A 186701-nucleotide genomic window follows, 5' to 3' on the forward strand; every position below is an offset into this window, starting at 1 on the left:
AATAGTCCCATGTGGATCACTCCGTTGCCCCCGCCGCTCACCGCTTTGGGGGAAGGTTCACATGGCTCAGTTCTCAGTGAAAATTATGCGCCCAACCGGCTCAGTTCTGGGTGAAAATCAACACCTCGGCTTTCCGGATGGGCTCGCATGTGCCGATGTGCTGGTGTCCTCGATGCGGTTCCTGCGCGATCCGGATGGTGAGCACGCGCATGGCGTCGTCGTGGTCGAGGTGCTGGCGGTGGAGGGGGCGGCATGAAGGCCGGGCGGCTCACCGAGGTGATCGAGATCCAGCGCGCCACCAGCACGGTGAACGACGCGGGCACGCCGGAACAGACCTGGGCCGCGCTCGCCACGCTCCGCGCCGAGCGGCTCGATCCGAGCACGGCCGAGACGATCGAGGGCTACGGCGCTGGCGATACCGCGACCGTCGCCCTACGCGCCCGGTTCCTCGACGGCGTGACCAATGCCGACCGGGTGATCTGGAAAGGCGCGCCATGGAACATCACGCGCGTGGCCCCGATCGGCCGGCGCAAGGGCATCGAGCTTTATTGCGAGAGGATCGAACCATGAGAGGCGTGAAGCCGCATATCGAGATCGACCGGGGCGCGTTGCAGGAAACGCCGCCGCCCGACTGGCTTTCTGACGATGCGAAAGCGGAATGGCACCGCACCTTTCCGATCCTCTCCAAGCGCAAGATCCTGACCGAGGCCGACCTCGGCAGCTTTGAGAATTACTGCATGGCGATGGGCCTCGCCCGCGAGATGGAGCGCGAGATCCAGCGGCTCGGCGCGGTGCAGAAGGTCTACAAGATCGACAAGGATGGCAATTCGCTTCTGGTCAGCGTCCGGAAGAACCCGGCGGTATCGGTCCAGTCCGACGCGATGACGCGGGCGCGCCTCCTCGCCGCAGAGCTTGGCGCCACGCCAGTGAGCCGCTCGCGGCCGAGCGTCGAGGATAGCGAGGGCGATGATGATCTCTATGGCTGGGGCGCCCGCCAATGATGCGCCCTTCCTGGATCGACGAGCCGGAGGAAATCCCCGATCCGCTAGGCCGGGGCGAACTCGCGGTGACATGGCTGCGGCAGCTGAAGCACCCGAAGAGCCGCCTTCCCGGACGCGCCTTTCAGCTCGACCCGTGGCAGGAAAACGTGATCCGGCGGATCTATGGCCCGCGCAATCCGGACGGCACCCGGGTTGTGCGGCGCGTGGTGCTGCTGCTGCCGCGCGGCAACCGCAAGACCTCGCTTTGTGCCGCGATCACGCTGCTGCACCTGATGGGGCCGGAATGCGAGCCCGGCGGCCTGACCATCTCGGCCGCCTCGGCCCATGAACAGGCGATGGAACTGTTCAACGAGGCGGCTCTGATCGTCCAGAATGACAAGCGCCTTGAGAAGCATCTGAGCATCCGGGAATATGTCTCGCGGATCAGCTGCCCGAAGGCGCAGACGCGCTACATCGCAATTGCCTCTGACGGCAAGGTGCAACACGGCAAAACGCCGAGCGTGGTCATTGCCGACGAGCTTCACGCATGGGAGGGGCGCCCCGGCCTGAAGCAATGGGAGGCGCTCGATTCCGCGCTGGTGAAGGTGCCCGGCACGCTGATGATCGTTGCCAGCACCTCGGGCCGCGGCCAGGAGAACCTTGCCTGGAAGACGGTGGAATACGCCATCAAGGTTCAGAAGGGCGATATCGACGATCCTGCCACGCTTCCGGTGATCTTCATGGCCGAGCCGCAGGACGATTGGCAGGACGAGGACCTCTGGTTCGCGGTGAACCCGGGCCTGCCGCATGGCTATCCCGACCTCGATGCCTATCGCGACAAGGCCCGCAAGGCCGAGCATTCGCCGATGGATCGCGACAGCTTCCTTCAGTTTAACCTGAACCGTTGGCTCGACCAGTCCACGGCGCCGTTCGTCGAGATGCACGTTTACGATCAGGGCGCGCATGAGGTCGATCTTGATGACCTCGAAGCCGAGCAGGCGCCGTGCTGGCTCGGGGTGGACCTCTCGAAGAACGAGGACCTCACCGTTGTCGTGGCCGCATGGCGCGACGGCAACGGCTATCAGGTCTGGGCATGGTTCTTTTGTCCCGAGGACAACCTCCGGGCACGCGGTGAGCGCCATGGCGTCGATTACGTCGAATGGGCGAAACAGGGCCTGATCATTCCGACGCCCGGCAACACGGTCGATCTGCGCGCGGTCGAGGAGCATATTCGCGAGCTCTGCGCCCGGTTCAACGTGCGCGAGATCGCCTTCGATCCGACCTATGGCCGCTCGATGATGGCCGCGCTTTGCGAGGATGGCCTGCCTGCGATCGAGTTCCGGCAGGGCTGGGTCACGATGGCGCCCGCGGTGAAGGAGACAGAACGCGCGATCCTGTCGCGGGGCCTTCGCCATGGCGGTCACCCGATCCTGCGGTGGTGCTTCTCGAACGTCCAGGTGGAGACCGACAAGGCCGGGAACCGCATGTTCCATAAGGGCAAGAGCGGCAACAAGATCGACGGCGCGGTTGCGGCCGTCATGGCGGTGGCGCGGGCTGCCGCCGATGAGGGTGGGCTTTCGACCGCGGCCGAATGGTTCACTGACGAAATGTGGCTCGCATAGGGGGCAAGGATGAGCACTGCGGCGGATGAACGCCTGATCGTGATGCTGGAGGCGCGGATCTCGGAATTCGAGAAGCGTATGGCGCAGGCCGAAAAGCGCGGCACCAGGACGTATCAGGGCCTGCGGCGGGACTCGCGCTCCGCCACACGGCAGATGGAGGCCGATATGACCCGATCGGCGTCGAGCCTGAACAAGACCCTGTCCGGGATCACCGGCAAGATCGGCAGCTTTGGCGCGGCCTTCGCTGGCGGGCTGGTGGCCGGGATCGGCATCGAGGCCGTGCGCAGCAGCGTGGAAGCGGTGCAGCGCCTCGCGAAAGAGGTGGCGGAGGTTGGCAACCAGGCGCGGCGGGCCGGTGTCTCCGCGAAGGAGTTCCAGGAATGGGCGTGGGTCGCGCAGCAGAACCGCATCGAGATTGACGCCTTCACGGATGGCCTGAAGGAGATGAACCTGCGGGCAGACGAGTTCGCAGTGACCGGAAAGGGCTCGGCCGCCGAGGCCTTCCAGCGGCTGGGCTACAGCGCGGAGGAAGTGGGCAAGAAGCTGAAGGACCCTTCGGCGCTGATGCTGGAAATCTTCCAGCGCATGGAACAGCTCGACAAGGCCGCGCAGATCCGGATCGCGGATGAGCTCTTTGGCGGCACGGCGGGCGAACGGTTCGTCGAGCTCCTCGATCAGGGCGCGCAGAAGATCGCGGAGACCAAGCGCCAGGGTTCGGAGCTTGGCGTCGTCATGTCCGATGAGCTGATCGCCAAAGCCGAGATGCTGAACACGCAGTTCAACACGATCGCGACCACGGTCGGCGTTGCCCTGAAATCCGCGATCATCAGCGCGGCCGCGAGCCTGTCCGATTTCCTCGATGGTTTCCGCGAATTCCAGAACCAGCGCACCACAACGTTGCAGGACCGGCAGTCCGACATCATGCGCAACCGGGTCGAACTGAACGACCGGCTCAATACCGTGGTGCTGGATCGCGACAAGCAGAAGATCCGCGACAAGATCGCCGCGCTCAACAAGGAGGAGGATGAGATTATCGCCATCCTCTCGCAGCGCAACAGCGAGAGCACCTGGAAGCCAGACACATCGGGCTGGACGCCGCCCACGCCCACCGGAGCCGTTGTGACAGGCTCCTCGGGGAACGGCAACAAGTCCGGGAAATCGTCTTCGGTGAAATCGGCCGGCGACATGATTGCGGAGATCGCGCAGGAGACCGCAGCGCTCGACGCACAGACGCAGGCGTTCAATGATGCCGCTCTCGCTGGAAACCTCTATGGTGACGCGGCCGATTATGCCGCGATCAAGGCCAAGCTCCTCACCGCCATGCAGCAGGAGGGGATCCGGGTCACTCCGGAACTGGCGGCGCGCATTGAGGACGTAGCGCGCGCCTATGCGGCCTCCGCCGACGCCGCCGAGCAATCCCGGCAGAAGCTCGATGCCATGCAACAGGCTTCCGAGCGAGGCCGGGACGCAATCGGAGGAATATTCGGGGCGATGCTCGAAGGCGCCGATGCAACCAAGATGGCCATCGCGAACCTTCTTCTCGAAATCGCCAAGGTTCAGTTCACCAAGGGGATGATGGGGCTCATGGACGCCGGGGGCGGCGGGGGTATCGGAGCGGTGATCGGTAGTTTGCTTGGCTTCGCTGGCGGCGGTTATACCGGGGATGGCGGAAAATATCAGCCCGCAGGCGTGGTTCACCGGGGCGAGTTCGTATTCTCGAAGGAGGCCACGCGCCGGATCGGGGCCGGGAACCTCGAAGCCATGCATCGGCGCGCCAAGGGCTATGCCTCCGGTGGGCTTGTCGGCGGTGGCGGGGCTTCATCCAGTGCGGGGGGCGGATCGAGCCAAAGCCTCGGCATTGAAATGTCGTCTTCCCAGCTGATCCTGACCGACGATGGCAAGATCATGGCCACGGTCGATGCGCGGATCGTCGAATCCGGTCAGGCGCTCGCGGCCTCGATCCCGAGCCGGATCCAGCAATACAACCAGAACCCGAGGAGGCGCTGATGAGGGCGCTCGAGGATCAGCTCTGCGGCGTGCTGCGCGACCAGCTGCAGGGCAAGACCAGACGGCCCCCGGAGGCTGGCTCGTTGCTGTGGACGGCATTTCTGGACCTGTCGGAGCGGCGCGTGATCGGCATGGCTGGGCCACAACCGATCCAGTTTTCCGAGATCGAGGCCTATGCGAAGCTGATGTGCCTGCCGCTGGCGCCTCGGCATGTCCAGATCATTCTGGCGCTGGATGCCGTATGGCTCGATCGGGCCAACACGCGCAACAAAAACCCGGAGGGCGTCAAGACCCTTCCCCATGTGTCGGAACATCCAATCAGCGCAGCGTTGCTGGACATGGCATTCGGATGAACGGGGCGATGGCAAAAGCACGCCGAAAAGAAGAGCGGCGGAAGAGAGATGCGCGCCGTGGAAGGCTTGGGCCGGGCCGATATGATGCCTTGGTCGCGGAGCTGGTGCGCTGCGTGAAGCTGGCATTTGAGGCTGGCGCAACAGGCTCCCTGTTCGGGATGGAGGGGCCTTTGCGCCATGAGATCCGATCTGATCTCTGTTTGCAGGCATGGGGTTGGGCGGCGGCTGATCTGCTGGTGCGTGATCTGTTGAGCGATGTCTTCAATAAGGTTGGGGCCGAACGCCCCGCATGGAATGAAGGGCAGCCAGAATGGGTAATCGAATCCGGAACCCTGATCGAACGGACACGATGCGTAAACTGCTCCAGGCCTCTTCTCGATGGGAGAAAGAAGTTCTGCAGCGATCTCTGCGCGAACACGCACCACGCACGAGTGACATATCGGAAGGAAATGACAGAGGAGCGAATTCTCGCGACCGTGAGCCGCTGGATCTAAATCCGCGCTGCGAACAATGCGGGGATCTGCTTCCAAAAGGGTCAAGGTCGAGCCGGGTATACTGTAGCGACCAGTGTCAGCGCGACTCCGTTGGGAAACTCGTGCGCGCAGCCCGATCCGGCCGCCCCTGCACATGGTGTGGCGATCCAATCCCAGACGACCGTACGGCCAAGGCCAAATACTGCTGTAAACATTGCCAGGAGCAGGCATCTTATCAGCGTCGCGGACAGAATGATATCCGCGAGTGTCGCCAGTGCGGAAGCAGGTTCGTGCCGAAGAACAAGGGGCAGGCCTTTTGTTCTCGTCGTTGCTCCGACTTGGCGATCACGACACTGGAGCTCAAGACGTGCTATGGATGCGGGATCGAGTTTCGGCCGAAGAGCGCTGGCACGCGCTACTGTTGCCGCCGTTGCGCGACAAGGGATTTCTGGGCGCGAGGGATATTGCGCAGAAACCTGACCGCAGCACGCTTTGACGCGAGGTGGGGGTGATGGGTGTCCTCAATTTTGAGGAGACCCTTCCTCCAGCGCCAACAGCGCTTCGTCGCGCGCAGCTTGTTACCCCAGACGTTACCCCTAAGCAAAACCCCGCCTTTTTGACGGGGCTTTATGCTCTGTAACTAATTGTTTTTGTTGGTCGGGGCGGCGAGATTCGAACTCACGACCTACTGTACCCAAAACAGTCGCGCTACCAGGCTGCGCTACGCCCCGACTCGCCCCTTCCTACAGGCCACAGCCCGCCATTGGAAGGGCTCATTGACAGGGCCGGGCCGCCCGCGCGAGAGGGACTGCCGGATGCGACAGGACCGCACCGGGAGCGATGCCGAGCCGCTGCGCGAGGCCGCCGTTTATCTCCAGGACGAATTGCGCCGGCGCGCCGGAAGGAATCGGGGTCTCGTCGAGCGGCCTCGCCTTCGGATGCACCGAAATCACCCGCCCCGTTCCATCAAGGAACAGCATATCGAGCGGGATCAGCGTGTCATGCATCCAGAACGCGACCGGACGCTCCGATGGATAGACGAACAGCATACCCGCAGATTTCGCCAGCGCGTCGCGGTTCATCAGGCCCTGCGCGCGCTCGGCCTCGTCATCGGCAACCTCGACATGGAAGCTCGCCAAGGCCTTGCCCTCGGCAGAACTGATCAGCGCCAGATCGGGATGACAGGCAACCGGCGCGGCGGCAAGACCCCGCCCCAGCACCAGAAACACCAGAAGGCAGAGCGCCCGCGCCATGATCAGCGCTGGACCGCCACCTTGCGCACGGAAAGATCGGGGCCGCGGCCCGGCTCGCGCAGCGGCGGCACCACGCGCACGGCTTCGCGCGAGATCCCGGCATCCCAAGGCATCACCGCGACCGCCATCCGGCCCCGCTTACCTTCGATGATACGCAGAGAGACGGCCTCGCCCGAGGTCAGATCGGCCAGGCCAGAGCGGCGCAGAACCTCGACATGGACGAACACATCCTCCGCCTTGCCGAAGATATTGGCGAAGCCAAAGCCCTTGGCCTTGTCGAACCACTTCACGCGGGCAGGTTCGATCGGGAGCGTTTCGATCATCTCGAGCGGGGTGTTGCCCAGATCTTCGAGCTCGACCGAACGGTCTCCCTCGACCGGTGGCATCACCGCGAGCACCTCGACCGCCTGGCTGCCACGGGGCGTCGCCTGGACCAGCACCGTGATCCCGGCATTATCCGCGATGGAGCCCTGGCCGAAATTGCGCAGGACGTTGGCATGCAGAAGGATGTCCGACCCACCGGCCTCATCGACGATAAAGCCGAAACCCCGCGCAGGATCGAACCATTTGACCCGTCCTGTCACGGTACGTACGCCGGTTTTCGTATCGTTCATCTTATTCCGCCCAACTTGTCCCCAAGCGACACCAACCACCCTCGGACAAGTGTCACATGACTGAAGAAAGATTCAAGCGAAAAAGTAAGGAAATCCGGACCCCGATCGTTCGCGAAGCGTGAAATTATCACCCGAACAGCGCAAACAATTAAGGATTGAGCCGCGCAATGCGCCAATCAGACGCAAAATCGGACCGTTCCCATCGAAACCGGTCGTGCAGGCGAAAAGCGCCATCTGCCCAGAATTCGATCTCCAGCGGCGTGATCCGGTAGCCGCCCCAGAATGGCGGGCGGTTCGGCGCATGGCCATGGCGCGCCGTCACCCGCGCCACCTCGGCCATCAGCGCGCCGCGCGATTCCAGCGGCTGGCTCTGCCGCGAGGCCCAGGCGCCCAGCCGCGACTGCAGCGCCCGCGAGGAATAATAGGCATCGGCCTGCGCCCCCTCCTCCCGCGTCACCAGCCCGCGCACCCGGATCTGCCGGCGCAGGCTCTTCCAGTGCAGCACGAAGGCGGCCTTGCCGGCGGCCTCGATCTCCTGCGCCTTGCGCGAGCCGTAGTTCGTATAGAAGACGAAGGCTCCGCCCGACGGCATGTCGCGCCCCTCGATCTCCTTCAGCAGCACCATCCGCACATTGGGCAGGCCGGCCGGATCCACCGTCGCGAGGGCAATGGCGTTCGGATCGTTGGGCTCGCTCGCCTCCGCCTCGCGCAGCCAGGCCTGCGCGATCGCGAAAGGATCGTCGCCCTCGAAGATGCCGCCCCGGTCCGCCATGTCATTCTCCATTGCCGCGTTTAGCGCTGTCATGCAGCCTTGATGCCTTTGATTGTTTCGCCTAATGCTGGCGCACTTACCAGAGGGAAGCGGGGGTAACCTGACATGTCGAACACGCTTATGGCGGGCAAACGCGGGCTGATCATGGGCCTTGCCAATGACAAGTCCATCGCCTGGGGCATCGCCAAGGCCTGTGCCGATGCGGGCGCCGAGCTGGCCTTCTCCTACCAGGGCGAAGCGCTGAAAAAGCGCGTCGAGCCGCTGGCGGCGCAGATCGGCGCGGACCTTCTGGTGGAATGCGACGTGGCGAACCAGGACAGCCTCGATGCGCTGTTCGCCACGCTGAAGGACAAATGGGGCACGATCGATTTCGTCGTCCATGCGATCGGCTTCTCCGACAAGAACGAGCTGCGCGGCCGCTACATCGACACCTCGCCCGAGAACTTCAAGATGACGATGGACATCTCGGTGTTCTCCTTCACCGCCGTGGCCCGGCGCGCGGCAGACCTGATGCCGAATGGCGGCGCGCTGCTGACGCTGACCTATTACGGCGCAGAGCAGGTGATGCCGCATTACAACGTAATGGGCATCGCCAAGGCCGCGCTGGAATGCTCGGTGAAATACATCGCCGAAGATCTGGGCAAGGACGGCATCCGCTGCAATGCGATCTCGGCCGGCCCGATCAAGACGCTGGCCGCCTCCGGCATCGGCGATTTCCGCTACATCATGAAGTGGAACGAGCTGAACTCGCCCCTGCGCCGCAACGTGACGCAGGAGGAGGTCGGCAAGGCCGCGCTCTATCTGCTCTCGGATCTGGGCTCCGGCACCACGGGCGAAACGCTGCATGTGGATGCGGGCTATCATGTCGTCGGCATGAAGGCGGTGGATGCGCCCGATATCGACGTGGTCACGGGGCGCAAGGACTGAGATGACGATCGGGGCGCTGCTCGCCATCTATTTCGTCCAGCTCGCCGCGGCGATATCGCCCGGCCCGGCGATCCTGATGGCGGCGCGCATCGGCCTGCGCGAGGGCTTCGCGCGGGGGGCATGGCTCTCGGTGGGCATCGGCCTCGGCGCGTGCTTCTGGGCGGCGGCGGCGCTGTTTGGCCTGTCGGTTCTGTTCAAGGTGGCCCCTGCCCTTCTCACCGGGCTGAAATTCGCAGGCGCCGCCTATCTCATGTGGATCGCGGTGCAGATCTGGCGCCACGCCCCGGAGCCGCTGGCCGAAGGCGCCGCGGTGACGGCGCGCTCGGATCTCGGGCTGCTCTGGCTCGGGCTGTCGACCCAGCTTGCCAATCCGAAGCCCGCGGTGTTCTTCGGCACCGTCTTCCTGACCTTCCTGCCGCCCGATGCGCCGTTCTGGGCCTATCCGGCGCTGCTGCTGATGGTCTTTGTCAATGATACCGGCTGTGCGATGCTGGTGGCGCGGATCTTCTCTCTGGAGCGCACCCGGCGCGCCTATATGGGCCTGAAGACCGTATTCGAACGCGCATTCGGGGGGCTTCTGGCCCTCCTCGGTCTGAAACTCGCACTCACCTGAGGCACCCGATGATCGACAAGCTTCCGCATGAGAAAGGCTTTCACGTCAGCTGGGACCAGCTGCACCGCGATGCGCGCGCGCTGTCGTGGCGGCTCGATGGCCGCGGGCCGGACAACGGCGCTTGGCGCGCAATCGTGGGCATCACCCGCGGCGGCCTGGTGCCGGCGGCAATCGTCGCGCGCGAGCTGAACATCCGCGTGATCGACACGATTTCGGTCAAGGGCTACAACCACCAGACCCAGCATCCGCCACAGGTGATCAAGGCGCCGCAGGCCGATCTGATGGGCGATGGCGAAGGCATCCTCGTCGTGGACGATCTGGTCGATTCCGGCCGCACGCTGGAGCTGGTGCGCACGCTCTATCCCAAGGCGCATTTCGCCACCGTCTATGCCAAGCCCAAGGGCCGTGAGCAGGTCGATACCTTCATCACCGAAGTGAGCCAGGACACCTGGATCTTCTTCCCCTGGGATATGGCCTTGCAATATGTCCAGCCCTTCCGCGGCACCGATTGAGATGACCCTGCACCCGTTGAACCCCGCCCTCGCCCGCACCTTCGTCCCTCCGGTGATGGAGGCGCGGCGCTGGCTCGATGGCATCACCTTCCCGCCCGAACGCCCGCTGATCAACGTGAGCCAGGCAGCCCCGGTGGACCCGCCGCCCGAGGGGCTGCGCCGGGCCGTGGCCGAAGCCGCGCTCAACGATCCGGCGGCGCATCTCTATGGGCCGGTGCTGGGCATGGGCGCGCTGCGCGACGAACTGGCCGCGCAGCTCGCCGGGCTCTATGGCGGCGAGATTTCGGGCGCGCAGGTCGCGATCACACAGGGCTGCAACCAGGCCTTCTGCGCCACGCTGGCCACGCTCGCGGGCCCGGGCGACGAGGTGATCGTGCCGACGCCCTGGTACTTCAACCACAAGATGTGGCTCGACATGGCTTCGGTAAAGGCAGTGCCGCTGCCCGCCGGGCCCGGCCTGATCCCGGAGCCCGAGCGCGCTGCCGGCCTGATCACCGAGCGGACTCGGGCCATCGTGCTGATCTCGCCCAACAATCCGGGCGGGGCGGAATACCCGGCCGAGGTGGTGCGCGCGTTCTACACGCTTTGCCGCGACCGTGGCATCGCCCTGATCGTCGATGAGACCTACCGCGATTTCGACGGCCGCGACGGCGCCGCCCATGACCTGTTCCAGGAGCCGGACTGGGACCGCACCTTCATCCACCTCTACAGCTTCTCGAAGGCCTACCGGCTGACAGGGCACCGCGTGGGCGCCCTCGTCACCTCGCGCGCGCGGATCGCCGAGGTGGAGAAGTTCCTCGATACCGTGGCAATCTGCCCGAACCAGCTCGGCCAGATCGGTGCGCTCTGGGGCATGCAGAACCTCGCGCAATGGGTCGCCGGGGAGCGGGCCGAGATCCTCGCGCGCCGCGCCGCGATGGTCGCGGGGCTCAAGCGCCTTGAAGGCTGGACCACGCTCGGCTGCGGCGCCTATTTCGCCTATGTCGCGCATCCTTCGGCCGAGCCCGCCCCGGTATTCGCCCGGCGGCTGGTGCGCGAGGCAGGCGTGCTTTTGCTGCCCGGCACGATGTTCATGCCCGACGAAGATGTCTCGGGCCAGCGCCAGTGCCGCATCGCCTTCGCCAATGTCGATACCGCGGGCATCGCGGAATTGATGGCGCGGCTCGCTCAGCTGACGCCCTGAGCCTTGCGGCCCCGCAGCCAAAGCCATAAACAGCCGCAAAAGGCCTGAACTCGGGAGGATCCTGCATGTCGACCAAATTCCGCACCCACGGCAAGGGTGTCGTCGTCTGGATCCTGCTGGCGGTGATGGTGCTGGGCCTCGGCGGCTTCGGCGTCTCCAGCTTCGGCTCCGGCAAGCAGGTGGTGGGCTCGGTCGGCGATACCGTTATCTCGCTGAATGACTATGCCCGCGCGCTGCGTCAGGAAATGAACGCCGTGCAGCAGCAGCTGCGCCGCCCAGTGAGCATGGCCGATGCCAAGACCTTCGGCATCGACATGCAGGTCCAGAGCCGCCTCTTCACCGAAGCCGCGCTGACCGCGGAGGCGAACCGCCTCGGCCTCTCCATCGGGGATGCCGAAGTGGCGCGCCAGATCACCCAGGCCCCCGCCTTCCAGGGCGCGAACGGCAAGTTCGACCGCGAGACCTACCGGATGGTGCTGCGCCAGCAGGGCTTCACCGAGGGCGATTTCGAGAACCGGGTGCGCGATGATCTCTCGCGCTCCGTGCTGCAGGGGCTGGTGACCAGCGGCGTGCAGGCCCCGGCCGCCCAGACCAATGCCTATACCGCCTATGTGACCGAGAGCCGCCCGCTGTCCTGGGCGGAGATCGAGCCCGCGGATCTGGCGGCCCAGCCCGCACAGCCGACGGCGGAGCAGCTCAAGGCCTGGTACGAGGCCCATACGCAAGATTACATGCAGCCCGAGGCGCGGCAGATCAGCTATGTCTGGCTCACCCCCGACATGCTGAAGGACGAAGCCACCCCCGATGACGCCACGCTGCGCGCGATGTACGATCAGCGCATCGACGAGTTCAAGCAGCCCGAGCGGCGGATGGTGGACAAGCTGGTGTTCCCGAGCGACGCCGAGGCGGAGGCCGCGAAGGCGCGGCTGGAGGCCGGGCAGATCAGCTTCGAGGACCTGGCGCGCGAGCGTGGGCTCGACATCAAGGACATCGACCTCGGCGAGGTCTCGCGCGAGGATCTGGGCGCTGCGGCGGATGCGGTCTTTGGTCTCTCCGAGCCGGGCGTGGTGGGCCCGATCGCCACCGACCTGGGCCCCGCGCTGTTCAAGATGAACGGGATCATGACCGCCGAGGAAACCAGCTTCGAGGATGCCAAGACCGACCTCGCCGCCGAAGGCACCATGGACCGGGCGCGGCGGATGATCTCCGACATGTCGGCCGATCTCGAGGACCGCCTCGCCTCTGGCGCGACGCTGGAGGAAATGGCCAAGGAAACCCGGATGCAGCTCGGGCATATCGCAGTCTCGGGCGACAGCGCCGATGGCATTGCCGCCTATGAGAGCTTCCGCGATGCCGCGAAAGCCGCAACCGCGGAGGATTTCCCCGCGCTCGGCAACCTCGATGACGGCGGCGTCTTCGCGCTGCGGCTCGACGGGATCACCCCGGCGGCGCCGATCCCCTTCGAGCAGCTGCAGGAGCGCCTTGCCACGGACTGGACCGCGGCGGAGCTCGCCCGGCTGAAGCGCGCCCGCGCCGAGGAGATCGTGGCGGCAGTTTCCGCAGGCGCCGTGCTGGCCGATCAGGGCGTTCTGGTGAGCAATGCGGGCGCCGTGGAGCGCAATGGCTTCATCGAGGGCGTGCCGCCCGACCTGATCAAGACCGCCTTCGCCACTGCGCCCGGCAAGCCCGCCGTGCTGGATCAGGGCGGGCGCGTGTTCGTGCTGATCCCGGGCCAGCCGATTGCGGCCGATCCGAAGGACCCGGAGGTGGTGCAGCTGCACAATCAGCTCAGCCAGCGGCTGGCGCAATCGCTGGCGCAGGATCTGCTCACACATTTCGCCGCCGCCGCCGAAGGCGAGCTGGGCCTGAGCGTGAACAGCGCCGCGATCAACGCCGTCCAGGCGCAGATGCAGTAAGGAGACCGGGAATGGTTGCTCTATCGCCCTCCTTCGAGGAGTTCGAACGCGCCTGGGGCCGGGGTGAAAACCAGCTCGTCTATGCGCGGCTGGCGGCGGATCTGGATACGCCGGTCTCGCTGATGCTGAAGCTCGCGGATGCGCAGAAGAACAGCTTCATGCTGGAATCGGTCACCGGCGGCGAAGTCCGCGGGCGCTATTCGATTATCGGCATGAAGCCCGACGTGATCTGGGAATGCCGCGGCGAGCGCGCCCGGATCAACCGGCTGGCGCGGTTCGAGGAGCGGTTCGAGGACCTGCCCGGCCATCCGTTCGAAAGCCTGCGTGCGCTGATCGCCGAGAGCCGGATCGAGATGCCGGAGGGCCTCCCGGCCGCGGCCGCGGGCCTGTTCGGCTATATCGGCTATGACATGATCCGGCTGGTGGAGCGCCTGCCGGATGTGAACCCGGATCCGATCGGCGTGCCCGATGCGGTGCTGCTGCGGCCTTCGGTGGTGGCGGTGCTCGATGGGGTGAAGGGCGATGTGATCCTCTGCGCGCCCGCCTTCCACGGCACCGGCCTTTCCGCGCGGGCGGCCTATGCCCAGGCGGCGGAGCGGGTGATGGACGCGCTGCGCGACCTCGACCGCACCCCGGCCGACAGCCGCGAGATGGGCGAGGCCGCGCAGGTCGGCCCGCTGCGCTCGAATTTCACCGCCGAGAGCTACAAGGCCGCGGTGGAGAAGGCCAAGGAATACATCCGCGCGGGCGACATCTTTCAGGTGGTCCCAGCGCAGCGCTGGTCGGCGGATTTCCCGCTGCCGCCCTTCGCGCTCTATCGCAGCCTGCGGCGCACGAACCCCTCGCCGTTCATGTTCTTCCTGAATTTCGGCGGGTTTCAGATCGTGGGCGCCTCGCCCGAGATCCTGGTGCGGCTGCGCGAGGGTGAGGTGACGATCCGCCCGATCGCCGGCACCCGCCCCCGCGGCGCGACCCCCGCCGAGGACAAGGCGCTGGAAGAGGACCTGCTGGCCGACAAGAAGGAGCTGGCGGAGCATCTGATGCTGCTCGACCTCGGGCGCAACGATGTGGGCCGGGTGGCGAAAATCGGCTCGGTGCATCCGACCGAGAAGTTCACCATCGAGCGCTACTCCCACGTCATGCATATCGTGTCGAACGTGGTGGGGGAGCTGGCCGAGGGGCAGGATGCGCTCTCGGCGCTGCTGGCGGGGCTGCCCGCGGGCACCGTCTCCGGCGCGCCGAAGGTGCGTGCGATGGAAATCATCGACGAGCTGGAGCCCGAGAAGCGCGGCATCTATGGCGGCGGCGTCGGCTATTTCGCGGCCAATGGCGACATGGACATGTGCATCGCGCTGCGTACCGCCGTGGTGAAGGACCAGACTCTCTATATCCAGGCCGGGGGCGGCGTTGTCTATGACAGCGACCCGGAGGCCGAATTCCAGGAAACCGTGAACAAATCCAAGGCCCTGCGCAAGGCGGCCGAAGATGCGGGCCTGTTCGTGCGCCACGGCAACGGCTGAGCCCCGGGGCTCAGTCGCGCAGCTGGCTCGAGACCGGGGCGGGCGCCGCCTTCGCCCCCTCCTCCGCCCATTCGCGCAGCCCCATCACCGAGGCGGGCCAGGCGTGCAGCATCACCACAGCGCCTTCATTACGGTCGGCCTCTGCCGCGGCGCGGTCGAGCGCGCGGCCGATCTCGGCCTCCGAGCCCCGCCCCGCATCCAGCACCTTCCAGACCGAGGCCTCGGGCAGGCCATCGGCGCGGGCGATCTGCGCCGCGGCATTGGTGCCGGTGCCCGCCTGGGTCACCAGCGCCAGCCCCTCACGCGCCAGCGCCGGGACCATCGCCTGCGCCAGCAGGCGGTTGTTCTGGAAGGCCGGTTGCGGCGGCTCTACTACCGCGACCGCTTCGGGCACGGCGCGGCGCCAGGCTTCCAGCGCCACTTCGGCATCCTGCGCGGTCGCCCCGGTGGGCAGGCCCACGGCCAGGATCGCAACCTCCAGCCCCGCCGCATGATATTCGGCCGCCGCATCGGCGGCATCGGGTTGGGTCGGGTCGATCGCCACCGTCAGCGGCAGGCCGAGCGCCTTGATCGCCGCGCGGTCGAGCCCGCCTGCGGCAGTGCCCACATCGATCAGCACGATCGACAGATGCGGCCCGGCGGGGGCCGCAGCAGGTGCGGGCTCGATCTGCGGCAGCGGCTCCGATCCGATCGCGGGCAGCCGGTTCACCACCGTTCCGGGTGCGCCCTGCCCCGTCGCGAAGATGCGCGGGCCGGGGCCTGAAGGCGCATTGGGCATCAGCACGATCTCGCGGCCCGCGGGGCTCAGGCCCGGGCTCAGCGCCTCGCCGGGCGGCGGCACCGGCACCGGCGCCTCGGCGGCAGGCCCATCCACCGGCGCCTCCGGCGCGGCTTCGGGCACCGGCGGCACGAGCGGCGCCTGCGGCGCTTCGGGCCGGGCGGCCGGTGCGGGGGCAGCCGCGACCAGCGGCATGGTGACTGCGGGTTCCGAGGGCGCCACGGGGGCGGCCGTGGCCACCGGCGCGGCCTCGGCCTGCGGGGCGGCGGGCGCTCTGTCTCCCGCACCGCGGGCGAATTCGGAGGCGGCGGGCACGGAGACGGCATCGGGCGCCGAGCGCGCCGGAGCCTCTGGCGCGGCAGGCTGGCGCGCGTCGGGCGCCTGCGTCACGAGGGGCTTCGTTTCCGGCGCGGGCGCCGCGGCGTGGGCGGCCTCCGGCGTGGGCGCCACAACAGGTTTGGCGGCCGGCGGTTTGGCCACGGGCGCGGGCGCCACAACCACTGCGGGAGGCGCCGGGGGCACGGGCGCTGGCGCCTCGGCCGGGCGCTGAGGCAGGTTCGCGGCCGGCCCCGTGGGCAGCGGCGCGAGCACCGACAGCGCCCCCAGCCCCAGCACCGCGACCAGCCCGCCGGTGCCGAGCCCGGCCATCAAACCTCGAACCATGTGCTCGCCCTCTCAATTCATCGCGACACCGTTTCCGCGGGGCTGAATCCGCCCTCCGGGCCTTGACCCCGGCGCGCCGCTCTGACCATCTATAGCCCGACGTTTGGCCCGGTTCATCCCCCGAAATCGGCGCCTGAAAGGAAAGCCCATGCTGCTGCTCATCGACAACTACGACAGCTTCACCTACAACCTCGTGCACTATTTCGGCGAGCTGGGCGCCGATGTGCGGGTCTGGCGCAACGATGCGCTGGATGTGCAGGAAGCGATGGGGATGGGCGCGGAGGCGATCGTGCTCTCGCCGGGGCCCTGCGATCCGGCGCAGGCGGGGATCTGCCTGCCGCTGACGCTGGCTGCGGCGGAGGCGGGCGTACCACTTCTGGGTGTGTGCCTCGGCCATCAGACCATCGGCGAAGCCTTCGGCGGTAAGGTCGTGCGCGCGGGCGAGACGGTGCATGGCAAGATGGGCTCCATCCATCACGCGGGCCAGGGCCTGTTTCGCGGCCTGCCCTCGCCGTTCCAGGCGACCCGCTACCATTCGCTGATCGTGGAGCGCGAGAGCCTGCCCGACTGCCTGGAGGTGACGGCCTGGCTCGACAGCGGCATGATCATGGGCCTGCGCCACAAGGAGCGGCTGATCGAGGGCGTGCAGTTCCACCCGGAATCCATCGCCTCCGAGCATGGCCACCAGATGCTGCGCAACTTCCTGACCGAAGCCAAGGTGAAGGTGACCGCATGAGCGCGCTCAAACCCCTGATCGGCATCGCCGCCGAGCGGCCGCTGACCCGCGCCGAAGCCGAGGCCGCCTTTGCCACCTTCTTCGAGGGCAGCGCCACCCCCGCGCAGATGGGCGGCTTCCTGATGGCGCTGCGCACCCGCGGCGAGACGGTGGACGAGATCGCAGCCGCGGCCGCGGTGATGCGCGCCAAGATGAACCGCGCCCGCGCGCCCGAGGGCGCGATCGACATCGTCGGCACCGGCGGCGATGGCAAGGGCACGCTGAACATCTCCACCGCGGCGGCCTTCGTCGTGGCGGGCGCGGGCGTGCCGGTGGCCAAGCATGGCAACCGCAACCTGTCCTCGAAATCGGGCGCGGCGGATGCGCTGAGCATGCTCGGGCTCGATGTGATGAAGGGCGTCGAGGCCGCGGAGCGCGCGCTCAGCGAGGCGGGCATCGGCTTTCTGATGGCGCCGGTCCATCACCCCGCGATGCGCCATATCGGCCCGACGCGGGTCGAGCTCGGCACCCGCACGATCTTCAACCTGCTCGGGCCGCTGACCAATCCGGCCGGGGTGAAGCGGCAACTGACCGGCGCCTTTTCGCGGCAGTGGCTGCGGCCGATGGCGGAGGTGCTGGGTCAGCTCGGCTCCGAAGCCGCCTGGCTCGTGCATGGCTCCGACGGCACCGATGAGCTCGCGATCGGCGGGGTGAGCTGGGTCGCGGCGCTGGAAGGCGGGCAGATCCGCGAATTCGAGGTCCATCCGGAGGATGCGGGCCTGCCGGTGCACGGGTTCGAGGAGATCCTGGGCGGCGAGCCTGCGGAGAACGCGCGCGCCCTCACCGCGCTGCTGGAGGGCGCGACCGGGGGCTACCGCGACGCGGTGCTGCTGAATTCGGCCGCGGCGCTGGTGGTGGCGGGCAAGGTCCCGGGGCTGAAGGATGGGGCCAGGATGGCAGCGGAGAGCATCGATTCCGGCGCGGCAAAGGCGAAACTCGAAGCCCTGAAGCGGGTAGCGGCATGAACATTCTGGACAAGATCAAGGCCTACAAGCTCGAGGAAATCGCGGCCGCAAAAGCCGCGCGGCCGCTCTCCGGCATCGAGGCCGAGGCCCGCGCGCAGGACCCTGCCCGCGGCTTCGCCCGCGCGCTCGCCGCGAAGGCCCAGGCGGGCTACGGGCTGATTGCCGAAATCAAGAAGGCCTCGCCCTCCAAGGGCCTGATCCGCGCCGATTTCGACCCGCCCTCGCTCGCGCGCGCCTATGAGCAAGGCGGCGCCGCCTGCCTCTCTGTGCTCACGGATACGCCGTCGTTCCAGGGCGCGCCCGAATTCCTCCGCGCGGCGCGGGCGGCCTGCGCGCTGCCGGCTTTGCGCAAGGATTTCCTCTACGATACCTATCAGGTCGCGGAAGCACGCGCCTGGGGGGCGGATTGCATCCTGATCATCATGGCCTCCATCGAGGACAGCCTCGCGGCCGAGCTGGAGGATGCGGCCTTCGGCTGGGGCATGGATGTGCTGATCGAGGTCCATGATGCGGCCGAGCTCGACCGGGCGCTGCGGCTGAAATCCCCGCTCGTGGGCGTGAACAACCGCAACCTCAAGACCTTCGACGTGACGCTGGACACCACCCGCCAGCTGGCGCCGACGATCCTGGCCGAAGGCCGCGATCTCGTCTGCGAGAGCGGCATTTTCACCCCCGCCGATCTGGCCGAGATGGCGCAGGTGGGGGCGCGGCGGTTCCTGATCGGCGAGAGCCTGATGCGGCAGGCGGACGTCGCCGCCGCGACCGAGGCGCTGCTGGCATGAGCCTGACGCATTTCGACGCCGCCGGGCAGGCGCATATGGTGGATGTCTCGGACAAGGCCGTGACGGCGCGCGTTGCCGTCGCCGAAGGTGCGGTGGTGATGGCCGCCGAAACGCTCGCCCATGTGCAGGCGGGCACGGCGAAGAAGGGCGACGTGCTGGGCATTGCCCGCATCGCCGGGATCATGGCCGCGAAGAAAACGTCTGAGCTGATCCCGCTGTGCCATCCGCTGCCGATCACGAAGGTGTCGCTCGAGCTGGAGCCCGATCCGGCGCTGCCGGGCGTGCGGATCACCGCGACGGTTAAGACTACCGGCCAGACCGGAGTGGAGATGGAGGCACTGACCGCCGTCAGCGCCGCCGCGCTCACGGTTTATGACATGCTGAAGGCCGTCGAGAAGTCCATGCGGATCGAAGGGATCCGCGTGGTGCTGAAGGATGGCGGAAAATCCGGGAGATACGAGGCATGACCCCCGTCGCCGAGGCGTTGGAGCAGGTTCTGGCGCTGGTGGCGCCGCTCGCGGCGGAGCGGGTGCCGCTGCGCCGGGCGCTTGGCCGGGTGCTGGCGGAGCCGGTGGTGGCACAGCTGACGCAGCCGCCGTTCGACGCCTCGTCGATGGACGGCTACTGGATTTCCGCTGCGGATCACCGCCCCGGCGCGGTGCTGCGGGTGGAGGGCGAGGCTGCTGCGGGCCGGGGCTGGGCCGGGGCGGTGGCGCCGGGCCAGGCGGTGCGGATCTTCACCGGCGCCCCCTGCCCCGCTCCGGGCGGCGTGGTGCTGCTGCAGGAGAACGTGCTGCGCGCGGGCGACACGATCACCCTGCCCGAGACCCTCTCCGACAATGACAACATCCGCCCGCGCGGGCAGGATTTCGGCGAAGGCGCGCCGTTCCGGCCCAACCGGGCGCTGACGGCGCGGGACATCGGCCTGATCGCGGCGATGAATGTGGCGGAAGTGGCCGTGCACCGCAGGCCCGTGGTGGCGGTGATGGCCACGGGCGACGAGCTGGTACAGCCCGGCGAGACGCCCGGCCCCGACCAGATCATCTGCTCGAACAGCCTGATGCTCGCGGCGATGATCGAGGCGGCCGGCGCGGAGGTGCGGCTGTTGCCGATCGCGCGCGACACGGCGGAGAGCCTGCGCTTCACTTTCAGCCTCGCGGAGGGCGCGGACCTCCTCGTTTCCTCGGGCGGCGCCTCGGTTGGCGATCACGACATCGTCGGCGAGATCGCGGCCGAGCTCGGCTTCGAGCGCAGCTTCTGGCGTATCGCGATGCGGCCGGGCAAGCCGCTCATGGCCGGGCGCATGGGCGCTGCGGTGATGCTGGGCCTGCCGGGCAATCCGGTCTCGGCGGCGGTATGCGCGAAGCTGTTCCTGCTGCCGATGCTGGCGCGCATGCAGGGGCTGGACGGGCGGCCGGTGCCGCAGCAGGCCGTTCTGGCCAAGGATGTGGGCCCCGCGGGCCCGCGGGCGCATTACATGCGCGCGATGCTGATCCCGGGAACGCCGCCCAAAATCATCCCGGCGGCGAGCCAGGATTCGGCGCGGCTGGGGGTTCTGGCCGAAGCCGATGCGCTGTTGATCCGGCCGCTGGGCGACGGGCCGCGCCAGGCGGGCGAGTTCGCCGAGTATCTGCCGCTCTAGCCCGCCAGCAGATCCCGGGCCGCGGCACGCGCGGCCTCGGTCACCTCGGCACCCGAAATCATCCGGGCGATCTCGTCGATCCGCGCCTCGGGCGCGAGTGCCACCACGCGCGAGGTGGTCATACCTTCGGCCACGGATTTCTGCACCCGGAAATGATGCCCGCCGCGAGCCGCGACCTGCGGCGAATGCGTGACCACCAGCACCTGCGCAAGCTCGGCCAGTTGCGCGAGGCGGCGGCCGACGGCATCGGCGGTGGCCCCGCCGACACCACGGTCGATCTCGTCGAAAATCAGTGTGAGCGCATCGGCACCACGCGCCAGAACCACCTTCAGCGCTAGCAGGAAGCGCGACAGCTCGCCCCCGGAGGCGATCTTGTCGAGCGGCCCGGCCGGGGCGCCCGGGTTGGTGGCCACGGTGAAGGCCACGGTATCGATGCCTTCGGGGCCGGGCTCTCCCGGCGCCACCTGGGTCACGAAGACCGCGCGTTCGAGCTTCAGCGGCGCAAGCTCCGCGGCCATCGCCGCATCGAGCAGGCCCGCCGCCCGGCGCCGCGCTTCGCCAAGCTGCTCCGCCGCGCCGCGGTAGCTGCGCTCCGCGGCGACCAGCTCCGCCTCCAGCGCCGAAATACCCTCTTCCCCAGCATCGAGCGCATGCAGCCTCTCGCGCAGGGCGGCCGCCAGGCCGGCCAGCTCATCGGGCGCCACGCCATGCTTGCGCGCCAGCGCGCGCAGCGCGAACAGCCGCTCCTCGGTCTGCTCCAGCTGGCGCGGATCGAACGAGAGCGCATCGAGCGCGGTTTCCACCCCGGAGGCCGCCTCGCCGAGCTCGATGAGCGCCCGGTCCAGCGCCGCCAGCGGCGCCTCCAACCGGCCATCGGCTCGGTCCGCCGCGCCCTGAAGCCAGCGATCCGCATCGCGCATCGCGCCCTCTGCCCCCTCCGGCCCGAGCGCCTGAAGCGCGCGCGCCACATCGGAGCGGATCCGTTCGGCCGCCTGCATCGCGCGGCGGCGGGCATCGAGCTCCGCTTCCTCACCCGCCACCGGCGCCAGATCATTCAGCTCGGCCACGGAATGGCGCAGGAAATCCTCCTCGCCCTTCACGGCGGCCAGCTGCGCGCGCGCCGCCTCCAGCTGCCGCGCGAGCCCCGCCCGCCGCGCCCAGGCCGCCCGCACCGGGGCCAGATCGTGGCCCGCGAAGGCATCGAGCAGCGCCCGGTGCCCGCGCGCATTCAGCAACCCGCCATCGTCGTGCTGGCCATGCAGCTCCACCAGCGTCGCCGAGACCGCGCGCAGCACCTCGCCCGAGGCGCGGCGATCGTTGATCCAGGCGGTCTTGCGCCCATCGAGCGCATTGACCCGGCGCAGGATCAGCTCCTCGCCGGATGGGATCCCGGCCTCTGCCAGGACCGCGCGCGCCGGATGCCCCTCGGGCAGCTCGAAAACCGCCGTCACCTCGCCCTGCTCGGCGCCCTTGCGCACCAGCTCCGCGCGCCCGCGCCAGCCCAGCACGAAGCCCAGGCAATCCAGCATGATCGATTTGCCCGCGCCGGTCTCCCCCGTGAGCACATTCAGCCCTGGCCGGAACGTCAGTTCCAGCCGGTCGATCAGCAGCATGTCGCGGATGTCGAGCGTGCGCAGCATGGCGCCGTCAGAGCCAGTCGCCCTTGACCACCTGACCGTAGACCTCGCTCAGCCAGCTTCCCTTCTTCGCCTCCGGGCTCAGGCCCTGCTTCTTCAGCTGGGCATAAGCGTCCTCGTAGAAGGGCGACGAGCGGAAGTTGTGGCCGAGAATCGCGCCGGCGGTCTGCGCCTCGTTGGTCAGGCCGAGCGCGAGATAGGCCTCCACCAGGCGCAGCAGCGCTTCCGGGGTCTGGGTGGTGGTCTGATACTGCTCGACGACCACGCGGAAGCGGTTGATCGCGGCGGTATAATGGCCCTGCTTCAGGTAGTAGCGGCCGATTTCCATTTCCTTCGCCGCCAGGTGGTCGAAGGCCAGATCGAATTTCAGCATCGACGAGCGCGCATAATCGCTGTCGGGATATTGCTCGATGACCTCGCGCAGCGCCTGCAGCGCCTGGAAGGTCAGCCCCTGATCCCGGCCGACTTCGTCGATCTGGTCGTAATAGGACAGTGCCAGCAGGTATTTCGCATAGGCCGCATCCTCGTCCCCCGGATAGGTATCGAGGAACCTTTGCGCCGAGCCGCGCGCGTCTTCGTATTTCTTCGCCTTGTGCTGCGAATAGGCTTCCATGATCAGCGCGCGCTTGGCCCATTCCGAATAGGGATAGAGCCGCTCAACTTCGCTGAAATAGCGCAGCGCATCATCGGGGCGGCGCGGATTGCCGACCTCGAGCTCGTATTCGCCGCGCTTGTAGATCTCTTCGGCGGTGAAATTCTCCAGCGGCGGTTCCTTGGACTTGCTGCCACCGCAGGCCGCCAGCAGGGAGACAAGCACAAGACTGCCGACCCGGAATGTCGCCGCTCTGCCCAGTGCCATGCCCTTCGCCTCTTCTCGAATTCCGCGCGTGACCGGCGGAGCCTGATCACGCTGCCAAGGCCACCTGTCCCGGCGGCTGCTTCGCACCTCTAGCACAGAAAAATCCGGGGCGCAAAACGCCTTTCGCGTCCCCGGAAGGGGGCTGCGCTCACCGTGCCGCGATCGGGATCCGGCGGGCGACACCCGCGCCCGGCAGGCTGTGCGCCTGCGACGGGGTGCAGTCTTCCCAAGCCCAGGCGGTCGGGTCTGCGAACAGAGCGCGCAGCAGCCGGTTCGTCATGGAGTGGCCCGAGCGCACACCGACATAGCGCCCGAGGATTGGGCCGCCGGCGAGCGCGAGGTCGCCCATCGCGTCGAGCATCTTGTGCCGCACGGCTTCGTCGGCATGGCGCAGACCACCCGGGCTGAGCACCTTGTCGCCATCGACGACGACCGCATTTTCATAGGTCCCGCCGAGGGCGAGGCCATGCGCCTGCATGTAGTCCACATCCGCCTGACGGCAGAAGGTACGGCTGTCCATCAGCTCGCGCACGAAGGCGCCATTCGACATGGTCAGGTGCTTCTCCTGCTTGCCGATCGCCGCATCCGCGAAGTCGATGGCGAAATTGATTTCCAGAGCGGCTGCCGGCTCCAGACGGGCAACCGCCTCGCCGTCGCGCACTTCGACCGGCTTCAGCACGCGCACGGCACGCAGAACCGCATGCTGCGAGCGGGTGCCCACGCGGCGCATGGCGCGCACGAAGGGCGCCGAGGAGCCATCGAGAATCGGCACTTCGGGGCCGTCGATCTCGATCAGGGCGTTGTTGATGCCGAGGCCGGCCAGCGCGGCCATGATATGTTCGATGGTCGAAACCGACACGCCCGCCGCGTTCTCGATCAGCGTGCAGAGCTTCGAGGGGGTCACCTTGTCCCACCGCGCGACGACGAGCGGGTCGCGGTCGGAAATGTCGGTGCGGCAGAAAACGATGCCGTGATCTGCGGAGGCCGGGTGAACAACCATACGCACCGGGGCGCCCGAATGGAGGCCCACGCCGTCGAAGGTCACCTTGGATCCGAGAGTCGTCTGCACGGTTCGCTCCTGTTTCAACCACGCCCCCGTGATGTCCGGGGCTCGCAGGATCAGTTAGGCGCGCGCGCTGCGGTTAACAATTCACTCTTTGCAACAGGTTGAAACATTCGTGACACACCGCGGCAAAACCCCGCCAGCGCCGCCGCAACATGCTGATTTACATAAGAAAAAGGCCGCGACGAGCGCGGCCTTCGAAAATTCAGATGTGAACTGATCAGTTTGCCTGACGGCGCAGGAAGGCCGGGATTTCGATGCGATCCTGGTCCTGTTCGGGTTCGTCGTCATAGGCCTGCGGCTGCGGAATCGCGGCCTGGCGGGTCGGCATCGGAGCGTGCTCTTGACCGTGGCCTGTCATCCGGTTGATCAGCGAGTTGATCCCGAAGCGCGGCTTTTCGGCCATCGGCTGCGGCGCCGGGCGTTGCGCGGGCTGCATCGGCGGGCGCTGATAGCCAGCCGGAGCGGCCGGTTGCTTGTTGACCGCGGCCTGCAGGCGGGCGACGGCCTCGGGCGACGGCGTGCCGGGCTGGCGCGGGCGCGGCGCCACGAATTCCGACACATCATCCTCCACATGAAGCTCGCGGGCGACGGCCGGGCGCGGCTGGTAGGCCGGCGGCGGCAGCTCGTCGGCCACGTCTTCCACATGGTGGCGCTGCGGCGCCGGGGCCGGAGCGGTGTCGAACAGGGTCCGGTCGGGCTGCTGCGCGGCGACGGGCTGCGCAGCCACCGTCGCCGGAGCGGGCTCCTGCAGCGGCGCGGCCTTCGGCGCTTCGGCCTTCAGCGGCTCGGCCATGCTGCGGCGCGGAACCGGCACTTCGGCCGTCGCGGCCACGGCGTCGATCCCGGTCGCGACGACCGAAACCCGCATCGCGCCTTCCATATCCGGATCCAGCGTCGAGCCGACGATGATATTGGCTTCCGGGTCCACTTCCTCGCGGATGCGGTTCGCAGCCTCGTCCAGCTCGAACAGGGTCAGGTCGTAGCCGCCGGTGATGTTGATCAGCACGCCCTTCGCGCCCTTGAGCGAGATCTCGTCCAGCAGCGGGTTGGCAATCGCCTTTTCGGCTGCCTGAACGGCGCGGTCGTCGCCGGAGGCTTCGCCGGTGCCCATCATCGCCTTGCCCATCTCGTCCATCACCGAGCGCACGTCGGCGAAATCGAGGTTGATCAGGCCCGGGCGCACCATCAGGTCGGAAATGCCCTTCACGCCCTGATAGAGCACGTTGTCGGCCATGGCGAAGGCTTCGGTGAAGGTGGTGCGCTCGTTCGCCAGACGGAACAGGTTCTGGTTCGGGATGATGATGAGCGTATCGACGACCTTCTGCAGCGCCTCAATGCCGGCTTCGGCCTGGCGCATGCGCTTGGTGCCCTCGAACTGGAACGGCTTCGTCACCACGCCGACGGTGAGCACACCGAGCTCCCGCGCCGCCTGCGCGATGATCGGCGCCGCACCGGTGCCGGTGCCGCCGCCCATGCCGGCGGTGATGAAGCACATATGCGCGCCCGCCAGATGATCCACGATCTCCTCGATCGTTTCCTCGGCGGCGGCGGCGCCCACGGCAGGGCGGGCGCCCGCGCCGAGGCCCTCGGTCACCTTCAGGCCCATCTGGATACGGGCCTTGGCGCGCGATTGCTGCAGCGCCTGAGCATCCGTGTTGGCGACGACGAATTCAACGCCATCCAGCTGCTGCTCGATCATGTTGTTGACGGCGTTGCCACCCGCGCCGCCCACACCGAAAACGGTGATCCGCGGCTTGAGCTCTTCGTGTTCGGAAGCCGAGAAGGTCAAGGTCATGAGTTTCCGCCTGTTTTGTTCTTAACGGCCCTGTCCCGGCCGAATGTCCCCGAAATTACACCGACTCTAGCCGCGAATCCCGAAAACGTCACCCAAAAAACACAGCGTTAACACAAAATATGGGTCACGCCGCCAAAGAGTCAGCGGCATTTCGCGCATGCGACAGGATCTGGTGGAAAGCCGCGCAAAGGTCCCCGGCTCTAGCGGGCCGGGACAGGCGCACGGGCCCCGCCGCTACCAGTTCTCGCGGAACCAGCGCAGCGCCCGGCGGAACGGGCGGCCGTTCAGCCGCTCGGCCGGGATCTCGAAATCCCACATCTCGTCTTGCGGGCTGGCGGCAAACAGCGCGAGCCCGACGGCCGAGGAAAACCCCGCTCCGGTCGCCGCCTGCGGCAGGCCCTGCACCCGGAGCGGGCGCCCGAGGCGCACGTTCTGGCCGAGGATCCGGGCTGCGAGCCCATCGAGCCCCGGGATCTGGCTCGCCCCCCCGGTGAGCACGATCTGCTGGCTCGGCAGATGGTCGAAGCCCGCGGCATCCAGGATCGCCCGGACCTCTTCGAGGATCTCCTCTACCCGCGGGCGCATGATGCCGATCAGCTCGGCGCGGCTGACCCGGCGGCGGTCTTTCTCCCAGTCGCCGGAATTGCCGCTGAGCTCGATCATCTCGCGGTCGTCCATCCCGGTGGCCACGACGCCGCCATGGAAGGTCTTGATCCGCTCGGCCATCGTCACCGGGATCTGCAGGCCCACGGCGATATCGTGGGTGACGTTTTCGCCCCCCATCCGCACCGCATCGGCGAAAATCATGTGCTTTTTCATGAAGATCGACACGCCGGTCGCGCCGCCGCCCATGTCGATACAGGCCGAGCCCAGTTCCTGCTCGTCCTCAACCAGCGAGCTGAGCCCCGAGACATAGGCCGAGGAGGCGATGCCCGCGAGATCGAGATCGCAGCGCCGGATGCAATAGATCAGGTTCTGGATCGCCGAGGCCTCGACCGTCAGCAGATGCATGTCCACCGCCAGATTGCGCCCGACATGCCCGCGCGGATCGGAAAGGCCCGAGCGGCTGTCGAGCGCGAAGTTGACCGGATGGGCATGCAGCACCTCGCGGGTCAGCCCGATATCGGGCATCTCGGACGACGCCAGCACGCGCGCCACATCCTGCTCGCCCACCTGCGCCGCCGCGACCTCTACCTGCCCCGCAAGGCCATAGCTGCGCGGCCCGGCGCCTGCGAGGCAGGCGATGATATGGTCCACGCGCGTATTGGCCATTTTCTGCGCCGCCTGCACCACGGTGCGGATCGCGCGCTCGGTCTGCGCCATGGCGTCGATCTCGCCGAAGCGGACCCCGCGCGATTGCGTGGTCGCGGCGCCAATGACGCGGAAGGTGGATTGCCCGGCCAGCGGCCCGACCCCGTCATGCTCCTGCGACGGATCGGCCCCGTCGAAGCGCAGCACCAGGCAGGCGATCTTCGAGGTCCCGATATCGAGCAGCGCCACGACACCGCGCTGCATCGCAGCCTTGCGCATCGCCCGCATCGCCCGCTGGGTCTGATAGAGGTCGGTCATGGGGTGGCCTTCGCGTTGGTCTTTTTCGGGGCGGGGATCTGTCCGGTGATCACCTGGAACTGTTCGAGCGCATAGCCGCTGAGGCGCACCGTCGGGCGGTCTGCCTCGCGCAGGTCGATCCGGGTGAAATCGCGGCTGAGCAGGTCGTCGGAGGCATCGAGCGCCAGCACGCGCTCCACCGCGCGCACCGGGTTCTTCTCGGGCAGCATCACCATCCGGTCGCCCTCGAGCGCAATATCCCAGCGGCGCTCGCCCATCCGCACGAGGCCACGCATCTTCGGCAGGAGCGGCTTCGCGGCGGCCAGGATCTCCAGCGCCTCGGGCACGGCAGCATCGGCGCCCTCCCCCGCGATCAGCGGCAGGTCCGGGCGCGCATCGCGCCGTGTGAGCGACGCGGTGCGGTGGCCGCTCTCGTCGAGCATCTCGATGCCATTCGGCGTGCGCCACAGGATCACCGGGTCGCGCTCCGTCACCCGGACTTCCAGCGCGTCGCTGCGCACCACCAGCGCCACATCCTTCACCGCATCCAGCCGCTTGATCGCGTCGTGATAGGCGCTGAGGTCGATCGCGAAGCGCGAGGCCGGCAGCTCCACCGGCAGCATCGCGCGCACCGCATCCTGCACCTCGGGGCTGGCGCCGTCGATCTTCATCTCGGCCACGCGGAATTCCGGCCGGTTCTGGATCTGCAGCTTCATGTCGTCGACCCATTGCATCAGGTCGGCGCGGCGCCCCTCGTCGCCGAGCCACAGCCCGACGCCCAGCGTCACCACGAAAATCGGCGCGCCGATCCGGGTCAGCGCGCGGATCGTCGGCGTGAGCCACATCCGCTCCAGCCGGAACGCCAGCCGCGAGGGCGCCCAGTCCCGGTGCGGCGGGCGCGGCGCCTTCGGGCGCATGTACCGCGGCTCGGCCTTCAGCGGTCGCATGAGGCGTCCTCCAGGATCCGGCGGCACAGCTCCGGGAAGGCGATCCCCTCTTTCGCGGCCTGTTCGGGCGCGAGCGAGGTGGGCGTCATCCCGGGCTGGGTATTCGTCTCCAGCAGCACGAGCCCGGCGGCGCCGCGGCTGTCGTCCCAGCGGAAATCGCTGCGGCTGAGCCCGCGGCAGCCGAGCGCGCGGTGCGCCCGGAGCGCATAGTCGCGCACCGCCTCGGCCACATCCTCGGGGATATGCGCCGGGCAGATATGCTTCGCCCCGCCGACGGCTGCGTATTTCGCGGTGTAATCGTACCAGCCATCGGTGAGCAGCTCGGTCACGCAGAAGGCGCGGTCGTCCATCACCGCGCAGGTGAGCTCGCGCCCGGGCACATAGGTCTCGACCATCACCGTCGCCGGCATCTGCTCGGGCAGATGCGGCGGGCCGTTCGCGCCCTCGGTCACGATATGCACGTTGACCGAGGAACCCTCGTTGTTCGATTTGACCACATAGGGCACCGGCAGCACATGGCGCGCCATGACCTCGGCCTTGTCGGCCAGAACGCTCTCCACCACCGGCAGCCCGGCGGCGCGGAAGGCATCCTTCGCGCGGGTCTTGTCCATCGCCAGCGCCGAAGCCAGTACGCCCGAATGGGTATAGGGAATGCGCAGCCATTCCAGCAGGCCCTGCACGCAGCCATCCTCGCCCCAGCGGCCATGCAGCGCATTGAACACGCGCGCAGGCTTCAGCTCCGCAAGGCGCTGCGCCAGATCGGGGCCCGCATCGACCTCGACCACCTCGAATCCCGCCACCCGCAGCGCCTCGGCGCATTCACGCCCCGACGACAGAGACACATCCCGCTCCGAGGATGCGCCGCCCATCAATACCGCCACCAGGTGGGATGCCCTGCTCGACATTCCCGCCACGTCCGCCTCTCCCGGGGTTTATCCCCGTGGAATCTTTGGTTGTTGCTGCGCCGCCGCGATCAATATTCGCCCACGCGCATGATTTCCCACTGTAGCGAAATTCCCTGGGTCTGCAAAACCTTTTTGCGGACCTCCTCGCCAAGGCCCTCCAGATCAGCGGCCGTCGCGCCGCCGGTGTTGATCAGGAAGTTCGAATGCATTTCGCTCATCTGCGCGCCGCCGCGGCGGGCCCCGCGCATGCCCGCGTCGTCGATCACCTTCCAGGCTTTCAGGTCGTGCACATCATCGGCGCGCCCGGTGGAGGAGAACCCGGCCGGGTTGCGGAAGGTGGAGCCCGCGGAGCGCTCCTTCGTCGGCTGTGAAGCATCGCGGCGGGCGATCTGCTCCTCCATCCGCTGGGCCAGTGCCGCAGGATCCCCGGCCTCCGCGCGGAACTGCGCCGAGACGATCACCGCCCCCTCCGGCAGGGTGCTGGAACGGTAGGCAAGCGCCAGCTCCGCAGGCCCGAGCTCCGCCACCGCGCCCGAGCGCAGCACCACCCGCGCCGCGATCAGGTGATCGGCCACATAGCTGCCGTAGCAGCCTGCGTTCATGCGCACCGCGCCGCCGACAGAGCCCGGAATGGTGCGCAGGAAGGTCAGGTCGCGCCCGGCCTCGGCCGCGCGCCGCGCCACATGCGCATCGAGCGCCGCCGCCCCAGCCGCGACCGTATCGCCCTCGACCGAAATCGTGTTGAAGCCGCGCCCGAGCCGGATCACCACCGCATGAATGCCGCCATCGCGCACGATCAGGTTGGAGCCCACCCCCATCGGGAACACCGCCACATCGCCTGGCAGCGCGGCGAGGAAGGCGCGCAGGTCGTCTTCGTCCTGCGGCTGGAAGAACCAGTCCGCCGGGCCGCCGACCCGCAGCCAGGTAAGCTCTGCGAGCGGACGATGGGGCACCAGGGTGCCACGCGGGGTATAGGCCAGATGTTCCATGCCGCCCGCATTAGCCGCGCGCCCGCGCGCGGGCAAGCCCTAGGCCCGCAGCCCTGCAAGATCCCGCACGGTCACGCAGCCGGGCACCTGCGCCGGGAGATCCGCATCCGCAGCGAGGCAGGACAGGCAATCGCCCGCCCGCGGGCAGGCGCAGCAGCGCGCGACCATCGCACCGAAATGCGCCCGGCTCAGCCGCCCCTCATACATGGCTTCGTTGACATTGACGCCCATCCGGCGCGCCACGCCGCGCACGACCCAGAAATGCAGGCCCGCATCGCCGACCATACCCATCACACGCCCTCCGCCTCAGCCTCCTGACGCAGCCGCGCCAGCAGCTCGCGGTTCGCGCAATAAGCGGGCGGCGGCGCGCCCGCATCCCCCGCTTCTTCCGGGGGCTGATGCGCGCCGAGCCAGGCAAGGCAGGCCTCGGGCTCGGCGCAGCCGGTGCAGCGGACGACGGCCTCGCGCCAGTCCTCGCCCGAAAGCGCGCCCTCATGGATGGCCGTGGTGAGGTCGAGGCCCTGAACCTCGGCCATGCGGTTCATCATCGCGGCATGGCGATGGATGGTCCTGTGTCCGAACATCTGCTGTCCTTTCCGGTCCGATGGCGCAAGCCTGCGCCCGCGCGCCATCCGCCGCCATGATCCATGTCAAACGGATCACAGGCGCCCCGCGCGCAGCTCCGCCACCGTCTGGCGCACCAGCTCCATGCGGGCGCCATTGGCCGGGTGGGTGCCGAGGAACCTGTCGCCCGGGTCGGAGAGCCGGGCGAAGAATTCCGCCCCCCGCAGCGGATCATAGCCCGCATCCCAGGCGATGATCGTGCCGAGCCGGTCCGCGGCCAGCTCGTAGTTCTTGGAATAGGCGCGCCCGCCCACATCGGCGCCCATGCTCTGGGCCTGGGTGATCGCGGCCGGGTCGGCGCCGCTCGCCGCCGCCAGAACGCCCATGATCATCGCCCCCGCCGCGGCATCCTGGGTTTTGGATTCCAGATGCCCGAGGATATGGTGCGCGGCCTCGTGGCCCATCACGAAGGCCAGCTCGTCGCGGTTGCGCGCCTCCGCGATCAGCGGAAGGTTGAAGGCGATCACCGGGTTGCCGGAATTGTCCACCGTCTGGAAGGCGTTCGGCGCCGAGGCCGGGCGGTCATCCACCACGATGCGGTAATTGCAGTTCTGCTGGCCATGGGTGCGCTCGGCGCATTCCTGCGCGATCCGCGGCCGCATGGTCTCGGCCACGGAAACGAAATTCGACGCAGCCTCGCGCGGGCTCAGCCGCCCCGACATCGCCTCGGCCTGCACCACGGGGGCGCCCGGGCGCGAGACCTGCGGCTGCGGCGCCTCGCAGGCGGCCAGCGCCGCGGCCGCGGCCAGAGCCAGACAAAGGCGGAAGATCGAAAGCGGCATTGCCCGGGAACCTCGTGACACGACAGGAGAAATATCTACAGCCGCCGGGCGGCGGCGCAATGGGCAGGCGCACCCGCGCGAAGATTTTACCGCCCCCGCCGCGGCGGCCTGCCGCAGATTGTGCTTCACTCCGCTCCGGCCCCGCGCTAGCATCGCCCTATGTTCACCATCGAGCACGAATTCGACGCCACCGTGATCACCCTCGTCGACGAGGGGGACGATCCGCGCGACTACCTGCAGGAAGACATCACGATCCAGTCCTTCGAGGATTGCGTGGTGGTGGAGCAGGTCGACGACCAGACCGATACCGTCAGCCGGATCATCTTCTCGCATGCGCAGCTGCGCGAGCTGGCGGCGGCGCTGAACCTGCCCGAAGGCGTGTACCGCCTGCGGCAGACCCAGAAAGACAAATCCTAATCCAGGCGGAACAGCTTGTCGCGCGCGGTGTGCCCGCGCAGGAGGGTGAGGCGGCTTTTCGCCACGCCCAGGGCCTTGGCCAGCAGCTTCGTCACCTCGGCATTGGCCTTGCCGTCCTCCGGCGCCACCGTCACATAGGCGCGCAGCCCCCCCTCCCCCGGCACCAGCGCATTGCGCGAGGCCTTGGGCGTCACCCGCAGGGCGATTTCGGCCCCCGGAACGGCCAGATGCGTCAGATCGGTCATCGCGCCATCTAATCCGCATCCGCGCGCGGTTGCAATTGCAGCGACAGGCGCCGATATCTGCCCGGACCAGACTTCACGGAGACCCGCATGGACATCCTGCCCGCCGCCACCCGCAATGACGACGCGCTGCGCTTCCTGCTGACCCGCCGCTCGCGCCCGCCCAAGACGCTGGCGGCCCCCGCGCCCGGCCGCACGGAGCTGCGCGAGCTGCTGAGCGCCGCAGTGCGGGTGCCCGATCATGGCAAGCTGGAGCCCTGGCGGCTGGTGGTGCTGGAGCGCCCCGCGCTGGAGCGGCTGGCCCGGGCCGCGCAGGCCCATGCCGAAGCCACCGGGATGGACCCGGCCATGGCGCAGAAGGGGGTGGGCCAGTTCGCCCAGAGCCCGCTCTGCGTCGCAGTCATCGCCGTGCCGCGCCCGACCGACAAGGTGCCGCAGATCGAACAGGTGCTCTCGGCGGGCTGCGTCTGCCTCAGCCTCGTGAACGCCGCGCTGGCCACCGGCTGGGGCGCGGGCTGGCTCACCGGCTGGGTCGCGCATGACCCGGAATTCGCCCGCGCGGCCTTCGGCCTGCAGCCGGGCGAATGGGTGGCCGGGCTCGTGCATATCGGCACCGAAACCGCCCCGCCCCCCGAACGCCCGCGCCCGGATGTGGATGCGCTCACCACCTGGGTGGCGGCATGATCTTCACCTCCATCGCGCGCGGCTGGCACGACCTGATGCGCCCTGGCGCGCTGAAAATCCTGCTCAAGGGGATCGGGCTCGCGCTCGGGATGCTGATCGCGGCCGGGATCGGCCTCGGCGGGCTCGTCAATCTGCTGATGCCCGATACGGTGAGCCTGCCCTGGATCGGGCAGGTGAACTGGGTCCATGCGGCAGCGGGCTGGACGGCGGTCGGGCTGTTCCTCTTCGCCTCGGTCTTCCTGATGGTGCCGGTGGCCTCGGTGTTCACCGGGTTCTTCCTCGAGGATGTGGCCGAGCTGGTCGAGCGCACGCATTACCCCACCCTGCCGGAGGTGCGGCCGCTGGGCCTCATCGAGGGGCTGGGCGATACGCTGCGGTTCTTCGGCGTAGTGGTGGCGGCGAATATCGTCGCGCTGCTGGTCTATCCCTTCGTCATCCCCTTCGCGCCGATGCTGTTTCTGGCGCTGAACGGCTACCTGCTCGGGCGGGAATATTTCCAGATGGCCGCGCAGCGCCGCATGGGGCGCGATGCCGCGCGCGACCTCTACCGGCGCAATGCCCCTGTGGTGTGGATGACCGGCGCGATCATGGCCCTGCCGCTGGCGATTCCGGTGCTGAACCTGGTGGTGCCGGTGGTGGGGGCCGCAGCCTTCACCCACCTGTTCCACCGCCTCGCGCGGCGCTAACGCGCCAGCCGGCCAAAGAAATCCAGATCCTGGATCGACACGGCGCCCGACAGGATCACCGCCGCGATCGCGGCCCAGAGCGGTACCGCGACCAGCGTGGTGATCCAGGCCTTGCGGCCGAGCCGCGGGTCGTCCGGCGCCGAGGCGGGCGTCCCCGGGACGACCGATCCCGCCTCCTCCTGGCTGCGGAAGCGGATGGGCAGCACCACGAAGAACACCATGAACCAGATCACGGCGAACAGCACGATGCCGCCCGTGAGGTTCATCAGACCTGCTCCAGCTCGATCAGGCAGCCGTTGAAATCCTTCGGATGCAGGAACAGCACCGGCTTGCCATGCGCGCCGATCTTCGGCTCGCCGGTGCCGAGCACGCGCGCGCCCTCGGCCTTCAGCTTGTCGCGCGCGGCGAGGATATCATCGACCTCGAAGCACATGTGATGGATCCCGCCCGATGGGTTCTTGTCCAGAAAACCCTGGATCGGGCTGTTCTCGCCCAGCGGATACAGCAGCTCGACCTTGGTGTTCGGCAGCTCGATGAACACCACCGTGACGCCATGGTCCGGCTCGTCCTGCGGCGGGTTCACCTTCGCGCCGAGGGTATTGCGGTATTGCGCCGATGCCGCCTCCAGATCTGGCACGGCAATGGCGACATGGTTCAAACGTCCGATCATGGTGGGCCTCCCAATCATTCAGCCTTCGGAATAGGCGCCGGACCGGTTTCATGCAAGCGCGGCAAGGCGGCTTAACCCCGTGTTAGCCAAATTTGCGGTTAATCGAATCGAACGCAATTCCTCTGCCAAGGATATTTCCCATGACCGAAGATCTGAGCCGCTACCTGTCGACCCGCCCCGCCCCGTCCGACCGTCCGCTGCTGGGCCTCACCGTCCTGGTGGTGGAGGACAGCCGCTTCGCCTCGGAGGCGCTGCGGCTGATGGCGCTGCGCTCCGGGGCGCGCCTGCGCCGGGCGGATTGCCTGCGCGCCGCCTACCGGCACCTGCAGACCTACCGCCCCGGCGTCGTGATCGTGGATATGGGCCTGCCGGATGGCTCCGGCGCAGATCTGATTCGCCACATCCGCCAGCTGAACCCCGCGCCCACGGTCATCGGCCTCTCGGGGGACCCGGTCCGCGCGCAAGAGGCGCTGGAGGCCGGGGCGGATGCGTTCCTGGCAAAGCCGCTCGAAAGCCTGGCCCTGTTCCAGCAGACGGTGATCGGCGCCCTGCCCGCCGATGCCCGGCCGCGCGCCCCCCGCGCCCTGCCAAACGACACCATCGCCCCGGATCCGCTCGCGCTGCGCGATGATCTGAGCGAAGTGGTGCGGATGCTGGCCGAGCGGCCGGATGCGACGGCGGTCGGCTATGTCGGGCAGTTCCTGTCGGGCCTCGCCTGCTCCGCGCGCGACGAAGCGCTGGAGCGTGCCGCCTGCGAGCTGACGGCAGGCCTGCCGAGCCCCGCTGCGGTCTCTCGCGCGCAGGGCCTGGTGCAGGCGCGTCTGGCGGCAGGTCAGGTGTTCTGAGCCTGCCGGGTCAGGCGTCTGTCAGCGCCGGATCGGAGGCCACCCTTACGAGGCGGGTCAGGTCCGCCAGCCGCTCCTGCTGCTGCCCTCCGGCATCGAAATTCGCCGGGTCCAGCCAGGCGCCATAGGCCGCCTCCAGCCCGGGCCATTCCTTGTCCGTGGCCGCGAACCAGGCCGTGTCGCGGTTGCGCCCCTTGACGATGGTCGCCTGCCGGAAGATGCCCTCATAGCTCAGGCCGAGCCGCTGCGCCGCACGCCGCGACGGCATGTTCAGCGCGTCGCATTTCCACTCGAACCGGCGGTACCCCGCCCCGAAGGCCCAGGCAATCATCAGGATCATCGCCTCCGTCGCCACGCGCGAGCGCTGCAGCCGCGGCGACAGGCAGATATGGCCAAGCTCGATGCAGCCGACCGCCGGGGTGATCCGCAGATAGGACATCACGCCGCCGGGCTGGCCGGTCTCGCGGTCGATCACGGCGTAGTAATAGGGATCTTCCGAGGCCGAAGCATCCTTCGCCCAACGCAGATAGCCGACCTCCGAGGGAAACGGCCCATAGGGCAGGTAATCCCAGATCGCGTCGTCTTCCAGATTGGCGCGAAACAGCTGATGGGCGTGGCGCTCCTCCAGATGTTCGAGCCGCGCATAGCGCCCCTCGAGCAGATCCGCATCCGGGGCTGGCGGCGCAACCCAATCCGGAACCGGCGCGCCAAACATCTTCTGCTTCATGGAGTCCCCTTGCCTCAAGCTTTCGTGAACGCACGCTAGCCTGCACCTCGCCCACAGGCAATCACCCGCAGGCACGCACCGGCCTTCAAAGGGAATGCGGCTTGGGGCGGCTCCGGTTCCCCGCCCCGCGGATTTTTCCGCACGGTCCCCCCGGCCGAACCGAAAGGGCGGGGTGAACCGCCCCGCGCCTTTCGCAAATCATGGTGATCAGGCCTGAAGCGGGCGGACGCTGATCTCGCCCTCACCGCGGGATTTCATCGCGGCCACGGCAGCGATGCTGGCCGCCGCGGTGGTGAAATACGGGATGTGGTCATAGAGCGCCACCGCCCGGATCTCGCGGCTGTCGGCGATCGATTGCGTGCCATCGGTGGTGTTCATCACCAGCGCCACATCGCCGTTCTTCAGCCGGTCGACGATGTTCGGGCGGCCCTCATACACCTTGTTGACCGCCTCGGCCTGGATGCCCTGCGCCTTCAGCCAGTTCGCGGTGCCGCGCGTCGCGATGAGCGTGAAGCCCATCTCCAGCAGATCGCGCGCCGCCGCCGCCAGCTCGTCGGACTTGTCGGCATCCTTGATCGAGAGGAACACCCGGCCGCCATCGGGCAGCTTCGTGCCAGCGCCCAGCTGCGCCTTCAGGAAGGCGCGCGGGAAGTTGCGGTCCCAGCCCATGACCTCGCCGGTCGAACGCATTTCCGGCCCGAGCAGCGTATCGACCCCGGCGAACCGCGCGAAGGGCAGCACTGCCTCCTTCACCGAATACCAGGGCGTGTTCGGGTCGGCCAGCGTCAGCGGATCGGCGAAGGGCAGCGGGTCTTCGGGGCCGACCCCCTCCGGATAGGCGGCACGATGCGGGAAATTCGCCATCGGCTCGCCCGCCATCAGCCGCGCCGCAATGGAAGCGATCGCGCTGTCGGTGGCCTTGGCCACGAAGGGCACCGTGCGCGAGGCGCGCGGGTTCACTTCCAGCACATAGATCACGCCGTCCTTGATCGCGAACTGCACGTTCATCAGGCCGACGACCTGCAGCCCGCGCGCGAGCTTCACCGTCTGCGCCTTCAGCTCCGCCACCATTTCCGCGGAGAGCGAATACGGCGGCAGCGAGCAGGCCGAGTCGCCCGAATGCACCCCGGCTTCCTCGATATGCTGCATGATCCCCGCGACATGGACCGTCTCGCCATCCGAGAGCGCATCCACATCGACCTCGATCGCGCCCGAGAGATAGCTGTCGAGCAGCACCGGGCTGTCGCCCGAGACGTTCACGGCGGTGGCGATATAGCGCTTCAGCTGATCCAGATCGCGCACGATTTCCATCGCCCGGCCGCCCAGCACATAGGACGGGCGGATCACCAGCGGATAGCCGATGCGGCCGGCGATCTCGAACGCCCCGGCCTCGGAATGCGCGATGCCGTTCACCGGCTGCTTCAGGCCGAGATCGTTCAGCAGATGCTGGAACCGCTCGCGGTCTTCGGCGAGGTCGATCGCATCGGGCGTGGTGCCCAGAATCGGGATCCCCTCTGCCTCCAGCGCATTCGCCAATTTCAGCGGCGTCTGGCCGCCGAACTGCACGATCACGCCATGCAGCGTGCCGTTCTCCTGCTCCACCCGCAGGATCTCCAGCACCGATTCCAGCGTCAGCGGCTCGAAATAGAGCCGGTCCGAGGTGTCGTAATCGGTCGAGACCGTCTCCGGGTTGCAGTTGACCATGATGGTCTCGTAGCCCGCCTTCGTCAGCGCGAAACAGGCGTGGCAGCAGCAGTAATCGAATTCGATCCCCTGCCCGATCCGGTTCGGACCGCCGCCCAGGATCACCACCTTCTTGCGGTCGCTGGGCCGGGCCTCGCATTCCACGTCGCCCATCGCCGGGGCTTCGTAGGTCGAATACATGTAGGGCGTCTGCGCCTCGAATTCGGCGGCGCAGGTGTCGATGCGCTTGAACACCGCCTTCACGCCGAGGTTGCGCCGCGCGCGGCGCACCTGCGCCTCGTCCCGCCCGGTGAGCTTCGCCAGACGCTGGTCGGTGAAGCCCATCATCTTCAGCCGGCGCAGGCCTTCCTCGGTGAAGGGCAGCCCGTTCTTGCGGATCTCGGCCTCGGCATCGATGATTTCGCGGAACCGCGCCAGGAACCAGGGGTCGAAAGAGGTCGCGGCCTGGATCTCGTCATCGCTCAGCCCGAGACGCATCGCCTGAGTGATGATCCGGATCCGGTCCGGCGTCTGCTGCGACAGCGCCTTGATCACCGCGGCCTTGTCCGGCGCGCCGGGGATCTCGATCTCGTCGAAGCCCGACAGCCCGGTCTCCAGCGAGGCCAGCGCCTTCTGCACCGATTCATGGAAGGTCCGGCCGATGGCCATGGCCTCGCCCACGGATTTCATCGCGGTGGTCAGCTCGGGCTTCGAGCCCGGGAATTTCTCGAAGGCAAACCGCGGGATCTTCGTCACCACATAGTCGATCGTCGGCTCGAAGGAGGCCGGCGTGACCTTGGTGATATCGTTGTCGAGCTCGTCGAGCGTATAGCCCACGGCGAGCTTCGCCGCGATCTTGGCGATCGGGAAGCCCGTCGCCTTGGAGGCGAGCGCAGAGGAGCGGCTCACGCGCGGGTTCATCTCGATCACCACCATGCGCCCGTCGGCCGGGTTGATCGCCCATTGCACGTTCGATCCACCCGTTTCCACCCCGATCTCGCGCAGGACGGCGATCGAGCCGTTGCGCATGATCTGGTATTCCTTGTCGGTGAGCGTCAGCGCCGGGGCCACGGTGATCGAATCGCCCGTATGCACGCCCATCGGATCGACGTTCTCGATCGAGCAGACGATGATCGCATTGTCCGCCTTGTCGCGGACGACCTCCATCTCGTATTCCTTCCAGCCGAGCAGGCTTTCGTCCACGAGGATCTGCGCCACCGGCGAGGCATCGAGCCCCGAATGGCAGATCTTGATGAAATCGTCGCGGTTATAGGCGACGCCGCCGCCGGTGCCGCCGAGCGTGAACGCGGGGCGGATGATCGCCGGCAGGCCGATATGCTCGAGCTCCGACAGCGCAAACTGCACGCCCGCGTTGATGTCGAACTTGCCGTTGGGCAGCTTCGGCGCGGTGACGATGGTCGCCTTCGGGTTTTCGATGCCGAGCCGGTCCATCGCCTCGCGGAACAGCTTGCGGTCCTCGGCCATCTCGATGGCCGCGCGCTTCGCCCCGATCATCTCGACGCCGAACTTGTCCAGCACCCCCATGTCCGCGAGCGCGAGCGCGGTATTCAGCCCGGTCTGCCCGCCCATCGTCGGCAAAAGCGCGTCGGGGCGCTCCTTCTCGATGATCTTGGCCACGACCTCGGGGGTGATCGGCTCGATATAGGTCGCATCGGCCATTTCCGGGTCGGTCATGATCGTCGCCGGGTTGGAGTTGACCAGAATCACCCGGTAGCCTTCTTCGCGCAGGGCCTTGCAGGCCTGGGCGCCGGAATAGTCGAATTCGCAGGCCTGGCCGATCACAATGGGCCCTGCGCCGATGATGAGGATGGACTTGATGTCTGTTCTCTTCGGCATGGCGGACCCCTTGTATGGCAGCAGGACGCGCGCCGCCTGCCAGGCGCCGCGCAAATTGATGGGGGTTATAGTCAGGTCGCGCCACAGCGCAAGGGCGAAACCGCCCCTATTCGGCCGCCATGCGCGGCTTCTCCTCCACCGGCGTGGCGTAGAGGTAGTCACGCGCGAGCGGCACGTCCTGCACCTCGTGGCACAGCTGATACTGGAACACCACCTGCCCGGCATAGCGGAAGGCCATTTCCGAAGAGATCAGATAGAACCGCCACATCCGGGTGAACCGCTCATCATAAAGTGCGCGGGCCGCGTCGAGATGTGCCTCGAACCGGCCGAGCCAGTGGCGCAGCGTATCGGCATAATGGATGCGCCAGATTTCCAGATCCGCCACCACCAGCCGCTCATGCTCGATCGCGGCCGAGGCCTCCGACATTGCCGGGCAGTATCCGCCCGGGAAAATATATTTCGTCACCCAGTCCGAGGTCGTGCCCGGGCGGTTCACCCGGCCGATGAAATGGATCAGCGCGACGCCCCCGGGCTTCAGCACCTGGCGCACACGGCCGAAATATTCGCGGTAATGCGGCAGCCCGACATGCTCGAACATGCCCACGGAGACGACCCGGTCGAAGCTCTCGCGCACGGTGCGGTAGTCACAGAGGCGAATCTCAATCCGGTCCTCCAGCCCGGCCGCGCGCACCCGCGCCAGCGCATAGGCGTGCTGCTCCTTCGAGAGGGTCACCCCCACCACCCGCGCGCCATAATCGCGCGCGAGCGTGAGCGCCATGCCGCCCCAGCCGCAGCCGATATCGAGCACGCTCATCCCCGGCTCCAGCAGCAGCTTGCGCGCGATATGGTGCTTCTTCGCCTCCTGCGCGGCATCGAGGCTCATGCCCGGGCGCGGGAAATAGGCGCAGCTGTACTGGCGGTCCCGGTCGAGGAACAGCTCGTAGAGCTGGCCCGAGAGGTCGTAGTGATGCGCGACATTGGCCTCGGCCTTGCCGATCGGGTTGAACTGCGCGATGCGGCGGTTCAGGTGCTTCCACAGGCGCATCGGACGCTCGAACCAGGGCATGCCGGAGCGCGCCACATTGCGCAGCAAAAGCTCCAGGAACCCGCTCAGGTCATCGTCCTGCAAGGTGAAGGCGCCGTCCATATAGCCCTCGCCCACGCCCAGATCCGGATTGCGCACGATCTGCCGGGTCAGGGCCGGGTCGTGGATCTGCATACGCACCTGCGGCGCGGTGCCGTCGCCGTAGCGGCGCTCGGTGCCATCGGCATAGGTGATCAGCAGCGTGCCGGAGCGCAGGATATGGCGCGCCAGGCGGTCAACGAGAAAGTCCCAAACAGTCATCCATCATGTCCCCAAGGCTGAGGATCTTCGCGGCGGAGATGCGGGGCGCAGGTTCGCTCCGGCAGTCTGCGGCGCTGCGGAGAGGCTTCGGTTCATCACAGGTTAACAAACATGCGCCCGCAGGCGAGTCCCGCAAGTGTGGATATGCGCACGCACCATCCCGCGCCCGGGCAAAACCGAACGATCCCGCACAAATGCCCAAATTGTGTGCACATGATACCCCAAATGCCGCCGCCGCCGCACGCGCCGGGCATGGCTGGCCCCGCGGCGCTGTCCTTCCGGCCTTGACTTTCGCCCCCCGTGCGGGTGTATCGGCCGGGCGGGATCGACCCTCTGGAACCCAAGGAATACAGCCATGCACGCCTATCGCAGCCATACCTGCGCCCAGCTTTCCGCCGCGAATGCCGGCGAAACCATCCGCCTTTCGGGATGGGTGCACCGGGTGCGAGATCATGGCGGCGTGCTGTTCATCGACCTGCGCGACCATTACGGCATCACCCAGATCCTGTGCGACGGCGACAGCCCGGCCTTCGCCGCGCTGGAAAAGGTGCGCGCGGAATGGGTGATCCGGATCGACGGCACGGTGAAGCTGCGCGACGAAAGCCTGATCAACGCCAAGATCCCCACCGGCGAGATCGAGGTCTATGTGCGCGACGTGGAAGTGCTGGGCGCGGCCGATGAGCTGCCGCTGCCGGTGTTCGGCGATCAGGACTACCCCGAGGAAACCCGCCTCACCTACCGCTTCCTCGACCTGCGCCGCGAGAGCCTGCACAACAAGATGATGCTGCGCTCGAATGTGGTGCGCTCGATCCGCAACCGGATGTGGGATGCGGGCTTCAACGAATTCCAGACCCCGATCATAACCGCCTCCTCGCCCGAGGGCGCGCGCGACTTCCTGGTGCCGTCGCGGCTGCATCCGGGCAAGTTCTACGCGCTGCCGCAGGCGCCGCAGCAGTTCAAGCAGCTGATCATGGTCGCGGGCTTCGACCGCTACTTCCAGATCGCGCCCTGCTTCCGTGATGAGGACCCGCGCGCAGACCGCAGCCCGACCGATTTCTACCAGCTCGATATCGAAATGTCGTTCATCGAGCAGGAGGACGTGTTCGCCACCGTCCAGCCGGTGATCCAGGGCCTGTTCGAGGAATTCGGCGCGGGCAAGACCGTGGATCCGGTCTGGCCGCGCATCGCCTACAAGGATGCGCTGCTGTGGTACGGCTCCGACAAGCCCGACCTGCGCAACCCGATCCGGATGGCGGATGTGTCGGAGCATTTCCGCGGCTCCGATTTCGGCATATTCGCAAAGCTGCTGGAGAATGCGGGCACCGAAGTCCGGGCGATTCCCGCCCCCACCGGCGGTTCGCGCAAATTCTGCGACCGGATGAACGCTTTCGCGCAATCGCAGGGCCTGCCGGGCATGGGCTATATCTTCTGGCGCAAGGCCGAGGACGGCACGATGGAGGCCGCAGGGCCGATCGCGAAGGCGCTCGGGGCCGCGCGCACCGAGGCGATCCGCCTGCAGCTCGGCCTCGGCGAGGGTGATGCGGTGTTCTTCCTCGGAGGCAAGGCCGAGCAGTTCGAGGCCGTGGCCGGGCGCGCCCGCAACGAAATCGGCCGCGAGCTGAAGCTCACCCAGGAAGGCGTGTTCCGCTTCGCCTGGATCGTCGATTTCCCGATGTACGAGAAGACCGACGACGGCAAGATCGACTTCAGCCACAACCCGTTCTCGATGCCGCAGGGCGGGCTGGAGGCGCTGATGGGCGACCCGCTGAAGGTCCATGCCTATCAGTACGACCTGGCCTGCAACGGCTATGAGCTGATTTCGGGCGGCATCCGCAACCACGAACCGACGATCATGTACAAGGCCTTCGAGCTGGCGGGCTACCCGAACAGCGAGGTGGACAAGCGCTTCGGCGGTATGGTGAAGGCGTTCAAATATGGCGCGCCTCCGCACGGCGGCTGTGCCATGGGCATCGACCGGGCGGTGATGCTGCTGGCCGATGAGCAGAACATCCGCGAGGTGATCATGTTCCCGATGAACCAGCGCGCCGAAGACCTGATGATGAACGCCCCTTCGGAGCCCACCAACGAGCAGCTGCGCGAGCTGCGGCTGCGGGTCCTGCCGAAGGACGCGTGAGCGGCCCCTGAGGCCTTTGGCCGGGTGGCAAGCCCGGCCGAGGGAAACAGGCGCGGGGCTAGAGCAGCCTGCGCGCCCGCAGCCAGGTCTCCAGGAAGACCGGCCATTTCTCCGAAGGCGAGCCCGTGCGCCCCATGGCGAAGCCATGCCCCCCGCGCGGCAGCAGCAGCCGCTGTACCGGCACCTGAGCATCCTCGCAGGCATCTGCGAGGATTTCGCCGTTCTCGGGCTTGGCGATCGGGTCGTCCTGGGTTTCCACAACGAAGATCGGCGGGGTGTCGTCATCGACATGGGTCTGCACCGACCAGGCCATCGCCTGCTGCAGGTTCGGGTTCGTGCCCACGAGAGAGATCCGCGTCGCCGTGCGGTCGAAAGGCGGGAGCAGGGTGATCACCGGATAGATCAGCGCGGCGGTCGCCACCTCGGCGCTCTGGCGGTCCACCTCATCCACCGGCGCGTAGGAGGGCTCGTCGCTGCGGGCAGCCGTCATGCCCATCAGATGCCCCCCGGCGGAGAAGCCCAGAAGCCCGATCCGATCGGGGTCGATCGCCGCGGAAGCCCTACCCGCCCGCATCATCCGGATCGCGCGCTGCGCATCCTGCAGCGGCGCCAGCGGCCCGACGGCCCAGCCCTCCTGCGGCAGCCGGTAGGTGAGCACGCAGGCAATGATTCCGCGCGCGGTGAGCCAGCGCACCGCCGGTGCCGCCTCCCCGGTCATCGAGATCCGCTGATAGCCGCCCCCCGCCGCCACGAGCATCGCGGTGCCGTTCGGATTGGGCGGGACATAGACGGTGAGCGCCGGGTCCGACACATTGGTGACATTGCCCCCGTCGCTCCGCTCCGGCCCCGTGGGCCCGCCGCCACCGGGGGGCACCCCGGGCCAGAGCCGCAGCCGCACCGGCCCCGCCTCCGTCGCACGCGCCTGCGTCGCCCAAAGCGCCGCTCCGAACAACACTGCACGTCGCCCGATCCGCATCCCCTGCCCCGATCTCGCCCATTCTGGCGTGGTCTTATAGAATGCATGTGATACGAAAATGAAGAAGCCCGCACCAGTACCGGAGCGGGCCTTCATCGCGAATGTGACCGCAGATCACGCAGCCGGATAATATCCGTACATCTGCTCGATCGGGGTTTCCACCGCCTCGATCGCGGCTTCGGCAGAGACTTCGTCCGCGGAAAAATAGGCATAGGCCTGATCCAGCACACGCAGAGCCTCTTCGGCCTTGGCGCGTTCGGGCGATGTCACAAGTTTAACGACCTTCGTCATGGAACTCTCCTTCGGTTTGGCCGAGTTCCTCCCTGCGCCCCTACTTAAACATGCGCGGGCAGAAATGACAGTCTCATTGCCGCAATTGCGTCATGCATTTTCTGCAATGCAGCGAAGCCGGGCCAGGGGCCGGAATCGAAAGCCCCGGCGCGGGGGCCGGGGCTTCGTTCGTGTCAGACCTGACGCTCGACCATCATCTTCTTGATCGAGGCAATCGCCTTCGCGGGGTTCAGCCCCTTCGGGCAGGTCTTGGTGCAGTTCATGATCGTATGGCAGCGATAGAGCTTGAACGGATCTTCCAGCGCATCGAGGCGCTCGCCCGTGGCTTCGTCGCGGCTGTCGATGATCCAGCGGTAGGCATGCAGCAGCGCCGCCGGGCCGAGGTAGCGGTCCGAGTTCCACCAGTAGCTCGGGCAGGAGGTGGAGCACGACGCGCACATCACGCATTCATAGAGGCCGTCGAGCTTCTTGCGGTCCTCGATCGACTGGCGCCACTCTTTCTCGGGCGTGTTCGTCTTGGTCTGCAGATAGGGCATGATCGAGGCATGCTGCGCATAGAACAGCGTCAGATCGGGGATCAGGTCCTTCACCACCGGCATATGCGGCAGCGGATTGATCTTCACCGTCTCGCCCTTGATCTCGTCGAGGCCATAGATGCAGGCGAGCGTGTTGATCCCGTCGATGTTCATCGCGCAGGAGCCGCAGATCCCCTCGCGGCAGGAGCGGCGGAAGGTCAGCGTCGCGTCGATCTCGTTCTTGATCTTCAGCAGCGCGTCCAGAACCATCGGGCCGCATTTGTCCAGATCGATGAAATAGGTGTCGATCCGGGGGTTCTCGCCGGTATCGGGATCCCAGCGGTAGATCTGGAACTTGCGGACGCGCTTGCCCTCGGGCTTCGGCCAGGTCTTGCCGACGCGGATCTGCGAATTTTTCGGAAGCTTGAACTGAACCATGGTTTTCACCCTCTCCAGTCGGTTCTGGCATATAGCGGCCGCGTCGGCATGCGGCCGGATTTCTTGTAGACGCAGCGGTCGAAGGCTGCGGACGGGTCTGTGCCGGTGCGGTTGCTCACGGTCACGTCAAAGCGCGCGCGGCTGCGGCTGCCACCGGAAGCGAAGCCCGCGCCCGCCTCGCCCGCAATCGGACGCAGGCGCTGCGCATCGGCCACGCACTGACGCTCGGCCTGGTCGACCGGGATCGGGCCACAGGCCGAGAGCGCCAGCAGCGCCACCCCCCAATGGATCCCGCGCCCGCTCATGCCGCCCCCATCATGCCCTGAACATTGGCCGAAATGCAGCGCATGGCGGCCGGACGTTGCGCGATGGTCATGACGGTCGAGACCGCCTCGGGCGTCACCCCCGTCAACGCGGCCCGTGACAGGCCGTAGATCTCCGACATCGAGGCATTGTCGATGACGCAATCGGTCACCGGGGCGGCATTCACGCCCGGGAACCGCTGCGCCACGACACCATTGACCGTGGCCTTCGCCTGGGCGCGCGCGATATTCTCGCCGCTTTGCCCCAGGCTGCAGGCCGTGAGCCCGGCAACCGCAATGACGGAGGCAGCCCGCATCAGTAGACGCGCGCCTTCGGCGCGATCTTCTTCAGGTCGATGCCGCCTTCCTCGAACGGGGTCAGCGGATCGAGATGCACCGGGCGGAAGGTCAGCGCGACCTGGTTGCCCTCCACATGCATGATCGAGTGCTTGCGCCAGTTCACGTCGTCGCGGTTCGGATAGTCCTCATGGGCATGGGCGCCACGCGATTCCTTGCGCGCCTCGGCGCCGACGATCGTCGCCAGCGCGTTGGGCATCAGGTTGGTGAGCTCCAGCGTCTCCATCAGGTCCGAGTTCCAGATCAGCGAGCGGTCGGTGACCTTCAGATCGCCGAGCTTGGCCGCGACGGCGGTCATCTTCTCCACGCCTTCGGCCAGGGTCTTGTCGGTCCGGAACACCGCCGCGTCCGATTGCATTGTCTTCTGCATTTCGAGGCGCAGCGCCGCGGTGGGCGTGCCGCCATCCGCATAGCGCAGCTTGTCGAAGCGGTCGAAGGCCTGATCCAGCGCCTTTTTCGACGGCGCCGGGATCGCGGCTTCGCGGTTGATCACCTGGCCTGCGCGGATCGCCGCGGCGCGGCCGAAGACCACGAGGTCGATCAGCGAGTTCGAGCCGAGGCGGTTCGCCCCGTGCACCGAGGCGCAGCCCGCCTCGCCCACCGCCATCAGCCCCGGGACGACCGCATCCGGGTTGTCGCCGGTCGGGTTGATCACCTCGCCCCAATAGTTCGTGGGGATGCCGCCCATGTTGTAGTGCACCGTCGGCAGAACCGGGATCGGCTCCTTCGTCACGTCCACCCCGGCGAAGATCTTCGCCGATTCCGAAATCCCCGGCAGGCGCTCTGCCAGCGCTTCCGGCGGCAGGTGGCTGAGGTTCAGGAAGATGTGGTCCTTGTGCTCGCCCACGCCGCGGCCTTCGCGGATCTCGATGGTCATGCAGCGGCTGACTACGTCGCGCGAGGCCAGGTCCTTGTAGTGGGGCGCATAGCGCTCCATGAACCGCTCGCCTTCGGAGTTGGTCAGATAGCCGCCTTCGCCGCGCGCCCCCTCGGTGATCAGGCAGCCGGAGCCGTAGATCCCGGTCGGGTGGAACTGCACGAATTCCATATCCTGCAGCGCGAGGCCCGCACGGGCCACCATGCCGCCGCCATCGCCGGTGCAGGTATGCGCCGAGGTGGCCGAGAAATAGGCCCGGCCATAGCCGCCCGTCGCCAGCACGACCATCTTGGCCGCGAAGACGTGGAAGGTGCCGTCGTCGAGCTTCCAGCACAGTACGCCTTCGCAGGTCTTGCCGTCATCGCTCATCAGCAGGTCGAGCGCGAAATATTCGATGTAGAATTCCGCGTTGTTCTTCAGCGACTGGCCATAAAGCGTATGCAGGATGGCGTGGCCGGTACGGTCGGCCGCGGCGCAGGTGCGCTGCACCGGCGGGCCTTCGCCGAATTCGGTGGTATGGCCGCCGAAGGGGCGCTGGTAGATCTTGCCCTGCTCGGTACGCGAGAACGGCACGCCATAGTGCTCGAGCTCATAGACCGCCGCCGGCGCGGAGCGCGCCAGATATTCCATCGCATCGGTGTCGCCCAGCCAGTCCGAGCCCTTCACCGTGTCATAGAGGTGCCATTGCCAGCTGTCCGGGCCCATGTTGCCGAGGCTGGCCGCGATGCCGCCCTGCGCGGCCACCGTATGCGACCGGGTCGGGAAGACCTTGGTCACGCAGGCCGTGCGCAGGCCCTGCTCCGCCATGCCGAGCGTCGCGCGCAGACCGGCGCCACCCGCGCCAACCACCACGACGTCGTAATGATGCGTCTCGTAAGTGTAGGATGCCATTTGTTCTGTCCCGTATCAGCCCATCGCGCCGAGCACGATGTCGAGGAAGGCGAATTTCGCCAGCGCGTAGAGCACCGAGGCCATCACCACCCAGGAGATCCCGGAGGCGATCAGCACCAGCACATGGCGGGTCGTGCCGCCGGCGTAATCCTCGATCATCATCTGTGCGCCGCGCGCGAAATGGCGCATGCCGACGATGAAGGCGAGCGCGGTTACGATCGCCACGAAGGGGTTGGAGAAGGTGGCGATCACCGCTTCCTGCGGCGCACCCAGCGTGCGGCCGAAGACGAACAGGAAAATCGGCACCAGGATGACCAGCGCAACGGCGCTGACGCTCATGAACCAGTGGTGCGCGGTGCCGGTATGCGCGGCCCCTTTGCCCTCGGCACGCTGACGGTCGGTCAGGTAACGCATCTTGTCCTCCTCAGACGACGAGCAGGGTCAGGACCGTCAGCACGGTCGCCCCGATGAAGCAGGCCCAGCCGAGTTTCTCGGCGGTCTCGATCTCCAGCCCCTTGCCGGCGTCGAAATACAGGTGCCGCAGGCCCGCGAGCAGGTGATACCACACCGCCCAGGCCGACAGCGTATAGACCAGCACGCCGAACCACGACGTGACGATCGCATTGACGAAATCGAAATAGGCCGGGCTGGTCGCGGCGGCGAGCAGCCACCAGGCCGTCAGCAGAGCCGTGACGATCAGCGCATTGCCGGTGATCCGCGTCACGATCGAGGACATCGAGGTCATCTGCGGGCGGTAATACGGGCCGATCATGAAGGGGGAAAGGGGCCGTTCAACCCGTTTCGTTTCAGCCATTTTGGGTCCCTCTGTCGCTAAGCCCCGCGCAACGCCTGTCGAGGGCGGCTGGCGCGGACGGGGCTGGCCGGAATTGCTGTTCCTGAATAGCGCATAATTCGGTCAAGTCACGTCCGCATCCGCGGGAAAACACGGTTTGGGACGCCTGAAATGCGTAAAAATCGCCTTTGTGATCACAAAAATATACCTGTGATCACATGTTGGCGCTCACACGACTCACCAAGGGAATCTGTCAGATTTGCCCCGGCCGAAGCCCCGGGCCGGGCCGCGGCGGAGGCCCCGAAAGCCCCCGCCGCGCAGATGCTTAGAGCGGCATCAGCGCCCAGTAATCGAGATCGAGCAGGACTTCGGGCGCGTATTTCCCGTCTGCCCCGCGCAAGGTGAAGGGCTCGGCACCATGCTTCACCGCCACCAGCCGCAGCCGGATCGCGCCCACGCCCGGCGCATCGGTCTCGGCCTTGTCCAGCACCTCGGACCAGGCGCGCACGGTATCGCCCGCGAAGCAGGGATTGGCATGCGCGCCTCCGTTCAACGCCACGATCATCTGCGCATTGGCGAGCCCGTTGAAGCTCAGCGCCCGCGCGAGGCTGATCACATGGCCGCCATAGATCAGCCGGCGGCCATCCTCGCGGAAGGTGGCGTCGAAATGCACCTTGGCGGTGTTCTGCCACAGCCGGGTGGCGAGCATGTGCTCGGCCTCCTCGATGGTGACACCATCGACATGGTCGATCTTCTCGCCCACCGCATAATCGCCCCAGCGGTGCGGCTCGCCCGCCAGCTCGAAATCGTATTCGGTGAAATCCAGCTCCTCCGGGATCAGCAGATCCTCGGGCGGCACCACCGTCTTCAGCTCCGGCACCACCGTTTCCGGTGCAGGCGCGGAAAGGTCGCCCTTGCGCACCATCACCCAGCGGACATAATCGAGCACGACCTCATCCATCTGGTTGTAGCCGCGGGTGCGCACATAGACGACGCCGGACTTGCCGTTGGAATTCTCCTTCAGCCCGATCACCTCGCTCTCGGAGCGCAGCGTATCCCCCGGCCAGACCGGCAGCCGCCAGCGCCCCTCGGCATAGCCGAGATTGGCCACCGCATTCAGCGACACATCCGGCACGGTCTTGCCGAAGACCACATGGAAGGCGATCAGATCGTCGATCGGGCTCGATTCCAGCCCGCAGCGGGCCGCGAATTCATCGCTCGAATACAGCGCATGCCGCGCCGGATAGAGCGCATGATAAAGCGCCCGCTCGCCTTCGGCGACGGTGCGCGGCACCGCGTGGCGGATCACCTGGCCGATCCGGTAATCCTCGAAGAACCGGCCCGCATTGGTCTTGCCCATCATTGCTCTCCCAGCTTTAGGTCGGGGCTGTAATCCCTGCCCGGGACTTCCTTGATCACCGCCTGGGCGCAGCGCATCCGGCCGGAGGCGGCATCGAAGGCGTAGGCGGGCGAGCCATGCAGCACCCAGCCCTTCGACAGCGCCAGCGAGACCTTGTGGCAAAAGGCCGAGGTGTCGTCCTCGGTCAGCAGACGGTAGAGTTTCATTGCATCACCCGAATGTCGGATAGCCGAGCACATAATGCACCCCGGCAATTGCCCCGTAGACGATGACGGTGCCCGCCACCGCCATCAGTTCCTTGCGCGCCCCGGCCGCGGCGGGCGGCACCCATTTCGGCTGGTCGCGGTTGATCAGCACCATCTCGGCCAGCGCCCAGATGCCCATGCCGCCAAAGAGCACGAAGCTCGGCGTATCGCCATTCACCAGAAGGTGCGCCACCGCCCAGACCACCACGCCCGTGAGCATCGGGTGGCGGAACTTGCGCGCGACCCAGGTCTTCATCCCCGCGGCCGCGAACAGATAGACCGATATCAGCATCAGCAGGTTGTTGATGCCTGCCAGAGCCGGGGTCCGGCCCCAGTAGAACTCGCCGAACCAGGCGCGATAGCCGATGATCATCAGCACCGTGCCGAGCACGATCGCCGCCGTGGTCGCGGGCCGTTCGGAGCCCTTCATCGCCTTGCTGAACCCCGGAATGAGTCGTTTTGCCATATGGCCAAAGGCCCAGAGAAGAAGACCGAGGATCAGAAGTGCCATTGGGGTTGCCTTTCAGCTGCCGCGGCGGGATCACGCCATCGCGGCAATGGCCTCCGCCTTCGCCAGGATCTGCCGCGCGGTAACGATATGCAGGTTTTCGACGATCTTGCCATCCACAACCGCAACGCCGAGCCCCTGCGCCTGCGCCGCATCGAAGGCCGCGATCTGGCGCTGTGCGAGGTCCACCTCGGCCTCGGAGGGCGCGAAGGCGGCATTAGCGATCTCCAGCTGCGCCGGGTGGATCAGGGTCTTGCCATCGAAGCCCATGTCGCGGCCCTGATCGCATTCGGCCTTCAGGCCGGCGTCGTCCTTGAAGGCGTTGTACACGCCATCGACGATCACCTTGCCGAAGGCCTTCGCGGCCAGCAGGCATTGCCCGAGCCCCGCCTGCATCGGCAGCCGGTCGGCGCGGAAGCGGCTCTGCAGCTCCTTCGCGAGGTCATTCGTGCCCATGACCATGCCTTCGAGCCGCGGATGCGACGCAATGTCGCCCGCGTTCAGCATGCCCATCGCGGTCTCCATCATCGCCCAGAGCGGCAGCGCCGAGGTCAGGTCGATCACCGCGTCGAGGTCTTTCTTGTAGGAGACCTTGGGAATCAGCAGCGCGTCGATCTTCACCCCGGCATGCACCGCCGCGGCAATCGCCAGCACATCCTCGCGCCCCCATTCGGTATCGAGCCCGTTCACCCGCACGATCCGCGCCCGCGCGCCATAATCGAAATCGCGCAGCGCCGTGACCAGGGTTTCGCGGGCATTGACCTTTTCATCCACCGCCACCGCATCCTCGAGGTCGAAGATGATCGCGTCGCAGGCGAGGCCCGTGGCCTTCTCCAGCGCCCGCTCCTTGGAGCCGGGAATATACAGCACCGAGCGGTAGGGGCGGTTCGCGCTGTTGATCATGATTCTCTCCTCGCAACAATCTTGCGCAAGGGATCATGAAATGGATACTTTCAGCAAGGCCTCTTTTGCCGCAGCGCAGCTAGAGCAATGTGCGCCCCGCATCCCAGAGCAGCTTCACCGAAATCAGCAGCAGCGCCCAGGTGACGAAGCCATAGAACAGCTTCTGCGGCATCACCCGCACCAGCCGCGCCGCCGCAAAGACCGAGATCACCGCCGGGATAGAGAGGATCAGTGCGAGCTTCAGGTTCGACAGGTTGATCTGCCCGAGCGCCCAGTAGGGAATCAGCTTCACCGCATTGACCCAGGCAAAGCAGACCGTCGTCGTCCCGGCAAAGACCGCGGGCGAGAGGCCGAGCGGCATCACATAGGCCTGATAGGGCGGCGCGCCGGAATGGCTCACGAAGCTGGTGAAGCCGGTGATCGCGCCCCAGATCACGCCCGGCCCGACCCGCGCCGGGCGCACCCGCTGCGCGCCGCGCCGCAACAGCGCGTTCAGCGCGAAGGCAAGGCCGATCACTCCGACGAGCCCGGTCACCGCCGCCTCCGGCACCCGCGCCGCGGTGAGCCATCCAAGCCCCACCCCGAGCGCCGTGGCGGGCATCAGGATCGCGAGCACCCGCCTGTCATAGCTGCCGCGAAAGGCGATCAGCCCGAAAATGTCGGAGATCACGAAGACCGGCAGGGTAAGCCCCGCGGCCACGACCGGGTTCATCACCGTGGCGAGCAGAGGCACCGCCAGCGCGCCGATCATCGTCAGCCCGCCCTTCGCGGCGCCGATGCAGATCACCGCCAGCACCACCACCAGCCAGCCCACCAGGTCCAGATCCATGCCACCCTCTTTTCCGCGCCGCGGCCAGGGAGATTCGGCGGGCCGCAGCGCCATGTGCTAATCCCTTGCGCGGGTTAGCGCAAACGGTCGCCGTTCGCGGCATACGACCGCATACAATGCCGCAGCGCCCTTGCCAGACGGGACGCAAAGGGCTAACCCATCCTCCGTCGGTTAAACCCAAATCCTGACCTTCGGAGGAATTCCATGGCTCGACCCAAGATCGCCCTCATCGGCGCCGGTCAGATCGGCGGCACGCTCGCCCATCTCGCCGCAATCAAGGAACTCGGCGACATCGTCCTGTTCGACATCTCCGAAGGCACGCCGCAGGGCAAGGCGCTCGACATCGCCGAATCCGGCCCCTCCGAAGGCTTCGACGCGACGCTGAAGGGCACCAATGACTACGCCGACATCGCCGGCGCCGACGTGTGCATCGTGACGGCCGGTGTGCCGCGCAAGCCGGGCATGTCGCGCGACGACCTGCTGGGCATCAACCTGAAGGTCATGAAATCGGTCGGCGAAGGCATCAAGGCCCATGCCCCGAACGCCTTCGTGATCTGCATCACCAACCCGCTCGACGCGATGGTCTGGGCGCTGCAGCAATTCTCGGGCCTGCCGGTGGAGAAGGTCGTCGGCATGGCCGGCGTGCTGGATTCGGCGCGCTTCCGCCACTTCCTCTCGGTCGAGTTCGGCGTCTCCATGAAGGACGTCACCGCCTTCGTTCTGGGCGGCCACGGCGACACCATGGTCCCGCTCGCGCGCTATTCGACCGTGGCGGGCATCCCGCTGCCGGATCTGGTCTCCATGGGCTGGACCTCGCAAGAGAAGCTCGACCAGATCATCCAACGCACCCGTGACGGCGGCGCGGAAATCGTCGGCCTGCTGAAGACCGGCTCGGCCTTCTACGCCCCGGCCACCTCGGCGATCGAGATGGCGGAAGCCTATCTGAAGGACCAGAAGCGCGTCCTGCCCTGCGCCGCCTATGTGAAGGGCGCGTTCGGCCTCGACGGTCTCTATGTCGGCGTGCCGACCGTGATCGGCGCCGGTGGCATCGAGAAGGTCATCGACATCAAGCTCGGCGCCGAAGAGCAGGTGATGTTCGACAAGTCGGTCGATGCGGTGAAGGGCCTCGTCGCCGCCTGCAAAGGCATCGACCCCTCGCTCACCTGAGCCTTACAGACAATTTCCAGAGGGCGCGCGGCTTCCGCGCGCCCTTTTTCATGCCCGCAGCTCGGTCGGGTCCACACCAAAGACCCGGCGCACCTCCGCGATCAGCTCCGCTTCGCGCGCCAGCAAGGCCCGGTCGAAGGCCGCCGCGCTCAGATCCGGCGCCTGCCCCAGCACCCGGCCCGCCGCCTCCGCGATCCCGGGCGCCAGGTCGATCAGCACGCCCAAATCGCGCAATGCCTGCGCCTGCTGAGGAGAGACCTGCTTCGTCGCCCGCCACTGCGCCCGAATGCCCGCGAGGCTGCCGCGCGCCCCGGCCAGCGCCTCGATCTGCAACAGCCGATGCGGCGCATGATGCGGCGGCGCCTTGACCCGGAGCGCCAGCGCCCGGCGCAGCATCTTCAGCGCATAATGCAGCTCGGTCAGCCCATCGTAGTGCAGCAGCCGCAGGCCCGGCGCCGCCCCCGAAGGCAGATCGCGCCCGCCGCCGCCATATTCCCGCATCGGCTGATGGATCCCGCTGTAGAGGCCCAGCCCCGCGCGGGTGGCGCTCTTGCCGATATGATGCCCGGCCAGACCGTGATGCAGGAGCAGCATCTGCGCCTCATCATAAATCCGCGGGCCCTGCGCGCGGAAACCGCGCCAGTTCAGCCGGTAGCTGCCCGCAAAGAGCCCCTGCCCGGCCGCGCCGATACTCACCCGCTCCGCGACCGGGATCCGCACGAAGGCCGCCTCCGGCACCACGGCGGAGAGCACCTCCGCCACCCTGTGACCAGGCTCCGGCAGGACGAACTCATCGATGTCGCAATGGATCAGCCAGTCGAGCCCCGTCGCGGCAAGGATCCGGCTGGCATGGTACTTCTGCCGCGCCAGATGCCGCGCGGGCCGCGCGCCGACCCCATTGAAAGCCCAGCCATCCGCGCCCGCCGCATGGAGAAAGACCCCCGGCACCCCCCGCAGCAGGTCCTGCGCCTCCGGGTTCGGCCGGTCGAGGCAGATATGCACCTCCGCCGCGCCCTGGGCTAGATGGAAGGCCGCGAAGGCCGCAACCAGGCTGCCGGGCTCATCCGCCAGCGCCGCCACGCCCCATGTCTGCATCCCGCAAGGCCTCCGAAACCTGTGGCCGAAACATTCCGATTCCGCGCCCCCGCAGCCGCCGCCCGCGCCGCGATGCGGCATTGCGCGCGTTTGTGATCACACTTTCAAAACCCGTGATCACAAATGGCGCTTTTCTGCCGATGTGAGCGCCCAACACGCACTATTCGTTTTATCGCGCTGTCGGACTGTGTCAAACCACCTGCCAAATCGACCAGCAAGGGAACTCTGGCATGAACATCCACGAATATCAGGCCAAACAGCTCCTCAAGAGCTATGGCTGCCCGGTGTCGGAAGGCCGCGCCGTCCTGAAGGCCGAAGATGCGAAGACCGCGGCGGGTGAGCTCGACGGTCCGCTCTGGGTCGTCAAGGCGCAGATCCACGCCGGCGGCCGCGGCAAGGGCCATTTCAAGGAAGCCGAAGCCGGCCCGAAGGGCGGCGTTCGTCTGGCCAAGTCGGTGGAGGAGGCTGCCGATCTCGCCAAGCAAATGCTCGGGCGCACTCTGGTCACGCACCAGACCGGCCCGGCCGGCAAGCAGGTGAACCGTATCTACATCGAAGACGGCTCGGACATCTCGCGTGAGCTGTACCTCGCCCTGCTGGTGGACCGTCAGACCTCGCGCGTGTCCTTCGTCGTCTCGACCGAAGGCGGCATGGACATCGAGGAAGTGGCCGCCCACACCCCCGAGAAGATCCTGTCCTTCTCCGTCGATCCGGCCACCGGCCTGAGCGATTTCCACGGCCGCCGCGTGGCCTTCGCCCTCGGCCTGACCGGCGGTCAGGTGAAGCAATGCGTCGCGCTGATCAAGAATCTCTACAAGGCCTTCATCGAGAAGGACATGGAGATGCTGGAGATCAACCCGCTGATCGTGATGACCGACGGCAACCTGAAGGTGCTGGACGCGAAGCTCGGCTTCGACAACAACGCGCTCTATCGCCACGCCGACATCATGGCGCTGCGCGACGAGACGGAGGAGGACCCGAAGGAACTCGAAGCCTCGAAATATGACCTGAATTACATCGCGCTCGACGGCGAGATCGGCTGCATGGTCAACGGCGCAGGCCTGGCGATGGCTACGATGGACATCATCAAGCTCTATGGCGCGGAGCCGGCGAACTTCCTCGACGTGGGCGGCGGCGCGACCAAGGAAAAGGTCACCGAGGCGTTCAAGATCATCACCTCGGACCCGAACGTGAAGGGGATCCTGGTCAACATCTTCGGCGGCATCATGCGCTGCGACATCATCGCCGAGGGCGTTCTCGCCGCGGTGAAGGAAGTCGGGCTGCAGGTTCCGCTGGTGGTGCGCCTCGAAGGCACCAACGTGGAACTGGGCAAGGAAATCATCGCGAATTCCGGCCTCAACGTGATCGCGGCGGACAACCTCGCCGACGGCGCGCAAAAGATCGTCAAAGCTGTGAAGGGCTAAGAACAATGGCAGTCCTCGTCAACAAGAACACCAAAGTCATCTGCCAGGGCATCACCGGCTCGCAGGGCACGTTCCACACCGAACAGGCGATCGCCTACGGCACGAAGATGGTCGGCGGCGTCACCCCGGGCAAGGGCGGCTCCGAGCACCTCGGCCTGCCGGTGTTCGACTCGGTCCATGAAGCCGTGGCCAAGACCGGCGCGAACGCGACCGTGATCTATGTGCCGCCGCCCTTCGCAGCCGATTCCATCCTGGAAGCCATCGACGCCGAGATCGAGCTGATCGTCGCGATCACCGAAGGCATCCCGGTGCTGGACATGATGAAGGTGAAGCGCGCGCTGGTGGACAGCAAGTCGCGCCTGATCGGGCCGAACTGCCCGGGCGTGATGACGCCGGGCGAATGCAAGATCGGCATCATGCCGGGCTCGATCTTCAAGCGCGGCTCGGTGGGCGTGGTCTCGCGCTCGGGCACGCTGACCTATGAAGCCGTGAAGCAGACGACGGACATCGGCCTCGGCCAGTCCTCGGCCGTGGGCATCGGCGGCGACCCGATCAAGGGCACCGAGCATATCGACGTGCTCGACATGTTCCTCGACGACCCGGAAACCGAATCGATCATCATGATCGGCGAAATTGGCGGCTCGGCCGAAGAGGAAGCCGCGGAATTCCTGGCCGAACAGAAGAAGAAGGGCCGCTGGAAGCCGGTCGCCGGGTTCATCGCCGGCCGTACCGCTCCTCCCGGCCGCCGCATGGGCCACGCCGGTGCCATCGTCTCGGGCGGCAAGGGCGATGCGGGCTCCAAGATCGAAGCCATGCAGCGCGCGGGCGTCGTGGTGGCGGAAAGCCCCGCGCATCTCGGCGAAGCCGTGCTGAAGGCGATCAAGGGCTGACCATAGCGGGCCGCGGGGGAAACCTCCGCGGCCCACTCCGAAGCGCCAAGCGGGCACGCGCCCGTTTCGCCCTTCTGAGGACAAGACTGGCCGGACGCGGCCACGGAGGTAAGACAATGAAACGTGCGTTCCCGGCCGCTGTGGCCGTGGTATCCGGCCTGATGGTCTCGGCCTGCATGCAGACCGGAACAGGCAGCACCGGCACGGGCTTCGAAGGCGCCGCCCTCGCCCCGCCGGTCCCGCGCGACGAACGCTCGCACGGCGATTTCCAGCGCATGACCAGCATCAACGGCGATGCCGTTTCGGCAATTGCGGGCGATCCGTCGAATGCGTTGATCTATTTCGACTTTTTCGCCGCGAACAAAGAGGCCGTTAAGGCCGCTCCGGCAAAGCTCTGCGCCACTTATGGCAAAAGCCTGAAATCCTCCTATGTCACCGAGCCCTCGAACCATGAGCCCGGCGTCAAGGTTCTCGCGGTGACCTGCAAGGGCTGATCACCGCCCCGCCCCTCGGCCCCTCAGCCATCAAGGACGAACGTCATGAACGACCAATCCCCCAACGAACAATTTGAAGCCTCGAGCTTCCTGCAAGGCGCCAACGCGGATTACGTCGAGCAGCTCTATGCGAATTACGCAGCCGATCCGTCCTCCGTCGACGCCAGCTGGCAGGCGTTCTTCGCCTCGCTCGGCGACGCCGAAAGCGATGTGAAGAAATCCGCCGAAGGCGCCTCCTGGGGCCGCGCGGACTGGCCGCCCGTCGCCGCGGGCGAGCTGATGGGTGCGCTCACCGGCGAATGGCCGGCAGCGCCCGCCAAGGACGGCAAGGCCGCCGGCGACAAGATCAAGGCCAAGGCCGCCGAGGCCGGGGTGCAGATCTCCGAGGAGCAGGTGAAGCGCGCGGTGCTGGATTCGGTCCGTGCGATCATGATCATCCGCGCCTACCGCATCCGCGGCCACCTGATCGCCAACCTCGACCCGCTGAACATGCGCGACGAGGCCAGCCACCCGGAACTCGACCCGCGCTCCTACGGCTTCACCGATGCCGACATGGACCGCCCGATCTTCCTCGACAACGTGCTGGGCATGACCCATGGCTCGATGCGGCAGATCATCGACGTGCTGAAGCGCACCTATTGCGGCACCTTCGCGCTGCAATACATGCACATCTCGGATCCTGAGCAGGCCGCCTGGCTGAAGGAGCGGATCGAGGGCTATGGCAAGGAAATCGCCTTCACCCGCGAAGGCCGCCGCGCGATCCTGAACAAGCTGGTGGAAGCCGAGGGCTTCGAGAAGTTCCTGCATGTGAAATACATGGGCACGAAGCGCTTCGGCCTGGATGGCGGCGAAGCGCTGATCCCGGCGATGGAGCAGATCATCAAACGGGGCGGCAACCTCGGGCTGAAGGAAATCGTCATCGGCATGCCGCACCGCGGCCGCCTGTCGGTCCTGGCCAATGTGATGGCGAAGCCCTACCGCGCGATCTTCAACGAATTCCAGGGCGGCTCGTTCAAGCCCGATGACGTCGATGGCTCGGGCGATGTGAAATACCACCTCGGCGCCTCCTCGGACCGGACCTTCGACGGCCATACCGTCCACCTGTCGCTGACCGCGAACCCCTCGCACCTCGAGGCGGTGAACCCGGTCGCGCTCGGCAAGGTCCGCGCCAAGCAGGACCAGCTGAACGACGCCGACCGCACGCAGGTCCTCGCGATCCTGCTGCACGGCGATGCGGCCTTCGCAGGCCAGGGCGTGGTGGCGGAATGCTTCCAGCTCTCGGGCATCCGCGGCCACCGCACCGGCGGCACGATCCATATCGTCGTGAACAACCAGATCGGCTTCACCACGGCGCCGCATTTCAGCCGCACCTCGCCCTATCCGACCGACCTCGCGCTGATGGTCGAGGCGCCGATCTTCCACGTCAATGGCGATGACCCGGAAGCCGTGGTCCATGCCGCCAAGGTCGCGACCGAATTCCGGCAGAAGTTCAAGAAGGACGTCGTGATCGACATCTTCTGCTACCGCCGCTTCGGTCACAACGAAGGCGACGAGCCGATGTTCACCAACCCGGCGATGTACAAGACCATCAAGGGCCACAAGACCACGCTGCAGCTCTATACCGAGCGGCTGGTGGCCGACGGGCTGATCCCGGAAGGCGAAATCGAGGACATGAAGGCTGCCTTCCAGGCGACGCTGAACGAGGAATTCGAAGCCGGCAAGGTCTACAAGCCGAACAAGGCGGACTGGCTCGACGGCCGCTGGAAGAACCTCGCCCGCGAAACCGCCGAATATGACGCCGGCGCCACCGCGCTCTCGCCGGAAACGCTGGCGGAAATCGGCCAGGCGCTGACCACGGCGCCCGACGGGTTCGACCTGCACAAGACCGTCGCGCGTCTGCTCGAAGCGAAAAAGCAGATGTTCGAGACCGGCCGCGGCTTCGACTGGGCCACCGCCGAGGCGCTGGCTTTCGGATCTCTCGTGGCTGAGGGCTTCCCGGTGCGGCTGTCCGGTCAGGACTGCACCCGCGGCACCTTCTCGCAGCGCCACTCCGGCTTCGTCGACCAGACCACCGAAGAGCGCTACTACCCGCTGAACCACATCAAGCCGGGTCAGGCGCGCTATGAGGTCATCGACTCGATGCTCTCCGAATATGCGGTGCTGGGCTTCGAATATGGCTATTCGCTGGCGGAGCCGAACGCGCTCACGCTCTGGGAGGCCCAGTTCGGCGATTTCGCCAACGGCGCGCAGATCATGTTCGACCAGTTCATCAGCTCGGGCGAGTCGAAATGGCTGCGGATGTCGGGCCTCGTCTGCCTGCTGCCGCATGGCTTCGAGGGCCAGGGGCCGGAGCACTCCTCCGCGCGCCTGGAGCGCTACCTGCAGAACTCCGCGCAGGAGAACTGGATCGTCGCGAATTGCTCCACGCCTGCGAACTACTTCCACATCCTGCGCCGGCAGCTGAAGCGGAACTTCCGCAAGCCGCTGATCCTGATGACGCCGAAGTCGCTGCTGCGCCATCCGCTGTGCGTCTCGACGGCTGAGGAATTCACCACCGGCTCGTTCTTCCGCCGGGTGATCTGGGACGACGCGCAGGGCGGCAGCAGCGAACTGACGCTGAAGCCCGATGCGGAAATCTCGCGCGTGGTGATCTGCTCGGGCAAGGTCTACTACGACCTGCTGGCCGAGCGCGACAAGCGCGGGCTCGACAATGTCTACCTGCTGCGGCTCGAGCAGTTCTACCCGTTCCCAGCCCAGTCGCTGATCACCGAGCTGTCGCGGTTCAAGGATGCCGAGATCGTCTGGTGCCAGGAAGAGCCGAAGAACCAGGGCGGCTGGACCTTCGTCGAGCCCAATATCGAATGGGTGCTCGCAAAGATCGAGGCAAAGCACGGCCGTCCGCGCTATGCGGGCCGCGCCGCCTCGGCCTCGCCCGCGACCGGCCTCGCGAAGAGCCACAAGGCAGAACAGGACGCGCTCGTGAGCGACGCGCTGGAGGGTTGAACTGATGACGGATGTCCGTGTCCCCACGCTTGGCGAGAGCGTCTCGGAAGCCACCATCGCCACCTGGTTCAAGAAACCGGGTGATGCGGTCGCGCTGGACGAAATGCTGTGCGAGCTGGAAACCGACAAGGTGACGGTCGAGGTCCCCTCGCCCGCCGCCGGTGTCCTGGGCGAGATCGTCGCCCCTGAAGGCGCGACGGTCGGCGTCAATGCGCTGCTCGCGACCATCATCGAGGCGGGCGCCGCGGCGCCCGCGCCGCAGAAGAAATCCGAAGGCGCGGCCGCCCCTCAGCCCGCTGCGCAACAGTCCAAAGAGGTCAAGATGACGGACGTAATGGTGCCCGCACTGGGCGAGAGCGTTTCCGAAGCCACGGTGTCGACCTGGTTCAAGAAGGTCGGTGATACCGTCGCGCAGGACGAGATGCTGTGCGAGCTCGAGACCGACAAGGTCTCGGTCGAGGTGCCCTCGCCCGTCGCCGGCGTCCTGACCGAGATCGTGGCCCCCGAGGGCGCGACCGTCGCCGCTTCGGCGAAGCTCGCCGTCGTGGCCGAAGGTGCCTCTGCCGGCGCCGCGCCCGCGGCAGCAGCCGCCCCCGCCCCCTCCGCCGCCCCGGCCCCCGCGGGCAAGGACGTCGAGGATGCGCCCGCCGCGAAGAAGGCCATGGCCGAAGCCGGGCTCAGCGCCGCGCAGGTCACCGGTACCGGCCGTGATGGCCGGATCATGAAGGAAGACGTGGCCGCCGCCATGGCGAAGCCCGCAGCGCCCCAGGTCTCGATCGCGCCCGCACCCGCCTCGGTGCCGCGTTCGCCGGTCCCGGCCGATGACGCTGCGCGCGAAGAGCGCGTGAAGATGACCCGCCTGCGCGCCACCATCGCCCGCCGCCTGAAGGACGCGCAGAACACCGCCGCGATGCTGACGACCTATAACGAGGTCGACATGTCGGGCATCATGGAGCTGCGCAACGCCTACAAGGACCAGTTCGAGAAGAAGCACGGCGTGAAGCTCGGCTTCATGTCCTTCTTCGTGAAGGCCTGCTGCCACGCGCTGGCCGAAGTGCCCGAAGTCAACGCCGAGATCGACGGCGGCGATGTGGTCTACAAGCATTACGTCCACATGGGCGTGGCTGTGGGCACGCCGAACGGCCTGGTGGTTCCGGTGCTGCGCGATGCAGACCAGAAGGGCTTCGCCACGATCGAGAAGGAAATCGCCGAATACGGCAAGCGCGCCCGCGACGGCAAGCTGACCATGGCGGAAATGCAGGGCGGCTCGTTCACCATCTCGAACGGCGGCGTCTATGGCTCGCTGATGTCCTCGCCGATCCTGAACCCGCCGCAATCGGGGATCCTCGGCATGCACAAGATCCAGGAGCGCCCGATGGTGGTGAACGGCCAGATCGTGATCCGCCCGATGATGTACCTGGCGCTGAGCTACGACCACCGCATCGTCGACGGCAAGGGCGCCGTGACCTTCCTCGTGCGCGTGAAGGAAGCGCTGGAGGATCCGCGCCGCCTGCTGATGGATCTGTGATCCCCTGCCCCCCGGTTTCGGGGGGCAGATCCCATTCCCCCGGGAGGGGGCACCCACGGAGGACAGCATGACCCCGGAACTCACCGCCCTCGCCCTTGCCGCGCTCTGGCAGATGGTGATGGTCGCGGTTGCGGGGGCAGTGATGAACCGCGAACTGGGCCTGGGCTACAATTTCGGCCCGCGCGACCGGGCGCCCGAGGCCTCGCCCCTGCTGGGCCGGCTGCGCCGCGCCGTGGCCAACCATGCCGAGAACCTCGGGCTTTTCGCCGCGGCCGTGCTGGTGGTGACGCTCTCGGGCCGCGCCAGCCCCCTTCACTGCGGCCTGCGCCTGGGCCTTCCTCGCCGCGCGCATCCTCTATCTGCCCGCCTATGCCTTCGGCTGGACGCCCTGGCGTTCGCTGATCTGGCTCATCGGGCTTGTTGCAACCCTGGCGATGATCCTCGCCGCATTATTCGGGGCCGCAGCGGCGGCCTGACAGGAGACCCAAATGGCTGAATTTGATGTGATCGTGATCGGTGGCGGCCCGGGCGGCTATGTCTGCGCGATCCACTGTGCGCAACTCGGGCTCAAGACCGCCTGCGTCGAAGGGCGCGGCGCGCTCGGCGGCACCTGCCTTAATGTCGGCTGCATCCCGTCGAAGGCGCTCCTGCACGCGACCCACGAGCTGCATGAAGTTCATGAGAACTTCGAGAAGATGGGCCTGATGGGCGCCAAGGTGAAGGTCGACTGGGCGAAGATGCTCTCCTACAAGCAGGACGTGATCGAGGGCAACACCAAGGGCATCGAATTCCTGTTCAAGAAGAACAAGGTCACCTGGTTGCAGGGCTGGGGCTCTGTCCCGGCGCCGGGCCAGGTCAAGGTCGGCGACGAGATCCACAGCGCGAAGAAGATCGTGATCGCGACCGGCTCCGAGCCCGCCTCGCTGCCGGGCATCGAGATCGACGAGGAGACGGTGATCACCTCGACCGGCGCGCTGAGCCTGCCGAAGATCCCGAAATCCATGGTGGTGATCGGCGCGGGCGTGATCGGGCTGGAAATGGGCTCGGTCTATGCCCGGCTCGGCACCGAGGTGACGGTCGTCGAATATCTCGATGCGATCACCCCCGGCATGGACGGCGAGGTCGCGAAATCCTTCCAGAAGATCCTCACCAAGCAGGGGCTGAAGTTCGTGCTCGGCGCCGCGGTGCAGGGCGTCGAGAAGGGCAAGGGCAAGAACACCGTCAAGTACAAGCTGCGCAAGGACGAATCCGAGAACGCGATCGAGGCCGAGGTGGTTCTGGTCGCGACCGGGCGCAAGCCCTACACCACCGGCCTCGGGCTGGAGGCGCTCGGCGTGGAGATCCTGCCGCGCGGCCAGGTGAAGACCGATGCGCATTGGCAGACCACCGTCCCCGGCATCTATGCCATCGGCGATGCGGTGGTGGGCCCGATGCTCGCGCACAAGGCCGAGGACGAGGGCATGGCGGTGGCCGAAATCCTCGCCGGCAAGCATGGCCATGTGAACTTCGACGTGATCCCGGGCGTGATCTACACCACCCCGGAAGTGGCCTCCGTCGGCAAGACCGAAGAGGCGCTGAAGCAGGAAGGCCGGGCCTACAAGGTCGGCAAGTTCAGCTTCATGGGCAACGGCCGCGCGAAGGCGGTGTTCCAGTCCGAAGGCTTCGTGAAGATGATCGTCGATGCGGCCACGGACCGGATCCTCGGCGTGCATATCATCGGGCCCTCGGCGGGCGAGCTGATCCACGAGATCTGCGTGGCGATGGAATTCGGTGCCTCGGCGCAGGATATCGCGCTCACCTGCCACGCCCACCCGACCTTCTCCGAAGCGGTGCGCGAAGCGGCGCTGGCCTGCGGCATCGGGGCGATCCACGCCTGATCCGGGATGGTCTGATCAGAGCGCGCCGGGGAGACCCGGCGCGCTTTTTGCTGGGCGCGTGCCCGCGGGGAAGGCCATGGCCGAGCGGCCCGCACCGCCGGAGCATGAAAGAGAAAAGGCGCGAGAAGCCTCGCGCCTTGAATCCCTTCGGAGCGGGTCCGATCAGTGTTCGTCGTCGCCACCGCCGACATCGGCGATATCGTCGAGCGAGACGTTGTCGTCGTCGTCATCCTCGAGCAGGTCGTCATCGAGTTCGACATCCGCTGCGTCGTCGTCCAGATCCTCGTCGTTGAGATCATCGACGTCGATTTCCGCATCCCGTGCCGCGGTCTTGTCCGACACCAGAACGCGGCCGCGGCTGGCCGAGGCCAGGCTTTCGAGCGAGAAGCTGTTCCCGCAGACCGGGCAGGTCATCGGGTCGCTTTGCAGATCGTAAAACCGGCTCGCACAATGCGGGCAGAGGCGCTTGACGCCCCATTCCTCTTTCGGCATGGAAGTCTCCTGGCAAGCTCTCTCATCAGAGTCGCAGCCAACTGCCACAACAGCCGCAGGGTGTCAAAGCCTTTTCGCAAGGTTTCGCCCCGCCGCGGCCCCGATGCGCCAGCCGTGGATCTGCCCATGACGGAGAGCCGCCACTCCCTGCCCGAATTGCCCGGCGTCGCCCTGCGGTTGCGCCGCTCGGCACGGGCGCGGCGCTTCAGCCTGCGGGTCTCGCGCGTGGATGGCGAGGTCACGCTGACCCTGCCCTTGCGCGCGCCCATGGGCGATGCCATCGCCTTCGCGCGCAGCCAGGCGGACTGGCTGCGCCGCACGCTGGACCGGCTGCCCACCGCGGCCGCGCCCGCCTTCGGCATGGAGCTGCCGTTCGAGGGGCGCCTGCTCCGCCTGACCCCGGCCGCGGTGCGCGCCCCCCGGGTGGAGGAGGGCCGGCTGCTCCTGCCCGCCGACCCCGCGCGGCTGGCGCCCCGGCTGGAAACCTTCCTGAAGCATTGCGCGCGGATCCGGCTGCAGGCGGCGACGGAGCGGCACGCGGGCGCCCTCGGCCGCCCGTTCCGGCGCATTACCCTGCGCGATACGCGCTCCCGCTGGGGCTCCTGCGCGCATGACGGCTCGCTCAGCTATTCCTGGCGGCTGATCATGGCGCCGGTTTCGGTGCTGGATTATGTGGCCGCGCATGAGGTGGCCCATCTGGCCGAGATGAACCATTCCCCCGCCTTCTGGGCGGTGGTGGCGCGGCTGCGGCCCGATTATGCCGCCGATCGCGCCTGGCTGAAGCAGCATGGCAGCACGCTGCATGCGATCCGTTTCCGCGATTGAATTCCGCGCGCAGTGTGATCACATTGGCGCCATGACCACGATCTCCACCCGCCCGATCGAAACCGCCGCGCATGACCGGCTCTACCGGCAGCTGCGGCTGCAGATCATGCATGGCGAGCTGGCCCCCGGCCGGGCGCTGACCCTGCGCGGGCTGGCGAAGCAGTACGGCCTGTCGATGACGCCGGTGCGCGAGGCGCTGCGGCGGCTGATCGCGGAGGGGGCGCTGATGCTCTCCTCCTCGGGCCGGGTCACGACGCCGGAGCTCTCCAACGAGCGGATCGAGGAGCTTGCCGCGCTGCGCGCCCTGATCGAACCCGAGCTCGCCTCGCGCGCCCTGCCCCGCGCGCATATGGCGCTGATCGACCGGCTGAGCGCGATCAACACCGCCAATGCCGAGGCGGTAGCGAAGCACGATGCGGTGGGCTACATCCGCACCAACCTCGAATTTCACCGCACGCTCTATCTGCGCGCGCAGGCGCCCGCGATGCTCGCCGTGATCGAGACGGTCTGGCTGCAGCTCGGCCCCACCATGCGCGCCGTCTATGGCGAGATCCCCCGCCAGGAGCCGCCCCGCCACCACCGGCTGATCCTCGCGGCCCTGCGCGCGGGCGACGAGCCCGGATTGCGCCTCGCGGTGCGCACCGATGTCACCCAGGGCCTGCGCCATCTGGCACAATGACAGCACTCCTGCCATTCTGCGGCAAACAGCCAGGGACAGAACATGACCAGCCATCTGACCGAAGACGAACGCCGCCAGCTTGAAATGACGGTGCTGATGACCCCGGATATGGCGAATTTCTCGGGCAAGGTGCATGGCGGCGCGCTGCTGAACTGGCTCGACCGCGTCGCCTTCTCGCTCGCCTCGCGCTATTCGGGCCGCTATGCGGTGACGCTCTCGGTCGATCAGGTGACGTTCAAGCAGCCGATCCATGTGGGCGAGCTGGTCAGCTTCAAAGCCAGCGTGAACCACACCGGCCGCAGCTCGATGGAAATCGGGATCCGGGTGGAGGCGGAGAACATCCCCTCAGGCACCCGGCGGCACACGAACAGCTGCTATTTCACCATGGTCGCCGTGGACGAGACCGGCCGCCCCACCGAAATCCCGCCGCTCACGCCGCAAGACGAGCTGCAGGTGCACCGCTGGCGCGCCGCTGAGCTGCGCAAGGAGCTGCGCCGCGAATTCGCGCAGAAAATGGAGGCCGCCGCGCGCGGCTGAGCCCTCAGGCCGGGCGGCTGGCGATGGCGAGGCCATCGACCACGGCGGTGAAGGCTTCGGCGCGCAGCTGCCGCGCCCCGGGGCACAGCGCCAGCGCCTCCGAGGTGACCAGCCCCATCAGGCTGGAGCCACCGACCAGAACCACGCTGTCGATCGCCGCAGCGCCGAGCCCGGCCATGCGCAGCGTTTCCTCCATCGCCATGCGCAGCGGCGCGCGCTGCCCGGCCAAAGCCTCTTCCAGAGAGGCCGCCCCGATCGGGGCTGCAAGGCCGCGCTCGATGAAGGCCATGTTGATGCGCGCGTCATTCGCGCCGGAATTGGCGGCGATCTTGCCCTTCTCCACCGCGAAGGCGAGGCTGTGGCCCAGCTCCTCCCCGATCACCTTCTGCAGGCGGCCGATGGCGCGGGCATCCACCGCATGCTTCAGCATGTCCGCCACCAGGCGGCGGGTCTCGGGGCTATAGACGAAGGGGATCCGCGCCCAGGTGGCGAGGTCCAGATAGACCGCGTTCGGCACCGGCAGCAGCCCCTTGCCCATGCTCCGCGTCAGCGCGCCGCCATGGCCCAGCAGCGGCATGGCATGGCTCATCGATACGGTCTGGTCGAAATCGGTGCCGCCCAGGCGCAGCCCATGGCTCGCGAGGATCCGCACCCGGCCCTCCTCCACCCGGAATACCGAAAAATCCGAGGTGCCGCCGCCGATATCGACGATCAGCCCGGTGCCCTCGGTCAGGCCCTGCGCGGCAAGCGCCGCCGCCTCCGGCTCGAACATGAAGGCGACATCGGTGAAACCGGCGCCGAGATAGCAGCCGCGCAGATCCTCCTCTGCCCGCGCATCGCGCTCCGGATCGTTGTGGAAATGCACCGGCCGGCCGGAGAGCGCGCGGGTGAAGCGTAGCCCGGTGCGTGCCTCGGCGCGGGTGCGCAGATCGGCGAGAAAGGCCGTCACCACCTCTGCGAGCGTGCGCCGCCGCCCCGCGATCAGCCGCGGCTCGTGAAACAGCGCGGTGCCGAGGATGCTCTTGAGCGCGCGCATGAAGCGGCCCTCCTCGCCCTCGATCAGCGCCCGTACCGCGGGCTGGCCGATCCGCATCGCGCCCTTGTCCGCCGGGAAGAACACCGCCGTCGGCAGCGTGTCCTCGCCCTCCGCCACCGGGATCCGGCGCACCGCGCTGCCGTCATGCACGGCCACGGCGGAGTTGGAGGTTCCGAAGTCGATCGCGAGGGTGAACATGGCCATCTCCGTGCTGCGGGTGGGCCGGGTTACAGGATCGCACCGGCGGGCGCAAGATCGCGGCCATTTGCCGCCTCGGCTCTGGCCTTGCGCGCGAATCCCTAGTAGATCGCCCTCATACGGACCAGAGGACAGACATGGCGCGGCATCTCATCACCTCGGCAATTCCCTATATCAACGGCATCAAGCACCTGGGCAACCTCGTCGGCAGCCAGCTGCCCGCGGACCTGTTCGCGCGCTACCTGCGCGGCCGCGGACATGAGGTCATGTTCATCTGTGCCACCGACGAACACGGCACCCCGGCCGAGCTCGCCGCCGCGAAGGCCGGAAAGCCCGTCGCCGACTACTGCAAGGACATGCACGAGGTCCAGGCCGAGATCGCCCGCGGCTTCCGCCTCTCGTTCGACCATTTCGGCCGCTCCTCCAGCGCGCGCAACCGCGGCCTGACGCAATACATGGCCAAGACCCTCGGCGAACAGGGCCTGATCGCCGAAGTGGCCGAGAAGCTGTTCTATTCGGTCGATGACGGCCGCTTCCTGCCCGACCGCTACATCGAGGGCACCTGCCCGAACTGCGGCTACGACAAGGCCCGCGGCGACCAGTGCGAGAACTGCACCAAGCAGCTCGACCCGACCGACCTGATCAACCCGCGCTCCGCGATCTCGGGCTCCACCAACCTCGAGCTGCGCGAGACGAAGCACCTGTTCTTGCGGCAGAAATCTTTGCGCGACGATATCCGCACCTGGATCCAGGCCAAGACCGACTGGCCGTTGCTGACCACCTCGATCGCCCTGAAATGGCTCGATGATGGCGACGGCCTGCAGGACCGCGGCATCACCCGCGACCTGAGCTGGGGCGTCCCCGCCCAATTCGAGGGCGCGCCGTGGCAGGGCATGGACGGCAAGGTGTTCTATGTCTGGTTCGATGCGCCGATCGAATATATCGCCGCGACCGCCGAATGGGCCGATGCCCATGGCCAAACCGAGGCCGACTGGGAGCGCTGGTGGCGCACCGACAAGGGCGCCGGGGACGTGACCTACACCGAATTCATGGGCAAGGACAACGTACCCTTCCATACGCTGAGCTTCCCCGCCACGCTGATCGGCGTGAACCGGGCGGGCGGCGCGCAGTGGAAGATGGTCGATTACATCAAGTCCTTCAACTACCTGAACTATGAAGGCGGGCAGTTCTCCACCTCGCAGGGCCGCGGCGTGTTCATGGATCAGGCGCTCTCGATCCTGCCGCCGGATTACTGGCGCTGGTGGCTGCTCAGCCATGCCCCCGAAAGCTCCGACGCCGAATTCACCTGGGAGAATTTCCAGGTTTCGGTGAACAAGGACCTGGCCGATGTGCTGGGCAATTTCGTCAGCCGCATCACCAAGTTCTGCCGCTCCAAATTCGGCGAGGCGCTGCCCGAGGGCGGCACCTGGGGCGAGCGCGAGGCAGCCCTGGTGGCGGAGCTGAACACCCGGGTGCGCGCCTACGAGGGCTTCATGGAGGAGAAGGAGGTCCGCAAGGCCGCCGCCGAGCTCCGTGCGATCTGGGTCGCGGGCAACGAATACCTGCAATCGGCCGCGCCCTGGACCGTGTTCAAGACCGAGCCGGCGCAGGCCGCGGCGCAAACCCGGCTCGCGCTGAACCTGACCCGGCTCTATGCGGTGCTGTCGGCGCCCTTCATTCCGGATGCGGCCGATCTGATGCTGGCCGCGCTCAAGACCGAGGACCGCAGCTGGCCCACCGATATCGGCGCGGCCCTCAGCCTGCTGCCCGCGGGCCATGCCTTCGAGACCCCGGACGTGCTGTTCCGCAAGATCGCTGACGAGGAGCGCGAGGACTGGCAGAAGCGCTTCTCCGGCATCCGCAGCTGAGGCTGGCGCCGCCCTGCCGCGGCGCCTATCCTCGCCCTGAAAGGAGATCCGCATGACGACCTGCATCCTGATCGGCGCCCCGGTGGACAGCGGCCAGAAGCGGGCGGGCTGCCTGATGGGCCCTGCGGCCTACCGGGTGGCGGGCCTCGCCGCCGCCATCACCGAGCTCGGCCACACCGTCACCGACATGGGCGACATCACCCCGGCCCCGCGCGCGCCGATGCCGCATCCGAACCCGGCGATCCACCATCTGGCCGAGACCGTCGCCTGGACGGAGGCGCTGACCGAGGCGGGCATCGCTGCCGCACTCACCGGCTTCCCGATCTTCATGGGCGGGGATCATTCGCTCTCGCTCGGGTCGGTCGCGGGCATGTCCGCGCATGCGGCGGCGCTCGGGCGGCCGCTGTTCGTGCTCTGGCTCGATGCCCATACCGATTTCCACACCCCCGAGACCACCGTCTCGGGCAACCTGCACGGCACGCCCGTGGCCTATATCGCCGGGCGCGCGGGTTTCGCAGGCTTCCCGCCCTTCCCGCATCCGGTGCCCGGGCACCGGATCGGCATGCTCGGGATCCGCTCGATCGACCCGGCCGAAGGCGCGGCCCTGATGCCAACCGATATCGAGATCGCCGACATGCGCGTGCTCGACGAGCGCGGCATCCGCGCGCCGCTGGCGGAATTCCTCGATCGGGTCCGGGCCGAAAATGGCCTGCTGCATGTGTCGCTCGACGTGGATTTCCTGGATCCGTCGATCGCGCCCGCGGTGGGCACCACGGTACCGGGCGGCACCACCTTCCGCGAGGCGCATCTCGTCATGGAGCTCCTGCACGAATCGGGCCTGGTGAGCTCGCTCGACCTCGTGGAGCTGAACCCCTTCCTCGATGACCGCGGCCGCACCGCGAAGCTGATGGTCGATCTGGTGGGCTCGCTGATGGGCCGCAAGGTCTTCGACCGCCCGACCCGCTCCTACTAGGATTTCGGCTCCTCATAGACGCCCTGTTCCTTCAGGGCGTCGATCACTTCCTTCGGCATGTAGTTCTCGTCGTGCTTGGCGAGGATCTCGGTCGCAACGAAGGTCTCCCCCTCCATCCGCCCGGTGCCCACCATCCCCTGCCCCTCCTTGAACAGGTCGGGCAGCACGCCGGTGAAGCGCACCGGGATCGAATGGCCGCCATCGGTCACGCGGAAGGTCACGGTTTCGCCGGCGCCGCGCACCAGCGTCCCCGCCTCTACCAGCCCGCCCAGCCGGAACACCTCGCCCGAGGCGGGCGGCAGCTGCGTCACCTGGCTCGGAGACCTGAAGAGGTTGATGCCGTCGCGCATCGCATAGCCGATCATCGCGGTCGAAACCGCGAGCGCCACCGCCGCCACGGCGATGATCTGGATCCGCCGCTTCTTCTTCAGGTTCCTCATCGCCTCTCCTTACGGGAAGACGGGCGCCAGCATCAGGCCCGCCGTTTCCTCGTTCCCCAGCATCAGGTTGGCGTTCTGGATCGCCTGCCCCGATGAGCCCTTGCACAGGTTGTCGAGCGCCACTAGCACCACGGCCCGGCCGGGGATACGGTCGCCGACAACGCCGACATGCACATAGTTGGACCCGGCGATCGACCGCGTCGAGGGGAGTGTGCCAAAAGGTAGCACTTCGAGAAATACTTCCTTCGCATAACGTGCGGCCAGCGCGGCGTGAATTTCCTCCGGCGTGCCGCGCACATAGACGGTGGCGAGGATCCCGCGGTTGAACGGCATCAGATGCGGCGTGAACTGCACCCGCACCGGGCGGCCCGCGGCCTTGCTGAATTCCTGGTCGAATTCGCCCAGATGCCGGTGCTTGCCGCCGGCCGAATAGGGCATGGTCCCGCCCGAAAGCTCGGCATGCAGCAGGTTCTCCTTCAGCGAGCGCCCGGCGCCCGAGACCCCCGCCTTCAGGTCGATCACGATCTCGTCAAGGTCGATCACCCCCGCCTCGATCAGCGGCCGGATCGCATATTGCCCGGCGGCGGCGTTGCAGCCCGTCCCGGCGCAAAGCCGCGCGCCGCGAATCTCGTCGCGGTAGAATTCGGTCAGGCCATAGACCGCGTCTTGCTGCAGATCCACCGCCGCATGCGGCTTGCCGTACCACTTCTCGTATTCCGCCGGGTCGCGGAGCCGGAAATCGGCCGACAGGTCCACCACCTTCAGCGCGCGCGGCAGCGCCGCGATCACCGCCTGCGAGGTGGCATGCGGCAGCGCGCAGAACGCAAGGTCGATCTTGGAAAAATCGAGCTCCTCGATCTTCACCAGATCGGGCAGGTTCATGTGGCGCAGATGCGGGAAGACCTCGCCCATGCTCATCCCGGCTTTCCGGTCCCCAGAGAGCGCGGTGATGCGCATCGAGGGGTGGGTGGCGATGATGCGGGCAAGCTCCGCTCCGGTATAGCCCGAAGCCCCGAGGATGGCGATATTCTGGGTCATGGCCCGATCCTTGCTGCAAAAACCGAAAATCCGGGCCACCCGGGGCCCGGACCTCTTTTCCGGCCAGTTGCCACCGGACGCAAGGGTCTTTGCAGATCAGGCGGCCTTGCGCCGCCCCATCGCCGCCAGAGCCAGCGCCGAAACCAGCAGAACCCCGCCCGCCGGCAGCGGCACCGCGGGCAGGTCAGGCTGCGCGGGCTCCGGCTCCGCGGCGGGCGCGGCCTCAGCATAGCTCAGCAGGCCCGCGCCATAAGTGGCGCGGATGTACAGGTACACGCTCTCCTGCGTGCCACCGAAATCCACGGTCACGGCCTTGCTCGTGGTGCTGCCCGCCAGGTTCCACGGATTATAGCTCAGGTCCCAGCCGCCGCCCGCATAGCCGCAGTCGTAGCAGGTGCCCCAGGGGCCATCCCCGGTCTGGCGCCCGTCGGCGCGGGTCGACCATTTGATGTAGCCGCCATAATTGATGTAGCTGCTGCCGCCCGATGCCAGCGTGAAATCGAGCGTGGCCGAGCTCACATCATGCAGCGTGACGATCTGCCACGCATTCGCGCTCAGATCGACCGTCGCGGCCGTGGCGGGCGAGAGCAGGCACAAAGCCGCGATCGCCGCAGCCGCACCCGGGATAACCTTCGACATCATGATGTGCACCTGTTCCGGGCCCCCGGCCCGCACGCCTCCGGAGAACCACCTCCGGTTGTATCGGCGCGCGATATATACCTTCCTCAGCGTTTGGGAAGGGGGTATTCCGGCGGAAACGCCCGGTTAACCATACTATTTTCGCCTGACCTCGCGTCAGCCGCTCAGGCCGCCTCGAACCGGACCGGATGGCGCAGGAACTGCGTGGCATGCACCGAGACCGAGCCCGGATCGCCGGTGGTGAGGAATTTCGAGACCGTGCCGGGCCCGATGAATTCCGGCCGCCGCGTCAGGTAATCCGCCAGGGAGGCCGCCACCAGCTCCGCCTGGCTGTACACGGTTACATCGGGGCCGAGCGCCTGCTGGAACGCGGCCTGCATGAACGGGTAATGGGTACAGCCCAGGATCGCGGCCTCGGGGTGCGGCATCCGCCGCTTCAGCGCCTCGACATGCGATTTGACCAGCGCCTCAGCGAGGATCTCGTCCCCCGCCTCGATCGCATCGACCACGCCGCCGCAGGGCTGCGCCTCCACATCCACACCGATGGCGCGGAACGCGAGCTCGCGCTGGAACGCGCGGCTGGCCACGGTGGCAGGCGTCGCAAACAGCGCCACATGCTTCACCGCCACCTCGCGCGGGGGCGAATTGTCGCCCCATTTGCGCTCGGTCAGCGCCTCGATCATCGGTACGAACACACCAAGGACGCGCTTGTCCTTCGGCACCCAGGTCTCCTGCATCCGCTTCAGCGCGGCGGCGGAGGCGGTGTTACACGCCAGGATCACCAGATCGCAGCCCTCGGCCCAGAGCCGCTCCACCCCGGCGCAGGTCAGCTGGAAAATGTCGTCGGCATCGCGCACGCCATAGGGCGCATGGGCATTGTCGCCATAATAGACGAAGGCCACCTCGGGCAGCCGCTTCGAGACCGCCTCCAGCACCGTCAGCCCGCCGAGCCCGCTGTCGAACACACCAACCGCCATGCCATCCTCCTCCTGAGGGGGCCGCGGGACCCTGCCCCGCAGCCTGTTATCCGGCGCGGACGGGCGTCAGAGCCCGACCGTTTCCACGAAGGCGCCGCGATAGAGCGCGGCGAGATCGGCCAGCGGCGCCGCATCGCCGCCAAGGCTGACCGCCGCGCCGCCGAAGCGGCCCACGCGCGCCACCGGCACCCCGGCCGCAGCCGCAGCCGCCTCCAGCGCCGCAGCCCCGGCCGCATCGCAGGCGACCAGATATCGCGCCTGATCCTCGCCGAACAGCGCGCCGATATCGGCCGCCTCCAGCGTGACGCCAACCCCGCCCGCCTCGGCCATCTCGAAGGCTGCCAGCGCCAGCCCGCCATCGGCGAGATCGGCCGCGGATTTCACCGCCTTGCGGTTCGCGCGCAGGAATTCGCCATGCTTGCGCTCCGCCACAAGGTCTACATGCGGCGCATCGCCGGTCTCGATCCCGAAGGCTTCATAGGCCAGCGCGGATTGCCCCAGATGCCCGGCGCTCACCCCGATCAGGAGCGCGAGATCGCCCTCCGAAGGCACCCCCGCGATCAGCCCGTCGAGGCTCTCCAGCAGGCCCACCGCCCCGATCGTCGGCGTCGGCAGGATGCCCGAGCCGTCGGTCTCGTTATAGAGCGACACGTTGCCCGAAACGATCGGGAAGTCCAGCGCCCGGCAGGCGGCGTCGATGCCCTTGATCGCCCCCACCAGCTGCCCCATGATTTCGGGCTTCTCGGGGTTGCCGAAGTTCAGGTTGTCAGTGGTGGCGAGCGGCAGCGCACCCACCGCGCTCAGGTTCCGGTAGGCCTCGGCCACCGCCTGCTTGCCGCCCTCGAACGGGTTCGCCTTCACATAGCGCGGCGTCACGTCGGAGGTGAAGGCAATCGCCTTGTCGGTGCCATGCACCCGCACCACCCCGGCGCCCAGGCCGGGGCGGCGCACGGTATCGCCCATCACCTGGGTATCGTATTGCTCGAACACCCAGTTCTTCGCGGCATAATTCGGCGAGCCGATCAGCGCCTTCAGCCCGGCAATCGGGGAAATCGCGGGCAGCGCGCCGAGGGGCGCCGCAGCCGGCGTTTCCACCCAGGGGCGATCATATTCCGGCGCGCTCGACGACAGCTTCGAGAGCGGCAGATCGGCCTTAACGTCATTGCCATGCACGATCAGAAAGCGGTCCTCGGCGATGGTCTCGCCCACGACCGCGAAATCCAGGTCCCATTTCTCGAAGATCGCGCGGGCCTCGTCCTGCTTCTCGGGCTTCAGCACCATGAGCATCCGCTCCTGGCTTTCCGAAAGCATCATCTCATAGGCGGTCATCGCGGTCTCGCGCTGCGGCACCTGATCGAGCACCAGCTTGATGCCGAGGCCGCCCTTGTCGCCCATTTCCACGGCCGAGCAGGTCAGCCCCGCCGCGCCCATGTCCTGGATCGAAATCACCGCATCGGTCTGCATCAGCTCGAGGCAGGCCTCCATCAGGCATTTCTCGGTGAAGGGGTCGCCGACCTGCACGGTCGGGCGCTTCTCCTCGATCGTGTCGTCGAATTCGGCCGAGGCCATGGTGGCCCCGCCAACCCCGTCGCGCCCGGTCTTGGCGCCCACATAAACCACCGGCATGCCCACGCCCGAGGCCGCGCAATAGAAGATCTTGTCGGCATCCGCGAGCCCCGCCGCGAAGGCGTTCACCAGGCAGTTGCCGTTGTAGGATTTGTGGAACCGCACCTCACCGCCCACATTCGGCACGCCGAAGCAATTGCCGTAATGGCCGATGCCCTCGACCACGCCCTGCACCAGCCGGGCGGTCTTGGCATGCGCAGGCACGCCGAAGCTCAGGCTGTCCATCGCCGCAATCGGCCGCGCGCCCATGGTGAAGACGTCGCGCAGAATGCCGCCCACGCCCGTCGCCGCGCCCTGATGCGGCTCGATATAGGAGGGGTGGTTGTGGCTCTCCATCTTGAAGATCACGGCTTGGCCGTCGCCGATATCGACGACGCCCGCGTTCTCGCCCGGCCCGCAGATCACCTGCGGCCCGGTGGTGTGCAGCGTGCGCAGCCATTTCTTCGAGGATTTATAGGAGCAATGCTCGTTCCACATCGCCGAGAAGATGCCCAGTTCGGTGAACGACGGCTCGCGCCCGATGATCTCGAGGATGCGCTCGTATTCGTCGGGCTTCAGGCCATGCGCGGCGACGAGGTCGGGGGTGATCTGCGGCTCGTTCATCGGGATCCTCCGGAGGGCGGCTTCGGCCTCCCCATAAGCCATCAGGCCTTTCGGGGAAAGGGGTTGCCGCAGCCCGCGCGCCGGAAAACCAGCCCCCGCAGCCCCGGCATCCGCCACCGCCCGCGCGCACCCGGCCCCGGCGGCTCCGGCGCGGCCGTAAAGGCAAAAAAAAGGCCGAGCAAAAGCTCGGCCGTAGTCCAACAGGGAGGTAGAAGTCGATGAGAGTTTCCTCATATCACCGCCTTCTGCGCTTGATTTATGTGCAGTTTGAAAACTTTTCAAGAAAATTCGTGCGGCGCATGCAGCATATCCGCCATGCGTTGCGCGAATATCTCTCACTCCACGCCCGGCTCACCGGATTGCAGCCGGCGATAGGCCAGGATCTCGTCCTGCACGAATTCGCGGAAGACCGTCACCCGCCGCGATTGCCGCAGCTCCTCGGGATAGGCGAGGAACACCGGCACCTCGACCGACTCGACCTCCGGCAAAACGCGCTCCAGCTCGGGGAAATCCACCGCCAGGTAATCCGGCAGCACGCCGATGCCGATATGGTTCAGCACCCCCTGCAGCACACCGAAGTAGTTGTTCACCGTGAGCATCGAATGCACCTCCTGCGTCAGCAGCTGCTGCACCAGATGCGCCCCGGCCGAAACCTGCGCCACGTTCGGCCCCTGGCAGATCAGCCGGTGGGCGCGGAAATCGGCCGCCGTCTGCGGGCGGCCTGCGCGCTCCAGGTAGCTGCGCGTCGCATAGAGCCGCATGCGGATGTTCAGCAGCCGCTTGCGCACCAGGTCCGCCTGGCTCGGCTCCTTCATCCGGATCGCCACATCCGCCTCGCGCATCGGCAGATCGAGCACCCGCTCCTCCAGGATCAGGTCGATCTTCAGATCCGGGTATTTCTCATAGAGCTTGAACAGCCGCGGCGTGAGCCACAGCGACCCGAAGCCCACCGTGGTGGTGACCTTCAACTCGCCAAACACCTCCTCCTCGGAATCGCGGATCCGGGCTGCGGCGGTATCGAGCTTCTTCGCCATCGTCGAGGTGGCATCGAACAGCAGCTCGCCCTGCTCGGTCAGGATCAGCCCCCGCGCATGGCGGTGAAACAGTGTCGTGCCGAGCGCCTCTTCCAGCGCGCGGATCTGCCGGCTCACCGCCGACTGCGACAGCCGCAGCGCATCCCCCGCATGGGTGAGGGATCCCGCATCTGCCACCGCGTGGAAAATCCGCAGTTTATCCCAATCCATTCCCGACATGCGCCCAACTCATTCCTGCTTTGCATTTCCATCGCATATAGGGATCGTTTCAGCATCACAAACAGGATTCGGACCGAAATTTGCACAGCGGGCAGCACCGGCTATTTTCGTCCCGTTCCGTGGCAAGAATGCACCCCCGCCTGCCCAATGTGCGAGCATCGTGCACACCCGCACCCCTTGCCGCCCCGCGCCCCGCAGCTTAGATTGAGCGCGAAGGACGAGGAGAACCCCATGCCGATGGAAGCCCAGGATATCGAAACCCTGATCCGGGGATCCTTCCCCGAAGCCAGGATCACGATCACCGACCTTGCGGGGGACGGCAACCACTGGGCGGCCGAAGTCATCGACGCCTCGTTCAAAGGCCTGAACCGGGTCCAGCAGCAACGCGCGGTCTTTGCCTCCCTGAAGGGCGCGATGGATGGCCCGAATGCGCCCCTGCACGCATTGGCGCTGACGACCAAGGCCCCGGAATAACGCCCCGGCGGGGCAGGAAAGGACGAACAGGATGAGCGCGATCGACCAGATCAAGGACGAGATCACCGCAAACGACGTGGTGCTCTATATGAAGGGCACCAAGGAAATGCCGCAATGCGGGTTTTCGAGCCGCGTCGCCGGGGTGCTGAACTATATGGGCGTGGCCTACAAGGACGTGAACGTCCTGGCCGACCCGGACGTGCGTCAGGGCATCAAGGATTATTCCGAGTGGCCGACGATTCCGCAGCTCTATGTGAAGGGTGAGTTCATTGGCGGCTGCGACATCGTCACCGAGATGACCCTCTCGGGCGAGCTCGACAAGCTGTTCGAGGACAAGGGCATCACCTTCGACAAGACCAAGGCGGATGCGATCCGCGCCGCCAACGCCTGAGCCCCGGCCCCGCTTCGGCGGGGCCTTTGCTTTCCGGCCGCCCCATCCGTCGCGGGCACCGTGTTTCCGCGGCAGATCTCCCCCTGGAGGCTCGCAATGGCGCATGTGATCCGCCGCGCCCGTCCCGATGACGCGCCCGCGATCCAGGGTTGCGCCCGGCAGGCCTATGCCCGCTCTGTGCCCCGCATCGGGCGCCCCCCGCGCCAATGGCTGCGGATTATGCGGCCCTGATCACGGCGGGCGATGTCTCTGTCGCGACCGAGGCCGATGGCGGCTTTCTGGGCTTCATCGTCTTCCGTGCCGCCGGGCCTGATCTGCTGCTGGAAAACGTCGCGGTGCTGCCCGGCGCTGCGGGCCGCGGTATCGGCAACGCGCTGATCGCCCATTGCGAACAGGCGGCCCAGGCGCAGGGCGCGGTCGCGGTCCGCCTCTATACCACTGCGAAGATGACCGAAAACCTCGCGCCCTACCCCCGCCTCGGCTACACCGAAACGGCGCGGCGCAGCGAAGACGGCTTCGAGCGGGTCTATTTCGAAAAGCGCCTCGCCTGAGCCTCAGCGGCGCCCGAACAGGCGCTGCTTGAACCGGCCCCAGGCGCCCTTCGCCCGGTCTCCCGCGGCCTCGGCCCGGTAGCCCACCTCATCCATCGCCTCCGAGGTGTTGTGCACCAGCGGGTCGATCGTGCGCTCGCGGAACTGCCGCCACATCGCGCGCACCAGCAGCACCAGCACCACCAGCCCAAGCAGGATCACGATGCTCGCCCAGGGGATGATCCGCGCATCCGGCCCCTCCACCGGCTTCACCGACATTGCATTCGGGAAGGCCGAGAACAGGTCGTTGCGCCAGCCGTAATGCGTGATGGACACCCATTTCGGCGCCTCCGCCGAGGACTTCAGATCCGCCGCCCGCGCCTGCAGCGTCGCCGTGTCGAACTTGAAATAGGGCGGCCAGCCCCAGCCGGTATCCTCGTTGCGATAGACGATCACCTTGCCATTCGGGCGCGCGGCCTGAATGAACTGCACGTCGCGGTTGGACTGGTTGATCTGGGTCTTGCTGGAGCCGACCCAGAAGATGCGGTCCCAGCCGGTGGTATCGACCCGCTGCTGATAGGTATCGACGATTCGCACGATATCGTGCTGCGGCAGCGTATAGTGCAGGAAGCCGCCGACGATCAGCACGACCAGCGTCCAGAATGCCCATTTGACGTAACGCATCACCGCCCCCTACTGCGCATTGACGAAGAAGATCAGCACGATCAGCACCGTGATCGGCAGGATATAGACGAGCCAGAGCAGCTTGCGCCGCAGGCTTTTTTCATATTCGGCCAGACCCGCCGAGACGTAGTCGTCCCGCGCGCCGAGGCCCTGCCCCCGGGCGGCGTCCCAGTCCTTTTCCAGCGCCTCGCGCCGCAGCGAGCGCGCATAGACCCGCACCAGCCAGTAGATCAGGGTCAGGGCAAACAGCCCGAGAAAGATCAATCGTGCAAAGCCGGCCATCGCGCCCCCCGTTCCGGTTTCTGGATAACGGTTTCTTGCCGCGCACGGAAGCATTTACGCGCGCCCGCCCGGGCGCTAGCCTCGGGGAATGGACCATGCCAGCCGCATCCGTGCCGAGATCGACCGCCGCCGCGACGCCCTGATCGCGCTGACCCGGGAGCTGATCCGGATCCCGACCCTGAACCCGCCCGGGCGGAACTATCAGGAAATCTGCGAATTCCTGGCCGAGCGGCTGGCGCGGTCAGGCTTCAGGGTGGAGCTGCTGCGCGCCACCGGCACGCCGGGCGACAGTGACGCGACCCCGCGCTGGAACCTCGTCGCGCGGCGCGAAGGCAGGGCGCCGGGCGATTGCGTGCATTTCAACAGCCATCACGACGTGGTCGAGGTGGGCCATGGCTGGACCCGCGATCCCTTCGGCGCCGAGCTGGAGGCAGGCCGCATCTATGGCCGCGGCGCCTGCGACATGAAGGGCGGGCTCGCGGCCTCCGTCATCGCCGCCGAGGCCTTCATCGCCGCCTGCCCGGAGTATCGCGGCGCGATCGAGATTTCCGCCACCGCCGACGAGGAGACCGGCGGCTATGGCGGCGTCGCCTGGCTCGCGGAGCGCGGCTATTTCGCCCCCGAGCGCGTGCAGCACGTCATCATCCCCGAGCCCCTGCACAAGGACCAGATCTGCCTCGGCCATCGCGGCGTCTGGTGGGCGGAGATCGAGACCCATGGCCGCATCGCCCATGGCTCGATGCCGTTCCTGGGCGACAGCGCGATCCGGCACATGGGCGCCGTGCTGGAGGAAATGGAGGCGGTGCTGTTCCCCCTTCTGGCCACGAAGCGCACGGCGATGCCCGTAATCCCGGAAGGCGCCCGGCAATCGACGCTGAACATCAATGCGATCCACGGCGGCGAGCCGGATCTCGGCCCCGCGTTCACCGGCCTGCCCGCGCCCTGCGTCGCGGACCGCTGCCGCATCGTGATCGACCGCCGCTTCCTGATCGAGGAGGACCCGGAGGAGGTGAAGGCCGAAGTCACCCGGCTGATGGAGCGGATCCGCGCCCGCCGGCCGGGCTTCCGCTACGAGATCCGAACCCTGTTCGAGGTGCAGCCCACCATGACCGACCGGGACGCACCCGTGGTGCGCTCGACCGCGGCCGCGATCGAAGCCGTGCTCGGGCGCGAGGCGGGCTATGTCGTCTCGCCCGGCACTTATGACCAGAAGCACATCGACCGGATCGGGCGGCTGAAAAACTGCATCGCCTATGGGCCGGGCCTGCTGGAGCTGGCGCATCAGCCCGACGAATGGATCGGCATCGACGACATGGCCGATGCGGCCAAGGTCATGGCGCTGGTTCTGGCCGAACTGCTGACCTAACCGCCCCCGTTCCGGGCACAGGCCAAAAGCGCGCGGACGGACGACCCCGACCGGCGCAGCCAGGCAGAGGCCCCGCGCCCCGCCCGGGTCCTGCTCCTGCTCCTGCTCCTGCTCCTGCTCCTGCTCCTGCTCCTGCTCTGCGTGACGCGCCCTCACAGCACGACGCAACCCCTTATCCAAACCTTTTCTCGTGCGCACCATGCCCCGATCCTCGCTCCTCTCCGGTTCCCCCCGAGCGTCGCCCCCCGGCTCGCGGCAGGACTGGAATGCACCGAGAATCGACACCATCTTCGCCCCACAGCCCCTAGCCCCCATCCGCGAAGTCACGGCACCAGGCTTCAGCGATATCGACGGCTGAAATCGAGCAATACAACCCACACGGCACCGCACCGCACCGCACCGCACCGCACCGCACCGCACCGCACCGCACCGCACCGAGGTAGGACACAGAATACCCCAGAGCGGTGCAAGACGGCCCTTAGACCGCCGCCTCTCGAGCAGCCCAATCCGATCCCGCCCATCAGAGACAACGACGAGCTTCTCTATACACGAAATGCCCCCATGCGTGGCCGCGCGCCCCGCAAGCGCGGCGCCTCCTCGCCCTGCCATATTTCGTGGCAGCGTGGCTCCGCGCCCGGCTCCCGCCGATGCCCGCAGCGGAGGCCGCGCCTCCAGCTCGGTCGCGGCAATCAGGCCCGCGTTCCGGCCGCGGAACCACGCTGCGCGCAAGAACAGTCCCGCCTTGTTGCACGCCCGGCAAACTGCCGGCCCGTCGTCAAATCTGCCCGCGCCGGTGCCACCAGCCCAGCCTCCGCGAATGAGGCCAATGGCCCCCTCAGTGCCGCGTCTGGTCCATATCCGCGCCCGAAACCAGCCGGCTCGACAGCAGCTCCCCGCTCTCGGTCAGGATCGGATAGGCCACCCCCACGAGCAGCGAGTTGATCTCCTTCAGCGCCCGCAGCACCTCGATGTGGATGTCGCTCGTGGCGATGCTGTCCGCCCCGCCCTGGCGCAGCCGCTCCATGTGGCGCCGGCTGCTCTCGCGCACAATGGCGCGCAGCGCCTCCTTCTCCTGTGCGAGGCCCCGCGCACTTTCCACATCCGACGACAGCAACACATTCAGCGCCATCTGCAGGTTCGCCTCCACTCGCGCATGCAGCGCACGGATCTCACTCCAGCCCTCGGGCGAGAACCGCAGCCGCTTGCGCGCCTTGTCCTCCGCCAGCGCGTAAAGCGTCTTGGAGACCAGATCGCCCGCATGCTCGAAGCCGATCGCCACATCGACCAGATCTCCCGCCACCCGCGCCTCCGCCGTGCTCAGCGGCTGGCGCCGCAGCTCCGCCAGGAACAGCTTGATGCCGGTGTGATAATCGTTCACCCGCGCCTCCTGCTCGCGCAGCCGCGGCAGCTCTGCAATCCGCTCGCCATCCAGCAGCTCGGCCACCGGCTGCAGCATCCGCCCGAGCGTTTCGCCCATGTGCAGCACCTCGCGCCGCGCCGCCCCCAGCGCCAGATCCGGCCGCTCCAGCGCGCGCCGGTCCAGCGCCGTGACGCGCCCTGGCTGATCCTGCGCCACCTCGGGCAGCAGCCGCGCCACCAGCCGCGCCATCGGCCTCACCAGCGGCAGCGCCACCAGCGCCAGCGCCAGGTTGAAGGCCACATGCGCATTCACCACCCGCTCCGCATCCGGAACGCCCGGGAACAGCCCCGCCACCTGGCCGCAGAACGGAAATGCCACCGCCACCGCCACCAGCCGGAAGATCAGGTTCGCCACCGGGATCCGCCGCGCCACCGGCGGCTGGCTGCGGCTGAGCCAGACGGCGATCATCGCCCCCCCGGCATTCGCCCCCAGAACCATCGGCAGCGCCACGACCAAGGGCACGATCCCCGCCGCACAGAACCCCGCAATGAGCAGCACCGTCGCAACCGAGGAATGCACCGCCCAGGCAAACAGCGCCGTGCCCGCCAGCGCCGTCAGCGGGTCGCTCTCCAGCCAATGCGCCACCGCGGGCAGCAGCGCGCTTTCGCGCAGCGGCGCCGTCGCCGCGCCCATCTGCATCAGCGACATCAGGATGAAGCCCACGCCCAGCACGATCCGCCCGGTCTGGCGCACGCTGCGCCCCTCGAACTTCAGAAACAGCGTCGCGCCCAGCAAGATCAGCACCGGCACCAGCTGCGACAGATCGAGCGACAGCAGCCGCGCGATCAGCGCCGAGCCCAGATCCGCCCCCACCAGCGCCGCGATCCCCTGCTCCACGCTCAGCGTACCGCTCGCGGCAAAGCCCGCCGCCAGCATGCCCACCGCCGTCCCGCTCTGCAGCACCATGGCCAGCACGCCGCCCGCCGCCGCCATTCCGGGTACGCCGCCGCGCGCCTTGCGCAGCCCGTCGCGCAGCGCCGGGCCGAAAACCCGCTCCACCCCGGTGCGCACCATGCGCAGCGCCCAGAGGAACAGCATCACCGCCGCGGCCAGATGGAGCAGAATGTCGAATGGATGCATGGAATACCCCGTGGTTGCGCCCAGTCTCCTCCTGCCGCCCGATTAAATCAAACCGACTGTCATGAATATTTCACAAACGCGCCGGAGTGCCGCCGCCGCGCTACAGCCCCGGAGGCTGGACAGGCCCGAGGATCCGGGCTTTGCTGCACCAAACAGCGGAGACAGGCATGACCATCGGCATCATCGGCGTGGGCCATCTCGCGGCGGCCATTCTCGCGGGGCTGCGCGGCTCGGGCCTCGCCCCCGCAGAGGTGCTGCTCGCCCCGCGCGGCCAGGGCCCGGCGCTCGCGCAGGCCCATGGCCACGGGCTGGCGCGGAGCAACGCCGATCTGGTGCGCGCCTGCGATATCGTCCTGCTGGCGGTGCGCCCGAAGGATGCGGCAGAGGCGATCCGGGGCCTGCCCTGGCGCGCGGGGCAGGTGCTGCTCTCAGCCTGCGCGGGCGTGCCGCTGGCCGCGCTCTCCGCCGCGGCCCCTGCCCGCACCGCCCGGATCATGCCGATCACCGCCGCCGAAATCGGGCGCAGCCCCACCGTCCTGTTCCCGGGTCTCGCCGCTGCACAGCCGCTTCTGGCACGCATCGGCCCGGTGATCCCCGTCCCCTCGGAGGCCGATTTCGAGACAGCGACCGTCAGCGCCGCCGTCTATGGCTGGGTGCAGGCGCTGGTGCAGCGCACCGCCCAGTGGTCCGCCGCGCAGGGCCTGCCGCCCGATGTCGCCCGCGCGCTGGTGGCCCATACCTTCGCGGCCGCAGGCCAGCTCATTGCCGAAAAGCCCGCGCCGATGGCCGATCTGCTGCAGGCGCTGATTACGCCAGGAGGCATCACCGAACGCGGGCTCGATGTGCTGCGCGCGCAGGGCGTGCCCGAGGCCTGGGACGCGGCCTGCGATGCCGTGCTAGCGCGCCTGCGCGGCTAGCCCGCGCAGCACCGCCAGCATCTCATCCAGCCCTGCACAGGGGCTGCAGCCCGCCGCCGCCAGATCCGCCGTCACATCCACCGGCAGGCCGGAGTTCGACTCGGGCGGGATCTCGTTCAGCTTGCCCCCGATCAGCACCGGCAGCACCGCCCCGCGCGCCGCCAGCGCCGCCAGCACCGCGCGGGCATAGCTCATCGCCACGCCATTGTAGGTGCTGATCCCGATCGCCTCCGCGCCGCCCGCCAGCGCCGCCTCCACCAGCACCTCCGGATCGACCGCCACCCCGGCATCGACGATCCCGGCCCCGAGCCCCGCCAGCGCCTCCTCCACCAGAAACTTGCCATGCTCGTGCACATCCGTGGTGCCGATACAGACCCGCACCGCGCGCGGCAGCGGCGCCTGCGCGGCCACCCAGTCCCCCGCCATCTGCTGCAGCGCGCGCGCCCATTCGGCAGGCACCAGGGCCACCCGGCCGCGCGGCCCCTCGGCGCCGGGCCCGTAGAGCGCCTCCATCCGCTTCGGCCCCATCCGCCGGATCGCCAGCAGCACCGCCGCCGGATCCGCCATCGCCACGCCGCGCTCCGCGAGCCCCGCCAGAACCGCCGCCGCAAAGCGCCGCCCCCCCGCGACCAGCTCCGCCGCCAGCGCCTCCACCCGGGGCCAGTCGAACACCGCGTCATACATCGGCGCCTGAGCCGCCAGCCGGTGCGCGAAGACCTGCGCGTCGATGATCTCCTCCACATCCGGGATCCGCTGGTTCTCCGTCACCGGCACCGGATTGACCGCATGGCCCAGAGGCCGCCGCCCGAGCGAGACGAGATCGGTGAGCAGATAGCTCGCGAGGCTCGCATAATTTCCCGCCGGCGTGGACTGATAGGCGACCGTATTGCCAAAGATCATCGTGCCCGGCGTGTCGCTCACCGTGGCCAGCGCCACATGGAACGCGGCCCGGCTCAGAGGGTCGGAGAAGTGGTGCCCGTAGCAATGCGCCAGCCGCGCGCCGATCATCCCCTCGACCACATGTTTCTCGATCAGCACCATGCCGAGCGCGCAGGACATATCCACGAACAGCCCGGCGAAGCCATCGTCGAGGTTCGAATGCACCAGTATTTCCTCGGGCTGCGCCGCCAGCAGCCCGAGAGCCGTCACCGTGGCCTCGGTCGTGGCCACGTCATCGTCCCAATAGGGCAGCCGGAAGGTGAAATACTGCCCGAGATTGCCAAAGGAGGTGGCCCCCGCCGCCAGCGCCGCGCAGGTATTCTCCACCGCGCCCGGCAGCCCGATCATGAAATCGCCGAAATGCGCCGCGGCCGGGGCGGCATGGGTGATGCGGATGAAATCCTCCGGCCCCTGCAGCACGATGCCGGTGCCGCGCGTGGCCCCCGCCCGCCTCCCCGGCGGATAGCCCATGGACCAGTCGAGCGTGATCCCGAAGCGGTCCACCGTCACGCCTTGCCGGGTGCAGGCCTGGTGCACCTCGGAGATCGCCCAGATCGTGCGCTCGATGTTGCGAAAGCCGATATGGGCGTGCTGCATGATCCGCCCCTCGGCGGCCGCGCGCCGCTTGTAGGCGGCCTCGGAGGCGACCCCGGCCTGCGCGAGGAAGGGCGCAGGCCCCAGCCGCCAGTCGCGCGCGAGCGCGCGCCCCACATCCAGCAGCTCCGCCCCCGGGCGCAGGCGCGGATCCGTCAATGCCCAGGCCTGTTGTATCGTCATCGCCTGACCCCGCGCAGCCTTTCGTGCACAGCACCCGCAACCACCCCCGAATGCAAGCCCGGATTCTCCCTCAGGGGCCTTGGACTGGCGCCCCCAATTCGTTAGGAACAGCGGCAGACCCGGAGGGACGAAAGATGACGATGGACAAGACGTTCGACGCGCGCGAAGCCGAGCCGCGGATCTATGCCACTTGGGAAGAGGCCGGGGCCTTCAAGGCCGGCGCCAATGCGCAGCGGCCCGAAACCTTCTGCATCATGATCCCGCCGCCGAACGTCACCGGCGCGCTGCATGTGGGGCACGCCTTCAACAACACGGTGCAGGACATCCTGATCCGCTGGCACCGGATGCGCGGCTTCGACACCCTCTGGCAGCCCGGGCAGGACCATGCCGGCATCGCCACCCAGATGATGGTGGAGAAGGAGCTCGCCAAGACCCAGCAGCCCTCGCGCGTGGAGCTCGGGCGCGAGGAATTCCTGAAGAAGGTCTGGGAGTGGAAGGGCAAATACGGCTCGACCATCATCGGCCAGCTGAAGCGGCTGGGCTCCAGCTGCGACTGGTCGCGCAACGCCTTCACCATGTCGGGCGCGCCGGGGGCGCCTGCGGGCGAGGAGGGCAACTTCCACGATGCCGTGATCAAGGTCTTCGTCGACATGTACGAAAAGGGCCTGATCTACCGCGGCAAGCGGCTGGTGAACTGGGACCCGCATTTCGAGACCGCGATTTCCGATCTGGAGGTCGAGAACATCGAGGTCGCGGGCCACATGTGGCACTTCAAATACCCGCTGGCGGGCGGGCGCACCTATATATACCGCGAGAAGGATGCCGAGGGGCGCGTCACGCTGGAAGAAGAGCGCGACTATATCTCCATCGCCACCACCCGCCCCGAGACCATGCTGGGCGACGGCGCGGTGGCGGTGAACCCGTCGGACGAGCGCTATGCCTCCATCGTCGGCGCGCTGTGCGAAATCCCGGTCGGGCCGAAGGAACTCCGCCGCCAGATCCCGATCATCGCCGACCCCTACCCCGACCCGGCCTTCGGCTCGGGCGCGGTGAAGATCACCGGCGCGCATGATTTCAACGACTATCAGGTCGCGAAGCGCGCGGGCCTGCCGCTCTACCGGCTGATGGACAGCCGCGCGAAAATGCGGGTGGACGGGCTCGATCACGAAGCCTCCGCCCGCCGCGCCGCCGAAATCGCCACCGGCGCCGCCTTCACCGAGGCCGAGGTCGACAGCCTGAACCTCGTCCCCGACGAGCTTCGCGGGCTCGACCGGATCGAGGCGCGGGCGCGCGTGATCGAGGCCGTCACCGCCGAGGGCCTCGCGGTGATGATCCCAAACCCGAACGCGGGCGAGGACGAACCCGCGCTGATCCCGCTGGTGGACGCGAAGCCGATCATGCAGCCCTTCGGCGACCGCTCCAAGGTGGTGATCGAGCCGATGCTCACCGACCAGTGGTTCGTCGATGCCGACAAGATCGTCGGCCGCGCGCTCGAGGCCGTGCGCAGCGGCGAGACCGTGATCATGCCCGAAGCGGGCGAGAAGACCTATTTCCACTGGCTCGAGAACATCGAGCCCTGGTGCATCTCGCGCCAGCTCTGGTGGGGCCACCAGATCCCGGTGTGGTACGGGCTCGATCTCGGCGTCACAGCCTTCACCGACGACGAGGGCGATGGCGCGCTCGATGAGGTCGAGCTCGGCCGCCTGCTGATCACCGACGACATGGTCCACCGCGACCCGGTCTATCATTGCGGCGCGAGCTTCGAGGCCGTCACCCAGGCCTTCCTCGACGGCATCGCGGGCCTGCCGGTGCCGCTCAGCCACATGCGCGTGCTCGAGGTGGCCGACAAGCAGGCCGCGATCGAGACCCTCGCCGCCGCCCTCGCCGACTACGAAGTCTCGCAAGACCCCACGCGCCTCATCTATCCGGTCTGGCGCGACGCCGATGTGCTCGACACCTGGTTCTCCTCCGGCCTCTGGCCCATCGGCACGCTGGGCTGGCCCGAGACCACCCCCGAACTCGCGCGCTATTTCCCCACCGATGTGCTGGTGACGGGCTTCGACATCCTGTTCTTCTGGGTCGCCCGGATGATGATGATGCAGCTCGCCGTCACCGGCGAAGTGCCCTTCCACACCGTCTACCTGCACCAGCTCGTGCGCGACGAGAAGGGCAAGAAGATGTCGAAGACGGCGGGCAATGTGATCGACCCGCTGGAGATCATCGACGAATTCGGCGCCGATGCGCTGCGCTTCACCAATGCCTCGATGGCGGCCCTGGGCGGCGTGCTGAAGCTGTCGAAGGACCGCATCGCAGGCTATCGCAACTTCGGCACGAAGCTGTGGAACGCCACCCGCTTTGCGGAAATGAACGGCGTGTTCGAAACGCCCGTTTCGGGCATTCCCACGCCGCAGAACACAGTGAACCGCTGGATCATCGGCGAAACCGCCCGCGTGCGCGAGGCGGTGGACGCGGCCTTCGGCGCCTATCGCTTCAACGAGGCGGCGCAGGCGCTCTATGGCTTCGTCTGGGGCAAGGTCTGCGACTGGTATGTCGAATTCGCCAAGCCCCTGTTCGATACCGAAGACGCCGAGGAAACCCGCCAGACCATGCGGTGGGTGCTCGATCAGTGCTATATCCTGCTGCATCCGATCATGCCCTTCATCACCGAAGAGCTCTGGGGCCTGACCGGCACCCGCGCCAAGATGCTCGTGCATGCCGACTGGCCCGCCTATGACGCCACGCTGATCGACCCGGAGGCCGATCGCGAGATGAACTGGGTGATCGAGCTGATCGAGACGATCCGGTCCTCGCGCGCGCAGATGGGCGTGCCGGTGGGGCTGAAGCTGCCGATGGTGCTGGCCGAAGCCGAGGCCCCCGCCCGCGCGGCGCTGGCCCGCAACGAGGCGCTGGTGCTGAAGCTCGCGCGCATCGACACCATCACCGAAACCGCGATCCCGAAGGGCGCGATCTCGATCCCGGTCGCGGGGGCGCTGTTCGGCCTGCCGCTCGAGGGCGTGATCGATGTGAAGGCGGAGAAGGCGCGGCTCGAAAAGGCGCTGGCCAAAGTGGAGAAAGAGGCGCAGGCGCTGCGCGGCCGGCTCTCGAACCCGAAGTTCATCGAGAACGCGGCCGAAGAGGTGATCGAGGAAGCCCGCGACAACCTCGCCCAGCGCGAGGATGAGGCCGCCAAGATCGGCGCCGCCGTCACCCGCCTGGCCGAACTCGGCTGATCCTCGGGGGGCCGCAAGGCCCTCCCCGCACGGCAAAATCGCCCGTCCCGGCCCCGCCGGTGCGGGCGCCTCCCGGCCGGCCCGTAGCCCGCGCCGCCGGTGGCCGCGCATCTTCCCCTCGGCCTGAAGGCCGCCTAGCCTCATCTGCCGCCCCTCCCGCCGGTGGCGGCCTCCCCCCGGCCTGAAGCCCGCGCGGCCTCATCAGCCTCCCATGGTGCGGCGCATCTTCCCCTCCGCCCGAAGCCCGCGTAGCCTCGCCAGCGGCCCATATGCCAAAACGGCCCGCTGCGGCGCATGCCCCCCGCGGCTGCACCGGCGAACGGCCCCGCCACCGCCCGTCCCGGCCCCGCCGGAACCGGCAAGCCCGCCGCAACCGTCCCCCGGTGGGGGCATCGTCCCTGTCCCGGCCCGCCCGGAGGATCCCGCGATGCCATTCCGCCCCGACACCCTCTCCGCCATCGCCGCCGCCCGCTTCGACACCGTCATCGACGTCCGCTCACCCTCGGAATTCGCCCGCGACCACCTCCCCGGCGCGCTGAACCTGCCGGTGCTGGACGATGACGAACGCGCCCGCGTCGGCACGCTTTATACCCAGGTCTCCCCCTTCGATGCGCGCAAGCTCGGGGCCGCGCTGGTCGCGCGCAATACCGCGCGGCATCTGGAGCAGAGCCTCGCCCACCACCCCGGCGGCTGGCGGCCGCTGGTCTATTGCTGGCGCGGCGGCATGCGCTCCAATGCCTTCGCCCTGATCCTGCGCCAGATCGGCTGGCGCGCGGAGGTGCTGGAGGGCGGCTACAAGACATGGCGCCATCTGGTGGCGACGATGCTCTATGAGCGCCCCCTGGCCCTGCGGGTGGTGCTGCTCGAGGGCAATACCGGCACTGCGAAAACCGAGCTGCTGCCACACCTTGCCGCGCTCGGCGTGCAATGCCTGGATCTGGAGGCCCTCGCCGGGCACCGCGGCTCGCTCTTCGGCGCCCAGGGGCCGCAGCCCGCCCAGACCGGCTTCGAAAGCCGCCTCGCGGGCGCGCTCGATGCGCTCGACCCGGCCCGCCCGCTGCTGCTGGAGGCCGAAAGCGCACGCATCGGCGATATCCGCCTGCCGCCCGCGCTCTGGGAGGCGATGAAGGCCGCGCCGCGCATCGCGCTCACGGCACCGCTTGCCGAACGCGCCCGCTACCTCGCCCGCACCTATGCCGATATCGCGGCCGATCCCGCCCGCCTCAGTGCCACGATCGACGCCCTGCGCCCGTTCCAGCCGGCCGAACGCATCGCCGCCTGGCAGGCGCTGGCCGCAGCCGGCGCCCATGCCGCGCTCTGCGAAGGGCTGATGCAGCACCACTACGACCCGCGCTACGCCCGCCACCGCGCGCGCGGCCCCGCCCCGGCGGCGGTGATCGCCGCCGACAGCCTCGCCCCCGAGGCCCTGCCCGCGCTCGCCGCCCGGATCAGCGCTGCGCTGTGCGCCAGTTCGGGTTGACCCAGGGCTCCATGTTCTCCGAGGGCAGCCGCCGCCCGAGCACATGATCCGCCATCTTCTCCCCGGTCATGATCGACGGCCCGTTCAGGTTGCCGTTCGTCACCCGCGGGAAGATCGAACTGTCGGCCACCCGCAGCCCCTCGACCCCGATCACCCGCCCCTCCGGATCGACCACCGCCATCGGGTCGTCGCGCCGCCCCATCCGCGCGGTGCCGCAGGGGTGGTAGGCGCTTTCGCCATGGGCGCGCACGAAATCGTCGATCTCGGCATCGCTCTGCACCCCGGCGCCGGGCTGGATCTCGCGCTTCACATGCCCCGCCATCGCCGGCTGGCCGAAGATCTCGCGCGTGAGCCGGATGCATTTGCGCCATTCGTCCCAGTCGTCCGGATGGCTCATGTAATTGAACCGGATCACCGGATTGTCGCGCGGGTCGGCGGAGCGCAGCGTCACCGAGCCGCGCGATTTGGAGCGCATCGGCCCCACATGCACCTGGAAACCATGGCCCTCGGCCACGGTCTTGCCATCGTAGCGCACCGCGATCGGCAGGAAGTGATACTGGATGTCGGGATAGTCCACGCCGCTGTCGGAGCGGATGAAGGCACAGCTCTCGAACTGGTTCGAAGCACCAAGCCCGCGGCGGGTGAACAGCCACTGCGCCCCCACCGTCGCCTTGCCCAGCAGGTTCCAGTATTTGTACAGCGTTACAGGATGTTGCGCGGCATATTGCATGTAGACTTCTAGGTGGTCCTGCAGGTTCGCGCCCACCCCGGGCCGGTCCGCCAGCACCGTGATCCCATGCGCGCGCAAATGCGCGGCCGGGCCCACACCGGAGAGCATCAGGATCTTCGGCGTGTTCAGCGAACTCGCGGCCAGAATCACCTCGGCCCGCGCCCGGATCACCTCGACCTTGCCGCCGCGCTCGAATTCCACCCCGGTCGCGCGGCCGTTCTCTATCACCACCCGGCGCGCCAGCCCGCGCACGATCTGCAGGTTGCCGCCCTTCAGCGCCGGGCGCAGATAGGCATTGGCCGCAGACCAGCGCCGCCCCTTCCAGATCGTCGCCTCCATGGCGCCGAAGCCCTCCTGCTGGCGGCCGTTGTAATCCTCCGTCGCCGGATAGCCCGCCTGCTGGCCCGCCTCGATGAAAGCATCGAACAGCGGGTTGTCGCGCGGGCCGCGGGTGATGTGCAAAGGCCCCGAATGGCCGCGCCACTCGGCCTCGCCCACGCCCCGGCCCTCGTCGCCGTGCCAGGTCTCCATCCGCTTGAAATAGGGCAGCACATCGGCAAAGCGCCAGCCATCGGCGCCCTGCTCGGCCCAATGGTCATAATCGCCCGCATGGCCGCGCACATAGACCATCCCGTTGATCGAGGACGACCCCCCGATCACCTTGCCCCGCGGCGTCGCCAGCACCCGGTTGTTCAGATGCGGCTCCGGCTCCGAGCTCAGGCCCCAGTCGTACATCTTCATGTTCATCGGATAGGAGAGCGCCGCGGGCATCTGGATGAAGGGGCCCGCATCGCTGCCCCCGAATTCCACGATGATCACCTTCTTGCCCGCCTCGCACAGCCGGTAGGCCAGGGCCGATCCGCCCGAGCCCGCGCCGATGACGACGTAATCCGCTTCCATGTCGCGCCTCAATAGGGGCTGTCGACGGGGCCGGTGCCCACGTAGACCGCCTTCACCTGGGTGTAATGTTCCACCGCCGCGCGCGAATTCTCGCGCCCGACGCCCGATGCCTTCACCGCGCCGAAGGGCATTTCCACCGGCGTCAGGTTGTAGGCGTTGATCCAGCAGGTCCCGGCCTGCAGCCGCGCGATGACCCGGTGCCCGCGCGCCAGATCGGCGGTGAACACCCCCGCCGCCAGCCCGAATTCGGTGCCGTTCGCGCGCGCGATCACCTCTTCCTCGGTCTCGAAATCCAGCACCGCCATCACCGGGCCAAAGACTTCCTCGCGCGCGAGCGTCATCTCGTCGGTCACATCGGCAAAAACCGTCGGCTGCACGAAAAGCGGGCCCTGGTTGCCCGCGGCCCCCCCGGCCACCAGCCGCGCGCCCTCGGCCTGCGCGCGTGCGATATAGCCCATCACCTTCTCATGCTGCGCGGCGCTCACCAGCGGGCCGAACTGCACCGAATCGTCCAGCGGGTCGCCCGCGACGATCGCCGCCGTCCGCTCCGCGAGCCGGCTCAGGAACCGCGCCTTGATGCCCTTCTGCACGAACACCCGCGTGCCGTTCGAACAGATCTGCCCGGAGGAGTAGAAATTCCCCAGCATCGCCGCCCCGATCGCGCTCTCGATATCGGCATCCTCGAACACGATCAGCGGCGATTTGCCGCCCAGCTCCATGGTCACATGCTTCATCCCCGCGGCGGCCGCCGCATAGACCTTCCGCCCCGTCGGCACCGATCCGGTGAGCGAGACCTTGGCGATTCGCGAATCGGTCGCGAGCGCCGCGCCCACCGCGCCGAAGCCCTGCACCACGTTGAAGATCCCCGCAGGCATCCCCGCCTCGATGAAAATTTCGGCAAGTTTCAGCGCACCCAGCGGTGTCACCTCGGAGGGCTTGAACACCATCGCATTGCCCAGGCTCAGCGCGGGCGCGGCCTTCCAGCAGGCGATCTGGCTCGGGTAGTTCCACGCCCCGATCCCCGCGCACACGCCCAGCGGCTCGCGAATCGTATAGGCGAAATCGCCACCCAGCGGGATCGTCTCGCCGGTGATCGTGGGCGCGAGGCCCGCGAAATATTCCAGCGCATCGGCGCCCGAGGGCCAGTCCGCCGCGCGCGTCTCCTGAATCGGCTTGCCGGTATCGAGCGTCTCCAGCTGCGCCAGCTCCTCGGCCCGCTCCCGGATCAGCGCCACCGCCCGCATCAGGATCCGCGACCGTTCCACCGGCCGCATCGCGCCCCAGGCGCCCTGCGCCGCATGCGCGCCCGCAATCGCCGCCTCGATCACCGCAGGCGTGCCCGCATGCAGCCGCGCAATCACCTCCCCGGTGCCCGGATAAATCACCTCGATCGGTGCCCCGGCCGTGTCTTCCATCCATTCGCCATTGACGAAATGGCTTGCCTTCGGCTGCGCTTTCATGCCCGGCCCTCCAGTTCCCGATCCAGATATTCCGTAACGATTTTCAATGCATAGGCCCGGTCCGGCGCGCCATCGGCCAGCGCCGCGCGGATATAGACCCCGTCGATCAGCGCGCCGAGCCCGCGCGCCACCACCTCGGCCCGCTCCCCCACCAGCTGGCGCAGCTCGTGGCGCAGGTTGGAGCGCAGCCGGCGCTGATACACCCGCAGAAGGCGGCGCGCCTCCGGCTGCGTCTGCGCCAGAACGTAGAAATTCAGCCAGGCCGAGATCGCCTCGCGCCGGAAGCTGCCCGTGGCGAAGGAGCCGATCACCAGCGCCCGCAGCCGCTGCTCGGGCCCCACCGCCACCGAGAGCGCCCCGCGCACCTCCGCGCCATAATTCCCCAGGATCCAGCGCATCGCCGCGAGGAAGATCTGCTCCTTGCTGCCGAAATAGTGATGCGCCAGCGCCGAGCTCATCCCCGCCCGCCGCGCGATCTGCGCCACCGTCACTTCCAGCGACCCGGCCTCGCCGACCGTCTCGATCGTCGCTTTCACCAAAGCCGCCCGTCGAATAGGCTCAGCCCCGAGTTTCGGCATGGCCGTGATGCCCCCTTTGAAAAAACTGCTTGCATTACGGAGCTAACGGCAAGTTTATTGACTCGTCAATCAACAAAAACGCCGGACCTCGATCCGTGATACTCAACGGGAGACTGAAATGACGCTACGGACGTTCCTTCTCGCAGCCACCGCCAGCCTCGCACTTGGCTCCGGCGCCCATGCCGCCGGATGCGACAAGGTGACCTTCTCCGATGTCGGCTGGACCGACATCACCTCGACCACCGCGGTCGCCACCACGCTGCTGCAGGCGCTCGGCTACGAGACCGACATCAAGATCCTCTCGGTGCCGGTCAGCTATTCGGCGCTGTCTTCGGGCGATGTCGATGTGTTCCTCGGCCAGTGGATGCCCTCGATGGAGGCCGATTTCGCACCCTACCGCGACAACGGCTCCGTGGAGGTGCTGCGCACCAACCTGACCGGCGCGAAATACACCCTGGCCACCAACGAAGCCGGCGCCAAGCTCGGCATCAAGGATTTCGCCGATATCGCCAAGCACGCCAAGGAGCTCGACGCCAAGATCTACGGCATCGAGCCCGGCAACGACGGCAACCGCCTGATCCTCGACATGGTCGGCAAAGATGCCTTCGGCCTGAAGGATTTCGAAGTGGTCGAAAGCTCGGAGCAGGGCATGCTCGCCCAGGTTGCCCGCGCGGATAAGGAAGGCCAGCCGGTGATCTTCCTCGGCTGGGAGCCCCACCCGATGAACGCCAATTTCAAGATGTCCTATCTCACCGGCGGCGACGATTTCTTCGGCCCGAATTTCGGCGGCGCCGAAGTCCAGACCGATGTGCGCAAGGGCTATGTGGCCGAATGCCCGAACGTGGGCAAATTCCTGCAGAACCTCGAATTCTCGCTCGAGATGGAAAACCAGATCATGGGCAAGATCCTCGATGACGGCGAGGACCCGCCCGCTGCGGCCAAGGCCTGGCTGCAGGCGAACCCGGGCGCCATCGGCCCCTGGCTCGCCGGCGTGACCGCGAAGGACGGCGGCGATGCCGCAGCCGCCGTGGCCGCCGCGCTGAAGTGATCCCCCCGGCCCCCGCCTGCCGGGGGCCACTCTCCTCCACTCGCGACACAGGGAGATTGGCGCGATGGATTGGCTTACCGCCAACAAGATACCCGTCGGCAAGACGGCAAAAGTCGTCTTCGACTGGCTCAAGGACAATGCCAGCGGCTTCTTCGACAGCCTGTCGGGCCTGCTGCAGCACCTGATCAACGCGATCCTCTGGATCCTGCAAACGCCGCATCCTCTGGTGATCGTGGCCATTTGCGCAGCGCTCACCTGGGCCTTGCAGCGCAACTGGAAGACCGTGGCACTGGTGGTGCTGGGCTTCCTCTTCATCCTCAACCAGGGCTACTGGAAGCCGACGATGGAGAGCCTCACGCTCGTGCTTTCAGCCTGCGTCGTCTGTACCCTGGTGGGCGTGCCCATCGGCATCGCCGCCGCGCACCGCCCGCGGCTCTTCACCGCGATGCAGCCGGTGCTCGATCTGATGCAGACCCTGCCGACCTTCGTCTACCTGATCCCGGCCATCGTGTTCTTCGGCATCGGCATGGTGCCCGGCCTGATCGCCACAGTGATCTTCGTGCTGCCCGCGCCGATCCGGCTCACGCATCTGGGCGTCGCCTCCACGCCGCAATCGCTGCTCGAGGCCGCGCGCTCCTTCGGCGCCACCCCCTCGCAGGTGCTGTGGAAGGTGGAGCTGCCCTATGCCATGCCGCAGATCATGGCCGGGCTGAACCAGACGATCATGCTCTCGCTCTCCATGGTGGTGATCGCGGCACTGGTCGGCGCCAATGGCCTCGGCGTGCCGGTGGTGCGGGCGCTGAACTCGGTGAACACCGCGCTCGGCTTCGAATCGGGCTTCATCATCGTCGTCGTCGCCATCATCCTCGACCGCATGCTGCGCAAGGGAGACAGCAAATGACCCGTACCGCCGTCGAATTCGACGCCGTGAACATCGTCTTCGGCGAGGCGCCCGACAAGGCGCTGCCGCTGATGGACAAGGGCCACTCCCGCGCCGATATCAAGGACCGCACCGGCCAGGTGCTGGGCGTGCACGATTGCTCGCTGCAGGTGGCCGAGGGCGAGATCCTGGTGCTGATGGGGCTGTCGGGCTCGGGCAAATCCACGCTGCTGCGCGCGGTGAACGGGCTGAACCCGGTCTGCCGCGGCAATGTGCGGATCCTGGATGGCGACAAGCTCACCTCCGTCACCCGCGCCGATGCCGCGACGCTGCGGCGGCTGCGGCTGAACCGGGTCGCGATGGTGTTCCAGCAGTTCGGCCTGCTGCCCTGGCGCACGGTGCGCGAGAATGTGGGCCTCGGGCTCGAGCTCGCGGGCATGCCCGCGACCGAGCGGCGTGAGAAGATCGACCGCCAGCTCGCCCTCGTCGGCCTCGCCGACTGGGCCGAGCGCCGCGTGGGCGAGCTTTCGGGCGGCATGCAGCAGCGCGTGGGCCTCGCGCGCGCCTTCGCGACCGAGGCGCCGATCCTGCTGATGGACGAGCCCTTCTCCGCGCTCGATCCGCTGATCCGCGCGAAGCTGCAAGACGAGCTTCTGGAGCTGCAGGCCCGGCTGAAGCGCACCATCATCTTCGTCAGCCACGACCTCGACGAGGCCTTCAAGCTCGGCAACCGGATCGCGCTGATGGAGGGCGGCCGCATCGTGCAGCTCGGCACCGCGCGCGAGATCATCGCCAATCCGGTCGATGATTATGTCGAGGATTTCGTGGCCCATATGAACCCGCTGGGCGTGCTCACCGCGGCCGATCTGGCCGAGCATGGCGCAGCCGAAGGCACGCCGCTGCCGCCCGAGACCCCGGTGCGCGAAATCCTGGCGCTGCTCACCTCCGTGCCCGCGGTGCCCCTCAGCGATGGCCGCCGCGTCACTCGCGAAGGCGCCCTCGCCCGGCTGGTGGATCCGCGCGGCCGCGCGGCCTGAGCCCCCTTCGCCCGGGCGGCCCTGCTGCCCGGGCCTGCTGCCCCGCGCCGGATTCGCCCTGCGCAGGCAGTCGCGTCCCGCGCCGCCCCAACGCGCCCGCCTCCGAGCACCGAAGCCGCGCGCGGCCCCGGCTTCCGGCGCAAACGCCCGCCACCGCCCGGGCCTCCTTCGCCGCGGCCCCATGCCCTGCCCCCCGGCACTGCCGCGCGCCAGATGGCCTCAGCCGGCACAGGGCCGCCTCAGAGCTTCGTCTGCGCCGGTGCAGGCGTCACCGCGCTGCGCTTCAGCCGCGCCTCGCGCCAGGTGATGTAGCTGATCGCGCCGATGATCATCGCGCCGCCCATCATCACGAACGGATCCACCGGCTCACCAAACAGCAACAGCCCCGCCAGCGCCGCCCAGACCAGCTGCAAGAACACCACCGGCTGCGTCACCGTGAGCGGCGCCGCCTGGAACGCCCGCGTCATCGTGTAATGCCCCGCCGTCGCCACCGCGGCATTGAGCGCGAGCCAGCCCACCTGCGCCGCCGTCATCGGCACCCAGTCGCGAATCGCAAAGGGCAGCAGGCAGACCGCCACCGTCAGCGTCATCATCGCCACGATGAGCCCCGCAGGCGCATGCCGGCTCAGCCGCTTCATCTCCAGATAGGAAATCCCGAAGAACAGCGCGGCGCAGAGCTGCGCCACATGCCCGGACTGGATCTCGCGCAGGCCGGGGCGCAGGATCACCAGCGCGCCCAGCATCGCCACCCCGATCGCCAGCCCGCGGCGCCAGGAAAACCCCTCTCCCAGCAAAAGCGCGCCGCCGAGCGTCACCACGATCGGGTTCAGATAGCCGATCGCCGTCACATCCGCGATCGGGACCCGCGCCATCGCATAGAACCACAAGAGCACCGCCACCGCCTGCAGCGCGCCGCGCAGCCCGAACAGCCCCCAGATCTTCGCAGGCAGCCCGCCCCGCGGGATCTGCATGAACCCCGGCAACACCAGCACGATGCCGAAGGCAAAGCGCAGAAACGCGCTCTGCGTGGCCGGGATCGCGGGGCCGAGATGGTGCACGATGATGTTCACCCCCGCGAAACTCAGCGTGGTGGCGAACATCCACAGGATGCCTTCGATCGGCGCTTCGGCGCGGGCGGCTGGGCTGGCGGACATGCCCCCGTTCTGAGCCACCCCGCCCCGGCGCACAAGCGCGCGATTGTATCCGTCACACCGTGCCGAAGATCAGCCGCAGCCCGAGCGAGCCCGTCAGCACCGCCACCCCGGCATCAAGCGCGCGCCACGCGCCGGGCCGCGCGAACAGCGGCGCCAGCCCGCGCGCGCCATAGGCCAGCGCGAAGAAGAACAGGAACGAGGCCGCCATCGCGCCCGCGGCAAAGCCCGACCCCTGCCCCGGATATTGCGCCGACACCGCCCCGAGCAGCACCACCGTATCGAGCCAGACATGCGGATTGGCCCAGGTCATCGCCGCCACCGTCAGCAGCACCCGCCCGAGCGGCGCCTGCGGCCCCGCCCCCGGCATCAGCGCCCCGCCGCCGCGCCAGGCCCGCAGCCCCGCCCGCAGCGCATAGAGGAGCAGGAACGCCGCCCCAGCCCAGCGCATCGCCTCCGCCAGCCCGGGCAGCCGCTCCGCCATCAGGCCGAAGCCCGAAACGCCCAGCGCAATCAGCACCGCATCCGAGACCGCGCAGAACAGCGCCACCCAGAACACATGCTCGCGCCGCAGCCCCTGGTGCAGCACCAGCGCGTTCTGCGCCCCGATCGCCACGATCAACCCGAGCCCCAGCCGGAACCCGGCCCATGCCGCCACCATCATCGCGCACCTCCTGAGATCACGCGCCGGGATAGCCGGGCCACGACATGCATGCTACTTAGTTTTATTGACCTGAGTTAAGGAACGCTAATGCTGGACTATCCTGCCCTTCAGGCACTGGCCGCCGTTCTGGCGACGGGGTCGTTCGAGGCGGCGGCGGCGCAGCTGCATGTGACGCCCTCGGCGGTGTCGCAGCGGGTGAAGGCGCTGGAGCAGCGCCGGGGCGCCGTGCTGGTGATCCGCGGCACGCCCTGTACCGGCACCGCCGAGGGGCTGCGGCTGGCCCGGCACCAGCAGACGGTGGCGCTGCTGGAGGCCGAGCTCTCCCCGCCCGAGGCGCCCGCCGCGCTGCGGATCGCGGTGAATGCGGACAGCCTCGCGACCTGGGTCCTGCCCGCGCTGGCGGCGGTGCCGGAGCGGCTGTTCGAGGTGCTGACCGACGATCAGGACCATACCGCGGAGCGGCTGCGCCGGGGCGAGGTGGTGGGGGTGGTGACCTCGCTCGCGCAGGCGGTGCCCGGCTGCGATGTGGTGCGGCTGGGCGCGCTGCGCTATCTGGCCACCGCGGCGCCCGGCTTCATCCGCGCGCATTTCGCCGAAGGGGTGAGCGCCGCCACCCTGGCGGCGGCGCCGACGCTCACCTACGACAGCAAGGACAGGCTGCAGGCGGATTGGGTGCGGCAGGTGACGGGCCAGACGGTGGCGCTGCGGGCGCATCGGCTGCCTTCGCCCGAGGCCTTCGTGGCGGCGGCCGAGCTGGGGCTCGGCTGGGGGATGAACCCCGCGGAATCATGGCGGGGCGGCTGCATCCGCTGCGGCCCGAGCCGCTGCTGGTGCCGCTCTACTGGCAGAGCCTGCGGCAGCTGCGCGGGCCGCTGGCGCCACTGACCCGGGCCCTGCGGCAGGCGGCGGCGCGGGTGCTGACCGTGGCCTGAGCGGCTTCGAGGGCACTGCAAGGGGCTTCCACTCCTGCACACCAGTCATGCCGGGCTTCGGAAGCGGAGAGCCTGCCGGGACGGCGCCTGCAGGCTTCGGCGCCACCGCAGCGGAGTTCTGGCGGCGGGCCAGGACGCCCGCCTGTGCAGCTTCGGGCGCGGTTATTCGCGCCGAACGGGGAACGCAGCGGCCCAGGGGTGAGGCCTGTCGCGCCGAGGCTCTCCCGGCCGGAAGTGCGGCGCGGGGCGCGCAGGCAGCTTCGAAGCGACGGGGTATTCAGCGCATTTTCCGCCGCGGCGGGCGCCTCACGCGCGATAGGCGGCAGCGGAGGCCCGGAGGCCTCCGCCGATGTCTCAGCGATCGAGGTCGATCAGGATCTTGACGTGATCGCCCGAGGGCGAGAGCAGTGCGTCGAAGCCCTCGGTGACGGCCTCGTCGAGCGCGATCTTCTTCGTCACCACCTTCAGCGCCGGCAGCGCGCCCGAGGCGATCAGATCCACCACCTTCGGCCAGTAATGCGTCGGGTAGGCCCAGGCGCCGCGCACGTCCACGTCCTTGAAGGTGACGTCGTGCCAGTGCAGCTTGCTGTCCTTGGTGTGCAGGCCGACCTGGACGATCACGCCCTGCTTGCGCACCGCCTGCAGCCCGGTGTTGAGCGCCGCCTCGTTGCCCGAAGCCTCGATCACCTTGTCGCAGCCGACGCTGCCTTCGGTCTCTGCCCGGATCCGGGCCACGACATCGTCCTTCATCGGGTTCAGCGTGATGACGCCCGGCAGAATCTCGCGGGCGAGCGCGAGGCGGGTTTCGTTCACATCCGACAGGAAGACCTTGGTGGCGCCATAGGCCTTCGCGGCCAGCATGCACAGCATCCCGATCGGGCCTGCGCCGGTGACGAGCACGCTGTCTCCGGCCGTGACCCCGCCGCGCTCCAGCGCATAGACCGCGACCGCCGTCGGCTCGACCAGCGCGCCCTCTTCGTAGCTCATCGAATCGGGGATCTTGACCGCGTTGTAATCATTGACGATCGCGCCCTCGGCCATGCCGCCCGACATCCAGCTCAGCCCGACCAGCGCCAGATCTTCGGAGAGGTGGAACAGGCCGCGGTCGGCGTAGTAATCGCCCGAGCGCGGCATCACCAAGGGCTGGATCGAGACCCGGTCGCCGACCTTCAGATGGGTCACGCCCTCGCCCACGGCGGTGACTTCGCCGCTGAATTCATGGCCCAGAACCTGCGGCAATTTGGCGCCGGTGAAGGGGTGCGGTTCGGTCGGGACGAAGATCGGGCCTGCCACATATTCGTGCAGATCGGTGCCGCAGATGCCCACGAACTTGTTCTTTACCGCCACCTGGCCCGGGCCGGGCGCGGGCAGATCTGCGATAGTCTCGACCCGCAGATCTTTGGCCGCGTGGAATCTGAGCGCTTTCATGACCGTCTCCTTTGGTACACGAGGACCCCGCACATGCGGAGCCGGGGCCGCAGGCGCTGCCTGCCCGGCCCCGGGACGACAATGTGACCTTGCGGCAGCTTTTCCAAGGCCGGGGGCGCACATCGTACTGTGCAGCTCCGCACAGCCCCGGGGGGCTTACTCCTGCTCGGTCTTGCGGGCCTCGGCCGCGGCCTTCATCCGCGCCAGCAGCCGGGCCTTGTCGTCGGCGGCCTCGCCGAACGGGTTCTTGCGGCTGCCTTTGGCGTTATGCTCGGCGTGGCGCGGCGTGTTCTTGCCGGTGCGCTGGCCGCCCGATTTGCTGTAGTCCATGTCTCACCCCCAAAGAGGAGGGGCGCCCACTGGCGCCCCTGGTTGCGATGTATCCTACGCGTCTCTGGCCTCAGAGCTGCGCGGCCACATCCTCGGGCACGTCGAAGTTATGCGTGACGGTTTGAACGTCATCGTCGTCTTCCAGCGTGTCGATCAGCTTCATCAGCTTCTGCGCGGTTTCGAGGTCCACCTCGGTGGTGACCTGCGCGCGCCAGATCAGCTTGGCCTCCGCGGCCTCCCCGAGCGCCGCTTCCAGCGCATCGGAGACTTCGGAGAGCTGCTCGACCGAGGTATAGATGTAGTGGCCATCCTCGTCGGTTTCCACGTCATCGGCGCCGGCTTCGAGCGCGGCTTCGAGCACGGTATCGGCATCGCCCGCCGCGAGCGGATAGGCGATCTCGCCCACGCGGTCGAAGCCGTGGCTCACCGAGCCGGTCTGGCCGAGGTTGCCGCCCGATTTGGTAAAATAGCTGCGCACGTTCGAGGCGGTGCGGTTCAGGTTGTCGGTCAGCGCCTCGACGATGATCGCGATGCCGTTGGGGCCATAGCCCTCATAGCGGATCTCGGTATAGTCGGCCGCATCGCCCATCTGCGATTTCTTGATCGCGCGGTCGATCACGTCCTTCGGCATCGACTGGCCCTTGGCGGCCTTCACCGCCAGCCGCAGGCGCGGGTTCTTTTCGGGATCGGGATCCCCCATTTTCGCGGCGACGGTGATTTCCTTCGCCAGCTTCGAGAACATCTTCGAGCGGATTGCATCCTGCTTGCCCTTGCGGTGCTGGATGTTCGCCCACTTGGAATGGCCAGCCATGCCCACCTCCGTCGGAATTCCGTGAAATCGGCGCCTCTATAAGCCAGAGGCACCCGGGAGGGCAAGGGGCGCGCGTCAGCGCGGCAGGTGCCGGGTGCTGCGCTTGCCGTCGGGGCGGTCTTCGGGCGTGCGCCAGAGCCAGCGGCGGCCATCCGTGGGGCGGGTGAGCGTGATGGTGGCATAGGGCTCGAAATAGGGCTCGACGATGGTGCCCTGCGCATAGGACGGGTGCTGGATATCGACGGCATAATCGAGCGGCTGGGCACAGCCCCGGAGCTGGCCCGTGGGGGCGGCCTGGATATCGGCGGTGCAGGTGCTGCCGTCCTGGAAGCGGACGCTGAGCTCCTGCGCGCTCAGCCGCACCCGGTCCGGCGCGGGGGTGACGGCGCAGGCCGCGAGGGCAAGCAGGGCGGCGGAGGCGAAGAGCAGGCGCATGGGACTCCTTCGGCCGGATCAGAGCGGCCAGATCAGCGGGATCGTGAGGCAGGCGACGATCCCCGTCACGATATCCATCGGAATTCCCATCCGCAGGAAATCGGAGAAGCGGTAGCCGCCCGGCCCGTAGACCATCATGTGAGTCTGATAGCCGATCGGCGTGGCGAAGGCCACCGAGGCGGAGAACATCACCGCCACCGCGAAGGGGCGCGGATCGTGGCCCAAGGCATGGGCGAGGTTCACCGCGATCGGGGTGAAGATCACCGCGACGGCATTGTTCGACAGCAGCTCGGTGAGCACGAGGCCGAGGAAATAGACCGCGAACAGCGCCGCGAGCGGCGGCAGCCCCTGCAGCCAGGGCGCGACGCCATCGACGATGAGCTGCACCGCGCCCGAGGCATCGAGCCCCTCGCCCACCACCAGCATGCCGAAGATCATCGCCATCAGCCGGCCATCGACGAAGGTGAAGGCCTCCTCCGCGTCGATGCAGCCGGTGGCGAGGATTACCGCCACAGCCACCGCAGCGAGCGCCATGATCGGGGCAACGTCGAAGGCCGCAAGCGCCACCACGCCGAAGAAGGCCGCGACGGCGATCGGCATGTGGCTGCGGCGAAAGGCGCGCACCGAGGGCCGGGTGACGTCGAGCATGTCCATGTCGGCGGCGAGGCGGGCGATATCGGCGGGCGCGCCTTCGAGGAGCAGCGTGTCGCCCACCACCACGACCATGTCGTCGAGCTTGCCGATGTTCTGGTTGCGCCGGTGCGCGGCGATCACATAGACGCCGTAGCGCCGGCGCAGGCGCAGATCGCCGAGCGCGCGCCCGATGAGCCGGCAGCCCGGCGAGATCAGCACTTCCACCGTCTCGGTCTCCACCGACGAGAGCCGGTCCACCAGGCGCAGGTTGCTGTTTTGCTGCATGGTCAGCAGCTCGGCCATATCGGTGCGCAGCACCACCCGGTCCCCGGCCTCCAGCACCGCGGCCGCGAGGTCGCGCCGTAGCGAGGCATCGCCGCGCAGCACGTCGATCACGCGCACGCCCTGGCGGCGGAAGGCATCCACCTCCTGCACCGGGCGGCCGATCAGGTCCGAGCCTTCGGGCACGGCGACTTCGGTGAAGTATTTCATCCGCCGCCGGTCTCCGAGCAGCGAGGCCATGGAGGTGCGGTCCGGCACCAGCCGGCGCGAGAACAGCGCCATGAAGCCCACGCCCGCCGCCGCCACCGCGAGGCCCAGCGGCATGATCTCGAAGATGCCGAAGGGCTCGAGCCCGTCCTTGCGGATCACCCCGTCGACCAGAATGTTGGTGGAGGTGCCGATCAGGGTGAACATGCCGCCGAGGATGGTGAGATAGCTCAGCCCCATCAGGTAGCGCGAGGGCGGCGTGCCGAGCTTGCGCGCGAGCTGGATGAAGATCGGGATCATCACCGCCACCACCGGGGTGTTGTTCAGGAAGCCCGAGGCGGTCATCGTCAGGCCGAACAGAAACACGATGGTGACCACGGGCCGCTCGGTGATGTGGCGCTCGGCGTAGCGGGTCACGGCATCGAGCGCACCGGTGCGCACCAGCGCCCCCATGATCAGCAGCATGAAGGCGATCGTCCAGGGCGCGGAATTCGACAGCGCCTCCTGCGCGGCCTTGTAGGGCACGAGCCCGAGCACCAGCATCACCGCGGCGCCGATCATCGCCACCACCTCGGGCGGCAGCCGCTCGCGCAGGAACATGACGAACATTCCCGCCACGATGGCAAGCGACAGCAGGGCGCGGCCGGTATCGGCCAGGGGCAGGTCGAGCATGGGTCCTCGGGGGTGGGGCAGCGGAGGCGGATACTAGCGCGCGGAGCGATGGGAACAAGTGGCCCTTTTGGCGCCTTGCCGGAGAAGATGGTTTCCGTGCAGGGCAAGAGCGGGGCGCAATCTTCTCCGGGCGGGCTGGCGGCCGCAGGCACAGGCGGCCTGTGGCGCCGGAGCGGGAGCGGGGACAGGAGCCGCTGCCATGGTGCCGCGGGCCCGCCTCCGCGCCCCGGGCGCGGGCCTGACGCGCGGCCCGCCTGCGCCACACAGGCGCGGCCGCGGCACTGGCCTGCCTGCGCACGGGCCTCGGGGAGGCGGCGGGCGCGCGCGGAAACCCGGGCGCGTGCTGTCAGGGAGCCGCGGGGGCGAGGCGGCCGCCGACGCGGACGGGGGCGGTGCGCCTGGCGTGGCCGGTGCGGTCGTCGGTCTCGACATAGAGGCCCGAGAGGGTCACATCGCCCGAGGCGGGGGTGAAGCGGTCGCGCGTCATGCCGGTGATGAAGCGGCGCATCGGCTCGCCCTTCTCCATCCCGATCACCGAATCGTAGTCTCCGCACATGCCGGCATCGGTCATGTAAGCGGTGCCGCCCTGCAGGATCATCGCGTCGCCCGTGGGCACATGGGTATGCGTGCCGACGACGACCGAGGCGCGGCCATCGCACCAATGGCCCATCGCCATCTTCTCCGAAGTGGCCTCGCAATGCACATCGACGAGGATCGCCTGGGCGAGCCCGCCGAGCGGGTGGTTGCGCAGCACGCCGTCGATGGCGGAGAACGGGTCGTCGAAGGCGCGCTTCATGAACACCTGGCCCAGCACCTGCGCCACCAGCACCTTGCGCCCGCGCCGGTCTTCGAACAGGCGGGCGCCGCGGCCGGGCGCCTCCTTGGCATAGTTGATCGGGCGGATCACGCGGGGCTCGGTGTCGATGAAGCGCAGCATGTCCTTCTGGTCGAAGGCGTGGTCACCCAGCGTGACCACATCGGCGCCGGCATCGAGGAGCAGCTTCGCATGCTCCCCGGTGAGGCCCATGCCGCCCGAAGCGTTCTCGCCATTGACCACGACGAAATCGAGGCCCCAATCGGCGCGCAGCTTCGGCAGCCGCTCGGCCACCGCAGCGCGGCCCGCGCGCCCCATCACATCGCCCAGAAACAATATTTTCATGCCCTCCGGCATAGGTCCGGCGCGGCGAAAGGGCAACCCATTTCAGGGCGATTTTCAGGGCCGGATCAGCCCGGCATCGGTGACGATCAGGTCCAGCGGCTGGTCGGTGGGCTCCGTGGGCACGGCGGGCAGCTCCTGCGCGGCGAAGCCGAAGCCGATCGCGGTGATCGGGCCCTGCGCGCGCAGCCCCTCCAGCGTGCGGTCGTAAAAGCCGCCGCCATAGCCCAGCCGGTAGCCGCGCCGGTCGAAGGCGACGAGCGGCACGATCACCACCCGCGGCACCACCGGCTCCGCGATTTCGGGCACATGCGCGCCGAACGGCCCCGCGACCATGGCGCAGCCCGGCGTCCAGCGATGGAACACCAGCGGCTGGCCTTCGGCCACGATCACCGGCACCGCGACCGGCCCTTCATGCGCGGCCATGGCGGCGCGCGGGTCGATTTCGGTGCGGATCGGCATGTAGCCTGCAAGCGAGGCGCCTGCGAAGGGCGCGAGGGCCGCGCGCAGATGGTCGGCCGCCGCCGCCCCCTGCCCCGCGGCATGGGCGGCCTTGCGCGCGGCGAAGGCCTGGCGGCGGGCTTCGGCCTTGGTCATAGCAGGATCACCGTGGCGAGGCCGAGGAAGGCGAAGAATCCCATCACATCGGTCATGGTGGTGACGAAAGTGCCCGAGGCCAGGGCCGGATCGAGGCCGAGCTTGTCGAGCGTGAGCGGCACCAGTACGCCGCCGAGCGCGGCCACGATCTGGTTCGCGATCATCGCGATGCCGAGCACCACGCCGATGCGGATATCGCCGAAGATCAGCGCGCCGGCGGAGCCGAGGATCAGCGCGAGGCCGAGCCCGTTCAGCAGCCCCGCAAACAGCTCGCGGCGCACCACGCGCCGGGCGTTGGAGCTGTTCAGGTCGCGCGCGGCGAGGGCGCGCACCGCGACCGCGAGCGACTGCGTGCCCGCGATGCCGCCGGTGGAGGCCACGATCGGCATCAGCGCCGCCAGCGCCACCAGCGAGGCGATGGTATGCTCGAACCGCGAGATGACGATGGCCGAGAGCGAGGCGGTGAACAGGTTGATCACCAGCCAGGGCAGGCGCTGGCGCGCAGTGGTCAGGGGGCCGTCGGAGACGTGGCTTTCATCATTGACGCCGGCGAGGCGGAGCATGTCCTCCTCGTGCTCCTCATCGAGCACGGACATGGCGTCGTCGATGGTGATGACGCCCACCAGACGGTCGTCGTCGTCCACCACCGGGGCGGAGATCAGGTGGTACTGGTTGAAGGCATAGGCGACATCGCCCTCCTCCTGACGCGCGGAGATGGTGCGGAAGCTGTCTTCGGTGATGGCGGTGAGCTGCGCGGTGCGCGGCGAGGACAGAAGCTTCCCCAGCGTGACATAGCCGATCGGGTGATGGCCCGGATCGACCAGGATGACATGGTAGAACTGATCGGGGAGCTCCTGATCGCGGCGCAGGAAATCTATGGTCTCGCCCACCGTCCAGTGTTCGGGCGCGGTGACCACCTCGCGCTGCATCAGGCGGCCGGCGGAATATTCGGGCCAGGTCAGCGATTGCTGGACGGCGGCGCGGTCTCCGGCATCGAGCGCCTTCAGGATTTGCTCCTGCTGCGGCTCCTCCAGATCCTCGATCAGATCGACGACATCGTCCGAATCGAGCTCGCGCACCGCTTCGGCGAGGACATCGCGCGGCAGCGCCGCGATCACCTCCTCGCGGATCGATTCGGCAAGCTCGGAGAGCACCTCGCCGTCGATCTCATGGCCCCAGAGGCGCAGGATATCGGCGCGCTCCGCGGGCGAGACCTGTTCGAGAAGGTCGGCGATATCGGCCGCGTGCAGGGGCTCCATTAGCGCGGTGACGCGCGCGCCATCCCCCTCCGCCGCGGCCGCGACGATGCCGGCGATCAGGTCGGGGTCGAGGCCGTAATCCTCTTCCTCGCGCCCGTCATCCGCCCGCTCCGTCCGTTCGTCCGCCATGCTGCCCCCATGCGCCAAGGTTTGCGCCACCATAGCCGCAGGCGGGGCGCGGCGACAGGGGCGAAAACCGCCCGCGCGGGGATCAGACCTCCTCGACCTGCGCCACGCCGCGCAGCGAGCGGATCGCGCCTTTCACCTGCGGATTGACCGGGAATTCGCCCGCCCGCAGCATGAAGCGGTTCCCCGAAGCCGGATCGAGCACGGTGAAATGCACCGGGCCACGGCTGCGCACCTTGCCCTCCGCGCCGAGCCGCGCGAGCAGCGCCGCGATCGAGGGGATGGCATCGGGCTGCTCGACATGGATATTCAGCCCGGAGGCCCCGGCATCGGCGGTGACCTGATCGATGGGGGCCGCACCCTGCGCGAGCATCTTGATCGTCTCGCCCTCCACATCGACCTTCACGGTCAGCACCACGCCCTGCCCCGGCTCCAGGTACTGGCGCGTGGCCTCGAGCGTATCCGAGAACACGGTGACCTCGTAGGGCCCGGTCGGATCCGAGAGCGAGACGAAGGCGAAGCGGTTGCCCTTGGCCGATTTGCGCTCCTGCCGGACGGCGACCTGGCCTGCGATCTTGCCGATGAAGGGGCCGCCCTGGGCCTTTTCGGCCACTTCGGCGAGGGTGAGCACCTTCTTGCGCTTCAGCGCGGGGAGGTAGTCATCGAGCGGGTGGCCCGAGAGGTAGAAGCCGATGGCCTTGTGCTCTTCGGCGAGGCGCTCGGCCGGAAGCCAGTCGTCGGTATCGGCGAGGCGCGGCGGCGGCAGGTCGTCGCCCGCATCACCAAAGAGCGAGACCTGCGCCGAGGTCCGCGCCTCGGCCACGGCGGCGGACCAGGCCATCAGCCCCTCGATACTGTCGAACACGCGCTTGCGGTTCGGGTCTATTTCGTCGAACGCGCCGGCGCGGGCCAGCATTTCCATCGGCCGCTTGCCGATCCGCTTCAGGTCGCAGCGGCGGGCGAAATCGAACAGGTCGCGGAAGGGTTCGCCATTGCGGGCCTCCACGATCAGGTTCATCGCATCCGCGCCCACGTTCTTCAGCGCGCCGAGCGCATAGACGAGCTTCTGCTCCACCACATCGAATGTGGCCAGGGACCGGTTGACGCAGGGCGGCACCACCGAAATGCCCAGCCCCCGGCGCACCTCGCCCATATAGGTCGCGAGCTTGTCGGTCAGGTGGATATCGCAGTTCATCACCCCGGCCATGAATTCGACGGGGTGGTTCGCCTTCAGCCAGGCGGTCTGATAGCTCACGATCGCATAGGCGGCGGCGTGGGATTTGTTGAAGCCGTAGTTCGCGAATTTCTCCAGCAGGTCAAACACTTCGCCCGCCTTCTTCGGGTCGATGCTGTGCGTGGCCTTGGCGCCTTCGAGAAATTTGGGCCGCTCCTTGGCCATTTCCTCGGCGATCTTCTTGCCCATGGCGCGGCGCAAGAGGTCGGCGCCGCCGAGGCTGTAGCCCGCCATCACCTGGGCGATCTGCATCACCTGTTCCTGATAGACGATGATGCCTTGGGTCTCGGCGAGGATCGGGTCGATGGTCGGGTGCAGCGATTCGAGCGGCCGGAGCCCGTGCTTCACTTCACAGTAAACCGGGATGTTCTCCATCGGGCCCGGGCGGTACAGCGCCACCAGCGCCACGATATCCTCGATACAGGTGGGCTTCATGCGCCGCAGCGCATCCATCATGCCGGTGGATTCCACCTGGAACACCGCCACCGTATGCGCCCGGGCATAGAGCTCGTAGGTTTTCGCATCGTCGATCGGGATCGCGTTGATCTGGTTCTCGGCGCCTTCGGCCGGGGCATAGAGCGTGGTGCCCGCCGCATCCACATGCAGCGGCCGGCCCGATTTGCGGATCAGGTTGACCGCGTTCTGGATCACCGTCAGCGTCTTCAGGCCCAGGAAGTCGAACTTCACCAGCCCGGCCTTTTCCACCCATTTCATGTTGAACTGGGTCGCGGGCATATCCGAGCGCGGATCCTGATAGAGCGGCACCAGGTCATCCAGAGGCCGGTCCCCGATCACCACGCCCGCGGCATGGGTGGAGGCGTTGCGCAGGAGCCCCTCGATCGCCTGGGCATAATCGAGCAGCCGCTGCACCACTTCCTCGGCGCGGGCGGCCTCGCGCAGACGCGGCTCGTCGGCCAGCGCCTTCTCGATGCTGACGGGCTTCACCCCCTCGACCGGGATCATCTTCGAGAGCTTGTCGACCTGGCCATAGGACATCTGCAGCACCCGGCCCACGTCGCGCACCGCGGCCTTGGAGAGCAGCGCGCCGAAGGTGATGATCTGCCCGACCTTTTCGCGGCCGTATTTGCCCTGGACGTATTTGATCACCTCTTCGCGCCGGTCCATGCAGAAGTCGATGTCGAAGTCCGGCATCGAGACCCGCTCCGGGTTCAGGAAGCGTTCGAACAGGAGGGAGTAGCGCAGGGGATCGAGGTCGGTGATGGTGAGCGCATAGGCCACCAGCGAGCCCGCCCCCGAGCCCCGGCCCGGCCCCACGGGAATATCATGCGCCTTCGCCCATTTGATGAAATCGGCCACGATCAGGAAGTAGCCCGGGAAGCCCATCTGTTCGATGATGCCGAGCTCGAAGCGCAGGCGCTCCTCGTATTCCTCCACCGGCACGGCATGGGGGATCACCTCGAGGCGGCGGCGCAGCCCCTCCCAGGCCTGCTCGCGCAGCGCCTCCACCTCGTTGTCGGCAAAGCGCGGCAGGATCGGGGCGCGGGTATAGGCGGCGAAGGCGCAGCGCTTCGCGATCTCGACGGTGGTCTCGATCGCTTCGGGCAGGTCGGCGAAGAGCGTGACCATCTCCGCTTCGGATTTGAAATAGTGCTGCGGGGTCAGGCGGCGGCGCGGCTCGACCTGATCGACATAGGCGCCCTCGGCGATGCAGATCATCGCGTCATGGGCCTCGAACATGTCGGATTTCGGGAAATACACATCGTTGGTGGCCACGATCGGCAGGCCCATCGCATAGGCCATTTCCAGGAACGGCCGCTCGGTCGCGCGCTCGCCCTCGGTCAGGCGGCCGCCCTCGCCCGGATGGCGCTGCAGCTCCACATAGAGCCGGTCGCCATAGATCGCGGCGAGGCGCTCCATCAGCGCCTGCGCCCTGGGCCGCTGCCCCGCCTGGATCAGCCGCCCGACCGGCCCTTCGGCGCCGCCGGTGAGGCAGATCAGCCCCTCGGCATGGGCGGCGAGATCCTCCACAGTGACCTGCGGCAGGGCGCCGTGCTTATCCACATAGAGGCAGGAGGAGAGCTTCTCCAGGTTCTCGTAGCCGCGTTCGTTCTGCGCGAGCAGCACCACCGGCGCGGGCGCGCGCGGCCGCTCGCCGGGCGCGGCCGGATCGAAGGTGACGGAGACCTGGCAGCCCACGATCGGCTGCAGCCCCGCCCCGAGCGCGCTCACGGAAAACTCCAGCGCGGCGAACATCGCATTGGTATCGGTGACGGCGACGGCGGGCATGTTGGCCGCGTCGCAGAGCTTGATCAGCTTCTTGACGGGAACCGCCCCCTCCAGAAGCGAGTATTCGGTATGAACGCGGAGGTGTATGAATCGAGGCTCGGGCATGGGCGCAGGATAGGCCGCGCCGGGCCGGAGCGAAAGCCCCGCCAAAGCCCCGCCAGGGAGGAGAGAATGGACCCGCGCGACCTGATCCTGAGCCGGACACTCGCCTGCACGCCGGAGGCGGCGTTCCGCTGCTGGACCGAGCCCGATCTGCTCCGGCGCTTCTTCGCGCCGCGCCCCGGGCTGACGACGGGAGCCGAGATCGACCTGCGCCCCGGCGGGCGGTTCTACACGGTGATGCAGTTCGAGGAATGGGGCGAGATCGCCACCGAGGGCTGCGTGCTGCTGGTGGAGCCGGGGCGGCGGCTGGTGTTCACCGATGCGCTCGAAGCGGGGTTCCGGCCGCGGGCGGGGGCGTTCTTCAGCGCGGATCTGCGCTTCGAGCCCGCGCCGGGGGGCTGCGCCTACCGCGTGACTGCGCGCCATGCCGATGCCGAAACCGCGCAGAAACACGCAGATATGGGCTTCGAGAGCGGCTGGGGCCAGGTGGCGGCGCAGTTGGAGGAAGTGGCGCAAAGCCTGGGATAGGCGCCCAAAAAACATGCAATCGCGCGAAACCCGGGCGCGGGCGCTGCGCAGGCTTGCCAAACCGGCGGCGGTTGGCTTTGCTGGAGGGGGAGGCCCCGCTCTACGCCGCATCGGGCGGGCGGCCGGGAATGGGTATCGCGGCGGATAGCATTGATGGACATCTCGTTTCTTCTGAATGGGGAAACCAGGGTCGCGCGGATTGACCGCCCGACGCAGAGCGTGCTCGACTGGCTGCGCGCGGAGGGGCTGACCGGCACCAAGGAGGGCTGCAACGAGGGCGATTGCGGCGCCTGTACGGTGATGCTCACCGATGCCGCCGGCACGCGCGCGCTCAATGCCTGCATCCTGATGATGCCGCAGATCGCCGGCAAGGCGCTGCGCACGGTGGAGGGGATCGCCGCGCCCGATGGCGGGCTGCATCCGGTGCAGGCGGCGATGGTGGCGCATCACGGCTCGCAATGCGGGTTTTGCACGCCGGGGTTCGTGGTTTCGATGGCCACCGCGCATCTGAACGGGCGCAGCGACGACGACGACATACTGGCCGGGAACCTGTGCCGCTGCACCGGCTATGCGCCGATCATCCGCGCCTGCGCGGCGGCGCGGGCGGAGCCTGCGGCCGGGTGGATCGACGACCGCGCCCGGCCCCTGCCCGCCGCGGCCACCGGCACCGACGCGGCCTTCCGCCCGGCGGATGCCGATGCGCTCGCGCCCTGGTATCTGGCCCATCCCGAGGGCGTGCTGATCGCCGGGGCGACGGATGTGGCGCTGTGGGTAACGAAGCAGCTGCGCGAGCTGCCGGAGGTGGCCTTCCTCGGCGGCTGCGCCGATCTGCAGCAGATCACCGAGGAGGCGGATGGCTACCGGATCGGCGCCGGGGTGACGGTGGCGGCGCTGCGGGCCTGGGCCGAGGGCGTGCATCCGGCGCTGGCGGGGCTGTTGCGGCGCTTCGCCTCGGAGCAGGTGCGCCAGGCGGCGACGATCGGCGGCAATATCGCCAATGGCTCGCCCATCGGCGACGGGCCGCCCGCGCTGATCGCGATGGGCGCGCGGCTGGTGCTGCGCCGGGGCGATGTGCGGCGCCAGATCGCGCTTGAGGATTTCTTCATCGAATACCGCAAGCAAGACCGCCAGCCCGGCGAATTCGTGGAGGCCGTGCTGGTGCCGAAGGCCGCGCCGGGGCTGCAGTGCTACAAGCTCTCGAAACGGTTCGATCAGGATATTTCGGCGGTCTGTGGCTGCTTCAACCTGACGGTGGAGGCGGGCGTGGTGCGCGCGGCACGAGTGGCCTTCGGCGGCATGGCCGGGATCCCGAAGCGCGCGGCGGCCTTCGAGGCGGCAATCACGGGCGCGCCCTTCACCGAAGCGGCGATTGCCGCCGCCCTGCCCGCGCTGGCGCAGGATTTCGCGCCGCTGAGCGACATGCGCGCCTCCGCCGCCTACCGGATGCAGACGGCGCAGGCGATGGCGCTGCGCTATGTGCGGGCGGCGGCGGGCGAGGCGGTTTCGGTGCTGGAGGTGCGGGTATGACGATGCCATCGAGCCCTCACGATTCCGCCGAGCTGCATGTGACGGGCCGCGCCCGCTATGTGGACGACACGCCGGTGCCCGAAGGCACGCTGCACCTGGCCTTCGGGCTTTCGACCGAGGCCAGCGCCGAGATCACGGCAATCGACCTCGAGCCGGTGCGGGCCACGCCCGGGGTGGTGCGGGTGCTGCTGGCGGAGGACCTGCCCTTCGACAACGACGCCTCCCCCGCGCCGCTGCCCGAGCCGGTGCTGGCCACGGGCGAGGTGCATTATGTGGGCCAGCCGATCTTCCTGGTGATTGCCACGTCGCACCGGGCGGCGCGGATCGCGGCGCGGCGCGCCAAGATCCGCTATGCGCCCCGGCCCGCGCTGCTGAGCATCGACGCGGCCTATGCGGCGGGCAGCCGGTTCGAGGGCGGGCCGGTGATCTGGGCGCGCGGCGATGCGGCGGGCGCCTTGCGCGGGGCGGCACATGTCGTCGAGGGCGAGATCGAGATGGGCGGGCAGGAGCATTTCTACCTGGAGGGCCAGGCCGCCCTCGCCCATCCGCTGGATGAGGGCCTGCTGATCCAGTGTTCGTCGCAGCACCCGACGGAAGTGCAGCACAAGGTCGCCCATGCGACCGGGCTGCACATGAACGACGTGCGGGTGGAGATGCGCCGGATGGGCGGCGGCTTCGGCGGCAAGGAGAGCCAGGGCAACCATCTGGCGATTGCCTGCGCGGTGGCGGCGCGGCTGACCGGGCGCAGCTGCAAGATGCGCTACGACCGCGACGACGACATGGTGATTACCGGCAAGCGCCACGATTTCAAGATCCGCTACCGGATCGGGGCGGATGCCGAAGGGCGGATCCTGGGCGCGGAATTTTTGCATCTGGCGCGCTGCGGCTGGTCTCCGGACCTGAGCCTGCCGGTCTGTGACCGGGCGATGCTGCATGCGGACAATGCCTATTTCATCCCGGCGATCCGGATCGAGAGCCACCGGCTGCGCACCAACACCCAGAGCAACACCGCCTATCGCGGCTTCGGCGGGCCGCAGGGGATGCTGGGGATCGAGGCCGCGGTGGAGCATCTGGCCTTCGTGCTGGGGCAGGAGCCCGCAGAGCTGCGGGCGCGGAATTTCTACCCGGTGGCACCGGCGCTGAGCACCCATTACGGCCAGGAGGTGGAGGATTTTATCCTGGACCGGCTGGTGCCGGAGCTGGAGAAATCCAGCAATTACCATGCGCGGAAGGCCGAAATAGCCGCCTGGAACAGCACAAACCGGACATTGGCGCGCGGGATCGCACTCAGCCCGGTGAAATTCGGGATCTCGTTCACGCTGACCCACCTCAATCAGGCGGGCGCGCTGGTGCATGTGTATTCGGATGGCTCGGTACTCCTGAACCATGGCGGCACGGAAATGGGCCAGGGCCTGCATCAGAAGTGCCGGGAGGTGGCGGCGCGGGTGTTCGGGATCGATGTGGCCCATGTGCGGATCACCGCGACCGATACGGCCAAGGTGCCCAATACCTCGGCCACGGCGGCCTCTTCGGGGGCGGATATGAACGGCATGGCGGTGAAGGCCGCCTGCGAGACGGTGAAGGCGCGGATGGCGGCCTTCCTGACTGAGCGCGAGGGGGTGGCGGAGGTCGCTTTCGCGGGCGGCATGGTGCGGGCGGGGGCGCGGGCCTTTGCCTTCGCCGAGGTCGCGGGGGCGGCCTATGCGGCGCGGGTCGGGCTCTCCTCCACCGGGTTCTACGCCACGCCCAAGATCAGCTGGGACCGGATCGCCGGGCGCGGGCGGCCGTTCTTCTACTTCGCCTATGGCGCCGCGGTGACCGAGGTGGTGATCGACCGGCTCACCGGCGAGAACCGGATCCTGCGGGCGGATATCTTGCATGATGCCGGGGCCTCGCTGAACCCGGCGCTGGATATCGGCCAGGTCGAGGGCGCCTATGTGCAGGGCGCGGGCTGGCTGACGACCGAGGAGCTGGTCTGGGACGACAAGGGCCGGCTCAGCACGCACGCGCCCTCCACCTACAAGATCCCGGCCTGTTCGGACCGCCCGCCGGTGTTCAACGTGGCGCTGTGGGACGCGCCGAACCGGGAGGAGACGATCTATCGCTCCAAGGCGGTGGGGGAGCCACCGTTCATGCTGGGGATTTCGGCCTTTCATGCGCTGCAGCAGGCCTGCATGGCCTGCGGGCCGCATTGGCCGGCGCTGCGCGCGCCCGCGACCGCCGAAGCGGTGCTGGCGGCCTGTGCCCGGGCGCGGGGGGCGCCATGAGCCTGGATCCGGAAGCGCTGGCGCGGGCGGCGGCACGGGGGCCCTTCGTGCGGGTGCTGGTGGCGGAGGTGCGCGGCTCGGCCCCGCGCGAAGCGGGCGCTGCGATGCTGGTCTGGCCGAACCGGACCGAGGGCACGATCGGCGGCGGGCGGCTGGAGCATGAGGCGATCGCGCGGGCGCGGGGCCTGAGCGCGCCGCGGCTGGAGCGGGTCGCGCTCGGGCCTGCGATGGGGCAGTGCTGCGGCGGATCGGTGGTGCTGGCCTATGAGCCGATGGCGGGGCCGCCCGAGGCTCGCGGCTGGCACGCGCGGCCGATGGTGCCGGGGCCGATGCCGCTTTCGGTGCGCCGTGCGCTGGCGCGGGCGCGGGACCGGGGCGCGGCCCCTGCCCTGCTGCTGGACGGCTGGCTGATAGAAGCGGTGGCGCCGCCGCGCGAGGAGCTGTGGATCTGGGGCGCGGGGCATGTCGGGCGGGCGCTGGTTTCGGTGCTGGCGCCGCTCGACGGGCTGCGGATTTTCTGGGTGGATACCGGGGCCGAGCGCTTCCCGGAGGGAATGCCGGAGGGGGTGATGCCGCTGATTGCGCAGAACCCGGCCGAGCTGGTGACCTCCGCGCCCGCCACGGCGCGGCACCTGATCCTGACCTATGCCCATGCGCTGGACCTGGAGCTGTGCCACCGGCTGCTGGCTCACGGATTCGTGGCCTGCGGATTGATCGGCTCGGTGACGAAATGGGCGCGTTTTCGGGCGCGCCTGCGCGATCTGGGCCATTCGGACGCCCAGATTTCCCGCATTGCCTGCCCGATAGGCGACCCGGCGCTTGGAAAAGCGCCACAGGCGATTGCGATATCCGTCGCCGCCGCGCTATTGAAGGACCTATGCGCGAGCAGAGCCGCAAAGGCCGCAGCCAGAGGGGAACGCACCGCGTGACGGGGACATTGCTGAAGATCGAGGGCCTGACCAAGGCCTATCCGGGGGTCGTCGCGAACGACCATGTGGGCTTTGCGGTGGCGCCGGGCGAGGTGCATGCGCTTCTGGGCGAGAATGGCGCCGGGAAATCCACGCTGGTGAAGATGATCTACGGGCTGGTGAAGCCCGACAGCGGTACCATGCAGTTTCGCGGCGCGCCCTATGCGCCGCCGGAGCCGCGGGCAGCGCGGGCCGCGGGCGTGGCGATGGTGTTTCAGCATTTCTCGCTGTTCGAGGCGCTGAACGTGGCCGAAAACGTCGCGCTCGGGATGGAGAACCCGCCGAAGATGCGCGACCTGGCGGCGCGGATCCGGGAGATTTCACAGGCCTACGGGCTGCCGCAGGATCCGGCGCGGCTGGTGGGGGACCTCTCGGCGGGCGAGCGGCAGCGGGTGGAGATCGTGCGCTGCCTGCTGCAGGATCCGAAGCTCTTGATCATGGATGAGCCGACCTCGGTGCTGACGCCGCAGGAGGTGGAGATCCTGTTCCGCACGCTGCGCAAGCTTTCGGCCGAGGGCACGGCGATCCTCTATATCAGCCACAAGCTCGAGGAGATCCGCGCGCTGTGCGACGGCGCGACGATCCTGCGCGGCGGCAAGGTGGTGGGCAGCTGCACCCCGCGCGAGAAAACGGCGCGGGCGCTGGCGGAAATGATGGTGGGCGGCGAATTCGCGGTGACGGACCGGGCCGGGCGCAGCCTCGGCGCGCCGGTGCTGGAGGTGAGGGGGCTGAGCCTGCCGCCGATGTCGCAGTTCGGGCCGGCGCTGAAGGATGTGACGCTGACGCTGCGGGCGGGCGAGGTGCTGGGCATCGGCGGGGTTGCGGGCAACGGGCAGGAAGAGCTGCTGGCGACGCTCGCCGGAGAGCGGCCCTCTGCGCCGGGCACGGTGCTGATGAAGGGCGTGGACATCTCGGGCCTCGGGCCCAATCCGCGCCGGGCGCAGGGGATCCTGTCTGCGCCCGAGGAGCGTCTGGGCCATGCCGCGGTGCCGGCGATGAGCCTCACCGAGAACACGCTTGTCACAGGAACGATCCGCAAGCCATTGACCCGCAACGGCTTCATCAACATGAACGAGGCGCGTAGCTTCGCCGAGGAGATCATCCAGGAATTCGACGTGCGCACGCCCGGCCCGCATGTGGCGGCGCGCGCGCTTTCGGGCGGCAACCTGCAGAAATATGTGATCGGGCGCGAGGTGCTGCAGGGCCCCGAGGTGCTGATCGTGAACCAGCCGACCTGGGGGGTGGATGCGGCGGCGGCGGCCTCGATCCGGCAGGCGATCCTGAACCTCGCCCGGAAGGGCGCGGCGGTGATCGTGATTTCGCAGGATCTGGATGAGCTGATGGAAGTGGCCGACCATTTCTGCGCGCTGAACGAGGGCCGGCTGAGCGCGCCGCGCCCGACCGACGGCCTGACGATCGACGAGATCGGGCTGATGCTGGGCGGGGCGCATGGGATGGAGGCGGCGGAATGATCCGGCTGATACGGCGGCCGACGCCTTCGAAATTCTGGGCCTGGACGACACCGCTGATCGCCGTGGTGGCGACGATGGTGGCGGGGGGGCTGCTGTTCGCGCTTCTGGGCAAGAACCCGGTGGAGGCGATCCGCACGATCTTCTGGGAGCCGCTCTTCGGCGACAATGCCGATTATTTCCGCGGCCAGCTGCTGGTGAAGGCGGGGCCGCTGATCCTGATCGCCTGCGGGCTGGCGGTGGGGTTCCGCGCCGGGATCTGGAACATCGGCGCCGAGGGGCAGTATATCATGGGGGCGCTGGCGGGGGCGTCGCTGGCGCTGGCGGCCTATCCGGCCGAAAGCTGGCTTTTGTTCCCGGCGATGGTGGTGCTGGGGGCGCTTGGCGGGCTGGTCTGGGCGATGATCCCGGCGCTGCTGAAGGTGGTGTTCGGCACGTCGGAGATCCTCGTTTCGCTGATGCTGGTCTATGTGGCGCAGTTCCTGCTGGCCTATATGGCCTTCGGGCCGCTGAAGAACCCCGAGGGCATGGGCTTTCCGGGCTCGCGCAACCTGCAGCAATATCCGGCCGCCTATAATGCCGATCTGATCCCCGGCACCGGCGCGCATTGGGGCGTGTTTGCGGCGCTTGGCGCGGTGCTGCTGGTCTATGTGCTGATGCAGCGCCATATCGCCGGGTTCCGGATCCGGGTGGCGGGCGAGGCTCCGCGCGCGGCGCGGTTCGCGGGGGTGGTTCCGGCGCGGCTGGTGATGTTCTGCCTCTGCCTCTCGGGCGCGCTGGCGGGGATGGCGGGGCTGTTCGAGGTCTCCGGCCCCTCCGGCCAGATCACCGACAGCTTCAACGCGGGCTATGGCTTCACCGCAATCATTGTGACCTTCCTCGGGCGGCTGCATCCGGTGGGGATCCTGCTTGCGGGGCTCCTGATGGCGCTGACCTATATCGGCGGCGACATGGCGCAGCTGATGCTCGGGCTGCCTTCGGCCGCGATCCAGGTTTTCCAGGGGATGCTGCTGTTCTTCCTGCTCGGGTTCGACCTGCTGACCAATTACCGCATCCGGCTGAAGGGGGCACGCGCATGATCATCGGCGGGATTGATATCGTCACCCTGATCGCGATGCTGATGGTGGCCTCCACCCCGGTGCTGCTGGCCGCGACCGGCGAGCTGATCGCGGAGAAGTCGGGCGTGCTGAACCTCGGCGTGGAGGGGATGATGATCGTGGGCGCGGTGGCGGGCTTTGCCACGGCGGTCTCGACCGGGAGCCCGGTGCTGGGCTTTCTGGGCGGCGCGCTGGCGGGGGCGGCGATGGCCGCGCTGTTCGCGGTGCTGACGCAGGTGTTCCTCTCCAATCAGACGGCGACGGGCCTTGCGCTCACGCTGTTCGGGCTCGGGCTCTCGGCACTGGTGGGCAAGCCCTTCGAGGGCGTGCGCCCGCCGCCCACGCCGAAGCTCTCCTTCGGGGCGCTGAGCGAGATGCCGGTGCTGGGCCGGATCCTGTTCTCGCATGACTGGATGGTCTATATGTCGCTCCTGCTGGTGGCGGCGGTCTGGGCCTTCCTGAAATATACCCGCGCCGGGCTGATCCTGCGCGCGGTCGGCGAAAACCACGACGCGGCCCATGCGCTTGGCTACCGGGTGATTGCGGTGCGCTGCGCGGCACTTGCCTTCGGCGGCGCGCTGGCGGGGCTGGGCGGGGCCTATCTGAGCCTCGTGCGTGTGCCGCAATGGACCGAAGGCATGACCGCGGGCGCGGGCTGGATCGCGCTTGCGATCGTCGTCTTCGCGAGCTGGCGCGCGGGGCGGGTGCTGATCGGGGCCTATCTGTTCGGCGGCATCACCGCGCTGCAATTGCAGCTGCAGGCCGCGGGCTATGCGATCCCGGTGCATCTGCTGTCGATGGCGCCTTATGTGCTCACCATCGTCGTCCTCGTTCTTCTCTCTGCCATCCACCGGCACGGGGTGCAGGCTGCGCCTGCGGCTCTCGGCCGGTCGTTCCATGCCTCGAACTGAGGCCCAACTCCGGGAGTTCCCATGAACCGCAGATCCTTCCTGCAAACCTCCGCCGCGACGGCCGTCGTCGCCGCATCCGGCGCCGCCGCCCGCGCCGCCGACCCGCTGAAGGTGGGCTTCATCTACGTCGGCCCGGTGGGCGACATGGGCTGGTCCTACCAGCACGACCAGGCCCGCCTCGCGGTGCAGAAGGAATTCGGCGACAAGGTCGTCACCTCCTTCATCGAGAACGTCCCCGAGGGCCCCGATGCCGAACGCGCGCTGACCCAGCTCGCGCTGCAGGGCAACACGCTGATCTTCGCGACCTCCTTCGGCTTCATGGATGCGACGGTGAACGTCGCCAAGAAATTCCCGAAGGTGAAGTTCGAGCATGCCACCGGCTACAAGCGCGCCGAGAACCTGGCCACCTATGATGCCCGCTTCTATGAGGGCCGCGCGATCCAGGGCACCATCGCCGGTCGGATGACCAAGACCAACAAGATCGGCTATATCGGCTCGTTCCCGATCCCGGAAGTGATCCAGGGCATCAACGCGGTCTATATCCACGCCAAGAAGGTCAACCCCGACGTCGAGATCAAGGTAGTCTGGGCCTACACCTGGTTCGATCCGGCGAAGGAAGCCGATGCAGCCGCCGCGCTGATCTCCGAAGGCTGCGATTTCGTGCTGCAGCACACCGATTCCACCGCGCCGCAGGCAAAGGCGCAGGAGGCGGGCAACGTCTATACCTTCGGTCAGGCCTCGGATATGGCCTCCTTCGCGCCGAAGCCGCGGGTCGGCTCCACCATCGACAACTGGGAGCCCTACTACAAGCTGCGCGTGCAGGCGGCGCTGGATGGCAGCTGGAAATCCGAAGCGACCTGGGGCGGCATCGGCACCGGCATGGTCGGCATCGGCGAGATCACCGATGCGGTGCCGGCCGAGGTGAAGGCCGAGGCGCTCGCGCTGAAGGACAAGATCGCCGCCGGCAGCTACCACCCCTTCACCGGCCCGCTGAACAAGCAAGATGGCTCCGCCTGGCTGAAGGACGGCGAGACCCCAGATGACGGCACGCTCGCCGGGCTGAACTTCTACGTCGAAGGCATCAAGGCCGAACTGCCGAAATGAGCCCACGGCAGGGGGCGCGCCGCAAGGCGGGGCCCCTGCTTCCCAACCGGAGGGCGGCTCCGCTGCCCTCGCCTTTTGGTCAGAACAGCAGCTTGTAGCTGTTGCCGCGGGTATCCACGGCAGTCCCCGTGCCGGAATTGGTACCGGAGCCGGAGATGAAGTTGCCCTGCACCCGGGTCCCGTCGGCGCAGACGGCATAGAGCTCGCCGTTGTTCACCCCGCCCACATCTTCGATCGCATTCTTGTAGCGCCCGCCGGTGTCGCGCAGCGTGAGCGACAGGCCGCGCTCGCGCGTCGTCACCTTCGGCCGCACCGAGCTCCACTTGCCGCGGCATTTGGTCGGGTTCGGTTCGGGCAGCTTGAACGCCACCGTTCCGGAGGCGAGGTCGATATTGTCGGCGCTCACATTGATGACGCTGGAGGGCGCGATATCGTTGATCGGGCCCGCGATCTGATAAAGCTGCATCTCGCCGTCCTTCTCGCCGCAGGCGGCGAGCGGCAGCAGGGCCAGAACGATCAGTGCGCGGACATCCACGACGGTTACCTTTCTTCGGAGAACCGCCCGGAGGGAGGGGCGGCAGGGGAATTCTGCCGCACCCATGATACAACGCGAAATTGATGTCAACGGGCGGCGGCGTGCCGCCCCTGCCCCGCGCTCAGCCCTGCATCTCCACGCCCAGATGGCGCGCCACGGTAAAGATGTCCTTGTCGCCGCGGCCCGAGAGATTGACCACGATGATGTGATCCTTGGGCAGCGTCGGCGCGAGCTTGATCACATGGGCGATGGCGTGGCTCGGCTCCAGCGCCGGGATGATGCCTTCGGTCTTGCACAGGAGCTGGAACGCCTCCAGCGCCTCGGTATCGGTGACCGAGACATATTCCGCCCGGCCGGTATCATGCAGCCAGGAATGCTCCGGCCCGATCCCCGGATAGTCGAGGCCGGCCGAAATCGAATGCCCCTCCAGGATCTGGCCGTCGGCATCTTGCAGCAGATAGGTGCGGTTGCCGTGCAGCACGCCCGGGCGCCCGCCGGTGAGCGAGGCGCAATGCTCCATCCGCTCGTCCACCCCGTGGCCGCCAGCCTCGACCCCGATGATCCGCACCGACGGATCGTCAAGGAACGGGTGGAACAGGCCCATCGCATTGGAGCCGCCCCCGATCGCCGCGATCACCGTATCGGGCAGGCGGCCGGGGCCTTCCTGCTCTTCCAGCTGCCAGCGGGTTTCCTTGCCGATGATGGCCTGGAAATCGCGCACCATGGCCGGATAGGGATGCGGGCCCGCGACGGTGCCGATGCAATAGAACGTGTCGCGCACATTGGTCACCCAGTCGCGCAGCGCGTCGTTCATCGCGTCTTTCAGCGTGCCCTTGCCCGAGGTCACGGCATGGACTTCGGCGCCCAGAAGCCGCATCCGGAACACGTTGGGCGCCTGGCGCTCCACATCGGTCGCGCCCATGTAGACCACGCATTTCAGCCCGAAGCGCGCGCAGACGGTTGCGGTGGCGACGCCGTGCTGCCCGGCGCCGGTCTCGGCGATGATCCGGGTCTTGCCCATGCGCCGCGCGAGCAGGATCTGGCCCAGCACGTTGTTGATCTTGTGCGAGCCGGTGTGGTTCAGCTCCTCGCGCTTCAGATAGATCTTGGCGCCGCCCAGATGCTCGGTCAGGCGCGGCGCGAAATACAGCGGCGACGGCCGGCCGACGTAGTACTTCCAGAGGTCATCCATCTCGGCCCAGAATTCCGGGTCGTTCTTGGCGAATTCGTATCGCGCCTCGAGTTCGAGGATCAGCGGCATCAGCGTCTCCGACACGAAACGCCCGCCGAAAATGCCGAAACGCCCGTTCTCGTCGGGGCCGGTGCGGTAGCTGTTGGGAAGGTCCTCGGCCATGGTCATACCTCGCGCTGCTTTGCACTGCGGCTTAACGCGAATGCCCGGAGGGGTAAAGCGGCTCGCACTGCGCGCGGCGCAAAAGTCAGCCGCGCGCGGCACCGATGAAGGCCGCGATGCGCGCGGGATCCTTCTCGCCCGGCGCGCTCTCGACGCCGGAGGACACATCGACCTGCGCCGCGCCGGTCAGCCGCACGGCCTCGGCCACATTCTCCGGGGTCAGCCCGCCTGCGAGCATCCAGGGCCGCTCCCATGCCCGCCCGGCAATCAGGCGCCAGTCGAAGGCGAGGCCGTTGCCGCCCGGCAGCGCCGCGCCCTTCGGCGCCTTGGCATCGATCAGGAGCTGGTCCGCCACCGCCTCATAAGCCGGGATCCGGTCCAGATCCGCGGCCTCTGCCACGCCCAGGGCCTTCATCACCGGCAGGCCGTAGCGCGCGCGCAGATCGGCCACCCGCGCCGGGCTTTCCTGGCCATGCAGCTGCAGCATGTCGAGCGGGACGGCCTTCACGATCGCATCGAGCTCGGCATCGGTGGCATCCACGCTCAGCGCCACCTTGGCTACGCCGAACGGCGCCTCGAGGGCCAGATCGCGCGCCTGCGGGATCTCCAGATGGCGCGGGCTTTTCGGGAAGAACACGAAGCCGACATAGGCCGCCCCCGCCTCGGCCGCAGCGCGGACATGCTCGGGCCGGGTCAGACCGCAGATCTTGACCCGGACGCCGCCGGGGCGGCCGCGGTTGACGGCAATGGTGACCATCTCAGCGCGCGGGCTTGTCGAGCAGCGCGAGGACCTCGTCCTTCGGCTTCTCGTCGGCCTTGGCCTTGAGCCGGTCGACCTCGCCCTCGAGCCAGGCCACCTCGCGGCTGGCCTTCACCGCGGTGACGCGGTGCCGGCGCTCGCGCGCCCATTCCCAGACGAAGCCGAGAAGCAGCCCCGCCAGCATCGCCGCGAAAATCACCAGGAACAGCGGCAGCTGCAGGCTCCAGCTCAGCCCAAGGAAATCGCCCGCTTCGGGGGGCAGCGCATGCACCAGCACCGGCGCGCGGTTCGCCACGCCGATGATGACGAGAACGGCGGCAATCACCACCAGGATCAGATAGCGCAGGATCCGCATGGATCAGTCCTCGGCGCCGTTCAGCCGGTCGCGCAGGAGCTTGCCGGTCTTGAAGAAGGGGACGTGCTTTTCATCGACATCGACGGAATCGCCGGTGCGCGGGTTGCGCCCGGTGCGGGCGTCGCGCTTCTTCACCGAGAAGGCACCAAAGCCGCGCAGTTCGACCCGATCGCCGCGCGCCATCGCCTCGATGATCTCCTCGAAGATCGTGTTCACGATCTTCTCCACATCACGCTGAAAGAGATGCGGATTTTCCTCGGCGATCTTCGCGATCAATTCGGAACGGATCATGCGTCATTCCCCCCACGGATCTGCACGGGCGTCGGCCTGGCTATCGGATTTTGGCTGACTATACGGACAATTTTCCGCCGCACAAACAGCAAACGCTTGGAACTTCACGGGAAATGGCAAAGTGGCGCCGAAGCGACGCTCCGTCGCGGCCCGGACGCAGGGGCAAGCGCCTGTCCGGCAGGCAGCGGGCGCGGGTTTGGGCTGCGGCAGATGCGCCGCGGCTCCGGCGCGATTCGGGGTGGAATGGAAAAACCCCGCCCTTTCGGGCGGGGTTCGGGTGCTTCGCAGGGCTGCGGATTATTCGCGGCCCTTGAGCGCGGCGCCCAGAATGTCGCCGAGCGAGGCGCCCGAGTCGGACGAGCCGTATTGTTCCACGGCTTCCTTCTCTTCGGCGATCTCGCGCGCCTTGATCGACACGCCGAGCTTGCGGGTCTTGCTGTCGACGTTGACGACGCGCACATCCACATGGTCGCCGACCTGGAAGCGCTCGGGGCGCTGGTCGCCGCGGTCACGCGCGAGGTCCGAACGGCGGATGAAGGACTTCATGCCGTTGTATTCGACCTCGATGCCGCCGTCTTCGATCGCGGTGACGGTCACGGTGATGACCGAGCCACGCTTCACGCCGTCAACCGCGTCGGAGAAGGTGTCGGCGTCCAGCGCCTTGACCGAGAGCGAGATACGCTCCTTCTCGATATCGACTTCGGTGACCGCCGCGCGGACGACATCACCCTTGCGGTAGTCCTGGATGGCTTCTTCGCCACGCTTGTCCCAGGACAGGTCCGACAGGTGCACCATGCCGTCGATGTCGTTGTCGAGGCCGACGAACAGACCGAATTCGGTGATGTTCTTGACTTCGCCTTCGATGACCGAGCCGACCGGATGGGTTTCGGCGAAGACTTCCCACGGGTTGCGCAGGCATTGCTTCAGGCCGAGCGACACGCGACGCTTCGCGGTGTCGATTTCCAGGACCATGACGTCCACCTCTTGCGAGGTCGAGACGATCTTGCCGGGGTGCACGTTCTTCTTGGTCCAGGACATTTCGGACACGTGGACCAGGCCTTCGACACCGGCTTCCAGCTCGACGAACGCGCCGTAGTCGGTGATGTTGGTCACGCGGCCCTTGTGGACCGAGCCGATCGGGAACTTGCTTTCGACCGAATCCCACGGATCCGACTGCAGCTGCTTCATGCCGAGGCTGATGCGGTGGGTTTCCTTGTTGATCTTGACGACCTGGACCTTCACGGTCTCGCCGATCGACAGGATTTCCGAAGGATGGTTCACGCGGCGCCACGCCATGTCGGTGACGTGCAGCAGGCCGTCCACGCCGCCCAGGTCGACGAACGCACCGTATTCGGTGATGTTCTTGACCACGCCGTCGACCACTTGACCCTCGGTCAGGTTGCCGATGACTTCGGCACGCTGCTCGGCGCGCGATTCTTCGAGGATCGCACGGCGCGAGACAACGATGTTGCCACGGCGACGGTCCATCTTCAGGATCTGGAACGGCTGCTTCAGACCCATCAGCGGGCCGGCGTCGCGCACGGGGCGCACATCGACCTGCGAGCCCGGCAGGAACGCCACAGCGCCGCCCAGATCGACGGTGAAGCCGCCCTTGACGCGGCCGAAGATGGCGCCTTCGACGCGCTCTTCCGAAGCGTAGGCCTTTTCGAGGCGATCCCAGGCTTCCTCGCGGCGGGCCTTCTCGCGCGAGATGACCGCTTCGCCACGCGCGTTCTCAACGCGGTCGAGGTAAACTTCGACCTCGTCGCCGATGGCGATCGAGGGAGCTTCGCCGGGGTTCGCGAATTCCTTCAGGTCGACGCGGCCTTCCATCTTGTAGCCGACATCGATGATGGCCTGGCCCGCCTCGATGGCGATGACCTTGCCCTTGACGACAGACCCTTCATTCGGGGTGTCAATTTCCAGGCTCTCGCTGAGGAGGGCCTCAAATTCTTCCATAGTCGCTTTAGCGCACATGCGTTTCAGTTTCCTTTGCGTGTGTTTCACTGGCCATGCGGTTGGCTCCGCCGGTCTTTCATTGAGAATCCGGTCTTACGGATCGCGCCCATATAGGGGCAAAAGCCCAATGGAGCAAGCCTTTCCGCGCCGTCCCGGGGATCAGTCGCAGATCTTCCAGCGCGGCCTTTGGCGGGCATCGGCGCTGGCGCGCGGGCGCGGGACGGTGAAGCCGCCGCCCTGCCCCGCCGGCAGCGCCGCCGCCGCAGGCAGGCGCGGACGCTCCGTGAAGGGCCGGGCGAAGGGGGGCAGCGCGCCCTCGGGCGTGGTGGGCGGGGGCTGGTCGGGGGGCGGCAGCACCTGCGCCGGCCGGCGCGTGGGCGGCAGATCGGTTTTTGGCAGCGGCTGCGGGGTGAGGCCGGGGCCGGCGCGGGGGCGGGTGCTGGTAAGATCGGCCGCCTCGCGGGTATCCTGCGCGCGGCACAGGCCAAACAGCTGCACGGTTTTCGCCTCCCGGCGCAGGTCGATCAGGTGCCCCACCCGGCGGCTGGTGCCCTCGACGCCGAAATGCAGCGGCCCGTCGATCTCCAGATGGCCCGTGCCCGGGCCGAACAGCGCGGTCTCGCCGCGCCAGCCGTTGCCATAGGCGAAGCGCACGAAATAGTCTCCGGGCGGCACCAGCACCCGGAACACCGTGCCGCCGCGGACATAGGCCGCGAGCACCGCCTGCCCGGTATCGGGCCGGACCAGGGTCAGATACCAGTCGCGCCCCGGATCGGTACGCACCTGCAGCGGCAGCGTCGCGGGCAGGCCCGAGCGGTTCCACATCAGCCCCTGCGGGCGCAGCTCCGCAAGCGCCGGGGCAGGCAGAAGCAGGAGCAAAAGGGCAAGTATCCGGATCATGCGCCGATCATGCGCCCGATTGGCGGCGCTGGCTAGCCGATCCTGCGCTGCACGAGATCGGCCGCCTGCGCCACCGCATCGGCGATGCTGAGCGTCGAGGTATCTATCAGCACGGCATCCGCAGCCGGGCGCAGCGGCGCATCGGCCCGGTTCATGTCGCGCGCGTCGCGCTCGCGCACTTCGTCCAGCACCTGAGCGGCATCGCCGCCCACTTCGAGCCAGCGGCGATGCGCGCGCACCTCGGCGCTCGCGGTGACGAAAAGCTTCACCTCCGCCTCCGGGCAGATCACCGTGCCGATGTCGCGCCCGTCGAGGACCGCGCCACCCGGCTGCCGCGCAAAGCGGCGCTGGAAATCGACGAGGGCCGCGCGCACCTCGGGGATTGCCGCCACGCGCGAGGCCGCCTGCCCGGCGGCAAGCGTGCGCAGATCCGCACGCGCCAGATCCGCCGGCAGCAGCCCGCGCGCCGCCGCGATCGGGTCCTCGCCCTCTGCGGCCCGCGCCCCGACCGCACGGTACAGAAGCCCGGTATCGAGATGCGCGAAGCCGAACCTCTCGGCTAGCGCCCGGCTCAGGGTGCCCTTCCCCGCCGCCGCCGGGCCGTCGATCGCCACCGTGAATGCCATGATCCGCGCCCCGTGTTCCGCCGCCATTTTTTTCGGGATACCGGGGCGTGCGGCGAAGCTCAAGCACCCCCGCGCCCTGCCCCTGTGGCCATTAAACACATGTGCAAATATTACCGCTGCACCCCCTATCAAGACACACGCTAAAGGCGTATTCGGTCGTTACATGGTTGACAAAATATTAACTGGCGCAACCAGAGAGCGTATTATTCCATACCCGGAGACGACGAGATGAAGTCCCTGACCGCAGCGGTGGTGATGATCGGCCTGATGAGCGGCGGCGCGCAGGCGGCCACCGTATTTGCCGATAATTTCGACGCGGACCGCACCGGCGCCAAACGCGATTTCGACAGGTTCCTGCAATTCACCGTCTCGGACGGCACCGTCGATTACATGCGTCAGGGCACCTACAAGCTGAGCTGCGCGGGCGGCAAGGGCGGCTGCGTGGATCTCGACGGCTCGACGCTGGATGCGGGCGTGATGACCTCCACCGCCTTCGCGCTGACCAAGGGCGCGACCTATACGATCAACTTCGATCTGGCGGGCAACGGCCGGGTCAAGAGCTCCGATTCGGTCAGCTTCGGCATCACCGGTGGGCTGTTCGACGGCGCGGTCAATGCGATCGCCTGGAACCAGCTGTTCCAGACCTACACCTACAGCTTCGTCGCCGCACGCACCGGGCGCGAGTCGTTCTTCATCGGGACGGAGGGCGGCGATTACTTCGGCCCGCTGCTGGACAACGTGCTGATCAGCGAATCGAACGTGCCGACGGCGGCACCGGAGCTGCCCTCCGTGCCGCTGCCGGCGACGCTGCCGCTGCTGGCGGGCGGCATTGCCGCCGCGGGTCTGCTGCGGCGGCGCAAGAGCTGAGAACCGACGGCGGGTCAGCGGCGCGCGATCTGCGCGCCGAGCCCCGCCATCAGGCTTTCGAACACCGGGAAGGATGTCGCGATCGGCGAACCATCGTCGATCGCGATGTCGTTTTCGGCGGCCAGGCCGAGCACGAGGAAGCTCATCGCGATGCGGTGGTCGATATGGGTGGCGCAGGTTGCCCCCCCCGGCACCCGCCCCGCGCCATGGACGATCAGCGTATCCTGATCCTCCTCGATGCTCACGCCGCAGGCCTCCAGCCCGCGGGCCATGGCGTCGATCCGGTCGGATTCCTTCACCCGCAGCTCTTTCACCCCGCGCATGACGGTGGTGCCCTCGGCGGTGGCGGCGACGGCGGCGAGGATCGGGTATTCGTCGATCATCGAGGCCGCGCGCTCGGGCGGCACGGCGATGCCGCGCAGCCGGGAATGGCGCACGCGCAGGTCGGCGACCGGCTCGCCGCCCTCTTCGCGCGGGTTCTCGAAGGTGATGTCGGCGCCCATCTCCACCAGCGTGGTGAACAGGCCGTTGCGCGTCGGGTTCTGGCTCACGCCCGGCACGAGGATTTCCGAGCCCGGCACGATCAGCGCGGCGCAGACCGGGAAGGCCGCCGAAGACGGATCGCGCGGCACGGCCACGCTCTGGCCGGTCAGCTCGGGCTGGCCCTGCAGTGTGATCACCCGGCCCTCGGGCGTATCCTCCACGCTCAGATCGGCGCCGAAGCCGCGCAGCATGCGCTCGGTATGGTCGCGCGTCGGCTCGCGCTCGATCACCACGGTCTGGCCCGGCGCGTTCAGCCCCGCGAGCAGCACCGCGGATTTCACCTGAGCCGAGGGCATCGGCACGGTGTAGCGCACCGGCACCGGCTCGGCCGCGCCCACCACCGTCATCGGCAGCCGCCCGCCCGCGCGCCCGACCGCCCGGGCGCCGAACAGCGCCAGCGGATCCGTGACCCGGCCCATCGGCCGCTTGCGCAGGCTGGCATCGCCGGTGAAGGTCGCGCTGAGGGGCGATGTCGCCATCGCGCCCATGATCAGCCGCACGCCAGTGCCGGAATTGCCGCAGTCGATGATGTCGGCGGGCTCGGCGAAGCCGCCCACTCCCACGCCCTCCACCGTCCAGTGCCCCGGGCCGTAGCGCGTCACCGTGGCGCCGAAGGCCCGCATCGCCTTGGCGGTATCGAGCACGTCCTGGCCTTCGAGCAGGCCGGTGATCTCCGTGCGCCCGACCGAGAGCGCGCCGAGGATCAGCGCCCGGTGCGAGATCGACTTGTCGCCCGGCACTTCGGCCACGCCGGTCAGGGCGGCGCTCCTGCGCGCGATCATCGGAACTGGTTCACCGTGGCCGGACATGAGGCGCCTCCCTGATTGGTCGGGCCTCTGTTAGCGCATGTCCCCGCCTGCCGGAAGGGGTCAGGGCCGGTGGAAGGTGGCGTAATCGGGGGTGCGGCCCTCGCGCAGCGCCTTCTGTTCGTAGCGGGTGGAGATCCAGTCCGCCCAGGGCGCGGGGCTGTGCGCGCTCAGGCTGAAGCCCGCCTTCGGGGCTTCTTCCAGCGCCTGCTCCATGTAGCTCGGGATGTCGGTCGCGACGCGGAACTCCGCGCCCGGCGCCAGGATCCGGTGCAGCGGCACCAGATAGCCCTGGGTCACGAAGCGGCGGCGGTGGTGGCGGGTCTTGGGCCAGGGGTCGGGGTAGTTCAGGAAGGCCCTGGCGATGGCGCCATCGGGCAGCACATCCATCAGGTCGCGCACATCGCCCGGATGCACGGCGAGGTTGGTGACCCCGGCCGCGCGGATCTTGCCCAGCAGCATGGCGACGCCATTGATGAAGGGCTCCGCGCCGATGATATTCACCTGCGGGTAGGTCGCCGCCATATGGACGAGATGTTCGCCCCCGCCAAAGCCGATTTCGAGCCAGACCGGATTGTCGTTGCCGAAGATCGTGGCCGGGTCGAGCAGGTCTCGGGCCGGGTTCTCCTCGCGGGTGATGCCGCGCGGGCGCAGGCTTTCCAGATCCTCGCTCAGATAGGTCTTCTGGCTCGCCCGCAGCGTCTTGCCGGAGCGGCGGCCGTAGAAGTTGCGCCAGGCGGGGGGGTGCGGATCTTCGGTCATGTGGCGCCTGTATGCTGCGCGGGGCGATGGGTCAAGTCCCGAAGCCCTTGACACGAAACAAGAACACTGATAGAACCTAGCGCGAACTGCAGGACAGAGCAAAGGCGGGGACAAACCACATGCTGACGCGCAAGCAGCTGGAATTGCTTGAATTCATCCAGAAACGCGTGGCGCGCGATGGGGTTCCGCCCTCGTTCGACGAAATGAAGGACGCGCTCGACCTGCGCTCCAAATCGGGAATTCACCGCTTGATCACCGCTCTGGAAGAGCGCGGCTTCATCCGCCGCCTCGCGCACCGCGCCCGCGCCATCGAAATCGTCAAGCTGCCCGATGCCCTGGAGAGCGGCGAAAAGGCCCCCGGCTTCGCCCCCCGCGTGATCGCGGGAGACAAGGTGGATCCGCCACGCGGCGCGATGCCGGTGGAAACGGTCGGCGCGATCGAGATCCCGGTCATGGGCCGGATTGCGGCCGGGGTTCCGATCGAGGCGATCGCTGAGGTTTCGCATCACGTCGCCGTGCCGGGTGCGATGGTCTCTGGCCGCGGCGAGCATTACGCGCTTGAGGTGAAGGGCGATTCGATGATCGACGCGGGGATCAACGATGGCGATGTCGTCGTGATCCGGGAGCAGGGCACGGCCGACAATGGCGATATTGTCGTCGCGCTGGTCGAGGGCCACGAGGCGACGCTGAAGCGCTACTACCGGCGCGGCGGGATGATCGCACTGGAAGCGGCCAACCCTGCCTATGAGACGCGGCTGCTGCGCGAGGATCAGGTCAAAGTGCAGGGCCGTCTGGTCGGGCTAATCCGGACCTACTGAACGCGACCAGACAAGGCGTGCCCTGCGGGAGCGATCATAGACGGGCACGGTACGCCTTTGCCCGGCTATGATCGCGTTTTTGGTGCATTCCCGCAGCCCGGATTATCCGCCCTGCGGGCGTGTTGATGCATCGTTAAAGCGGTGCTTCGGTTGCGCGGCTGTGCGGGGCGGGATTTTTCTCTGGCTTCAGCCACAAGCGATGCGCTCGGCCGTTTAGCCGCGCCCCAGTCGCGGCTCAGGTCATTTCGGCAGGCGTAGGGCTGCAGGCAGCACCTCGCAGGCTGCCGATCCGAGATCGGGTGCTGCTTAGATCCGGGAACCTAGAATTGCGACGTGTCTCCATCCCGAGCCATATTTTCGCTATGAGCAAGAGCTGCGGCATCTTTCTTCCTCCTCAGGGAGAGAGCGCCCTCTCAGGCCTTGCAAGTGCTCCTGCGATTATCATCTCATCCTCTCCGTCTGCGGGAAACGCTGCGCGGGACGCTCTTCTGCATGCGGCACAGCCACGAGCGCGTTCTGGCCCCATAGGGATACACCCTGAATCAAGCTTCGCTTAAGATGCGCCAGCATCCGCCACCAGTGAGCGGAGATCGGACGCACGGGCCCTAATGCTTGCCTCTCGCAACCGGCAAATGGCGCTGCCTCCGGCCCGGCCAGAATGCATCGAAACAACAGCTATCCCGGCCGCCCTAAGGTTGCCTGACCGCCGGCCCAAAGACAAATCGGTTGCGTACCGGGGCGGGCATGATCAGGGCGCGCAGGCCAGGCCCGCCCAGCCTTCGGGCGGCGCGTTGCGCCATTATGCGCCGCGAGCCACTCAGCAGGAGCGCCCGATCACGATTGGATCAGACGACGCACGCAAAACCTGTCCCCGGGCGCAGAAGGCCCTCCGGCACTCCCAACCTTCTCAATGTGTGCGGACCGACCTGCCCGGCTGGCTGCTGAACAGCACGTTTGCCCACTTTCAGCGAAACGCGCTCGGCGCCCTGTTGAGGGCGCATCAGCCTGCCTGGGCACGCGGCCCGGTGGAGGGCATTATCTGGCGCCGGTCCATAATCTGCGCCCCGCCTCCGTGATCTCCAGGCCCCCATCAGCCCCGAATGCGAGCGCGCCGGAGGCTTCGAGGCGCGCCAGATCCCAGAGGTCGCAGCCGGACCGGGCCGCCGCATTCGCCACGCGCACCGCGACTACGACCAATGCGCCATCCTGGCATGCAGAGTCGAGGAGGCCGGGAGCGGCCTTGCCGGTGAGATGCACGATCCGGCGCCCCTGCCAGACCGCGCTGCGGGCGCCGGGCGGGCCTTCGAAACCGGGGCGGGCCGCGGCGTCTTCGGGGCTGGCCTCGTCGCCATCCGCTTCGAGCCAGTTCGTCGCCAGAAAGCCCGCGCCGGGCTTCGACATCACCCGCCCCTCGGGCCCGAGCAGCCCGACGAGCTCCGCCTCGCCCCCGACCAGGAGCGCGGGCCGGTCGGATTGCAGCCAGATCCAGCCCGCGGCCAGACAGGCGCAGACCGCCACGCCGCGCAGGAGGCCCCGGCTCAGCAGCGCGACCATCGCCCCCGCCGTCATCAGCGGCACCACCACCGCGGGCGGCGCAGGCATCATCGTCACCGATCCGCCGAGCTCCGCCACCCGGTCGGCCACGAACAGCATCCAGCGCGTGCCCATCTCCATCACCCAGAGCGGCAGGCCGGAAAGGCCGAACGGCGCCAAAACCGCCGCTATCACTCCGGCCGACATGATGAACGTGCCCATGACCGGCACGGTCAGCATGTTGGCGATCACGCCGTAGCCCGAGACGCGGTTGAAATGCGCCGCCGCCAGCGGCCCGGTCGCGGCGCTGGCGATCAGCGAGGTGACCAGAAGGCCCAGCACCGGGCGCAGCCAGCCCGGGATCCCCGTCGCATGGTTCTCCCAATGGCCATAGACGCCGATCAGCGCCACCGTCGCCGCGAAGGACATCTGGAAGCCCGGCTCGGTCAGCCCTTCCGGACGCAGCACCATCAGCACGATCGCCGCCAGCGCGACCGTGCGCAGTGAAAGGGCACGGCGGTCGAACAGAACGGCGAGCAGCATTACCCCGGTCATGATATAGGCCCGCGCGGTCGCGACCTCCGCCCCCGCGATCCAGAGATAGACCGTCGCGGCCAACAGCGCGACCACGGCCGCGATCTTCTTCGCCGGGACCCGCAGCGCCAGCGTGCCGCAGGCGGCGATGCCGATCCGGATCGCGGCAAATACGAAGCCCGCCAGCATCCCCATGTGCAACCCGGAGATGGAGACGATGTGATAGAGGTTCGAAGCGCGCATCGCGACATTCGTCGCCTCCGAGATGCCGGAGCGGTCGCCCGTCATCAGCGCGGCGGCGACGGCTCCCGCCTGCCCCTCCATCCGCGCCTGCATCGCCCGCGAGATCGCCATCCGCGCGCGGTGCCCGGCCATGGCCCAATCGCCCTGCGGGGCGGGTTCGAGCAGCATCACCGGAGTGCGCGCATAGCCCACGGCGCCCAGCCCCGCGAACCAGGCCATGCGGCGGAAATCCCAGGCGCCGGGTTCTGTCGGGCCGGAAGGCGGCTGCATATTGGCCGTCATCATCACCCGCAGGCCGGGCTCCAGCAGCAGATGCCGCGGCGCGTCCTGCAGCGAAATCCGCACGGCCTGCGGGGTGCGCGCGGGAGCCACATCATCGAGCACGACCTGATCGAGGGTGATGCGGATCCGGTCGCGGGAGGAGCGGTCGATGCCGATGATCCGGCCCTCCACCGGGCCGTAGTAGCGAAACGACAGGACCGGCGCCGCGACCGACTGGGCGCGCAGCTCCGCCAGCACGAAGCCGAGCGCGCAGAGCGCGACCATGCCCGCCGCGAAACGCGCGGTTTCGGGCGCGCGGAACAACGCGACCGCGCCGAAAATCACCGCGGCAACCGCGCCCCAGACCAGGATCGCGGGAGGTTCGTCGCGGAGCGCGAAATAACCACCGATGCCGCAGGCGAGCGCCAGCGGTGCCCAGAGAACGAGGTCCACCCGGGCCTGGATCAGCCCCGCCGCAAGGCCCGCCCCCAGCCCGCGCAGGGACGCCACGAGGCCGATTGCCGGCTTCGGCCCGGCCCAGGCAGGCTCCGCTGACCCCGACACCTTGTTTCCCGCCCCCTGCGCGCATAGAAATCCCGCGAGCCGCAGCCTATCGGCCGCATGGTTTACAGATGGTTAACGCGAGCCCGGATGGCGCGCGAGAAAGGCCCCCGATGTCCGAACAGATCGTCACCCGCTTCGCCCCCTCGCCCACCGGCTACCTCCACATCGGCGGCGCGCGCACCGCGCTTTTCAACTGGCTGTTCGCGCGCGGCCATGGCGGCAAGTTCCTGCTGCGGATCGAGGATACCGACCGCAGCCGCTCCACCCCGGAGGCGACCGAAGCGATCCTGAAGGGCCTGACCTGGCTTGGCCTCGACTGGGATGGCGATGTGGTCAGCCAGTTCGAACGCGCGCCGCGCCATGCCGAAGTGGCGCGCGAGATGCTGGCCCGCGGCCGCGCCTACAAGTGCTTCTCCACGCAGGAGGAAATCGAGGCCTTCCGCGAAGCCGCCCGGGCCGAGGGCCGCTCCACCCTGTTCCTCAGCCCCTGGCGCGACGCCGACCCCGCGACCTACCCGGACCGCCCCTATGTGATCCGCCTGCGCGCGCCGCGCGAGGGCGAAACCGTGATCCGCGACAAGGTGCAGGGCGACGTGACCATCCGCAATGACCAGCTCGACGACATGGTCTGCCTGCGCTCCGACGGCACGCCCACCTACATGCTGGCGGTGGTGGTGGACGACCATGACATGGGCGTCACCCATGTGATCCGCGGCGACGACCACCTGGTGAACACCGCGCGGCAGATGCAGATCTATCACGCGATGGACTGGGCGGTGCCGGTGCATGCGCATATCCCGCTGATCCACGGGCCGGATGGCAAAAAGCTGTCGAAGCGCCATGGCGCGGTCGGGCTGGAGCAGTATCAGGCGATGGGCTACCCGGCGCCGGGCATGCGCAACTACCTCGCCCGCCTCGGCTGGAGCCATGGCGACGACGAGTTCTTCAGCGATGCACAGGCGCAGGCCTGGTTCACGCTGGAAGGAATCGGGCGCTCCCCCTCGCGGCTGGACTTCAAGAAGCTGGAAAACATCTGCGGCCAGCACATGGCGGTGATGGAAGATGCTGAACTTCTAGGCGGTGCGCAGGGCTATCTGGAGGCTGCGGGGCTCGCTCCGCTCACGGATGCACAGGCCGATGGGCTGCTGCGCGCAATGCCCGCGCTCAAGCAATCCGCAAAGACCTACCCGCAACTCATTGAGAAAGCGGAATTTGTACTGGCATCGCGGCCTCTGTCCCCGGATGAGAAGGCACTGAAATCGCTCGATACGGTATCCCGTGGTATACTCGCCGAATTGACGCCGCAGATGCGAAATGCTAGCTGGACGCGAGAGGCTCTGGAGGCCATTGTCGCAGACGTGGCGCAGGCGCATGGGGTGGGAATGGGCAAGCTCGCCGCCCCCCTGCGTGCCGCGCTCGCCGGGCGGTCGGTGACCCCCAGCGTGTTCGATATGATGCTTGTTCTCGGTCGGGAGGAGACCCTGGCCAGGATCACAGATCAGGCGGCCTGAGGCCCGGCCGCCTTCCCGGGGAACCGGAAGCGACATCCCGGCGTGGCCCCGCCGGAAGACAGGAAAGGGAACCTCATGGCAGATACGAATCGCGTAGCCAAGCTTGAGCTGGACGGGAAGACCTACGAGCTCCCGGTGCTCTCGCCCACCGTCGGCCCCGACGTGCTGGACATCCGCAAGCTCTATGGCCAGGCGGACGTCTTCACCTATGACCCGGGCTTCACCTCGACCGCCGCCTGCGACTCGGCGATCACCTATATCGACGGCGACAAGGGCGAACTGCTGTACCGCGGCTACCCGATCGAACAGCTGGCCGAGAAATCCCACTATCTGGAAGTCTGCTACCTGCTGCTGAACGGCGAGCTGCCGAACAAGGAGCAGATGGAAGCCTTCGAGCGCACCGTGACCCGTCACACGATGGTGCACGAGCAGATGCACAACTTCTTCCGCGGCTTCCGCCGCGATGCGCACCCGATGGCGACGATGGTCGGCGTGGTCGGCGCGATGTCGGCCTTCTATCACGACTCGACCGACATCAACGACGAGCGCCAGCGCGAGATTGCGGCCTTCCGGCTGATCGCGAAGCTGCCGACGATCGCGGCGATGGCCTACAAATATTCGATCGGCCAGCCGTTCGTCTATCCGCGCAACGATCTGGGCTATGCCGCGAACTTCCTGCACATGTGCTTCGCCGTCCCGGCCGAGCCCTACAAGGTCGAGCCGGCGCTGGCGCTGGCGATGGACCGGATCATGACGCTGCATGCGGACCACGAGCAGAACGCCTCCACCTCCACCGTGCGTCTGGCGGGCTCTTCGGGGGCGAACCCGTTTGCCTGTATTGCGGCCGGCATCGCCTGCCTGTGGGGGCCCGCGCATGGCGGCGCCAACCAGGCCTGCCTCGAAATGCTGCAGGAAATCGGCTCGGTCGACCGGATCCCGGAATATATCGCCCGCGCCAAGGACAAGAACGATCCGTTCCGTCTGATGGGCTTCGGCCACCGGGTCTACAAGAACTTCGACCCGCGCGCGAAGGTGATGAAGCAATCGGCGGATGAAGTGCTGGATCTGCTCGGCGTGCACAACAACCCGATCCTGCAGGTCGCCAAGGAGCTGGAGAAGATCGCGCTGGAGGACGACTACTTCGTCTCGAAGAAGCTCTATCCGAACGTCGATTTCTACTCGGGCATCATCCTCGAAGCGATGGGCTTCCCGACCTCGATGTTCACGCCGATCTTCGCGCTGTCGCGCACCGTCGGCTGGATTTCGCAGTGGAAGGAAATGATCGGCGATCCCACGCAGAAAATCGGCCGTCCGCGCCAGCTGTACACCGGCTACGCCGCGCGCGATTATGTCGAGGTGGAGGGCCGCTGAGCCCCGCTGCGGCGGGCGAGCCCCGCCGCCCAGGAAATCCGGCACCGGATCGCCCGCGCGGTCCGGTGTTTTCTTTAGAGATCAGCGCGAGGCGGGCGGCCCCCGCACAGCCTCGCCCCCGCGCGCGAATGGGCTCGGCGCGCACGGCCTGGGAAGTGCCCACGCCCTGCGGGATACGCAGTAACACGCCCGGACAGGCTGACGCCAGGACCTCCGCGCCCCTGCGGGCAAGGCCACGCTGCCGCAGATCCGAAGTACCGGAGCAGCGCAAAGACAGACGAGAGCCTGCCTCTGCCTGTCGTGCCCAAGCAGGATCCCCCATGCCGGGTACAATGCCCGCCTGACAGGCACCCTGCGGCATCGCGCCGCCGGGCGAGGCTGTGGCATCTGCAACATGGCGCCCATGCTGCCGCAGCGCCGCGATGCCGCAGGGGCGCCCCCTTGCGCTGCGCCGGGGCCTCTGCCAAGACAATCGCCATGAGTGATACGAAACCGATCGCCCTGGTGACGGGGGCCTCGCGCGGGCTGGGCGCAGCACTTGCCGAAACGCTGGCCGCGCGCGGCTGGCATGTGATGGCCGTCGCCCGGACCGTGGGCGGGCTCGAGGAGCTGGACGACCGGATCCAGGCTGCAGGCGGGACGGCGACGCTCGGCCCGCTCGACGTCACCGAACCAGCGCAGATGGAACATCTGGCGCAACAGCTCGCTGCCCGCTGGGGGCGGATCGGGCTGTGGGCGCATACGGCGATCCATGCGGCACCGCTCGCGCCCGCAGCCCATGCCGATGCCAAGGATCTGGCAAAGTCGCTCACGGTGAATGTCACCGCGCCGGCGGGCATGATCCCGCTGCTCGATCCGCTGCTGCGGGCGGGCGAAGGCACCGCGCTGTTCTTCGACGATCCGCGCGCGGGAGAGAAATTCTTCGGTGCCTATGGCGCGACCAAGGCCGCGCAAATCGCGCTCGCGCGCAGCTGGCAGGCCGAGAGCACCCGGATCGGGCCGCGCGTGGTCATCGCCGCGCCCCGCCCGATGGCGACGGCGGTGCGTGCGCGCTTCTTCCCCTCGGAGGACCGCGCCCCGCTGGCCGATACCCGGGCCGAGGCGCAGCGGATCCTCGACGCACTCTGAGTCCATCGGGGCACAGTCGCGGGCCTTTTCCCGCCCCCTGCCCCGCAGCGCTTGTCGGGGCCCGGGGCGCGCGCTAATCAGGAGCGAGACAGCTCCGGGACCGACATGCGCATTCTGATCACCAACGACGACGGCATCCACGCCCCCGGGCTGGAGGTACTGCTGGACATCGCCTCCGAGCTCGCCGGGCCCGAGGGCGAGGTCTGGACCGTCGCCCCCGCCTTTGAGCAATCCGGCGTCGGCCATTGCATCAGCTACACCCGGCCGATGATGATCGCGAAACACGGCGCGCGCCGCTTCGCAGCCGAAGGCAGCCCAGCCGATTGCGTCCTTGCGGGGCTCTATGATGTGCTGGCCGATGGCAAGCCCGACCTGGTGCTTTCGGGCGTCAACGCGGGCAACAATTCAGGCGAGAACGCGCTCTATTCCGGAACGGTGGGCGGCGCGATGGAGGCGGCGCTGCAGGGCGTTCCGGCCATAGCGCTCTCGCAGTTCTTCGGGCCGGGCTGCGGGCCCGATCCGTTCGAGGCCGCGCGCACCTTCGGCCCCGACCTCGTGCGCCGGGTCTGGGAAAAGGGCGTGTGGGACAATGGCCCCTACCGCGTGTTCTACAATATCAACTTCCCGCCGGTGGCCGCGGCCGCGGTGAAGGGGTTCAAGGTGGCAGCCCAGGGCTACCGCACCGACAGCTTCTTCTCGGTGGAATCGATGCATTCGCCCTCCGGGCGGCGGTTCCTGTGGGTGAAGGGCGGCCAGCAGCATGTGGCGAGCGCGCCGGGCACCGATGCCGCGCTGAACCTCGAGGGCTGGATCTCGGTCACGCCGATGCGCGCGGACCTGACCGCGCATGACGTTCTGGGCACGCTGGAGGCACAGCTGGCATGACGGAGGGCGAAGAGGACGACGGTGCCGCCGAGCGCAAGATGCGTTTCCTCTTCAGCCTGCGCCAGCAGGGCATGACCGACGCCCGGGTCCTTTCGGCGATGGAGAAGATCGACCGCGGCCGCTTCGTGCGCGGGATCTTCGCCGAACGCGCCTATGAGGATATGCCGCTGCCGATCTCCTGCGGCCAGACGATCTCCCAGCCCTCGGTCGTGGCGCTGATGACGCAGATGCTGCATGTCGGCCCGCGCGACACCGTGCTCGAAATCGGCACCGGCTCGGGCTATCAGGCGGCAGTGCTGTCGTGCCTCGCGCGGCGGGTCTATACGGTGGAGCGGCATCGGCGTCTGGCGCAGGAGGCACGCGAGATTTTCAATGCCCTCGGCCTGTCGAATGTCGTCGCCATCGCCGGGGATGGTTCGCGTGGATTGCCCGATCAGGCCCCGTTTGATCGCATTCTTGTCACCGCTGCCGCCGAAGACCCGCCCGGCCCCCTGTTGTCGCAGCTGAAGTTCGGCGGTATCATGGTCGTCCCGGTCGGTCAGTCGGATGCGGTGCAGAGCCTGATCCGCGTCACCCGGACCCAGACCGGCTACGACTATGAGGAACTGCGGCCGGTCCGTTTCGTCCCGCTCATCGAGGGGATGGCGAACGACTAGCCGCCCCAAGGCCCCGGCAACAGGGGCCGCCGAACATGACGAGGACGAGCGATGACCCTTTCCGCGCCCCGGAAACTGACGATGACCTGCGCCCTGTTGGCGCTTTCGGCCTGCAGCGGTTTCGATCCGGACATGAGGGGATATACCTCGCTCGGCTTCGACACCCGCGACGCGGCGCAAACGGCGACGCAGCCGCGCCCGACGCCAGACAGCCGCGGGGTGATCTCCTATCCGAATTATCAGGTCGCCGTGGCGCAGAACGGCGATACGGTGGCCACGATCGCACGCCGGGCGGGCGTGGATCCGCAGGAGCTCGCCCGCTACAACGCCGTCTCCGCAAATACGCCGATGAACAAGGGCGCCGTCCTGGCGCTGCCGCGGCGGGTGGCGAGCGCCACCGCAGCGGCCCCGATGGCGGCCCCGGTCACCGGCGGCGGCAGCGAGCAGATCGACGTGACCAGCCTCGCCTCGGCGGCAATCGACCGCGCGGCGCCCACCAGCGCCGCTGCGGCCCCTGCCCCCGCCCCGAGCGCCGGGACCGAGCCCGTGCGCCACAAGGTCGCCCGCGGCGAAACCGCCTATTCGATTGCGCGCTACTACAATGTGCCGGTGAAATCGCTCGCGGAATGGAACGGGCTGTCTTCGGACCTAAGCGTGCATGAAGGGCAGTTCCTGCTGATCCCGCCGGCCAGCGGCGCGGCCACCCCCGCGACCGCCGTGGTGACCCAGCCGGGCCAGGGCTCGCCCACGCCGGAGCCGCCCTCCGCGGCCAAGCCCCTGCCCGCCGAAGTGCCGCCGAAGGCTTCGGAGCCGGTCAACAAATCCGCGGCCCCCGACCTCGGCGCCGGACGCTCGGCCACGCAATCGCAGATGGCCATGCCGGTCTCGGGCTCGATCATCCGCCCCTATGTGAAGAAGAAGAACGACGGCATCGACATCGCCGCGAGCGCGGGCACCCCGGTCAAGGCCGCAGCCACCGGCACCGTGGCCGCCATCACCAAGGACACCGAACAGGTGCCGATCCTGGTGCTGCGCCATCCCGACGGGCTGATGACCGTCTATGCCAATATCGACAAGATCAGCGTCGCCAAGGGCGACACGGTGAAGCGCGGCCAGACGATCGCGCAGATCCGCTCCGGCGGCGATGGCTACCTGCATTTCGAGGTGCGCCAAGGCTTCGACAGCGTCGACCCGGTTCCCTATCTGGAATGACGGCGGGCTAGAGCGCGAGCCCGTTCCGCCCGGCAAGGTCGCAGAAGAACTGCCAGGCGACCCGGCCGGAGCGGCTGCCGCGCGTCGCCTGCCATTCGATCGCCTCGGCGCGGAGCTGCTCGGGCGGAATGCTGAGCCCGTAGCTCATGCAATAGCCCTCGATCATGGCCAGGAACGTGTCCTGATCGCTGGGGTGGAAGCCCAGCCACAGGCCGAACCGATCCGAGAGCGAGACCTTCTCCTCCACCGCCTCGGAGGGGCTGATGGCGGTCGAGCGTTCGTTCTCGATCATGTCGCGCGGCATCAGATGACGCCGGTTCGAGGTGGCATAGAGCAGCACGTTGGCGGGCCGCCCCTCGATCCCGCCATCCAGAACCGCCTTCAGGCTCTTGTAGTGCTGATCGTCATGGCTGAACGACAGATCGTCGCAGAACAGGATGAAGCGCGCGTCCGAGGCCCGCAGATGCCCGAGCAGCCGCCCGACCGTGGGCAGATCCTCGCGCGCGAGCTCCACGAGCTTCACCGGCAGCCCCTGGCGCAAAACCTCGGCATGCACCGCCTTCACCAGCGAGGACTTCCCCATCCCCCGCGCGCCCCAGAGCAGCGCATTGTTCGCAGCCGCCCCCCGCGCGAATTGCAGCGTATTGGCCAGCAGTGTATCGCGCGCCCGGTCGATGCCGCGCAGCAGGCCGATATCGATCCGCGCAACCCGCTGTACCGGCACAAGCCGGTCCGGCCCGGTGTGCCAGGCGAAGGCATCGGCCGCGCTCAGGTCCGGCGCAGGCGCAGGCGGCGGCGCGAGGCGCTCCAGCGCCTCGGCGATGCGGATCAGCGGGTCGCTCATTCGTCTTCGTCGTCCTCGACCCAGGTGCCTTCGGCGCGCATTTTCGCCTCGCGGGTTTTCTCGATGCGGCGGATGATCCAGATCGAGACTTCATAGAGCGGGTAGATCGCCGCAAACAGGATCAGCTGGCTCATCATGTCGGGGGGGGTGACGACGGCGGCCACGATCAGGATCAGCACGATCGCATATTTGCGCACCGAGGCGAGGCCCTTCGCGCTCACCAGTCCGGCCTTGCCCATCAGCGTGAGCAGCACCGGCAGCTGGAAGCAGATCCCGAAAGCCATGACGAATTTCGTCGTCAGTGCGAGGTATTCCTCGACCGAGCCCTGGAAGCCGATCCCGGCGAGCTCGTTGCCGCCCTCGACCACACCGCCCTGCTGGAAGCTCAGGAAGAAGCTGAAGGCGATCGGCAGCACGACATAATAGGCGAAGGCCGCGCCCAGCAGGAACATCACCGGCGAAGCCACCAGGAACGGCAGGAAGGCGGAGCGCTCGGATTTATAGAGCCCCGGCGCCACGAAGCGCCACAGCTGGTAGGAAATCACCGGGAAAGACAGTGCGAAGCCGCCGATGAACGAGATCCGGATGGCGACGAAGAAGCCCTCCTGCAGCTTGATCAGCACCAGGTTGCAGGCCTGCCCGCGCAGCTCCAGCGCATGGCAGATCGGCCGGGTCAGGAAATTGAAGATCGGGTTCCAGACGGTATAGGCGACGATCATCGCCACCACGAAGGCCGCCAGCGCATAGAGCACGCGGTTGCGCAGCTCGGCCAGGTGCTCGATCAGCGGGGCGGCGGAATCGTCGATCTGGTCTTCGGGCGCGGCGCTCATGCCTCATCCTTCTTGGCTGCGGCCTTCTTGCGCGGCTTGGGCGCGGCCCCTTCGGCCTTCGGCTTGGCGGCGCGGGGCTTGGGCGCAGCGCCTTCGGCCTTGGGCGCGCGCGGTTTCGCGGCGCGGGGGTTCGCGGGAGCTGGAACTGGGGCCAATGCGGGCTCCGGGGGAGCGGCCGCAACCGGCGCCTCGTCGGGCTCGAATGCGGTTTCGGCCGCATCCAGATTCGGATCGGGCTGCAGCGCCGCCGATGCCGCCGGGCGGGCGGCGTTCGGGAATTTCGGCTCCCATTTCTCGAATTTCTCGGTCGCGCGCTCCAGCGCATCGAGACCGAGCGACTTCTTCGAGGTCATGTTCTTCAGGTCCGCGGCATCAAGCCCGGTGTCCTTCGCCGCATCTTCCATGGCGCGGCTGAACTCCCGCGCCATCTGCCGGGCACGCGCCGTGATCCGCCCCAGCGTATGGAACATCACGGGCAGGTCCTTCGGCCCCACGACGATCAGCGCCACGACGCCGATCAGCAACAGCTCGCTCCAACCGATATCCAGCATCGTCGATAGCCGACCGCGGTCAGGCCTTGTCCTTGTCGGCGGGCGCCGGGGTCACGTCGCGGGCGCCATCGACCTTCGCGTCCTCGATTTCCTTGGTGCCGTCGTTCACGCCTTTCTTGAAGGCGGTGATGCCTTTGCCGACCTCGCCCATCAGCGACGAAACTTTGCCCTTGCCGAACAGCACAAGAACCACAACAGCGATCAGAAGAAGGCCCGGCAGGCCGATATTGTTGAGCATGTCAGTCTCCCCGGCGCGTCTCGTGCGCACCTGTTGATGTCGGCTACAACATGTATGCCCCCCGGCCGCGCAATCAAAGAGCGATTCCGAGTTTCACGCAAGATTTTCGGCATCGCGCGCTGGATCGCGGGGCGGCTGCCCGATAGGCTGGCACCATGCCGATGTCCGACGCCATTGCCGCCTTCGTGACGCTATTCGTCGTGGTCGATCCGATCGGCCTCGTGCCGCTGTTCATCGCGCTGACGCGGGGCATGAGCACTCAGGCGCGGCTCGCGGTCGGGGTGCGGGCGCTGCTGGTGGCGGCGGGGCTGCTGACGCTGTTCGGCCTCTTCGGCGAGAAGCTCCTGTCCACGGTGGGCATCTCCATGCCCGCGTTCCGGATCTCGGGCGGGGTGCTGCTGTTCCTCACCGCGCTCGACATGCTGTTCGAGCGGCGCACGCAACGGCGCGAAAACCAGTCCTCCGCCCATGCCGGAGACCCGACCGACGACCCTTCCGTGTTTCCGCTGGCCACCCCCCTCATCGCCGGGCCGGGCGCGCTTGCCACCATGGTCCTGCTTGCGGGCGGCCCGCCGCGCGGCTGGCTGCGGCTGGCAGAGGTGCATCTGGTCATGCTCGCGGTGCTGGGCTGCGTGATGGCGATGTTCCTGATCGCTGCGCCGGTCGCGCGCCTGCTCGGGCGCACCGGCATGATGGTGATGACGCGGCTGTTCGGGATGCTGCTCGCGGCCCTTGCGATCCAGTTCATCCTGGATGGTCTGCGCGGCGCCGGGCTGATCGCCACGCTCACTGGGCGCTAGGCCCGGGTTCTGGACAGGGCGCGCCCCGCTTCCTAGATCAGGGGCAGGAGGCCCGATGCCCGCAGACCTGTCGCCCGATCTGATCTACCTTCTGCTGCTGTTGCTGGCCGTGGGCGGCTATGCCGTGACGGCCCTGCGCGCGCGGCCGGGGCGGACATTGCAGCAGATTTCGGTCTGGGGCCTCATCTTCATGGGGCTGATCGCCGTTTTCGGCATGTGGGACGGGATCAAGGCCAGCCTGCTGCCGGCGCAGGCGGTGCTTTCGGATGGCCGGATCGAGGCGCCCCTCGGCCCCGACGGGCATTATTACCTGACCGCCGAGGTAAACGGCACGCCGGTGCGCTTCGTCGTCGATACCGGGGCCACGCAAATCGTGCTGAACCGGCGCGACGCCGCCCGCGCGGGCATAGATACCGGCGCGCTGGCCTTCACCGGCCAGGCGCGCACCGCCAATGGCACCGTCGCCACCGCGCCCGTCCGGCTGCAGAGCGTGGTGCTGGGCCCGATCCGGGACCATGACCTGCGCGCGGTGGTGAACGGCGGCGAGATGGGCACCTCGCTGATGGGCATGGCCTATCTGACCCGCTTCGCGCGGGTGGAGTTCGGCAAGGATCGGATGATCCTCGAACGCTGATCTTGCCGCGCGCCCGGCTGCGGCTATCTTTGCCGCAGATGACCGGAGAAGCGCATGAACCACACCCGTTTGATCGCCGCCGCCCTGATGATCGCCCTCGCCCTGCCCGCAGCGGCGGCCGACAAGAAGACCCCGCCGATCATCATCAAGAACGACCGCGGCGGGCAGATCACCGATTATGTGCTCCGCCGCCAGCAGCTCGCCGCCTCCGGAAGGCGGGTCCAGATCCATGGCTTTTGCGATTCCGCCTGCACCATCTTCACCACGCTGCCCAATGCCTGCATGGTGCCGGGCGCGCTGATCGGCTTTCACCAGCCGCATATGACCGGCACCGATATCGGCCTGCCGATGCTGACGCCCCTCCTGGGGCAATATTACCGCAATGGCATCCTGAAGAAATGGAACAGCACCTGGAGCCGCTCCACAAGGCTGGTGCGGATCCGCGCGGAGGAATACCTGCGGCTGGATCCGCAGGCCCGGATCTGCCGCTAGAGCCAGTTGCGCCATTTGAAGAAGGCCCAGGTCCCGAGCGCCGATATCAGCATCAGCGCGAGGGCGAAGGGGTAGCCCCAGCTCTCGTTCAGCTCCGGCATGTTGGCGAAGTTCATGCCATACATGGAGGCGATCAGCGTCGGCGGCATGAACAGCGCCGCGACCACCGAGACGATCCGCACCGTCTGGTTCTGCGCGAGGTTGATCATGCCGAGCGTGGCATCGACCGAGAGCGAGACCCGAGAGCTGAGGAAATCGCCATGGACGGCGAGCGAGCCGATGTCGCGGATCTGGCCGCGGATGATGGCGTGCAGCTCCTTGCCCTGCGGGTGGCTGGAGGCGGTCTGATCGAAGAACGACAGCGCGCGCTCCAGCGTCAGCAGCCCGAGCCGGATCCGCCCGAGCAATTCCCCCTGCCCGCCGACCTGGCCGAGGGCATGCTGCAATTCGTCCTGGTTCGCATCGCCCAGCACCCGCACCGAGACCGCATCCAGCGCCCGCCCGATGCCTTCGAGCAGATCCGCCTGGCGCGAGACGATTTCCTCGATCAGCCCGAGGAAGATCCGCTCGGGCGTGGTGCAGCCCGCCGTCGCGCGGTCGGCGCGGTCGGGGAAGGTCTCGAAGCTGCGCGGCGTGTGGTGGCGCACCGTGATCAGCCGCTGCGGCGTCAGAATGAAGCTCACCGGCCCAGACATCGACTGCCCGTCGGGCAGCTGCCCCGGCAGCACCACGGTCATGTAATCCGCGCCGCTTTCGCGGTAGAGCCGGTTCGAGATCTCGATTTCTTCCATGTCGGCCAGGGTCGGCACTTCGTTCCCGAGCGCCTCCACCGCCGATACCTGGCTATCGAGCGGCCGGTAGAGGTCGATCCAGAGCGCCTGCCCGATCTGCTCTCCGGGCACCATCGGGGTGTCCTGATCCAGCCTCTTCAGGCCGCGGGTTCCGGGGATGTAGGCATGCAGCATGGCGGCACCTCGCGTACTGACGTGCTGCCTTGGTATCGGTCGGGGCGCTGAAATCAAGCCCCTGAAATCGGCAAATCATCGCTAGCGCGCACACGTGCCCGCGAGCCGGGGCAATGCACCCTCGATTCCCCCGCGACACCATGATACGGCGAAGCGAAGCACCGGTGTGAGCGTTATCATACCCCCGGGGCACCACCGCCCCAGAACCCGACAGATCCGGAGATGGCAGCACATGGCTGCAAGCGAGACCCCATCCGTGGATGACCAGCCCCTCGGCCCGCCGGTGAACACGGAGGAAATGACCGTGCGCGCGGCGCAGGCCTCGGCGCTGCTGAAAGCACTGTCCCATGAGGGGCGGCTGATGATCCTGTGCCACCTCTCCACCGGCGAGAAATCGGTGACCGAGCTCGAACGCCTGCTCGGTCAGCGTCAGGCGGCGGTGAGCCAGCAGCTCGCCCGGTTGCGCGCGGATGGGCTGGTGCAGGCCCGCCGCGAGGGCAAGGCGATCTTCTATTCGCTGGGCGACCCGCGGGCGGGCCAGGTGGTGGGCCTGCTTTACGAGATGTTCTGCCGCTGCTAGGCGCGGAAGATCCGGTAGATCGCCGGTATCACCAGAACCGTCAGCAGGGTCGAGCTGAGAAGCCCGAACAGCAGCGAGATCGCCAGCCCCTGAAAGATCGGGTCGGTCAGGATCACCGCGGCCCCGATCATCGCCGCGATCGCGGTGAGCAGGATCGGGCGGAACCGCACCGCCCCCGCCGCGATCAGCACCTCTATCTGCGATTTGCCGGCATGATCGCCGTGGCGGATGAAATCCACCAGCAGGATCGAATTGCGCACGATGATCCCGGCAAGCGCGATGAAGCCGATCATCGAGGTGGCCGAGAACGGCGCCCCGAACAGCCAGTGCCCGAGCATGATCCCGAGGAAGGTGAGCGGGATCGGCGTGAGGATCACCAGCGGCAGCCGGAACGAGCCGAACTGCGCCACGACGAGGATATAAATCGCCACCAGCGCCACGCCGAAGGCCGCGCCCATGTCGCGGAAGGTGACCCAGGTCACCTCCCATTCGCCGTCCCACAGCAGGGTAACCCCGGTCTCATCCGAGGGCGCGCCGTGCAGGCGCACCGCGGGCCGGGTGCCCGGCGCCCAGTCCATCGCCTCCAGCGCCCGGTCCACCGCGATCATGCCATAGACCGGCGCCTCGTAAGCCCCGGCGAGATCGGCGGTCACCATCTCTGCCGCGCGGCCATTGTGGCGAAAGATCGGGTAGGAGGCGGTCTCGGGGCGCACCGCGATCACATCGCCAAGCTCCACCACCCCGCGCCCGCCCGGCAGCACATTGGCGGGAATCGGGGTCGAAAGCGTCGCCTCGTCCATCACCCGCATCGCCTTCGGCCGCTGCATCACGATCGGCAGCGGCATCCGCTCGGCGCCGCGGTGCGAATAGCCGACCGTGGTGGTGCCGTTCAGCAGCGCCAGCGTATCGAACACATCGCTCTCCTCGACCTGATGGAACTCCAGATCATCGGCATTGATCGTGGCGCGCAGCCGCCGCGCCGGCGTGCCGAAGCTGTCATCGACATCGACGATATAGGGCACACTCTCGAAGGCCGCGCGGATGCGCGCGGCCGCCGCGCGCCGGGTCTCGGCATCAGGGCCATAGACCTCGGCCAGCAGCGTGGCCATCACCGGCGGCCCGGGCGGCGGCTCCACCACCTTCAGCACCGTGCCCGCGGGCATCGGCACATCGGCGATCAGCGCGCGGATCTGCAGCGCGATGGCATGGCTCTCGCGGCTGCGCGCGCCCTTCGGCAGCAGGTTCACCTGCACATCGCCCTGCCAGGGATCCGCGCGCAGGTAATAGTGCCGCACCAGCCCGTTGAAGTTGAACGGCGCGACCGTACCGGCATGGGTCTGAACAGAAACCACCTCGGGCAGTGCCGTCACCCGCGCGGCCACGGCCTGCGCCACCGCATCCGTGCTTTCCAGCGATGCCCCCTCGGGCAGGTCGATCACCACGCTCAGCTCCGACTTGTTGTCGAAGGGCAGCAGCTTCACCGTCACATGTTTCGTATAGATCAGCCCCAGCGAGCCGAAGGACAGCACGATCGCCGCGATCAGGAAGATCCAGGCCGTGCGGCGGCTGCGCAGCACCGGCCGCGCGACCCGTTCGTAGAGCCGCCCGAGCCGCCCGCCGCCGTGGTCCTCATGCGCCACCGGCGCGCGCCCGGCGATCTTCACCATCAGCCAGGGCGTCACGATCACCGCGACGAAGAACGAAAACATCATCGCCGCCGAGGCCACCGCCGGGATCGGGCTCATATAGGGCCCCATCAGCCCCGAGACGAACAGCATCGGCAAGAGCGCCGCCACCACCGTGAGCGTGGCGACGATGGTGGGGTTGCCCACCTCCGCCACCGCCGCGATGGCCTTTTCGATCCGCGTGCCGCCCGGCATCGCCCAGTGCCGGGCGATGTTCTCGATCACCACGATGGCGTCATCGACCAGGATCCCGATGGAGAAGATCAGCGCGAAGAGGCTCACCCGGTTCAGGGTGAACCCCATCGCATGGGCGGCAAACAGCGTGAGCAGGATCGTCACCGGGATGACGATGGCCACCACGATGCTCTCGCGCCAGCCGATAGCGATGAGCACGAGGCCGATGATGGAGACCGTCGCGAGGCCGAGGTGGAACAGGAGTTCGTTGGCCTTTTCATTGGCGGTCTCGCCATAATCGCGGGTGACCTCCACCGCCACATCCGCAGGGATCAGCCGCTCCGAGAGCTGCGCCACCCGCGCGCGGATCTGCTCCCCCACCACCACGGCATTGGCCCCGGCGCGTTTGGCAATGGCCAGCGTTACCGCCGGGCGCCGCTCGGGCCCCGTATCGCCGCGCGTCACCGTGGCGGTGATATGCTCGGCCGTATCGCCCACATAGGCCACCCGCGCCACATCGGCCACATAAACCGGGCGGCCATCGCGCGTGCTCAGCACCAGCCCCGCCACCTCCGCCGGCGCCGTCAGCGTGCGCCCGGCGACGAAATCCACCTGCTGGCCGCCATCGCGCAGCCGCCCGGTGCCGAAGGCGCGGTTCGCCTCCCCCACCTTCTGCGACAGCTGCTGCAACGTGACCCCATAGAGCGCGAGCCGCTCCGGATCCGGCTCGATCCGGATCGCCTCCACCGCCTCGCCCACAAGGTAACTCAGGCCGACATCGTCGATCTTGGTGATCTCTGCCTGCAACGTGTGCGCGATCCGGGTCAGATCGGCCGCGGGCACCGCCGCCCCCGGCCGCGCCGAAAGGGTCAGCGCCATGATCGCCACATCGTCGATCCCGCGCCCCACCACCAGCGGCTCGGCGATGCCCACTGGGATCCGGTCCATATTGGCGCGGATCCGGTCATGCACGCGCAGCACCGCCGCATCGGGCGAGGTGCCCACATCGAACCGCGCCATCACCAGCGCGCCGTCGTCCACCGTCTGGCTATACACATGCTCGACATTGTTGATGGCCTTGACGATGGTCTCCATCGGCTCGGTCACCAGCCGCACCGCATCCTCGGCCTTCAGCCCCGGCGCCGAGATATGGATATCGACCATCGGCACCGAAATCTGCGGCTCCTCCTCGCGCGGCAGCGCAATGAGCGCCACCAGCCCCACCGCCAGCGCCGCCAGGATGATCAGCGGCGTGAGCGCCGAGCGGATGAAGCCCTGCGTCAGATGCCCCGCGATGCCGAGCTTCATGGCAGCACCAGCGTTTCACCGCCCTCGAGCCCGGAGACAATCTCCACCCTGTCGCCGCGCCGGGCGCCGGGCAGGACGACGCGCTCCCCCTGCCCCTCCAGCCTGACGAAATCGAGCCCAACCCGCGTCTCTACCGCCGCCTGCGGCACCAGGATCGCCTGGCGCGTGGCCAGCGGCAGCCGCACCAGCATCCGCGCGGCCACGAACCGCGCATCCAGCGCCGGCACCTCCACATCCGCCTGCACGCGCCCGCCCTCGATCAGCGGATATACCTTGGCCAGCCGCCCCGCCAGCGTGCCCTGCGGCGTGTCCATCTCGATCGGCGCGCCCTCGGCCAGCGCGGCGGCGAACCGCTCGGGCACCGAGAGACGCAGGTAGAACCCGCCGCCCGCCACCGTGGCCACCGTCTCCCCCGCCATCACCACGGTGCCGCGCGTGACCGGCACCGTCAGCACCCGGCCGCTGACCGGCGCCAGCACCGCGCCCTCCAGCGCCTGCTGCTCCGTCACCTTGCGCCCGGCGCGCAGGGCGGCGATCTGCCCGGTGTACACATCCACCTGCGTGCGCAGCGCATCCAGCTGCTGGGTGGAGCTGATCCCGCGCGCGGTCAGCTCCTGCCCGCGGCGCAGCTCGGATTGCGCATTGGCCAGCTGCGCCTCGACCGCCGCAATCTGCGCATCGGCCGCGCTGAGCTGATAGCCGATCTTCTCGTCCTCGACCCGCGCCAGCACCTGCCCGGCCTCCACGCTGTCGCCCTCGCTCACCGCCATATCCACCAGCGTGCCGCTGAGCCGGCTACGCGCCGCAATTTCATCGCGCGCCGAGACCTGGCCGTAAACCGCCTTCCAGTCTGTCACCTGCTCGGGCAGCACCGCATAGGTTCCGCCGCCCAGAGCGGGCAGCGGCAGGGCGAGCAACAGCAGAGGCAGCAGGCGCATATCACATTCCATATTTAGAATGTTTATTCTTTACACCAGTACAACCACACCGCGCAAGCCCGGCAGGGCTTTCCTGCCCGCCGCTTCCGCGCTAAACGCGAGGGCGAGACAACGAGGTGATCCCATGCACGACATCCGCGCGATCCGCGAAAATCCCGCCCAGTTCGATGCCGCCCTTGCGCGCCGGGGCCTCGCGCCGCTGTCGTCCGAAATCCTCCAGCTGGACGAACAGCGCCGCGCCGCCATCCATCAGGCCGAAACCGCGCAGGCGGAGCAGAACGCCGCCTCGAAGCTGGTGGGCGCTGCGAAGGCCAAGGGCGACGAGGCCGAATTCGAGCGTCTGCGCGCGCTGGTGGCGGAAAAGAAGGCGGAAGTCGGCGAAATGCAGGCCGAAGCCGCGCGCCTGGATACGGAGCTGCGCGACCGGCTGCTGGTGATCCCGAACAGCCCGCTCGACGAAGTGCCCGATGGCGCCGATGAGGCGGACAATGTGGAGATCCACCGCTGGGGCACGCCGCGCGCGCTGGATTTCAAACCGCTGGAGCATTACCAGCTGCCCGCGGTCCAGGGCGGGATGGATTTCGCCACCGCGGCGAAGCTCTCGGGCGCGCGCTTCGTGGTGCTGAAGGGCGGCGTCGCCCGCGTTCACCGGGCGCTGGCGCAGTTCATGATCGACCTGCATGTGGAGGAGCACGGCCTGACCGAGGCAATCACACCGGTTCTGGTGCTGCCCGAAGCGATGCTGGGCACCGGCAACCTGCCGAAATTCGCCGAGGACAGCTACGCCACCACCAACGGCTGGTGGATGATCCCGACGGCCGAAGTGACCCTGACCAATTTCGTCGCGAACGAGGTCTGGGACGAGGCCGTGCTGCCGGTGCGGATGACGGCGCATACCAACTGCTTCCGCTCCGAAGCCGGCTCCGCGGGCAAGGATACCGCCGGCATGCTGCGCCAGCACCAGTTCGAGAAAGTGGAGATGGTCACCATCTGCCGCCCCGAAGAGGCCATCGCCGAGCACGAACGCATGGTGAAATGCGCCGAGGCCGTACTGGAGAAGCTCGGCCTGCCCTACCGCCGCATCGTACTCTGCACCGGCGACATGGGCTTCGGCTCGCAAAAGACCTACGATCTGGAAGTCTGGCTGCCCGGCCAGAACACCTACCGCGAAATCTCCTCCTGCTCCACCTGCGGCCAGTTCCAGTCCCGCCGCATGAACGGCCGCTTCAAGCCCGCCGCGGGCGGAAAGCCGGAATTCGTGGCCACGCTGAACGGCTCCGGCCTCGCCGTCGGCCGCTGCCTGATCGCGGTGCTGGAAAACGGCCAGCAGGCCGATGGTTCGGTCGATCTGCCCGCGGTCCTGCACCCCTATCTCGGCGGCAAGACCCGTCTCACCGCCGAAGGCACCCTCGCCTGACCGGAGGCGTCCGGGCCCGGCCCGGAGGCCGACACATGAACCGAAAGCCCGGAGCATGCTCCGGGCTTTGCCTTTTGGTCACTTCTTCGGCGGGCGCTGCCCCTTGGGCTTCGGCTTGTCCGGCCGCATCGTGCCGCCCGGCGCCACGCCACCCGCCGCCTTGCCCTTCCGCTCCGCGGCCTTGCGCGCCTCGACGTGCTTCGTCAGCCGCGAGGGGATCGACTTCTTGCGCTCCTTGTAGGGGTTCGATGTCCCCTGATCGCGGAAAAAGATGCGGATCGGCGTGCCCGGCATGTCGAAATCCGCCCGAAGCCCGTTCACCAGATAGCGCCCGTAGCTTTCGGGGATCTTGTCGGTATGCGTCGCCTTGATCACGAAGCCCGGCGGCCGGGTCTTGGCCTGGGTCATGTAGCGCAGCTTGATCCGCCGCCCGCCCGGAGCCGGCGGCGGGTGCGCCTCGGTCATGGCCTGCAGCCACATGTTGAGCTTCGCCGTCGAAATCCGCCGGTTCCAGATCTCATAGGCCTTGATGATCGCATTGTGCAGCCGGTCCAGCCCCTTGCCGGTCTTGGCCGAAACCGTCACCAGCGGCGCCCCCTTCAGCTGCGGCAGGAGCTTCTCGAAGCTCTCGCGCAGCTCCTTGAGCTTCTCGGGCTTGTCCTCTTCCAGGTCCCACTTGTTCGCGGCCAGCACCACTGCGCGGCCCTCGGTCTCCGCCAGATCGGCGATGCGCAGGTCCTGCGTCTCGAACGGAATGTTCACATCCAGCAGCACGACCACCACTTCGGCGAAACGCACCGCCCGCAGCCCGTCGGCCACCGACAGCTTCTCCAGCTTGTCGTTGACCTTGCCGCGCTTGCGCATCCCCGCCGTGTCCCAGATCCGCATCGGCGTGCCCATGAACTTGGCCGAAACCGAGATCGCATCGCGGGTGATCCCGGCCTCGGGGCCGGTCAGCAGCCGGTCCTCGCCGAGGATCTTGTTGATCAGCGTCGATTTGCCCGCATTCGGTCGCCCGATCACCGCAAGCTGCAGCGGCCGCGCCTCGGTGGGCATGCGAATCGTGCCCTCTTCCTCGGAATCCTCCTCGATCTCCACATCGGTCTCGGGGATGTTGGCGGCGTTCTTTTCCGCGAATTCGTCGGCCAGCGGCTTCAGCACATCATAGAGATCGTCGAGCCCCTCGCCATGCTCGGCGGAAATCCGGATCGGCTCGCCAAGACCCAGCCCCCAGGCCTCGATCGCCCCGGCATCGCCCGCAGAGCCCTCGGCCTTGTTCGCCGCCACGATCACATGCGCGTTCTTGCGGCGCAGGATATCGGCGAAAATCTCGTCCGCCGGGGTCACGCCCGCCCGCGCATCGATCAGGAACAGGCAGATATCCGCCTCCTCCACCGCGCGTTCGGTCAGCCGCCGCATCCGGCCCTGAAGGCTGTCATCCTCGGCGAGCTCCAGCCCGGCCGAGTCGATCACCACGAAGTGCAGGTCCACGAGCCGCGCGTCCCCCTCGCGCAGGTCGCGCGTGACGCCCGGCTGATCGTCGACCAGCGCGAGGCGCTTGCCAACCAGACGGTTGAACAAGGTGGACTTGCCGACATTCGGGCGGCCGACGATGGCCAGGGTAAAGCTCATGATCCGCTCCTTCGGGCGAAGAAGCCGCCCCTCTACACGGGTTTCACGTCAACGGAAAGCCAGAAGGTTGCCATCCTGGCTGAGCACATACAGCGTTCCGCCCGCCACGACCGGGTCGGAGGCCGCGCCACCGGGGATCTCGGCCTGGCCGATCGGATTGCCCGAGACCGGATCGAACACCCGCAAAAGCCCGTCCGTGGAGACCACGAACAGCCGGTTCCCCGCAAGCACCGGGCCGTAATGGACATAGATCTCGTTCTGCTTCTTGGTCTTCGCGGCGGTGTAATAGGGCAGGTCGTGCGACCAGACCCGCGCCCCCGTCGCCGCATCGAGCCGCACCAGCCGGCCCTGATCGGACACCAGGAAAATCGAATTGCCCGCGACCTGCACCGGCGAATTCGGGCCCTCGTCCGCGGTCCAGATCCGGTCCCCCGATTCCATGTCGAAGGCCGAGAGCCGCCCGGCCGAGGACCCGGCATAGAGCCGCCCGCCGAGGATCACCGGCTCCCCGGTCAGATCGTTCACGATCGTATAGCCGCGCCCGGTCCGCGCGCCGGAGACGTTGGTGTTCCACAGCGTCAGGCCATTGCCCTTCAGCGCGCCGATCAGCTCGCCGGTGGCATAGGGCATCACCACCATGCGGCCATCGACCGCCGGAGCCGAGACCCCGCTCATCGAGGCCCGCGCGGGCGCCGAGCCCAGCTGCCACAGCACCTTGCCGTCGTTTGCCCGCACCGCCCAGGCAGAACCATCGCGCACCGCGACATAAACGACGCCCTCATCCACCGTCGGCGCCCCGCCAATGGCCGCGTCGAAATCCTGCCGCCAGATGACGGCGCCCGTGGCCGCATCGAGGGCCGCCAGCTGCGCATAGCCCGAAGTCACATAGAGCCGCCCGCCATCATAGGCGAGGCCCGCGCCCGAGGCTTCGGTGCCGCGGTCGCCGGGCGGCGTCACCGACGCCTGCCAGACCTTGCCGCCGTTCAGCGCCGTCGCCGTCACCAGGCCGCGGCTGTCCACGGTATAAATCCGCCCGCCCGCGACCACCGGCTCCGCCACCAGGCGGTAGCGGCGGCTGTTGCCCTCGCCGATCGAGGTGCTCCAGGCGAGCGTGGTGCCGCCGCCGAGCGCCGGATTGACCAGATTGTGCTGCGCATTGCCGCCGCGCTGCGGCCAGTCCGCATTGGAGCGCGGCGCGGGCAGGCTGACGGAGGGCGCGGCATTGCCCGGCGCCACGCTGGCCGTCCCGGCCATCACGTCGCGCGGATCGAGCCGGTCGCCGGTGAGGATCACCTCTTTCTCGCAGGCGATGAGCGTCGCAGCCATGCCCAGCACGGCGATTCCATGGATCAGCTTCACAGCCATTCTCCCTGCCCGATCAGCATCCGTACCCGTCATTGCGCCGGGACCGCGGCGGGGGCCGGGGTCGGCATCACGGGGTCTGCGCCAAGCGCCACAATCAACTCACTCGCGCGCTGTTGCAAGCCCGGTGTCAGGGCGGAATCCATCAAGATCTCCCGGGCCTTGGCGATCGCTCCGTCCGTGTCGCCCTGGGCCAGCGCGGCAATCGCCTGCTGCTCCACCGCCATCAGGCGATAAGGCGCACCGGGCTTTGCAAGCTCGGCAAGCGCGGCGGTGCGCTCGGCCTCGGGCATCGCCGTGCCGCCAATGATCACCGCCTTCAGCAGCGCGAGGTCGCGCAGGTTGCGCGGCAGCTTCGCATCCGCCGCCACCGCCTTCAGCGTGCTCACCGCCTCCTCGGGCTTGCCATCGCGCAGCGATTGCGCCGCAGCCCCGATCCGGGCCAGCGCGCCCTGCGTGCCCTCCGCAGGCAGTCCCTGCAGCAGCGTGCCCGCATTCTCCGCCTGCAGCGCCGCCAGCAGCTGGTCGCCGAAGGCGCGGGCGTCTTCCTGCGCGCTCTGCTTGCGCCATTCGTACCAGGCCGCACCGCCGACGATACCGAGCACCGCGACGATGCCGATCCAGCCATACCGGCGCATCAGCATGAAAAGCCGGTCGCGGCGGACTTCGTCGGTCACTTCGCTGATAAAGCTGTCAGTCTCGCTCACGGGGCGGCTCCTTGAAGTTTGGCCCGTTCTACACGGAAGCCGCGGGCCTTGCCAAGGCGGGGGGTTCGTCCTCTTCGGCGGATTGGCGCGCCCACATCGCCGCATAGCGCCCGTGCCGGGCCAGCAGCATCTCATGCGTGCCGGATTCGACGATCTGCCCCTGCTCCAGCACCACGATCCGGTCCGCATCCGCGATGGTGGAGAGCCGGTGCGCGATGGTGATCACCGTGCGCCCCTGCCCCATCGCCTTCAGGCTTTCCTGGATGTCGCGTTCGGTCTGGGTATCGAGCGCAGAGGTCGCCTCATCCAGCAGCAGGATCGGCGGGTTCTTCAGCAGCGTGCGCGCGATGCCCACCCGCTGCTTCTCGCCGCCCGAAAGCTTCAGCCCGCGCTCGCCCACCATCGTGTCGTAGCCTTCGGGGAGCGACAGCACGAAATCGTGGATCCGCGCGGCGCGGGCGGCGGCCTCGATCTCGGCCTGGGTCGCATCGGCGCGGCCATAGGCGATGTTGTAGCGGATCGTGTCGTTGAACAGCACCGTATCTTGCGGCACCACCCCGATCGCCGCATGCAGGCTCTCCTGCGAAACGCCGCGGATATCCTGCCCGTCGATCCGGATCGCGCCGCCCGTCACCTCATAGAAGCGGAACAGGAGCTTGCCGATGGTGGATTTGCCCGACCCCGACGGCCCGACCAGCGCCACCGTCTGCCCGGCCGGGATCGAAAGCGAGATCCCCTTCAGGATCGGCCGCGCCGGATCATAGGCAAAGGCCACATCCTCCAGCTCCACCGCGGCGCCCGCCACCTGCAGCGCCGGCGCTCCGGGCGCATCGGTGATCTCGGCGGGCTGATGCAGCAACTCGAACATGTCGCCCATGTCCACCAGCGCCTGGCGGATTTCGCGATACACCGTGCCGAGGAAGCCGAGCGGCATGGTGATCTGGATCATATAGGCCTGCACCATGACGAAATCGCCCACGGTCAGCTTGCCCGCGCGCACCTCCAGCGCCGCCATCACCATCACGCCCACCAGCCCCGCGGTGATGATCAGCGCCTGGCCGAAGTTCAGGAAGGCAAGGCTGATCCCGGTCTTGACCGCCGCCGTCTCGTAGCGCGCCATGGACTGGTCGTAGCGGGCGGCCTCGCGCTTCTCGGCGCCGAAATATTTCACCGTCTCGAAGTTCAGCAGGCTGTCGATCGCCTTCTGGTTGGCGGCGGTATCGGCCTCGTTCATCCGCTGCCGGATCGCCACGCGCCATTCGGTGACCTTGAAGGTGAACCAGACATAGGCGGTGATCGTGACCATCACCACCACCGCATAGCGCCAGTCGAACACGATCGCGAAGATCGCCGTCACCAGCGCCAGCTCGATGATCAGCGGCCCGACGGAGAACAGCATGAAGCGCAGCAGGAAATCCACGCCCTTCACGCCGCGCTCGACGATGCGGCTCAGCCCGCCGGTCTTGCGGGTGATGTGATAGCGCAGCGAGAGTGCATGGATGTGGCGGAAGGTCTCCAGCGCGAGCTTGCGCAGCGCCCGCTGCGCCACCCGCACGAAGACCGCGTCGCGCAATTCGCCAAAGCCGATGGAGGCCAGCCGCGCCACGCCATAGGCCACCGTCAGCGACACCGCGCCGAGGGCGAGCAGCATGCCTTCGTCGCGCGCAGTGCCCGCAAGGCTGTCGACCGCCGCCTTGTAAAGAAACGGCGTCGCCACCGAGATCACCTTCGCCAGCGCAAGGAGCAGCAGCGCGCCCACCACCCTGCGCTTTACCCAGCCCTCCCCCTGCGGCCACAGATACGGCAGAACCGAACGGATCGTACGGGCATTGCGGGCGCGCTCAGTGGCACTCATCTTGCCGGAGCTGGTAATCTGGGAGGGGGGCATCGTGGACTTTCGGCGGCAGAGAAGTTTCTTGCTGCCTACCTATACATTCCGCGCGGCGAATACAGCCCCTGTCGCGCAGCGGCCTTACTGGCTGATCGCGGCAGGGAGCGTGAACACCTGCCCCGGATAGATCAGGTTCGGATCGCGGATCTGGTCGCGGTTCGCCTCGAAGACCCGCACATACATGAACGGGTCCCCGTAAGCCTCTCTGGCAATGGCCCAAAGTGTCACGCCCTTACCGATGGTGACGGATTGCGCACCCCCTCCGGCCTCGGCGCGCAGGGCCTCGGGCGCGGCCGATACGAATTCGGTCTCGGCGCGGGTTTGCACATTGCCCTGTGCATCCAGTGCATCAACGCGCAGCGCATGCATCCCGGCCTTCGGGCGCGGCAGCAGCATCCGCCAGCTGCCATCGGTGCCCGGCGCGGTCAGCCCGGCCTCGGCATTATCCACATAGGCGCGCAGCACCGAACCGGCCGGCGCGCCGCGGCCGCTGATCTCCACCCGCCCCTCGGCATCGAAGGCCAGCGTATCGATCACCAGATCGTTCGAGGCCGCCGCCAGAACGCGCACCCCCTCGGCATCGGCCACCAGCGGCTTCGCGGCCAGGGCTTCGGCCTGGGCGACCTGATCGGCGACGGTCTCGGGCGCGGCGCCGGCCGCGGCTGCGGCCTTGGCCACCGCTTCCGGATCGGGCGCCACGGTCAGGCTCTGCGCCGAGAGGGCCGCGGCGCCATCCGCGCCCGTGACCCGGACCTTGAGCTCGCGCGGCGCGGCCGTCGGCGCGCCGATGAGCACGGAGGCAAAGCGCCCGTCCGCCCCCGCGGTCAGCACATCCGCGACCTGACCATCGAGCAGCACTTCCACCTGCGCCCCGGGCGCAACCGCGCCCGCCACCGTGACCGAGCCGTCCGGCGCCGCGCGCAACAGATCGAAGCGCACCACATCCGCAGGCGCTGCCGCTGCCGGTTGCGGCACGGGCGCTGCGGGCTGCGCAGGCGCCGATGCGGGCGCCGGGGCGGGCGCTGGCGCCGGTGCGGGCGTTGCGGCCAGCTGCGGCTCCGGCGGCACGGCCGGATCCGGGCTTTGCATCGCCCACCAGAGCAGCCCCGCCGCCACGATCGCCGCCGCGGCCAGAGCCCCTGTCATCGCGCCGCCGAACCCGGAGCGCGGTCTGTCTTCGCCCTCTGCCATAGCCTTCCCTTTCCCAATGCCCCGCGGTCTTGCGCCGCCTTGAGCCTCTCCATCTCACCCGGTATCACGCGACAAGGCAACTCCCCTCGCGCAATGCGTGTCCGAGTCGCGCCCCCATCTGTCAAGAGGCAATCCATGACCAGCCCCAGCCATTCCGTCTGCGTGTTCTGCGGCTCGCGCGCGGGCGCACGCCCGGCCTATCTGCGCGCCGCCCATGAGACCGGCGTCGGGCTGGCCGAACGCGGCTGGCAGCTTGTGTACGGGGCCGGCGACGTGGGCCTGATGGGCGAGGTGGCGCGAGCCGCGCAGGCAGCGGGCGGGCGCACCTTCGGCGTGATCCCCGAGCACCTGTTCCCGCGCGAAGTCGGCAAGCGCGACCTCTCGACCTTCGTCGTCACTGAAACCATGCACGAGCGCAAGAAGGTCATGTTCATGAACTGTGATGCGATCGTGGTGCTGCCGGGGGGCGCGGGCTCGCTCGACGAATTCTTCGAGGTGCTGACCTGGCGCCAGATCGGCCTGCACGAAAAACCGATCATCGTGCTGAACACCGAGGGCTACTGGGACCCGCTGATCGCCACCATCGAGCGGATCATCGCCGAGGGCTTCGCCGCCCCCAGCCTGCGCGAGTTCGTCTCCGTGGCCGCGGATGTGCCCGCGCTGATGGCAAGGCTCGAGGCCGCCTTCAGCGCCTGAGGCTCGCGACCGAGTAGATTGCCAGCGCGGCCCAGATCAGCGGGAAGGCCACCGCATGCGCATGGGTCAGCGGCTCGCCGAAAGCAAGGAGCGCGACCGCGAATTGCAGCGTCGGGTTCAGGTATTGCACCAGCCCGACCGTGGAGAGCCGCACCCGCTGGGTGGCATAGCTGAACATCATCAGCGGCAGGCCGGTCAGCACGCCCGAGAACATCAGCATCAAGGTGGTCTGCAGGCCGGAGCCGAAAGCACCGGGCCGCGCGGCCATCCCCCAGCCGAAATGCTCGGCCAGCAGGAAGCCGAGCGCGAGGGGGGCGAGCAGCACCACCTCCGCCGCCACGGAGACGGTCGAGGTCAGCGGCAGCCGCTTCTTGACCAGCCCGTAGATCCCGAAGGTCCCTGCCAGGAACAGCGCGATCCACGGCACCCGCCCCACCGACCAGGTGAGCCAGAGCACCGCCGCCGCCGCCAATGCCACCGCCAGCGCCTGCGAAGGCGTCATCCGCTCACGCAGGAATACCACGCCGAGCCCCACGGCCACGAGCGGGAAGATATAATAGCCGAGGCTCGCCTCCATCGCATGGCCGTTCTGGACCGACCAGATGAAGCCGAACCAGTTCAGCGAGATGACCACCGCGGCGATGGCGACCACCCCCACCCAGCGGCTGCTGAGTGCGCGCCCAAGATCCGCGAGCCCGCCCCGCGCCAGAAGCACGAGGCCGAAGAACACCAGCGACCAGAGCGTCCGGTGCGCGAGGATTTCCAGCGGCGGCACCGCGGCCAGCATCTTGTAAAAGAGGCCCGATACCCCCCAGGTGGCGCAGGCCGCGATCAGCGCCCACAGCCCCTTCGTCTGCTCGCTCATGTCCACTCCCATGCAAAGGCCCGCCGCAGGGCGCGGCGGGCCTGATGTCGTGCAGTCCGGGGGTCAGAGGCGCGAGGCCACGTTTTCCCAGTTCACCAGCTTGTCGAGGAAGTTGGTGAGGTAGGCCGGGCGCTTGTTGCGGAAGTCGATGTAGTAGGAATGCTCCCACACGTCGCAGCCCAGAAGCGCGGTCTGGCCGAAGCAGAGCGGGTTCACGCCGTTCTCGGTCTTGGTGACCTTGAGGCTGCCGTCCTTGTCCTTCACGAGCCAGGCCCAGCCCGAACCGAACTGGCCGGCGCCCGCGGCGGCGAAATCTTCCTTGAATTTCGCGACCGAGCCGAAGGATTCGACCAGCGCCTTCTCCAGCGCGCCCGGAATAGCCTTGGCGCCCGGGCCCATCACTTCCCAGAACAGGTTGTGGTTCCAGTGCTGCGAGGCATTGTTGAAGATGCCCGACTGCGCCACGGCGCCGGCCTGATAGGTGCCCTTGACGATTTCTTCGAGCGACTTCGTTTCCCACTCGGTACCGGCGATCAGCTTGTTGCCGTTGTCGACATAGGCCTTGTGGTGAATGTCGTGGTGGAATTCGAGCGTTTCCTTCGACATGCCCAGATCTGCAAGCGCATCATGGGCATAGGGGAGTGCGGGAAGTTCAAAAGCCATTTTTCCGTCCTTTCGCGAAGGTTTGCGTTGCCCCTATAGAAGCCCGCAATTTGAAGAGGTCAAGGGAGAGCTGTTGCTTTCCGCACCGGTTGGCCGAACCATGCAGCTCCGCTTTGCGCGCCCGCGCAGGGCCCGGCGGCGCTCGGTGCCCGGGCGCACAGGGGCCCGCCGCTCCGCGCAGAAGAGGCCCCGGCAGGCCGGGGCATCTTCTGCGCGATCCATGCGGATCAGTAGATCTCGCCGCCCTTGCGCGCGGCGACTTCCAGCAGGCCGAGCACATAGCCCGCGACCGAGCGGAAGCAGATCAGCCGGAATTCCTCGGGGCCCGAGCGCCACAGCGCCACGCCGGTCTGCGCGGCGCGGGTGCGGCGCATCTCCATCTGCGGCAGGGTGGCGAAATCCACCGGGCAGAGCTTCATCAGCACTTCGTCGCCCCTGGCGCCGGTGATGATGAAAACGGAGCGCATGTCGGAGACATCCACCACCAGGGAATGCTCGGCCCCGAGCGCCGCGACCAGACCGGCCACGACCTGAACCGCCTCGGCATAGCCGCAGAAGATCATCAGCTCGTCCGGGCTCATCCAGGCGACGGAGCGGGCACCGCCCGCCACCACCTGCCGCTGCCCCGGCACCGAGAGCCCGAGCGCGCCCAGCCCCGCGGCCAGCGCCGCCGAGCCCAGATCCGCCCGCACCGAGACCATGCCGGTGAGCCCGGCCTCTGCCACCGTGGCGAAGCCCGTGTGGCTCTTGCCTTTCAGCGCGGAAACCGCCTCAGACATCGGACTTCTCCCCTTCCTTGTCATAGAAGCACGGATCGACGATGCGTGCCTTGACCGCCACATTCTTGCCGACGAATTCGAGCACCTCGCCCATGCGCTCCGGCCCGTTGATCACCAGCCCCATAGCGATGCCCTTCTTCAGCGTCGGCGAATAATAGGTGGAGGTCACGCGGCCCTGGGTGTTGCGCTGGCCATTGACGTTGTTGCCCGGCGCCACCGCATAGATCCCGTCGGGGAGCACCGATCCGTCGAGCGTTTCGAGGCCGACGAGCCGCCAGCGGTCCTTCGAGACCATGAAGCTGCGCTCCTGCGCGCGCTTGCCCAGGTAATCGGCCTTCTTCTTCGAGATCGCCCAGCCGAGGCCCAGATCCTGCGGGATCACGGTGCCGTCGGTTTCGTCGCCGATCATGATGAAGCCCTTCTCGGCCCGCATCACGTGCAGCGCCTCGGTGCCGTAGGGCATCACGCCGAATTCCTGCCCGGCCGCAACGACCTTCTCCCAGAACGCCGCGCCCATATTCGCGGGGACCGCGATTTCATAGCTCAGCTCGCCCGAGAAGGAGATCCGGTAGACCCGCACCGGGAAGCCCCCGAGCGTGCCGTCGGCCCAGGCCATGAACGGCAGCGCCTCCTTCGACAGATCCATGCCGCCGAGCTTTTCCAGCACCTTGCGCGCCTTCGGGCCCACAACGGCGACCTGGGCGTATTGCTCGGTCAGGTTCGCGGTATAGACCTTCCAGTCCCACCACTCGCATTGCAGCCAGTCTTCCATATGCGCATGGATCCGGTCCGCCCCGCCCGAGGTGGTGTGGCACAGCCAGCTGTCCTCGCTCAGGCGCACCACGACGCCGTCGTCGATCAGGAAGCCGTTCTCGTTGCACATCAGGCCGTAGCGGCACTTGCCCACAGGCAGCGTCGACATGAGGTTGGTGTACATCATGTCGAGGAACTTGCCCGCGTCCGGCCCCTTCACCAGGATCTTGCCCAGCGTCGAGGCATCCAGCACGCCGACGTTCGTGCGCGCATTACTGATCTCGCGCTTCACCGCATCGGCATGGCTCTCGCCCGCCTTCGGGTAGCAATAGGGCCGGCGCCAGAAGCCCACCGGCTCCCAGTGGAAGCCCTGCGCCTCATGCCAGTCCTGCATCGGCGTGCGGCGGCGGGGCTGGAACAGCTCGCCCCGCGCCTCGCCCGCCATCGCGCCGAAGCTGATGGGCGTGTAGGGCGGCCGGAAGGTGGTGGTGCCGGTGGTCGGGATCGCCTGGCCGAGCGTGTCCGACAGGATCGCGAGGCCGTTGATGTTGCTGAGCTTGCCCTGGTCCGAGGCCATACCGAGCGTGGTGTAGCGCTTGGTATGCTCGACCGAGGTATAGCCTTCGCGCGCCGCGAGCTCCACGTCGGAGACCTTCACGTCGTTCTGGTAATCGAGGAACGCCTTGAACCGCAGCGCCTGCTTCGCGCCCGCCGGCATCACCCAGACCGGGGTCAGCGGCGCTTCGGCTTCGGTGGTGGCGCTCAGGCCCGCTTCGGCCGCGATCGCGTCGAGCGTCAGGTGGCCATTGGCCGCGCCCACTGCCGTCACCAGCACCGCGCCATCGGCGCCCGTCGGCGCCCGGGAGCCATCGGGGCGGAACATCGCCGCCGCTTCATCCCAGATGAGCTTGCCGCCCAGATGCGAGAACAGGTGCACGACCGGCGACCAGCCGCCCGACATCGCGACGCAGTCGCAATCGAGCGTCTCGGTCACGCCGCCCTCGCCGGCCTGCGAGCAGACCTGCACATGGCTGACCGCCTTGCCGCCCAGAACGCCCGCGATGCCGCGGCCTTCCAGCACGCGCACGCCCCGCGCCCGCACCGCCTGCGGCAGATCGCCGCCCGCGCGCTCCCGCGCATCGACGACCGCCACCACGGTGAGGCCCGCATCCAGCACCGCGAGCGCGGTGCGGTAGGCGTCATCGTTGTTGGTGACCACAACCACACGGTCCCCGGGGCTCACCGCCCAGTTCACGATATAATCGCGCACCGCCGAGGCCAGCATCACGCCGGGCACATCATTGCCCGCGAAGGCGAGCGGGCGTTCGATCGCGCCCGTCGCCGCCACGGTTTCGCCCGCCCGCACCCGCCACAGCCGGTGGCGCGGCCGCCCGTCGCCCGGGGTATGATCGGCCACGCGCTCGTAGCAGATGGCATAGCCGTGGTTATGCAGGCCCGCGACCATCGTGCGCGGCATCAGCCGCACATTCGGCAGCTTCGCCAGCGCGGCCAGCTGCGCGTCGATCCAGGCCTGGGGCTCCTGCCCCTCGATCAGCCCGCCATCGACCGGCGCACGCCCGCCCCAATGCGGGGTCATTTCCATGACGAGGACGCGCTTGCCCTCTTGGCCTGCCTTCAGCGCCGCTGCGAGGCCCGCGACACCGCCGCCCGCGATCAGAACGTCGCAATAGGCATAGGTCTGCTCGTAGCGATCCGGATCGGCCTCTTTCGCTGCGGTGCCGAGGCCCGCCGCCTGCCGGATCACCGGCTCGAACAGGTGCTTCCACGCCGCCCGCGGCGCCATGAAGGTCTTGTAGTAGAAGCCCGCCGGCAGCATCTTGCTGACCGCGTTGTTCAGCACGCCGATATCGAATTCGAGGCTCGGCCAGTGGTTCTGGCTGCTGGCCTCGAGGCCGTCGAACAGCTCGGTCGTGGTGACGCGCTGATCGGGCTCCTGGCGGGCATTGCGCCCGAGGTTGACGAGCGCATTCGGCTCCTCCGCGCCCGAGCCCACCACGCCGCGCGGCCGGTGATACTTGAACGACCGGCCCATCAGGACCTGGCCGTTGGCCAAGAGCGCCGCCGCCAGGCTGTCGCCCGCGAAGCCGCGCATCGGCTTGCCGTTGAAGGTGAAGGCCATCGGCCGCGCGCGGTCGATCAGCCGCCCGCCCCTGGACAGACGCGTGCTCATTTCCAGCCCTCCCATGCCGGGCATTTTTCTTTGATCTTGGCCACCAGATCCGCCGGCGGCTCGGTGGTCTGCGCCGGATAGGTCCCGAAGACCTCCAGCGTTACGGTGTGGCGCGCGGCCAGGAACCACTTGCCGCAGCCGAAGGAATGCCGCCAGCGTTCGAAATGCACGCCCTTCGGGTTCTTCCGGTTGAACAGGTAATCCTCGAAATCGTCATCGGTGGAGCCGGGCCCGAAGCGCTTCAGATGCGCCTCGTGGCCATAGGTCAGCTCGGTTTCCTCCGCGGCCACGCCGCAGCAGGGACAGGTAACGGTCAGCATTTCCGGCCCTCCTCAGTGTGCCACGCCGGCGGCGACGGATTCGTCGATGAACCGGCCTTCCTTGAAGCGGTCCAGGCTGAACGGTGCGGCCAGAGCCCCCGGTTCGCCCTTCGCCACCAGCTCCGCCATCGCCCAGCCCGAGCCCGGAATGGCCTTGAAGCCGCCCGTGCCCCAGCCGCAGTCGAGGAACATGTTGCGCACGGGGGTCTTGGAGATGATCGGCGAGTGGTCGCCGGTGATGTCCATGATGCCGCCCCATTGCCGCAGCATCTTCAGCCGCGAGATCATCGGGTAGGTTTCCACCAGTGCGCGCACGGTTTCCTCGAGCGTGTACCAGGAGCCACGCTGCGTATAGTTGTTCGGATGGTCGATGCCACCGCCCAGCACCAGCTCGCCCTTGTCGGACTGGCTGATGTAGCAGTGCACCAGGTTCGCCATGACGACGACGTCGATCACCGGCTTGATCGGCTCCGACACCCAGGCCTGCAGCGGGCAGCTCTCGACCGGCAGGCGGAAGCCCGCCATATTCGCCAGCACGCCCGAATGCCCGGCCACGACGCCCGCGAGCTTGCCGCAGTCGATCTGGCCCTTGGTGGTGTTGATGCCCTTCACCTCGCCGTTCTCGACGCGGATGCCGGTCACTTCGCATTGCTGGATGATATCCATCCCCATCGCGTCGCAGGCGCGCGCATAGCCCCAGCACACGGCGTCGTGCCGCGCGGTGCCGCCGCGTTCCTGATAGAGCGCGCCGAGGACCGGATAGCGCGGCCCGTCGAGGTTGATGATCGGCACCAGCTCCTTCACCCGCTCGCGCGAGATCCATTCGGTCTTGATGCCCTGCAGCGCGTTCGCATGCACGGTGCGCTTGTAGCCGCGCATCTCGTGCTCGGACTGCGCCAGCATCAGCAGGCCGCGCGGGCTGAACATGACGTTGTAGTTCACGTCCTGCGACAGGCCCTCATAGAGCTGCAGCGATTTCTCGAAGATCGCCGCGGAGGCGTCCTGCAGGTAGTTCGAGCGGATGATGGTCGTGTTGCGGCCGGAGTTGCCGCCGCCGAGCCAGCCCTTCTCGATGATGGCCACGTTCTTGATGCCGTGGACCTTGCCCAGATAATAGGCCGTGGCGAGGCCATGGCCACCCGCGCCGACGATAATCACGTCGTACCGCTTTTTCGGTTCGGGGGCGCGCCAGGCGCGCTCCCATCCCGCATGGTAGCGCAGCGCCTCGCGCGCCACGGCGAAGATCGAATACCGTCTCATGCGTTCCCTTTCGAGCGGCGAATCCCTGTCGCGCGGTTGCCCGCGACCTGCTCTCTAGATGGACCTGTCGCGGCGCGGAAAGCCACCCCCAAGCGGCATAAGCGGGACAAAAGCGACATCGCCTCTCCGCGGCATGCAGACACGATGAAATGGACACGGTTTCGTGCCCCTCTTTCGTGGCCCGGCCAAACCGCCTAAACGGGGGCAAGGAGAAGGAGACGCCATGCTGTTCTGGATCATCGCCGTCGCATTGGTCGCCGCGATCGCCACGTTGTTCGGCCTTGCGATGCTGCGCCGGCAGCCGCAGGAGGAGACGACCACCGCCAGCCGCGACCTGCAGGTCTACCGCGACCAGATGGCCGAGGTGGACCGCGACCGCACGCGCGGCACCCTCTCCGCGCCCGAAGCGGAGCGCGCCCGGCTCGAGATCGCGCGGCGGATGCTGGATGTGGACCGGCAGGAGCGGCAGGGCCGCGGCCTCGGCGCGCGCGCGGGCGCAGCCCCCCTGCGCGCCTCCGTCACCGCCTTTTGCGCCGTGCTCGCGGTGCTGGGCGCGGCCTTCGCGGGCTATCTGTGGCTCGGCGCCGCAGGATACCCGGACCAGCCGCTTGCCGGGCGGCTGCAGGCGGCCGAGGAGCTTTATGCATCGCGCCCGGCTCAGGCCGAGGCCGAGGCCCGCGCCGCCGCGAACCGCCCGCCGCTGCCCGCACCCGATCCGCAGTTCACCGCCCTGATGGAGAAGCTGCGCGCCGCCGTCGCGCAGCGCCCGGAGGACCCGCAGGGCCTGGCGCTCCTTGCGCGCAACGAGATGACCCTGGGCAATTTCAACGCCGGCTGGCAGGCGCAGAAAAGGCTCATTGCCGCGAAGGGCGCCGAGGCCACGGCCGAGGACCACGCCCAGCTCGGCGAGGACATGGTGGTGGCCGCGGGCGGGCTGGTGACGCGCGAGGCGGAAGCGGCCTTTTCGGAGGCGCTGCGCCTCGATCCGCGCAACGGGCTGTCGCTCTATTATGTCGGGCTGATGATGGCGCAGAACGGCCGCGGCGACCGCGCCTTCCGGCTCTGGGACGGGCTGCTGCGCAACACGCCCGCCGATGCGCCCTGGCAGCAGCCGATCCGGCAGAACATCCGCGACCTCGCCTGGATCGCCGGGGAGGAAAATTACGACATGCCCGGCACCGCCCCCGGCCCGACCGCCGCAGACATTCAGGCCGCGCAGGACATGACGCCCGAACAGCGCACCGAAATGATCCGCGGCATGGTCGGGCGGCTGGGCGACCGGCTCGCGGCCGAGGGCGGCCCGCCGCAGGACTGGGCGCGGCTGATCTCCTCGCTGCGGATGCTGGGCGAGGTGGAGCACGCAGGCCAGATCGCCGAGGAAGCCCGCGCCCGCTTCGCGGCCGATCCGGCGGCGCTGAAGGCCATAGATCAGGCGCTGTCGGCGCCGGCGGGGGTGGTGCAATGATCTGCGCCAGCATCGAGGATTTCGCCGGCTCCCTGCCCCGGACGGGCGCTGTGCTCGGGCTCGACCTCGGCACCAAGACCATCGGCGTCGCGGTCTCGGACCTGCGCCGTCAGGTGGCGAGCCCGCTGCGCACGATCCGGCGCGAGAAATTCACGCTCGATGCGGCGGAGCTGCTGAAGATCGTGGCCGAGCGCGAGATCGGCGGGCTGATCCTCGGCCTGCCGATGAACATGGACGGCAGCGAAGGGCCGCGCTGCCAGTCCACCCGCGCCTTCGCCCGCAACCTCGAGAAGCTCACCGCGCTGCCCATCGGCTTCTGGGACGAGCGCCTCTCCACCGTCGCGGCCGAGCGCGCGATGCTGGAGGCGGATCTGTCGCGCAAGAAGCGCGCGGAGCGGATCGACAATGTCGCCGCCGGGTTCATCCTTCAGGGCGCGCTCGACCGGATGAGCTACCTTGGACATTGAGACGCCCTGCACCAAGGTCTGCCGGATCGTGCCGGACAGCGGCCTGTGCGCAGGCTGCAGGCGCACTATCGACGAGATCATGCGCTGGCGCGAGATGACGCCCGCCGAACGCAGGGCGGTGATGGCCGCCCTGCCCGGCCGCAGCCCCGGCCGCTAGATCGAGATATTCGCCGCGCCGCCGTCGAGCATGATGTTCTGTCCGACGATGAAGCCTGCATATTGCGAGCACAGGAACGCGCAGGCCGCGCCGAATTCGGCGCGCGTGCCGTAGCGGCCCGCCGGGATGGTGGCGGCGCGCTGTGCCGCGGCCTCCTCAATGGTGATCCCCTGCGCCTGCGCCGCCGCCGTATCGAGCGAGACCGCCCGGTCCGTGGCATGCAGCCCGGGCAGCAGGTTGTTGATGATCACGCCCTTGCCCGCCACCTGCCGCGACGTCCCGGCGACGAAGCCGGTGAGCCCGGTGCGCGCGGTATTGGACAGCCCCAGCTGCGCGATCGGCGCGCGGACCGCGGCCGAGGTGATGTTCACCACCCGGCCCCAGCCACGCTCGATCATGCCGGGGATCACCGCCTGCATCATCGCGATCGGGGTCAGCATGTTGCCATCGAGCGCCTTGATGAAATCCTCGCGCGACCAGTCGGACCACAGGCCCGGCGGCGGCCCGCCCGCATTGTTCACGAGGATATCCACCTGCCCCGCGGCGGCGAGCACCTTCTCGCGCCCCTCGGGCGTGGTGATATCGGCCGCGATGGCCGTAACGCGCGCGCCAGTCGCCGCGATTTCGGTGGCGGTGGCCTCCAGCGCCTCGGCGCCGCGCGCATTGAGGATGATCTCCACCCCGGCCTCGGCGAGCTTCTCGGCGCAGCCGCGCCCGAGCCCTTTCGACCCCGCACAAACGATGGCGCGCTTGCCCGCAATACCCAGATCCATGATGCCCTCCTGATTGCTGCGACCCGCCTAGCACGAACCGCTGGCGCTGACAGCCTCACTTGGCCATTATCGCGCAGAATGACCGAGAGGATATATGGGAAATCAACAGCATCTCGAATGGCTGCTTCAGGGCGCACAGTTCTGAAACGACACGCGGCGGCAATTGCGCTTTGTCCTGGATCTTTCGGGGCTGGACATAACGGCCGCTTTGGAACGCGCCGATACACAGAAGACCCGCTGGCCGTCGTTAAGCGCGTACAATCTGGACAGCGCAGATATGTCGCGCGCGCGACTGGATAAGGTTCTGTTTGAATGGGCTTGGCTCGGCGAGGCCGACCTTTCCGGCGCCAGCCTGCGCCATACAGATTTTTCCAATGCACATATGCCTGGCGCCAAACTGAATGGCGCAGACCTGTTTTCGCGGCGCGCATCTGCGCGGTGCGGATGTGAGAACTCTTGCCCTCGGGTCCGGACGCCTCATCGTCACCGATCTGTCACGCAGCACATGGCTGGTCAGCGCGCAGGTGAAGGAGATGCTCGGAGACCGCGCGACAATGCTCCCGGCCCGGCTATCGCGCCCGGAGACCTGGCCCGAAGCTTCTTTCGATACGCAAATCGAAGCGACATACCGCATCTGGCCCTGGACGCGCCGCTGGTTCGGGCCTCGGCCATGGATTTCGCTTTCACAGAGCAGGGGATCGAGGCCCATATCGCCGACGATCAGGCCATCTTCGCGCGCAATTTCACTGGAGATCGCGGTGATCGGTCTCGTGCCCTCATCGAGAACGCCCGTCACATTGCCGTGACATTGCGCAACCACCTTGCGCAGCACATTCGCGACGATCTCAATGCCTATGCACACCACCTTGAGACAGCGCAACCTGCCAATCCGCATCGGCTGAGTTTCCTTGCGACGGGGATTGAAGCCGATCTGGAGGACGCGTTCCGCAGCGAGGGTTTCGACACGCGCGCGAAGCGGCACCTGCGCGCGTTCCTGATTCAGCATCGTGATTTCATGGATCAGTGCGTGCCGAATGCGGCGGAGGCCATCCGGGTGAAGCGCGAGACGAGACTCGACCAGCCCATCTCCAAGGCCGAGGTAACCGACGCGCTCGACAGGCCCGAAAGCGCTATCGCACAGACCGACGCCGCGACCGCCTCCGTCGCCCAGGTCCTCGCCGAGATGCGTCGCCACGATGATGCCCTCAACACCGAAGAAATCAGGGTCTATTCGGGCCACGACCAGCACCGCTTCGGCTCCGCCGTCGAAGCCGAGGCGAAAGAGGTGATCACGCACACCTCGCGGCTCTACTGGCGCGCACGGGCGGCGCAGATGTGGCGCGCGGCTGAGGCAATGCAGATGGCCGTTACCATTTCCGGCAAGACGGTGCCCGAGATCGCGCGGATCCTGACCGAAGCGCTTACCCCTCTCATGCACGGGTTCGGCCAGCTTTTGCAGGGCCTTCCCCCGCTTTAGCCCCATTGCCGAAAGCCCGCCGAGCGGCTAAAGCCACGCCATGACCCAGAACGCCCTTCCGCCCGAAATCGCCCGCCGCCGGACCTTCGCGATCATCGCGCACCCGGATGCCGGCAAGACCACGCTGACCGAAAAGTTCCTGCTGTTCGGGGGCGCCATCCAGATGGCCGGTCAGGTGCGCGCGAAGGGCGAGGCGCGGCGCACGCGGTCGGACTTCATGAAGCTGGAGCAGGACCGCGGGATTTCCGTCTCGGCCTCGGCGATGTCTTTTGATTTCAAGGAATTCCGGTTCAACCTGGTGGATACGCCCGGCCACTCGGATTTCTCCGAGGACACCTATCGCACGCTCACGGCCGTGGACACGGCGGTGATGGTGATCGACGGCGCGAAGGGGGTGGAAAGCCAGACCCGCAAGCTGTTCGAGGTCTGCCGCCTGCGCGACCTGCCGATCCTGACCTTCTGCAACAAGATGGACCGCGAGGCGCGCGACACCTTCGAGATCATCGACGAGATCCAGGAAAACCTGGCGATCGACGTGGCCCCCGCGAGCTGGCCGATCGGCTCCGGGCGCGAGTTCATCGGCTGCTACGACCTGCTGAACGACCGGCTGGAGCTGATGGACCGGGCGGACCGCAACCGGGTGGCGGAATCCATCGAGATCAAGGGGCTGGACGACCCCCGCCTGGCCGAGCACATTCCCTCCGACATGCTCGCGAAGCTGCGCGAGGAGATCGAAATGGCGCGCGAGCTGCTGCCGCCCTTCGACCGGGAGCGCTTCCTCGAGGGCTCGATGACGCCGATCTGGTTCGGCTCCGCGATCAATTCCTTCGGCGTCAAGGAGCTGATGGACGGCATCGGCGCCTATGGCCCCGAGCCGCAGCCGCAGCCCGCGGCCGAGCGGGTGGTGCACCCCGATGAGAAGGCCGTGACCGGCTTCGTGTTCAAGGTGCAGGCGAATATGGACCCGAAGCACCGCGACCGGGTCGCCTTCGTGCGGCTGGCGTCCGGGCATTTCGAGCGCGGGATGAAGCTTCTGCATGTGCGCTCGAAAAAGCCGATGGCGGTGTCGAACCCGGTGCTGTTTCTGGCCGCGGACCGTGAGCTGGCCGAAGAGGCCTGGGCGGGCGATATCATCGGGATCCCGAACCACGGCCAGCTGCGCATCGGCGATGCGCTGAGCGAAGGCGAGACGCTGCGCTTCACCGGCATCCCCTCCTTCGCGCCGGAGCTGCTGCAATCCGTGCGCTCGACCGATCCGATGAAGGCCAAGCACCTGGAAAAGGCGCTGATGCAATTCGCCGAGGAGGGCGCTGCGAAAGTGTTCAAGCCGGCGATCGGCTCGGGCTTCATCGTGGGCGTCGTGGGGGCGCTGCAGTTCGACGTGCTGGCGAGCCGGATCGAGATCGAATACGGGATCCCGGTGCGGTTCGAGGCCTCGCAATTCACCTCCGCCCGCTGGGTGCTGGGGCCGAAGGAGCTGGTCGAGAAGCTGGCCAATGCCAACAAGCAGCATATCGCCACCGACAACGACGGCGACACCGTGTTCCTGACCCGGCTGCAATGGGATATCGACCGGGTGCTGCGCGATTATGAGGGCGTGACGCTGAGTGCAACCAAGGAAATGATGGTCTGAAGCGGTTTGCCTTTCCGGGCCCGGCGGCGCAGTATCGCGCCACGGCCCGGCGCCGCTGAGGAGACCGCATGACCACCCCGCTGCCCCCCGATCTGATCACCCGCCTGTGCGAGGCCGCGACCGCGCCCGAGGGCGTCCATACGGTCGAGGCGCTGGCCGATCTGTGGCTCACCGATCACCTCACCGACGATGGCGATCCGGAGGAGATGGCCTGGTCCGACCTCTGTGTATTCGAGCTCGATGCGCATCCCGAGGTGCTGTTCGCCTTCATCCTGCGCGCGATCCGCAAGGCGGAAAACCCCTGGCAGGTGGGCCTGATCGCCGCCGGGCCGCTGGAAGACCTGCTGACGGTGCAGGGCCCGGCCTATATCGACCGGCTGGAGGATCAGGCGCGGCGCTCGGCGCGGATGCGCTATGCGCTGACCGGCGTCTGGACGCAGGACCTGCCCGAAGAGGATGTGCGCGCGCGCATCGACGCCGCGCGCCTTGCGGCGATGGACAGCGGCCTCGACATCGGTGCGCCGCTGCCCCCCGCCTGATCTATTCGCGCACGGTGACATAGAGCAGATCATCGCGCAGCGGGATCTGCTCGGTTCCGGGCCGTTCGGCCATGAACAGCATGTGGGTGGCCGACGTGCGCCCGCCGCAGCGGCCGCTCGACACGATAATTCGCCCGGTGGCATGAACCGTCTGCGCCTCGACCGGCCCCGGGCTCAGCCCCTCGCAGCTCTCCCGCACGCCACGCAGGACGGCGGATTGCCCGACCTTCAGATCCAGACTGCGCTGGACCCTGCCCTCACTGCCTTCGGAATGCGCCCCCATGGAAAACGCGGACACGAGAACCGCGCCTGCAACGCCAAAATCGCGGAACATTCTCCCCTCCCAAAGATAATATTCCATAAAATAGAAACAAAGCCGCCCGGACGTATCCGGGCGGCAAAGTCTATCCTGTTCAGGCCGAGTCGCGCAGAGCCTCAGGCGATTGTCAGCTCCATGCCCACGTCGCAGGCGAGCACCTTGGAGACCGGGCAGCCCGCCTTCGCGGCTTCGGCGGCGGCACGAATGGCAGCGGCGTCGCCCTTTCCCGCCACCGTCACATGCAGGATCGACGAGGTGATGGTGAAGCCGCCGCCGGAATTGTCGAGGCTCACCTGCGCGGTGGTGTCGATCACCGCATCGGTGACGCCCGCCTCCTCCAGCCCCTTTGACAGCGCCATGGAAAAGCAGGCGGCATGGGCGGCGGCGATCAGTTCTTCGGGGTTGGTGCCGGGCACGCCCTCGAACCGGGTCTTGAAGCCATAGGGCTGTTCGGACAGGGCGCCCGATTGGGTCGAGACCTGCCCCTTGCCGGTGCGGATCGGGCCTTCCCAATGGGCGGAGCCGGATTTGACGATCATGATGTCCTCCATTTCTGAGGGAAACGCAGGACCGGCCATTCGGTTCCCCCGGGTCAGAGCGCCGGTAGCGCCACCCGCAGCTGCGCCGCCAGCTGCGCCATATCCGCCTGATGCGCGCCCCAATCCGCCGTGCGCGCGGCAAACAGCGTCGCCTGGCTCTGATGGACCAGCCCGTCGGAGAGGATCTTCAGGTGGTTCGCGCGCAGTGTCTCGCCCGAAGAGGTGATATCGGCGATGGCCTCGGCGGTTAGGTTCTTCACCGTGCCCTCGGTGGCGCCCTGGCTATCGATGAGCTGCCAGTCCGCCACGCCCTCGCGGGTCAGGAACTCGCGCACGAGCCGGTGGTATTTGGTGGCAATCCGCAGGCGGTGGCCATGCGCCTCGCGAAAGGCGTGGGCGGCGGCGTCCAGGTCTTCCAGCGTGTCCACATCCTGCCAGCAGGCAGGCACGGCGATGATCAGATCGGCATGGCCAAAGCCCATCGGCGCCAGCTCCGCCACCAGCCCCTGCCAGTCTGCCAGCTTGTCGCGCACGAGATCGGAGCCGGTGACGCCGAGGTGAATGCGCCCCGCCGCCAGCTCGCGCGGGATTTCTCCGGCCGAGAGCAGCACCAGCTCCACCCCCTCCGCCCCTTCCACCGCGCCGGCATATTCGCGCTCCGATCCGGTCCGGCGCAAGGTCACGCCGCGCGCGGCGAACCAGTCGAAGGTCTTTTCCATCAGACGGCCCTTGGAGGGCACCCCGAGCTTGATCATCCGCGGGCCTCCATATCGGCGACGATGCCGGGGCGGATCACGCCGCCCACGGCCGGGATCTCTCGCCCACCGCCCAGAACCCGCGTCAGCGCGTCGTAGCGCCCGCCCGAGGCCACCGGCGGCAGCGCCGGATCCTGCGCGGAGAAGGTAAAGACGAAACCGTCGTAATATTCCATGGAGCTGCGGCCGTGGCTCGCCTCGAAGACCAGCGCCGAGGTGTCGATGCTGCGCGCGGCCATCGCCGCGAGGCGCCGCTCCAGCCGGGCGATGGCGGGGCTGAGCGCGGGAATGCCCAGAGCCGCGAGCCGCTGCGGCGCCTGATCCGCCGGGCAGGCCAGCGCGAACAGCGCATCGAACTGCGCCACCACATCGGCCGGGATCGGCGCGGCTTCGGCATCCATGCGCAAGACCTCGATCCGGGCCTGCATTTCCTCGGGCGTGCGCTGGCCGATCCAGGGTGCGCCACCGCCTTCCGCCGCCCCTGCCAGAAGCGCCGCGCGCGGCGCGGGCACCGGCGCGAGCCCGGCATAGCGGGTCATCAGCGCATGGAACCGCCGCGGGCGCCAGATATGGCGCGCGAGCGCCGCCTTGCGCGGGGCGATCGTGTCGATCCCGGCCACGGCCGCGCGCAGGATGCCGATATCGCCCACCGTCGCCGTCAGCCGCAGATGCGCGAGCAGCCGGGCGAACAGCGCGAACACTTCCGCGTCCGCGGTATCGGGGTCGGTGCGGTCAAACACCTCATAGCCGGCCTGCAGATATTCATTGGCCCGGGCCGCGCCGCGATGATCCTGCCGGCGGAACACCTCGCCCATATAGCAATAGCGCGCGGGCTCGGCGCCCTCGGCCATATGCGCTTCCACCACCGGCACGGTGAAATCCGGGCGCAGCATCATCTCGCCGCGCAGCGGATCGGAGGTGACGTAGGCGCGGGCGCGAATGTCCTCTCCATAGAGATCGAGCAGCCTGTCGGCCGGCTGCAGCAGATCCGGCGTGACCTCCGCGGCCCCCGCGCGCAGGAAGGCGCCGAGGAGCCGTTCGCCTGCCTCGCGGGCGCGCGCTTTCGTGGCCATCAGCCCAGCCCCAGCATGCGGCGCACGCTCTGCACCATCGCATCCCGCGGCACTTCCACCTGCGCGGGCTGGTTTTTCCATTCCTCGAGGCTCGCCTCCGCCGCGATCTTCGCACCGAGCACCAGATCCTTGATCTGTACCACGCCGCGGGCGGCCTCATCCGTGCCCTGGATGATGGCGACCGGGCTCGCGCGCTTGTCGGCGTATTTGAGCTGGTTACCGAAGTTCTTCGGATTGCCGAGATAGACCTCGGCGCGGATGCCCGCGCGGCGCAGCTCCGCCGCCATCGCGAGGTAATCCCCCATCCGGTCGCGGTCCATCACCGTGACCACCACCGGCCCCTGCGCCGGGGCGCCGATCCGGCCCTTGGCGCGCAGCGCCGAAAGCAGCCGGTCCACCCCGATGGACACACCGGTGGCCGGGACTTCCTGCCCGGTGAAGCGCTTCACCAGATCATCATAGCGCCCGCCGCCCGCGACGGAGCCAAAAGACCGCTTCCGGCCCTTCTCGTCGAAGATCTCGAAGGTCAGCTCGGCCTCGAACACCGGGCCGGTATAATAGCCGAGACCGCGCACCACAGACGGGTCGATCACGATCCGGTCGGCGCCATAGCCCTGCCCATCGAGGAGCGATGCGATCAGCTCCAGCTCATCCACCCCCGCGGCGCCGAGCGCCGAGCCGCGCACCAGCTCGCGCAGCCGCGCGACAGTGGCCGCCCCGCTCTCGCGCCGCGCGGCCATGAAGCCCATGACCACATCGGCCTGCTCCGCCGAAAGCCCCGCGCCCTTGGTGAAATCGCCCGATGCGTCCAGCCGTCCCGCGCCCATCAGCGCGCGCACACCCGCCTCGCCGAACTTGTCGAACTTGTCGATCGCGCGCAGCACGATGCCACGCTCCTGCGCGAAGCGCTCCGGATCCGAGGGATCGAGCACGCCCGCGACCTCCATCACCCCGTTCAGCACCTTGCGGTTGTTCACCCGCACCACATAATCGCCGCGCGGGATGCCCACGGCCTCCAGCGCATCCGACAGCATGCCGCAGATTTCCGCATCCGCCGCCACCGAAGGCGCGCCCACGGTATCGGCATCGCATTGATAGAACTGGCGGAACCGCCCCGGGCCGGGCTTCTCGTTGCGCCAGACCGGGCCCATGGTATAGCGCCGGTAGGGGCTGGGCAGGTCGTTGCGGAACTGCGCGGCCACGCGGGCGAGCGGCGCCGTCATATCGTAGCGCAGCGCGAGCCAGTCTCCGCCCTCGTCCTGCCAGGCGAACACGCCTTCGTTCGGGCGGTCCACATCGGGCAGGAACTTGCCGAGCGCCTCCACGGTCTCGACCGCGCTGGTCTCCAGCGGATCGAAGCCATGCGCGCGGTACACCTCGGCGATGCTCGCAAGCATTTCCGCGCGCTCAGTCACCTCCGCGCCGAAATAATCGCGAAACCCCTTCGGCGTCTCCGCGCGCGGACGGCGCGGCTTCTTCTCGCTGGACATGGCTTGCACCCGATCGTTTCTCGCGCGAGGGTGTAGCGGATGGGGTGCCGCGCGGCAAGCACCGGAGGCAGGGAAACATGGACCGGATCGAGCGCATGGAAGAACAGCTGGCCTTCATGGCCAAGGCGGTCGAGGAGCTGTCGGACGTGCTGGCGCGGCAAACGCGCGAGATCGACCGGCTCGGCCGCATGGTCGGGCTGCTGATGGAGCGCGAGGCCGACCGCGAATTCGATGCCGGCGGGCAGATCCCGCTGGCGGACCAGAAGCCGCCGCACTGGTAGGCGGCGCGGGTCAGCCGGCCAGCGCGCGGGCCAGCCGGTTCTGGGTCTCGATCACGCGCGGCAGCTCGATGCTGGTGAGCCGCCCGCCGCGCACCACGCCGCGGCCATTCACGAACAGATCGCGCACCCGGGCAGGCCCCGAGAGCAGCAGCGCCGCGACCGGATCCCAGGCGCCCGCCGCCTCCAGCCCCGAGACATCCCAGATCGCCAGATCGGCGCACATACCGGGCGCAATCGCCCCGCAGTCGTCCCGGCCCAGAACCTGCGCGCCCCCCAGCGTCGCAATCTCCAGCATCTCGCGCGCGCTCATCGCATCGGCGCCGTTCTGCACCCGCTGCAGCAGCAGCGCCATCCGCGCCTCAGCGATCAGGTTGCCCGCGTCGTTGGAGGCAGAGCCATCCACCCCGAGAGCCACCTTCACCCCGGCGTCGCGCATCGCGCGCACCGGCGCGATACCGGAACCGAGGCGGCAATTCGAACAGGGGCAATGGGCCACGCCCGTCTGCGAGCGGGCGAACAGGCCGATTTCCGCGGCATCCAGCTTCACGCAATGCGCATGCCACACATCGGCGCCCGTCCAGCCCAGATCTTCGGCATATTGGCCGGGGCGGCAGCCAAACTGCGCCAGCGAATAGGCGATATCCTCGTCATTCTCGGCCAGATGGGTGTGCAGCATCACGCCCTTGTCGCGCGCAAGAACCGCCGCGTCGCGCATCAGCCCGCGGCTGACCGAAAACGGCGAACAGGGCGCCACGCCCACCCGCACCATCGCGCCCGGGCGCGGGTCGTGGAAGGCGTCGATCACCCGGATGCAGTCGTTCAGGATATCGGCTTCGCGCTCCACCAGGCTGTCGAGCGGCAGCCCGCCCTGGGACTGGCCGATGGACATGGCGCCCCGCGTCGGGTGGAAGCGCAGGCCGATTTCTGCCGCGGCCTCGATCGTGTCCTCCAGCCGCGCGCCGTTCGGATACATATAGAGGTGATCCGAGCTGAGCGTGCAACCCGAGAGCGCCAGCTCCGCAAGCCCGGTCAGCGCGGAGACCCGGATTTCCTGCGGCCCCATCCGCGCCCAGATCGGATAGAGCGTCCTCAGCCAGCCGAACAGAAGCGCATCCTGCCCGCCCGGGACTGCGCGGGTGAGGGTCTGGTACAGGTGGTGGTGCGTGTTCACCAATCCCGGGGTGACGACGCAGCCGGTGGCGTCGATCACGCTTCCAATGGTGCTAAGCCCCGGGCCCACCGCCGCGATCCGGTGATCGCGCAGCAGCACATCGGCGCCCTTCAGCTCGCGCCGGGTGGCATCCATCGTCACCACGACATCGGCGCCGCGGATCAGGGTTTCATGCGGGACAGGCGTGGTCATGCATCCTCCACCCCTTCGGAGGAACTATGCGGGCGCCCGACAGAAGGGGAAAGGACTCGGAAGCCGCGAGGATCAGGCGTTCAGCACCGCGAGCGCCGCGGCATGGATTTCGGGGTTCGCGGCGGCGATGACCTGGCCGCCGCCCCAGGCCGGGCCGCCTTGCCAGTTTGTCACGATACCGCCTGCGGCCTCGATCACCGCGATCGGGGCGCCGACATCATAGGGCTGCAGCCCGGCTTCGACCACGAGGTCGATCTGCCCGGCGGCCACCAGCGCATAGGCGTAGCAATCCGTGCCATAGCGGGTCAGCCGGCATTGCGCCGAAAGCCGCGCGAAGGCCGCGCCTTCGGCAGGCTGGCCCACCTCCGGATAGGTGGTGAAGATCGTCGCCTCCGAGAGCGCCCGCGGCCCGCGCGCCTTCAGCGCATGGGTGCCCATCGGGCCGGTGACGCGCGCCACACCCGCGCCGCCGATGAAACGCTCGCCGATGAAGGGCTGGTCGATGATGCCCAGAAGCGGCTGCCCCGGGCCCTCCGGCCGCTCCTCCGACAGGGCGATCAGCACCCCCCAGGTCGGCGTGCCGGACATGTAGCTGCGGGTGCCATCGACCGGGTCCAGCACCCAGGTCAGGCCGCTTTCGCCGCGCTGGACCCCGTATTCCTCGCCCCAGATGCCATCCTGCGGCCGCAGCCGGGCCAGGATCCCGCGCATGGCATGCTCGGCCGCGCGGTCTGCGATGGTCACCGGATCGAAGCCCGTGGCGAGCTTGTTCTCCGCCGCGAGGCCGCCATCGGCGCGGAAATGGAGCAGCGTCTCAGTGCGGGCGGCCTCGGCCAGTGCCTCGGCCACAGCCAGAAGATCCGCGGCCTGCGCGGGATCGAGGGAAAGGGTCATGCCAAACTCCAGGTCCTGCCCGATCGGTAGCCGCGCCCCGGCGAAGGGTCAAGCAGCCTCGGAGAGCACCTTGGCCAGCTCGAACAGACGCCGGCGCTGCGCCTCCGGAATGGCATAATAGGAGCGCACCAGCGCCAGCGCTTCCTTGTCGCTCATCAGGTCGGGCGCGGCTTCCACGATTTCCGCCTCCTCGCTGAACCCTTCGAAGAAGAACGCCACCGCGACCCCGAGCGCATCGGCGATATCCCACAGCCGGGACGCAGACACCCGGTTCATCCCGGTCTCGTATTTCTGGATCTGCTGGAACTTGATTCCGACCCGGTCGGCCAGCTGTTGCTGCGTGATGCCGGTCATCCAGCGGCGGTGACGAATGCGTTTGCCAACATGAACGTCAACAGGGTGTGCCATGAAACCTATCCCAAATACTCGTAAGCGAACTTCCGCAGATTATTGTTAGCACAACAGGCCCTGCGAATTCGCGCAAAGATTGCATGAACAGACCGCAAGCGGGAGGCAAATGATGCAAAAACAGAAGAAAGCCTTAAAATCGGTATATGTTTACGATCACTTTTCAGAGTGATTTCGTTCAAAATTGATCCAAATCCCACGGAACTTCCCCGGTCGAAATTCGTTTCCGGAAACGGTCCCGCCGCAGAGGTGGTGCGGCGACGGAGGCCCGCCGGGAGCTGCGGCTGCGACTTTCGGCCTGATTCGCCGGTTTCGAATCAGTTCTGGCTGGCCCGGCACAGCCGCAGCCGGTAGGCTCCGGCCCAAACCAGCAGAGAGACCCCCATGCGCGCCTTCCAGCTGAGCCGGACCGGAACCGCCCCCGGCCTTGTGGACCTTCCCCTGCCCGCCCCCGGCCCGGGCGAGCTCGCCGTCCGCATCGAAGCCTGTGGGCTGAACTTTGCCGATCTGCTGATGATCGACGGCAAATATCAGGACACGCCGCCCACGCCCTTCGTCATGGGGATGGAGGCGGCCGGGATGGTGACCGCGGCGGGGAGTGGCACGCAGATCGCGCCGGGCACCCGGGTCGCGGTCTTTGCCGGACAGGGGGGCCTCGCCGAGGCGGGCGTGTTCCCCGAGGAGCGCTGCACGCCCCTGCCCGCGAGCATGAGTGCAACCCAGGCCGCGGCCTTCCAGATCGCTTATGGGACGTCGCATGTGGCGCTCGTGCACCGCGCGCGGCTGCGCCCCGGCGAGACGCTCGCCGTGCTGGGCGCGGCGGGCGGCGTCGGGCTGACGGCGGTGGAGATCGGCCACAAGATCGGCGCGCGGGTCATCGCGCTCGCCCGCGGCGCGGAGAAGCTCGAGATCGCCCGCGCGGCCGGGGCCGACATCGTGATCGACAGCGAAACCCCGGACCTGCGCGGCGCCTTGCGCGCGGCGGGCGGGGTCGATGTGGTCTATGATGCGATCGGTGGCGCGGCGGGCGAGGCCGCGTTCCGCGCGCTGCGGCCTGCGGGGCGGTTTCTCGTCATCGGCTTTGCCGCGGGCAGCCTTCCGGTGCTGCCGCTCAACCATGCGCTGGTGAAGAACATCGAGATCCATGGCCTCTATTGGGGCGGATACCTGACGCTGGATCCCGGGCTTCTGCGCGCCTCGATGGCCGAGCTGTTCGGCTGGTTCGCCGAGGGCGGCCTGCACCCGCATGTCTCCGCGAGCTTCCCCCTCGCGCAGGCGGCCGAGGCGCTGGACATGTTGCGCGCGCGCCGCTCTACCGGCAAGATCGTCGTCACCATGCCCTGATCGCGGGGCCCTGATCGCGGGAATTTCACTATATCCGTGGATTTTCGTCGTATTTTTTCCGGGCACCGCGCTTGAATTCGGGGGCCGGCTTTCCAATATCGTGTCGGAAAACCGGCGGCAGTGCGGCCGCGCAAGACCCGAGGGAGAAACCAATGCCTGATTTCAATACGATGCGCGCCGGCTCCACGACTTCGCGCGCGACGCAGATCGACGAGGGTCTGCGGGCATATATGAACAAGGTCTATGGCCTGATGTCGCTAGCCATGGTGATCACCGGGGCGGTGGCCTGGGGCGTGGGCTCCAACCCGCAGCTGATCGCGGCGATCTGGGGATCGGGCCTGAAATGGGTTGTGATGCTGGCGCCGCTGGCGGTGGTCTTCGCCTTCTCGGCGATGCTGAACCGGATGTCGACCGCCACCGCGCAGATGGTGTTCCTGGGCTATTCGGCGCTGATGGGCCTGTCGATCAGCTTCATCTTCGCCGCCTATACCGGCATTTCGATCGCGCAGACCTTCCTCGTTACCGCCATCGCCTTCGCCGGCCTGTCGCTTTATGGCTATACCACCAAGCGCGATCTGGGGCCGGTGGGCTCGTTCCTGATGATGGGTGTGATCGGGCTCGTCGTGGCTTCGATCCTGAACATTTTCATCGCCTCGAGCGCGCTGCAATTCGCGATCTCGGTGATCGGCGTGCTGATCTTCGCGGGCCTGACCGCCTATGACACCCAGAACATCAAGAACACCTACCTGCAGCTGGCCGCGACCGAGCATGATTTTCTCGGCAAGGCGGCGATCATGGGCGCGCTTCAGCTCTACCTCGACTTCCTGAACCTGTTCATGTTCCTGCTGCAATTCATGGGCGATCGCCGCGAGTGATCCCGCCCCGAGCGCAGATACGGCGTCCGCCTTGCGGTGGGCGCCTTTTTCATTAGCCTCGGGGCGCCGCGAGGCCCTGCCCCGGAATGGTCATCATTCGGCCTCGGGCCGACCATAGACATCCTGTCTTCTCCTACAGGAAGAGATTGAAGAGGATGAATTTTACAATGACCCGCATTCAGCTGACCCTCGCCCTTCTGGCCACGGCCATGGCCGTGGCCGCCTGCGAACCCGTGCAGCCGCTTCAGGAATATCGCCCGGCAGTCGACCCGGCGAAGGTGAAGCCTGCGAAATTCGAGCGCGATCTGGAGGAATGCCGCTCCATCGCGCTGCAGGTCGAGGCGGACTACAAACAGCGCCAGCAGAAAGAGGCCGGGCAGCGCCTCGTCGGCGGGCTGGTCGCCGGGGCGCTCCTCGGGGCGGCCGTCGGCACCCGCAGCGTCAATCAGGGCGACATGATCGCCACCGGCGCCGCGACCGGGGCCGTGGTCGGCGCAGGATCCGGGGACTACGGCCACGACATGGTCACCTACGGGCCCCGCCGCGTCGTCGACCGCTGCATGACCGGGCGCGGTTATACCCTGCTGACGGATTTCGGCCGCGGCTGAGCATTGGTTCTGTCGTAACGAGTTTTCTGTCACCGTTCACGAGTGCGCCCGCCGCCCCGCCGCGGCGGGCCGTTTTCGTGAGAACACCCAGTGCCTGCACTGGACAGGAACAGGCCAGATCTGGTTGGATGCCGCAATCTGCCCGGAGACTTTCGATGCGCCCGTTCCTTGCCCGGCTCCTGCTGACCAGCCTCATCCTCGGCGCCATGATGTGGCCTGCAACACGGGCGGCGGCGCAGGACCCGGCGCCTCAGTCGTTCCGGCTCGGTGTATTTATCTCCTCGCTCTCGGGCATTTCGCCCAGCAACGGCAGTTTCCGCATCGCCGGCTATCTTTGGCTGGTCCTCCCGCCGGGCTCTGGCGATACCATGCCGGGGCTGAAACTATTCGGCCGGTCCGTGACCCTCACCCCCTTTTCCGGCACCCCCATGCCCGAAGGCGGCCGATAGCAGTCCTACAGCTTTGAGGCCATCGTCGATCACGATTTCGACCTGCGCGACTATCCGTTCGACCGGCAAGCGTTGCAGCTGACCATCGAGGCCACCGATCCGGATACGGAAATCCTGCTAACGCCCGATATCGCGGATTCGGCGATTGCCGATTTCGTCAGTCTGCCGGGCTGGTCGATCACCGGCCTGTCCCTCGCACCCTCCCGGCACAGCTACGCGACCGGGTTCGGCCACCGCGCGACGGGCACCAGCTTTTCGCGGCTCTCTGTCCTGATCGATGTGGAGCGCAGCCGCTCGCCACTCCTGATCGAAAAATTCCTGGGCTATTTCGTTTCCTTCCTGCTCAGCGGCCTGGTGTTGCTGATCCCCGTCAGCGAGCTGGGAACCAGGGTCGGGATGACGACCGGCTCCCTGTTTGCGGCCGTGTTCAACAGATATCGGCTGGAGGATACGATCGGCTTCGATGCCACCTTCGGCCTCGTCGATCAGCTTTCGCTGCTGACCTTCAGCGAAATCCTCCTGATCCTTCTGCTGTCGCTTCTGGCGCACCGCATGGCCCGCCATCAGCGCGCCGACAGCGCCCGGCGCCTGAATCGGCGCTACGGTCCGGCCCTTGTGGGCCTGCACTCCCTGGGCTGGCTCGCGGCCCTGTGGCAGGCGATGTCCTGAGGCGACCCCCGCGGTATCAGGGAACCGAGCCCGGAGCCGCTGCGGCGGCTGATGTTTTCGGAAAATCTGTGTTATACAGGAGCTGGGAGGGGTGCACGGACGCCTTGCTCCATCGGGGCGATAGCAACCGATGGCAGGCCGAAACGCCCGGAGGCGCATGACGGCGGGCTTCAGCCCCGCGTCACAGCCTCAGACGGAGGCGGTCTTTCGGGCCCAAAAGCCCCGGAAAGACCTTGCTTCGAGACATGAGACGCGGCCGGGCCGGCCGGATGGCTATCGATATGCAGGCCCGCTCGCACAGTTTGAGCATAGATATTGAAAATACGCCGCGTGATCCGATGCCCGTCACCCCGGGGCAGCAGATCTGCGCGGCCCGACCGGGCGGCCGAGGTTCAGGAGGAGGACCGAAGCCCATGACCGGCACAGCGACCGTCCTCGGACCGGTCGCGACAAAACGACATTTGTGGAGGGAGGAGTTACTGTATGACATCACCACGATTCGCCAATTGCTCCGCCGCCGGACCCCCACCGCCAGCCAGCGACACCCGCGCGCTGACGCGCAGGCCGCTGCGGTTCGGCTGATCGGTCGTCCCCGCGATCATCGAACATCAAAGGTTCGACGAGGCGCGGATCAGCGGGGAGGCACGACGAAAGCGCCTCGCCCCTCGACTTCGGGTCCATACACGCCCCCGCTCCACCCACACATCTGCTGCGCGCGTGCGGACGGCCGCCGCCCACAGCCATGAACCCCATCTCACCATGCTGCTTGCAGGAGATTGCTGGTGAAAAATTTCGTTTGGATATCGTTTGCCGGCCTGATCGCCCTTGGCGGCTGCGGCTCCGAGGAGGTCACCTATATCGTACCGGCCGAGGCGCAACAGGCCTGCCTGCGCGACGTCGCCAAGGTGACGCATAACAACGATGTCGCATTCGTTACCGGGAAGCCGGTGGAGAACGGGGCCGATCTGACAATCGGCGTCGGCCCGCAACGTGCGCCCTGGCGCTGCATCGCGGTGACCGGAGGCGGCACGACCGGCATCGCATCGCTCACCAACGAAGGAGCCATGTAAAGCTCCTACTCGGGTGATGCCCTGCGCATCACCCGAGGCCCCAATAAATCTGCCCGCGATCTCGCCCAACGGTGCATGATGCCGGAGAACCGTTACTCTCGGCCGCGTAGTATATTTTCAGGTTGCGCGGGATGCACTGCCCCGAAGAATGGCGATCGGTCAGCGCGTAAATACTTAATATTTTCAATATATTAAGAAATTTCTCGGAGCATTTCGACCGCCACACCAGCCATTTGTGGCCAGCACTCCGCGCGGCCCAGGTGAAATATTTCTGTATCGACTGCATTTCAGGGCTTGCAACTCCGCCCCAGATTCGTCAATTAGGCGCCGGACCGGTAGCTCAGTGGTAGAGCAGCTGACTCTTAATCAGCGGGTCGAGGGTTCGAAACCCTCCCGGTTCACCATAATTCCACGATTTTATTAGGATTTCACGTCAAGATATTGATTTTCACCCCGAACTGAGGCGGTTGGGCGCGTAATTTTCATTAAGAATTGAGCCATGTGAACCTTCCCCCTGAGCGGAGAGCGGCGGGGGCAACGGAGTGATCAACATGGGACCTTTGACCATCATCGGCCGGATGCATTTGCTGCAAAACCGACTCTTTTACGCAATTCGGCTGCTAGGCGAGGTTCCCCTATCCCCGGACAGACTTATTCCACGACTTCAGTGACAGGTATGCCGAGCGTGGTGTAGCCATTCATGACGGCTATGCGGATCTGGAGCTCAGCGACCT

The 186701-nt window shown here is 67.8% G+C and carries 180 protein-coding genes, 2 tRNA genes and 2 pseudogenes; 84 read left to right on the plus strand and 100 right to left on the minus strand.

What is annotated here, in order from left to right; translation table 11 throughout:
- Positions 1-61: 61 nt before the first annotated feature.
- The 7 genes from ACOMG5_RS00005 to ACOMG5_RS00035 are packed head-to-tail and all read left to right on the plus strand — an operon-like array spanning position 62 to position 5456.
- Positions 62-256 (plus strand): hypothetical protein, encoded by a 195-nt coding sequence (locus ACOMG5_RS00005; protein WP_420341715.1) that lies wholly within the window; start codon positions 62-64, stop codon positions 254-256.
- Complete coding sequence (locus ACOMG5_RS00010) at positions 253-570, plus strand: phage head closure protein (RefSeq protein ID WP_420341716.1); 318 nt, start codon at positions 253-255, stop codon at positions 568-570. The genes ACOMG5_RS00005 and ACOMG5_RS00010 overlap by 4 nt, the downstream gene beginning before the upstream one ends.
- Positions 567-1001 (plus strand): phage terminase small subunit P27 family, encoded by a 435-nt coding sequence (locus ACOMG5_RS00015; protein ID WP_420341717.1) that lies wholly within the window; start codon positions 567-569, stop codon positions 999-1001. The genes ACOMG5_RS00010 and ACOMG5_RS00015 overlap by 4 nt, the downstream gene beginning before the upstream one ends.
- Positions 998-2602, plus strand: a complete 1605-nt coding sequence (locus ACOMG5_RS00020) for a terminase large subunit (RefSeq protein ID WP_420341718.1) — start codon at positions 998-1000, stop codon at positions 2600-2602. The genes ACOMG5_RS00015 and ACOMG5_RS00020 overlap by 4 nt, the downstream gene beginning before the upstream one ends.
- A gap of 9 nt (positions 2603-2611) precedes the next feature.
- Complete coding sequence (locus tag ACOMG5_RS00025) at positions 2612-4609, plus strand: phage tail tape measure protein (RefSeq protein WP_420341719.1); 1998 nt, start codon at positions 2612-2614, stop codon at positions 4607-4609.
- Positions 4609-4962, plus strand: a complete 354-nt coding sequence (locus ACOMG5_RS00030) for a phage tail assembly chaperone (protein ID WP_420341720.1) — start codon at positions 4609-4611, stop codon at positions 4960-4962. The genes ACOMG5_RS00025 and ACOMG5_RS00030 overlap by 1 nt, the downstream gene beginning before the upstream one ends.
- Positions 4963-4970: 8 nt before the next feature.
- Positions 4971-5456 (plus strand): hypothetical protein, encoded by a 486-nt coding sequence (locus ACOMG5_RS00035; protein ID WP_420341721.1) that lies wholly within the window; start codon positions 4971-4973, stop codon positions 5454-5456.
- A 633-nt stretch (positions 5457-6089) separates the two neighbouring features.
- On the opposite strand, the gene ACOMG5_RS00040 is transcribed toward ACOMG5_RS00035, so the two are convergent.
- The 4 genes from ACOMG5_RS00040 to pdxH all read right to left on the minus strand — a co-directional run bounded on the left by ACOMG5_RS00040 (position 6090) and on the right by pdxH (position 8074).
- A tRNA-Pro gene (locus ACOMG5_RS00040) sits at positions 6090-6166 on the minus strand.
- Between the two features lie 42 nt (positions 6167-6208).
- Positions 6209-6688 carry a DUF192 domain-containing protein gene (locus ACOMG5_RS00045; RefSeq protein ID WP_420341722.1) on the minus strand — a complete coding sequence of 160 codons (480 nt, stop codon included), beginning with the start codon at positions 6686-6688 and terminating at the stop codon, positions 6209-6211.
- A 2-nt stretch (positions 6689-6690) separates the two neighbouring features.
- Positions 6691-7302: a cold-shock protein gene (locus ACOMG5_RS00050; protein ID WP_420341723.1), complete on the minus strand. Its 612-nt coding sequence runs from the start codon at positions 7300-7302 to the stop codon at positions 6691-6693.
- Positions 7303-7450: 148 nt separating this feature from the next.
- A complete protein-coding gene (gene pdxH, locus ACOMG5_RS00055; RefSeq protein ID WP_420341724.1) occupies positions 7451-8074 on the minus strand; it encodes a pyridoxamine 5'-phosphate oxidase in 624 nt (207 codons plus the stop codon).
- 105 nt (positions 8075-8179) lie between these two features.
- On the opposite strand from pdxH, the gene fabI reads away from it, so the two are divergent.
- The 6 genes from fabI (at position 8180) to trpE (ending at position 14745) form a co-directional block, all read left to right on the plus strand.
- Entirely contained in the window at positions 8180-9001 is an 822-nt protein-coding gene (gene fabI, locus ACOMG5_RS00060) for an enoyl-ACP reductase FabI (protein ID WP_420341725.1), read from the plus strand.
- 1 nt (position 9002) lies between these two features.
- Positions 9003-9614 (plus strand): LysE family translocator, encoded by a 612-nt coding sequence (locus tag ACOMG5_RS00065; protein ID WP_420341726.1) that lies wholly within the window; start codon positions 9003-9005, stop codon positions 9612-9614.
- 8 nt (positions 9615-9622) lie between these two features.
- Positions 9623-10126, plus strand: a complete 504-nt coding sequence (gpt, locus tag ACOMG5_RS00070; protein WP_420341727.1) for a xanthine phosphoribosyltransferase — start codon at positions 9623-9625, stop codon at positions 10124-10126.
- Position 10127: 1 nt separating this feature from the next.
- Entirely contained in the window at positions 10128-11309 is a 1182-nt protein-coding gene (locus tag ACOMG5_RS00075; protein ID WP_420341728.1) for an aminotransferase, read from the plus strand.
- Positions 11310-11374: 65 nt separating this feature from the next.
- Positions 11375-13225 carry a SurA N-terminal domain-containing protein gene (locus ACOMG5_RS00080; protein ID WP_420341729.1) on the plus strand — a complete coding sequence of 617 codons (1851 nt, stop codon included), beginning with the start codon at positions 11375-11377 and terminating at the stop codon, positions 13223-13225.
- Between the two features lie 11 nt (positions 13226-13236).
- Positions 13237-14745, plus strand: coding sequence for an anthranilate synthase component I (gene trpE / locus ACOMG5_RS00085; RefSeq protein WP_420341730.1), 1509 nt, complete (start codon positions 13237-13239; stop codon positions 14743-14745).
- Positions 14746-14755: 10 nt separating this feature from the next.
- Here the strand turns inward: trpE and ACOMG5_RS00090 are convergent, their stop codons facing one another.
- Complete coding sequence (locus tag ACOMG5_RS00090; RefSeq protein WP_420341731.1) at positions 14756-16186, minus strand: divergent polysaccharide deacetylase family protein; 1431 nt, start codon at positions 16184-16186, stop codon at positions 14756-14758.
- A 148-nt stretch (positions 16187-16334) separates the two neighbouring features.
- Between ACOMG5_RS00090 and ACOMG5_RS00095 the strand changes: the two genes are divergently transcribed.
- The 5 genes from ACOMG5_RS00095 to ACOMG5_RS00115 are packed head-to-tail and all read left to right on the plus strand — an operon-like array spanning position 16335 to position 20350.
- Positions 16335-16922 carry an anthranilate synthase component II gene (locus ACOMG5_RS00095; protein WP_420341732.1) on the plus strand — a complete coding sequence of 196 codons (588 nt, stop codon included), beginning with the start codon at positions 16335-16337 and terminating at the stop codon, positions 16920-16922.
- Positions 16919-17926, plus strand: a complete 1008-nt coding sequence (trpD, locus tag ACOMG5_RS00100) for an anthranilate phosphoribosyltransferase (RefSeq protein ID WP_420341733.1) — start codon at positions 16919-16921, stop codon at positions 17924-17926. The genes ACOMG5_RS00095 and trpD overlap by 4 nt, the downstream gene beginning before the upstream one ends.
- Positions 17923-18708 carry an indole-3-glycerol phosphate synthase TrpC gene (trpC, locus tag ACOMG5_RS00105; RefSeq protein ID WP_420341734.1) on the plus strand — a complete coding sequence of 262 codons (786 nt, stop codon included), beginning with the start codon at positions 17923-17925 and terminating at the stop codon, positions 18706-18708. The genes trpD and trpC overlap by 4 nt, the downstream gene beginning before the upstream one ends.
- On the plus strand, positions 18705-19175 hold the full coding sequence (gene moaC, locus ACOMG5_RS00110; RefSeq protein WP_420341735.1) for a cyclic pyranopterin monophosphate synthase MoaC: 471 nt from the start codon (positions 18705-18707) through the stop codon (positions 19173-19175). The genes trpC and moaC overlap by 4 nt, the downstream gene beginning before the upstream one ends.
- A complete protein-coding gene (locus ACOMG5_RS00115) occupies positions 19172-20350 on the plus strand; it encodes a molybdopterin molybdotransferase MoeA (RefSeq protein ID WP_420341736.1) in 1179 nt (392 codons plus the stop codon). The genes moaC and ACOMG5_RS00115 overlap by 4 nt, the downstream gene beginning before the upstream one ends.
- Here ACOMG5_RS00115 and recN read toward each other — a convergent pair.
- The 11 genes from recN to ACOMG5_RS00170 form a co-directional block, all read right to left on the minus strand.
- A complete protein-coding gene (gene recN / locus ACOMG5_RS00120) occupies positions 20347-21990 on the minus strand; it encodes a DNA repair protein RecN (protein WP_420341737.1) in 1644 nt (547 codons plus the stop codon). The two genes, ACOMG5_RS00115 and recN, sit on opposite strands and share 4 nt — an antisense overlap.
- 7 nt (positions 21991-21997) lie before the next feature.
- Positions 21998-22846, minus strand: coding sequence for an outer membrane protein assembly factor BamD (locus tag ACOMG5_RS00125; RefSeq protein ID WP_420341738.1), 849 nt, complete (start codon positions 22844-22846; stop codon positions 21998-22000).
- 148 nt (positions 22847-22994) lie between these two features.
- Positions 22995-23915: a UDP-3-O-acyl-N-acetylglucosamine deacetylase gene (gene lpxC, locus ACOMG5_RS00130; RefSeq protein WP_420341739.1), complete on the minus strand. Its 921-nt coding sequence runs from the start codon at positions 23913-23915 to the stop codon at positions 22995-22997.
- Positions 23916-24129: 214 nt separating this feature from the next.
- On the minus strand, positions 24130-25707 hold the full coding sequence (gene ftsZ / locus ACOMG5_RS00135) for a cell division protein FtsZ (protein WP_420341740.1): 1578 nt from the start codon (positions 25705-25707) through the stop codon (positions 24130-24132).
- Between the two features lie 234 nt (positions 25708-25941).
- On the minus strand, positions 25942-27276 hold the full coding sequence (gene ftsA / locus ACOMG5_RS00140) for a cell division protein FtsA (RefSeq protein WP_420341741.1): 1335 nt from the start codon (positions 27274-27276) through the stop codon (positions 25942-25944).
- A complete protein-coding gene (locus ACOMG5_RS00145; protein ID WP_420341742.1) occupies positions 27273-28202 on the minus strand; it encodes a cell division protein FtsQ/DivIB in 930 nt (309 codons plus the stop codon). Before ACOMG5_RS00145 ends, ftsA begins: the two co-directional genes overlap by 4 nt.
- Positions 28190-29116: a D-alanine--D-alanine ligase gene (locus ACOMG5_RS00150; RefSeq protein ID WP_420341743.1), complete on the minus strand. Its 927-nt coding sequence runs from the start codon at positions 29114-29116 to the stop codon at positions 28190-28192. The genes ACOMG5_RS00145 and ACOMG5_RS00150 overlap by 13 nt, the downstream gene beginning before the upstream one ends.
- 59 nt (positions 29117-29175) lie before the next feature.
- Positions 29176-30096, minus strand: coding sequence for a UDP-N-acetylmuramate dehydrogenase (gene murB, locus ACOMG5_RS00155; protein WP_420341744.1), 921 nt, complete (start codon positions 30094-30096; stop codon positions 29176-29178).
- 39 nt (positions 30097-30135) lie between these two features.
- Entirely contained in the window at positions 30136-30387 is a 252-nt protein-coding gene (locus tag ACOMG5_RS00160) for a DUF6455 family protein (RefSeq protein WP_420341745.1), read from the minus strand.
- Positions 30387-30680 carry a DUF6455 family protein gene (locus tag ACOMG5_RS00165; protein WP_420341746.1) on the minus strand — a complete coding sequence of 98 codons (294 nt, stop codon included), beginning with the start codon at positions 30678-30680 and terminating at the stop codon, positions 30387-30389. The genes ACOMG5_RS00160 and ACOMG5_RS00165 overlap by 1 nt, the downstream gene beginning before the upstream one ends.
- A 75-nt stretch (positions 30681-30755) precedes the next feature.
- Positions 30756-31502: a M48 family metallopeptidase gene (locus tag ACOMG5_RS00170; protein WP_420341747.1), complete on the minus strand. Its 747-nt coding sequence runs from the start codon at positions 31500-31502 to the stop codon at positions 30756-30758.
- Positions 31503-31661: 159 nt separating this feature from the next.
- On the opposite strand from ACOMG5_RS00170, the gene ACOMG5_RS00175 reads away from it, so the two are divergent.
- The gene (locus tag ACOMG5_RS00175) at positions 31662-31919 is read left to right on the plus strand and encodes a hypothetical protein (RefSeq protein ID WP_420341748.1); all 258 of its coding nucleotides are present in this window, start codon (positions 31662-31664) and stop codon (positions 31917-31919) included.
- On the opposite strand, the gene ACOMG5_RS00180 is transcribed toward ACOMG5_RS00175, so the two are convergent.
- Positions 31916-32164, minus strand: a complete 249-nt coding sequence (locus ACOMG5_RS00180) for a DUF167 domain-containing protein (protein ID WP_420341749.1) — start codon at positions 32162-32164, stop codon at positions 31916-31918. The genes ACOMG5_RS00175 and ACOMG5_RS00180 overlap by 4 nt on opposite strands.
- Before the next feature lie 87 nt (positions 32165-32251).
- Here ACOMG5_RS00180 and ACOMG5_RS00185 point away from each other — a divergent pair, with 87 nt between their 5' ends.
- Positions 32252-32845 carry a nitroreductase family protein gene (locus tag ACOMG5_RS00185; protein WP_420341750.1) on the plus strand — a complete coding sequence of 198 codons (594 nt, stop codon included), beginning with the start codon at positions 32252-32254 and terminating at the stop codon, positions 32843-32845.
- Positions 32842-33531, plus strand: a complete 690-nt coding sequence (locus ACOMG5_RS00190; RefSeq protein ID WP_420341751.1) for an EI24 domain-containing protein — start codon at positions 32842-32844, stop codon at positions 33529-33531. Before ACOMG5_RS00185 ends, ACOMG5_RS00190 begins: the two co-directional genes overlap by 4 nt.
- On the opposite strand, the gene ACOMG5_RS00195 is transcribed toward ACOMG5_RS00190, so the two are convergent.
- Complete coding sequence (locus tag ACOMG5_RS00195; protein ID WP_420341752.1) at positions 33528-33797, minus strand: DUF1467 family protein; 270 nt, start codon at positions 33795-33797, stop codon at positions 33528-33530. The genes ACOMG5_RS00190 and ACOMG5_RS00195 overlap by 4 nt on opposite strands.
- Positions 33797-34201 carry a methylmalonyl-CoA epimerase gene (gene mce / locus ACOMG5_RS00200; RefSeq protein WP_420341753.1) on the minus strand — a complete coding sequence of 135 codons (405 nt, stop codon included), beginning with the start codon at positions 34199-34201 and terminating at the stop codon, positions 33797-33799. Before mce ends, ACOMG5_RS00195 begins: the two co-directional genes overlap by 1 nt.
- A gap of 140 nt (positions 34202-34341) precedes the next feature.
- Between mce and ACOMG5_RS00205 the strand changes: the two genes are divergently transcribed.
- On the plus strand, positions 34342-35046 hold the full coding sequence (locus ACOMG5_RS00205) for a response regulator (protein WP_420341754.1): 705 nt from the start codon (positions 34342-34344) through the stop codon (positions 35044-35046).
- Between the two features lie 10 nt (positions 35047-35056).
- Here the strand turns inward: ACOMG5_RS00205 and ACOMG5_RS00210 are convergent, their stop codons facing one another.
- The 3 genes from ACOMG5_RS00210 to ACOMG5_RS00220 all read right to left on the minus strand — a co-directional run bounded on the left by ACOMG5_RS00210 (position 35057) and on the right by ACOMG5_RS00220 (position 40658).
- Positions 35057-35773 carry a GNAT family N-acetyltransferase gene (locus ACOMG5_RS00210; RefSeq protein WP_420341755.1) on the minus strand — a complete coding sequence of 239 codons (717 nt, stop codon included), beginning with the start codon at positions 35771-35773 and terminating at the stop codon, positions 35057-35059.
- A gap of 207 nt (positions 35774-35980) precedes the next feature.
- Positions 35981-39313, minus strand: a complete 3333-nt coding sequence (carB, locus tag ACOMG5_RS00215) for a carbamoyl-phosphate synthase large subunit (protein WP_420341756.1) — start codon at positions 39311-39313, stop codon at positions 35981-35983.
- A 106-nt stretch (positions 39314-39419) separates the two neighbouring features.
- Complete coding sequence (locus tag ACOMG5_RS00220; protein WP_420341757.1) at positions 39420-40658, minus strand: class I SAM-dependent methyltransferase; 1239 nt, start codon at positions 40656-40658, stop codon at positions 39420-39422.
- 355 nt (positions 40659-41013) lie between these two features.
- Here ACOMG5_RS00220 and aspS point away from each other — a divergent pair, with 355 nt between their 5' ends.
- Complete coding sequence (gene aspS / locus ACOMG5_RS00225; RefSeq protein WP_420341758.1) at positions 41014-42792, plus strand: aspartate--tRNA ligase; 1779 nt, start codon at positions 41014-41016, stop codon at positions 42790-42792.
- Positions 42793-42850: 58 nt separating this feature from the next.
- Here the strand turns inward: aspS and ACOMG5_RS00230 are convergent, their stop codons facing one another.
- The 13 genes from ACOMG5_RS00230 to ACOMG5_RS00290 form a co-directional block, all read right to left on the minus strand.
- Positions 42851-43747: an alpha/beta hydrolase gene (locus ACOMG5_RS00230; protein ID WP_420341759.1), complete on the minus strand. Its 897-nt coding sequence runs from the start codon at positions 43745-43747 to the stop codon at positions 42851-42853.
- Between the two features lie 135 nt (positions 43748-43882).
- Positions 43883-44059: a hypothetical protein gene (locus ACOMG5_RS00235; protein ID WP_420341760.1), complete on the minus strand. Its 177-nt coding sequence runs from the start codon at positions 44057-44059 to the stop codon at positions 43883-43885.
- Positions 44060-44232: 173 nt separating this feature from the next.
- Positions 44233-45012: a succinate dehydrogenase iron-sulfur subunit gene (locus tag ACOMG5_RS00240; RefSeq protein ID WP_420341761.1), complete on the minus strand. Its 780-nt coding sequence runs from the start codon at positions 45010-45012 to the stop codon at positions 44233-44235.
- Positions 45013-45017: 5 nt separating this feature from the next.
- Positions 45018-45317 (minus strand): hypothetical protein, encoded by a 300-nt coding sequence (locus ACOMG5_RS00245; RefSeq protein WP_420341762.1) that lies wholly within the window; start codon positions 45315-45317, stop codon positions 45018-45020.
- The gene (locus ACOMG5_RS00250; RefSeq protein ID WP_420341763.1) at positions 45314-45631 is read right to left on the minus strand and encodes a succinate dehydrogenase; all 318 of its coding nucleotides are present in this window, start codon (positions 45629-45631) and stop codon (positions 45314-45316) included. Before ACOMG5_RS00250 ends, ACOMG5_RS00245 begins: the two co-directional genes overlap by 4 nt.
- A complete protein-coding gene (sdhA, locus tag ACOMG5_RS00255; protein ID WP_420341764.1) occupies positions 45631-47439 on the minus strand; it encodes a succinate dehydrogenase flavoprotein subunit in 1809 nt (602 codons plus the stop codon). Before sdhA ends, ACOMG5_RS00250 begins: the two co-directional genes overlap by 1 nt.
- Positions 47440-47454: 15 nt before the next feature.
- The gene (locus ACOMG5_RS00260) at positions 47455-47853 is read right to left on the minus strand and encodes a succinate dehydrogenase, hydrophobic membrane anchor protein (RefSeq protein ID WP_420341765.1); all 399 of its coding nucleotides are present in this window, start codon (positions 47851-47853) and stop codon (positions 47455-47457) included.
- A gap of 10 nt (positions 47854-47863) precedes the next feature.
- Positions 47864-48253, minus strand: coding sequence for a succinate dehydrogenase, cytochrome b556 subunit (gene sdhC, locus ACOMG5_RS00265; protein WP_420341766.1), 390 nt, complete (start codon positions 48251-48253; stop codon positions 47864-47866).
- Positions 48254-48557: 304 nt separating this feature from the next.
- Positions 48558-49592, minus strand: coding sequence for a MaoC family dehydratase (locus tag ACOMG5_RS00270; protein WP_420341767.1), 1035 nt, complete (start codon positions 49590-49592; stop codon positions 48558-48560).
- Positions 49592-49798, minus strand: a complete 207-nt coding sequence (locus tag ACOMG5_RS00275; protein WP_420341768.1) for a DUF1737 domain-containing protein — start codon at positions 49796-49798, stop codon at positions 49592-49594. Before ACOMG5_RS00275 ends, ACOMG5_RS00270 begins: the two co-directional genes overlap by 1 nt.
- Before the next feature lie 4 nt (positions 49799-49802).
- Entirely contained in the window at positions 49803-50348 is a 546-nt protein-coding gene (locus ACOMG5_RS00280; protein WP_420341769.1) for an NnrU family protein, read from the minus strand.
- A 30-nt stretch (positions 50349-50378) separates the two neighbouring features.
- Positions 50379-51248 carry an HpcH/HpaI aldolase/citrate lyase family protein gene (locus tag ACOMG5_RS00285; RefSeq protein WP_420341770.1) on the minus strand — a complete coding sequence of 290 codons (870 nt, stop codon included), beginning with the start codon at positions 51246-51248 and terminating at the stop codon, positions 50379-50381.
- A gap of 79 nt (positions 51249-51327) precedes the next feature.
- Entirely contained in the window at positions 51328-52077 is a 750-nt protein-coding gene (locus tag ACOMG5_RS00290) for a sulfite exporter TauE/SafE family protein (RefSeq protein WP_420341771.1), read from the minus strand.
- Positions 52078-52281: 204 nt separating this feature from the next.
- On the opposite strand from ACOMG5_RS00290, the gene mdh reads away from it, so the two are divergent.
- Positions 52282-53244 carry a malate dehydrogenase gene (gene mdh, locus ACOMG5_RS00295; RefSeq protein WP_420341772.1) on the plus strand — a complete coding sequence of 321 codons (963 nt, stop codon included), beginning with the start codon at positions 52282-52284 and terminating at the stop codon, positions 53242-53244.
- Between the two features lie 48 nt (positions 53245-53292).
- Here the strand turns inward: mdh and ACOMG5_RS00300 are convergent, their stop codons facing one another.
- Positions 53293-54339: a glycosyltransferase family 2 protein gene (locus ACOMG5_RS00300; protein WP_420341773.1), complete on the minus strand. Its 1047-nt coding sequence runs from the start codon at positions 54337-54339 to the stop codon at positions 53293-53295.
- Positions 54340-54569: 230 nt separating this feature from the next.
- Here ACOMG5_RS00300 and sucC point away from each other — a divergent pair, with 230 nt between their 5' ends.
- From sucC to lpdA, 7 genes and pseudogenes are all read left to right on the plus strand, one after another.
- On the plus strand, positions 54570-55763 hold the full coding sequence (sucC, locus tag ACOMG5_RS00305) for an ADP-forming succinate--CoA ligase subunit beta (RefSeq protein WP_420341774.1): 1194 nt from the start codon (positions 54570-54572) through the stop codon (positions 55761-55763).
- A gap of 5 nt (positions 55764-55768) precedes the next feature.
- The gene (gene sucD / locus ACOMG5_RS00310) at positions 55769-56653 is read left to right on the plus strand and encodes a succinate--CoA ligase subunit alpha (protein ID WP_420341775.1); all 885 of its coding nucleotides are present in this window, start codon (positions 55769-55771) and stop codon (positions 56651-56653) included.
- 116 nt (positions 56654-56769) lie between these two features.
- Positions 56770-57147 carry a hypothetical protein gene (locus ACOMG5_RS00315; RefSeq protein ID WP_420341776.1) on the plus strand — a complete coding sequence of 126 codons (378 nt, stop codon included), beginning with the start codon at positions 56770-56772 and terminating at the stop codon, positions 57145-57147.
- Positions 57148-57192: 45 nt separating this feature from the next.
- On the plus strand, positions 57193-60150 hold the full coding sequence (locus ACOMG5_RS00320) for a 2-oxoglutarate dehydrogenase E1 component (RefSeq protein ID WP_420341777.1): 2958 nt from the start codon (positions 57193-57195) through the stop codon (positions 60148-60150).
- A gap of 1 nt (position 60151) precedes the next feature.
- A complete protein-coding gene (odhB, locus tag ACOMG5_RS00325; RefSeq protein ID WP_420341891.1) occupies positions 60152-61678 on the plus strand; it encodes a 2-oxoglutarate dehydrogenase complex dihydrolipoyllysine-residue succinyltransferase in 1527 nt (508 codons plus the stop codon).
- A 67-nt stretch (positions 61679-61745) separates the two neighbouring features.
- Positions 61746-62154 (plus strand): annotated as a pseudogene (locus tag ACOMG5_RS00330) (MAPEG family protein).
- A 12-nt stretch (positions 62155-62166) separates the two neighbouring features.
- Entirely contained in the window at positions 62167-63555 is a 1389-nt protein-coding gene (lpdA, locus tag ACOMG5_RS00335) for a dihydrolipoyl dehydrogenase (protein WP_420341778.1), read from the plus strand.
- A gap of 162 nt (positions 63556-63717) precedes the next feature.
- Here the strand turns inward: lpdA and ACOMG5_RS00340 are convergent, their stop codons facing one another.
- Positions 63718-64047 (minus strand): FYDLN acid domain-containing protein, encoded by a 330-nt coding sequence (locus tag ACOMG5_RS00340; protein WP_420341779.1) that lies wholly within the window; start codon positions 64045-64047, stop codon positions 63718-63720.
- Positions 64048-64173: 126 nt separating this feature from the next.
- On the opposite strand from ACOMG5_RS00340, the gene ACOMG5_RS00345 reads away from it, so the two are divergent.
- Genes ACOMG5_RS00345 through ACOMG5_RS00355 form a run of 3 tightly spaced genes read left to right on the plus strand, consistent with a single transcriptional unit; the run spans position 64174 to position 66088 of the window.
- Positions 64174-64872, plus strand: coding sequence for a M48 family metallopeptidase (locus ACOMG5_RS00345; RefSeq protein ID WP_420341780.1), 699 nt, complete (start codon positions 64174-64176; stop codon positions 64870-64872).
- 31 nt (positions 64873-64903) lie between these two features.
- A complete protein-coding gene (locus ACOMG5_RS00350; protein WP_420341781.1) occupies positions 64904-65551 on the plus strand; it encodes a GntR family transcriptional regulator in 648 nt (215 codons plus the stop codon).
- Positions 65552-65593: 42 nt separating this feature from the next.
- Positions 65594-66088, plus strand: coding sequence for an acyl-CoA thioesterase (locus ACOMG5_RS00355; RefSeq protein WP_420341782.1), 495 nt, complete (start codon positions 65594-65596; stop codon positions 66086-66088).
- 4 nt (positions 66089-66092) lie between these two features.
- Here the strand turns inward: ACOMG5_RS00355 and ACOMG5_RS00360 are convergent, their stop codons facing one another.
- The gene (locus tag ACOMG5_RS00360) at positions 66093-67328 is read right to left on the minus strand and encodes an Hsp70 family protein (protein ID WP_420341783.1); all 1236 of its coding nucleotides are present in this window, start codon (positions 67326-67328) and stop codon (positions 66093-66095) included.
- Between the two features lie 131 nt (positions 67329-67459).
- Here ACOMG5_RS00360 and metG point away from each other — a divergent pair, with 131 nt between their 5' ends.
- Both metG and rocF read left to right on the plus strand, forming a co-directional pair.
- Positions 67460-69190, plus strand: a complete 1731-nt coding sequence (metG, locus tag ACOMG5_RS00365) for a methionine--tRNA ligase (RefSeq protein WP_420341784.1) — start codon at positions 67460-67462, stop codon at positions 69188-69190.
- Between the two features lie 52 nt (positions 69191-69242).
- Complete coding sequence (rocF, locus tag ACOMG5_RS00370) at positions 69243-70163, plus strand: arginase (RefSeq protein WP_420341785.1); 921 nt, start codon at positions 69243-69245, stop codon at positions 70161-70163.
- Here the strand turns inward: rocF and ccmE are convergent.
- The 6 genes from ccmE to ACOMG5_RS00400 all read right to left on the minus strand — a co-directional run bounded on the left by ccmE (position 70160) and on the right by ACOMG5_RS00400 (position 76730).
- Entirely contained in the window at positions 70160-70603 is a 444-nt protein-coding gene (gene ccmE, locus ACOMG5_RS00375) for a cytochrome c maturation protein CcmE (RefSeq protein WP_420341786.1), read from the minus strand. The two genes, rocF and ccmE, sit on opposite strands and share 4 nt — an antisense overlap.
- Before the next feature lie 9 nt (positions 70604-70612).
- A complete protein-coding gene (gene argC, locus ACOMG5_RS00380; protein ID WP_420341787.1) occupies positions 70613-71641 on the minus strand; it encodes an N-acetyl-gamma-glutamyl-phosphate reductase in 1029 nt (342 codons plus the stop codon).
- Positions 71642-71737: 96 nt separating this feature from the next.
- Complete coding sequence (locus tag ACOMG5_RS00385; protein ID WP_420341788.1) at positions 71738-72283, minus strand: hypothetical protein; 546 nt, start codon at positions 72281-72283, stop codon at positions 71738-71740.
- A 161-nt stretch (positions 72284-72444) separates the two neighbouring features.
- Positions 72445-73257, minus strand: coding sequence for a glutamate racemase (locus tag ACOMG5_RS00390; RefSeq protein ID WP_420341789.1), 813 nt, complete (start codon positions 73255-73257; stop codon positions 72445-72447).
- Between the two features lie 66 nt (positions 73258-73323).
- Entirely contained in the window at positions 73324-75486 is a 2163-nt protein-coding gene (gene purL, locus ACOMG5_RS00395; RefSeq protein WP_420341790.1) for a phosphoribosylformylglycinamidine synthase subunit PurL, read from the minus strand.
- 335 nt (positions 75487-75821) lie between these two features.
- On the minus strand, positions 75822-76730 hold the full coding sequence (locus tag ACOMG5_RS00400; RefSeq protein WP_420341791.1) for a LysR family transcriptional regulator: 909 nt from the start codon (positions 76728-76730) through the stop codon (positions 75822-75824).
- A gap of 240 nt (positions 76731-76970) precedes the next feature.
- Between ACOMG5_RS00400 and ACOMG5_RS00405 the strand changes: the two genes are divergently transcribed.
- The 3 genes from ACOMG5_RS00405 (at position 76971) to ACOMG5_RS00415 (ending at position 78155) form a co-directional block, all read left to right on the plus strand.
- Entirely contained in the window at positions 76971-77213 is a 243-nt protein-coding gene (locus ACOMG5_RS00405) for a BolA/IbaG family iron-sulfur metabolism protein (RefSeq protein WP_420341792.1), read from the plus strand.
- 31 nt (positions 77214-77244) lie between these two features.
- Positions 77245-77604, plus strand: coding sequence for a Grx4 family monothiol glutaredoxin (gene grxD / locus ACOMG5_RS00410; protein ID WP_420341793.1), 360 nt, complete (start codon positions 77245-77247; stop codon positions 77602-77604).
- A gap of 206 nt (positions 77605-77810) precedes the next feature.
- Positions 77811-78155, plus strand: coding sequence for a GNAT family N-acetyltransferase (locus ACOMG5_RS00415; RefSeq protein WP_420341794.1), 345 nt, complete (start codon positions 77811-77813; stop codon positions 78153-78155).
- Positions 78156-78158: 3 nt separating this feature from the next.
- Here ACOMG5_RS00415 and ACOMG5_RS00420 read toward each other — a convergent pair whose 3' ends face one another.
- Both ACOMG5_RS00420 and ACOMG5_RS00425 read right to left on the minus strand, forming a co-directional pair.
- A complete protein-coding gene (locus ACOMG5_RS00420; RefSeq protein ID WP_420341795.1) occupies positions 78159-78818 on the minus strand; it encodes a DUF1523 family protein in 660 nt (219 codons plus the stop codon).
- Between the two features lie 9 nt (positions 78819-78827).
- Complete coding sequence (locus ACOMG5_RS00425) at positions 78828-79100, minus strand: hypothetical protein (RefSeq protein WP_420341796.1); 273 nt, start codon at positions 79098-79100, stop codon at positions 78828-78830.
- A gap of 88 nt (positions 79101-79188) precedes the next feature.
- Between ACOMG5_RS00425 and ACOMG5_RS00430 the strand changes: the two genes are divergently transcribed.
- A complete protein-coding gene (locus ACOMG5_RS00430; protein ID WP_420341797.1) occupies positions 79189-80466 on the plus strand; it encodes an acetylornithine deacetylase/succinyl-diaminopimelate desuccinylase family protein in 1278 nt (425 codons plus the stop codon).
- Positions 80467-81301: 835 nt separating this feature from the next.
- Here the strand turns inward: ACOMG5_RS00430 and ACOMG5_RS00435 are convergent.
- Complete coding sequence (locus ACOMG5_RS00435) at positions 81302-82966, minus strand: Na/Pi cotransporter family protein (protein WP_420341798.1); 1665 nt, start codon at positions 82964-82966, stop codon at positions 81302-81304.
- A gap of 167 nt (positions 82967-83133) precedes the next feature.
- Between ACOMG5_RS00435 and ACOMG5_RS00440 the strand changes: the two genes are divergently transcribed.
- Complete coding sequence (locus ACOMG5_RS00440; protein WP_420341799.1) at positions 83134-83883, plus strand: pyrroline-5-carboxylate reductase family protein; 750 nt, start codon at positions 83134-83136, stop codon at positions 83881-83883.
- Here ACOMG5_RS00440 and ACOMG5_RS00445 read toward each other — a convergent pair.
- Positions 83863-85599 carry a cobalamin-dependent protein gene (locus ACOMG5_RS00445; RefSeq protein WP_420341800.1) on the minus strand — a complete coding sequence of 579 codons (1737 nt, stop codon included), beginning with the start codon at positions 85597-85599 and terminating at the stop codon, positions 83863-83865. The genes ACOMG5_RS00440 and ACOMG5_RS00445 overlap by 21 nt on opposite strands.
- 134 nt (positions 85600-85733) lie before the next feature.
- Here ACOMG5_RS00445 and ACOMG5_RS00450 point away from each other — a divergent pair, with 134 nt between their 5' ends.
- Together ACOMG5_RS00450 and mnmH are read left to right on the plus strand one after the other, a co-directional pair.
- Entirely contained in the window at positions 85734-88829 is a 3096-nt protein-coding gene (locus ACOMG5_RS00450; RefSeq protein ID WP_420341801.1) for a valine--tRNA ligase, read from the plus strand.
- A 427-nt stretch (positions 88830-89256) separates the two neighbouring features.
- Positions 89257-90309: a tRNA 2-selenouridine(34) synthase MnmH gene (gene mnmH, locus ACOMG5_RS00455; protein ID WP_420341802.1), complete on the plus strand. Its 1053-nt coding sequence runs from the start codon at positions 89257-89259 to the stop codon at positions 90307-90309.
- On the opposite strand, the gene betA is transcribed toward mnmH, so the two are convergent.
- The 3 genes from betA to betI are packed head-to-tail and all read right to left on the minus strand — an operon-like array spanning position 90278 to position 93977.
- Complete coding sequence (gene betA, locus ACOMG5_RS00460; protein WP_420341803.1) at positions 90278-91939, minus strand: choline dehydrogenase; 1662 nt, start codon at positions 91937-91939, stop codon at positions 90278-90280. The genes mnmH and betA overlap by 32 nt on opposite strands.
- An 8-nt stretch (positions 91940-91947) precedes the next feature.
- Positions 91948-93399, minus strand: coding sequence for a betaine-aldehyde dehydrogenase (gene betB / locus ACOMG5_RS00465; protein WP_420341804.1), 1452 nt, complete (start codon positions 93397-93399; stop codon positions 91948-91950).
- Entirely contained in the window at positions 93396-93977 is a 582-nt protein-coding gene (gene betI, locus ACOMG5_RS00470; RefSeq protein ID WP_420341805.1) for a choline-responsive transcriptional repressor BetI, read from the minus strand. Before betI ends, betB begins: the two co-directional genes overlap by 4 nt.
- 118 nt (positions 93978-94095) lie before the next feature.
- On the opposite strand from betI, the gene ACOMG5_RS00475 reads away from it, so the two are divergent.
- The 3 genes from ACOMG5_RS00475 (at position 94096) to choV (ending at position 96942) form a co-directional block, all read left to right on the plus strand.
- Positions 94096-95025 carry a choline ABC transporter substrate-binding protein gene (locus ACOMG5_RS00475; RefSeq protein ID WP_420341806.1) on the plus strand — a complete coding sequence of 310 codons (930 nt, stop codon included), beginning with the start codon at positions 94096-94098 and terminating at the stop codon, positions 95023-95025.
- 64 nt (positions 95026-95089) lie between these two features.
- Positions 95090-95926 carry a choline ABC transporter permease subunit gene (gene choW, locus ACOMG5_RS00480; protein WP_420341807.1) on the plus strand — a complete coding sequence of 279 codons (837 nt, stop codon included), beginning with the start codon at positions 95090-95092 and terminating at the stop codon, positions 95924-95926.
- Positions 95923-96942: a choline ABC transporter ATP-binding protein gene (gene choV, locus ACOMG5_RS00485; protein ID WP_420341808.1), complete on the plus strand. Its 1020-nt coding sequence runs from the start codon at positions 95923-95925 to the stop codon at positions 96940-96942. Before choW ends, choV begins: the two co-directional genes overlap by 4 nt.
- Before the next feature lie 239 nt (positions 96943-97181).
- Here the strand turns inward: choV and ACOMG5_RS00490 are convergent, their stop codons facing one another.
- Together ACOMG5_RS00490 and ACOMG5_RS00495 are read right to left on the minus strand one after the other, a co-directional pair.
- Complete coding sequence (locus ACOMG5_RS00490; RefSeq protein WP_420341809.1) at positions 97182-98096, minus strand: DMT family transporter; 915 nt, start codon at positions 98094-98096, stop codon at positions 97182-97184.
- A gap of 52 nt (positions 98097-98148) precedes the next feature.
- On the minus strand, positions 98149-98754 hold the full coding sequence (locus tag ACOMG5_RS00495) for a LysE/ArgO family amino acid transporter (protein ID WP_420341892.1): 606 nt from the start codon (positions 98752-98754) through the stop codon (positions 98149-98151).
- Between the two features lie 90 nt (positions 98755-98844).
- Between ACOMG5_RS00495 and ACOMG5_RS00500 the strand changes: the two genes are divergently transcribed.
- Positions 98845-99642 carry an ArgP/LysG family DNA-binding transcriptional regulator gene (locus ACOMG5_RS00500; RefSeq protein ID WP_420341810.1) on the plus strand — a complete coding sequence of 266 codons (798 nt, stop codon included), beginning with the start codon at positions 98845-98847 and terminating at the stop codon, positions 99640-99642.
- 401 nt (positions 99643-100043) lie between these two features.
- On the opposite strand, the gene ACOMG5_RS00505 is transcribed toward ACOMG5_RS00500, so the two are convergent.
- The 9 genes from ACOMG5_RS00505 to dnaE form a co-directional block, all read right to left on the minus strand.
- Entirely contained in the window at positions 100044-101117 is a 1074-nt protein-coding gene (locus tag ACOMG5_RS00505; protein WP_420341811.1) for a 2,3-butanediol dehydrogenase, read from the minus strand.
- 156 nt (positions 101118-101273) lie between these two features.
- Positions 101274-101447, minus strand: coding sequence for a hypothetical protein (locus ACOMG5_RS00510; RefSeq protein ID WP_420341812.1), 174 nt, complete (start codon positions 101445-101447; stop codon positions 101274-101276).
- A gap of 70 nt (positions 101448-101517) precedes the next feature.
- Complete coding sequence (locus tag ACOMG5_RS00515; RefSeq protein WP_420341813.1) at positions 101518-102258, minus strand: YebC/PmpR family DNA-binding transcriptional regulator; 741 nt, start codon at positions 102256-102258, stop codon at positions 101518-101520.
- A 75-nt stretch (positions 102259-102333) separates the two neighbouring features.
- Entirely contained in the window at positions 102334-102693 is a 360-nt protein-coding gene (locus tag ACOMG5_RS00520; protein ID WP_420341814.1) for a hypothetical protein, read from the minus strand.
- Between the two features lie 18 nt (positions 102694-102711).
- The gene (locus ACOMG5_RS00525) at positions 102712-104487 is read right to left on the minus strand and encodes an SLC13 family permease (RefSeq protein WP_420341815.1); all 1776 of its coding nucleotides are present in this window, start codon (positions 104485-104487) and stop codon (positions 102712-102714) included.
- Positions 104488-104833: 346 nt separating this feature from the next.
- Complete coding sequence (locus ACOMG5_RS00530) at positions 104834-105646, minus strand: TIGR00282 family metallophosphoesterase (protein WP_420341816.1); 813 nt, start codon at positions 105644-105646, stop codon at positions 104834-104836.
- Positions 105647-105700: 54 nt separating this feature from the next.
- Positions 105701-106240: a 5-formyltetrahydrofolate cyclo-ligase gene (locus ACOMG5_RS00535; protein ID WP_420341817.1), complete on the minus strand. Its 540-nt coding sequence runs from the start codon at positions 106238-106240 to the stop codon at positions 105701-105703.
- Complete coding sequence (gene mgtE, locus ACOMG5_RS00540) at positions 106237-107628, minus strand: magnesium transporter (protein ID WP_420341818.1); 1392 nt, start codon at positions 107626-107628, stop codon at positions 106237-106239. The genes ACOMG5_RS00535 and mgtE overlap by 4 nt, the downstream gene beginning before the upstream one ends.
- Before the next feature lie 82 nt (positions 107629-107710).
- Entirely contained in the window at positions 107711-111211 is a 3501-nt protein-coding gene (gene dnaE, locus ACOMG5_RS00545; RefSeq protein ID WP_420341819.1) for a DNA polymerase III subunit alpha, read from the minus strand.
- Between the two features lie 66 nt (positions 111212-111277).
- On the opposite strand from dnaE, the gene ACOMG5_RS00550 reads away from it, so the two are divergent.
- The 8 genes from ACOMG5_RS00550 (at position 111278) to ACOMG5_RS00585 (ending at position 121079) form a co-directional block, all read left to right on the plus strand.
- Positions 111278-111736, plus strand: coding sequence for an SRPBCC family protein (locus tag ACOMG5_RS00550; RefSeq protein WP_420341820.1), 459 nt, complete (start codon positions 111278-111280; stop codon positions 111734-111736).
- A gap of 153 nt (positions 111737-111889) precedes the next feature.
- Positions 111890-113263 carry a xanthine dehydrogenase small subunit gene (gene xdhA, locus ACOMG5_RS00555; protein ID WP_420341821.1) on the plus strand — a complete coding sequence of 458 codons (1374 nt, stop codon included), beginning with the start codon at positions 111890-111892 and terminating at the stop codon, positions 113261-113263.
- Positions 113260-115530, plus strand: coding sequence for a xanthine dehydrogenase molybdopterin binding subunit (gene xdhB, locus ACOMG5_RS00560; RefSeq protein ID WP_420341822.1), 2271 nt, complete (start codon positions 113260-113262; stop codon positions 115528-115530). Before xdhA ends, xdhB begins: the two co-directional genes overlap by 4 nt.
- Complete coding sequence (gene xdhC, locus ACOMG5_RS00565; protein WP_420341823.1) at positions 115527-116459, plus strand: xanthine dehydrogenase accessory protein XdhC; 933 nt, start codon at positions 115527-115529, stop codon at positions 116457-116459. Before xdhB ends, xdhC begins: the two co-directional genes overlap by 4 nt.
- A complete protein-coding gene (locus ACOMG5_RS00570) occupies positions 116456-117970 on the plus strand; it encodes an ABC transporter ATP-binding protein (RefSeq protein WP_420341824.1) in 1515 nt (504 codons plus the stop codon). The genes xdhC and ACOMG5_RS00570 overlap by 4 nt, the downstream gene beginning before the upstream one ends.
- Complete coding sequence (locus ACOMG5_RS00575; protein WP_420341825.1) at positions 117967-119046, plus strand: ABC transporter permease; 1080 nt, start codon at positions 117967-117969, stop codon at positions 119044-119046. The genes ACOMG5_RS00570 and ACOMG5_RS00575 overlap by 4 nt, the downstream gene beginning before the upstream one ends.
- A complete protein-coding gene (locus ACOMG5_RS00580; protein ID WP_420341826.1) occupies positions 119043-119975 on the plus strand; it encodes an ABC transporter permease in 933 nt (310 codons plus the stop codon). Before ACOMG5_RS00575 ends, ACOMG5_RS00580 begins: the two co-directional genes overlap by 4 nt.
- A gap of 21 nt (positions 119976-119996) precedes the next feature.
- Complete coding sequence (locus ACOMG5_RS00585; RefSeq protein WP_420341827.1) at positions 119997-121079, plus strand: BMP family ABC transporter substrate-binding protein; 1083 nt, start codon at positions 119997-119999, stop codon at positions 121077-121079.
- Positions 121080-121158: 79 nt separating this feature from the next.
- Here the strand turns inward: ACOMG5_RS00585 and ACOMG5_RS00590 are convergent, their stop codons facing one another.
- The 8 genes from ACOMG5_RS00590 to ACOMG5_RS00625 form a co-directional block, all read right to left on the minus strand.
- Positions 121159-121614, minus strand: a complete 456-nt coding sequence (locus ACOMG5_RS00590) for a hypothetical protein (RefSeq protein WP_420341828.1) — start codon at positions 121612-121614, stop codon at positions 121159-121161.
- Between the two features lie 121 nt (positions 121615-121735).
- A complete protein-coding gene (trpB, locus tag ACOMG5_RS00595) occupies positions 121736-122968 on the minus strand; it encodes a tryptophan synthase subunit beta (protein WP_420341829.1) in 1233 nt (410 codons plus the stop codon).
- A gap of 85 nt (positions 122969-123053) precedes the next feature.
- Positions 123054-123725, minus strand: coding sequence for a phosphoribosylanthranilate isomerase (locus tag ACOMG5_RS00600; RefSeq protein ID WP_420341830.1), 672 nt, complete (start codon positions 123723-123725; stop codon positions 123054-123056).
- 1 nt (position 123726) lies between these two features.
- The gene (locus ACOMG5_RS00605; RefSeq protein ID WP_420341831.1) at positions 123727-124083 is read right to left on the minus strand and encodes a lipopolysaccharide assembly protein LapA domain-containing protein; all 357 of its coding nucleotides are present in this window, start codon (positions 124081-124083) and stop codon (positions 123727-123729) included.
- A 3-nt stretch (positions 124084-124086) separates the two neighbouring features.
- Positions 124087-124374, minus strand: coding sequence for an integration host factor subunit beta (ihfB, locus tag ACOMG5_RS00610; RefSeq protein WP_420341832.1), 288 nt, complete (start codon positions 124372-124374; stop codon positions 124087-124089).
- A gap of 297 nt (positions 124375-124671) precedes the next feature.
- Positions 124672-126351: a 30S ribosomal protein S1 gene (gene rpsA, locus ACOMG5_RS00615; protein WP_420341893.1), complete on the minus strand. Its 1680-nt coding sequence runs from the start codon at positions 126349-126351 to the stop codon at positions 124672-124674.
- Positions 126352-126492: 141 nt separating this feature from the next.
- Positions 126493-127233 carry a hypothetical protein gene (locus tag ACOMG5_RS00620; protein WP_420341833.1) on the minus strand — a complete coding sequence of 247 codons (741 nt, stop codon included), beginning with the start codon at positions 127231-127233 and terminating at the stop codon, positions 126493-126495.
- Positions 127234-127265: 32 nt separating this feature from the next.
- A complete protein-coding gene (locus tag ACOMG5_RS00625; protein WP_420341834.1) occupies positions 127266-127859 on the minus strand; it encodes a (d)CMP kinase in 594 nt (197 codons plus the stop codon).
- Positions 127860-128087: 228 nt separating this feature from the next.
- Here ACOMG5_RS00625 and ACOMG5_RS00630 point away from each other — a divergent pair, with 228 nt between their 5' ends.
- Positions 128088-128726 (plus strand): VPLPA-CTERM sorting domain-containing protein, encoded by a 639-nt coding sequence (locus ACOMG5_RS00630; protein WP_420341835.1) that lies wholly within the window; start codon positions 128088-128090, stop codon positions 128724-128726.
- Positions 128727-128740: 14 nt separating this feature from the next.
- Here the strand turns inward: ACOMG5_RS00630 and aroA are convergent, their stop codons facing one another.
- Positions 128741-130078, minus strand: a complete 1338-nt coding sequence (gene aroA, locus ACOMG5_RS00635; protein WP_420341836.1) for a 3-phosphoshikimate 1-carboxyvinyltransferase — start codon at positions 130076-130078, stop codon at positions 128741-128743.
- A 60-nt stretch (positions 130079-130138) separates the two neighbouring features.
- Positions 130139-130837 (minus strand): tRNA (guanine(46)-N(7))-methyltransferase TrmB, encoded by a 699-nt coding sequence (gene trmB / locus ACOMG5_RS00640; RefSeq protein ID WP_420341837.1) that lies wholly within the window; start codon positions 130835-130837, stop codon positions 130139-130141.
- A 119-nt stretch (positions 130838-130956) separates the two neighbouring features.
- On the opposite strand from trmB, the gene lexA reads away from it, so the two are divergent.
- Positions 130957-131655, plus strand: a complete 699-nt coding sequence (gene lexA / locus ACOMG5_RS00645) for a transcriptional repressor LexA (RefSeq protein WP_420341838.1) — start codon at positions 130957-130959, stop codon at positions 131653-131655.
- Between the two features lie 1035 nt (positions 131656-132690).
- Here lexA and ACOMG5_RS00650 read toward each other — a convergent pair.
- Entirely contained in the window at positions 132691-134736 is a 2046-nt protein-coding gene (locus tag ACOMG5_RS00650) for a ComEC/Rec2 family competence protein (RefSeq protein ID WP_420341839.1), read from the minus strand.
- A 164-nt stretch (positions 134737-134900) separates the two neighbouring features.
- On the opposite strand from ACOMG5_RS00650, the gene gltX reads away from it, so the two are divergent.
- The 6 genes from gltX to ACOMG5_RS00680 all read left to right on the plus strand — a co-directional run bounded on the left by gltX (position 134901) and on the right by ACOMG5_RS00680 (position 141553).
- Positions 134901-136301, plus strand: a complete 1401-nt coding sequence (gene gltX / locus ACOMG5_RS00655; protein WP_420341840.1) for a glutamate--tRNA ligase — start codon at positions 134901-134903, stop codon at positions 136299-136301.
- 75 nt (positions 136302-136376) lie between these two features.
- A complete protein-coding gene (gene gltA / locus ACOMG5_RS00660; protein WP_420341841.1) occupies positions 136377-137672 on the plus strand; it encodes a citrate synthase in 1296 nt (431 codons plus the stop codon).
- A 477-nt stretch (positions 137673-138149) separates the two neighbouring features.
- The gene (locus tag ACOMG5_RS00665; RefSeq protein ID WP_420341842.1) at positions 138150-138800 is read left to right on the plus strand and encodes an SDR family NAD(P)-dependent oxidoreductase; all 651 of its coding nucleotides are present in this window, start codon (positions 138150-138152) and stop codon (positions 138798-138800) included.
- A gap of 105 nt (positions 138801-138905) precedes the next feature.
- On the plus strand, positions 138906-139685 hold the full coding sequence (surE, locus tag ACOMG5_RS00670; protein WP_420341843.1) for a 5'/3'-nucleotidase SurE: 780 nt from the start codon (positions 138906-138908) through the stop codon (positions 139683-139685).
- A complete protein-coding gene (locus ACOMG5_RS00675; protein ID WP_420341844.1) occupies positions 139682-140341 on the plus strand; it encodes a protein-L-isoaspartate(D-aspartate) O-methyltransferase in 660 nt (219 codons plus the stop codon). The genes surE and ACOMG5_RS00675 overlap by 4 nt, the downstream gene beginning before the upstream one ends.
- Positions 140342-140422: 81 nt before the next feature.
- The gene (locus tag ACOMG5_RS00680) at positions 140423-141553 is read left to right on the plus strand and encodes a peptidoglycan DD-metalloendopeptidase family protein (RefSeq protein WP_420341845.1); all 1131 of its coding nucleotides are present in this window, start codon (positions 140423-140425) and stop codon (positions 141551-141553) included.
- A gap of 7 nt (positions 141554-141560) precedes the next feature.
- Here the strand turns inward: ACOMG5_RS00680 and ACOMG5_RS00685 are convergent, their stop codons facing one another.
- From ACOMG5_RS00685 to ACOMG5_RS00700, 4 genes are read right to left on the minus strand one after another with little or no spacing between them, the layout of a single operon-like run.
- A complete protein-coding gene (locus tag ACOMG5_RS00685; RefSeq protein WP_420341846.1) occupies positions 141561-142397 on the minus strand; it encodes an ATP-binding protein in 837 nt (278 codons plus the stop codon).
- Positions 142394-143227, minus strand: a complete 834-nt coding sequence (tatC, locus tag ACOMG5_RS00690) for a twin-arginine translocase subunit TatC (protein WP_420341847.1) — start codon at positions 143225-143227, stop codon at positions 142394-142396. Before tatC ends, ACOMG5_RS00685 begins: the two co-directional genes overlap by 4 nt.
- A complete protein-coding gene (tatB, locus tag ACOMG5_RS00695; RefSeq protein WP_420341848.1) occupies positions 143224-143778 on the minus strand; it encodes a Sec-independent protein translocase protein TatB in 555 nt (184 codons plus the stop codon). The genes tatC and tatB overlap by 4 nt, the downstream gene beginning before the upstream one ends.
- A 19-nt stretch (positions 143779-143797) precedes the next feature.
- Positions 143798-144016: a twin-arginine translocase TatA/TatE family subunit gene (locus tag ACOMG5_RS00700; protein WP_420341849.1), complete on the minus strand. Its 219-nt coding sequence runs from the start codon at positions 144014-144016 to the stop codon at positions 143798-143800.
- A 155-nt stretch (positions 144017-144171) separates the two neighbouring features.
- On the opposite strand from ACOMG5_RS00700, the gene ACOMG5_RS00705 reads away from it, so the two are divergent.
- The 3 genes from ACOMG5_RS00705 to ACOMG5_RS00715 are packed head-to-tail and all read left to right on the plus strand — an operon-like array spanning position 144172 to position 145942.
- Positions 144172-144816, plus strand: a complete 645-nt coding sequence (locus ACOMG5_RS00705) for a MarC family protein (protein WP_420341850.1) — start codon at positions 144172-144174, stop codon at positions 144814-144816.
- A gap of 55 nt (positions 144817-144871) precedes the next feature.
- Complete coding sequence (locus ACOMG5_RS00710; protein WP_420341851.1) at positions 144872-145450, plus strand: retropepsin-like aspartic protease family protein; 579 nt, start codon at positions 144872-144874, stop codon at positions 145448-145450.
- A 54-nt stretch (positions 145451-145504) separates the two neighbouring features.
- The gene (locus ACOMG5_RS00715; RefSeq protein ID WP_420341852.1) at positions 145505-145942 is read left to right on the plus strand and encodes a hypothetical protein; all 438 of its coding nucleotides are present in this window, start codon (positions 145505-145507) and stop codon (positions 145940-145942) included.
- Here ACOMG5_RS00715 and ACOMG5_RS00720 read toward each other — a convergent pair.
- Positions 145939-146907 carry a magnesium transporter CorA family protein gene (locus ACOMG5_RS00720; protein WP_420341853.1) on the minus strand — a complete coding sequence of 323 codons (969 nt, stop codon included), beginning with the start codon at positions 146905-146907 and terminating at the stop codon, positions 145939-145941. The two genes, ACOMG5_RS00715 and ACOMG5_RS00720, sit on opposite strands and share 4 nt — an antisense overlap.
- Positions 146908-147139: 232 nt before the next feature.
- On the opposite strand from ACOMG5_RS00720, the gene ACOMG5_RS00725 reads away from it, so the two are divergent.
- Positions 147140-147487, plus strand: a complete 348-nt coding sequence (locus tag ACOMG5_RS00725; RefSeq protein ID WP_420341854.1) for an ArsR/SmtB family transcription factor — start codon at positions 147140-147142, stop codon at positions 147485-147487.
- On the opposite strand, the gene ACOMG5_RS00730 is transcribed toward ACOMG5_RS00725, so the two are convergent.
- A complete protein-coding gene (locus ACOMG5_RS00730; protein WP_420341855.1) occupies positions 147484-150654 on the minus strand; it encodes an efflux RND transporter permease subunit in 3171 nt (1056 codons plus the stop codon). The genes ACOMG5_RS00725 and ACOMG5_RS00730 overlap by 4 nt on opposite strands.
- The gene (locus tag ACOMG5_RS00735) at positions 150651-151592 is read right to left on the minus strand and encodes an efflux RND transporter periplasmic adaptor subunit (protein ID WP_420341856.1); all 942 of its coding nucleotides are present in this window, start codon (positions 151590-151592) and stop codon (positions 150651-150653) included. The genes ACOMG5_RS00730 and ACOMG5_RS00735 overlap by 4 nt, the downstream gene beginning before the upstream one ends.
- Positions 151593-151716: 124 nt before the next feature.
- On the opposite strand from ACOMG5_RS00735, the gene serS reads away from it, so the two are divergent.
- Positions 151717-153009, plus strand: a complete 1293-nt coding sequence (gene serS, locus ACOMG5_RS00740) for a serine--tRNA ligase (protein ID WP_420341857.1) — start codon at positions 151717-151719, stop codon at positions 153007-153009.
- A gap of 78 nt (positions 153010-153087) precedes the next feature.
- Here the strand turns inward: serS and der are convergent, their stop codons facing one another.
- The 5 genes from der to ACOMG5_RS00765 all read right to left on the minus strand — a co-directional run bounded on the left by der (position 153088) and on the right by ACOMG5_RS00765 (position 159792).
- Positions 153088-154641 carry a ribosome biogenesis GTPase Der gene (gene der, locus ACOMG5_RS00745; protein ID WP_420341858.1) on the minus strand — a complete coding sequence of 518 codons (1554 nt, stop codon included), beginning with the start codon at positions 154639-154641 and terminating at the stop codon, positions 153088-153090.
- 48 nt (positions 154642-154689) lie between these two features.
- Positions 154690-156006 carry a PQQ-binding-like beta-propeller repeat protein gene (locus tag ACOMG5_RS00750; RefSeq protein WP_420341859.1) on the minus strand — a complete coding sequence of 439 codons (1317 nt, stop codon included), beginning with the start codon at positions 156004-156006 and terminating at the stop codon, positions 154690-154692.
- 29 nt (positions 156007-156035) lie between these two features.
- Positions 156036-156710 (minus strand): hypothetical protein, encoded by a 675-nt coding sequence (locus ACOMG5_RS00755; RefSeq protein WP_420341860.1) that lies wholly within the window; start codon positions 156708-156710, stop codon positions 156036-156038.
- A 28-nt stretch (positions 156711-156738) separates the two neighbouring features.
- Positions 156739-158565 (minus strand): ABCB family ABC transporter ATP-binding protein/permease, encoded by a 1827-nt coding sequence (locus tag ACOMG5_RS00760; RefSeq protein WP_420341861.1) that lies wholly within the window; start codon positions 158563-158565, stop codon positions 156739-156741.
- Positions 158566-158682: 117 nt separating this feature from the next.
- Positions 158683-159792, minus strand: coding sequence for a LysM peptidoglycan-binding domain-containing protein (locus ACOMG5_RS00765; RefSeq protein WP_420341862.1), 1110 nt, complete (start codon positions 159790-159792; stop codon positions 158683-158685).
- 135 nt (positions 159793-159927) lie between these two features.
- On the opposite strand from ACOMG5_RS00765, the gene ACOMG5_RS00770 reads away from it, so the two are divergent.
- Complete coding sequence (locus ACOMG5_RS00770; RefSeq protein ID WP_420341863.1) at positions 159928-160488, plus strand: TIGR00730 family Rossman fold protein; 561 nt, start codon at positions 159928-159930, stop codon at positions 160486-160488.
- Here ACOMG5_RS00770 and rarD read toward each other — a convergent pair.
- From rarD to ACOMG5_RS00800, 6 genes are all read right to left on the minus strand, one after another.
- Positions 160478-161353, minus strand: coding sequence for an EamA family transporter RarD (gene rarD / locus ACOMG5_RS00775; RefSeq protein ID WP_420341864.1), 876 nt, complete (start codon positions 161351-161353; stop codon positions 160478-160480). The genes ACOMG5_RS00770 and rarD overlap by 11 nt on opposite strands.
- Before the next feature lie 63 nt (positions 161354-161416).
- Positions 161417-162016, minus strand: coding sequence for a superoxide dismutase (locus ACOMG5_RS00780; protein ID WP_420341865.1), 600 nt, complete (start codon positions 162014-162016; stop codon positions 161417-161419).
- Between the two features lie 227 nt (positions 162017-162243).
- A complete protein-coding gene (locus tag ACOMG5_RS00785; protein WP_420341866.1) occupies positions 162244-162795 on the minus strand; it encodes a sarcosine oxidase subunit gamma in 552 nt (183 codons plus the stop codon).
- Positions 162788-165739 (minus strand): sarcosine oxidase subunit alpha family protein, encoded by a 2952-nt coding sequence (locus ACOMG5_RS00790; protein ID WP_420341867.1) that lies wholly within the window; start codon positions 165737-165739, stop codon positions 162788-162790. The genes ACOMG5_RS00785 and ACOMG5_RS00790 overlap by 8 nt, the downstream gene beginning before the upstream one ends.
- Positions 165736-166059, minus strand: a complete 324-nt coding sequence (locus ACOMG5_RS00795; RefSeq protein ID WP_420341868.1) for a sarcosine oxidase subunit delta — start codon at positions 166057-166059, stop codon at positions 165736-165738. The genes ACOMG5_RS00790 and ACOMG5_RS00795 overlap by 4 nt, the downstream gene beginning before the upstream one ends.
- A 12-nt stretch (positions 166060-166071) precedes the next feature.
- Positions 166072-167319, minus strand: coding sequence for a sarcosine oxidase subunit beta family protein (locus ACOMG5_RS00800; RefSeq protein WP_420341869.1), 1248 nt, complete (start codon positions 167317-167319; stop codon positions 166072-166074).
- A gap of 223 nt (positions 167320-167542) precedes the next feature.
- On the opposite strand from ACOMG5_RS00800, the gene ccmI reads away from it, so the two are divergent.
- From ccmI to ACOMG5_RS00815, 3 genes are read left to right on the plus strand one after another with little or no spacing between them, the layout of a single operon-like run.
- Positions 167543-168784: a c-type cytochrome biogenesis protein CcmI gene (gene ccmI, locus ACOMG5_RS00805; RefSeq protein ID WP_420341870.1), complete on the plus strand. Its 1242-nt coding sequence runs from the start codon at positions 167543-167545 to the stop codon at positions 168782-168784.
- Entirely contained in the window at positions 168781-169251 is a 471-nt protein-coding gene (gene ruvX / locus ACOMG5_RS00810) for a Holliday junction resolvase RuvX (RefSeq protein ID WP_420341871.1), read from the plus strand. The genes ccmI and ruvX overlap by 4 nt, the downstream gene beginning before the upstream one ends.
- Complete coding sequence (locus ACOMG5_RS00815) at positions 169241-169408, plus strand: DUF1289 domain-containing protein (RefSeq protein ID WP_420341872.1); 168 nt, start codon at positions 169241-169243, stop codon at positions 169406-169408. Before ruvX ends, ACOMG5_RS00815 begins: the two co-directional genes overlap by 11 nt.
- On the opposite strand, the gene ACOMG5_RS00820 is transcribed toward ACOMG5_RS00815, so the two are convergent.
- A complete protein-coding gene (locus ACOMG5_RS00820; RefSeq protein ID WP_420341873.1) occupies positions 169405-170181 on the minus strand; it encodes an SDR family oxidoreductase in 777 nt (258 codons plus the stop codon). The two genes, ACOMG5_RS00815 and ACOMG5_RS00820, sit on opposite strands and share 4 nt — an antisense overlap.
- A gap of 277 nt (positions 170182-170458) precedes the next feature.
- Here ACOMG5_RS00820 and ACOMG5_RS00825 point away from each other — a divergent pair.
- The 4 genes and pseudogenes from ACOMG5_RS00825 to ACOMG5_RS00840 form a co-directional block, all read left to right on the plus strand.
- A pseudogene (locus tag ACOMG5_RS00825) lies at positions 170459-170584 on the plus strand (pentapeptide repeat-containing protein); the annotation flags it as partial.
- A gap of 267 nt (positions 170585-170851) precedes the next feature.
- On the plus strand, positions 170852-171658 hold the full coding sequence (locus ACOMG5_RS00830; protein WP_420341894.1) for a hypothetical protein: 807 nt from the start codon (positions 170852-170854) through the stop codon (positions 171656-171658).
- 40 nt (positions 171659-171698) lie between these two features.
- A complete protein-coding gene (locus ACOMG5_RS00835) occupies positions 171699-173291 on the plus strand; it encodes a peptide chain release factor 3 (RefSeq protein WP_420341874.1) in 1593 nt (530 codons plus the stop codon).
- A gap of 68 nt (positions 173292-173359) precedes the next feature.
- Positions 173360-173830 (plus strand): DUF6869 domain-containing protein, encoded by a 471-nt coding sequence (locus tag ACOMG5_RS00840; RefSeq protein ID WP_420341875.1) that lies wholly within the window; start codon positions 173360-173362, stop codon positions 173828-173830.
- A 1-nt stretch (position 173831) separates the two neighbouring features.
- Here the strand turns inward: ACOMG5_RS00840 and ACOMG5_RS00845 are convergent, their stop codons facing one another.
- From ACOMG5_RS00845 to hisS, 5 genes are all read right to left on the minus strand, one after another.
- A complete protein-coding gene (locus ACOMG5_RS00845) occupies positions 173832-174164 on the minus strand; it encodes a hypothetical protein (RefSeq protein ID WP_420341876.1) in 333 nt (110 codons plus the stop codon).
- A gap of 101 nt (positions 174165-174265) precedes the next feature.
- A complete protein-coding gene (locus tag ACOMG5_RS00850) occupies positions 174266-174688 on the minus strand; it encodes an OsmC family peroxiredoxin (protein ID WP_420341877.1) in 423 nt (140 codons plus the stop codon).
- 53 nt (positions 174689-174741) lie between these two features.
- Positions 174742-175443 (minus strand): ATP phosphoribosyltransferase, encoded by a 702-nt coding sequence (gene hisG / locus ACOMG5_RS00855; protein WP_420341878.1) that lies wholly within the window; start codon positions 175441-175443, stop codon positions 174742-174744.
- The gene (locus ACOMG5_RS00860) at positions 175440-176516 is read right to left on the minus strand and encodes an ATP phosphoribosyltransferase regulatory subunit (RefSeq protein WP_420341879.1); all 1077 of its coding nucleotides are present in this window, start codon (positions 176514-176516) and stop codon (positions 175440-175442) included. Before ACOMG5_RS00860 ends, hisG begins: the two co-directional genes overlap by 4 nt.
- Positions 176516-178006, minus strand: coding sequence for a histidine--tRNA ligase (gene hisS, locus ACOMG5_RS00865; RefSeq protein ID WP_420341880.1), 1491 nt, complete (start codon positions 178004-178006; stop codon positions 176516-176518). Before hisS ends, ACOMG5_RS00860 begins: the two co-directional genes overlap by 1 nt.
- Positions 178007-178083: 77 nt before the next feature.
- On the opposite strand from hisS, the gene ACOMG5_RS00870 reads away from it, so the two are divergent.
- Positions 178084-178287, plus strand: coding sequence for a SlyX family protein (locus ACOMG5_RS00870; protein WP_420341881.1), 204 nt, complete (start codon positions 178084-178086; stop codon positions 178285-178287).
- Between the two features lie 10 nt (positions 178288-178297).
- Here ACOMG5_RS00870 and ACOMG5_RS00875 read toward each other — a convergent pair whose 3' ends face one another.
- From ACOMG5_RS00875 to ACOMG5_RS00885, 3 genes are all read right to left on the minus strand, one after another.
- Complete coding sequence (locus tag ACOMG5_RS00875) at positions 178298-179650, minus strand: 8-oxoguanine deaminase (RefSeq protein WP_420341882.1); 1353 nt, start codon at positions 179648-179650, stop codon at positions 178298-178300.
- Positions 179651-179722: 72 nt separating this feature from the next.
- Positions 179723-180544: an inositol monophosphatase family protein gene (locus ACOMG5_RS00880; RefSeq protein ID WP_420341883.1), complete on the minus strand. Its 822-nt coding sequence runs from the start codon at positions 180542-180544 to the stop codon at positions 179723-179725.
- 48 nt (positions 180545-180592) lie between these two features.
- Complete coding sequence (locus tag ACOMG5_RS00885; protein ID WP_420341884.1) at positions 180593-180952, minus strand: helix-turn-helix domain-containing protein; 360 nt, start codon at positions 180950-180952, stop codon at positions 180593-180595.
- Between the two features lie 384 nt (positions 180953-181336).
- Between ACOMG5_RS00885 and ACOMG5_RS00890 the strand changes: the two genes are divergently transcribed.
- From ACOMG5_RS00890 to ACOMG5_RS00920, 7 genes are all read left to right on the plus strand, one after another.
- Complete coding sequence (locus ACOMG5_RS00890) at positions 181337-182296, plus strand: NADPH:quinone oxidoreductase family protein (RefSeq protein ID WP_420341885.1); 960 nt, start codon at positions 181337-181339, stop codon at positions 182294-182296.
- Positions 182297-182448: 152 nt separating this feature from the next.
- Positions 182449-183171, plus strand: a complete 723-nt coding sequence (locus tag ACOMG5_RS00895) for a Bax inhibitor-1 family protein (protein ID WP_420341886.1) — start codon at positions 182449-182451, stop codon at positions 183169-183171.
- Between the two features lie 167 nt (positions 183172-183338).
- Positions 183339-183779, plus strand: a complete 441-nt coding sequence (locus tag ACOMG5_RS00900; protein WP_420341887.1) for a glycine zipper family protein — start codon at positions 183339-183341, stop codon at positions 183777-183779.
- Between the two features lie 155 nt (positions 183780-183934).
- Positions 183935-184228, plus strand: coding sequence for a hypothetical protein (locus tag ACOMG5_RS00905; protein WP_420341888.1), 294 nt, complete (start codon positions 183935-183937; stop codon positions 184226-184228).
- A 72-nt stretch (positions 184229-184300) separates the two neighbouring features.
- Positions 184301-184897, plus strand: coding sequence for a hypothetical protein (locus ACOMG5_RS00910; protein ID WP_420341889.1), 597 nt, complete (start codon positions 184301-184303; stop codon positions 184895-184897).
- Between the two features lie 782 nt (positions 184898-185679).
- Positions 185680-185967, plus strand: a complete 288-nt coding sequence (locus tag ACOMG5_RS00915; RefSeq protein WP_420341890.1) for a hypothetical protein — start codon at positions 185680-185682, stop codon at positions 185965-185967.
- A gap of 329 nt (positions 185968-186296) precedes the next feature.
- Positions 186297-186371: transfer RNA gene (locus tag ACOMG5_RS00920), tRNA-Lys, on the plus strand.
- The last annotated feature ends 330 nt before the right edge of the window (positions 186372-186701 follow it).

The sequence above is a fragment of the Paenirhodobacter sp. genome, from assembly GCF_041916475.1.
Taxonomy (GTDB): domain Bacteria; phylum Pseudomonadota; class Alphaproteobacteria; order Rhodobacterales; family Rhodobacteraceae; genus Rhodobacter.

Excerpts from the sequence above, each read along its gene's own strand:
- mdh (WP_420341772.1), top strand. The coding sequence starts at position 52,282 with ATGGCTCGACCCAAGATCGCCCTCATCGGCGCCGGTCAGATCGGCGGC.
- ACOMG5_RS00840 (WP_420341875.1), top strand. The coding sequence starts at position 173,360 with ATGACCACCCCGCTGCCCCCCGATCTGATCACCCGCCTGTGCGAGGCC.
- betB (WP_420341804.1), bottom strand. The coding sequence starts at position 93,399 with ATGAAAGCGCAGCCGAAGGCAAGCCATTTCGTCAATGGCGAATGGATG.
- rpsA (WP_420341893.1), bottom strand. The coding sequence starts at position 126,351 with ATGTGCGCTAAAGCGACTATGGAAGAATTTGAGGCCCTCCTCAGCGAG.
- lpdA (WP_420341778.1), top strand. The coding sequence starts at position 62,167 with ATGGCTGAATTTGATGTGATCGTGATCGGTGGCGGCCCGGGCGGCTAT.
- ACOMG5_RS00490 (WP_420341809.1), bottom strand. The coding sequence starts at position 98,096 with ATGTCCGCCAGCCCAGCCGCCCGCGCCGAAGCGCCGATCGAAGGCATC.
- ACOMG5_RS00080 (WP_420341729.1), top strand. The coding sequence starts at position 11,375 with ATGTCGACCAAATTCCGCACCCACGGCAAGGGTGTCGTCGTCTGGATC.
- ACOMG5_RS00785 (WP_420341866.1), bottom strand. The coding sequence starts at position 162,795 with ATGTCTGAGGCGGTTTCCGCGCTGAAAGGCAAGAGCCACACGGGCTTC.
- ACOMG5_RS00210 (WP_420341755.1), bottom strand. The coding sequence starts at position 35,773 with ATGAAGCAGAAGATGTTTGGCGCGCCGGTTCCGGATTGGGTTGCGCCG.
- ACOMG5_RS00900 (WP_420341887.1), top strand. The coding sequence starts at position 183,339 with ATGACCCGCATTCAGCTGACCCTCGCCCTTCTGGCCACGGCCATGGCC.
- ACOMG5_RS00195 (WP_420341752.1), bottom strand. The coding sequence starts at position 33,797 with ATGAACCTCACGGGCGGCATCGTGCTGTTCGCCGTGATCTGGTTCATG.
- rocF (WP_420341785.1), top strand. The coding sequence starts at position 69,243 with ATGACGACCTGCATCCTGATCGGCGCCCCGGTGGACAGCGGCCAGAAG.
- ACOMG5_RS00710 (WP_420341851.1), top strand. The coding sequence starts at position 144,872 with ATGCCCGCAGACCTGTCGCCCGATCTGATCTACCTTCTGCTGCTGTTG.
- ACOMG5_RS00240 (WP_420341761.1), bottom strand. The coding sequence starts at position 45,012 with ATGGTTCAGTTCAAGCTTCCGAAAAATTCGCAGATCCGCGTCGGCAAG.
- ACOMG5_RS00340 (WP_420341779.1), bottom strand. The coding sequence starts at position 64,047 with ATGCCGAAAGAGGAATGGGGCGTCAAGCGCCTCTGCCCGCATTGTGCG.
- ACOMG5_RS00440 (WP_420341799.1), top strand. The coding sequence starts at position 83,134 with ATGACCATCGGCATCATCGGCGTGGGCCATCTCGCGGCGGCCATTCTC.
- ccmE (WP_420341786.1), bottom strand. The coding sequence starts at position 70,603 with ATGAGGAACCTGAAGAAGAAGCGGCGGATCCAGATCATCGCCGTGGCG.
- ACOMG5_RS00580 (WP_420341826.1), top strand. The coding sequence starts at position 119,043 with ATGATCATCGGCGGGATTGATATCGTCACCCTGATCGCGATGCTGATG.
- ACOMG5_RS00870 (WP_420341881.1), top strand. The coding sequence starts at position 178,084 with ATGGACCGGATCGAGCGCATGGAAGAACAGCTGGCCTTCATGGCCAAG.
- ACOMG5_RS00800 (WP_420341869.1), bottom strand. The coding sequence starts at position 167,319 with ATGAGACGGTATTCGATCTTCGCCGTGGCGCGCGAGGCGCTGCGCTAC.
- hisG (WP_420341878.1), bottom strand. The coding sequence starts at position 175,443 with ATGATCAAGCTCGGGGTGCCCTCCAAGGGCCGTCTGATGGAAAAGACC.
- ACOMG5_RS00450 (WP_420341801.1), top strand. The coding sequence starts at position 85,734 with ATGACGATGGACAAGACGTTCGACGCGCGCGAAGCCGAGCCGCGGATC.
- der (WP_420341858.1), bottom strand. The coding sequence starts at position 154,641 with ATGAGCTTTACCCTGGCCATCGTCGGCCGCCCGAATGTCGGCAAGTCC.
- metG (WP_420341784.1), top strand. The coding sequence starts at position 67,460 with ATGGCGCGGCATCTCATCACCTCGGCAATTCCCTATATCAACGGCATC.
- ACOMG5_RS00415 (WP_420341794.1), top strand. The coding sequence starts at position 77,811 with ATGGCTGCGGATTATGCGGCCCTGATCACGGCGGGCGATGTCTCTGTC.
- ACOMG5_RS00530 (WP_420341816.1), bottom strand. The coding sequence starts at position 105,646 with ATGAAAATATTGTTTCTGGGCGATGTGATGGGGCGCGCGGGCCGCGCT.
- ACOMG5_RS00300 (WP_420341773.1), bottom strand. The coding sequence starts at position 54,339 with ATGCAGACATGGGGCGTGGCGGCGCTGGCGGATGAGCCCGGCAGCCTG.
- ACOMG5_RS00065 (WP_420341726.1), top strand. The coding sequence starts at position 9,003 with ATGACGATCGGGGCGCTGCTCGCCATCTATTTCGTCCAGCTCGCCGCG.
- ACOMG5_RS00050 (WP_420341723.1), bottom strand. The coding sequence starts at position 7,302 with ATGAACGATACGAAAACCGGCGTACGTACCGTGACAGGACGGGTCAAA.
- ACOMG5_RS00180 (WP_420341749.1), bottom strand. The coding sequence starts at position 32,164 with ATGACCGATCTGACGCATCTGGCCGTTCCGGGGGCCGAAATCGCCCTG.
- ACOMG5_RS00795 (WP_420341868.1), bottom strand. The coding sequence starts at position 166,059 with ATGCTGACCGTTACCTGTCCCTGCTGCGGCGTGGCCGCGGAGGAAACC.
- serS (WP_420341857.1), top strand. The coding sequence starts at position 151,717 with ATGCACGACATCCGCGCGATCCGCGAAAATCCCGCCCAGTTCGATGCC.
- ACOMG5_RS00820 (WP_420341873.1), bottom strand. The coding sequence starts at position 170,181 with ATGGATCTGGGTATTGCGGGCAAGCGCGCCATCGTTTGTGCGGGGTCG.
- gltA (WP_420341841.1), top strand. The coding sequence starts at position 136,377 with ATGGCAGATACGAATCGCGTAGCCAAGCTTGAGCTGGACGGGAAGACC.
- ACOMG5_RS00535 (WP_420341817.1), bottom strand. The coding sequence starts at position 106,240 with ATGACCAAGGCCGAAGCCCGCCGCCAGGCCTTCGCCGCGCGCAAGGCC.
- ACOMG5_RS00435 (WP_420341798.1), bottom strand. The coding sequence starts at position 82,966 with ATGCATCCATTCGACATTCTGCTCCATCTGGCCGCGGCGGTGATGCTG.
- ACOMG5_RS00125 (WP_420341738.1), bottom strand. The coding sequence starts at position 22,846 with ATGGCACTGGGCAGAGCGGCGACATTCCGGGTCGGCAGTCTTGTGCTT.
- ACOMG5_RS00405 (WP_420341792.1), top strand. The coding sequence starts at position 76,971 with ATGCCGATGGAAGCCCAGGATATCGAAACCCTGATCCGGGGATCCTTC.
- ACOMG5_RS00860 (WP_420341879.1), bottom strand. The coding sequence starts at position 176,516 with ATGGCCACGAAAGCGCGCGCCCGCGAGGCAGGCGAACGGCTCCTCGGC.
- ruvX (WP_420341871.1), top strand. The coding sequence starts at position 168,781 with ATGATCTGCGCCAGCATCGAGGATTTCGCCGGCTCCCTGCCCCGGACG.
- ACOMG5_RS00045 (WP_420341722.1), bottom strand. The coding sequence starts at position 6,688 with ATGGCGCGGGCGCTCTGCCTTCTGGTGTTTCTGGTGCTGGGGCGGGGT.
- ACOMG5_RS00735 (WP_420341856.1), bottom strand. The coding sequence starts at position 151,592 with ATGCGCCTGCTGCCTCTGCTGTTGCTCGCCCTGCCGCTGCCCGCTCTG.
- ACOMG5_RS00720 (WP_420341853.1), bottom strand. The coding sequence starts at position 146,907 with ATGCTGCATGCCTACATCCCCGGAACCCGCGGCCTGAAGAGGCTGGAT.
- ACOMG5_RS00090 (WP_420341731.1), bottom strand. The coding sequence starts at position 16,186 with ATGGTTCGAGGTTTGATGGCCGGGCTCGGCACCGGCGGGCTGGTCGCG.
- ACOMG5_RS00850 (WP_420341877.1), bottom strand. The coding sequence starts at position 174,688 with ATGATCGTCAAATCCGGCTCCGCCCATTGGGAAGGCCCGATCCGCACC.
- ACOMG5_RS00220 (WP_420341757.1), bottom strand. The coding sequence starts at position 40,658 with ATGACTGTTTGGGACTTTCTCGTTGACCGCCTGGCGCGCCATATCCTG.
- ACOMG5_RS00760 (WP_420341861.1), bottom strand. The coding sequence starts at position 158,565 with ATGAGTGCCACTGAGCGCGCCCGCAATGCCCGTACGATCCGTTCGGTT.
- ACOMG5_RS00780 (WP_420341865.1), bottom strand. The coding sequence starts at position 162,016 with ATGGCTTTTGAACTTCCCGCACTCCCCTATGCCCATGATGCGCTTGCA.
- ACOMG5_RS00425 (WP_420341796.1), bottom strand. The coding sequence starts at position 79,100 with ATGGCCGGCTTTGCACGATTGATCTTTCTCGGGCTGTTTGCCCTGACC.
- ACOMG5_RS00280 (WP_420341769.1), bottom strand. The coding sequence starts at position 50,348 with ATGGCACTTCTGATCCTCGGTCTTCTTCTCTGGGCCTTTGGCCATATG.
- purL (WP_420341790.1), bottom strand. The coding sequence starts at position 75,486 with ATGAACGAGCCGCAGATCACCCCCGACCTCGTCGCCGCGCATGGCCTG.
- ACOMG5_RS00160 (WP_420341745.1), bottom strand. The coding sequence starts at position 30,387 with ATGGGTATGGTCGGCGATGCGGGCCTGCATTTCTGGGTCGTGCGCGGC.
- ACOMG5_RS00500 (WP_420341810.1), top strand. The coding sequence starts at position 98,845 with ATGCTGGACTATCCTGCCCTTCAGGCACTGGCCGCCGTTCTGGCGACG.
- ftsA (WP_420341741.1), bottom strand. The coding sequence starts at position 27,276 with ATGACCGACCTCTATCAGACCCAGCGGGCGATGCGGGCGATGCGCAAG.
- hisS (WP_420341880.1), bottom strand. The coding sequence starts at position 178,006 with ATGTCCAGCGAGAAGAAGCCGCGCCGTCCGCGCGCGGAGACGCCGAAG.
- ACOMG5_RS00235 (WP_420341760.1), bottom strand. The coding sequence starts at position 44,059 with ATGACGAAGGTCGTTAAACTTGTGACATCGCCCGAACGCGCCAAGGCC.
- ACOMG5_RS00190 (WP_420341751.1), top strand. The coding sequence starts at position 32,842 with ATGATCTTCACCTCCATCGCGCGCGGCTGGCACGACCTGATGCGCCCT.
- aroA (WP_420341836.1), bottom strand. The coding sequence starts at position 130,078 with ATGTCCGGCCACGGTGAACCAGTTCCGATGATCGCGCGCAGGAGCGCC.
- ihfB (WP_420341832.1), bottom strand. The coding sequence starts at position 124,374 with ATGATCCGTTCCGAATTGATCGCGAAGATCGCCGAGGAAAATCCGCAT.
- ACOMG5_RS00320 (WP_420341777.1), top strand. The coding sequence starts at position 57,193 with ATGAACGACCAATCCCCCAACGAACAATTTGAAGCCTCGAGCTTCCTG.
- ACOMG5_RS00665 (WP_420341842.1), top strand. The coding sequence starts at position 138,150 with ATGAGTGATACGAAACCGATCGCCCTGGTGACGGGGGCCTCGCGCGGG.
- surE (WP_420341843.1), top strand. The coding sequence starts at position 138,906 with ATGCGCATTCTGATCACCAACGACGACGGCATCCACGCCCCCGGGCTG.
- ACOMG5_RS00185 (WP_420341750.1), top strand. The coding sequence starts at position 32,252 with ATGGACATCCTGCCCGCCGCCACCCGCAATGACGACGCGCTGCGCTTC.
- aspS (WP_420341758.1), top strand. The coding sequence starts at position 41,014 with ATGCACGCCTATCGCAGCCATACCTGCGCCCAGCTTTCCGCCGCGAAT.
- pdxH (WP_420341724.1), bottom strand. The coding sequence starts at position 8,074 with ATGGCGGACCGGGGCGGCATCTTCGAGGGCGACGATCCTTTCGCGATC.
- ACOMG5_RS00750 (WP_420341859.1), bottom strand. The coding sequence starts at position 156,006 with ATGGCTGTGAAGCTGATCCATGGAATCGCCGTGCTGGGCATGGCTGCG.
- ACOMG5_RS00035 (WP_420341721.1), top strand. The coding sequence starts at position 4,971 with ATGGCAAAAGCACGCCGAAAAGAAGAGCGGCGGAAGAGAGATGCGCGC.
- ACOMG5_RS00765 (WP_420341862.1), bottom strand. The coding sequence starts at position 159,792 with ATGGCAGAGGGCGAAGACAGACCGCGCTCCGGGTTCGGCGGCGCGATG.
- ACOMG5_RS00005 (WP_420341715.1), top strand. The coding sequence starts at position 62 with ATGGCTCAGTTCTCAGTGAAAATTATGCGCCCAACCGGCTCAGTTCTG.
- ccmI (WP_420341870.1), top strand. The coding sequence starts at position 167,543 with ATGCTGTTCTGGATCATCGCCGTCGCATTGGTCGCCGCGATCGCCACG.
- trpB (WP_420341829.1), bottom strand. The coding sequence starts at position 122,968 with ATGGCCGAGGACCTTCCCAACAGCTACCGCACCGGCCCCGACGAGAAC.
- tatB (WP_420341848.1), bottom strand. The coding sequence starts at position 143,778 with ATGCTGGATATCGGTTGGAGCGAGCTGTTGCTGATCGGCGTCGTGGCG.
- ACOMG5_RS00895 (WP_420341886.1), top strand. The coding sequence starts at position 182,449 with ATGCCTGATTTCAATACGATGCGCGCCGGCTCCACGACTTCGCGCGCG.
- grxD (WP_420341793.1), top strand. The coding sequence starts at position 77,245 with ATGAGCGCGATCGACCAGATCAAGGACGAGATCACCGCAAACGACGTG.
- ACOMG5_RS00575 (WP_420341825.1), top strand. The coding sequence starts at position 117,967 with ATGATCCGGCTGATACGGCGGCCGACGCCTTCGAAATTCTGGGCCTGG.
- ftsZ (WP_420341740.1), bottom strand. The coding sequence starts at position 25,707 with ATGACCTTGACCTTCTCGGCTTCCGAACACGAAGAGCTCAAGCCGCGG.
- ACOMG5_RS00585 (WP_420341827.1), top strand. The coding sequence starts at position 119,997 with ATGAACCGCAGATCCTTCCTGCAAACCTCCGCCGCGACGGCCGTCGTC.
- ACOMG5_RS00095 (WP_420341732.1), top strand. The coding sequence starts at position 16,335 with ATGCTGCTGCTCATCGACAACTACGACAGCTTCACCTACAACCTCGTG.
- ACOMG5_RS00620 (WP_420341833.1), bottom strand. The coding sequence starts at position 127,233 with ATGATCCGGATACTTGCCCTTTTGCTCCTGCTTCTGCCTGCCCCGGCG.
- ACOMG5_RS00905 (WP_420341888.1), top strand. The coding sequence starts at position 183,935 with ATGCGCCCGTTCCTTGCCCGGCTCCTGCTGACCAGCCTCATCCTCGGC.
- xdhA (WP_420341821.1), top strand. The coding sequence starts at position 111,890 with ATGGACATCTCGTTTCTTCTGAATGGGGAAACCAGGGTCGCGCGGATT.
- mnmH (WP_420341802.1), top strand. The coding sequence starts at position 89,257 with ATGCCATTCCGCCCCGACACCCTCTCCGCCATCGCCGCCGCCCGCTTC.
- ACOMG5_RS00875 (WP_420341882.1), bottom strand. The coding sequence starts at position 179,650 with ATGACCACGCCTGTCCCGCATGAAACCCTGATCCGCGGCGCCGATGTC.
- lexA (WP_420341838.1), top strand. The coding sequence starts at position 130,957 with ATGCTGACGCGCAAGCAGCTGGAATTGCTTGAATTCATCCAGAAACGC.
- ACOMG5_RS00790 (WP_420341867.1), bottom strand. The coding sequence starts at position 165,739 with ATGAGCACGCGTCTGTCCAGGGGCGGGCGGCTGATCGACCGCGCGCGG.
- ACOMG5_RS00770 (WP_420341863.1), top strand. The coding sequence starts at position 159,928 with ATGACCAGCCCCAGCCATTCCGTCTGCGTGTTCTGCGGCTCGCGCGCG.
- mce (WP_420341753.1), bottom strand. The coding sequence starts at position 34,201 with ATGATCGGACGTTTGAACCATGTCGCCATTGCCGTGCCAGATCTGGAG.
- ACOMG5_RS00170 (WP_420341747.1), bottom strand. The coding sequence starts at position 31,502 with ATGCCGCTTTCGATCTTCCGCCTTTGTCTGGCTCTGGCCGCGGCCGCG.
- ACOMG5_RS00350 (WP_420341781.1), top strand. The coding sequence starts at position 64,904 with ATGACCACGATCTCCACCCGCCCGATCGAAACCGCCGCGCATGACCGG.
- ACOMG5_RS00275 (WP_420341768.1), bottom strand. The coding sequence starts at position 49,798 with ATGAAACTCTACCGTCTGCTGACCGAGGACGACACCTCGGCCTTTTGC.
- ACOMG5_RS00725 (WP_420341854.1), top strand. The coding sequence starts at position 147,140 with ATGGCTGCAAGCGAGACCCCATCCGTGGATGACCAGCCCCTCGGCCCG.
- ACOMG5_RS00290 (WP_420341771.1), bottom strand. The coding sequence starts at position 52,077 with ATGGATCTGGACCTGGTGGGCTGGCTGGTGGTGGTGCTGGCGGTGATC.
- dnaE (WP_420341819.1), bottom strand. The coding sequence starts at position 111,211 with ATGCCCGAGCCTCGATTCATACACCTCCGCGTTCATACCGAATACTCG.
- sucD (WP_420341775.1), top strand. The coding sequence starts at position 55,769 with ATGGCAGTCCTCGTCAACAAGAACACCAAAGTCATCTGCCAGGGCATC.
- ACOMG5_RS00030 (WP_420341720.1), top strand. The coding sequence starts at position 4,609 with ATGAGGGCGCTCGAGGATCAGCTCTGCGGCGTGCTGCGCGACCAGCTG.
- ACOMG5_RS00355 (WP_420341782.1), top strand. The coding sequence starts at position 65,594 with ATGACCAGCCATCTGACCGAAGACGAACGCCGCCAGCTTGAAATGACG.
- ACOMG5_RS00315 (WP_420341776.1), top strand. The coding sequence starts at position 56,770 with ATGAAACGTGCGTTCCCGGCCGCTGTGGCCGTGGTATCCGGCCTGATG.
- ACOMG5_RS00025 (WP_420341719.1), top strand. The coding sequence starts at position 2,612 with ATGAGCACTGCGGCGGATGAACGCCTGATCGTGATGCTGGAGGCGCGG.
- ACOMG5_RS00835 (WP_420341874.1), top strand. The coding sequence starts at position 171,699 with ATGACCCAGAACGCCCTTCCGCCCGAAATCGCCCGCCGCCGGACCTTC.
- choW (WP_420341807.1), top strand. The coding sequence starts at position 95,090 with ATGGATTGGCTTACCGCCAACAAGATACCCGTCGGCAAGACGGCAAAA.
- ACOMG5_RS00505 (WP_420341811.1), bottom strand. The coding sequence starts at position 101,117 with ATGAAAGCGCTCAGATTCCACGCGGCCAAAGATCTGCGGGTCGAGACT.
- ACOMG5_RS00390 (WP_420341789.1), bottom strand. The coding sequence starts at position 73,257 with ATGGCGGTTGGTGTGTTCGACAGCGGGCTCGGCGGGCTGACGGTGCTG.
- ACOMG5_RS00400 (WP_420341791.1), bottom strand. The coding sequence starts at position 76,730 with ATGGATTGGGATAAACTGCGGATTTTCCACGCGGTGGCAGATGCGGGA.
- murB (WP_420341744.1), bottom strand. The coding sequence starts at position 30,096 with ATGGAACATCTGGCCTATACCCCGCGTGGCACCCTGGTGCCCCATCGT.
- ACOMG5_RS00550 (WP_420341820.1), top strand. The coding sequence starts at position 111,278 with ATGGACCCGCGCGACCTGATCCTGAGCCGGACACTCGCCTGCACGCCG.
- fabI (WP_420341725.1), top strand. The coding sequence starts at position 8,180 with ATGTCGAACACGCTTATGGCGGGCAAACGCGGGCTGATCATGGGCCTT.
- gpt (WP_420341727.1), top strand. The coding sequence starts at position 9,623 with ATGATCGACAAGCTTCCGCATGAGAAAGGCTTTCACGTCAGCTGGGAC.
- ACOMG5_RS00730 (WP_420341855.1), bottom strand. The coding sequence starts at position 150,654 with ATGAAGCTCGGCATCGCGGGGCATCTGACGCAGGGCTTCATCCGCTCG.
- ACOMG5_RS00675 (WP_420341844.1), top strand. The coding sequence starts at position 139,682 with ATGACGGAGGGCGAAGAGGACGACGGTGCCGCCGAGCGCAAGATGCGT.
- sdhC (WP_420341766.1), bottom strand. The coding sequence starts at position 48,253 with ATGGCTGAAACGAAACGGGTTGAACGGCCCCTTTCCCCCTTCATGATC.
- ACOMG5_RS00250 (WP_420341763.1), bottom strand. The coding sequence starts at position 45,631 with ATGCGGGCTGCCTCCGTCATTGCGGTTGCCGGGCTCACGGCCTGCAGC.
- sdhA (WP_420341764.1), bottom strand. The coding sequence starts at position 47,439 with ATGGCATCCTACACTTACGAGACGCATCATTACGACGTCGTGGTGGTT.
- ACOMG5_RS00245 (WP_420341762.1), bottom strand. The coding sequence starts at position 45,317 with ATGAGCGGGCGCGGGATCCATTGGGGGGTGGCGCTGCTGGCGCTCTCG.
- ACOMG5_RS00075 (WP_420341728.1), top strand. The coding sequence starts at position 10,128 with ATGACCCTGCACCCGTTGAACCCCGCCCTCGCCCGCACCTTCGTCCCT.
- betI (WP_420341805.1), bottom strand. The coding sequence starts at position 93,977 with ATGCCGAAACTCGGGGCTGAGCCTATTCGACGGGCGGCTTTGGTGAAA.
- ACOMG5_RS00885 (WP_420341884.1), bottom strand. The coding sequence starts at position 180,952 with ATGGCACACCCTGTTGACGTTCATGTTGGCAAACGCATTCGTCACCGC.
- ACOMG5_RS00520 (WP_420341814.1), bottom strand. The coding sequence starts at position 102,693 with ATGCGCCTGCTCTTCGCCTCCGCCGCCCTGCTTGCCCTCGCGGCCTGC.
- ACOMG5_RS00625 (WP_420341834.1), bottom strand. The coding sequence starts at position 127,859 with ATGGCATTCACGGTGGCGATCGACGGCCCGGCGGCGGCGGGGAAGGGC.
- ACOMG5_RS00385 (WP_420341788.1), bottom strand. The coding sequence starts at position 72,283 with ATGATGTCGAAGGTTATCCCGGGTGCGGCTGCGGCGATCGCGGCTTTG.
- ACOMG5_RS00510 (WP_420341812.1), bottom strand. The coding sequence starts at position 101,447 with ATGGACTACAGCAAATCGGGCGGCCAGCGCACCGGCAAGAACACGCCG.
- trpD (WP_420341733.1), top strand. The coding sequence starts at position 16,919 with ATGAGCGCGCTCAAACCCCTGATCGGCATCGCCGCCGAGCGGCCGCTG.
- ACOMG5_RS00430 (WP_420341797.1), top strand. The coding sequence starts at position 79,189 with ATGGACCATGCCAGCCGCATCCGTGCCGAGATCGACCGCCGCCGCGAC.
- ACOMG5_RS00205 (WP_420341754.1), top strand. The coding sequence starts at position 34,342 with ATGACCGAAGATCTGAGCCGCTACCTGTCGACCCGCCCCGCCCCGTCC.
- mgtE (WP_420341818.1), bottom strand. The coding sequence starts at position 107,628 with ATGGCGGACGAACGGACGGAGCGGGCGGATGACGGGCGCGAGGAAGAG.
- ACOMG5_RS00010 (WP_420341716.1), top strand. The coding sequence starts at position 253 with ATGAAGGCCGGGCGGCTCACCGAGGTGATCGAGATCCAGCGCGCCACC.
- ACOMG5_RS00515 (WP_420341813.1), bottom strand. The coding sequence starts at position 102,258 with ATGGCTGGCCATTCCAAGTGGGCGAACATCCAGCACCGCAAGGGCAAG.
- ACOMG5_RS00175 (WP_420341748.1), top strand. The coding sequence starts at position 31,662 with ATGTTCACCATCGAGCACGAATTCGACGCCACCGTGATCACCCTCGTC.
- ACOMG5_RS00715 (WP_420341852.1), top strand. The coding sequence starts at position 145,505 with ATGAACCACACCCGTTTGATCGCCGCCGCCCTGATGATCGCCCTCGCC.
- xdhC (WP_420341823.1), top strand. The coding sequence starts at position 115,527 with ATGAGCCTGGATCCGGAAGCGCTGGCGCGGGCGGCGGCACGGGGGCCC.
- ACOMG5_RS00360 (WP_420341783.1), bottom strand. The coding sequence starts at position 67,328 with ATGGCCATGTTCACCCTCGCGATCGACTTCGGAACCTCCAACTCCGCC.
- ACOMG5_RS00020 (WP_420341718.1), top strand. The coding sequence starts at position 998 with ATGATGCGCCCTTCCTGGATCGACGAGCCGGAGGAAATCCCCGATCCG.
- ACOMG5_RS00705 (WP_420341850.1), top strand. The coding sequence starts at position 144,172 with ATGCCGATGTCCGACGCCATTGCCGCCTTCGTGACGCTATTCGTCGTG.
- ACOMG5_RS00015 (WP_420341717.1), top strand. The coding sequence starts at position 567 with ATGAGAGGCGTGAAGCCGCATATCGAGATCGACCGGGGCGCGTTGCAG.
- ACOMG5_RS00680 (WP_420341845.1), top strand. The coding sequence starts at position 140,423 with ATGACCTGCGCCCTGTTGGCGCTTTCGGCCTGCAGCGGTTTCGATCCG.
- betA (WP_420341803.1), bottom strand. The coding sequence starts at position 91,939 with ATGGAAGCGGATTACGTCGTCATCGGCGCGGGCTCGGGCGGATCGGCC.
- ACOMG5_RS00495 (WP_420341892.1), bottom strand. The coding sequence starts at position 98,754 with ATGGTGGCGGCATGGGCCGGGTTCCGGCTGGGGCTCGGGTTGATCGTG.
- ACOMG5_RS00115 (WP_420341736.1), top strand. The coding sequence starts at position 19,172 with ATGACCCCCGTCGCCGAGGCGTTGGAGCAGGTTCTGGCGCTGGTGGCG.
- ACOMG5_RS00145 (WP_420341742.1), bottom strand. The coding sequence starts at position 28,202 with ATGCGACCGCTGAAGGCCGAGCCGCGGTACATGCGCCCGAAGGCGCCG.
- ACOMG5_RS00685 (WP_420341846.1), bottom strand. The coding sequence starts at position 142,397 with ATGAGCGACCCGCTGATCCGCATCGCCGAGGCGCTGGAGCGCCTCGCG.
- gltX (WP_420341840.1), top strand. The coding sequence starts at position 134,901 with ATGTCCGAACAGATCGTCACCCGCTTCGCCCCCTCGCCCACCGGCTAC.
- moaC (WP_420341735.1), top strand. The coding sequence starts at position 18,705 with ATGAGCCTGACGCATTTCGACGCCGCCGGGCAGGCGCATATGGTGGAT.
- carB (WP_420341756.1), bottom strand. The coding sequence starts at position 39,313 with ATGCCGAAGAGAACAGACATCAAGTCCATCCTCATCATCGGCGCAGGG.
- tatC (WP_420341847.1), bottom strand. The coding sequence starts at position 143,227 with ATGAGCGCCGCGCCCGAAGACCAGATCGACGATTCCGCCGCCCCGCTG.
- ACOMG5_RS00285 (WP_420341770.1), bottom strand. The coding sequence starts at position 51,248 with ATGATCAACAGCGCGAACCGCCCCTACCGCTCGGTGCTGTATATTCCC.
- xdhB (WP_420341822.1), top strand. The coding sequence starts at position 113,260 with ATGACGATGCCATCGAGCCCTCACGATTCCGCCGAGCTGCATGTGACG.
- rarD (WP_420341864.1), bottom strand. The coding sequence starts at position 161,353 with ATGAGCGAGCAGACGAAGGGGCTGTGGGCGCTGATCGCGGCCTGCGCC.
- trpE (WP_420341730.1), top strand. The coding sequence starts at position 13,237 with ATGGTTGCTCTATCGCCCTCCTTCGAGGAGTTCGAACGCGCCTGGGGC.
- ACOMG5_RS00830 (WP_420341894.1), top strand. The coding sequence starts at position 170,852 with ATGGATTTCGCTTTCACAGAGCAGGGGATCGAGGCCCATATCGCCGAC.
- ACOMG5_RS00845 (WP_420341876.1), bottom strand. The coding sequence starts at position 174,164 with ATGTTCCGCGATTTTGGCGTTGCAGGCGCGGTTCTCGTGTCCGCGTTT.
- trpC (WP_420341734.1), top strand. The coding sequence starts at position 17,923 with ATGAACATTCTGGACAAGATCAAGGCCTACAAGCTCGAGGAAATCGCG.
- ACOMG5_RS00605 (WP_420341831.1), bottom strand. The coding sequence starts at position 124,083 with ATGCGGATCCTGCGCTATCTGATCCTGGTGGTGATTGCCGCCGTTCTC.
- ACOMG5_RS00260 (WP_420341765.1), bottom strand. The coding sequence starts at position 47,853 with ATGCGTTACCTGACCGACCGTCAGCGTGCCGAGGGCAAAGGGGCCGCG.
- ACOMG5_RS00630 (WP_420341835.1), top strand. The coding sequence starts at position 128,088 with ATGAAGTCCCTGACCGCAGCGGTGGTGATGATCGGCCTGATGAGCGGC.
- ACOMG5_RS00475 (WP_420341806.1), top strand. The coding sequence starts at position 94,096 with ATGACGCTACGGACGTTCCTTCTCGCAGCCACCGCCAGCCTCGCACTT.
- ACOMG5_RS00700 (WP_420341849.1), bottom strand. The coding sequence starts at position 144,016 with ATGCTCAACAATATCGGCCTGCCGGGCCTTCTTCTGATCGCTGTTGTG.
- choV (WP_420341808.1), top strand. The coding sequence starts at position 95,923 with ATGACCCGTACCGCCGTCGAATTCGACGCCGTGAACATCGTCTTCGGC.
- ACOMG5_RS00525 (WP_420341815.1), bottom strand. The coding sequence starts at position 104,487 with ATGCTCGACCTGCCCCTGGCCGATACCGGCCGCGCCCTGCTGTCGCTT.
- ACOMG5_RS00600 (WP_420341830.1), bottom strand. The coding sequence starts at position 123,725 with ATGGTCACCATTGCCGTCAACCGCGGCCGCCCCGGCGGCGTCCGGGTC.
- ACOMG5_RS00270 (WP_420341767.1), bottom strand. The coding sequence starts at position 49,592 with ATGGGCAAGACCAATGCGGGCCGGTTCTTCGAGGATTACCGGATCGGC.
- ACOMG5_RS00890 (WP_420341885.1), top strand. The coding sequence starts at position 181,337 with ATGCGCGCCTTCCAGCTGAGCCGGACCGGAACCGCCCCCGGCCTTGTG.
- argC (WP_420341787.1), bottom strand. The coding sequence starts at position 71,641 with ATGACCCAGAATATCGCCATCCTCGGGGCTTCGGGCTATACCGGAGCG.
- ACOMG5_RS00420 (WP_420341795.1), bottom strand. The coding sequence starts at position 78,818 with ATGCGTTACGTCAAATGGGCATTCTGGACGCTGGTCGTGCTGATCGTC.
- recN (WP_420341737.1), bottom strand. The coding sequence starts at position 21,990 with ATGCTGCGCACGCTCGACATCCGCGACATGCTGCTGATCGACCGGCTG.
- sucC (WP_420341774.1), top strand. The coding sequence starts at position 54,570 with ATGAACATCCACGAATATCAGGCCAAACAGCTCCTCAAGAGCTATGGC.
- ACOMG5_RS00445 (WP_420341800.1), bottom strand. The coding sequence starts at position 85,599 with ATGACGATACAACAGGCCTGGGCATTGACGGATCCGCGCCTGCGCCCG.
- ACOMG5_RS00345 (WP_420341780.1), top strand. The coding sequence starts at position 64,174 with ATGACGGAGAGCCGCCACTCCCTGCCCGAATTGCCCGGCGTCGCCCTG.
- ACOMG5_RS00165 (WP_420341746.1), bottom strand. The coding sequence starts at position 30,680 with ATGTTCGGACACAGGACCATCCATCGCCATGCCGCGATGATGAACCGC.
- trmB (WP_420341837.1), bottom strand. The coding sequence starts at position 130,837 with ATGACCGAAGATCCGCACCCCCCCGCCTGGCGCAACTTCTACGGCCGC.
- ACOMG5_RS00880 (WP_420341883.1), bottom strand. The coding sequence starts at position 180,544 with ATGACCCTTTCCCTCGATCCCGCGCAGGCCGCGGATCTTCTGGCTGTG.